The 207,688-nt window shown below is 75.2% G+C and carries 186 protein-coding genes and 2 pseudogenes (1 of these 188 only partly in view); 53 read left to right on the forward strand and 135 right to left on the reverse strand.

The annotated features are described in order from the left end of the window. On the reverse strand, nt 1-796 hold the 5' portion of the coding sequence (locus HH311_RS08675; RefSeq protein ID WP_248292333.1) for a DUF222 domain-containing protein. It extends 218 nt beyond the left edge of the window; 796 of the gene's 1,014 nt are visible here — the first part of the coding sequence; it begins with the start codon at nt 794-796; the stop codon falls past the left edge of the window. A 551-nt stretch (nt 797-1,347) separates the two neighbouring features. On the opposite strand from HH311_RS08675, the gene HH311_RS08680 reads away from it, so the two are divergent. Then, nucleotides 1,348-3,471 (forward strand): prolyl oligopeptidase family serine peptidase, encoded by a 2,124-nt coding sequence (locus tag HH311_RS08680; protein WP_169183235.1) that lies wholly within the window; start codon nt 1,348-1,350, stop codon nt 3,469-3,471. Here HH311_RS08680 and HH311_RS08685 read toward each other — a convergent pair. The 6 genes from HH311_RS08685 to HH311_RS08710 form a co-directional block, all read right to left on the reverse strand. Next, nucleotides 3,468-3,851: a DUF3037 domain-containing protein gene (locus HH311_RS08685; RefSeq protein WP_312030019.1), complete on the reverse strand. Its 384-nt coding sequence runs from the start codon at nt 3,849-3,851 to the stop codon at nt 3,468-3,470. The two genes, HH311_RS08680 and HH311_RS08685, sit on opposite strands and share 4 nt — an antisense overlap. After that, nucleotides 3,839-4,606 carry a HipA family kinase gene (locus HH311_RS08690; RefSeq protein ID WP_312030020.1) on the reverse strand — a complete coding sequence of 256 codons (768 nt, stop codon included), beginning with the start codon at nt 4,604-4,606 and terminating at the stop codon, nt 3,839-3,841. Before HH311_RS08690 ends, HH311_RS08685 begins: the two co-directional genes overlap by 13 nt. Nucleotides 4,607-4,635: 29 nt before the next feature. After that, the gene (locus HH311_RS08695; RefSeq protein WP_169183236.1) at nt 4,636-5,136 is read right to left on the reverse strand and encodes a GNAT family N-acetyltransferase; all 501 of its coding nucleotides are present in this window, start codon (nt 5,134-5,136) and stop codon (nt 4,636-4,638) included. Nucleotides 5,137-5,187: 51 nt separating this feature from the next. After that, nucleotides 5,188-6,252, reverse strand: a complete 1,065-nt coding sequence (locus HH311_RS08700) for an alpha/beta fold hydrolase (RefSeq protein WP_169183237.1) — start codon at nt 6,250-6,252, stop codon at nt 5,188-5,190. Nucleotides 6,253-6,298: 46 nt separating this feature from the next. Beyond that, complete coding sequence (locus HH311_RS08705) at nt 6,299-7,564, reverse strand: HAMP domain-containing sensor histidine kinase (RefSeq protein ID WP_312030021.1); 1,266 nt, start codon at nt 7,562-7,564, stop codon at nt 6,299-6,301. Nucleotides 7,565-7,796: 232 nt separating this feature from the next. After that, nucleotides 7,797-8,474, reverse strand: a complete 678-nt coding sequence (locus tag HH311_RS08710; protein WP_211189877.1) for a response regulator transcription factor — start codon at nt 8,472-8,474, stop codon at nt 7,797-7,799. A gap of 64 nt (nt 8,475-8,538) precedes the next feature. Between HH311_RS08710 and HH311_RS08715 the strand changes: the two genes are divergently transcribed. From HH311_RS08715 to HH311_RS08730, 4 genes are all read left to right on the forward strand, one after another. After that, nucleotides 8,539-9,588, forward strand: coding sequence for an outer membrane lipoprotein carrier protein LolA (locus HH311_RS08715; RefSeq protein WP_169183238.1), 1,050 nt, complete (start codon nt 8,539-8,541; stop codon nt 9,586-9,588). A 35-nt stretch (nt 9,589-9,623) separates the two neighbouring features. Beyond that, nucleotides 9,624-10,586, forward strand: coding sequence for an ABC transporter ATP-binding protein (locus HH311_RS08720; RefSeq protein WP_169183239.1), 963 nt, complete (start codon nt 9,624-9,626; stop codon nt 10,584-10,586). After that, nucleotides 10,583-11,434: an ABC transporter permease subunit gene (locus tag HH311_RS08725; RefSeq protein ID WP_169183240.1), complete on the forward strand. Its 852-nt coding sequence runs from the start codon at nt 10,583-10,585 to the stop codon at nt 11,432-11,434. The genes HH311_RS08720 and HH311_RS08725 overlap by 4 nt, the downstream gene beginning before the upstream one ends. Before the next feature lie 150 nt (nt 11,435-11,584). Then, on the forward strand, nt 11,585-11,992 hold the full coding sequence (locus tag HH311_RS08730) for a VOC family protein (protein ID WP_169183241.1): 408 nt from the start codon (nt 11,585-11,587) through the stop codon (nt 11,990-11,992). Nucleotides 11,993-12,070: 78 nt separating this feature from the next. Here the strand turns inward: HH311_RS08730 and HH311_RS08735 are convergent, their stop codons facing one another. Continuing rightward, the gene (locus tag HH311_RS08735; protein WP_169183242.1) at nt 12,071-12,946 is read right to left on the reverse strand and encodes a sterol desaturase family protein; all 876 of its coding nucleotides are present in this window, start codon (nt 12,944-12,946) and stop codon (nt 12,071-12,073) included. Nucleotides 12,947-13,011: 65 nt separating this feature from the next. Next, nucleotides 13,012-13,611 carry a TetR/AcrR family transcriptional regulator gene (locus HH311_RS08740; RefSeq protein ID WP_312030022.1) on the reverse strand — a complete coding sequence of 200 codons (600 nt, stop codon included), beginning with the start codon at nt 13,609-13,611 and terminating at the stop codon, nt 13,012-13,014. 113 nt (nt 13,612-13,724) lie between these two features. On the opposite strand from HH311_RS08740, the gene HH311_RS08745 reads away from it, so the two are divergent. Beyond that, nucleotides 13,725-14,153: a VOC family protein gene (locus tag HH311_RS08745; protein ID WP_169183243.1), complete on the forward strand. Its 429-nt coding sequence runs from the start codon at nt 13,725-13,727 to the stop codon at nt 14,151-14,153. Nucleotides 14,154-14,210: 57 nt separating this feature from the next. Here HH311_RS08745 and HH311_RS08750 read toward each other — a convergent pair whose 3' ends face one another. From HH311_RS08750 to HH311_RS08760, 3 genes and pseudogenes are all read right to left on the reverse strand, one after another. After that, nucleotides 14,211-17,087: a vitamin B12-dependent ribonucleotide reductase gene (locus HH311_RS08750; protein ID WP_169183244.1), complete on the reverse strand. Its 2,877-nt coding sequence runs from the start codon at nt 17,085-17,087 to the stop codon at nt 14,211-14,213. A 157-nt stretch (nt 17,088-17,244) separates the two neighbouring features. Beyond that, nucleotides 17,245-17,712: pseudogene (gene nrdR, locus HH311_RS08755) on the reverse strand (transcriptional regulator NrdR); the annotation flags it as partial. Between the two features lie 380 nt (nt 17,713-18,092). Continuing rightward, on the reverse strand, nt 18,093-18,713 hold the full coding sequence (locus HH311_RS08760) for a hypothetical protein (RefSeq protein WP_169183246.1): 621 nt from the start codon (nt 18,711-18,713) through the stop codon (nt 18,093-18,095). 239 nt (nt 18,714-18,952) lie between these two features. Between HH311_RS08760 and lexA the strand changes: the two genes are divergently transcribed. Then, the gene (lexA, locus tag HH311_RS08765; RefSeq protein WP_211189879.1) at nt 18,953-19,795 is read left to right on the forward strand and encodes a transcriptional repressor LexA; all 843 of its coding nucleotides are present in this window, start codon (nt 18,953-18,955) and stop codon (nt 19,793-19,795) included. Between the two features lie 24 nt (nt 19,796-19,819). Here the strand turns inward: lexA and HH311_RS08770 are convergent, their stop codons facing one another. From HH311_RS08770 to miaA, 4 genes are all read right to left on the reverse strand, one after another. Continuing rightward, nucleotides 19,820-20,956, reverse strand: a complete 1,137-nt coding sequence (locus tag HH311_RS08770) for a hypothetical protein (RefSeq protein WP_169183247.1) — start codon at nt 20,954-20,956, stop codon at nt 19,820-19,822. A gap of 156 nt (nt 20,957-21,112) precedes the next feature. Next, complete coding sequence (hflX, locus tag HH311_RS08775) at nt 21,113-22,657, reverse strand: GTPase HflX (RefSeq protein WP_169183248.1); 1,545 nt, start codon at nt 22,655-22,657, stop codon at nt 21,113-21,115. 79 nt (nt 22,658-22,736) lie between these two features. Beyond that, entirely contained in the window at nt 22,737-23,639 is a 903-nt protein-coding gene (gene dapF, locus HH311_RS08780; protein ID WP_169183249.1) for a diaminopimelate epimerase, read from the reverse strand. A 9-nt stretch (nt 23,640-23,648) separates the two neighbouring features. Continuing rightward, entirely contained in the window at nt 23,649-24,605 is a 957-nt protein-coding gene (miaA, locus tag HH311_RS08785; RefSeq protein WP_312030023.1) for a tRNA (adenosine(37)-N6)-dimethylallyltransferase MiaA, read from the reverse strand. A 780-nt stretch (nt 24,606-25,385) separates the two neighbouring features. Here miaA and HH311_RS08790 point away from each other — a divergent pair. Further along, nucleotides 25,386-26,729, forward strand: coding sequence for a DUF349 domain-containing protein (locus HH311_RS08790; protein WP_396027432.1), 1,344 nt, complete (start codon nt 25,386-25,388; stop codon nt 26,727-26,729). A 25-nt stretch (nt 26,730-26,754) separates the two neighbouring features. Here HH311_RS08790 and HH311_RS08795 read toward each other — a convergent pair whose 3' ends face one another. The 6 genes from HH311_RS08795 to miaB all read right to left on the reverse strand — a co-directional run bounded on the left by HH311_RS08795 (nt 26,755) and on the right by miaB (nt 32,144). Then, nucleotides 26,755-27,177 (reverse strand): VOC family protein, encoded by a 423-nt coding sequence (locus HH311_RS08795; protein WP_169183250.1) that lies wholly within the window; start codon nt 27,175-27,177, stop codon nt 26,755-26,757. A 40-nt stretch (nt 27,178-27,217) separates the two neighbouring features. Beyond that, entirely contained in the window at nt 27,218-28,120 is a 903-nt protein-coding gene (locus HH311_RS08800) for a biotin-dependent carboxyltransferase family protein (RefSeq protein ID WP_169183251.1), read from the reverse strand. Further along, nucleotides 28,117-28,740 carry an allophanate hydrolase subunit 1 gene (locus tag HH311_RS08805; protein WP_312030024.1) on the reverse strand — a complete coding sequence of 208 codons (624 nt, stop codon included), beginning with the start codon at nt 28,738-28,740 and terminating at the stop codon, nt 28,117-28,119. Before HH311_RS08805 ends, HH311_RS08800 begins: the two co-directional genes overlap by 4 nt. Nucleotides 28,741-28,766: 26 nt before the next feature. After that, on the reverse strand, nt 28,767-30,062 hold the full coding sequence (locus HH311_RS08810) for a divalent metal cation transporter (RefSeq protein ID WP_312030025.1): 1,296 nt from the start codon (nt 30,060-30,062) through the stop codon (nt 28,767-28,769). A gap of 97 nt (nt 30,063-30,159) precedes the next feature. Next, nucleotides 30,160-30,627, reverse strand: a complete 468-nt coding sequence (locus HH311_RS08815) for a hypothetical protein (protein WP_169183252.1) — start codon at nt 30,625-30,627, stop codon at nt 30,160-30,162. After that, a complete protein-coding gene (gene miaB, locus HH311_RS08820) occupies nt 30,624-32,144 on the reverse strand; it encodes a tRNA (N6-isopentenyl adenosine(37)-C2)-methylthiotransferase MiaB (RefSeq protein WP_169183253.1) in 1,521 nt (506 codons plus the stop codon). The genes HH311_RS08815 and miaB overlap by 4 nt, the downstream gene beginning before the upstream one ends. Nucleotides 32,145-32,274: 130 nt before the next feature. Between miaB and HH311_RS08825 the strand changes: the two genes are divergently transcribed. Beyond that, the gene (locus HH311_RS08825) at nt 32,275-32,709 is read left to right on the forward strand and encodes a nuclear transport factor 2 family protein (RefSeq protein WP_169183254.1); all 435 of its coding nucleotides are present in this window, start codon (nt 32,275-32,277) and stop codon (nt 32,707-32,709) included. An 81-nt stretch (nt 32,710-32,790) separates the two neighbouring features. Here the strand turns inward: HH311_RS08825 and HH311_RS08830 are convergent, their stop codons facing one another. Continuing rightward, nucleotides 32,791-34,425: a hypothetical protein gene (locus tag HH311_RS08830; protein WP_169183255.1), complete on the reverse strand. Its 1,635-nt coding sequence runs from the start codon at nt 34,423-34,425 to the stop codon at nt 32,791-32,793. Between the two features lie 59 nt (nt 34,426-34,484). On the opposite strand from HH311_RS08830, the gene HH311_RS08835 reads away from it, so the two are divergent. Both HH311_RS08835 and HH311_RS08840 read left to right on the forward strand, forming a co-directional pair. After that, nucleotides 34,485-35,288, forward strand: a complete 804-nt coding sequence (locus HH311_RS08835) for a hypothetical protein (RefSeq protein ID WP_169183256.1) — start codon at nt 34,485-34,487, stop codon at nt 35,286-35,288. Nucleotides 35,289-35,377: 89 nt separating this feature from the next. Beyond that, on the forward strand, nt 35,378-36,244 hold the full coding sequence (locus HH311_RS08840; RefSeq protein WP_169183257.1) for a hypothetical protein: 867 nt from the start codon (nt 35,378-35,380) through the stop codon (nt 36,242-36,244). 177 nt (nt 36,245-36,421) lie between these two features. Here HH311_RS08840 and HH311_RS08845 read toward each other — a convergent pair whose 3' ends face one another. From HH311_RS08845 to HH311_RS08870, 6 genes are all read right to left on the reverse strand, one after another. Continuing rightward, a complete protein-coding gene (locus tag HH311_RS08845) occupies nt 36,422-37,273 on the reverse strand; it encodes a succinate dehydrogenase/fumarate reductase iron-sulfur subunit (RefSeq protein WP_169183258.1) in 852 nt (283 codons plus the stop codon). Between the two features lie 2 nt (nt 37,274-37,275). After that, nucleotides 37,276-39,270, reverse strand: coding sequence for a fumarate reductase/succinate dehydrogenase flavoprotein subunit (locus HH311_RS08850; RefSeq protein WP_169183259.1), 1,995 nt, complete (start codon nt 39,268-39,270; stop codon nt 37,276-37,278). Beyond that, the gene (locus tag HH311_RS08855; RefSeq protein ID WP_169183260.1) at nt 39,270-40,103 is read right to left on the reverse strand and encodes a hypothetical protein; all 834 of its coding nucleotides are present in this window, start codon (nt 40,101-40,103) and stop codon (nt 39,270-39,272) included. Before HH311_RS08855 ends, HH311_RS08850 begins: the two co-directional genes overlap by 1 nt. 218 nt (nt 40,104-40,321) lie before the next feature. Further along, entirely contained in the window at nt 40,322-40,984 is a 663-nt protein-coding gene (locus HH311_RS08860; protein ID WP_169183261.1) for a regulatory protein RecX, read from the reverse strand. Nucleotides 40,985-40,988: 4 nt separating this feature from the next. After that, the gene (gene recA / locus HH311_RS08865; RefSeq protein ID WP_169183262.1) at nt 40,989-42,029 is read right to left on the reverse strand and encodes a recombinase RecA; all 1,041 of its coding nucleotides are present in this window, start codon (nt 42,027-42,029) and stop codon (nt 40,989-40,991) included. Between the two features lie 235 nt (nt 42,030-42,264). Further along, entirely contained in the window at nt 42,265-42,459 is a 195-nt protein-coding gene (locus HH311_RS08870) for a DUF3046 domain-containing protein (protein ID WP_169183263.1), read from the reverse strand. A gap of 109 nt (nt 42,460-42,568) precedes the next feature. Here HH311_RS08870 and HH311_RS08875 point away from each other — a divergent pair, with 109 nt between their 5' ends. From HH311_RS08875 to HH311_RS08885, 3 genes are read left to right on the forward strand one after another with little or no spacing between them, the layout of a single operon-like run. Continuing rightward, nucleotides 42,569-42,712 (forward strand): hypothetical protein, encoded by a 144-nt coding sequence (locus HH311_RS08875; protein WP_169183264.1) that lies wholly within the window; start codon nt 42,569-42,571, stop codon nt 42,710-42,712. A gap of 55 nt (nt 42,713-42,767) precedes the next feature. Further along, entirely contained in the window at nt 42,768-47,564 is a 4,797-nt protein-coding gene (locus HH311_RS08880; protein ID WP_169183265.1) for a DEAD/DEAH box helicase, read from the forward strand. A gap of 33 nt (nt 47,565-47,597) precedes the next feature. Continuing rightward, nucleotides 47,598-48,557, forward strand: a complete 960-nt coding sequence (locus tag HH311_RS08885; protein WP_169183266.1) for a hypothetical protein — start codon at nt 47,598-47,600, stop codon at nt 48,555-48,557. Between the two features lie 19 nt (nt 48,558-48,576). Here the strand turns inward: HH311_RS08885 and HH311_RS08890 are convergent, their stop codons facing one another. The 4 genes from HH311_RS08890 to HH311_RS08905 form a co-directional block, all read right to left on the reverse strand. Further along, on the reverse strand, nt 48,577-49,590 hold the full coding sequence (locus HH311_RS08890; protein WP_169183267.1) for an adenosine deaminase: 1,014 nt from the start codon (nt 49,588-49,590) through the stop codon (nt 48,577-48,579). Continuing rightward, nucleotides 49,587-50,279 (reverse strand): hypothetical protein, encoded by a 693-nt coding sequence (locus tag HH311_RS08895; RefSeq protein WP_169183268.1) that lies wholly within the window; start codon nt 50,277-50,279, stop codon nt 49,587-49,589. The genes HH311_RS08890 and HH311_RS08895 overlap by 4 nt, the downstream gene beginning before the upstream one ends. 236 nt (nt 50,280-50,515) lie before the next feature. After that, nucleotides 50,516-52,954, reverse strand: a complete 2,439-nt coding sequence (locus tag HH311_RS08900) for an FAD-dependent oxidoreductase (protein ID WP_169183269.1) — start codon at nt 52,952-52,954, stop codon at nt 50,516-50,518. A 190-nt stretch (nt 52,955-53,144) separates the two neighbouring features. Then, nucleotides 53,145-53,951 carry an IclR family transcriptional regulator gene (locus HH311_RS08905; protein WP_169183270.1) on the reverse strand — a complete coding sequence of 269 codons (807 nt, stop codon included), beginning with the start codon at nt 53,949-53,951 and terminating at the stop codon, nt 53,145-53,147. 288 nt (nt 53,952-54,239) lie between these two features. Here HH311_RS08905 and HH311_RS08910 point away from each other — a divergent pair, with 288 nt between their 5' ends. The 4 genes from HH311_RS08910 (at nt 54,240) to HH311_RS08925 (ending at nt 59,808) form a co-directional block, all read left to right on the forward strand. Further along, on the forward strand, nt 54,240-56,132 hold the full coding sequence (locus HH311_RS08910) for an alpha/beta-hydrolase family protein (protein ID WP_211189881.1): 1,893 nt from the start codon (nt 54,240-54,242) through the stop codon (nt 56,130-56,132). A gap of 126 nt (nt 56,133-56,258) precedes the next feature. Beyond that, a complete protein-coding gene (locus HH311_RS08915) occupies nt 56,259-57,026 on the forward strand; it encodes a CPBP family intramembrane glutamic endopeptidase (RefSeq protein ID WP_169183271.1) in 768 nt (255 codons plus the stop codon). Nucleotides 57,027-57,158: 132 nt separating this feature from the next. Beyond that, nucleotides 57,159-58,889 carry an MFS transporter gene (locus HH311_RS08920; protein WP_312030026.1) on the forward strand — a complete coding sequence of 577 codons (1,731 nt, stop codon included), beginning with the start codon at nt 57,159-57,161 and terminating at the stop codon, nt 58,887-58,889. Between the two features lie 28 nt (nt 58,890-58,917). Next, nucleotides 58,918-59,808 (forward strand): DNA-formamidopyrimidine glycosylase family protein, encoded by an 891-nt coding sequence (locus HH311_RS08925; protein WP_169183272.1) that lies wholly within the window; start codon nt 58,918-58,920, stop codon nt 59,806-59,808. Nucleotides 59,809-59,993: 185 nt separating this feature from the next. Here HH311_RS08925 and HH311_RS08930 read toward each other — a convergent pair whose 3' ends face one another. The 4 genes from HH311_RS08930 to HH311_RS08945 form a co-directional block, all read right to left on the reverse strand. Continuing rightward, a complete protein-coding gene (locus HH311_RS08930) occupies nt 59,994-60,836 on the reverse strand; it encodes a PspA/IM30 family protein (RefSeq protein ID WP_169183273.1) in 843 nt (280 codons plus the stop codon). A gap of 173 nt (nt 60,837-61,009) precedes the next feature. Continuing rightward, complete coding sequence (locus tag HH311_RS31505; RefSeq protein WP_169183274.1) at nt 61,010-61,558, reverse strand: helix-turn-helix domain-containing protein; 549 nt, start codon at nt 61,556-61,558, stop codon at nt 61,010-61,012. A 164-nt stretch (nt 61,559-61,722) separates the two neighbouring features. Then, nucleotides 61,723-62,361, reverse strand: a complete 639-nt coding sequence (gene pgsA / locus HH311_RS08940; RefSeq protein WP_169183275.1) for a CDP-diacylglycerol--glycerol-3-phosphate 3-phosphatidyltransferase — start codon at nt 62,359-62,361, stop codon at nt 61,723-61,725. Beyond that, on the reverse strand, nt 62,358-63,998 hold the full coding sequence (locus HH311_RS08945; protein ID WP_169183410.1) for a MiaB/RimO family radical SAM methylthiotransferase: 1,641 nt from the start codon (nt 63,996-63,998) through the stop codon (nt 62,358-62,360). Before HH311_RS08945 ends, pgsA begins: the two co-directional genes overlap by 4 nt. 170 nt (nt 63,999-64,168) lie before the next feature. On the opposite strand from HH311_RS08945, the gene HH311_RS08950 reads away from it, so the two are divergent. Beyond that, nucleotides 64,169-64,732 (forward strand): amino-acid N-acetyltransferase, encoded by a 564-nt coding sequence (locus HH311_RS08950; RefSeq protein ID WP_248292334.1) that lies wholly within the window; start codon nt 64,169-64,171, stop codon nt 64,730-64,732. Nucleotides 64,733-64,802: 70 nt separating this feature from the next. Here HH311_RS08950 and HH311_RS08955 read toward each other — a convergent pair whose 3' ends face one another. From HH311_RS08955 to HH311_RS08975, 5 genes are all read right to left on the reverse strand, one after another. Next, entirely contained in the window at nt 64,803-66,230 is a 1,428-nt protein-coding gene (locus tag HH311_RS08955; RefSeq protein ID WP_169183276.1) for a hypothetical protein, read from the reverse strand. Nucleotides 66,231-66,311: 81 nt separating this feature from the next. Continuing rightward, nucleotides 66,312-69,041: a DNA translocase FtsK gene (locus HH311_RS08960; protein WP_169183277.1), complete on the reverse strand. Its 2,730-nt coding sequence runs from the start codon at nt 69,039-69,041 to the stop codon at nt 66,312-66,314. Between the two features lie 133 nt (nt 69,042-69,174). After that, nucleotides 69,175-69,945, reverse strand: a complete 771-nt coding sequence (locus tag HH311_RS08965) for a trans-aconitate 2-methyltransferase (protein ID WP_169183278.1) — start codon at nt 69,943-69,945, stop codon at nt 69,175-69,177. Further along, a complete protein-coding gene (locus tag HH311_RS08970) occupies nt 69,942-70,523 on the reverse strand; it encodes a phosphoesterase PA-phosphatase (protein WP_169183279.1) in 582 nt (193 codons plus the stop codon). The genes HH311_RS08965 and HH311_RS08970 overlap by 4 nt, the downstream gene beginning before the upstream one ends. A gap of 61 nt (nt 70,524-70,584) precedes the next feature. Next, nucleotides 70,585-71,034 (reverse strand): anthrone oxygenase family protein, encoded by a 450-nt coding sequence (locus tag HH311_RS08975; protein WP_169183280.1) that lies wholly within the window; start codon nt 71,032-71,034, stop codon nt 70,585-70,587. 90 nt (nt 71,035-71,124) lie between these two features. Between HH311_RS08975 and HH311_RS08980 the strand changes: the two genes are divergently transcribed. Next, nucleotides 71,125-71,724 carry a TetR/AcrR family transcriptional regulator gene (locus tag HH311_RS08980; RefSeq protein WP_169183281.1) on the forward strand — a complete coding sequence of 200 codons (600 nt, stop codon included), beginning with the start codon at nt 71,125-71,127 and terminating at the stop codon, nt 71,722-71,724. After that, complete coding sequence (locus tag HH311_RS08985; RefSeq protein ID WP_169183282.1) at nt 71,721-72,104, forward strand: NUDIX domain-containing protein; 384 nt, start codon at nt 71,721-71,723, stop codon at nt 72,102-72,104. The genes HH311_RS08980 and HH311_RS08985 overlap by 4 nt, the downstream gene beginning before the upstream one ends. Before the next feature lie 39 nt (nt 72,105-72,143). On the opposite strand, the gene HH311_RS08990 is transcribed toward HH311_RS08985, so the two are convergent. From HH311_RS08990 to thyX, 3 genes are all read right to left on the reverse strand, one after another. Continuing rightward, nucleotides 72,144-73,838, reverse strand: a complete 1,695-nt coding sequence (locus HH311_RS08990) for a ribonuclease J (RefSeq protein ID WP_169183412.1) — start codon at nt 73,836-73,838, stop codon at nt 72,144-72,146. Nucleotides 73,839-74,276: 438 nt separating this feature from the next. Beyond that, nucleotides 74,277-74,921 (reverse strand): TIGR03085 family metal-binding protein, encoded by a 645-nt coding sequence (locus HH311_RS08995; protein WP_169183283.1) that lies wholly within the window; start codon nt 74,919-74,921, stop codon nt 74,277-74,279. A 60-nt stretch (nt 74,922-74,981) separates the two neighbouring features. Beyond that, nucleotides 74,982-75,731, reverse strand: coding sequence for an FAD-dependent thymidylate synthase (gene thyX / locus HH311_RS09000; protein WP_169183284.1), 750 nt, complete (start codon nt 75,729-75,731; stop codon nt 74,982-74,984). A gap of 169 nt (nt 75,732-75,900) precedes the next feature. On the opposite strand from thyX, the gene HH311_RS09005 reads away from it, so the two are divergent. Together HH311_RS09005 and HH311_RS09010 are read left to right on the forward strand one after the other, a co-directional pair. Further along, nucleotides 75,901-76,605 (forward strand): toxin-antitoxin system HicB family antitoxin, encoded by a 705-nt coding sequence (locus HH311_RS09005; RefSeq protein ID WP_169183285.1) that lies wholly within the window; start codon nt 75,901-75,903, stop codon nt 76,603-76,605. Beyond that, nucleotides 76,602-77,597, forward strand: a complete 996-nt coding sequence (locus tag HH311_RS09010) for a DUF4097 family beta strand repeat-containing protein (RefSeq protein ID WP_169183286.1) — start codon at nt 76,602-76,604, stop codon at nt 77,595-77,597. The genes HH311_RS09005 and HH311_RS09010 overlap by 4 nt, the downstream gene beginning before the upstream one ends. An 83-nt stretch (nt 77,598-77,680) precedes the next feature. On the opposite strand, the gene HH311_RS09015 is transcribed toward HH311_RS09010, so the two are convergent. Genes HH311_RS09015 through HH311_RS09025 form a run of 3 tightly spaced genes read right to left on the reverse strand, consistent with a single transcriptional unit; the run spans nt 77,681 to nt 81,116 of the window. Beyond that, nucleotides 77,681-78,436 carry a succinate dehydrogenase/fumarate reductase iron-sulfur subunit gene (locus tag HH311_RS09015; protein WP_169183287.1) on the reverse strand — a complete coding sequence of 252 codons (756 nt, stop codon included), beginning with the start codon at nt 78,434-78,436 and terminating at the stop codon, nt 77,681-77,683. Nucleotides 78,437-78,452: 16 nt separating this feature from the next. After that, entirely contained in the window at nt 78,453-80,426 is a 1,974-nt protein-coding gene (locus HH311_RS09020; protein ID WP_169183288.1) for a fumarate reductase/succinate dehydrogenase flavoprotein subunit, read from the reverse strand. A gap of 3 nt (nt 80,427-80,429) precedes the next feature. Further along, nucleotides 80,430-81,116 carry a succinate dehydrogenase cytochrome b subunit gene (locus HH311_RS09025; RefSeq protein ID WP_169183413.1) on the reverse strand — a complete coding sequence of 229 codons (687 nt, stop codon included), beginning with the start codon at nt 81,114-81,116 and terminating at the stop codon, nt 80,430-80,432. Between the two features lie 83 nt (nt 81,117-81,199). On the opposite strand from HH311_RS09025, the gene HH311_RS09030 reads away from it, so the two are divergent. Then, nucleotides 81,200-82,189 (forward strand): LysR family transcriptional regulator, encoded by a 990-nt coding sequence (locus HH311_RS09030; protein WP_169183289.1) that lies wholly within the window; start codon nt 81,200-81,202, stop codon nt 82,187-82,189. Nucleotides 82,190-82,287: 98 nt separating this feature from the next. Here the strand turns inward: HH311_RS09030 and HH311_RS09035 are convergent, their stop codons facing one another. The 3 genes from HH311_RS09035 to HH311_RS09045 all read right to left on the reverse strand — a co-directional run bounded on the left by HH311_RS09035 (nt 82,288) and on the right by HH311_RS09045 (nt 84,869). Continuing rightward, nucleotides 82,288-83,541 carry a winged helix-turn-helix domain-containing protein gene (locus HH311_RS09035; protein WP_169183414.1) on the reverse strand — a complete coding sequence of 418 codons (1,254 nt, stop codon included), beginning with the start codon at nt 83,539-83,541 and terminating at the stop codon, nt 82,288-82,290. A 63-nt stretch (nt 83,542-83,604) separates the two neighbouring features. After that, nucleotides 83,605-84,381 carry a methylenetetrahydrofolate reductase gene (locus HH311_RS09040; RefSeq protein WP_169183290.1) on the reverse strand — a complete coding sequence of 259 codons (777 nt, stop codon included), beginning with the start codon at nt 84,379-84,381 and terminating at the stop codon, nt 83,605-83,607. Further along, nucleotides 84,378-84,869, reverse strand: a complete 492-nt coding sequence (locus HH311_RS09045; protein WP_169183291.1) for a carbonic anhydrase — start codon at nt 84,867-84,869, stop codon at nt 84,378-84,380. The genes HH311_RS09040 and HH311_RS09045 overlap by 4 nt, the downstream gene beginning before the upstream one ends. A gap of 98 nt (nt 84,870-84,967) precedes the next feature. Here HH311_RS09045 and HH311_RS09050 point away from each other — a divergent pair, with 98 nt between their 5' ends. Beyond that, the gene (locus HH311_RS09050; protein WP_169183292.1) at nt 84,968-85,558 is read left to right on the forward strand and encodes a GNAT family N-acetyltransferase; all 591 of its coding nucleotides are present in this window, start codon (nt 84,968-84,970) and stop codon (nt 85,556-85,558) included. Between the two features lie 91 nt (nt 85,559-85,649). Here HH311_RS09050 and dapB read toward each other — a convergent pair whose 3' ends face one another. From dapB to rimP, 17 genes are all read right to left on the reverse strand, one after another. Further along, nucleotides 85,650-86,444, reverse strand: coding sequence for a 4-hydroxy-tetrahydrodipicolinate reductase (gene dapB / locus HH311_RS09055; RefSeq protein ID WP_169183293.1), 795 nt, complete (start codon nt 86,442-86,444; stop codon nt 85,650-85,652). 110 nt (nt 86,445-86,554) lie between these two features. Continuing rightward, nucleotides 86,555-87,886: a pitrilysin family protein gene (locus HH311_RS09060; RefSeq protein WP_312030027.1), complete on the reverse strand. Its 1,332-nt coding sequence runs from the start codon at nt 87,884-87,886 to the stop codon at nt 86,555-86,557. Between the two features lie 137 nt (nt 87,887-88,023). Next, complete coding sequence (locus HH311_RS09065) at nt 88,024-90,357, reverse strand: polyribonucleotide nucleotidyltransferase (RefSeq protein ID WP_248292335.1); 2,334 nt, start codon at nt 90,355-90,357, stop codon at nt 88,024-88,026. Between the two features lie 242 nt (nt 90,358-90,599). Then, nucleotides 90,600-90,869, reverse strand: coding sequence for a 30S ribosomal protein S15 (gene rpsO, locus HH311_RS09070; protein WP_169183294.1), 270 nt, complete (start codon nt 90,867-90,869; stop codon nt 90,600-90,602). 175 nt (nt 90,870-91,044) lie between these two features. Further along, the gene (locus HH311_RS09075; protein WP_169183295.1) at nt 91,045-91,572 is read right to left on the reverse strand and encodes a 2'-5' RNA ligase family protein; all 528 of its coding nucleotides are present in this window, start codon (nt 91,570-91,572) and stop codon (nt 91,045-91,047) included. 4 nt (nt 91,573-91,576) lie between these two features. Continuing rightward, entirely contained in the window at nt 91,577-92,533 is a 957-nt protein-coding gene (locus HH311_RS09080; protein WP_169183296.1) for a bifunctional riboflavin kinase/FAD synthetase, read from the reverse strand. A gap of 293 nt (nt 92,534-92,826) precedes the next feature. Next, nucleotides 92,827-93,756 (reverse strand): tRNA pseudouridine(55) synthase TruB, encoded by a 930-nt coding sequence (gene truB / locus HH311_RS09085; protein WP_169183297.1) that lies wholly within the window; start codon nt 93,754-93,756, stop codon nt 92,827-92,829. A 9-nt stretch (nt 93,757-93,765) separates the two neighbouring features. Continuing rightward, entirely contained in the window at nt 93,766-94,512 is a 747-nt protein-coding gene (locus HH311_RS09090) for a hypothetical protein (RefSeq protein WP_169183298.1), read from the reverse strand. A gap of 55 nt (nt 94,513-94,567) precedes the next feature. After that, nucleotides 94,568-95,329 (reverse strand): 3-oxoacyl-ACP reductase FabG, encoded by a 762-nt coding sequence (fabG, locus tag HH311_RS09095; RefSeq protein ID WP_169183299.1) that lies wholly within the window; start codon nt 95,327-95,329, stop codon nt 94,568-94,570. Nucleotides 95,330-95,400: 71 nt separating this feature from the next. Beyond that, complete coding sequence (locus HH311_RS09100; RefSeq protein WP_169183300.1) at nt 95,401-96,729, reverse strand: MATE family efflux transporter; 1,329 nt, start codon at nt 96,727-96,729, stop codon at nt 95,401-95,403. A gap of 112 nt (nt 96,730-96,841) precedes the next feature. Further along, nucleotides 96,842-97,834, reverse strand: a complete 993-nt coding sequence (locus tag HH311_RS09105; RefSeq protein WP_169183301.1) for a bifunctional oligoribonuclease/PAP phosphatase NrnA — start codon at nt 97,832-97,834, stop codon at nt 96,842-96,844. Continuing rightward, complete coding sequence (rbfA, locus tag HH311_RS09110; RefSeq protein WP_169183302.1) at nt 97,831-98,349, reverse strand: 30S ribosome-binding factor RbfA; 519 nt, start codon at nt 98,347-98,349, stop codon at nt 97,831-97,833. The genes HH311_RS09105 and rbfA overlap by 4 nt, the downstream gene beginning before the upstream one ends. Nucleotides 98,350-98,394: 45 nt before the next feature. Continuing rightward, entirely contained in the window at nt 98,395-98,691 is a 297-nt protein-coding gene (locus tag HH311_RS09115; protein WP_169183303.1) for a DUF503 domain-containing protein, read from the reverse strand. Between the two features lie 34 nt (nt 98,692-98,725). Next, nucleotides 98,726-101,776: a translation initiation factor IF-2 gene (infB, locus tag HH311_RS09120; RefSeq protein ID WP_169183304.1), complete on the reverse strand. Its 3,051-nt coding sequence runs from the start codon at nt 101,774-101,776 to the stop codon at nt 98,726-98,728. 61 nt (nt 101,777-101,837) lie between these two features. Beyond that, nucleotides 101,838-102,227, reverse strand: a complete 390-nt coding sequence (locus tag HH311_RS09125) for a YlxR family protein (RefSeq protein ID WP_169183305.1) — start codon at nt 102,225-102,227, stop codon at nt 101,838-101,840. 62 nt (nt 102,228-102,289) lie between these two features. Continuing rightward, nucleotides 102,290-103,303 carry a transcription termination factor NusA gene (gene nusA / locus HH311_RS09130; protein WP_169183306.1) on the reverse strand — a complete coding sequence of 338 codons (1,014 nt, stop codon included), beginning with the start codon at nt 103,301-103,303 and terminating at the stop codon, nt 102,290-102,292. Continuing rightward, entirely contained in the window at nt 103,300-103,905 is a 606-nt protein-coding gene (gene rimP, locus HH311_RS09135) for a ribosome maturation factor RimP (protein ID WP_312030028.1), read from the reverse strand. Before rimP ends, nusA begins: the two co-directional genes overlap by 4 nt. A gap of 205 nt (nt 103,906-104,110) precedes the next feature. On the opposite strand from rimP, the gene HH311_RS31510 reads away from it, so the two are divergent. Next, on the forward strand, nt 104,111-104,590 hold the full coding sequence (locus HH311_RS31510; protein ID WP_169183308.1) for a hypothetical protein: 480 nt from the start codon (nt 104,111-104,113) through the stop codon (nt 104,588-104,590). Next, a complete protein-coding gene (locus HH311_RS31515; RefSeq protein ID WP_169183309.1) occupies nt 104,587-105,036 on the forward strand; it encodes a DUF4439 domain-containing protein in 450 nt (149 codons plus the stop codon). The genes HH311_RS31510 and HH311_RS31515 overlap by 4 nt, the downstream gene beginning before the upstream one ends. Before the next feature lie 249 nt (nt 105,037-105,285). On the opposite strand, the gene HH311_RS31520 is transcribed toward HH311_RS31515, so the two are convergent. After that, nucleotides 105,286-106,815: a hypothetical protein gene (locus HH311_RS31520; protein ID WP_248292336.1), complete on the reverse strand. Its 1,530-nt coding sequence runs from the start codon at nt 106,813-106,815 to the stop codon at nt 105,286-105,288. Between the two features lie 89 nt (nt 106,816-106,904). Then, nucleotides 106,905-107,699 (reverse strand): SDR family oxidoreductase, encoded by a 795-nt coding sequence (locus HH311_RS09155; RefSeq protein WP_169183310.1) that lies wholly within the window; start codon nt 107,697-107,699, stop codon nt 106,905-106,907. Nucleotides 107,700-107,864: 165 nt separating this feature from the next. On the opposite strand from HH311_RS09155, the gene HH311_RS09160 reads away from it, so the two are divergent. Together HH311_RS09160 and HH311_RS09165 are read left to right on the forward strand one after the other, a co-directional pair. Then, nucleotides 107,865-108,275: a secondary thiamine-phosphate synthase enzyme YjbQ gene (locus HH311_RS09160; RefSeq protein WP_169183311.1), complete on the forward strand. Its 411-nt coding sequence runs from the start codon at nt 107,865-107,867 to the stop codon at nt 108,273-108,275. A 34-nt stretch (nt 108,276-108,309) separates the two neighbouring features. Further along, complete coding sequence (locus HH311_RS09165; RefSeq protein ID WP_169183312.1) at nt 108,310-109,587, forward strand: geranylgeranyl reductase family protein; 1,278 nt, start codon at nt 108,310-108,312, stop codon at nt 109,585-109,587. A gap of 149 nt (nt 109,588-109,736) precedes the next feature. On the opposite strand, the gene HH311_RS09170 is transcribed toward HH311_RS09165, so the two are convergent. Then, nucleotides 109,737-110,567: an SDR family NAD(P)-dependent oxidoreductase gene (locus tag HH311_RS09170; RefSeq protein ID WP_312030029.1), complete on the reverse strand. Its 831-nt coding sequence runs from the start codon at nt 110,565-110,567 to the stop codon at nt 109,737-109,739. 71 nt (nt 110,568-110,638) lie between these two features. On the opposite strand from HH311_RS09170, the gene HH311_RS09175 reads away from it, so the two are divergent. Then, entirely contained in the window at nt 110,639-111,544 is a 906-nt protein-coding gene (locus HH311_RS09175; RefSeq protein ID WP_169183314.1) for a LysR family transcriptional regulator, read from the forward strand. Nucleotides 111,545-111,579: 35 nt separating this feature from the next. On the opposite strand, the gene HH311_RS09180 is transcribed toward HH311_RS09175, so the two are convergent. The 3 genes from HH311_RS09180 to HH311_RS09190 all read right to left on the reverse strand — a co-directional run bounded on the left by HH311_RS09180 (nt 111,580) and on the right by HH311_RS09190 (nt 115,976). Next, nucleotides 111,580-112,623: an alcohol dehydrogenase catalytic domain-containing protein gene (locus HH311_RS09180; protein ID WP_169183315.1), complete on the reverse strand. Its 1,044-nt coding sequence runs from the start codon at nt 112,621-112,623 to the stop codon at nt 111,580-111,582. A gap of 208 nt (nt 112,624-112,831) precedes the next feature. Beyond that, the gene (locus HH311_RS33185) at nt 112,832-114,682 is read right to left on the reverse strand and encodes a helix-turn-helix domain-containing protein (protein ID WP_169183316.1); all 1,851 of its coding nucleotides are present in this window, start codon (nt 114,680-114,682) and stop codon (nt 112,832-112,834) included. A gap of 64 nt (nt 114,683-114,746) precedes the next feature. After that, a complete protein-coding gene (locus HH311_RS09190) occupies nt 114,747-115,976 on the reverse strand; it encodes an ROK family transcriptional regulator (RefSeq protein WP_169183417.1) in 1,230 nt (409 codons plus the stop codon). A gap of 59 nt (nt 115,977-116,035) precedes the next feature. Here HH311_RS09190 and HH311_RS09195 point away from each other — a divergent pair, with 59 nt between their 5' ends. Both HH311_RS09195 and HH311_RS09200 read left to right on the forward strand, forming a co-directional pair. Next, nucleotides 116,036-116,686, forward strand: a complete 651-nt coding sequence (locus tag HH311_RS09195; RefSeq protein ID WP_169183317.1) for an HAD-IA family hydrolase — start codon at nt 116,036-116,038, stop codon at nt 116,684-116,686. Next, on the forward strand, nt 116,683-117,918 hold the full coding sequence (locus tag HH311_RS09200; RefSeq protein WP_312030030.1) for an MFS transporter: 1,236 nt from the start codon (nt 116,683-116,685) through the stop codon (nt 117,916-117,918). The genes HH311_RS09195 and HH311_RS09200 overlap by 4 nt, the downstream gene beginning before the upstream one ends. Nucleotides 117,919-118,080: 162 nt before the next feature. On the opposite strand, the gene HH311_RS09205 is transcribed toward HH311_RS09200, so the two are convergent. The 7 genes from HH311_RS09205 to HH311_RS09235 all read right to left on the reverse strand — a co-directional run bounded on the left by HH311_RS09205 (nt 118,081) and on the right by HH311_RS09235 (nt 127,524). Then, nucleotides 118,081-119,832: a proline--tRNA ligase gene (locus tag HH311_RS09205; protein ID WP_169183318.1), complete on the reverse strand. Its 1,752-nt coding sequence runs from the start codon at nt 119,830-119,832 to the stop codon at nt 118,081-118,083. Between the two features lie 42 nt (nt 119,833-119,874). Then, nucleotides 119,875-120,909, reverse strand: a complete 1,035-nt coding sequence (locus HH311_RS09210; protein WP_169183319.1) for a hypothetical protein — start codon at nt 120,907-120,909, stop codon at nt 119,875-119,877. Nucleotides 120,910-123,013: 2,104 nt separating this feature from the next. Next, nucleotides 123,014-124,096: a class I tRNA ligase family protein gene (locus HH311_RS09215; protein WP_169183320.1), complete on the reverse strand. Its 1,083-nt coding sequence runs from the start codon at nt 124,094-124,096 to the stop codon at nt 123,014-123,016. A gap of 57 nt (nt 124,097-124,153) precedes the next feature. Continuing rightward, nucleotides 124,154-124,603: a hypothetical protein gene (locus HH311_RS09220; protein ID WP_248292337.1), complete on the reverse strand. Its 450-nt coding sequence runs from the start codon at nt 124,601-124,603 to the stop codon at nt 124,154-124,156. A 4-nt stretch (nt 124,604-124,607) separates the two neighbouring features. Then, nucleotides 124,608-125,462 carry a heavy metal-binding domain-containing protein gene (locus HH311_RS09225; protein ID WP_248292338.1) on the reverse strand — a complete coding sequence of 285 codons (855 nt, stop codon included), beginning with the start codon at nt 125,460-125,462 and terminating at the stop codon, nt 124,608-124,610. Beyond that, nucleotides 125,459-126,349, reverse strand: coding sequence for a heavy metal-binding domain-containing protein (locus HH311_RS09230; RefSeq protein ID WP_169183321.1), 891 nt, complete (start codon nt 126,347-126,349; stop codon nt 125,459-125,461). The genes HH311_RS09225 and HH311_RS09230 overlap by 4 nt, the downstream gene beginning before the upstream one ends. A gap of 128 nt (nt 126,350-126,477) precedes the next feature. Then, on the reverse strand, nt 126,478-127,524 hold the full coding sequence (locus HH311_RS09235; RefSeq protein ID WP_169183322.1) for a helix-turn-helix transcriptional regulator: 1,047 nt from the start codon (nt 127,522-127,524) through the stop codon (nt 126,478-126,480). A gap of 86 nt (nt 127,525-127,610) precedes the next feature. On the opposite strand from HH311_RS09235, the gene HH311_RS09240 reads away from it, so the two are divergent. Then, nucleotides 127,611-128,411: a hemerythrin domain-containing protein gene (locus HH311_RS09240; RefSeq protein ID WP_169183323.1), complete on the forward strand. Its 801-nt coding sequence runs from the start codon at nt 127,611-127,613 to the stop codon at nt 128,409-128,411. A gap of 51 nt (nt 128,412-128,462) precedes the next feature. On the opposite strand, the gene HH311_RS09245 is transcribed toward HH311_RS09240, so the two are convergent. Next, on the reverse strand, nt 128,463-129,233 hold the full coding sequence (locus tag HH311_RS09245) for a GntR family transcriptional regulator (protein WP_211189887.1): 771 nt from the start codon (nt 129,231-129,233) through the stop codon (nt 128,463-128,465). A gap of 124 nt (nt 129,234-129,357) precedes the next feature. Between HH311_RS09245 and HH311_RS09250 the strand changes: the two genes are divergently transcribed. From HH311_RS09250 to HH311_RS09275, 6 genes are all read left to right on the forward strand, one after another. Next, complete coding sequence (locus HH311_RS09250) at nt 129,358-130,590, forward strand: acyl-CoA dehydrogenase family protein (RefSeq protein WP_248292339.1); 1,233 nt, start codon at nt 129,358-129,360, stop codon at nt 130,588-130,590. A 14-nt stretch (nt 130,591-130,604) separates the two neighbouring features. Then, nucleotides 130,605-131,468: a fumarylacetoacetate hydrolase family protein gene (locus HH311_RS09255; RefSeq protein ID WP_169183324.1), complete on the forward strand. Its 864-nt coding sequence runs from the start codon at nt 130,605-130,607 to the stop codon at nt 131,466-131,468. Continuing rightward, entirely contained in the window at nt 131,468-132,445 is a 978-nt protein-coding gene (locus HH311_RS09260) for an alpha/beta fold hydrolase (RefSeq protein WP_169183325.1), read from the forward strand. The genes HH311_RS09255 and HH311_RS09260 overlap by 1 nt, the downstream gene beginning before the upstream one ends. A gap of 14 nt (nt 132,446-132,459) precedes the next feature. Continuing rightward, nucleotides 132,460-133,068 (forward strand): VOC family protein, encoded by a 609-nt coding sequence (locus HH311_RS09265; RefSeq protein WP_169183326.1) that lies wholly within the window; start codon nt 132,460-132,462, stop codon nt 133,066-133,068. A gap of 1 nt (nt 133,069) precedes the next feature. Then, nucleotides 133,070-134,602: an FAD-dependent monooxygenase gene (locus tag HH311_RS09270; RefSeq protein WP_169183327.1), complete on the forward strand. Its 1,533-nt coding sequence runs from the start codon at nt 133,070-133,072 to the stop codon at nt 134,600-134,602. Nucleotides 134,603-134,706: 104 nt separating this feature from the next. Continuing rightward, entirely contained in the window at nt 134,707-134,991 is a 285-nt protein-coding gene (locus tag HH311_RS09275; protein WP_169183328.1) for a hypothetical protein, read from the forward strand. Here HH311_RS09275 and HH311_RS09280 read toward each other — a convergent pair. The 6 genes from HH311_RS09280 to HH311_RS09305 all read right to left on the reverse strand — a co-directional run bounded on the left by HH311_RS09280 (nt 134,988) and on the right by HH311_RS09305 (nt 141,793). Then, nucleotides 134,988-136,226, reverse strand: coding sequence for an FAD-dependent monooxygenase (locus HH311_RS09280; RefSeq protein WP_312030031.1), 1,239 nt, complete (start codon nt 136,224-136,226; stop codon nt 134,988-134,990). The genes HH311_RS09275 and HH311_RS09280 overlap by 4 nt on opposite strands. A gap of 63 nt (nt 136,227-136,289) precedes the next feature. Then, nucleotides 136,290-136,637 carry a cobalamin biosynthesis protein gene (locus HH311_RS09285; RefSeq protein WP_169183329.1) on the reverse strand — a complete coding sequence of 116 codons (348 nt, stop codon included), beginning with the start codon at nt 136,635-136,637 and terminating at the stop codon, nt 136,290-136,292. Between the two features lie 13 nt (nt 136,638-136,650). Next, nucleotides 136,651-138,069: a cobyrinate a,c-diamide synthase gene (locus HH311_RS09290; RefSeq protein WP_211190008.1), complete on the reverse strand. Its 1,419-nt coding sequence runs from the start codon at nt 138,067-138,069 to the stop codon at nt 136,651-136,653. A 2-nt stretch (nt 138,070-138,071) separates the two neighbouring features. Beyond that, nucleotides 138,072-138,686, reverse strand: coding sequence for a cob(I)yrinic acid a,c-diamide adenosyltransferase (cobO, locus tag HH311_RS09295; RefSeq protein WP_169183331.1), 615 nt, complete (start codon nt 138,684-138,686; stop codon nt 138,072-138,074). A gap of 19 nt (nt 138,687-138,705) precedes the next feature. Then, the gene (locus HH311_RS09300) at nt 138,706-140,901 is read right to left on the reverse strand and encodes a VWA domain-containing protein (protein WP_169183332.1); all 2,196 of its coding nucleotides are present in this window, start codon (nt 140,899-140,901) and stop codon (nt 138,706-138,708) included. Nucleotides 140,902-140,971: 70 nt separating this feature from the next. After that, nucleotides 140,972-141,793: a siderophore-interacting protein gene (locus HH311_RS09305; RefSeq protein ID WP_169183333.1), complete on the reverse strand. Its 822-nt coding sequence runs from the start codon at nt 141,791-141,793 to the stop codon at nt 140,972-140,974. Between the two features lie 313 nt (nt 141,794-142,106). On the opposite strand from HH311_RS09305, the gene HH311_RS09310 reads away from it, so the two are divergent. Next, complete coding sequence (locus tag HH311_RS09310; RefSeq protein WP_169183334.1) at nt 142,107-142,514, forward strand: hypothetical protein; 408 nt, start codon at nt 142,107-142,109, stop codon at nt 142,512-142,514. A gap of 118 nt (nt 142,515-142,632) precedes the next feature. Here HH311_RS09310 and HH311_RS09315 read toward each other — a convergent pair whose 3' ends face one another. Continuing rightward, complete coding sequence (locus HH311_RS09315) at nt 142,633-143,568, reverse strand: serine protease (RefSeq protein ID WP_312030032.1); 936 nt, start codon at nt 143,566-143,568, stop codon at nt 142,633-142,635. A gap of 457 nt (nt 143,569-144,025) precedes the next feature. On the opposite strand from HH311_RS09315, the gene HH311_RS09320 reads away from it, so the two are divergent. Further along, a complete protein-coding gene (locus HH311_RS09320) occupies nt 144,026-145,408 on the forward strand; it encodes a mycothione reductase (protein ID WP_169183336.1) in 1,383 nt (460 codons plus the stop codon). Nucleotides 145,409-145,410: 2 nt separating this feature from the next. Here HH311_RS09320 and HH311_RS09325 read toward each other — a convergent pair whose 3' ends face one another. From HH311_RS09325 to HH311_RS09340, 4 genes are all read right to left on the reverse strand, one after another. After that, complete coding sequence (locus HH311_RS09325; protein WP_169183337.1) at nt 145,411-145,896, reverse strand: CinA family protein; 486 nt, start codon at nt 145,894-145,896, stop codon at nt 145,411-145,413. 76 nt (nt 145,897-145,972) lie between these two features. Further along, nucleotides 145,973-146,857: an ABC transporter permease gene (locus HH311_RS09330; RefSeq protein WP_169183338.1), complete on the reverse strand. Its 885-nt coding sequence runs from the start codon at nt 146,855-146,857 to the stop codon at nt 145,973-145,975. 2 nt (nt 146,858-146,859) lie between these two features. After that, nucleotides 146,860-147,849, reverse strand: a complete 990-nt coding sequence (locus HH311_RS09335; protein ID WP_169183339.1) for an ATP-binding cassette domain-containing protein — start codon at nt 147,847-147,849, stop codon at nt 146,860-146,862. 165 nt (nt 147,850-148,014) lie between these two features. Beyond that, a complete protein-coding gene (locus HH311_RS09340; protein WP_312030033.1) occupies nt 148,015-148,677 on the reverse strand; it encodes a TetR/AcrR family transcriptional regulator in 663 nt (220 codons plus the stop codon). A gap of 117 nt (nt 148,678-148,794) precedes the next feature. Here HH311_RS09340 and HH311_RS09345 point away from each other — a divergent pair, with 117 nt between their 5' ends. From HH311_RS09345 to HH311_RS09355, 3 genes are all read left to right on the forward strand, one after another. After that, on the forward strand, nt 148,795-149,241 hold the full coding sequence (locus HH311_RS09345; protein ID WP_169183341.1) for a nitroreductase/quinone reductase family protein: 447 nt from the start codon (nt 148,795-148,797) through the stop codon (nt 149,239-149,241). A gap of 43 nt (nt 149,242-149,284) precedes the next feature. Continuing rightward, nucleotides 149,285-150,523: a trans-acting enoyl reductase family protein gene (locus tag HH311_RS09350; RefSeq protein WP_169183342.1), complete on the forward strand. Its 1,239-nt coding sequence runs from the start codon at nt 149,285-149,287 to the stop codon at nt 150,521-150,523. Between the two features lie 74 nt (nt 150,524-150,597). Beyond that, nucleotides 150,598-151,074: an SRPBCC family protein gene (locus HH311_RS09355; RefSeq protein ID WP_169183343.1), complete on the forward strand. Its 477-nt coding sequence runs from the start codon at nt 150,598-150,600 to the stop codon at nt 151,072-151,074. 71 nt (nt 151,075-151,145) lie between these two features. On the opposite strand, the gene HH311_RS09360 is transcribed toward HH311_RS09355, so the two are convergent. The 10 genes from HH311_RS09360 to dxr all read right to left on the reverse strand — a co-directional run bounded on the left by HH311_RS09360 (nt 151,146) and on the right by dxr (nt 163,384). Beyond that, nucleotides 151,146-152,669 (reverse strand): cobyric acid synthase, encoded by a 1,524-nt coding sequence (locus tag HH311_RS09360; RefSeq protein WP_169183344.1) that lies wholly within the window; start codon nt 152,667-152,669, stop codon nt 151,146-151,148. A gap of 150 nt (nt 152,670-152,819) precedes the next feature. Next, entirely contained in the window at nt 152,820-153,644 is an 825-nt protein-coding gene (locus HH311_RS09365) for a DUF4190 domain-containing protein (RefSeq protein WP_169183345.1), read from the reverse strand. A 291-nt stretch (nt 153,645-153,935) separates the two neighbouring features. Beyond that, nucleotides 153,936-154,943, reverse strand: a complete 1,008-nt coding sequence (locus HH311_RS33190; protein ID WP_169183346.1) for a dihydrofolate reductase family protein — start codon at nt 154,941-154,943, stop codon at nt 153,936-153,938. Between the two features lie 4 nt (nt 154,944-154,947). Then, nucleotides 154,948-155,805: a type I methionyl aminopeptidase gene (gene map, locus HH311_RS09375; protein ID WP_169183347.1), complete on the reverse strand. Its 858-nt coding sequence runs from the start codon at nt 155,803-155,805 to the stop codon at nt 154,948-154,950. Nucleotides 155,806-155,827: 22 nt separating this feature from the next. Then, nucleotides 155,828-156,220 (reverse strand): DUF3054 domain-containing protein, encoded by a 393-nt coding sequence (locus HH311_RS09380; protein WP_169183348.1) that lies wholly within the window; start codon nt 156,218-156,220, stop codon nt 155,828-155,830. 22 nt (nt 156,221-156,242) lie between these two features. Next, complete coding sequence (locus HH311_RS09385; RefSeq protein ID WP_169183349.1) at nt 156,243-157,076, reverse strand: GNAT family N-acetyltransferase; 834 nt, start codon at nt 157,074-157,076, stop codon at nt 156,243-156,245. Between the two features lie 279 nt (nt 157,077-157,355). Beyond that, nucleotides 157,356-159,437 carry a prolyl oligopeptidase family serine peptidase gene (locus HH311_RS09390; protein ID WP_169183350.1) on the reverse strand — a complete coding sequence of 694 codons (2,082 nt, stop codon included), beginning with the start codon at nt 159,435-159,437 and terminating at the stop codon, nt 157,356-157,358. A gap of 109 nt (nt 159,438-159,546) precedes the next feature. Further along, the gene (ispG, locus tag HH311_RS09395) at nt 159,547-160,710 is read right to left on the reverse strand and encodes a flavodoxin-dependent (E)-4-hydroxy-3-methylbut-2-enyl-diphosphate synthase (protein ID WP_169183351.1); all 1,164 of its coding nucleotides are present in this window, start codon (nt 160,708-160,710) and stop codon (nt 159,547-159,549) included. Nucleotides 160,711-160,798: 88 nt separating this feature from the next. Then, entirely contained in the window at nt 160,799-162,112 is a 1,314-nt protein-coding gene (locus HH311_RS09400; RefSeq protein ID WP_169183424.1) for an RIP metalloprotease, read from the reverse strand. Nucleotides 162,113-162,160: 48 nt separating this feature from the next. Further along, nucleotides 162,161-163,384, reverse strand: a complete 1,224-nt coding sequence (gene dxr / locus HH311_RS09405) for a 1-deoxy-D-xylulose-5-phosphate reductoisomerase (RefSeq protein ID WP_169183352.1) — start codon at nt 163,382-163,384, stop codon at nt 162,161-162,163. Nucleotides 163,385-163,478: 94 nt separating this feature from the next. On the opposite strand from dxr, the gene HH311_RS31535 reads away from it, so the two are divergent. Beyond that, nucleotides 163,479-163,784, forward strand: a complete 306-nt coding sequence (locus tag HH311_RS31535) for a DUF2631 domain-containing protein (protein ID WP_169183353.1) — start codon at nt 163,479-163,481, stop codon at nt 163,782-163,784. A 14-nt stretch (nt 163,785-163,798) separates the two neighbouring features. Continuing rightward, nucleotides 163,799-165,757: an amino acid transporter gene (locus tag HH311_RS09415; protein WP_169183354.1), complete on the forward strand. Its 1,959-nt coding sequence runs from the start codon at nt 163,799-163,801 to the stop codon at nt 165,755-165,757. Between the two features lie 70 nt (nt 165,758-165,827). Here HH311_RS09415 and HH311_RS09420 read toward each other — a convergent pair whose 3' ends face one another. Next, nucleotides 165,828-167,219 (reverse strand): FAD-dependent oxidoreductase, encoded by a 1,392-nt coding sequence (locus HH311_RS09420; RefSeq protein ID WP_169183355.1) that lies wholly within the window; start codon nt 167,217-167,219, stop codon nt 165,828-165,830. Between the two features lie 27 nt (nt 167,220-167,246). Between HH311_RS09420 and ligD the strand changes: the two genes are divergently transcribed. After that, nucleotides 167,247-168,191 (forward strand): non-homologous end-joining DNA ligase, encoded by a 945-nt coding sequence (gene ligD, locus HH311_RS09425; protein WP_169183356.1) that lies wholly within the window; start codon nt 167,247-167,249, stop codon nt 168,189-168,191. A gap of 33 nt (nt 168,192-168,224) precedes the next feature. Here ligD and HH311_RS09430 read toward each other — a convergent pair whose 3' ends face one another. From HH311_RS09430 to rpsB, 9 genes are all read right to left on the reverse strand, one after another. Beyond that, nucleotides 168,225-169,466: a GNAT family N-acetyltransferase gene (locus tag HH311_RS09430; RefSeq protein ID WP_169183357.1), complete on the reverse strand. Its 1,242-nt coding sequence runs from the start codon at nt 169,464-169,466 to the stop codon at nt 168,225-168,227. Between the two features lie 32 nt (nt 169,467-169,498). Beyond that, on the reverse strand, nt 169,499-170,692 hold the full coding sequence (gene rlmN / locus HH311_RS09435; RefSeq protein ID WP_248292340.1) for a 23S rRNA (adenine(2503)-C(2))-methyltransferase RlmN: 1,194 nt from the start codon (nt 170,690-170,692) through the stop codon (nt 169,499-169,501). After that, entirely contained in the window at nt 170,689-171,381 is a 693-nt protein-coding gene (locus HH311_RS09440; RefSeq protein WP_169183358.1) for a hypothetical protein, read from the reverse strand. The genes rlmN and HH311_RS09440 overlap by 4 nt, the downstream gene beginning before the upstream one ends. Before the next feature lie 105 nt (nt 171,382-171,486). Next, nucleotides 171,487-172,194 (reverse strand): class I SAM-dependent methyltransferase, encoded by a 708-nt coding sequence (locus tag HH311_RS09445; RefSeq protein WP_169183359.1) that lies wholly within the window; start codon nt 172,192-172,194, stop codon nt 171,487-171,489. A gap of 23 nt (nt 172,195-172,217) precedes the next feature. Further along, nucleotides 172,218-173,216, reverse strand: coding sequence for a phosphatidate cytidylyltransferase (locus HH311_RS09450; RefSeq protein ID WP_312030034.1), 999 nt, complete (start codon nt 173,214-173,216; stop codon nt 172,218-172,220). A gap of 49 nt (nt 173,217-173,265) precedes the next feature. Beyond that, entirely contained in the window at nt 173,266-173,823 is a 558-nt protein-coding gene (frr, locus tag HH311_RS09455; RefSeq protein ID WP_169183360.1) for a ribosome recycling factor, read from the reverse strand. A gap of 33 nt (nt 173,824-173,856) precedes the next feature. After that, entirely contained in the window at nt 173,857-174,633 is a 777-nt protein-coding gene (pyrH, locus tag HH311_RS09460) for a UMP kinase (protein WP_282439548.1), read from the reverse strand. A gap of 86 nt (nt 174,634-174,719) precedes the next feature. Then, nucleotides 174,720-175,535 carry a translation elongation factor Ts gene (gene tsf, locus HH311_RS09465; protein WP_169183361.1) on the reverse strand — a complete coding sequence of 272 codons (816 nt, stop codon included), beginning with the start codon at nt 175,533-175,535 and terminating at the stop codon, nt 174,720-174,722. A gap of 88 nt (nt 175,536-175,623) precedes the next feature. Then, entirely contained in the window at nt 175,624-176,646 is a 1,023-nt protein-coding gene (rpsB, locus tag HH311_RS09470) for a 30S ribosomal protein S2 (RefSeq protein WP_169183362.1), read from the reverse strand. Nucleotides 176,647-176,880: 234 nt separating this feature from the next. On the opposite strand from rpsB, the gene HH311_RS31540 reads away from it, so the two are divergent. Both HH311_RS31540 and HH311_RS31545 read left to right on the forward strand, forming a co-directional pair. Further along, the gene (locus HH311_RS31540) at nt 176,881-177,159 is read left to right on the forward strand and encodes a hypothetical protein (RefSeq protein WP_248292341.1); all 279 of its coding nucleotides are present in this window, start codon (nt 176,881-176,883) and stop codon (nt 177,157-177,159) included. Then, complete coding sequence (locus HH311_RS31545) at nt 177,156-177,743, forward strand: M23 family metallopeptidase (protein ID WP_312030035.1); 588 nt, start codon at nt 177,156-177,158, stop codon at nt 177,741-177,743. The genes HH311_RS31540 and HH311_RS31545 overlap by 4 nt, the downstream gene beginning before the upstream one ends. A gap of 20 nt (nt 177,744-177,763) precedes the next feature. On the opposite strand, the gene HH311_RS09480 is transcribed toward HH311_RS31545, so the two are convergent. The 10 genes from HH311_RS09480 to trmD form a co-directional block, all read right to left on the reverse strand. After that, nucleotides 177,764-178,756 carry a FliA/WhiG family RNA polymerase sigma factor gene (locus HH311_RS09480; protein WP_169183364.1) on the reverse strand — a complete coding sequence of 331 codons (993 nt, stop codon included), beginning with the start codon at nt 178,754-178,756 and terminating at the stop codon, nt 177,764-177,766. Next, nucleotides 178,731-179,894: a tyrosine-type recombinase/integrase gene (locus HH311_RS09485; protein WP_248292342.1), complete on the reverse strand. Its 1,164-nt coding sequence runs from the start codon at nt 179,892-179,894 to the stop codon at nt 178,731-178,733. The genes HH311_RS09480 and HH311_RS09485 overlap by 26 nt, the downstream gene beginning before the upstream one ends. A 131-nt stretch (nt 179,895-180,025) precedes the next feature. After that, a complete protein-coding gene (gene dprA, locus HH311_RS09490; protein ID WP_312030036.1) occupies nt 180,026-181,207 on the reverse strand; it encodes a DNA-processing protein DprA in 1,182 nt (393 codons plus the stop codon). Beyond that, the gene (locus HH311_RS09495) at nt 181,204-182,721 is read right to left on the reverse strand and encodes a YifB family Mg chelatase-like AAA ATPase (RefSeq protein WP_169183365.1); all 1,518 of its coding nucleotides are present in this window, start codon (nt 182,719-182,721) and stop codon (nt 181,204-181,206) included. Before HH311_RS09495 ends, dprA begins: the two co-directional genes overlap by 4 nt. Beyond that, a complete protein-coding gene (locus HH311_RS09500; RefSeq protein ID WP_312030037.1) occupies nt 182,721-183,113 on the reverse strand; it encodes a YraN family protein in 393 nt (130 codons plus the stop codon). The genes HH311_RS09495 and HH311_RS09500 overlap by 1 nt, the downstream gene beginning before the upstream one ends. Before the next feature lie 174 nt (nt 183,114-183,287). Beyond that, nucleotides 183,288-183,608, reverse strand: coding sequence for a DUF2469 domain-containing protein (locus tag HH311_RS09505; RefSeq protein ID WP_169183366.1), 321 nt, complete (start codon nt 183,606-183,608; stop codon nt 183,288-183,290). Further along, nucleotides 183,605-184,408 (reverse strand): ribonuclease HII, encoded by an 804-nt coding sequence (locus HH311_RS09510; protein WP_169183431.1) that lies wholly within the window; start codon nt 184,406-184,408, stop codon nt 183,605-183,607. The genes HH311_RS09505 and HH311_RS09510 overlap by 4 nt, the downstream gene beginning before the upstream one ends. Nucleotides 184,409-184,521: 113 nt before the next feature. Beyond that, on the reverse strand, nt 184,522-186,507 hold the full coding sequence (gene lepB, locus HH311_RS33195; protein WP_312030038.1) for a signal peptidase I: 1,986 nt from the start codon (nt 186,505-186,507) through the stop codon (nt 184,522-184,524). Nucleotides 186,508-186,571: 64 nt separating this feature from the next. Beyond that, nucleotides 186,572-186,931, reverse strand: coding sequence for a 50S ribosomal protein L19 (gene rplS, locus HH311_RS09520; RefSeq protein WP_169183367.1), 360 nt, complete (start codon nt 186,929-186,931; stop codon nt 186,572-186,574). A gap of 192 nt (nt 186,932-187,123) precedes the next feature. Next, nucleotides 187,124-187,903, reverse strand: coding sequence for a tRNA (guanosine(37)-N1)-methyltransferase TrmD (gene trmD / locus HH311_RS09525; protein WP_169183368.1), 780 nt, complete (start codon nt 187,901-187,903; stop codon nt 187,124-187,126). Nucleotides 187,904-187,942: 39 nt separating this feature from the next. Between trmD and HH311_RS09530 the strand changes: the two genes are divergently transcribed. Then, nucleotides 187,943-188,689 carry an MgtC/SapB family protein gene (locus HH311_RS09530; RefSeq protein ID WP_169183369.1) on the forward strand — a complete coding sequence of 249 codons (747 nt, stop codon included), beginning with the start codon at nt 187,943-187,945 and terminating at the stop codon, nt 188,687-188,689. A gap of 72 nt (nt 188,690-188,761) precedes the next feature. Further along, the gene (locus tag HH311_RS09535; RefSeq protein WP_169183370.1) at nt 188,762-190,732 is read left to right on the forward strand and encodes an aconitate hydratase; all 1,971 of its coding nucleotides are present in this window, start codon (nt 188,762-188,764) and stop codon (nt 190,730-190,732) included. On the opposite strand, the gene rimM is transcribed toward HH311_RS09535, so the two are convergent. The 5 genes and pseudogenes from rimM to HH311_RS09560 all read right to left on the reverse strand — a co-directional run bounded on the left by rimM (nt 190,729) and on the right by HH311_RS09560 (nt 193,850). Continuing rightward, on the reverse strand, nt 190,729-191,250 hold the full coding sequence (gene rimM, locus HH311_RS09540) for a ribosome maturation factor RimM (RefSeq protein ID WP_396027431.1): 522 nt from the start codon (nt 191,248-191,250) through the stop codon (nt 190,729-190,731). The genes HH311_RS09535 and rimM overlap by 4 nt on opposite strands. 5 nt (nt 191,251-191,255) lie before the next feature. After that, the gene (locus tag HH311_RS09545; RefSeq protein ID WP_169183371.1) at nt 191,256-191,495 is read right to left on the reverse strand and encodes an RNA-binding protein; all 240 of its coding nucleotides are present in this window, start codon (nt 191,493-191,495) and stop codon (nt 191,256-191,258) included. A gap of 22 nt (nt 191,496-191,517) precedes the next feature. Then, nucleotides 191,518-191,862: pseudogene (gene rpsP / locus HH311_RS09550) on the reverse strand (30S ribosomal protein S16); the annotation flags it as partial. Nucleotides 191,863-192,036: 174 nt separating this feature from the next. Beyond that, nucleotides 192,037-192,762 (reverse strand): LamB/YcsF family protein, encoded by a 726-nt coding sequence (locus HH311_RS09555; RefSeq protein ID WP_169183373.1) that lies wholly within the window; start codon nt 192,760-192,762, stop codon nt 192,037-192,039. After that, the gene (locus tag HH311_RS09560; protein WP_312030039.1) at nt 192,762-193,850 is read right to left on the reverse strand and encodes an amidohydrolase family protein; all 1,089 of its coding nucleotides are present in this window, start codon (nt 193,848-193,850) and stop codon (nt 192,762-192,764) included. The genes HH311_RS09555 and HH311_RS09560 overlap by 1 nt, the downstream gene beginning before the upstream one ends. A gap of 27 nt (nt 193,851-193,877) precedes the next feature. Between HH311_RS09560 and HH311_RS09565 the strand changes: the two genes are divergently transcribed. Then, a complete protein-coding gene (locus tag HH311_RS09565; RefSeq protein ID WP_312030040.1) occupies nt 193,878-194,294 on the forward strand; it encodes an MmcQ/YjbR family DNA-binding protein in 417 nt (138 codons plus the stop codon). Between the two features lie 12 nt (nt 194,295-194,306). Here HH311_RS09565 and ffh read toward each other — a convergent pair whose 3' ends face one another. The 7 genes from ffh to smc form a co-directional block, all read right to left on the reverse strand. Next, nucleotides 194,307-195,926, reverse strand: a complete 1,620-nt coding sequence (gene ffh / locus HH311_RS09570; RefSeq protein WP_169183374.1) for a signal recognition particle protein — start codon at nt 195,924-195,926, stop codon at nt 194,307-194,309. Nucleotides 195,927-196,050: 124 nt separating this feature from the next. Next, entirely contained in the window at nt 196,051-198,549 is a 2,499-nt protein-coding gene (locus tag HH311_RS09575; protein ID WP_169183375.1) for a [protein-PII] uridylyltransferase, read from the reverse strand. A gap of 147 nt (nt 198,550-198,696) precedes the next feature. Next, nucleotides 198,697-199,035, reverse strand: a complete 339-nt coding sequence (locus HH311_RS09580; protein ID WP_169183376.1) for a P-II family nitrogen regulator — start codon at nt 199,033-199,035, stop codon at nt 198,697-198,699. Further along, nucleotides 199,032-200,393: an ammonium transporter gene (locus HH311_RS09585; protein ID WP_169183377.1), complete on the reverse strand. Its 1,362-nt coding sequence runs from the start codon at nt 200,391-200,393 to the stop codon at nt 199,032-199,034. Before HH311_RS09585 ends, HH311_RS09580 begins: the two co-directional genes overlap by 4 nt. A gap of 295 nt (nt 200,394-200,688) precedes the next feature. Next, the gene (ftsY, locus tag HH311_RS09590; protein ID WP_169183435.1) at nt 200,689-202,404 is read right to left on the reverse strand and encodes a signal recognition particle-docking protein FtsY; all 1,716 of its coding nucleotides are present in this window, start codon (nt 202,402-202,404) and stop codon (nt 200,689-200,691) included. A 311-nt stretch (nt 202,405-202,715) separates the two neighbouring features. Beyond that, on the reverse strand, nt 202,716-203,174 hold the full coding sequence (locus HH311_RS09595; protein ID WP_169183378.1) for a hypothetical protein: 459 nt from the start codon (nt 203,172-203,174) through the stop codon (nt 202,716-202,718). A gap of 172 nt (nt 203,175-203,346) precedes the next feature. Next, nucleotides 203,347-207,075: a chromosome segregation protein SMC gene (gene smc / locus HH311_RS09600; protein ID WP_169183379.1), complete on the reverse strand. Its 3,729-nt coding sequence runs from the start codon at nt 207,073-207,075 to the stop codon at nt 203,347-203,349. Nucleotides 207,076-207,209: 134 nt separating this feature from the next. On the opposite strand from smc, the gene HH311_RS09605 reads away from it, so the two are divergent. Next, a complete protein-coding gene (locus HH311_RS09605) occupies nt 207,210-207,644 on the forward strand; it encodes an SRPBCC family protein (RefSeq protein ID WP_169183380.1) in 435 nt (144 codons plus the stop codon). Nucleotides 207,645-207,688 lie beyond the last annotated feature (44 nt).

A 207,688-nucleotide genomic window follows, 5' to 3' on the forward strand; every position in this document is an offset into this window, starting at 1 on the left:
TGACCCGTTCGACGAGGGTGTCGGCCATGACCTGGTCGCGGCTGCGGCCGCCGGTGTCACCGGTGGCGATCAACCCGTCAGCGTGGGTGCGCAGCGCGGCCAGGTAGGCCACGCCTTGTTCGACCGGCAGCAGCGCCGAGAGGACGCTCATGGTGTCCGGGGCGGGGCGCACCGTGACCCGGCGGTCCTTGCGGGCGGTGCGGCCGCGCTGGGTGTAGCCGGCGGGGTCGGTCTCGTAGGCGGTCTTCTTCACCGTCGCTTCGGCCCGCCGGAATGCCAACTCGCCGAGGCGAGCGTCTCCGAGTTCCTTGTCCACCGCGCGCCGCGCCGCCGCGTCGAGGTGGCTGGTCTGGGCGACCACGGTCTCGGCCAGCCGTTCGCTGATCCGCCCGGCCGTCAACAGGCGCCGGGTCTCGGGCAGGTCGGTGGCCAGGGTGCTGGCGATGGTCAGCCGCCGTGAGCCCTGCCACGGCGAGACGTGGGCGGCGAGGGCGATCTGGTCGGCGATGCCCTTCCCCAGCTTCTCCGGGTCCAACTGCCCGGCGGCGACCAGCTGGGCCTGCGCTTCGACCTGGGCACGTCCGAAGGCGACCATGGCGGTGTGCTGGGCCACGGCGAGCGCGGCGCGCATCTGTTCCAGCACCGCGACCCGGTCGATCAGAGCGGCGCCACCGTCGCCGTCACGCTCACCATCACCGGTCGGGTCGGTGGGGGCCTGCGCGAGTTCGCCGAGGCGGGCGAGCATCGCGGTCAGCTCATCGCTGACCGCATCACCCACTGCCTCGTTCGAACGCATGTTCGCACGATAACTCAACCCCCCGACAACCAGGTTCGGCGTCGCTCCAGCGGGGGCTGGATGGGGCTCGCGGCTCGGGTGTCGAGGCTGCCACCGACGCGTTGGCCGAGGAGGGCGGCAGACACTCGAGCTGCTGCGCCCGGCCTGGACCGCGGTGCTGGGCACCGACCCCGGCAACGTCCAGGCAGCCTGCAGCGTGCTCGAGTACTACGCCGACCGGCACGCCCGGCAACGTCCTGGCCGGGCCCTTCTGAGCCGGCTGCTGATCCGCACCAGCCGCGGGCGGTGGCGCGGGGACAAGGCCGACGCGCTGCTCGCCGCCGCCCGCGGAACCCTCGCGCTCTGGCCCTCGCCGACCGATACCAACGCCTCCGTGACCGCGGCAAGCAACACAAGAGCGCGCTGGGCACCCTCGCCGCAGCACGGGTCCCCCGCGTCACCGTCTGCTGGTGGCGCAGGCAGCACCACCCAGCTGCGTGACCTCGACGGCCGCCCGACACTCTGGCGCGCCTCCTCGACGCCCCCCGCTCGCCGGTAGGCAGACTGGACGGGTGACCTCCACGCCTGCCACGACCGAGACGAGCACCGACGACCCCTACCTCTGGCTCGAGGACGTCACCGGCGACGAGGCCCTGGCCTGGGTCCGCGCCCGCAACGGCGAGAGCCTGGGCGTGCTCGCCGAGGGCGACCGGTTCACGTCCCTGCGCGACGGGCTGCGCGCGGTCCTCGACTCCGACGACCGCATCCCCTACACCCGCCGCCGCGGCGAGCTGCTCTACAACTTCTGGCAGGACGCCGAGCACCCCCGCGGCCTGTGGCGCCGCACCACGCTCGACTCGTACCGCACGGGCGACCCCGACTGGGAGCTCCTGCTCGACGTCGACGCGCTCGCCACCGCCGAGGACGAGAACTGGGTGTGGGCCGGGGCGGCGGCGCGCTGGCCGGACTACACCCGCGCGCTCGTGCAGCTCTCCCGCGGTGGCGCGGACGCGACCGTGGTCCGCGAGTTCGACCTCGGGGCCAAGCGCTTCGTGCCCGAGGCCGAGGGCGGCTTCGCCCTGCCCGAGGCGAAGAGCCGGATCTCGTGGATCGACGACGACACGGTGTTCGTCGGGACCGACCTCGGACCGGGGTCGATGACGACGTCGGGCTACCCGCGCGTGATGCGCCGGTGGACGCGCGGCACGCCGGTCGCCGAGGCGCCGGTGGTGTTCGAGGCCGAGGAGAGCGACGTCTCGGCCTTCGCGGGGCACGACCACACCGTCGGGTTCGAGCGCGACATCGTCGGGCGCAGCCCCGACTTCCACACCAGCGAGGAGTTCGTGCTGCGCCCGGACGGCACCCGCGTGCTGCTCGACGTGCCGCCCGACGCCGACACCGAGATCGAGCGGGCCTGGCTGCTGGTGCGCACCCGCTCGCCGTGGACGGTGGCCGGCACGGAGTACGCCGCGGGCACCCTGCTCGCCTTCGGGATCGAGGACTACCTCGACGGGCGCCGGGAGCACACGGTGCTCTTCACCCCGACGCCGAGCCGCTCGCTGTCGGGCTGGGCGTGGACGAAGCACCACCTGATCCTGACCCTGCTCGACGACGTCGCGACCCGGCTCGAGGTCCTGACCCCGCCCGGCCCGGACGGTGGGCTCGGCCCAGAGCGGGCGACGCCCGGGGACTGGAGCCGCCGCGAGCTGCCCACCGGGGACGACTTCTCGGTGGTCGGCGTGGTCGGGGTCGACCCCGACGAGAGCGACGAGGTCTTCCTCGACACCGACGGCTTCACCCGGCCCTCGACGTTCGTGCGTACGGTGCTCGGCGACACCGCCGACCAGGACGCGCCGCTCGAGACGCTGCGCTCGGCCCCGGAGTTCTTCGACGCCACCGGGGTCACCGTCCGGCAGTTCTTCGCGACCTCCGACGACGGCACCGAGGTGCCCTACTTCGTCGTCGGGAAGGAGCGCCCGACGCCGGGCCCGGTGCTGATGACCGGGTACGGCGGGTTCGAGATCTCCCGGACACCGGCCTACTCCGGGGTGATGGGACGCGGCTGGATCGAGGAGTCGCCGGAGCAGGGCTGGGACGGCGGGATCTACGTCGTCGCGAACATCCGCGGCGGCGGGGAGTACGGCCCGGAGTGGCACACCTCGGCGCTGCGCGAGCACCGGCACCGGGCCTACGAGGACTTCGCCGCGGTCGCGCGGGACCTCGTCGCGCGCGGGATCACCACGCCGGACCGGCTGGCGATCCACGGCGGCTCCAACGGTGGGCTGCTCATGGGCGTGATGATCACCCGCTACCCGGAGCTGTTCGGCGCCGTCGTCGTCATGGTGCCGCTGCTGGACATGCGGCGGTTCCACCTGCTGCTGGCCGGGGCCTCGTGGATGGCCGAGTACGGCGACCCCGACGACCCGGACGACTGGGCCTTCCTCTCGACCTACTCGCCGTACCAGAAGCTCGCGCGGGCGGCCTCCTACCCGCCGATCCTGGTGACGACCTCCACCCGCGACGACCGCGTGCACCCCGGGCACGCCCGGAAGTTCGTCGCCCGGCTGCAGGAGTACGGGCACCCGGTGGAGTACTACGAGAACGTCGAGGGCGGGCACGGCGGCGCCGCCGACAACGCCCAGCGCGCCTTCCAGTGGGCGCTCGTCCTGGAGTTCTGCCGCCGCCGGGTGGGCTAGACCAGGCGCTCGAGCAGACGGTCGGCCTCGGCCTCGGGGTCGGCCGTCAGCCCGGTGTGCACCGGCCCGGCCTGCACCACGGTGGAGCGCGGCGCGGTGAGCCAGCGGAACCGCTCGCCCACCGAGAGGACCCCGGCCGGCCCCTCCCCCGCCACGGTCCGCTCCCAGGCCGCCACCGCGGTGGCGACCTCCTCGACGTCGAGGTCGGGCGCCAGCGCCGCCAGCCGCCCGGCGTCGAGCGCGAGCCGGATCGTCAGGTGCACCTCGAAGCGGCAGTAGAGCAGCACGCCGACGTTGAGGCACTCCCCCCGGTCGACCCGGGGCACCACCCGCAGCGGCGCCCACTCGTACTCGTTCCACCCCGCGGTCACGGCACCCACGTCCGCTCCGCCAGCCGCGCGAGCAGGTGCGCGACGTAGGCCTCCCGCGCCTCGCCGACCGAGGCGAAGAAGGTGTCCTCGGCCAGCCACTCGGCGGGCACCGCGGCCACCACGGTTTCGAGCAGCGGCCGCGTCACCAGCTCGCCCAGCGCGGCGTCGGCGGCCGCGCGTGCACCCGCCGTCGTGAAGGGCAGGAGCACGTGGTCGGACGCGTCGTAGGCCCGCCCGACGACGCCCGCGGCCCGGGCCCACGAGTGGTGGAAGTACAGGCAGGCGCCGTGGTCGATGCACCACAGGTCACTGTGGCGAGCGGAGCGACGGGGGAAGAACGTGGGCCAGCGCAGCAGGTTGGGGTTGCGCCAGGTGCGGTCCACGTTCTCGACGAGGGCGTCGAACCACAGCACCCGCGCGGCCTCGTCGGGCTCCACGCGATGGGCGACCGGGTCGAACCCGATCGCGCCGGGCAGGAAGTCCAGGCCGAGGTTCGGGCCGCCGGAGCGGGCGAGCAGCTCCTGGACCTCCCAGTCCGGCTCCGAGCGCGCGACGACCGGGTCGAGGTCGACGACGACGAGGTCGGGCACCCGCAGCCCGAGCGCGCGGCCGAGCCCGCCCGCGACGACCTCCGCGACCAGCGCCTTCACCCCCTGGCCCGCGCCGGTGAACTTCACGACGTAGGTGCCGAGGTCGTCGGCCTCGACGATCCCGGGCAGCGAGCCGCCCTCGCGCAGCGGCGTCACGTAGCGGGTCGCGGTCACGCGCCGCAGCGTCGCGACGGGACCCGCCGTCACCGCAGGTCCAGCGCGTACCAGACCTGGGCGTGGGGGTTGACGTTGTAGGGCTCGACCTCGACGAACCCGGCGCGCTCGTAGAGCGTGCGGGCCTCGACGAGGTCGGCGCGCGAGTCGAGCACGAGCCGCGCGCACCCGGCGTCGCGGGCGCGGCGCACCACCTCGTCGAGCAGCAGCTTGCCCACGCCGCGGCCGCGCACCGCCGGCGAGGTCCACATCCGCTTGATCTCGGCGGCGTCGGCGGGCACGTCGTCGCCGCGCCAGCGCAGCCCCACGCAGCCCACCGCCGACCCGTCGTCCTCGAGCGCGACGAGGAAGGTCCCGAGCGGCGGGACCAGGCCGTCGGTCGGGCTCTGCGCGGCGAAGGCCGCCACCTCGTCGTCGGTGGCGGGCCGGCCCTCCATGCGGCCGATGACGTCGTGCAGGTAGCCGTGCAGCGCGCCGAGCGCGGGCTCGACGTCGGGATGGGCCTCGCGCAGGACGATCGTCGTGCTCACGCCGGCCATTCTGCGGTGGACACGCACCGTGCGGGCACGGGGCCCCCGCGCTCAGTACCCGGGGCTGGAGAGCACCTCGGTCATCACCTCGCCGATGCGCGCGACGTCCTGCTCGCGCAGGCCGAACATCGCGAAGTGGCCCGCCGGGGTGTCGATCACCCGCAGCTCCCCGTGGGGGAGGTGGCCGGCCTCGATCTCGCAGTCCTCGACGGGGAAGAAGTTGTCGCCGCCGAAGGGCACGACGAAGAAGTGGCCGGTGATCCGGCCCAGCGCCGCGGGCAGCGAGCCGCCGCCGTGTGGGGAGATGTCGCCGGCCCACCACTTGCGCGCCTGGGTGATCAGGTTGTTCGGGTCCATCCGCGCGAAGTAGCCGCGCACGAAGTGCTGCCGGAAGTCGTCCGCGCTCGCGTAGCCGAGCCCGCGCCAGTGCTCGCCGCGGTACCACTCGTGCGTGAAGCCCTCCAGCGAGAACGCGAGCGCGTGGCGGGTCAGGCCGAGGCGGACGTCGGCCGCGTCGGTGTAGAAGCCGTCGGCGAAGGCCGGGTCGGAGCGCAGCAGCTCGAGGTGCAGGTCGATGAAGACCTGGTTGTGCGCGGGGGTCTTCGCGGTGCCGGCGAACGCGGCGGCGCGCGGGACCATGTCGGGGTGGCGCGCCGCCCACTCGTAGGTCTGCTGGGCCCCCATCGACCACCCCAGCACGGCGTGGGTCTCCTCGGCCCCGAAGTGGTCGGTGACGAGGCGGTACTGGGCGGCGACGTCGTCGGCGATCGCGACCGGCGGGAACTGCCCCCGGTCGAACGGCGCGGGGGTGTTCGACGGCGACGACGACAGCCCGCCGCCGAGCTGGCCGGGGCACACCACGAAGTACTTCTCGGTGTCGAGCGGCTTGCCCGGGCCGATGTAGAGGTCGAGCGACGACGGCGTCCCCGAGTACATGTGCGGGAAGAGGACGAGGTTGTCCTTGCGGCCGTTCAGCGTGCCGTGGGTGCGGTAGGCGAGCCTCGCGTCCGGCAGCGTGTAGCCCGAGGCGAGGACGAACGACCCGAGGTCGAGGTACTCGTGCTCGCCGTGCTCGGCGTGGGTGTAGTAGCCCTGCCGGTCGGTGCCCACTGCCATGCCGTTGACCTCCCGCGATCGACCTGATCGCTGCGGAGCGTAGTGCTCAGTCGGCGGCGGGCCAGCGCACGGCGAGCCGGGCCCCGCCGTCGGGGGACTCCGCCGCGCGCACCGTGCCGCCGCGGCCCTCGACGAGGCGGGCGACCAGCGCGAGACCCAGCCCGGCCCTGGTCGCGCCGCCGGTGGCGTCGAGCCGGGTGAAGCGGTCGAAGACCCGCTCGCGGTCGGCGGGCGGGATGCCGGGCCCGTCGTCGTCGACGAGCACCCGCACCCACCGCCCGGCCGGCACCGCCGAGACGTGCACGACGCTGCGCGCGTGGCGGCGGGCGTTGGCGAGCAGGTTGTCGAGCACCAGCCCGACCTCGGCGGCGGTCGCCGCGGCCCGGACCGCGACGGGGACCCAGACGGTGACGGCGACGCCACCGTCGTCGGGGGTTCGCGCCAGGGCCTCCCCCAGCGCCTCGGCGAGGTCGACCGGCGTCGGGTCGCCGCGGGTGCCGCCCTCGGCCCGGGCGAGCGCGAGCAGGTCGCCGACGACGCCGGAGAGCCGCTCCGCGTCCCGGGCGACCGACCGCCACGCCTCCCGCTCCTCCCCCGAGGAACCCGGCGACGGGTGCGCGACCGCGACCTCGGCCTGCGCCCGCACCGACGCGATCGGCGAGCGCAGCTCGTGGGCCGCGTCGTCGGAGAAGCGCCGGAGCCGCTCGACGGCGTCGTCGCGGCGGGCGAGCAGGCCGTTGATCTCGACGGCGAGCGCGGCCAGCTCGTCGGCGGCCGGTGGCACCGGGAGCCGCTGACCGGTGCCGAGGTGGCGCGCGGCGGCGCGCAGCCGGTCGACGGGTCGCAGCGCCGCCCGGCTCGCCGCCCAGGCCGCCAGGGTGAGCGCCGCCGCGGCGACGAGCACCCCGGGCAGGAACCAGCGCGCGGCTCCGCCGAGCAGGACCACCGCGCCCAGGAGGTCGCGGGAGGCGAGCACGAGGCGGCGGGACCCGTCGGGCAGCGTCACCGGGACGGCCACCCAGCGGGTGAGGGGCACGGCGGACTCGCGGGGTGCGCCGCCGGCGGTCACCGGCTCGCCGGCCGCCAGGGTGCGGATCTCGACGGGGTCGAGCGGGAGCGGGCCGCGGCCGTCGGTCGGGGTGCCGGCCACGTCGGTCACCCGGACCCCCGGCGGCAGGGGCACCCCGGCCGTCACCGCGACACCCGCCGTCGTCGCCCGCTCCCGCAGCTCGCCGTCCCCCGCCGTGATCACCGCCGAGAGCAGCAGGCCGGCCCCGAGGCGGGCGAGCCCGGCCAGCACGACGACGGCCACGACCGCGACGACGAGCGTGATCCGGGTCCGCAGCCCGCGGCGGGCCCACCAGCCGCGGAGCCCGCCCCCACCCGCGCGAGGGGACCCCTCGGTCGCTCTAGTCGACTGATCCTTCCCCTCGCGCGGGAGGGGTGCCGCCGCGTCCTCGTCGCGAGGGGAGGATTCGGCCGCTCTTGTCGCCCGAGGGTTCCCCTCGCGCCGGAGGGAGGAGCGGCTCACGACAGGATCCGATTCAGCACGCCGACGGCGGGTCGAGCCGGTAGCCGCGCCCGCGCACCGTCGTGACGAGCTCGCCGGCCCCGACCGCGGCCAGCTTGCGGCGCAGGTAGCCGACGTAGACCTCGACGACGTTGCGCGCGGCCGCGCCGTCGCCCCACACGACGGCGAGCAGCTCGTCCTTGGTCATCGCCCGCCCCGGCCGGCTCGCGAGCGCGTGCAGCAGGGCGGCCTCCCGGCCCGAGAGCTCGACCTCGCGGCCCTCCCAGCTCGCCGTCCCCGCCCCCGGGTCGACGGCCAGCGGCCCGAGGACCACCCGCGCCGGCGCCGGGCCGCGGCGGCGCAGCAGCGCGCGGAGCTGGGCCACGAGCACCACGAAGGAGAACGGCTTGACCAGGTAGCCGTCGGCCCCGAGGTCGAGCCCGTCGGCCTGGTCGACCTCGCCGTCCTTGGCCGAGAGCATGAGCACCGGGGTCTCGACCCCGCCCGCCCGCAGCCGCTCGAGGACCCGGTAGCCGGAGAGCCCGGGCAGCACGACGTCGAGCACGACGACGTCGAACGCCCCCGTCTCGGCCTGCGCCAGCCCGGCCGGACCGTCGGCGACCGCCACGACGTCCATCCCCTCGGCGCCCAGGCCGCGGGAGAGGGCCGCACGCACGCCCGGCTCGTCGTCGACGACCAGCACGCGCGGCATGGGAGCGACCGTAGCCGCGACGAGGCTGTGGGCGTCTCAGGGAAGAACCCTGAGGATGGCGGCCATGGGCAAGGGAAAGCGCTGGGGGCTGGGCCTCGCGGGGATCGTCGCGGCCGGAGCGGTCGCCGTCGGGGTGGCCGTCGCGCCGAGCGCCGCCGCCGCGCCGCCGCTGCCGCCGGTGAGCCCCGAAGCCCTCGTCGCCTCGGTCATCACCGCGCAGCCGGGACCGCTGAACGGCACCGTCACCGTCGACAACGAGCTCGGGCTGCCGGCGCTGCCGAACGCCCCGCAGCTCGGCAACGGCACCCAGACCGCGCGGGTGTGGTCGGGCGGCGACGGCAAGGGCCGCGTCGCGCTGCCCTCCTCTGACGGCGAGCGCACGCTCGTCTCCGACGGCACCACGCGGTGGACGTACGACTCGACCGACCGCACCGCGACGAAGGCCCCCGCGCACCGGGACGGCGCCGGACAGCCCGGCCACCCCGGCGGGACCGACCCGCAGACCGATCCCGCGGGCGCGGCCACGCAGCTGATCGCCGACCTGCGCCGGACCAGCACCGTCTCCGTCGACGGCACCGCCGACGTCGCGGGCCGGTCGGCCTACCAGCTCGTCCTCACGCCGCTGCCGACCGAGCGCACCCTGCTGCGGGAGGTCCGCGTCGCCGTGGACGCCGAGAAGCGCATCCCGCTGCAGCTCACGGTGCTCGCGACCGGGCAGCCGCAGCCGGCGCTGACGATCGGCTTCTCCGACCTCACGTTCGGCCCCCAGGACCCGTCGCTGTTCACCTTCACCCCGCCCCCGGGCACGACGGTGAAGGACGCGCCCGCCCCCGGGCAGCGCCCCGGACCGCCCGTGGGCGCACAGGCGCCGAAGACGGTCGGTGACGGGTGGGACCGCGTCGTGATCGCGCAGAAGCCCGCGACCCCGCCCAACCAGAACCGCGACGAGGGCGACGCACCGGACCTCTCCCGGCTCGGCACGCCGGTCAGCGGTCCGTGGGGCCAGGGCAGGCTGATCACGACCGCCGTCGCGACCGCGATCGTGACGAACGACGGCCGCATCGCCGCCGGCGCCGTGCCCGAGCAGGTCCTCTCCGAGGCCCTCGGGCAGTGACCCCGACGACGACGGCGCCTGGGACGCTCGACCTCGTGCCGTCCTCCGAGCCCGACGGGCCCGCCCCCGCGGCCCGCGCGCGGGGGCTCCGCAAGACGTTCGGCCGGGTGGTGGCCGTCGACGGCGTGGACCTGGACCTGCCGTCGGGGGCCGTGGTCGGGATGCTCGGACCCAACGGCTCCGGCAAGACCACCCTGATCCGGATGCTGCTGGGGCTCACCCGGCCGACCGCTGGTCACGTCGAGCTCCTCGGCCGCACCGGCGCCGATCTGCCGGCCGCACTGCCCGACGTCGGCGCGCTCGTCGAGGGCCCCGGCTTCCACCCGTTCCTCTCCGGGCGCGACAACCTGCTCCGGGCGGCGGCGACCGAGCCGCGGCTCGACGGCGACCTCCGGGCGCCGGTCGACGCGGCCCTGGAGCGGGTCGGGCTCGCAGGTGGGGCGAGCGGAGCGACGGGGGGTGGTGACGCCGCCCGGCGCCGTTACCGCGGCTACTCGCTGGGGATGAAGCAGCGCCTCGGCCTCGCCGCCGCGCTGCTGGTCCCGCGGCGGCTCGTGGTGCTCGACGAGCCCACCAACGGCCTCGACCCGGCGGGCACCCGCGACGTCCGGGGGGTCATCGCCGAGCTGCACGACGCCGGCACGACGGTGCTGCTCTCCTCCCACCTGCTCGCCGAGGTGGAGGCGGTGTGCACGCACGTCGCGGTGCTGCAGCGCGGCTCGCTGCTGGTCTCCGGGGAGCTCACCGCCCTGCTCGACGGCGGGTCGGGCGAGCTCGTGCTCACGACCGACGATCCCGACGCGGCCCTGGGCGCGCTGCGGGCGGCGGGTGCCGGCCCGTACCTGCGCGACGGCGGAGTGGTCGTCCCCGCCGGCCCGCTGGAGCCGCCCGAGGTGGTCGCGGCGCTGGTCGCCGCGGGGGTCGGGGTGTGGGAGGTCCGCCGGCGGCGGGCGCACCTCGAGGAGCTCTTCGCCCGGCTGACCGAGGAGGACGAGTGACCACCTCGACGGCCGCCGCCACCCGGACCACCGCCCCCCTGGGACGGCTGCTGGGGGCCGAGCTGCGGTGGGTGCTGCGCCGGCCGCGGACGCTCGTGGTGCTCGGGCTGCTCGGCCTGGTGCCGCTGGCGATCGCGATCGGGATCGCCACCACCGGCGGGCCGTCCGCCGGCCGCGGGCCGGGGCTCGTCGCGCAGGTGGCGGGCAACGGGTTCGTGCTGCCGGTCGTCGCGCTCGGGCTCTCGCTGGCGCTGCTGCTGCCGCTCGCCGTCGCGAGCGCCGGCGCCGACGCGATCGCGGGCGAGGCCGCCACCGGCACGTTGCGAGGCCTGCTGCTCGCCCCGGTCGGGCGGCTGCGGCTCGTCGTCATGAAGTCGGCCGGGGTGGTGACGGTGGCCGTGCTCGCGGTGCTCGTCGTCGCGGTGGTCGGGATGGTGGCGGGCACCGTCGTCGTCGGCGGCGCCCAGGGCACGCTGGTGACGCTGTCGGGCACCACGCTCGGCGTCGGCGAGGCGCTCGGCCGGATCGGGCTGGTCGCGGTGTGGACGGTAGGGCAGCTGCTGGCCGTGGGCGCGGTGGCGCTCGCGATCTCGACGCTCACCGAGCACCCGCTGGTGGTGCTCGCCTGTGTGCTCGGCGGGCTCATCGTGTTCGGGGTGCTCTCCGCGATCCCCTCCCTCGACTGGTTGCAGCCGGTGCTGCTGACGACGGGCTTCTCGGCCGGGACCGACGTGCTGCGCGACCCGATGCCCCTCGACGGGCTGGGGTCCTCGACGGTGCGCGCGCTGGTCTACGTCGTGCTCGGGCTCGCGGTCACCGCGTGGCGGATGCGCCGCCGGGACGCCTGAGGCCTCCGGCCTCGTGCGTGCGTTCCCGTGCTCCGGCACGGGAACGCACGCACACGTCCGCAGGACCAACGGTCCTTGATGCGGATCACCGGGTCCCACTACCGTACGGCGCTGTCCAGCACCCGGTCCCCCAGACCCCGGAGCCACGCGATGAGCACCCCCACCGACGCGCCGACCACCGTCACCAGCCTCGCCGTCGTCATGTTCACGGTGTCCGACGTCGACGCCGCCATCGCCTTCTACCGCGACCGCCTCGGCTGGGAGCTGCGCGGGGACATGCGCTTCGGTGAGAACGGCGAGAACCGCTGGGTGGAGGTGGCGCCGCCCGGCTCGGTCGCGCGGCTCGCCCTCAACCCGCCGATGTTCGACCAGCCCGGCGGCGGCTCGATCGGCGTCGAGACCGCCGACGTGCTCGGCGAGCACCGCCGGCTCTCGGCGATCGGGGGCATCGACCTCGACGCCGAGCCGATGCAGACCCCCGGCGCCCCGCTGATGTTCATGCTGCGCGACCCGGACGCCAACCACGTCGTCGTCGTCGAGGCCCCTCCGGCCGGCTGAGGCCGGACGCGGGATGGGGTGGGGAGGGTGGTGCACCCTCCCCACCCCGACCCACGTCGTCCGGTACCCGCCCCGGGGTCAGGCCTGCGACACCGGCGGGTTCCCGGCCGGCCGCCAGCCGGGCGGACCGACGACGTGGCCGAGCTTCGCGCGCAGCCCCCGGGCGGCCCGGACGTCGGCGATCATCGCCGCGTACTCGCCGTACTGGAGGCGGAAGACGTTGTAGGTGTCCACCGGCTTCGTCAGCCCGTAGCGCGGCCGCTGCCGCTCCTCGACGAACGTGCCGAAGAGGCGGTCCCAGACGATCAGGATGCCGCCGTAGTTGCTGTCCAGGTACTCGGGATCGCTGCCGTGGTGCACCCGGTGGTGCGACGGGGTGTTCATGACGAGCTCGACCACGCGCGGCAGCCGGTCGACGGTCTCGGTGTGGATGAAGAACTGGTAGACGAGGTTCACCGAGAACGCGATGTAGATCGTCCACGGCGTGAAGCCGAGCAGGGGCAGCGGAGCCCAGAAGACGCCCTCCACCCAGGGGTTCCACTTCTGGCGCACGGCCGTGCTGAGGTTGAAGTACTCGCTGGAGTGGTGGGCCTGGTGCCCCGCCCACGCGAACCGCACCCGGTGGGAGAACCGGTGGGTCACGTACCAGGCCAGGTCGACCGCCACGAGGAGCAGCGCCCAGCTCCACCAGGTGTCCGCGGGGAGGTGCCACGGCGCGACGTAGGTCCACAGGACGACGAAGACGACGAGCGACACCGCCTTGAGCAGCCCCGAGAAGAGCAGGGAGCCGGCGCCCATCCCGATGCTGGTGCGCGCGTCGCGGGCGTCATAGCCGCGGAGGTCCTCGCGGGCGGCGTGCCGGACGGCGACGACCTCGACCGCGATGAACAGCACGAAGAACGGCAGGGCGTAGAGCAGCGGGGTGTTGATCTGGTCCCAGACCGCGGTCGACATGGCGCTCCCTTCCCGTGACCGACCGGTAAGTTACCGCGCGGTCATATCGGTGGTCGAGCCCCCGCTCAGATCGGGTTGCCCATCGCGACGAGGACCCGGGCGCACCGCGCGACCATCGCGTCGGCCCCCAGCTCGGGGTGCTCGGCCCACCAGGTCACGACGGCGCTGACCGACTGCTGCCACACGCGGGCGAGCAGGTCGTGGTCGAGCGGGTCGGTGTTGCCGGCCCGGCGCAGCACGTCGGCCGTGCCCGCGGCGCCCATCGCGGCGAGCTCGCCGCGGTATCCGCGGGCCAGCGCGTGGACCTCGCCGCCGCGCGGGATGGTGGGGTCGTAGAGCACCGACCAGGCGGGGCGGCAGTCGTCGAGCACCGCGAAGATCGCGGCGAGGGTGTCCAGCGCCCGCCGTCCGGCCTGCGGGTCGGTGGGCGCCGCCGCCACGCCGGCGACCAGCAGCTCGCCCGCGCGGCGCACGCACGCCGAGGCGAGACCGTCCCGCGAGCCGAAGTAGCTGTAGATCAGCGGCTTGGAGATGTCGGCCCGGCGGGCGACGTCGGCGACCGAGACGTGGGCGTGGCCGCGCGCCCCGAACTCCGCCATCGCGACGCCGAGGATCTGCTCCTCGCGCTCGGCGCGGGAGACCCCCTTCGTGCCCGCCTTCGCCACGACGGGCGAGCCTACGGCGCTGTCCGCCCGACGATGTCCGCACGCGTGTCGAAACGCGGTGCCGCCGTTCGACGTGTCGGTGTCCGAACCCCCGACCGCACCGGAGCCCCGAGATGGACTGGACCCTGGAAGTCGTCATCCTCCCCGTCGCCGACCTCGACCGTGCCGTCGCGTTCTACCGCGACCAGGTCGGCTTCGAGCTCGACCACCGCACGACGAACGAGCACATGGATGTCGCACAGCTGACCCCGGTGGGCTCCGGCTGCTCGATCGTGATCGGCACGCTGCCCGCGCAGCGGGAGATGGCCCCCGGCTCGATGCGCGGCCTGCAGCTCTGCGTCGCCGACGCCACCCGGGCCCGCGCCGAGCTCGCCGGGCGCGGCGTGGAGGTCAGCGAGCTGCAGACGTTCAGCCCCGACGACGGCGGAACGTTCTTCGGGTTCGCGGACCCGGACGGCAACACCTGGGCGGTCCAGGAGCTGCGCGTCCGGGCCGAGCGGCCCCTCATTCCGCCGGCGGCGCGCGGCCGCTTCACCGACTGACGGCCGGCCGCCCGGACCCCGCACGGGGCCCGGGCGACCCGGGGAGCGTCCTCTCCGTCAGCTGCAGCCGCTGGTGGAGCCGCAGCCCTCGCAGACGTAGCAGGACCCGGCCGGGCGCATCTTCGTCCCGCAGGTCAGGCACAGCGGCGCGTCGGCCGCCTTGCCCAGCTGCAGCTCGAGGAGCTCGGTCGAGCTGCCCACCGAGACGTCGGCCTTCCGGCTGCCGGGGGGCTCGGTGCTCGTCTCAGCCGGCGCGTCGACCGTGGCGCGCAGCTCCTCGATGTCGACCGGCCCCTCGGCGGCGGGCGCCGGGGCCGGCGCCGACCCGTAGTCGGCCTCGACCTGGGCCGAGCGCTCGTCGGCGGAGAAGATGCCGAGCTGCGCCCGCTTCTCGTAGGGCAGGTGGTCGAGCGCGATCCGGCGGAACAGGTAGTCGACGATGCTCGTCGCCATCCGCACGTCCGGGTCGTCGGTCATGCCCGCGGGCTCGAACCGCATGTTCACGAACTTCGACACGTAGGTCTCCAGCGGCACCCCGTACTGCAGCGCGATGGAGATCGCCATCGAGAACGCGTCCATGACGCCGGCCAGGGTCGACCCCTGCTTCGACATCTTGACGAAGATCTCGCCGAGGCCGTCGTCGGGGTAGGAGCCCGCCGTCATGTAGCCCTCGGCGCCCGCGACCGCGAACGACACGGTCTCGCTCGGCCGCTTCTTCGGCAGCCGCTTGCGCACCGGGCGGTGGTCGGTGGTGGCCACCTCGGCGCCGGTGGTCGACTCGGTGGTCGAGCCGCCCGTCTTGCCCGTGGAGAGGGGCTGGCCGACCTTGCAGTTGTCGCGGTAGATCGCGAGCGCCTTGAGGCCCATCTTCCAGGACTCGAAGTAGATCTCCTCGACGTCGGAGACGGTGGCCCGCTCGGGCATGTTGACCGTCTTCGAGATCGCGCCGGAGATGAACGGCTGGACCGCGGCCATCATCCGGACGTGGCCCATCGGGGCGATCGCGCGCTCGCCCATCGCGCAGTCGAACACCTCGTAGTGCTCGGGGCGCAGGCCCGGGGCGTCGACGACGTGGCCGTGCTCGCCGACGTACTCGACGATCGCCTCGATCTGCTCGCCCGGGTAGCCGAGCGCGTGGAGCGCCCGCGGCACCGTCTGGTTGACGATCTGCATCGAGCCGCCACCGACCAGCTTCTTGAACTTGACCAGCGAGAAGTCCGGCTCCACCCCGGTGGTGTCGCAGTCCATCATGAAGCCGATCGTCCCGGTGGGGGCGAGCACGCTGGCCTGCGCGTTGCGCCAGCCGTTGCGCGCGCCGACCTCGAGGCCGGTCTGCCACTGCTCGGTCGCCGCGTCGCGGATGCGCGCGTCCTCACGGTGCAGGGTGCGGATGGCGTCGTTCGCGGCGGCGTGCTTGCGCATGACCCGGCGGTGGGCGTCGGCGTTGCGGGCGTAGCCGTCGTAGGGCGCGACGGCCCCGGCGAGCTCCGCCGAGCGCCGGTACGCGGTGCCGGTCATCAGCGAGGTGATCGCGGCGGCGAGGGCCTGCCCGCCCGCCGAGTCGTACGCGTGACCGGTGGCCATCAGCAGGGCCCCGAGGTTCGCGTAGCCGATGCCGAGCTGACGGAACGCCCGGGTGGTGTCGCCGATCGCCTCGGTCGGGAAGTCGGCGAAGCAGATCGAGATGTCCATGGCCGTGATGACCAGCTCGACCGAGCGCACGAACCCGTCGACGTCGAACCGACCGTCGTCGCCCAGGAACTTCATGAGGTTGAGCGAGGCCAGGTTGCAGCTGGAGTTGTCCAGGTGCAGGTACTCCGAGCACGGGTTCGACGCGTTGATGCGCCCCGACTCCGGCGAGGTGTGCCAGTCGTTGATCGTGTCGTCGTACTGCAGGCCGGGGTCGGCGCACTCCCAGGCCGCCTCGGCCATCTTCCGGAAGAGGCCCTTGGCGTCGACGGACTCGATGACCTCGCCGCTCATGCGGGCCCGCAGGCCGAACTCGCCGCCCGACTGGACGGCGCGCATGAACTCGTCGGAGACGCGGACCGAGTTGTTGGCGTTCTGGTACTGGACCGAGGCGATGTCCGCGCCGCCCAGGTCCATGTCGAACCCGGCGTCGCGCAGCACGCGGATCTTGCGCTCCTCGGAGCGCTTGGTCTCGATGAACTCGGCGACGTCGGGGTGGTCGACGTCGAGGACGACCATCTTCGCCGCGCGCCGGGTGGCGCCGCCCGACTTGATCGTCCCCGCGGAGGCGTCGGCACCGCGCATGAAGGAGACCGGTCCGGAGGCCGTGCCCCCGGAGGAGAGCAGCTCCTTCGAGGACCGGATGCGGGAGAGGTTCAGGCCGGCGCCGGAGCCGCCCTTGAAGATCAGCCCCTCCTCGCGGTACCAGTTGAGGATCGACTCCATGGTGTCGTCCACGGAGAGGATGAAGCAGGCGCTGACCTGCTGCGGCGACGCGGTGCCGACGTTGAACCACACCGGCGAGTTGAAGCTGAAGTACTGGTGCAGCAGCATCCAGGTCAGCTCGTCGGAGAAGATCCCGGCGTCGGCCGGGGTCGCGAAGTAGCCGTGCTGCCGGCCCGCGTCGGTGTAGCTGCGCACCACGCGGTCGATGAGCTGGCGCAGGCTCGACTCGCGCTGCGGGGTCCCGACGGCGCCGCGGAAGTACTTGCTGGTGACGATGTTGGTCGCGTTCGCCGACCACGACGAGGGGAACTCGACCCCGCGCTGCTCGAAGTTCACCGAGCCGTCGCGCCAGTTCGTCATGACGACGTCCCGGCGCTCCCACTCCACGTCGTCGTAGGGGTGGCGCCCCTCCGTGGTGTGGACACGCCCGATCGACAGGCCGCGGCCCGCGGCCGGACGGCCGGCCGCTCCGTCCGCGGCGCCGTCCGTGCTCGTGTCGGACCCGACGGTCTCCGTCATCCGCTCATCCCCTCGTGCTCGCGTGTGCCGGGGACGCTTCCCCACGACCCGGCATCGATGTCCCCGACCGGTCACCGGCGGCGGCGCCCTCGGCGCCGTCGTCGTCCGGCCGCTCGTCCGTCCCTGCCGTGCTGCTCGCCCCGCCGGACCCGGCGCGGTCCCCCTGCTCGTCCTCCACGGACATCCGTCCGCGCAGGTCGGCGATCTCGGCCTCGAAGTCCGCGACGGAGGAGAAGTTGCGGTAGACGCTGGCGAACCGCAGGTAGGCCACCGCGTCCAGCTCGCGCAGCGGACCCAGGATCGCCATCCCCACCTCGTGACTCGGGACCTCGGCCGTTCCCGAGGCCCGCACCGTCTCCTCCACCTTGTGGGCCAGGAGCGCGAGCGCGTCCTGGTCCACGGGGCGCCCCTGACAGGCCCGGGCCACACCGCGGACGACCTTGTCGCGGCTGAACGGCTCGGTGACCCCACTGCGCTTGACCACCGCGAGGACGGCCTCCTCGACGGTGGTGAACCGCTTCCCGCACGCCGTGCAGGAGCGGCGGCGACGGATCGCCTGGCCCTCGTCGGCCTCGCGCGAGTCGACGACCCGCGAGTCGTCGTTGCGACAGAACGGACAACGCACCCTCGGCTCCCCTCCCCTGGCTAGACCCGGAGTCCCTGTGGATCGCCGGCCGACGGCCGTCGTCCTGGGGACATCCCTGTGGACCGAGCACCTCCGGCCGTGGACCGGGAGGTGCTGCCGGTGGACGGACCACCGACCTCGGTGGAGTTCCCTGTGGATGGGACTTCCACCTGCATGCACAACCTGTGGACTAACTACATCCATGTAACCACAAGATGTTGGGGCGGGACGCTAGCGACACCCCGCGGCGTCGTGCAACTCCCGATCACCCCTCCGGGGAGGTGGGCGGCGAGCGGTGGGCGCCCGCACGCCGGACGGCCCGCGCCGGGACGGCCGGGACCCCTGGGACCCGTGGGAGTGACGCGGCGGGCCGGGGGTGTTCAGGAACCGGCCGGGACCACCAGCGGACGCCCGGGGGTGACCGCCGACCCGTCGAGATGGTTGTCCGTACGGATCCGCGCGACGACGGCGTCGGTCTCGGCCGCGGGGGCGGCCCGGCGCGCCACGTCGGTCAGCGACTCCCCCGGCGCCACGATGACGACCGTGGTCCCCGCCGGCACCGGGCCCGTCGGCGCCGTGGGCGCCGCGGCCCCGCCCAGGCGCACCACGAGGGCGACCAGACCGACCAGGACCACGGCCAGCACGACGGTCGCGACGGTCCGTCGCCGGCGCAGCACCTCGGCGCGGGCCCGGGCGCGCTCGCGCGCCGCCGCCGGATTCACCCGGTCGGGCGAAGCGACCGGGCGCACGAGCGGTGTGACGAGCGCGGCGGGGCGGCCCGCGGGACGGCGGGCGTCGCGCCGGCCGGCGGGCCGCGTCGGCGCCGGGACCCACGGCGCGGGCGCCGGCCCGACCGGGCGCACCACCCCGGCCACCCGGACCGCCTCCGCCGCCGCGCCACCCCGGCCGACCTGGGCCGGGACCTCGGCGTCCGGTCCCGCGGCCGGGGCCGGACGCCGGTCCGCCGTGGTGGGGGTCCGCATCGTCATCGAGGTCGTCATCGCTGGCCCTTCCGTCGCACACGCGTTCGATCGAACGCGTGTGCGATGTCTAGCATCGACCCCTGACAACGTCGACGGACCGACCGGCGTGTCGTTCGAACACGTGTTTGATCCTGTCGGCCGTCGGCGCTACCTTCGGGCTCCGAGAGCACACAGCGTCACCGGTGCCCCGGCGGCGCTCGGGCCCGACACCGCTGCCGGCCACGGCACCCGCGGTCGGGCCGGACGGAGGAGGAACCATGGCTGGACGCAGGCGCGGCACCGGCGCGCCGCCGGGGGGCGGGGACGACGCCGACCCGGCCGGGGTCGAGAACGTCGACGCGACCGTCACCGCCGGACCGGCGGCGGACGCCGTCCCCGGGGCCGCCGAGGTGGTCACCGCGCAGGTCCACGCGTTCCCCGACCGCGAGCCCGAGCCGTCCGCCTCCGGCGCCCCGAGCCTCACGCCCCGGCAGCGCAAGGTCCTCGAGGTCATCCGGGACCACGTCGAGCGCGTCGGCTACCCGCCGAGCGTGCGCGAGATCGGGGACGCGGCCGGCCTCACCTCCACCTCGTCGGTGGCCCACCAGATGAAGGTGCTGGAGAAGAAGGGCTACCTGCGCCGCAACCCGAACCGCCCGCGGGCCCTCGACGTCCGCCTGCCCGAGGAGCTCGACCCCGAGCTCGGCGCGGCCGCCGACACCGAGTCGCTGCGCGCCGACCGGCCCACGCCCTCCTTCGTGCCCGTGGTCGGCCGGATCGCCGCCGGCGGTCCGATCCTCGCCGAGCAGGCCGTGGAGGACGTGTTCCCGCTGCCGAAGGAGCTGGTCGGCGAGGGGTCGCTGTTCCTGCTCAAGGTCGTGGGTGACTCGATGGTCGAGGCCGCGATCACCGACGGGGACTGGGTGGTCGTCCGGCAGCAGCCGGTCGCGGACAACGGCGAGATCGTCGCGGCGATGCTCGACAACGAGGCCACGGTCAAGACCTACAAGCGCCGGGACGGCCACGTGTGGCTCCTGCCGGCCAACGCGGCCTACGAGCCCATCCCCGGCGACGAGGCGACGGTGCTCGGCAAGGTCGTGGCGGTGCTCCGGAAGCTCTGACCGCGCCCACCCGCCCCGGACCGGTCAGGGCCTGCCGCGGGGTCCCCTCCGCACGGCCCGGGTCCACACCCGCAGGAGCAGGCCGACCACCACCACCCCGACGAGCATCGCGGCGACCACCAGGCCCACCGGTGGTCCCGTGGCCGCCACGGGCCCGGCCGTGTCGGACGCCGACGTGTCCGGGGCCGGCGTATCCGGGGCCGACGTGTCCGGGGCCGCCGACGAGGGCTCCGCGCCGGGCGCCGGTGCGAGCCCGACCGCACCCGGCACCGCGCGCAGCGAGGCCGTCCCGCCGCCCGCGCGCCCCGACGTCGACTCCCCGGCGGAGAGCAGCGTCCCGTCGGTGGTGAAGGCCACCGCCTCGCCCTGCGGCTCCCCCGGCAGCGGCACGTCGACGGGCGTGCTCCGCAGCGCGGCGACCACGCCGTCGGCCGTGCCCGCCCCGTCGGCCGTGCCCGCGCCGTCGGCCGTGCCCGCGCCGCTGCCCGGGACGCGGTAGAGCCAGGCGTCGGTGTAGGTCCGCACCGCGACGACCCGCGCGTCCGCCGAGAGCGCGCCGCCGGTGACCAGCCCGCGCCCGAACGGCCCGATCGGCCCGCCGTCGGTGCTCGAGAGCGGCACGACCAGCTGGCCCAGGTGTCGCAGCGGTGTGGGCGACGGCCCGGCCGGCGGCGCGTCCGTGGTGTAGATCCCGCTGCGCCCGCCGAGGTCCTTGGTGACGATCACCGGCCGTCCGTCGGCCGGCAGCAGCAGCGTCTCGGCGTCGTGCGGGCCGTCGGGGTAGACGAGGCGATGGACCGTGGCCGGGCCCCGCATGGGCAGCCGGATCAGCGCGACGGTCGTCCGCTGCCGGTCGTTGTCACCGATGTCGGCCAGCCACAGCGTGCCGTCGGCGCCCCGGGCGAGGTCCTCGACGTCGCGGCCGGCCACCCCGACCGACCGGGCCGACGCCACGGAGCAGTCCGGCGCGAGGGTGTAGACGACGGTCGCGTTGCCGCTGTCGTCGACCACGGCCGGGCCGGCGGGCGTCACCACCATCCCGGACACCTCGTCGAGCCGCGGATCCGCGAGCACGCACCGGGTGACCGGGGCGGCCGGCGCGGCCGCGGCCACCGTCGCGCCGAGCACGACCAGCACCGCGGCGACGGCGAGCAACGGCACGATCCTCGCACCCGAGGCCCGGACGGCGCCGCTCACCCGACGGCGGCCCGGCCCCGTCGTGGCAGCAACGGCACGTTCCTGGCATCCGACGCCAGGACGGCGCCGGTCACCCACCAGCGGACGTCACCGGACACCGGAGCGCCGCGGGACCACCGGTCACGACACCGCGACGTCCGCGCCCACCGACGCCCGCTCGACGGCCGCGGCCAGCTCCGGCCCGACGCGGGCCTGGAGCACGGTGCCCTCGGCGACGTGGCGCTCGGCGAGGACCTCGCCCTCGGCGTGCACCCGCCCGACCAGCGCGCCCTCGGTGAAGGGCAGCACCACGTCGACCTCGACCTCGGGGCGCGGCAGCGCCTCGGCGACCCGCCGACGCAGCAGCTCGATGCCCTCGCCGGTGCGCGCGGAGACGAACACCGCACCGGGCAGCGTCGCCCGCAGCTGGGCCAGGGCGAGCGGGTCGGCGTCGTCGACCTTGTTCACCACCAGGAGCTCCGGGGGCGTGGCCGCCGACTCGCCGATGTCCGCGATCACCTCGCGCACCGCGGCGATCTGGTCGGTGGCCGAGGGGTCGGACCCGTCGACGACGTGGACGACGAGGTCGGCGTCGCCGACCTCCTCCAGCGTCGAGCGGAAGGCCTCGACGAGCTGGTGGGGCAGGTGGCGGACGAAGCCGACGGTGTCGGTCAGCGTCGCCTCGCGCCCGTCCGGGGTCTCCCAGCGGCGCGTGGTCGGGTCGAGGGTCGCGAACAGGGCGTCCTCGACGAGTACCCCGGCGTCGGTGATCGCGTTGAGCAGCGAGGACTTGCCGGCGTTGGTGTACCCGGCGATCGCGACGGCCGGGACCTCCCGACGACGGCGGCGGTCGCGCTGGGTCTCGCGCACCGTCTTCATGCCCTCGAGCTCGCGGCGCAGCTTGGCGATCCGCTGGTGGATGCGCCGCCGGTCGGTCTCGAGCTTGGTCTCACCGGGGCCGCGCGTGCCGACCCCGCCGCCGCCCGCGCCGCCACCGCCGGCGCCGCCGCCCTGGCGGGACATCGACTCGCCCCAGCCGCGCAGGCGGGGCAGGAAGTAGCGGAGCTGGGCCAGCTCGACCTGGGCCTTGCCCTCCCGGGAGCGGGCGTGCTGGGCGAAGATGTCGAGGATCAGGGCGGTCCGGTCGACGACCTTGACCTTGAGCTTCTCCTCGAGCTGGCGCAGCTGGCCGGGCGAGAGCTCGCCGTCGGCGATCACGGTGTCCGCGCCGGTGGCCGACACGGTCTGCCGCAGCTCGGCGACCTTGCCGGAGCCGACGAAGGTGGCCGGGTCCGGGTGGGAACGGCGCTGGACGAGCCCGTCGAGGACCTCCGAGCCCGCCGTCTCGGCCAGCCGGGCGAGCTCGACCATCGAGGCGTCGGCCATCGCGGCGCTGCCCTCGGTCCACACGCCGATGAGCACGACGCGCTCGAGGCGCAGCTGCCGGTACTCGACCTCGGTGACGTCGGTGAGCTCGGTGGACGCCCCGGTGAGGCCCGGGACCCGTCGCAGCGAGGAGCGCTCCTCGAGGTCCAGGGTGCCGCGGGACGGATCGGTCTCCTCGGGCGTGCCCGGGTCGAGCGCCGCCGGGTCGATCTCGATGCCCGCGGGGTCGGGACGGCGGCCGCGGCGCGCGGGCGCGCTGGGCTCGGCCGGGACGAAACGATCGCGTGCAGGTTCTGTCATCGTGGCATCCACTGTCCCACGAGCGACGCGGCGTCACCACGCCTTTCCCGCCCGCGACCCACCGTGACGATCCGGGGCGTCAGACGGCCGCCGTCGTCCGGAGACCGACGCGGGCCCGTAGCTCCCCGGGACGCTCGGGGTCGTCCTCGAGCCCCACCTCGCCGCGCGCGACGAGCACCGCCGGCCCGGTCAGCGTCGTCGTCGCCCCGGGACCAGAGCCCAGGCCCGCGCCGACCTCCACCCGCAGCACCCCGCCCGGCGTCGTCACCGTCACCGTGCCCGCGTCGAGGCCCGCGGCGCGGAGCCCCGCGACCGCCCCGGCCACGGTCCCGGTGCCGCAGGAACGGGTCTCGCCCGAGCCACGCTCGTGGACGCGGAGCCGGGTGGCCCCGTCGGCGGTCAGCGGCGTCAGGAACTCGACGTTGACCCCGCCGGGGAAGAGCTCGGTGTCGTGGCCCGGGGCGACCGTGAGGTCGAGGGCGTCGAGGTCGGTGGTGGTAACGCAGGCCAGGTGCGGGTTCCCGACGTCGACGGCCACCCCCGCGTACGAGGTCACCGAGGCGGTGGGCCCGACGGCCGACGGCAGGATCGCCACCGATTCCTCCCCCAGCCGGGCCGGGCCCATGTCCACCGTGACCTCGCCGTCGGGATCCCCGCCCAGCGTGACCGTCCGCAGGCCCGCGCGGGTCGAGACCGCGAACGTGCCCGGGGAGGCCAGGCCGGCCTCGACGAGGTAGCGGGCGAAGACCCGCACGCCGTTGCCGCACATCTCGGCGAGCGACCCGTCGGCGTTGCGGTAGTCCATCGCGAAGTCGGCGCCGGGCTCCTCGGCGGGGGCCACCCGCAGGACGCCGTCCGCGCCGAGGCCGCGCCGCCGGTGGCAGAGCGCGCGGACGGCGGCCGGGCCGAGGTCGAGGCGGCCCTCGGGGTCGGGCAGCAGCACGAAGTCGTTCTCCGTGCCGTGGCCGAGGACGAACTCCATGCGCCCAGCCTACGAAGGTGGCGCGACGTCACGCGCCAGGGTGACGACGTCGTCGACGAGCGTGGGCGACGACGCGTCGAACCACCGCACCCGCGCGTCCCGGCGGAACCACGACCGCTGCCGGCGCACCAGCCGGCGGGTGGCGACGACGATGCGGCGGCGCGCCTCGGCGAGCGCCTCCGGGTCCGGGTCCGGTCCGGCATCGTCGAGGACCTCGAGCAGCTCGCGGTAGCCGACGGCGCGGGAGGCGGTCTCGCCGTCGCGCAGCCCGCGGGCGACGAGGGAGCGGACCTCGTCGAGCAGGCCCGCCGCGAGCATGCCGTCCACCCGCGCCTCGATGCGGGCATCGAGGGCCGCCGTGTCCCGGTCGATCCCGACGAGCAGCGTGCCGCGCCGCGGTGCCCCCGGCCGCGGCAGGCTCGCCGCGAACGGCGCCCCGGTGATCTCCACGACCTCGAGCGCGCGCACCACGCGCCGGCCGTTGCTGGGCAGGATGCCCGCGGCCGCGTCGGGGTCGACCCGGGCGAGGCGCGCGTGCAGCGCGGCCGGGCCGACGTCGGCGAGCTCGGCCTCCAGCCGGGTGCGCACGGCCGGGTCGGTGCCGGGGAAGCGCAGGTCGTCGACGAGGGCCTGGACGTAGAGCCCCGAGCCGCCGACGGCGACCGGGGTGCCGCCGCGGGCGAGGACGTCGTCGACGGCGGCGCGCGCGTCGCGCTGGTAGGCGGCGACGGTGGCGGTCTCGGTGACCTCGAGGACGTCGAGCAGGTGGTGCGGCACGCCGCGCCGGGCGTCGACGGGCAGCTTGGCCGTCCCGATGTCCATCCCGCGGTAGAGCTGCATGGCGTCGGCGTTGACCACCTCGACCCCGTCGAGCCGCGCGGCCAGCTCCAGGGCCAGGTCGGACTTGCCGGTCGCCGTCGGCCCGACCAGCGCGATCGGCCGGGGCGGCGCCGCCGTCTCGATCACGGGCCCACGCTATCCCGGGCCCCGGGGCGTCGTGGGGAGTGGATCGACCCGGCCACGGCGGGAGAAAACGCGGGTCGTCGCAGGTCGGGGGTGCGACGCTGCCAGGGAAGCTGTTTGAATGCCCGCACGATCGGAGCGGGAGGTGTGCGGCGAATGGCCGACGAGCAGGCCACGGGGGTGGCCGGCGCGGTCCCGGGCGCGGTCGAGACGCGGACCGGTACGGCGACGAGCGAGGACGGGCAGGGCGCCGGAGGCACCGTGGACAGCATGGACAACGTGGGGACCGGGACGACCGAGGACACGCCGGACGGGACCGGCACGCGTCCCGGGAACGGCGCGGGATCGACCACGCCACCCGCGACCGACCACGTGCCGGACCCGGAGCCCGACCCACTGCCCGACCCACTGCCCACCCCGGCGGACCTCCCCCCGACGACGCCGCACGCCGCGAGCCCGGCGGACCTCGCCCGCGCGACGCCGACGACGGCGGCCGCCGCGGCACCGGGTCCCGAGGACTCGGCCGGCGAGGACCCGACGAGTGGGGATCCGGCCAGCGAGGACCCGGCCAGCGAGGTCGAGGTCACCGAGGTCGAGGTCACCGAGGTCGAGGCCACCGAGGACCCGGCCATCGAGGACCCGGCCACCGAAGCTCCGGACACCGACGTCCCGTCCACCGACGTGCCGTCGTCGACGGAGACGGCCGCCGACGCCCCGACCACCGAGGTGCCGGCGACGGCGACCCCGGCTGCGGACACCCCGGCCGACCAGGTCCCGGCCGCGGTGCCGACCCCGCCCGACCCGACCCCTCCCGACCCGGGCACCCCCGACCCCGCCGTCGAGCCGACCCCGGCACCGTCGCCGACCCCGGCCACCCCGGCCGCGGACGTCGCCGAGCTGCCCACCGTCCTGCCCGCGTCCGACGAACCCGCCCGCTGGGGCCGCGTCGACGCCGACGGCACCGTCTGGACCGTCGCCCCCGAGGGCGACCGCGCCGTCGGCTCCTGGCAGGCCGGCGACGCCGCGGAGGGCCTCGCCCACTACGCCCGCCGCTTCGACGACCTCCGGACCGAGGCCGACCTCCTCGTCCGCCGCCTGCACTCGGGCCGCGGCGACGCCGCCGGGGTCCTCCGCAGCGCGACCGTGCTGCGCGAGCGCCTCGACGTCGCCGCCGTCGTGGGCGACCTCCCGGGCCTGGTCCTGCGCCTCGACGCCGTCATCACGACCGCCGAGCAGGCCGGGCGCGCCGAGAAGTCGGCGAAGGCGACCGCGCGGGAGCAGGCGGTCGCGCGCAAGGAGGCCCTCATCGGCGAGGCCGAGACCCTCGCCGAGGAGACCACCCGCTGGAAGCACGCCGGCGACCGCTTCTCGGCGATGCTCGAGGAGTGGAAGACGATCCGCGGGATCGACCGCAAGACCGACGACGCGCTCTGGAAGCGCTTCGCCAAGGCCCGCGAGACGTTCACCCGCCGTCGGGGGGCCCACTTCGCCGAGCTCGACCGCGCCCGCGCCTCGGCCAAGGCCCGCAAGGAGGAGCTGGTCGTCGAGGCGGAGTCGCTGCAGGACTCCGACGACTGGGGTCCGACGGCGGGCCGCTACAAGGAGCTCATGACGGAGTGGAAGGCGGCGGGGCGGACGTCCAAGGACGCCGACGACGCCCTCTGGGCCCGCTTCCGCGGGGCGCAGGACCACTTCTTCTCGCGCCGCTCGGCAACCTTCGACGCCCGGGACGCGGAGTTCGCCGACAACGCCAAGGCCAAGGAGTCGCTGCTGGCCGAGGCGGGCTCGATCGATCTCTCCGACGTCGACGCCGCCCGCGCCGCGCTGCGCTCCGTGCAGGAGCGCTGGGACCAGATCGGCAAGGTCCCCCGCGAGCGGGTGCGGGAGTTCGCGGGCCGGCTCAAGGAGGTCGAGGACCGGGTGCGCGCCGCGGTCGACCGCCGCTGGTCGCGCACCGACCCGGAGCGGGAGGCCCGCGTCGGGCAGTTCCGGGAGCGCGTCGAGCAGTTCGAGGCCCAGGCCGCCAAGGCCCGCGCCGCGGGCGACGAGCGGCGCGCGAGGGAGGCCGACCAGCAGGCCGCGCAGTGGCGGGAGTGGCTGGCGGCCGCGGAGCGCGCCACCGGCTGACCCGGTCCGCCGTCAGCGGCCGCCGTCAGGCGGCCACGAAGATGCAGAACGGGTGCCCGGAGGGGTCCTTGTAGACGTAGAGCGGCTCCTCCGGGTCGGCGGAGGCGTCGAGCACCAGCTGCGCGCCGAGCTCGAGCGCGCGACGGTGCTGCCGCTCGAGGTCGTCGGTGGTGGGCACGGTGAGGTCGAGGTGCATCCGCTGCGGCTGCTCGCCGTCGGGCCAGGTCACCGGGGGCAGCGTCGCGACCGGCTGGAACGCGAGCAGCGGGCGGCCCTGCGCGTCCCGCAGCGCGAGCCACTCGGCCGCCCGCGGGTCGGGCTCGCCGGGGGCCGGCGGCTCGTCACCAGCCCGGTAGCGCAGGCCCAGCAGGCGGCGGTAGAACTCCGCGAGCCCGCGAGCGTCCACGGCGTCGAACACGGTCTGGCGCAGGATCGGGTGGTCGACCACCAAGCCATCGTGCCCGGGATGGGTGTGGCTTTTCGGACGTTCAGCGTCTGCGATGCGACACCGCTGACAGCCCCACCCGCCGGAACCGCACCGTCGACCCCGGCCGGGCCTGCCCCGCGCGGTCGGTGTCGGCGTCGAGCACCACACCGATCACGGGGTAGCCCCCGGTCACCGGGTGGTCGGCGAGGAACACCGTCGGGCGCCCGGACGGCGGGACCTGCACGCTCCCCCGGATCACCCCTTCGCTGGGCAGCTCGGCGCCCTCGCGCTCGGCCGTGCGGGCGAGCTCGGGGCCGTCGAGCCGGAACCCGACGCGGTTGGCGTCCTCGGTCACCGTCCACGCGGTGCGCAGGAAGGTCGCGAGGGCCGCGTCGGTGAACCAGTCGTCGCGCGGGCCCGGCACCACCCCGAGCACGACCTCCCCCGCGAGCCCGGCCTCCGGGGCGACGTCGACCGACGGCACCGGCGACGACGGCGGCACCCCCACCGGCAGCTCCGCACCCGCCCCGAGGACCGGCGGACCGAGGCCGGCCACGGTGTCGGTGGCCCGGCTGCCCAGCACCGGGTCCACCGCGAGCCCGCCGCGCACGGCGACGTAGGTCCGCAGGCCGCTCGGCGGTGTCCCCAGCCGTACCTCCGCCCCGGCGGGCACGACGACGGCCCGGTGCAGGTCGCCGGGCCGCTCCCCGACCGTGACCGGGACCGGCGCGCCCGTCAGCGCCACCACGCTCGTCGTCGTCACCCGGAACCCCAGGCCTCCGAAGGTCACCTCGAGACCCGCCGCGGCCTCGTCGTTGCCGACGAGCCGGTTGGCCCGCCGCAGCGCCGCGCGGTCGGCCGCCCCGGAGACCCCGACGCCGAGGTCGGCGCGGCCCGGCCGCCCGGTCACGTCCTGCACCGTGCACAGCGGGCCGGGCGCGGTGACCGTCAGCCACCCGCTCATGCGGCGCGGAACCGGATGCGGGCGCCGGGCACGAGGACGGCGGGCGGGTCGCGGTCGAGGTCCCACAGCACGGCGTCGGTGCGCCCGATGAGCTGCCAGCCCCCGGGCGACTCCCGCGGGTAGATCCCGCTGAACTCCCCCGCCAGCCCGACCGCCCCGGCCGGGACGCGGGTGCGCGACGACGACCGCCGGGGCACGTGCAGCCGCGCGTCGCCGTCCTCGGGCGCGAGGTAGCCGAAGCCGGGGGTGAAGCCGGCGAACGCCACCGTCCACACCCGGCCGGTGTGCGCCTCGATCACCTCGTCGCGGGTCAGGCCGGTGTGGGCGGCCACGTCGTCGAGGTCCTCGCCGTCGTAGGTCACCGCGATCTCGGTGACCTCGCCGCCGGCCTCCCGCACGCTCGACGACGCCGGCTCGCGGTGCCGCACCTCCTCTACGACGGCGGGCAGGTCGGCGGCCGAGCGGACGCGCAGCAGCACGGTGCGCGCCGCCGGCACGAGGTCGACGACACCGTCGGGCGGGTCCGCGGCCAGCGCGGCGTGCAGGCCCAGCACGTCGGTGAGGGTCTCCAGCTCGACGAGCAGCCCGGTGTCGCCGCAGGGCCGCAGGGTGCGGGTCACGGCGCCCATCTTGGCCCCGGCCGGGCTCACCGGAAGATCGAGGGGATCGCGGCCACCGACACCACCCCGGCGTAGACGGTGAACGCGAGCGCGGCCACCCCGAGCAGCAGCAGCACCACCGGCTGGCGGGTCCCGCCGAGCAGGTCGCGGCGCCGCCACGCGATCCAGAGCAGGAGCGCCAGACCGACCGGCAGGATCAGCCCGTTGAACGCCCCGGCGAAGACGAGCAGGGCCGAGGGTGCCTGGCCCACCGCGAGGAACACGATCGTGCAGATCGTGATGAACACCGAGATCGTCAGGTTGAAGCGGCGGTCGACCACCGGCACGAGCGTGCGCAGGAACGACGCGGAGGTGAACGAGGCGCCGATGGTGCTCGTCATGCCGGCTGTCCAGAGCACGACGCCGAACAGGCGCAGCCCGACGGGCCCGAGCGCGAACGCGAAGGCCGACCCGGCGGGGTCGGCCTTCGAGAGCTGGGCGCCCGCCGCCACCGCGCCGAGGATCCCGAGGAAGAGCAGCACGCGCAGCACCCCGGTCACGAGGATGCCGTTGACCGAGCCGCGGCTGATGGTGCGCAGGTTCTCGGGCCCCGTGGTGCCGGACTCGATGAGCCGGTGTGCCCCGGCGTAGGTGATGTAGCCCCCGACGGTGCCGCCGATGAGGGTGAGCACCGGCAGCAGGTCCAGGCCGACCGGCGCGACGGTGCGCAGCGCGGCCTCGTCGACCGGCGGCGCCGTGACTACGGCGACGACCGCGATGAGCGCGATCTTGAGGACGCCCAGCACGATCACGGCGCGGTCCACCGTGCCCTCGAGCGCCCGGTAGTTGAAGACCAGGATCGCGAGCACGGCGCTGATCACTGCACCGAGGCGGAGGTCGAGGCCAGTGGCGTCGTGCAGCCCCAGGCCGGCCGCGCTGATGTTGCCGATGCCGAAGACCAGCCCGCCGATCACGACGAGGAACGCCAGCACGTGCCCCGACCACGGCAGCACGCGGTTCGCGAGGTCCTGGGCGCGCATCCCGGACAGGCCGATGACCCGCCAGACGTTCAGCTGGATCGCGAGGTCGATGAGGACGCTGGCGACGATTGCCGCAGCGAACGACGGGCCGTACTTGGCGGTGAACGTGCCGGTCTGCGAGATGAAGCCCGGTCCGGCCGCGGACATGGCCATGAGGAACATCGCGCCGGCGACGGCGACCGAGCGCTTCACCGAGACGACCGGGCGCCGGGTGTCGGTGTCCGTGTCGGCGTGCGTGTCGGTGTCCGTGCCGGTGCCCGTGTCGGCCTCGGGCGGGGTGGGGTCCTTCGGGGCGTCGGTCACGACGGGCCTCCCTGCGCGGCGAAGTTCGTCCAACGTAAGGATCGTTCAACGATCCGTCAACGGTGGACGAGCCTCGCGCGGGGCCGGAGGCCGGACGTCAGTCGCGCGAGAGCGCCCAGGTGGCCCAGCGACCGGCGAGCACGATCATCGCGATCAGCGCCAGGACCAGCCCGAACCCGGGGCCGTGGCCCGGCACCGTGTTCTGCGACCAGACCGCCCACAGCCCCGTCACCGACGTGACGCAGCACCCGGCCGCCGTCGCGAAGACGACCACCCAGCGCCGGGTGAGCACCGACGCGACCGAGAAGCCGACGCCGAAGACCAGGGCGAGGATCGAGAACAGCCGCGGCAGCTTGGTGACCCCGGGGATCCCCGAGACGACCTCCCAGCCGGTGGCGCCGTCGGCGGTCCAGCGGAAGATCACGGCCACCAGCAGCACGAGCACGGCGACCGCGGCGACGAGCACCTTGGGGCCGAAGTCGACCTCGCGGGAGATGGACGGGCGCTGCGGCTCGGCCGCCTCGACGGGGCCGGCGGGCTCGTCGAACGGGTTCGGGCGGGTCATGCGCTCGGGCTCCCCACCCCGCACCCGGTCGACACCGGGAGCGGCTCCGGACGCCCGAGGGACGGCAGGCCCAGGGTGACGCGCGGCGTCGTCGGGCGCGTCCCGGCCTCGTGCGCGTCGCCGGCCCGGGTGCGGCGGTGCGCCAGGACGTCGCCGTCGGCGACCACGTGGTGCGGCGCCCCGTAGGTGGCGCGGACGGTGACGACGTCGCCGGGCCGCACCACGCCGTCGAGGGCGGGGCCGGTCGGCGTGAAGTGGACCAGGCGGCCGTCGCGGGCACGCCCGCTCATGCGGCGGGTCGCGGTGTCCTTGCGGCCCTCGCCGGTGGCGACGAGCAGTTCGAGCTCCCGGCCGACCTGCTCCCGGTTGCCCGCCAGCGACATCTCCTCCTGCAGCGCCACCAGCCGGTCGTAGCGGTCCTGCACGACGGCCTTGGGCACCTGGTCGGGCAGGGAGGCGGCCGGCGTCCCCGGGCGCGGCGAGTACTGGAAGGTGAAGGCCTGCGAGAACCGCGACCTCCCGACGACGTCGAGGGTGCCCTGGAAGTCCTCCTCGGTCTCGCCGGGGAAGCCGACGATGATGTCGGTGGTCAGCGCCGCGTCGGGCATGGCCCCACGGACCTCGTCGACGATCTCCAGGTAGCGGCGCGCCCGGTACGACCGCCGCATCGCCTTCAGGACCCGGTCCGACCCGGACTGCAGCGGCATGTGCAGCTGCGGGCAGACGGTGGGGGTCTCGGTCATGGCGGTGATGACATCGGAGGTGAAGTCACGCGGGTGTGGGCTCGTGAAGCGGACCCGCTCGAGCCCCTCGACGTCGCCGCAGGCGCGCAGCAGGTCGGCGAACGCGGTGCGGCCGGTGGCCCGGTCGGTGAAGCCGACCCCGTAGGCGTTGACGTTCTGGCCCAGCAGCGTCACCTCGAGCACGCCCTCGGCCACCAGCGCCTCGACCTCGCCGAGGATCTCCCCCGGCCGCCGGTCGACCTCCTTGCCGCGCAGCGACGGGACGATGCAGAACGTGCAGGTGTTGTTGCAGCCGACCGAGATCGACACCCAGCCCGAGTAGGCGGACTCGCGCCGGGCCGGCAGGTGCGACGGGAACGTCTCGAGCGACTCGAGGATCTCGACCTGCGCCTCGCCGTTGTGCCGCGCCCGCTCGAGCAGGGCGGGGAGCGACCCGACGTTGTGGGTGCCGAACACGACATCGACCCAGGGAGCCCGCGTCGTGACCGTGTCGCGGTCCTTCTGGGCGAGGCACCCGCCGACCGCGATCTGCTGGTCGGGCCGGGCCGCCTTGATCGGGGCGAGTCGGCCGAGCTGGCCGTAGAGCTTGTTGTCGGCGTTCTCGCGGACCGCGCAGGTGTTGAACACCACCAGGTCGGCGTCCTCGGGCGCGGCGCCGGACGGCGCGGGCTCCCACCCGGCCTCGACGAGCACCCCGGCGAGACGCTCGGAGTCGTGCACGTTCATCTGGCACCCGTGCGTGCGGATCGCGAAGGTGCGCCCTGCTGCGCTCATCGCAGCCCAGGGTAGGCGCTCGACGTGCACCGACCCGGCGGCGGGACTCCGTCTGCCGTTCGGCAGAGGTTGTCCGCCCGCGCGCTCCCTAGCGTTCCCGACCGGATCGTCCGCACCGAGGGGGAACACCATGAGCACCACCGTCACCGAGCACCCGAACGTCACCGCGCTCCTCGAGGCCTTCGCCGCCCTCGGCGAGGGCGACGTCGGACCGAGCGAGGCGCTGATGACCGAGGACTTCGTCGTGGTCAACCACGACAACGGCGCCGGCGACCGGCACCTCGTCGAGGGCCGGGACGCGTTCCTCGGGTTCCTGGCGGGCTGGGCGGAGTTCTTCGAGGGCACGTGGGCGCAGCGGCCGCTGGGCATCTTCGGCGACGACGACCACCTGGTCATGCTCGTCCACGAGACCGGGCGCCGCGGCGACGCCGTGTTCGACAACCGGGCCGTCTACGTCATCGAGGTGCGCGACGGCCGCTGGATCCGGATGGACACCTACGACCGCGACCGGGAGGCCAACGCCGCCTTCTGGGACCAGGTGGGGGTCAGCGGGCCTCCGCGGTGAGGGGACACCGGCGCTGTCAGCGGTGTCGCATCGCAGACATCGAGCGTCCGGAAAGCCACACTCACGACGACCGGTGCTCGGTCAGGACGCGGCGAGCTGCGGCGACTCGCGCCCGGCGCGGCGCCGGAGGTCGTCCAGGTCGGCGAGGTGAGCCTCGAGCTCGGCGACGCGCTCGTGGTCGGCGGGACTCCCCCCGCCGCCCTCGCCGGCCACCCGCACCGCCTCGGCCGCGGCCCGCAGGCGCTCGTCGTTGATCGCGGTGAAGTGGTCGCGCAACGTCCGGTGGACGGCGCGAAGCTGGGCCCGCTGGTGGTCGCCGGCCCGGAAGTTGGCCTCGTCGAGGAGCTTCGCGGCCGTGGCGCGACCCTCCGCCATCCGGCGCTCGCGGATGTTCTTCCGGTCCTCGACGTAGGTGAACACCCCCAGCAGGACGCCGGCGCCCACCGAGTAGACGCTGATCAGGCTCAGACCCGCGAGGCTGGTCAGCACCCCGACCATCAGGATGCCGCCGTACGAGCCCCGCAGGCTGTTGACGGCGCGGGAGACGACGCCGCCGCCGGTGCCTGGGACGTCCATGGCGGCGGCCGGCAGCAGCGTCGTCGCGTCGGGGTCGGTGAGGACGATGCGGGGCCGGGTGACCCCGACCGTCGCCCCGTCGGCGGTCCCGGCGAGCGCCCGGGCGACCGTCTTCGCGAGTGCCGTCGCGCGCTCCCGGACCATCGCGTGATCGCCGCGGACGGCCTCCTCGACCCGCGCCCGGACCGCGGCGTCGAAGCCCGCCCAGTCCTTGAGCGCGCGGCCGGAGAGGATTTCGGCGTCGGCGAAGGCGAGCACCTCACGCAACCGCTGGCGCAGGTCGAAGTCGGCCTGGGCGCCCAGCTCGGCCATGCCGTCGGAGAGCGCGATCTGCCAGTTCGCGGACAACTGCTGGCAGCGGTCCAGCTCGGCGATCGCTCGCCGCTGCCGCTCGGCCGGCGAGGAGGCACCGCGGGGCAGACGGTCGAGCTCGGCGGTGAAGGCGGCCGCGAGCTGGTCGAGCGCGCCGTGCACCTCGGCGAGCACGGCCGCACGCAGCCGGGGCGCCATCGCCGTGTCGACCCGGTCGCGCAGGACCTCGAGCAGCTGCGGGATCCCCGAGGCGATGAGCGCGGACCGGTCGTCGTGGCGCCGCCCGCGCTCGCACTGTGCCGCCGACACCGGCAGCAGCGGGATCGGCGGGTCGTCGATCCCGGCCGAGCGCAGCGCCCGGCGATCGGCCTGCAGCACCAGGGTGAGGTCCTCGCAGGCGTCGTGGTCGGCGAGCACGCCGACCACGGCGACGTCCTGGGCGCGCAGCCGCGTGAGCGCCGCGAGCTCGCCCGGCCCGTACCCGGCGCGGGCGTCGGTGACGAAGAGGACCACGTCGACTTGCTCGGTCAGCGGCCGACGGTCCTGGCCGTGCCGGCCGGGGACGTCGCCGAACGACGCCCCCGGCAGCCACGCGGCCGAAACCCCGCGCACCGCCTCGACGAGGGCCCTCGTCCGGGCGGTGCCCTCGGCGTCCGGGCGGCCGCAGACCCCGACCCGAAGTGGCCGTCCGGTCATCCACGACCGGGCCAGCGCGAGCCGCTCGACCAGGTCCGTCCGGCCGGCCAGCGCGGCCATCCGGTCGGTCCGCTCGAGCAGTCCCACCAGCTCGGCGCTCCCGAGGATCGGGGTCCAGGGCAGCACGGACACGGTGTCCTCCCTCGTACTCGCGTCGCGCCGGTCAGTGGCCGACGAGGTGGGTGTGGTCGGTGGTCGTGTGGTGGGTCGCGTCGGTGGTCGTCACGGCCGTCGTGTCGTGGCTGGTGAGACCGCTCGAGAGGCTGGTGCTCGTCGAGCTCTCGGTGCCCGTGGTCGCCGTGGTGGTCGCGGCGGGTGCCGTGGTGTGGGTGGTCGGCGTGGCCTGGGCCGTCGCCGTCGTGTGGGCGGTGGACGTGGTGGTCGTCGACGCCGCGTGGGTGGCGGACGACGTCGTGGCGGCGGTGTGGTCGGTGGACGTGGTGCCCGTGGCGGTCGTCGTGCCGGCCTGGGTCGCGGCGGACCCGGTGGCCGAGGTCGCGGTGTGGTCGGTCGAGGCCGTGGCCGTGGTCGTGCCGCCGGTCGTGGTCGTGCCGCCGGTCGTCGGCGTCGCCGTGTGGGCGGTGGTGCCGGTCGTGCTGCCGGTCGTGGTCGTCGTGGCGGCGGCGCCCGGGGCGGTGGTGGCGGTGCCGGCGGCGGTCGTGGTCGTGGCGGCGCCGAAGTCGGCCTGGGGGGCGCCGGTCGTGTGGGTCGTGGTGGTGGTGTGGGTGCTGCCGGACGACGCCGTGGTCGCGGTGGTCGCGGCGTGCGTGACGGTGTGGGTCAGCGGCTGCGAGGCGGCCGAGTGGGAGCGGGCGTCCACGGGCGTGACCGCGACCGCGGCGGCCGACGAGGCCGCGGCCCCGTTCGCGGCGGTGTTCTGCACGACGGCGCGCTCACCGGCGCCGGCGGCCGAGGAGAGCGAGGTGGCGGCGGCCGGCGTCGTCGTCGGGCTGGTGGTGAGGGGCGTGGCGCTGCCCTGTCCGAAGCTCCACTGACCGAGGGAGCCCTGGCCGGCGGAGGTCCCGTCGTGCCGGACGTCGCCGTGGCCCGAGGTGGTGCCGGGTCGCGTCCAGGAGGAGCCCTGGTGGCCGAGGTCGTGCGTGGTGGAGACGCGCTGGGCGGGGTCGTGGTGTGCGCCGGAGCCGCCGAGGTCGTGCTGCGGCGCCCCCGCCCACCCGCCGTGCGCGGCGGATGCGTGCGACGAGTCGGTGCGGTGCTGGTCGGTGCGGTGCTGCTCGCCCCGGTGCTGCTTACCCCGGTGCTCGTCGGCCCGGTGCTGCTCGCCCCGGTGCTGCTCACCCCGGTGCTCGTCGGCCCGGTGCTGCTCGCTCCGGTGCTCGTCGACGCGGGGGCTCCAGGCCGAGTGGCCGTCGGCCCGCAGGGTGCGGTGCTCGTCCGCCGCATGGCGCACCGTCGTCGGGTGCTGCGGTCCGGACCGGTGCACGGCGCTCGGGACGGGCCCGGCCCATCCGTGGTGCTCGTCGGCGCGGTGGTGCTCGGTGCGGTGGTGACGGCCGTGGCCGTCGCGCTCGCGGTGCTCCTGCGGCCGCTCGGACGGGCGGCCGTGCTCGTCCCGGACGTGCTGCTCCGGGCGCTCCGGCCGGGACGGGGGCCGCCCGCCGTCGGGGGCGCCCTGGTCCGGGCGCGGCGTCGCGACCGCGTCGGGGCGCGGGTCGCGGTCGAGCAGGGCGGTGGCGGGACGTGCTCCGGCGAACGACTCCTGGGACACGGCGGTGGCTCCTTCGGCCTCGTGGGGCCACCGCATCGGCGCGCGACAGCAGGGACGCGCGACCGGGACCTCGGTGGACCGCCGCTGCGACACCAGCGGCCTCCGCGCATGGCCGTGCTGATCGGCGTGCGCGCCGGGCGGACCCGGGCCCGGTACCTGTCCGTCCCGGGCGATGGGGCAACGATGGGCCCACCCGCTGTGCGCCTGCTGTGCCGATCATGAAGGCTGTCGATGACCGAGGGTCACGCGACGGGGCACCCGACATCCGCCGCTGGGCCGGTCCGGTGAGGCTCCCGGGCACGACGACCGCGGTGCGCGACCTGCCGGGACGGAGCGCCCCGGACAGACGCCGGGGGCCACCACGCCTGCTCGCGTGGTGGCCCCCGGGGGTCGAGCGGGTCAGCTCCCGACGGGGCCGATCGAGTCCGCCGGCAGCGGCGACCCGTTCTCGGGACCGGCCTCGTCGAGCGAGCGCTTGCCGGTGGCGCCGCGCTGCTCGAGGTCCTCACGCTTGAAGATCTTGCGCCCGAGCCAGACCAGCGGGTCGTACTTGCGGTCGACCACGCGCTCCTTCATCGGGATGAGGGAGTTGTCGGTGATCTTGATGTGCTCGGGGCAGACCTCGGTGCAGCACTTGGTGATGTTGCAGTAGCCGAGGCCGTGGTCCTCCTGCGCGTCCTCCTTGCGGTTCCGGACGTCGAGGGGGTGCATGTCGAGCTCCGCGACCCGCATCAGGTAGCGCGGCCCGGCGAACTCCGCCTTGTTCTCCTCGTGGTCACGCACCACGTGGCAGGTGTTCTGGCACAGGTAGCACTCGATGCACTTGCGGAACTCCTGCGGGCGCTCCACGTCGACCTGCGACATCCGGTACTCGCCCGGCGCGAGGTCCTCCGGCGGCGCGAACGAGGCGATCTCGCGCGCCTTGACGTAGTTGAAGTCCACGTCGGTGACGAGGTCCCGGATCACCGGGAACGTGCGCAGCGGCGTCACCGTCACGACCTCGTCCTCGGTGAACGTCGACATCCGCGTCATGCACATCAGCCGCGGCCGGCCGTTGATCTCGGCACTGCACGACCCGCACTTGCCGGCCTTGCAGTTCCACCGCACCGCCATGTCGCCGGCCTGGGTGGCCTGCAGCCGGTGGATGATGTCGAGGACGACCTCGCCCTCGTTCACCTCCACCTGGAAGTCCTGGAGGTCGCCGCCGGTGTCGTCGCCGCGCCACACCTTGAAGTGCGCCTGGTAGCCCACGTCTAGGTCCCCTGTCCCTGTGCCTGCTGCTCGTCACCGAGGCCGCCCTCGGTCTGGTCGGCGCGCTGGCCGCGGGGCGCGTCCGAGCGGTGACCGCCCAGCTCGTCGCCGGTGTAGTACTTCTTCAGTTCGTCGGACTCGAACAGGTCGAACAGGTCAGTGCGCATCGCCGGCTGCCCCTGGTGCTCGAGCACCACTTCCTCGTCGCGCAGCGAGAGCACCAGCAGCTGGCGCCGCCACTGCTCGTCCATCGTCGGGAAGTCGTCGCGGGTGTGCCCGCCGCGGCTCTCCTGGCGCTCGAGCGCGGCCATCGCGATGCACTGGCTGACCAGCAGCATGTTGCGCAGGTCCATGGCCAGGTGCCAGCCCGGGTTGTACGAGCGGCGCCCGTCCACGGCCACCCGCGGGACCCGGTCCTTGAGCTCGTCGAGCTTCTTGAGGGCCAGCTCCATCTCGTCGGCCTTGCGGATGATGCCGACGAGGTCGTTCATCGTCTGCTGCAGTTCCTGGTGCACGGTGTAGGCGTTCTCGCCGCCCGAGTTGCGGATCGGCCGCTCGACCTCGTCCCGCGCGGACTCCAGGGCCGCGTCGGACACCGACGGCACCGCGCCGAGGGCGTCCAGGTACGCCGCGGCGCCGGCACCCGCCCGGCACCCGAACACCAGCAGGTCCGACAGCGAGTTCCCGCCGAGCCGGTTGGAGCCGTGCATGCCGCCCGCGACCTCGCCGGCGGCGAACAGGCCCGGCACCGCCGACTCCGCGGTGTCCGGGTCGACCTCCACCCCGCCCATCACGTAGTGGCAGGTCGGGCCGACCTCCATCGGGCCGGCCGTGATGTCGACGTCGGCCAGCTCCTTGAACTGGTGGTACATCGACGGCAGCCGCTTGCGGATCGTCTCCGCCGGCATCCGGCTGGACACGTCGAGGTACACCCCGCCGGCCGGCGAGCCGCGGCCCTCCTTGACCTCGTTGTTGATCGCGCGGGCGACCTCGTCGCGGGGCAGCAGTTCCGGCGGGCGCCGGTTGTTGTCGGCGTCGGTGTACCAGCGGTCGCCCTCGTCCTCGCTGGTCGCGTACTGCTCGCGGAAGACCTCGGGGATGTAGTTGAACATGAAGCGCTCGCCCTCGGAGTTCTTGAGGACGCCGCCGTCGCCGCGGACCGACTCCGTGACGAGGATGCCCTTCACGCTGGGCGGCCAGACCATGCCCGTCGGGTGGAACTGGACGAACTCCATGTTCAGCAGCTTCGCGCCGGCGCGCAGCGCGAGGGCGTGCCCGTCGCCGGTGTACTCCCACGAGTTGCTGGTGACCTTGAAGGACTTCCCGACGCCGCCGGTCGCGAGGATCACCGCGGCACTGTGGAAGCACAGCAGCTCGCCCGAGGACCGGTGGTAGCCGAAGGCGCCGGCGACCCGCTCCCCGTCCTTGATCAGCTCGGTGATCGTGGTCTCGTGGAAGACCTTGAGGTCGGACTCGTAGTCGCCGGTCCGCGCGTGGTCCTCCTGCTGCAGCGAGACGATCTTCTGCTGCAGCGTGCGGATGAGCTCGAGGCCCGTGCGGTCGCCGACGTGCGCCAGCCGCGGGAACTGGTGCCCGCCGAAGTTGCGCTGGCTGATCTTGCCGTCGGGGGTCCGGTCGAACAGCGCCCCGTAGGTCTCCAGCTCCCACACCCGCTGCGGCGCCTCCTTGGCGTGCAGCTCGGCCATGCGCCAGTTGTTGAGGAACTTCCCGCCGCGCATCGTGTCGCGGAAGTGGACCTGCCAGTTGTCGTTGGGGTTCGCGTTGCCCATCGACGCGGCGATCCCGCCCTCGGCCATGACGGTGTGCGCCTTGCCGAACAGCGACTTCGAGATGATCGCGACCCGCTTGCCCCGCAGCCGCGCCTCGATGGCGGCGCGCAGTCCGGCGCCGCCCGCCCCGATGACCAGGACGTCGTAGGTGTGGTGGGTGATCTCGGGCGTCTGACCGGTGTCGGCCGGGCCGTTTCCTTCGGCCATCAGTTCACGATCCTCGGGTCGGGAATGGTGCCGCTCGCGACGAGCATGATGTAGAAGTCGGTGAGGATCAGCGTCCCGATCGTGATCCACGCGAAGAGCATGTGCCGCGTGTTGAGCTTCGAGAGCGTGGTCCAGATGCGGTAGCGCACCGGGTGCCGCGAGAAGTGCTTGAGCCGCCCGCCGGTGATGTGGCGGCAGGAGTGGCACGACAGCGTGTAGAGCCAGAGCCCGATCACGTTGATCGTCAGGATGATGTTGCCGAGGCCGAGCCCGAACTGCGCACCGTTCGGCCCGTCGCTCTGGAACGCCACCACCATGTCGTAGGTGTTGATCACCGAGATCAGGAAGGCGACGTAGAAGAAGTAGCGGTGGGCGTTCTGCAGGATCAGCGGGAACCGCGTCTCGCCGGAGTAGGTCGAGTGCGGTTCGGCCACCGCGCACGCGGGCGGCGACGACCAGAACGCCCGGTAGTAGGACTTGCGGTAGTAGTAGCAGGTCAGGCGGAAGCCGAGCAGGAACGGCAGCGAGACGATCGCCAGCGGGATCCACGGCGGGAACGCGGGCAGGACGGCGCCGAAGTGGCTCGAGCCCGGCACGCAGCTCGCGGAGAGGCACGGCGAGTAGAACGGCGACAGGTAGTGGTACTGCGGGACGTAGTACGCCGAGCCCCAGAACGACCGGATCGTCGCGTAGATGACGAACGTCGCCAGGCCGAGCGCGTTCGCCAGCGGCGGGAGCCACCAGCGGTCACGCCGCAGGGTGCGTGCCCGGATGTCGGCACGTCCCGCTGCGATCGGGGGGCTGGCGCCGTGGTCGCGCTCTGTGGTGGTCACTCGCACCTGTCCTCGTCGACGGAGCCGGCCGGCACGCGGTGCCCGGCCGCGGCCGGAGCGGTCGTGGTGGTGACCGCGGACGGCTGTGTGGCCCGCGCGGCGCCGGGCCGCGTGGTGCGAGGCACACTACGACGGTCTGTCGTGGCCTGTCGTCCGGGTCACAGGTGATCGGCGTCGTGATCCCCGTCACGGAGGGTCGTCAGGCGCGTCCGCCCTGGTCAGGTGTGGGTCTCGGCCACCGGATCGGCGTCCTCGAGGTCGGGGTCGGCCTCGTCGAGCTCGGCGCCGCGTGCGGCCATCTCGGCGCGCACGACCTCGTAGGACAGCCCAGCGCCGTAGCCCTTCCGGGCGAGCATCCCGACGAGACGGCGGGCCGCCGCCGGCGGCTCCACCCGGTCGAGGGACGGCAGCCGGCGCCGGACCAGCTCGCGGGCCTTGTCCCGCTCGGCGTCGGCGTCGAGGCCGGCGACCGCCTCGTCCGCGGTCTCGGCGTCGACGCCCTTGCGGCGCAGCTCCTGGGACAGCGCGCGACGACCGAGGCCGCGGTGCCGGTGGCGGGAGTCCACCCACTGCTCGGCGAACGCGGTGTCGTCGAGCAGCCGCACCTCGACCAGCCGGTCGAGCACGGTGGCGGCCACGGCGTCGTCGAACCCGCGCCGCGCGAGCTCGGCCGACAGCTCGGCGCGGGTCCGTGCCCGGGTGGTGAGCAGGTTCAGGCAGACCGTGCGGGCCGCCGACTGTGGATCTTTCGACTGGGGGTCCGCGGGCGGGTCCGCCTCCCGGTCCCGGGGGCGGCCGTCGCGGGTGCGGCCGTCGGCGTCCGGTGGTTCGGGCGCGGGACGCCGAGCCCGGCGTCCGAGCCCTCCTCCGAGCTGCGCCACCGCGTCAGAAGTCGACCGGGGCCGGCGTCGTCTCGTCGGCGTCGAGCTGCGGGCCGACGCCGAGCTTCTCCTTGATCCGCTTCTCGATCTCGCCGGCGACGTCCGGGTTCTCCTTGAGGAACTTCCGGGCGTTCTCCTTGCCCTGGCCGAGCTGGTCGCCGTCGTAGGTGTACCAGGCACCGGACTTGCGGACGATGCCCTGCTCGACGCCCACGTCGATGAGCGAGCCCTCCTTGGAGATGCCGTGGCCGTAGAGCATGTCGAACTCGGCCTGCTTGAACGGCGGCGCGACCTTGTTCTTCACGACCTTGACGCGCGTGCGGTTCCCGACCGCGTCGGTGCCGTCCTTGAGCGTCTCGATCCGGCGGATGTCCAGGCGCACCGAGGAGTAGAACTTCAGCGCGCGCCCACCGGTCGTGGTCTCCGGCGACCCGAACATCACGCCGACCTTCTCGCGCAGCTGGTTGATGAAGATCGCCGTGGTGCCGGAGTGGTTCAGCGCACCGGTGATCTTGCGCAGCGCCTGGCTCATGAGCCGGGCCTGGAGGCCGACGTGGCTGTCGCCCATGTCGCCCTCGATCTCGGCGCGCGGCACGAGCGCGGCCACCGAGTCGACCACGATGATGTCCAGGGCGTTCGAGCGGATCAGCATGTCCATGATCTCGAGCGCCTGCTCGCCGGTGTCCGGCTGGGCGACCAGCAGCGCGTCGGTGTCGACGCCGAGCGCCTTGGCGTACTCCGGGTCGAGCGCGTGCTCGGCGTCGATGAACGCCGCCACCCCACCCTGGGCCTGGGCGTTGGCGACCGCGTGCAGCGTCACCGTGGTCTTCCCCGACGACTCCGGGCCGTAGATCTCCACGACCCGGCCCCGGGGCAGGCCGCCCACGCCGAGGGCGACGTCCAGGGCGATCGAGCCCGTCGGGATGACGCTGACGGGCGCGCGGCCCTCGTCGCCCAGCCGCATGACCGAGCCCTTGCCGAACTGCTTGTCGATCTGCGCGAGCGCGAGCTCCAGCGCCTTGTCGCGGTCCGGTGCCTGAGGCATTCGGGGTTCCCCCTCGGGACGGGTGGTGGGTCCGGCCGTGTGGTCCGGGTTCGGTGCGGACGCTAGGCCGGGGGTCCGACACCGTGGTGCCGGTGGGTGTTCGGCTGTGGACTGCTCGGGCGGTCGGTGCCGCTGTGGACGACCGCGTCGGACGTCCAGAGTAGACGAACAGGTGTTCGACCCCCCAGGGGGACACGCCGGGGGATCGTGGTCGTGCGGTCAGCGGCGCTCGGGGTCACCGGCGTTCGGCCGGGACCTCGAACTCGGCGCAGACCGCCCGCCAGACCTCCCGCGGCTCCTCGCCGTCCTCGAGCGCCTGCTCGACGGTGCGGCCGTCGAGCGCGGAGAACACGTGGTCGCGACTGATCGACCCGGCGCGCACCGCGCCGAACTCGTCCGCCATCAGCTGCCGGAAGTGGGTCAGACGCACCCGTCCGAGGGTAGGGACGGGGCCGGGCACGCCACGGGACCGCCCCCGGGGCGGGCATCCCTACCGACGGCGCCACCGATCACGCGCCCGGGTCGGTAGCGTGGCGGAGGTGGACCCGCTGCTCGCCGTGGTCGCCCAGGTCGACCTGCACTCCACGGGTCCGGCGTGGCTGTGGGACGTCGTGGGCGTGATCGCCCTCGTCGCGGTCCTCGTCGTCCTGCTGCGGTGGTGGTTCTCCCAGCGCCGCCGGTGAGCGGCGCCGCCGCCGGCCACGGGTGACTGTCGGACCCCCGGGGCACCATGGGGGTGTGGACGTCCTCGACCGCTTCTCCCCCGCCACGCGCGACTGGTTCTCCGGCGCGTTCGGGGCGCCTACCGCCGCGCAGGCCGGGGCGTGGGACGCGGTCGCCGACGGGGAGCACGCCCTCGTCGTCGCGCCCACCGGCTCGGGGAAGACGCTGGCCGCGTTCCTGTGGGCACTCGACCGGCTGGCCGCCGCGCCGGTGCCCGAGGAGCCGCAGCGCCGCTGCCGCGTCCTCTACGTCTCCCCGATGAAGGCGCTCACCGTCGACGTGCAGCGCAACCTGCGCTCGCCGCTGGCCGGGCTGCGCCAGGCCACCCACCGCCTCGGGCTGCCCGAGCCGGACATCCGCGTCGCCTCCCGCACCGGCGACACCCCGGCCGACGAGCGCCGCAGCTTCGCGCGCACGCCGCCCGACGTGCTCGTCACCACCCCGGAGTCGCTGTTCCTGCTGCTCACCTCGGCGGCGCGGGAGTCGTTGCGCGGGGTGGAGACGGTGATCGTCGACGAGGTGCACGCCGTGCTGGCCTCGAAGCGCGGCGCGCACCTCGCGCTCTCCCTCGAGCGCCTGGACGCGCTGCTCGACGCGCCCGCGCAGCGCATCGGCCTCTCGGCGACCGTCCGCCCGGTGGACGAGGTCTCGACGTTCCTCGCCGGGGGGCGCCCGGTCCGCGTGGTGCAGCCGGACTCGACGAAGACGGTGCAGGTCAGCGTCGTCGTCCCCGTCGAGGACATGAGCGCCCTCGACGCCGGCGACAACTCCTCCGGGCCCGGCGTCGAGGAGGAGGTCGAGGGCTCGGCGGCGGGCGCCGCCCAGCGGGCCTCGATCTGGCCCGCGGTGCAGGAGAAGGTCCTCGACCTCGTCGAGTCCCATCGCTCGACGATCGTCTTCGCCAACTCCCGGCGTCTCGCCGAGCGGCTCACCGCGCGAATCAACGAGCTCGCCACCGAGCGGGCCGCGCAGCAGGCGGCCGAGCGCGCTCCGGTCGACCTCGACGGCGGCGGGGACGACCCCGACGACGACACCGACGGAGGCCCCCACGACGACGGGTCCGGCCGGGACGACGAGGCCGACGAGCTCGCCCCGGTGATCGGGCGGGTGGGGCCGTTCCCGGCGGAGGCGGTCGGCCAGTCCGGGGTGGCCGAGCCGGCCGAGGTGATCGTCGCCCGGGCCCACCACGGGTCGATGAGCCGCACCCAGCGCACCCTCGTCGAGGAGGCGCTGAAGTCCGGGCAGCTCCCCTGCGTCGTGGCCACCTCCAGTCTCGAGCTCGGCATCGACATGGGCGCGGTCGACCTCGTGGTGCAGGTCGAGGCGCCGCCGTCGGTGGCCAGCGGGCTGCAGCGCGTCGGGCGCGCGGGTCATCAGGTGGGCGCGGTGTCCGAGGGCGTGGTGTTCCCGAAGTACCGGGGCGACCTGGTCTCGTGCGCCGTCGTCGCCGAGCGCATGGCCGGCGGCCGCATCGAGGCGATGCGGTACCCGCGCAACCCGCTCGACGTCCTCGCCCAGCACGTGGTGGCCATGACGGCGATGGAGAACTGGTCGCTGGCCGACCTCACCGCGCTCGTCCGCCGCGCGGCCCCGTTCTCCGGCCTGCCGGACTCGGCGATGACCTCGGTGCTCGACATGCTGGCCGGCCGCTACCCCAGCGAGGACTTCGGCGAGCTCCGGCCCCGCATCACCTGGGACCGCGTCACCGACGAGCTCGCCGGCCGCCCCGGGGCCCAGCGCCTGGCCGTCACCTCCGGCGGCACCATCCCCGACCGCGGGCTCTACACCGTCGTGACGCCGGGGTCCGGCGAGAACGGGACGGGCGGTTCGCGGGTCGGCGAGCTCGACGAGGAGATGGTCTACGAGTCCCGCGCGGGCGACACGTTCCTGCTGGGCTCGACGTCGTGGCGGGTCCTCGACATCACCCGCGACCGGGTCATCGCCGAGCCCGCGCCCGGGGTCCCCGCCCGGATGCCGTTCTGGAAGGGCGACGCCCCGGGGCGTCCGCTCGAGCTGGGCCGGGCGCTCGGCGCGTTCGTCCGGGAGGTCGCCGCGGCCGACGAGCCCGAGGCGCGCGCCCGGGCCGAGGCGGCGGGGCTCGACGCGTGGGCCGTCGACAACCTCGTCTCCTACCTCGGCGAGCAGCGCGAGGCGACCCGGCACGTCCCCAGCGACCGCACGATCGTCGTCGAGCGCTTCCGCGACGAGCTGGGCGACTGGCGGATCGTGGTGCACTCGCCCTTCGGCGCGCAGGTGAACGCGCCGTGGGCGCTGGCCATCGCGGCGCGGTTCCGCGAGCAGCGGGGGCTGGAGGTCTCCGCCGCGTCGGCCGACGACGGCATCGTGCTGCGCCTGCCCGACACCCTCGACGAGGCCGGGGCGGAGATCCTGCCCGGCGCGGAGGACGTCCTGCTGGACCCCGACGAGGTGGATCAGCTGGTGACCGCCGAGGTGAGCGGCTCGGCGCTCTTCGCCGCCCGGTTCCGGGAGTGCGCCGCGCGGTCGCTGCTGCTCCCCCGCCGCGACCCGACACGGCGGACCCCGCTGTGGCAGCAGCGCCAGCGGGCCTCGCAGCTGCTCTCGGTGGCCGCGAAGTACGAGCAGTTCCCCGTGGTGCTGGAGACGTTCCGGGAGTGTCTGCAGGACGTCTACGACGTGCCCGGGCTGGTCGAGCTCATGCGCGACGTGCGGTCGCGCGCCGTGCAGGTGGTGGACGTGGCCACGCCCGCGGCCTCGCCGTTCGCGCGGACGCTGATGTTCGGCTACGTCGGGATGTTCCTCTACGAGATGGACGCCCCGCTGGCCGAGCGGCGGGCGGCGGCGCTCTCGCTGGACTCCACGATGCTCGCGGAGCTGCTCGGCTCGGAGGCGATCCGGGAGCTGCTCGACCCGGGGATCGTCGGCGAGGTCGAGGCCGGGCTGCAGCGCACCGACCCCGAGCGGCACGTGCGCGACGCCGAGGGCACCGCCGACCTGCTGCGCTTCGTCGGCGACCTCACCACCGGGGAGGCCGCGGCGCGGGGCGCACGCGAGGAGTGGCTCGCCGAGCTGGAGTCGGCCCGCCGGGCGATCCGGGTGAAGATCGCCGGCGAGGCGCGGTGGGTGGCCATCGAGGACGCCGGCCGGCTGCGCGACGCCCTCGGTGCGGGCCTGCCCGTGGGTGTCCCCGAGGCGTTCACCGAGCCGGTCGCCGACCCCCTGGGTGACCTGCTCGCCCGCTACGCCCGCACCCGCGGCCCGTTCCCGGCCGCGGCGGCGGCCCGCCGCTTCGGGTTGGGGGTCGCGGTGGTGACCGCGGTCCTCGAGCGGATGGCCGGCGCGGGCCGCCTGGTCCGGGGTGAGCTGCGCCCGGCCGACGCGCCCCCGCTGCCCGGCGACCACGGCGCCCCCGAGGCTCCCGGCGGCGTCGACTTCTGCGACGCCGAGGTGCTGCGGCGCATCCGGCGGGGCTCGCTCGCGCGGCTGCGCGCCGAGGTCGAGCCCGTCGAGCCGGCGGCCCTGGGGCGGTTCCTGCCGACGTGGCACGGCATCGGCGGACGGCGCCGGCGCAGCCCGGGGCCCGACGACGTCCTCGGGGTCGTCGAACAGCTCGCGGGGGCGCCCATCCCGGCGAGCGCGTGGGAGTCACTGGTGCTGCCGGCCCGGCTGCCCGGGTACCAACCGGCGCTGCTGGACGAGCTGACCAGCGCCGGCGAGGTGACCTGGACCGGCTGCGGCACGCTCTCCGGCGGTGACGGCTGGCTCGCCGTGGCGCCGTCGGACGTGGCGGACCTGATGCTGCCCGACCCCGAGGACGAGCTCGCGGACTCGCCGCTGCACCGGGCGCTGCTCGAGGCGCTCGGGCCGGTCGAGGGCGGCGGGGCGCTGTTCTTCCGCCAGCTCGCCGACCGCGCCGGACAGCTCCTCCGCGAGGCGGGCGAGTCGCTCCCCGACGACCCCACCACCGTCGAGGCGCTCTGGGACCTGGTGTGGGCCGGGCACGCCACCAACGACACCCTCGCGCCGCTGCGCTCGCTGGTGTCCGGCGGCGGCGGGCGCTCGAAGGCCGCCCACCAGCGGCGCCGATCGCCGTCACGCGGCCGGTACGCCCGGGTCGGCCGCCCGCAGATGCCGTCGCGGACCGGCCCGCCCACGGCCGCCGGGCGCTGGTCGCGCGTGCCGCCGCGGGAGACCGACCCGACCCGGCGGGCGCAGGCCCGCACCGAGTCGTTCCTCGAACGGCACGGCGTCCTCACCCGCGGCGCGCTGGAGACCGAGCGCGTCACCGGCGGGTTCGCCGGCATCTACCCGGTGCTGCGGGCCATGGAGGAGTCCGGGCGCTGCCGCCGCGGCTACGTCGTCGAGGGTCTGGGCGCGGCGCAGTTCGCGGTGCCCGGCGCGATCGACCGGCTGCGCGCGACCTCCCGTGACGACGACGCCTCCGCCCGGGGACAGGGCGCGCTGGTGCTCGCGGCGACCGACCCGGCCCAGCCGTGGGGCGCCGCGCTCGACTGGCCGGCCACCCGCGCGGCGCAGGACGGCACGACCGGCCACCGCCCGGGTCGCAAGGCGGGGGCGCTGGTGGTGCTGACCGACGGCGTCCCGACCATCTACGTCGAGCGCGGCGGGCGGTCGCTGCTCTCCTTCACCGACGATCCCGAAACGCTCGGCGAGGCGGCGGGGGCCCTTTCGGCGGCCGTGCGCGAGGGCTGGTTGGGTGGGCTCTCGGTGGAGCGGACCGACGGGTCGGGGGCGCTCGACGGGGTGCTGGCCGAGGCGCTGGCCGAGGCCGGGTTCCGCAACAGCCCGAAGGGCCTGCGGTTGCGCGCCTGAGTGCGGGGCAGCCGCCGCGACGGGAGGAGAGCGATGGCGCTGGCGTGTCCGAGCTGCGAAGAGGCCGCGGCGGAGTACGTCGGGATGGCCGATGACGGGCGCAACGAGATGCGCTGCACCGCGTGCGGGCACCACTGGCTCCTGGGCGCCAAGCCGGTCTCGCCGCGCGCGGTCGCGGCGAAGCCGGCGCGCGCCTCGACGGCGCGGTCGCCCCGCTCGTCCGGCGCGCGGACCACGAGCGCTCCCCGCTCGCCGGGCGGCACCACCCGTCCCCCGGCCGCGGCGCCCGGGCCCCCGCCCGTCGTCGTCCGGTTCCCGACCCTCGACGACGTCCCCGCCGAGCACCTGCAGCGCCTCGCCGCGCTCAAGGCGGCCTGGCCGCGGCAGCGTCCGCGGCCCGATCCCTACGCGGCGGACTTCCGCCGGCTCCACGAGCTGATGTTCAGCCGCGCCGGCCTGCCCCACACCGAGCCGGGCCAGCTCAAGGACTTCGTCACCAGCGACGTGCTCGCGCTCTCCGGCAACACCACCTCGTTCGCGCGGGAGTGGCGCCGACTCGGGGACCGCGACGCCTCGCAGCGATTCCGCGGCGTCGTGGAGTACCTGCTGCGCGGCGAGAGCGGTGAGGACGAGGACGGTGCCGGTCGCGACGACCCACCGCTGGAGGACCGCTTCACCGAGCTGGCCGAGCAGCGCTCGCCGTACGCGATGGGCGGGGTACGCGAGACCGTCCTCATGCACGTCCTCGCGGTCGCCCGGCCCGAGCGGTTCCTCCCGCTGCTCAGCGTGGACAGCGGCTCGGGCGGGGAGGGCAAGCGCGACATCGCCCGCACCGTGCTCGGCGTCGAGATCCCGGCGGTGGACCGCACCCGGCACACCGTCGGGCGGGTCGCCTGCGGCTCGAACGACCTGCTCGTCGACGCGCTCGGCGCCGGCTTCACCGACCTCGACGACGCCGCGGCGTTCCTGCTCTGGGCCCACGCGCAGGGCTGAGGCACCCCGCCCGATCCGGTCAGGACGTGGGCGCCGACTCCTGCGCCGCCGCCCACGTCGCCACCTCGGCCCGCAGCTCCGCCCGGCGGGTGTCGTCGACGAACGCGGCCTCGACGGCGTTGTCGGCCAGGGTCCGGACCTGCGCGAGGGAGAGGCCGAGGACGTCGGCGACCGCGCGGTGGTTGTCGTCGACGTAGCCGCCGAAGTAGGCCGGGTCGTCGGAGTGGACGCTCACCGCGAGTCCGGCGTCGAGCATGGCCACGAGCGGGTGGTCGGCGAGCGTGTCGACGGCGCGCAGCCGCACGTTGGACAGCGGGCACACCGTGAGCGGCACCGCCGCCTCGGCGAGGCGGCGCACGAGCGCCGGGTCCTCGAGGCTGCGGATGCCGTGGTCGACCCGCTCGACGCCGAGGACGTCGAGGGCCTCGGTGACGTAGGCCGCCGGGCCCTCCTCCCCGGCGTGCGCGACCAGGTGCAGGCCCTCGGCGCGGGCCCGCGCGTACACCTCGGCGAAGTCGGCGGGCGGGTGCCCGACCTCCGCGGAGTCGAGCCCGATCCCGAGCAGCGGGACGTCCGCGCGCACCAGCGCGTCGAGCACCTCGAGCGCCTCGGCGGCGGGGCGGTCGCGCAGGAAGCAGGGGACCAGGCCCGTCGTCATGCCGGCCGGGGCCGCGGCCAGCGCGCCCGAGACGCCCTCGAGCACCGCCGCGAGCGGCACGCCCCGGGCGAGGTGGGCCTGGGGGTCGACGAACAGCTCGACGTGCCGGACCCCGCCGGCGGCCGCCCGGTCGAGGTAGGCCGTCGTCATGGCCGCGAAGTCCTCCGCGGTGCGCAGCACGGCCATGTTCGCGTAGTAGAGCTCGAGGAAGTGGCCGAGGTCGGTGAAGGCGTAGCGGGCCCGCAGGTCGTCCAGGTCGACGTAGGGCAACGCGACTCCGCCGCGGTCGGCCAGCTCGAGGATCAGCTCGGGCTCGAGGGTGCCCTCGACGTGGACGTGCAGCTCGACGGCCGGCGGGGTGTCCTGCGCGCTCATGGCCACGGATCCTGGCCCACCCCGCCCCCGGCGTCCGCGAGCACCGGGGCGAACCGGGCCGCGCCGGGACTCGCCGGGTCGCACCCCACGCGGTGCAGCCGCTGCAGCACGCCGCCGGTGGTGCGTTCGAAGCGCGCCGCGAGCCCGCGCATCAGCTCCGCGCGGTCGGCCGCCGGGTCCGCCTCCAGCCAGGCCGCCCGCAGCGCGGCGTCGTCCTCGGCCGGCCACGGCAGGCCCGAGCGGGGCGCCCGCTCCCGGGTGCGCCAGGCCGCCGGCCCCCACGACGACGACGGCCCCCAGGCTCCCTGCCGCGGGAACGGCACCAGGTCACCCTCGGCGCGCAGCGCCGCCCCCGAGCCGTCGAGCCCGTCGTCGTCGGGCCAGTCGTCGCGCCACCCGAACCGCAGCCGTTCCTCCCGGAAGGGGTCCTCGTCCGGCTCCGGACCGTCGGGGGGCTCGTCGACGGGCCCCAGCGGCGGGTCGAGCGGGCCCAGCGCCCCGTACTGGTCGTCCGCCCAGGCGGCCCTGACCAGGGCGTGCAGCCGGCGGGCGGGCAACGACACCGCCCGCGACCAGACGTCCGCGTCCTCCGACCCGTCGGCCGCGACGATCGCGACGTAGGCCCGCCCGTCGAGCACCTGCACCCGGAGCTCGTGGCCCGCCTCGCGGACCGTGATCATCTCGCGCATGGCGTCCACGCTCGGGGCAGCGCGACGCCGGACACAACCACGACCGGACCGCCCTGTGGACAACCCCGCCCGTCCACAGGGGGCGCTGCTCCGGATGGCCGGATCGCCCCGGAAGGCCGCCCACGGTGTCGGTGCCCGGGTGCACAGTGCCGATCATGAGTACCGAGGGCCATCCGGCGGCGGCCGTGGCGCGCTTCCCGGCACGGCACCGCCTGCCGGCGGCAGCGGGCGCGGGGTCAGCGCTCGACCACGCGCGCCCCGACGCGGCGGTCGAAGTACTCCACGGTCAGCTCGGTGCCCTCGACGGCGAGCCGGGGAGGCACCACGGCGAGCGCGAGCGAGACGTCCTCGGCGTGCGCGACCTCCGACGCCGCCACCCGGCCGACGCACTCCTCGCCGTCGCGGACCGGTTCGCCGCCCAGGACGACCTCGCCCGGCTCGTCGAGCACCAGGCTCACCAGGCGACGCCGCGGCCCGAGGAGCGCCGGCTCGCGCCCGAGGAACAGGCCCTTGCCCGGGTCGACGAGGTGGTCGAGGCCGGCCTCGGCCGGGGTGAGCTCGGCGTCGATCCCGGTCCCGAGGGTCCGGTGGCCCGACTCGACGAGCAGGCTCGTCACCGCCCGCGCACCGGCGGCGACGATGCCGAGGGTGGCGCCCGCGTCCCAGAGGACGTCCCACAGGGCGGCCCCCAGGTCGGCGCGGGCGCGCAGCTCGACCCCGTCGACGCCCGCCGGGGTGCCGCGCAGCGCGAGCACCGGCACCGGACCAACGTGGGTCTCGACGGCGTCGGCGGTGCGGGCCCGCCCCGAGGGGTCGGTGAGCCGGGAGAGCAGCACCCCGGCCGCCGGACCCCAGACCCCGAGCGCGCAGGTCCCCGACGAGAGGTCGCGGACCTCCACGCGGCCCAGGACGTGCTCGGCGAGCCACCGGGACTCGAGCCGGGTGGCGACGCCGACCGCGAACCGGTCGCGGTCGAGGCGCGCCACGTCGAGGTCGGCCCGGATCCGGCCGGCGCGGTCGAGCGCGAGCGCCCGGGTGCGGGCACCGACCGGCCGGTCGACGTCGACGGTCGTCAGCTGCTGGAGCAGCCCGAGGGCGTTCGGGCCGACCACCTCGAGGCGGTGGCGGCTGGTGAGGTCCACGAGCGCCACGGCCCGGCGCACCACCAGCGCCTCGGCCCCGGCGATCGGCGACCAGTGCCGTCCCGCCCAGGCTCGCCGGGGCCGGACCTCGCAGACCTCGGGGAGGTCGGCGTTGTCGCCGAACCACGCCGGCACCGCCCAGCCGTCCGTCTCCGCCACCACCGCCCCGAGCTCGCGGTGGCGCGCGTCGAACGGCCCGGTGCGCAGGGGCCGCGTCGTCGGCGAGAGCCGCTGGGGGTGGACCACGTCGTAGACCTCGTCGTAGGCGTGGCACGCCCGGCTGCGCACCGTGGCGGGGGCGAGCAGCGCCGGGTCGAAGCGGTCGTGGTGGGCGGCCGAGACGTCGAGCGGCGCGCCCGGCTCCCGCGGGTCCGCGCCGGGCTCGGGGAGCGTGGGCACCCCGTCGACCACCCACGCGGCGAGGGCCTGCCCGACGCCGGCGGCGTGGGCGGTCCACACGGCCTCGGCCAGCCACAGGCCGCGCACCGCGGTCTCCCCGAGCAGGGGCATCCCGTCCGGGGTGAACGCGACGAGCCCGTTGACGCCGCGCTCCACCTTCGCGTCGGCGAGGGCGGGCAGCAGGGCCTGGGCGGCGTGCCAGCTGGGCTCGAAGTCGAGGTCGGTGAAGGCACGTTCGGCGGGGACGGCGCCGCGGTCGGGGCCCGGTCGGTCGAGCCCGGCGGGGTCGGCCGGCATCGCGCGGTGGGCGTACGCCCCGACGCCGAGGCGGTCGCCGTGCTCGCGCACGTAGAGGTCGGCGTCCGCGTGCCGCAGGACCGGGAACGCCGCGCCCCCGGGGTCCACCAGGCCGCGCAGTTTCTGGAGGACGTCGAGCTCGCGCAGCGGGGTGGTCCACGCGTACTGGTGCGCCATGGGTGACAGCGGCACCGTCACCTCCGCCATCGCCCCGACCAGCGGGCCCCAGATGCCGGCCGCACAGACCACCACCTCGGCGGCGAGCGGACCGTGGTCGGTCTGGACGCCCCGGACCCGTCCGGCGGCGGTGTCGATGCCGGTGACCCGCACGCCGTGCCGGACGACCGCGCCGCGCCCGACGGCCGCCCGCGCCTGGGCCCGCGCCGCCGCGAGCGGGAGCGCGACCCCGTCCGAGGGCACGTGCAGGCCGCCGAGGAGGACCTCGCGGTCGAGCAGCGGATGCAGGGCGGCGCACTCGGCCGGGTCGAGCAGGTGGCTCTCGATCCCCGCCGCGGTCGCCGAGCCGTGCCGGCGCCGCAGCTCGGCCAGGCGCTCCCGGGTCGCGGCCACCTCGAGCCCGCCGACCGCGCGGAAGCAGGGCCGACCCCCGGCGCGGAGCTCCCCGTACCGGGCCGCCGAGGCCCGGGCGACGCGGGCCAGCATGCGGCTCCCGCTGGTCTGGAACACCACCCCGGGGGCGTGCGAGGTGGACCCGCCGGGGCGTTCCGCGGCGCCCTGGTCGAGCACCGTCACCCGGGTCCAGCCCCGGGCGGTGAGCTCGTCGGCGAGGGCGCAGCCGACGAGGCCGGCCCCGACGATGACGACGCGGGGTCCCATGGGCGTCTCCGCTCGGGCGAGTCACCGGTCCGTAGTTGCGCATCGCGCAACCCGTTCTCCCTACAGCAACACGGTGGGAGCCCGGGGCGGGCGCTGTCAAGAGCCGGGCCGATCGTCCCGGCACCCCGCGGACGGGTGCCGCCGGACGGCCGAGGACGGCCCGCCGACGACGGACGAGGCACTGCGCCGGTCAGCGCAGCGAGCCACCGCCGCTGGGCTCCACCCAGCCGAGCTTCGCCGACAGCTCGCGCGCGGCCTCGCGCATGTCCGCGACGACGGCCCGCGCCCGGCGCCGCGGCAGCCGGTAGGACGGCCCGGACGCCGAGAGGGCGGCCACCACGTTCCCGTCGTGCGCCCACACCGGCACCGCCACCGCGTGCATGCCGACCTCGAGCTCCTCGAAGGAGCGGGCGTAGCCCTCGTCGACCACCCGGGCGAGCTCGGTCCGCAGCGCGGCGGGCTCGGTGATGGTGGCCTCGGTGTAGCGGGGCAGACGGCGCCGCAGGAGGGTCCGCCGCTCACCCTCGTCCATGTGCGCGAGCAGGACCTTGCCGGCCGAGGTGGCGTGCAGCGGCGTCCGGCGCCCGACCCAGTTCTGGGAGCTCACCGACGAGTTGCCGAACTCCTGCGCGACGTTGATCGCCGCCTCGCCGTCCGAGACCGCCAGGTTCACGGTCTCGCCGATGATCTCGGCGAGCGCCTGGCAGGTCGGCTGGCCGAGCCGGGCGAGGTCCATCCGCCCGGTGGTGGCGGCGGCGAGACGGACGATCCCGAAGCTCAGGGCGTACTTGCCGCGGTCGCCCAGCTGCTCGAGCAGCCCTCGGCGTTGCAGGGCCGAGACCAGTCGCGAGGCCGTCGACTTGTGGACGCCGATCTCCTCGGCGATCTCGGTGATGCCGGCCTCACCGCGGGCCGCGAGGATCTCGAGGATCGTGACGGCCCGGTCGACGGACTGGACCGAGGAGCGGTCTCCGCGCTCGCCGTCGGCCCTCGACATACGCAAAAGTATAGCCACCGGGCGCACCGCCGAGGTCACCCCCGGCCCACGATTTCCGACGTCGCCACCGAATCGGCAGGTCGTCGTTGCGCATCACGACCCCGGTTCCCGAAGGCGCAACGCAGGGAGCCGATCACCCCGGACTGTCCACGAAACGCACGTCCGCGGCGACCGCTTCGCCGGGAGCGCACGGCCCGCACCTCGCGGCACCACACGGCACCCACCGTGTGGTCGACAGCTCGACGACCACGTCGCTGCGCCGAACGGGTGTGGTCCAGGATGGGGGACGTGTCGGGGACCGGGGTCGAGCGCGACGACTCCGCGGCCACCCCCGCCGCGGCCGACACCCCCACCCCCACCCCCACCACCGACACCGACACCGACACCGACACCGACACCGACACGCTCGACGAGCCCGACCCCGCGAGCGCGCGGGTGCACGGGCCGGTCACCCGGCCGCCCGCCGCGCACGTCGTCCACCGGGGGCCCGGGCCGCTCGACCGCCGCGGCCTGCGCTGGCTGCGGGTCGACGCGCTGGGCCTCGCCCTCGCCGTCACCGCCGGATCCCTGGCGATGACCCCGTCGCTCATCCCCCGCACCTGGCTGGTGCAGGGCCTCGCGAGCGGGCTGTCCGCGGTCGTCGGCTACGCCGTGGGGACGTTCCTCTGGTTCCTGCTGCGCCGCACCCACCACGGCCTGCGGCTCGTGGCCCACGCGCGGATCTGGGTGCCGCGGGGGGTCCGGCAGGCGGCCTGGACGATCCTGCTGGTCGCCGCGGCCCTCGTCGTACTGGTCATGCTCGTCGCCGGCGCCTACTGGCAGCGGGAGCTGGCCTCCCTGATGGGCCTCGAGCCGCCCGGGTACCTCGGCTACCTGCGCGCCGCCCCGACCGCCGTGGGGGTCGCCGCGGTCCCCATCGCCGTGGTGCGGACGATCCGGCACGCCGACCATGTGCTCGTCCGGGGACTGCGCCGCTACGCCCGCCTCCCCCGCCGGATCGCGGCGTCGCTCGCGGTCGTGCTGCTCGCGGTGGTGATCGCCGCGGTCGCGGACAACGTCGTGCTGCAGGGCACCCTCACGCTCGTCGACCAGGCCTTCAGCGGGGTGAACGACGAGAACTACCCCGACGCCGTGCAGCCGCAGAGCCCGACGCGCTCCGGGTCGCCGACGTCGCTCGCCCCGTGGAACACCCTCGGCAAGGAGGGACGGCACTTCGTCTCCGGCGGCCGGAGCGCCGCGGACCTCGCGGCCGCCTCCGGGAAGCCCGCCGTCGACCCGGTCCGGGCCTACGTCGGGCTCGAGTCGGCCCCCGACCCGCAGGCGCGCGCCGACCTCGCCGTCGCCGAGCTCGACCGCGCGGGCGCCTTCTCCCGCCCGGTGATCGCGGTGGTGACGACGACGGGCACCGGGTGGGTGGACGCCCCCGTCTCGGACTCCCTGGAGGCGATCTACGGCGGGGACAGCGCGATCGTCGCCACCCAGTACTCCTACCTGCCCAGCTGGCTGTCGTTCCTGTTCGACGGGCCACGGGCCGAGGAGGCCGGGCGGCTGCTGATCGACGCCGTGCACGCCCGCATCCAGGCGATCCCGCCCGGGCAGCCGCGCCCGCGGGAGATCGTGTTCGGGGAGAGCCTGGGGTCCCAGGGCTCGGAGGCGGCGTTCAGCTCGCTGGCCGACGTGCGCGCCAACACCGACGGGGTGCTCTGGGTCGGGCCGCCGAACTCCAACCGGTTGTGGTCGCAGATCGTCGACCGGCGCGACCCCGGGTCGACCGAGGTGCGGCCCACGTACTCCGACGGGCTCGTCGTCCGCTTCGCCGGCGGCCGGAGCGCCCGCACCGTCACGCAGACCCCGCCGACGCCGTGGATCGCCCCGCACGTGCTCTACCTGCAGCACCCGTCGGATCCGGTGGTCTGGTGGTCCCCGGACCTGATCTGGAGCCGCCCCGACTGGCTGGTGGAGCCCCGGGGCGACGACGTCCTCGGCGCCATGAGCTGGTACCCCGTCGTCACGTTCTGGCAGGTCACGATCGACCTGACCAACGCCGTGGGCGTGCCGCCCGGGCACGGCCACGTGTACCAGGGCGAGATTCTCGACGGCTGGGCCGCGGTCGCCGCGCCCCCGGGGTGGACGACCGCCGACACCGAGCGCGCCCGGCAGGTCCTCGGCCCCGACGGGTGAGACGTGTCACCCGCGGCCGAGGGTGGGTATGACCTCGGCGACACCTCTCCGGACCCCTCACGGGTCGCTCACGAGTGGCCCTGGCACGGTGGAGGGTCGAGAAGCGCCCCCGACCCGCAAGGTGACATGACCGCTCCCACCGCCCCGGCACCCGCGCCCACGCCCGCGACCTCGTCCGCCGCCCGGAACGGACCCCGCCGCGTGCCCGCCGTCGTCGTGCTCTCGGTGGTCGCCCTCGTCGTGGCCGCGGGTCTCGTGGCGTGGAACAACCTGCTGGTCCCGGTGCTGCCGGCGGACCCGGTCGTGCGGATGATCGCCAACGTCGCCGGGGTGCTCGTGCTCGTCCTGGCCGCCCGCGCCGGCGGGTTGTCGTGGCGCGACCTGGGCCTCTGCCCGACGACGTGGCTGTCCGGGCTCCGGTGGGGCGGCGCGGCGGTCGGGATCGTGGCGCTAGGCTACGCGGTGGCGTTCCTGCTGCCGGCCACCCGCCCGCTGCTGGAGAACCCGGGCGTGGCCGCCAGCCCGACGTCGGCGGTGGTGCTGCGGGCACTGCTGCTCATCCCGGTCGGCACGGTGCTCTGCGAGGAGCTCGCCTTCCGCGGGGTCCTGCACGGGCTGACCGAGCGGGCGTGGGCCGGGCGCTGGTGGGCCGGCCGGGGCGCCGTCGTCGCGGTCGCCTCCGCGTTCGCGGTCTGGCACCTCGCCGGGGCGGTGGCCGCGCCGGTCGGCGGCATCCCGGTGGTCGGGGTGCTGGCGGTGCTGGTCGTGACCGCCACCGGCGGGGTGGTCATGTCGGTGGTGCGTCGCCGGACCGGCAGCATCTTCGCCTCGATCGGGATCCACCTGGGCACGAACGTCGTCGGGCTCGTCGCCGTCATCCTCGCCACCCGCTAGGGCGCCCCACCCGCTGGGGCGCCCCGCCGGAAGCAATGTGAGCCACCGGACGTTCTCCTCCGAGTGGTGAACCCGCGCCCTACCGTGACGTCCGAGTTGCTGAGTGCACGAAACGGACGACCCGGAGGCCCGGTGACGACGGTGCAGGACGGCACCCCGGACGCGCGTGGGCCGGCGAGCCCCGCCCTCGTCGTCGCGGTCCTCTCCTCGGTCGGGCTCATCGCCTCGCTGTGCATGACGCTGGTCGTGCCCGTGGTGCCCGAGCTCCCCGCCCTGCTGCACACGACCACCGCCGACGCCTCCTGGGTGATCACCGCGACCCTGCTCGGCGGCGCCGTCGCCACCCCGATCGCCGGGCGGCTGGGCGACATGGTCGGGAAGCGGACGGTGCTCCTCGCGACGCTGGGCCTCCTCGTCGCCGGTGCCCTGATCTGCGCGCTGACGTCGTCGCTGGTGCCGGTCATCGTCGGGCGCTCGCTGCAGGGCGTCGCGGTGAGCGCGGTCCCGCTGGGCATCAGCCTGATGCGCGACGCGCTGCCCCCGGAACGGCTCGGGTCGGGCATCGCCCTGATGAGCGCGACGCTCGGGATCGGCGGCGGGCTCGGGCTGCCGCTGTCGGCGCTGATCGTCGAGGTGGCCGACTGGCACGCGCTCTTCTGGGTCGCCGGCGCGCTCGGGGCGGCCGGCGTCGTGCTCATCCTCGCCGTGATCCCGGAGTCGCCCCAGCGCTCCGGCGGGCGGTTCGACGTCGTCGGCGCGCTCGGCCTGACCGTGGGCCTGGTGCTCGGCCTGCTCGCGATCTCCAAGGGCGGGCAGTGGGGCTGGGGCAGCGCGGCCACCCTCGGGTCGGCGGCGGGCGCCGTCGTCGTGCTGCTGGCCTGGGGGGTCTGGGAGCTGCGCACGCACGACCCGGTCGTCGACCTGCGCGTCTCCGCGCGCCGGGCGGTCCTCGTGCCCAACCTGGTGTCGGTCCCGGTGGGCGTCGCGATGTTCACCGGCATGGTGACCTTCCCGCAGCTGCTGGCGGCGCCGACGTCGTCGGGCTACGGCCTGGGGCTCTCGCTCCTCCTCGCCGGCCTGGTGCTGGCACCGATGGGCGTCGTGATGATGCTGCTGTCGCCGGTCACCGCGCGGGTCTCGGCGCGTTTCGGGCCTCGGACCTCGCTGCAAGCCGGGCTGGTGATCATCGTCGTCGCCTACGCCCTGGGGACGGTGCTGCTCGCCCAGGCGTGGCAGGTGGCCCTGGTCATCTCCCTGGTCGGTGCCGGCGTCGCGCTGGCGTACGGCTCCCTGCCCGACCTGATCATGCGCGCCGTCCCCACCGACCGGACGGCGGCCGCCAACGGGCTCAACACGCTGATGCGCTCCGTGGGCACCTCCACGGCCTCCGCCCTGGCCGCCGTCGTGCTCTCCGCGATGACCGTCCGCGTCGGCGACGCCGTCCTGCCCTCGCTGGCCGGGCTGCGCACGACGCTGCTCATCGCGGCCGGGGCGGGGCTGGTGGCGCTGGTCGCGACCGTCGCGATCCCGGTCCTCCCCCGCTCGCGCTCCGTGGACGAGGTCGTGGTCGACACCGGCGTGACCGTCGACGACACGCCCGCCGTCGCGTCCCGCCAGGCCGTCCACGGCCGGGTGCGCCTGGCGCACGGCGAGCCCGCGCCCGACGCGCGGGTGACGCTCGTGGACCTGTCCGGGCGCCAGCTCGCCGTCGTCCCGGTACGCCCCGACGGCACCTTCTGCGCGCCGGTGGACGACCCGGGGACGGTGCTCGTCATCGCCAGCGGCCCGGGCGGGCGGCCGACGGCCGAGCACGTCTCGCTCGCGCAGCGCTCCTCGCCCCGGGACCTCGTGCTGGTGAGCTGAGTCCGGCCCGGGCGGGCATCATCGGGGGGTGCCCGAGGGTGACACCGTGTTCCTCGCCGGCCGGCGCCTCGACGACGCGCTGGCCGGGAAGGAGCTGACCCGCGGCGAGCTGCGCCACCCCCGGCTGATCGAGCACGACCTCGCGGGGCGGACGGTGCTCGGCGTGGCCTCGGTCGGCAAGCACCTGTTCACGCGCTTCGACGACGCCACGAGCCTGCACAGCCACTTCCGCATGGACGGCTCGTGGCACCTCTACCGGCCGGGCCGGCCCTGGCGCGGGCGGGAGCACGACATCCGGGCAATCCTCGAGGTGCCCGACCGGGTCGCCGTCGGGTTCCGCCTGCACGACCTCGACCTGCTGCCGACCGCCGACGAGTCCCGCTGGGTCGGTCACCTCGGGCCGGACCTGCTCGGCCCGGCGTGGGACGACGACCCGGAGGGCTGCGCGGCGGAGGTGGCGCGGCGGCTGCGGGCCGACCCCGGGCGCGAGCTCGGCGCGGCGCTGCTCGACCAGCGGGTGGCCTGCGGGGTCGGGAACCTCTACAAGGCCGAGATCTGCTTCCTGATGCGGGTGTCCCCCTGGACGACCGTCGGCGACCTCACCGACGCCCAGGTCCGCGACGCCGTCGCCTGGTCGCGCAAGCTGCTGCTGCGCAACGCCTGGCGCCCGGAGCAGTCGACGACGGGCGATCTCGGCGAGGGTGCCCAGCACTGGGTGTTCGAGCGCGGCGGGCGCGGGTGCCGGCGGTGCCGCGACGTGGTGGCGGTGGCCCGCCAGGACGATGGCACGCCAGACGCCGAGGACCGCGTCGCCTACTTCTGCCCCACCTGCCAGCCCGGGCCGCACCCGGAGCTGCCGCCGCGGGGGCGGGGTCGGCGGCCCCAGCAGCAGTCGGGGCGGCGCTCCCGGTACGGCTGAGCGCGCCCCACGGCTGGCCGCGCCACCGAGCGAGGGGCACCTTCGCTCGGGTAGAGGGGTGGTGGGCGCCCCTCGCTGGAACGACGGCTCCCACCCCGGAACGAGCGAAGGGCCCCGTCGCTCGATCTACTCGCGCGAGGGGGCCCTTCGCTCGGAACGGGAGCCGCGGTACCGGACCGACCGGCTCAGTTCTGCTGCGGCGGCGCGTACTGCTGGGTCGGCGCCTGCGCGGGGGCGGGCTGGGGCGCCTGGGTCTGGGCCGGCTGGGTCTGCCCCGCGGCCGGCTGACCCTGGGTGACCTGGCCGGGGCCGTTCATCGACGCCCGGATCTGCTCCAGGCGGCTCTGGCCGGCGAAGTCGGTGGTCGCCTGCTGCACCTCGAGCATCCGGCCCTGGACGCTGTTCTGCGCCAGCTCGGCCTGCCCGAGGGCGGTGGTGTACCGCTTCTCGATCTTGTCGCGGACCTCGTCCAGCGAGGGCGTGTTGCCCGGCGCCGCGACCTCGCTCATGGAGCGCAGCGACGCGGAGACCTGCTCCTGCATCTTCGCCTGCTCGAGCTGGCTGAGCAGCTTGGTGCGCTCGGCGAGCTTCTGCTGCAGCACCTGGGCGTTGCGCTCCACGGCCTGCTTGGCCTGCTGGGCCGCGCCGATCGACTGGTCGTGCAGCGTCTTGAGGTCCTCGACGTTCTGCTCGGCCGTGACGAGCTGCGTCGCGAACGCCTGGGCAGACTGCTCGTACTGCTGCGCAGCGGCCTCGTCCCCCTTGGCGCGGGCCTGGTCGGCCATCGTCAGCGCCTGGCGGGCCGAGGACTGCAGCTTCTCGATGTCCCCGAGCTGCCGGTTCAGCTTCATCTCCAGCTGACGCTGGTTGCCGATCACCGAGGCCGCCTGCTGCGAGAGCGCCTGGTGCTGGCGCTGGGCGTCCTCGATCGCCTGCTGGATCTGGACCTTCGGGTCCGCGTGCTCATCGATCTTCGAGGAGAACGCCGCCAGGAAGTACTTCCAGGCCTTCACGAAGGGGTTGGCCATCTGCTCCCGCCCAACTCGTCATCGTCCGCACAGGCCGAACACCCTGACCTGGACTCCGGCCCCATCGTGTCAGCTCCCGCCGCTGCGTTCCACCGAGGCCGGGTCCCGGACGTCCGGATCGGTGATCGCACGCGACGAGCGGTCGGCCCCGGGAGTGGTTCCCGACGCCCGCCTCACGCGGCCGAGCGGACCGCCGCGGCCGGCTCCCGCCCGACGGTCACCAGCTCGACCACGCGCAGCTCCTCGGCGTCGCCGGCCGGGACCGGGGCGTCGTCGCCGGCCAGGTCCACGACCTCCGCCGACGCGCCGGCGTGGGCGGCCGGCTCGGCCGGGGCCGCGGGCTCGCCCTCGGCCGTCGTCGCCGCGGCGGCGTCGTCGCCCGCGCCCTCGAAGGCCTCCTCGACCGCCGAGCGCAGCGCCGGGTCGACCCCGACGAGGCGCCGCCCACCCAGGTGGGCGGGCGCGCGGCGCGTCTCGGGCCGCAGCGAGTCGGGCCGCAGCGAATTGGCCACGTCGTCCAGCAGCTCCGGCAGCGTCAGCGCCAGGGCGTCGCAGATCGCCGCGAGCAGCTCGCTCGAGGGCTCCTTGCGCCCGCGCTCGATCTCCGAGAGGTACCCCAGGCTGACCCGCGCGTCCCGCGAGACGTCGCGCAGGGTCCGCCGGCGCTCGGTACGCGCACGGCGGATCGTCCCGCCGATCGCCTCCCGCAACAACAGCGCCATCTCGCACCTCCGCCCTCACCGCACCCCGGACGCGGGGACCAGCAGTGGCCCCGCGGGGAGCCCGGCGTCGATGACCGTTCCGACCACGGTACCGACTCCCGCACCCCCGCGTCGGTCCCGCGGACCCCCGACGGGGACGGTTCGCCGACGGCGAACACCGGTGCTCAGGTGGTCGCGGCCCGCCGGAGGCGTACGGCCTGCGCCACGTAGTCCAGGCCCGACACCACCGTGACCACCACCGCGAGCAGGAAGAGCGTCGCCACGACGGGCTGGGCCACCGCGGGCAGCGGCATGATCGCGAGCCCGAGCGCCAGCGTCTGGAGCACCGTCTTGAGCTTGCCGCCGCGGCTGGCGGGGATCACACCGTGGCGCAGCACCCAGAACCGCATGGCGGTGATCCCCAGCTCGCGGACGGCGATGACGATCGTGACCCACCACGCGAGCTGGCCGAGGACCGACAGGCCCACCAGCGCGGCACCGACGAGGGCCTTGTCGGCGATGGGGTCGGCGATCTTGCCGAAGTCGGTGACGAGGCCCCAGCGGCGGGCGAACTCGCCGTCGAAGCTGTCGGTCAGCGACGCGACCGCGAACACCACGAACGCGACCCACCGCCAGTACGGGACGTGCCCGCCGTCGACGAAGAGCACGCCGAGGAACACCGGCACGAGCACCAGCCGCGCCACGGTGAGCGCGTTGGCGATGTTGACCAGCGGCACCGGCGGCCGGGCCGCCACCGCGCCGGCGTCCGGGGCCGCGCTGCCGTCCGCGGACGACGGGGCGGGCGACCCCGGCGGCTGCGTCATCGCGCGCCGGCCACGGCGGGCTCGGCGGGCGAGCCGGTGGGCGTGCCGGGGTGGAGGACCTCGAGGGCCTCGACGACGAGGTCGACGCCGTCCGAGCCGGTGACGCGGGCCCGGACCAGCGCGCCCCGGTGCAGCCCGGCCAGCAGCTCGTCGTCCCCGGTGAGCAGGCACTCGCCGTCGACGTCGGGGCCCTGGTGGGCGGCCCGCCCGATCCAGACGAGGTCGCCGGGCTCGGTGTCGTCGACCTCGACGGCCTCGTCGTCGGAACCGTCGGAACCGTCGGAACCGTCGGAACCGTCGTCCAGATCGGTCATCTCCGGGACGTCGTCCTCGGTCAGGCCGAGCTCGGCGAGGTCGAGGTCGTCGACCTCCTCGAGGTCCGGGTACTCCCGCGCCGCCGTCTCCGAGAGCTCCTGGCGCTCGAGCAGCACCTCCACCTCGGTCCCGACCCGCCGGGCCGCCCGGTCCGCCGTCAGCACCTCCACCAGCGAGGTGATCCGCTCGACGCGGGCCGCGACCTCGGCCGGGTCGATCTTGTCCGCCAGGTCGGCGGCCTCCGTGCCGTCCTCGTCGGAGTAACCGAACACCCCGACGGCGTCGAGCTCCGCCTCGGCGAGGAAGGCCTCGAGCTCGGCGAGGTCGTCCTCGGTCTCCCCGGGGAACCCGGCGATGACGTTGGACCGGATCCCGGCCTCGGGCGCCAGCGCGCGGATCTCGGCGCACAGCGACAGGAAGCTCTCCCGCGAGCCGAACCGGCGCATCCGCCGCAGCAGCGGGCCGGAGGCGTGCTGGAAGGACAGGTCGAAGTAGTCGGCGACGCCGGGCGTGCGCGCGATCGCGGCCAGCAGCGGCGGCCGGACCTCGGCCGGCTGCAGGTAGGACACCCGCACCCGCCGCAGCCCCGGCACCGTCGTCAACGACCCGAGGAGGCGCTCCAGGGCGCCGCCGGCGGCGCCGCGCGGGTCGATGTCCTTGCCGTAGGACGTGGAGTTCTCGCTGACGAGGGTGACCTCGGCGACGCCGTGGTCGGCGAGCCAGGCCGCCTCGGCGACGACGTCCTCCGGCGCGCGCGAGACGAAGGCGCCGCGGAAGGACGGGATCGCGCAGAACGCGCACCGGCGGTCGCAGCCCGAGGCGAGCTTGAGGGGCGCGACCGGGGCGTCGTCGAGCCGCTGCCGCGGGACGTCGGGCAGCCAGGCGTGCCCCGGGATCGAGCCGTCGCGGACGGCCTCGGGGCGCTTGACCGGGCTCAGCGGCAGGAGGGTGCGGCGGTCGGCGGGCTCGTGGGAGGCGAGGGGGCGGCCCGCGAGGACGTCGTCGAGACGCTCGGAGATCGACCCGTACTCGTCGAACCCGAGCACCGCGGACGCCTCGGGCAGGGCCTCGGCGAGCTCGGCGCCGTAGCGCTCGGCCATGCAGCCCACCGCGACGACCTTGGAGTCGGGCCCCCCGGCGGCCAGCACGGCGTCGACCGAGTCCTTCTTCGCCTGCTCGACGAAGGTGCAGGTGTTGACGAGCACGACGTCGGCGCTGCCGTCGTCGCCGCCCGCGACCTCCCAGCCGTCAGCGGCGAGCCGCCCGGCCAGTTCCTCGGAGTCGACGTCGTTGCGGGCACAGCCGAGCGTCACGAGCGCCACGCGGCGGTGGTCGCGCGGCGTGGTGGTCGACGTCCCGGACGAGCCCGCGCGGGAGTCCTCTTCGCGCTGCGGCACCCGTCCAGGGTAGACGCCGGGCGGGCCGCCGTCCGGACGCCGGGTGGGCGCCGCCGGGCCGCCCGCGCCGCCGCGCCCGCCTAGGCTCGGCACCCATGTCCCCGGAGCCCGAGCCGCACGGAAGCGCCCCCCTCACCGCCGGCCCCCGGAGCACCCCCTCCGCCCCGATCCTGCTGCGCCGCGCCCGCACCGCCGACGTCCGCGGGATCAAGGCACTGGTCGACGGGTTCGCCTCGGACAACATCCTGCTGCGCAAGCCGCTGGTGACCCTCTACGAGACGGTGCAGGAGTTCCGGGTGGCGGTCCGGGGCCACGAGGTCGTGGGGTGCGGCGCGCTGCACGTGCTGTGGGAGAACCTCGGCGAGGTCCGCACGATCGCGGTGCACCCGTCGGTCCAGGGTGGTGGCGTCGGACACACCCTGGTCGACGAGCTGGTCGCGCAGGCCCGGGCACTCGGGCTCGCGAGCCTGTTCGTGCTGACCTTCGAGGTCGAGTTCTTCGTCCGGCACGGCTTCCGGGAGATCGAGGGCTCACCGGTCAGCGAGGACGTCTACCTCGAGATGATGCAGTCGGCCGACGAGGGCGTCGCGGAGTTCCTCGACCTCGCCTACGTCAAGCCGAACACCCTCGGCAACACCCGGATGCTGCTGGATCTGTAGGTGCGCTCCGCGCCCGTGAGCACAAAGCGTCGCTATACCGGCACTTTCTGCTCACGAGCGCGGAGCGCACCTACGCGGCCGCCGCCGGCCCCGGGGTCCCGGGCACCGGGGGCGCGGTGGCGGCCGTCGGGGCGGGGAGCGTCCCGTCGAGGGGGAGCACGACACGGACCGAGATCGCCTCGCGGCAGGAGGTGACCTCGACGGTGCCGCCGAGCAGGGCCGCCCGCTCGGCCAGCGCGGCCGGTACCCGGCCCGGCCGGGCGCCGGGCACCCGGCTGCGCCCGCAGGCGACCTCGAGCGCCACGGCGTCGACGCGGTGCTCGACGCTCACACAGGCGGCCACCGGCCCCGGTCGCGAGGCGATCTCGGCGACGAGCTCGGCGAGCAGGCGCGCGGCGAGCAGCCCCACCTCCGGATGGCCGGAGGCGGGCACGCCCCGCACCACCACCGACGGAGGGCGCCCGCCCTGCCGCGCCACGGGTGCGCTCCCCAGTTGCGCGGCGTGGCGGGCGCCGGCGACGAGCACGGCGACGCGGCCCTCGTCGAGCACGGCGTCCAGCTCGGGCACGCCCCGGCCCGGTTCGACGTCCACCGCGGCCAGCGTCGGCAGCACCGCGGCCACCCGGTGCCGGGCGATCCGGCGCCGGCGGGGCTCCCCGCCGTCGCGCCCGGCGAGGACCCGCAGCTCGGTGGTCAGCGTGCGGTGCAGCGGCTCGGGGAGCCCGAGGCGGCCGTCGGCGTCGCCGCGGGCCTCGCCGTCGAGCACGTGCAGCAGGGTGCGGCGCCCGGTGGCGATCGCCCGGCGGCGCCGGTGCAGCCCGAGCGCGCACGCCGCGGCGAGCACCACCCCCAGCAGCAGGCACTCCCCCGGCTCCGGGGCCGCCTCGACCGGCAGGTCGATGCTGCCGGCGACGGCCCCGGTGGTCGGCGCGGTGGTGAGGGCGAAGGGGGCCGCGAGGGCCAGCACGCCGAGCACGGCGGCGAGCACGACCGCGGACGCGGCCGGCGGCGCGTGGCGCCCGGTCAGCCCGACCACCACGGCGAGCGCCACGACGAGCAGCGGGCCGGCGGCCACGCTCCCGGGGAGCAGCACGACGACGAGGGCGGTCAGCGAGACCGCCGCCGCGCCCAGGAGGGTCCCGACGACGAGGCCTGCCGGGCGCAGCCCGTGCCCGCGGACCGGCCGCGGCGACCCGGCCGGGACCGGCAGCCCGCCGAGGGCCGCGGCGCGGTGCACGGCGTCGAGCGCGGTCCGGGCGTGGCCCGTGACGGCCTCGCGGTCCTCGGGCTCGGCCGGGGTCTCGAGCAGCCGGTGGAGGGCGTCGACGACGACGGCCCGCAGGTCGGTGGCGATCCGCCCGCGCTCCCGCCCGACCGCCTCGGCGGCGACGGGGTCGGCGGGCTCGGTGGGCTCGGCGATCCCGGGCTCCCGCCCGTCGACCTGGTCGGGGGTGTCGTCCGTCGTGGCGACCGCTGCCCGGACCTCGTGCTCGGCCATGTCCGCTCCCCCCGACCCGTGGGATGTGCGGCGCAGCCTCTCAGACGCCCCGGCGCACGCCGCAGGGACACGCTGACCCGATCAGGCGGGTTCCTCCGGGGTCGCACCACCGGTCTCGCCGGCTCCCTCCGCGCCGCCCCCGGCGTCCCCGGCCCGGCTCGACGGCGCGGGCTCGCCCCGGATCGAGGCCATGAGGTCGGGCAGCTCCTCGGGCTTGAAGAGCACGTCGCGGGCCTTGGAGCCCTCGCTCGGGCCGACGACACCGCGGGTCTCGAGCAGGTCCATGAGCCGGCCGGCCTTCGCGAACCCGACCCGCAGCTTGCGCTGCAGCATCGAGGTGGAACCGAACTGGCTCGTCACCACCAGCTCCGCGGCCGCCAGCAGCACCTCGAGGTCGTCCCCGATGTCGGGGTCGATCTCCTTCTTCTCGGCGGCCGCCTCGGTGGTGACGCTGTCGTCGTACTCGGGCTCGGCCTGCTCCTTGCAGAACTCGACCATCCCGGAGATCTCGTCGTCGCCGACGAAGGCGCCCTGCAGCCGGTGGGTCTTGCCCGCGCCCATGGGGAGGAACAGCGCGTCGCCCATGCCGATGAGCTTCTCGGCGCCCGGCTGGTCGAGGATGACCCGCGAGTCGGTGACCGAGGACGTGGCGAACGCCAGCCGCGACGGCACGTTCGTCTTGATCAGGCCGGTGACGACGTCGACCGACGGGCGCTGGGTGGCCAGGACCAGGTGGATGCCGGCCGCCCGGGCCTTCTGCGTGATCCGGACGATGGCGTCCTCGACGTCGCGCGGCGCGGTCATCATGAGGTCGGCCAGCTCGTCGACGATCGCGAGGATGTAGGGGTACGGCCGGTAGACCCGCTCGGAGCCCAGCGGCGCGGTGATCTCCCCGTTCCGCACCTTCTCGTTGAAGACGTCGATGTGGCGCACCCGGTTGGCCTGCATGTCCGTGTAGCGCTGCTCCATCTCCTCGACCAGCCACTGCAGGGCGGTGGCGGCCTTCTTGGGCGAGGTGATGATCGGCGTGATCAGGTGCGGGATGCCCTCGTAGGGCGTCAGCTCGACCATCTTGGGGTCGATGAGGATCATCCGGACCTCGTCCGGCGTCGCCCGCGCGAGCAGCGAGACCAGCATCGAGTTGACGAAGCTCGACTTGCCGGAGCCGGTGGAGCCCGCGACGAGCAGGTGCGGCATCTTCGCGAGGTTGGCCGTCACCATCTGGCCCTCGATGTCCTTGCCCAGCCCGATGACCATGGGGTGGGTCTCGCGGCGCGCGGTCCCGCTGGTGAGGACGTCGGCGAGCCGGACCATCTCGCGGTCGGTGTTGGGCACCTCGATGCCGACCGCCGACTTGCCCGGGATCGGGGCGAGCAGCCGCACGTTCTCGGTGGCCGCGGCGTAGGCCAGGTTGCGGTGCAGCTGGGTGATCTTCTCGACCTTCACCCCGTGGCCGAGCTCGACCTCGTAGCGGGTGACCGTCGGGCCGCGGGTGAAGCCGGTGACCTGGGCGTCGATCTTGAACTGCTCGAGCACGCCGGTGATCGCGTCGATCATGGCGTCGTTGGCCGCGCTGCGGGCCTTCGGCGGCTCGCCGGCCGTGAGCAGGTCCGGCGGGGGCAGGTGGTAGGCGGCGTCGGCGTCGGCGACCTCGCGGTGCGAGCTGAAGCTCGTCGCGGCCTGCGGGTCGGTCTCGGAGTCCTCGACCGGCGCGGCCGGCGGGGTCTCCGGGACCTCGGCGGCCGGGACCTTCTTCGCGCGCTTCTTCGGCGCGGGCGGGGGCGCCGGGACGTCCTCGGGCTCGGCGGGCGCGGCGTCCTCGGCCGCCGCGGCCGCGGCGTCGCGGTGGCGCGCCGGGTGCGCGGCGGCGTCGCCGGGCTCGATCTCGCCCGTCGCCGCGTCCGCCTCGTCGGCTCCGCGCCGGCGGCGGGGACGGCGCAGCGCGGTGGTCTCGGCGTCGGGGTCGGCCGCGTCGGGGTCGACGTCGTCGACCCCGCCCCACTCGTCGTCGTACTCGTCCTCGTCGAACGGCTCGCCGGTGATCAGGCAGCGCACGCGGCGCGGGACGTCGCGGACCGGGGTGCCGGTGAGCACGAGCAGGCCGAAGGCCGCGACGAGCACGAGCACCGGCATCGCCAGCCAGACCGTGACGCCGGCGGTGAGCGGGTCGGCGACCACGGCGCCGACGACGCCGCCGCCGGCCTGGCGGCCGGCCAGCGTCACGGGGGCCCCGACGGCGAGGTGCCACACCCCGAGCACGCCGAGCGAGAGCAGCAGGGCCCCGACGACGGAGCGGGGGCGGGTCTCCGGGTCCGGGTCGGTGCGCAGCAGCAGGACGGCGACCCCGAGCAGGATCACCGGCAGCGCGAGCGCCACGGAGCCGAGCACGGTGCGGAACGCGACCTCGATGCCCGAGCCCACCGGTCCCCCGGCGTGCACCCACAGGCCGGCCGCGGTGACGAGCGCGACGATCACCAGCGCGAGGGCGATGCCGTCGCGGCGGTGGGCGGCGTCGATGTCCCGGCCGCGCCCTACGGTCCGCGCGAGCGAACCCAGGCCGCGGGCGGTCAGCGTCCAGGCACCCTGCAGCCCGCGGACGATCGGGCCGGGACCGCGGCGCGCGGCGGGCCGGCGGGCGGGGGTGCGACGCCCCTTCGCCGGAGCCCGCCGTCCGGCCGACCCCTTCCCGGTGCCCGCTCGGGACCGGGGTGCCGGCTGGGCCGACTCCACGGTGCGCTCCGGCGTGCGACCCCGGGTGAGGGGGCGGCTGCGCGCGGACCGCGGAGGGGACGTCTCGGTACGGCCGGGCATGCCGGACACCGTAGCCGCGCCGCCCCACCCGCCCCGGGAGCCACACGCGGAGGAGACCTCCGACCCACGCCGGCGAGCGACGAGTGGACCCGCACGGTGGCTCCGGCGGCCGTGGGAGCCCACTCGGCGGGTCTCAGGAGCGCGTCTCGACCCGCGCCACGGCGAAGATCCGGCGGAACGGGAACCAGGTCGACCCGTCGGCGGCCTGCGGGTAGGCCTCGCGGAGCCGGGGCGCGAGGTCCGTGGTGAAGGTCGCGTACGCCTCGTCGGACAGCGCGTCCCGCACCGGACGCAAGGCGGTCCCCGAGATCCAGTGCAGCACCGGGTCCTCGCCGGTGAGCCGCTGCAGGTAGGTCGTCTCCCAGACGTCGACGGCGGCCGCGCCCGCGGCGGTGAGGTCGTCGGCGTAGTCGGCGGGCTCGGCCACCGTCGCGGCGTCGCGCAGCGGGACGCCGAACCGGTCCGCCGCGTCCCGGGCCAGCTCGTGCGAGGGGGCGGTGAAGTTGCCGGGGACCTGCATCGCGATCCAGCCGCCGTCCGGCAGCGCCTCCACCCAGCGGCGCAGCAGGTCGCGGTGGCCCGGCACCCACTGCAGGACCGCGTTGGTGACGATCACGTCGACGTCGTCGTCCGGCACCCACGTCTCGACGTCGGCCGTGGCGGCCTCGATCCCCCGCTCCCGCGCCGCGGCGACCATCGCCGGCGAGGAGTCGAACGCGCTCACCCGCGCCCCCGGCCAGCGCGACGACAGCAGCGTCGTGAGGTGCCCCGGGCCGCACCCGGCGTCGACCACGTGCCGCGGGTCGCGCGCCCCGACCCGGGCGAGCAGGTCGGCGAACGGGCGGGAGCGCAGGTCGTCGAAGTCGAGGTAGAGGGCGGGGTCCCACGTGGTCGTGCTCGTCACGGCAGGGACGCTACGCCCGCGATCACCAGCACCGCGCCGCTCACGAGGGCGCCGAGGACGCACCCGACGACGACCTGGGCGAGGTCGTGCGCGGTCAGCCGCAGCCGCGCCCAGCCCACCACCGGCACCGCGAGCCAGGAGAGCGCCCACCACCCGCCGCCCAGCAGCGTCAGCACGCACGCCGCCGCGCCCACCACCGCGACGTGCAGGCTCACCTTCCACACCAGCGTCACCGCGGTGACCACGAGCACCGTCACCAGCACGGCCACCTGCAGCGCGACGATCGCCCGCGGGGCGCCGGCGAGGGCCAGCACGGCCAGCCCGACGAGCACCGACGTCGCGGCGAGCCCCAGCGGCACCGCCCGCTGCTCGCGGCGTGAGAGGTGGTGGTCGGTGTAGCGGCCGCGCCGCACCCCGACGTCGACGATCGCCGCCGGGATCGCCACGGTGAACACCATCCCCACCAGCGACCACGCGACCCCGACCCACCCCACGGCGAGCGCCCCGACCACCGAGTAGAGCACCGCGAGCAGCAGCGTCGGGGTGAACACCCGGGAGATCAGGGTCGCGGCGCGCACCGGCCCAGTATCGCCGGTGTCGCCGGTGCCGCCGCTGTCGCCGGTGGCGCCGCCCCGCTGCTCACGCGGCGAGCAGACCCACCGTCACCAGCGCGAACGCCGCGACGAGCAGGGCGACCCGGCCGAGGTGCAGCCGGTCCCACCGGCCCACCTGCGCGCGCCAGTCGGCCGGGGCGTTGCCCGCGGTCCACGTCCTCACCCGGTCGTTGATCGGCACGAGCAGCGCGATCGAGGCGACGATGGCCGCCACCAGCAGCACGGCCGCCACCACCACCGGCACGGCGGGCGCGCCGCCCCACGCCAGCACGCCCCAGACGGCGGCCAGCACGATCGCGCCCGAGTACCAGAACGGCATCAGCCGGCCCAGCACCCGTGCCCCGTCGCTGCGGGCCGCGAGCCCGGCGTCGCCCGGCAGTCGGTCGAAGATCGGGTTGAGGAACGCGGCCACCGCGAGCTCGACCCCGACCAGCAGCCCGATCACCACGACCGTCACCACACCCAGCACACCCATCGCGCACCTCCCGTTTCTAGCAACGCTAGTTCGAGTGCCGACGCTAGTCCGGGAGGCGCTCGCTTGTCTAGCACTGCTAGGATCGGGGTCATGGCCGTGAAGGAACGCCGCGAGCGGGAACGCGCCGACCGGCACCGCCGGATCGTCGCGGTGGCCCGGGAGCTCGCCGAGGACCAGGGCTGGGACGCGGTGACCACGCGCCGGCTCGCCGACCGGATCGAGTACAGCCAACCGGTCCTCTACGGCCACTTCCCCGGCGGGAAGGACGAGATCGTCGGCGCCGTCGCGCTCGAGGGGTTCGCGGAGCTGGCGGCGGCGCTGCGGACGGCGGTGGACGCGGCGGGTCCCGACGATGCGGTGGGTGCCCTGGCCTCGGCCTACCTGGCCTTCGCGGCGGAGCACCCGGAGGTCTACCGGGCGATGTTCGACCTCGCCGCGCTGCCCTTCGGCCGGGACGACACCCCGGCGCCGCTGCGCGAGGGCTTCACCGTCGTGCGCGACGTGCTCGCCCCGGCCGCGCCCGGCGACCCCGGGCACTACGCCGAGGTCGGCTGGGCCACCCTGCACGGCCTCGCGACGCTCGCCCGCGCCGGCCGCCTGCCGCCCGAGGGCGCGGCCGAACGGCTCGCCCTCGCGGTCGGCCTGCTCGGGCAGGACACCGCGACGGTCCGTGATAGGCAGACGCCGTGAGCCGGGAGAACCACCTCGTCCTGGCGGTCGTCACCGCCCCGCCCGGCGTGCTGCTCCTGCACCGCCCCGGGGAGACCCCACCCGCGGTGCTGCCGGGTGGGCGCCCGGAGCCCCGGGAGTCCCCCGGCGCGACCGCGGAGCGCGGCTGCCTGGAGGAGACCCGGGTGCGCATCCGGGCCGGGCGCCAGCTCGGGCGCTCGGTGGTCGACGGGATCGCGACGACCTACGTGGCCGCCCGCCCGGTGAGCGAGCCGTCGCCCGACGAGGTGGCGGTCAGCCTGCAGGTGGCGTGGTACCGCCTCGAGCAGGTCGACCTCGTCCTCCCGGAGCTCTGGGCCCCGGTCCGCGAGCACCTGGAGAAGGCGCTCCGCGCCATGTGAACGGATGTGGTCGTCAGGACGACCACATCCGTTCACCTGTCACACCGGCAGGACCGTCGGGACGATCATCGGGCGGCGCCGGTAGGTCTCGCCGACCCACTTGCCCACGACCCGCCGCACCGACTGCGCGATGCGGTGGGTGTCGGTGATCCCCTCGGCCTCGGTGCGCGAGAGCTCCATCTCCACGAGGGAGACGACGTCCTCGAGCGCCTTCGGGTCGTCGGAGAACCCGCGGCCGGAGATCCGCGGCGGCGAGACCGCGCGCCCGGTGGCCGCCTCGACGGCCACGGTGATCGCGATGAAGCCGCCTTCGCCCAGGACCTGGCGGTCCGAGATGGTCGACTCGCCGACGTCGCCGACCTGGTTGCCGTCGACGTACACGTGCCCGACCTCGACGCGCCCGGCGATCGCGGCCTTCCTCTCGGTCACGTCGACGACGACGCCGTCCTCGGCGATGACGATGCGCTCGCGGTCCACGCCGGTCTTCGCGGCGATCTCGGCGTTGGCGCGCAGGTGGCGCCACTCGCCGTGCACCGGCATGACGTTGCGGGGCCGCAGCGCGTTGTAGAGGAACAGCAGCTCCCCCGCGCTCGCGTGCCCGGACACGTGCACCTTGGCGACGCCGGAGTGGATCACCTCGGCGCCGAGCCGCGTCAGGCCGTTGATGACGGCGAACACCGCGGTCTCGTTGCCGGGGATGAGGCTGGAGAGCAGCACGACGGTGTCGCCCGGGGTGATCGTGATCTGCCGGTGGTCGCCGCGGGCCATGCGCCCCAGGGCCGAGAGCGGCTCCCCCTGCGAGCCCGTGGAGACGAGCACGACGTCGCGCTCGGGCATCGCCAGCGCCTCGTCGAGGTCGACGAGCAGGCCCTCCGGGATGTCGAGCAGGCCGAGGTCGGCCGCGATCCCCATGTTGCGCACCATCGAGCGTCCGGTGAAGCACACCTTGCGCCGGTGCCTCGCGGCCGCGGTCAGCACCTGCTGCACGCGGTGCACGTGGCTCGCGAAGCAGGCGACGATCAGCCGGCTCGGCGCGTTGCGGAAGACGTCGTCGATCACCGGCGCGATCTCGCGCTCGGGGGTGACGAAGCCCGGGACCTCGGCGTTCGTCGAGTCGACCAGCAGCAGGTCGACGCCCTCGTCGCCGAGCCGCGAGAACCCGGCGAGGTCGGTCAACCGCCCGTCGAGGGGCAGCTGGTCGAGCTTGATGTCGCCGGTGTGCAGCACGGTGCCGCCCGGGGTCCGGACGGCGACGGCGAGCGCGTCGGGGATCGAGTGGTTGACCGCGAAGAACTCGCAGTCGAACGTCCCGAAGTGGTTGCGCTCCCCCTCGCGGACCTCGAGCAGGTGCGGGGTGAGCCGGTGCTCGCGGCACTTGGCCTCGACCAGCGCGAGCGTGAAGCGGGATCCGACGACGAGCAGGTCCGGCTTCTGGCGCAGCAGGAACGGCACGGCGCCGATGTGGTCCTCGTGCCCGTGGGTGAGCACCAGGGCGTCGACGTCGTCGAGCCGGTCCTCGATGGCGCGGAAGTCGGGGAGGATGAGGTCGACGCCGGGCGACTCCTCCGAGGGGAAGAGCACGCCGCAGTCGACGATGAGCAGCTGGCCGCCGTACTCGAGCACGGTCATGTTGCGGCCGACCTCGCCGACTCCGCCGAGCGCCACCACCCGCAGCGCGCCCGAGGCGAGCGGCTTCGGGGGCGAGTCGGCGACGGCCCCCGAGCTCCGGGGCACCGACTGCGTCGGCACGCCCGTGCCCTGCCCGCAGTCGTGGTCGGCGTGCCCGGTGTCCCGCGCCTTCTGCTCGGGGGCCTTCTGGTCGTGCTGGGGCCCGCCGCCGTTGCCCCGGCGGCGCTGTGCGGTCGATCGACTCACCGGGTCACCCCGGTGGGGTTGTCGTTGTGGATGTCGGTTCCTCCTGATCAGGCGGCGTCGCCCGGCTCGCGTCGCGGAGCGCCGGGTCGCAGGGCGTTCACCTGCTGGTGCGACCCCTCGCGGGTCGCGGGATGTCTCGGGGTGGCAGAGCGCGCTCCGGCGCGGGTCGGCCTCCGGGCCGCACGGGGCGGGCGGGGCGATCGGCGGGCGTAACTCATGCATGGTCACCGTACCGCCCCGGGGGCGAGGGGGTGGCGTGCGAGGGGGTGGACGCCGTCGGAGGACCTGACGGTGGACCTAGAGGCCGCGGTCGAGGGCCTTCACGCTCGCGACGTCGGCCGGCTCGCCCTCGAACGACACGACGGCCTGGTCACGGCCGCTGGAGAACACGACCAGCTCGCCCGGCTCCCCCACGATCGTCACCGTCCGCGGACCGCTCTTCACCGCGTGCGTCCGCCCGTCGGGGGCCCGCAGCGTCACCCCGACAGGGCTGGACCGGTAGGACAGCCGCCCCAGCAGCCCGGCCTGCTTCCACAGCAGCTCGTCGCGCGCCGGGTCGGCGGGCCGCGGCGCCCAGCCCTCGACGGCGCGCCGCACGTCCTCGTGGTGGATGAAGTACTCCTGGACGTCCACCCCGGCGAGGAACGGCAGCGCCATCGGGCTCCACGACGGCGGGCCGCTGCGGATCAGCGCGACGTTGGCGCCGAAGTCGCGCTGCGCCGCCTGCGCCTGCACGCGCTCCGTCCAGAACGACAGCGGCGGAATGAGGATCCCCGGCGCGGCGTCCGGACGGCGCTCGCGGACGACGAGGTGGGCGAGCAGGTCGTTCGTCGTCCAGTCCCCGCACAGGGTCGGCTCGTCGGGCCCGCGCTCGAGGAGGAGGTCAGCGAGGGCGTTGCGCTCGGCGGCGGCCACGGCGCCGGCGGACCGGGGGGCACTCATGATCGGTGACCTACCCGGTGGGCGACGCGGTGAAGCAGCGCCCGACCCATCGGCCGCGACTCATCCTTCGGCGACGTACGGGCTGGACGCGACCCGCGATCCCCCGGGCAGCTCGCTGATGACGAAGTCGGCGAACACGTTGGGCACCTCGGCCTGCAGGACCTCGAGGCAGGCCACCGCGAGATCACGGATCTCGACGTCGGCGTGCTCGGTGGCCCGCATCGCGATGAAGTGCCGCCACGCCCGGTAGTTCCCGGTGACGACGATGCGGGTCTCGGTCGCGTTCGGGAGCACGGCCCGGGCGGCCTGACGGGCCTGCTTGCGCCGCAACGTGCGGTTCGGCTCGTCGGCGAACCGCTCCTCGAGCCCGGCCAGGAGCTTCTCGTAGGAGGCGAGGGCGGCGGCGCTGGCCTCGGCGAAGAGCTCGTGCAGCTCGGGGTCGTCCGCGATCACCTCGGGCTCGACCATGGCCGCGTCGCGCTCGGGCACGTAGCGCTGGGAGAGCTGCGAGTAGGAGAAGTGCCGGTGGCGGATGAGCTCGTGGGTGAGGCTGCGCGACATGCCGGTGAGGTAGAAGGTCACCGTGCCGTGCTCGAGCACCGAGAGGTGGCCGACCTCGAGGATGTGGCGCAGGTAGCCGGCGTTGCTGGCCGTCGCGGGGTTGGGCTTGGTCCACGACTGGTAGCAGGCCCGGCCCGCGAACTCGGCGAGCGCCTGACCCCCGTCCGCGTCGGTCTCCCACGGCACCCCGGCGGGCGGGAGGAACTCCGTCTTCGCGATCAGCGTCACCTGCGGCGTCACGGTCCGCATGGTCGAGCTCCGCTCGGCTACGTCTCCGGTCTCCGGCACGCGCCCACCGTAACCACACCCCCTGACAACGAGTCCGTGATGTCGCGGCGACACCACCGCGGTGTTCACCGAGCGCGGAGACGACACCACGTCGCTTGCCATGGTGTCGATGTGGTGTCACTGTGGTGGCATGGACCTCACGCCCTATGTCTCCGCCCTGCGCGACGACCTCGCCGCCGCGGCGTCGGTGGGCGACGAGCAGACCGCCAAGGCCGGTACCGCGCTGGCCGCGGCCCTCGAGCCCGCCGTCCGCCTCGCCCTCATGAACGCCCTCTCCGACCTCGCCTCCGAGGTCTCCGACTCCCTCGACGACCACTCCGTCTCGCTGCGCCTGCGCGGCCGCGAGGTCGACGTCGTCGTCGACCGCACCGCCCCGGACGGGGAGTCCGGCGGCTTCTACGCCGGGCCCACGTCGAGCCCGTTCGCCGGCGCCGGCGCCTCCCGACCCGGCTTCGTCACCCCGCCCGGCCCCCCCGGCCCCGGCGCCGGGCCCGCCGACATGGGCGACATCTCCCGCATGACGCTGCGCCTGGTCGACCAGATCAAGGGGCAGGCCGAGCAGGCCGCCGCCGCCCAGGGCATGTCGCTCAACTCCTGGATCTCGCAGGCCGTGCAGGGCGCGCTGCGTGACTCGTGGGGCCACGGCAAGTTCCGCGGCCACGACTGGAGCCGCGGTCAGCACTGGGGCCGCGGCTGGGACGAGGGCCCGGACGCCGGGTCCGACGACTCGCCCGGGTCGGGCGACCGGCCGTCGGGCGACCGGCCGTCGGACGAACGGCCGTCGGGTGACGACGGCGAGGGCGGTTCCGGCGTCTCGGGATGGGTGCGGGGATGAGCGCGACGAGCCGGGAGGAGCGCTTCGACGTGGCCGGTCCCGTCGAGGCCGTGATCGAGATCGACGCCGGCCGCATCGACGTCCGGCTGGCCACCCCGCCCGCCGGGGACGGCACCGAACAGGAACCCGCGCCCGGCGTCGGGACCCCGGAGGTGCGGGTCGAGGTGACCGCCGACCTCGAGGGCGCCCCCGGCTGGGTGCGCGGGCTCGCGGGGCTCGTGGACGCGGCCGGGGGGCTCGAGCGGCGCTTCGGCGTCGACCTCGGCTCCGTGGTGTCGGGCCTGGGCGCCCGCCCCGGGGAGGACCCCGAGGAGCGGGCCGCCCGCGCGGTGGCCGCGGTGGAGATCGGGGTCGCCGACGGCCGGCTGACCGTGCACGGCCCCCGCGAGGTCGTCCTGCGCACCGTCCCGCTGCACGTCACGGTGCACGCCCCGGCCGACAGCGGGCTGCGGGTGCGGGCGGGCGCGGCCCCGGTGGAGCTCACCGGGCGGCCGGCCGAGGTGGACGTGCGCACCACCGGCGGGGTCACCGTGGACGAGGTCGTCGTCCGCGGCGCGGTGCGCTGCGGCGCGGGCGACGTGTCGGTGCGGCGCGTCGCCGGGGTGCTGCGGGTCAGGGGCGGCGCCGGCGACGTGACCCTCGACGACGTGGCCGCGCCCGTCGAGGTGGTCACCGGCAGCGGGTCGGTCACGGCCGACCGCGTCGCCGCCGACCTGACGGTCCGCTGCGGCAGCGGGAACGTCACGGTCCGCGACGCCACGTCGGGCGACCTCGACCTCACGACCGGCGCGGGTGCGGTCCGGGTCGGCGTGCACGCCGGGGTGGACGCCGCGGTCGACCTCCGCTCGGCGGCGGGCTCGGCCTCCTCGGACCTGCCCGTCAGCAGCACCCGCCCGGAGCCCGCCGGCGGGACGGCGGCCGGCGCTCCCCCGCTGCGCATCCGCGGGCGCTCGGCCGCGGGGACCGCCCGCGTCCAGTCCGCCTCGGTCTAGCCACCGCGGCCCGGACCGCACGAACGGCCGGTTCATCACCGTCGATGGTCACGAACCGGCCGTTCGTGCGGTCGGTGAGGCGCCTAGTCGGAGCGCGCCCCGGCCAGCGTCGCGCCGAGCACGTCGTGGTTGAGCCGCGAGATCGTCGCCAGCGGGATGCCCTTGGGGCACACCTCGGCGCAGGCGCCGACGTTGGTGCAACCACCGAAGTCGAGCTCGTCCTGCTTGGCGAGCATGGAGATGGCGCGGGTCTGCCGCTCGGGCTGGCCCTGCGGGAGCAGCCCGAGGTGGGTGACCTTGGCGGCGGTGAACAGCATCGAGCTGCCGTTCGGGCACGCCGCCACGCAGGCGCCGCAGCCGATGCAGGTGGCGGCGTCGAACGAGTCGTCGGCCGAGACCTTGTCGACCGGGGTCGCGTGCGCCTCGGGCGCCGACCCGGTGTTGACGCTGACGTAGCCGCCGGCCTGGATGATCTGGTCGAACGCCGACCGGTCGGTCACCAGGTCCTTGATCACCGGGAACGCCCGGGCCCGCCACGGCTCGACGTCGATCGTGTCGCCGTCCTTGAAGTGCCGCATGTGCAGCTGGCAGGTCGTGGTGTTCTTCTGCGGACCGTGCGGGATGCCGTTGATGACCATCGCGCACGAGCCGCAGATGCCTTCGCGGCAGTCGTGGTCGAACGAGATCGGGTCCTCGTCGTCGAGGACGAGCTTCTCGTTCAGCACGTCGAGCATCTCGAGGAACGACATGTCCTCGTCGACGTCGTCGAGCTGGTACTTGACCATCTTGCCCTTGGCGTCGGCGTCCTTCTGACGCCAGACGCGCAGAGTGAGCTTCATCGGTGCTGATGCCCTCTTACTTGTAGCTGCGCTGGCTCGGGTGGACGTAGGAGAACTCGAGGTCCTCCTTGTGCAGGACCGGCTTGCCACCGTCGGTCCACTCCCAGGCGGCGACGTACGAGAAGTTCTCGTCGTCGCGGGCCGCCTCGCCGTCCTCGGTCTGGTGCTCGACCCGGAAGTGCCCACCGCAGGACTCCTCGCGGTGCAGCGCGTCCAGGCACATGAGCTCCGCGAGCTCCATGAAGTCGGCCACGCGGTTGGCCTTCTCCAGGGACTGGTTGAAGCCGTCGCCGGTGCCCACGATCTTGACGTCGCGCCAGAACTCCTCGCGCAACGACGGGATCCGGTCGAGCGCCTTCTCCAGGCCCTCCTTGCTGCGGGCCATCCCGCACTGGTCCCACACGAGCTGCCCGAGCTCGCGGTGGAAGGAGTCGACGGTGCGGTTGCCGTTGGCCGAGAGCAGCTTGTCGATCCGGGCCTGCGTGGACTGCACCGCCTCGACGACGGCCGGGTGGTCCTCGGGCACCTCGTCGAACGGGGCGTCGGCCAGGTAGTCGGCCACCGTCGTCGGGAGGATGAAGTACCCGTCCGAGAGCCCCTGCATCAGCGCGGACGCGCCGAGCCGGTTGGCGCCGTGGTCGGAGAAGTTGGCCTCGCCGCCCACGAACAGACCGGGGATCGTCGAGCGCAGGTCGTAGTCGACCCAGAGCCCGCCCATCGTGTAGTGGATCGCCGGGTAGATGCGCATCGGGACCTCGTACGGGTCGTCCCCGGTGATGCGCTGGTACATCTCGAAGAGGTTCCCGTACTTGGCCTCGACGGCGTGGCGCCCGAGGCGCTCGATCGCATCCTTGAAGTCCAGGTACACCCCGAGCCCGCCGGGACCGACGCCGTGCTCGGCGTCGCACATGTTCTTCGCGGCGCGCGAGGCGATGTCGCGCGGGACCAGATTCCCGAACGCCGGGTACTGGCGCTCGAGGTAGTAGTCGCGCTCGTCCTCGGGGATGTCGTTGGGGTGGCGGTCGTCGCCCCGCTCCTTCGGTACCCAGACGCGGCCGTCGTTGCGCAGCGACTCCGACATCAGGGTCAGCTTCGACTGGTACTCGCCGCTGACCGGGATGCAGGTCGGGTGGATCTGGGTGTAGCAGGGGTTCGCGAACAGCGCCCCGCGCCGGTGCGCCCGCCACGCCGCGGTGACGTTGGAGCCCTTGGCGTTGGTGGAGAGGTAGTAGACGTTGCCGTAGCCGCCGGTGCAGAGCACCACGACGTCGGCCAGGTAGGTCTGGATCTCGCCGGTGAGCACGCTGCGCGCGACGATGCCGCGGGCGCGGCCGTCGACGACGATCAGGTCGAGCATCTCGGTGCGCGGGTGCATCTCGACGGTGCCCGCGGCGATCTGGCGCTCGAGGGCCTGGTACGCGCCGAGCAGCAGCTGCTGGCCCGTCTGACCGCGCGCGTAGAACGTCCGGGACACCTGGGTGCCGCCGAACGAGCGGGTGTCGAGCAGGCCGGAGTACTCCCGCGCGAACGGGACGCCCTGCGCGACGCACTGGTCGATGATCGACAGGCTGTTCTCGGCGAGGCGGTGGACGTTCGACTCGCGCGAGCGGAAGTCCCCGCCCTTGACGGTGTCGTAGAACAGGCGGTGCACGGAGTCGCCGTCGTTGCGGTAGTTCTTCGCGGCGTTGATGCCGCCCTGCGCGGCGATCGAGTGCGCGCGGCGGGGCGTGTCCTGGTAGCAGAACGACTTGACGTGGTAGCCGGCCTCGCCCAGCGTCGCGGCCGCGGCGCCGCCGGCCAGGCCGGTCCCGACGACGATGACGCTCATCTTGCGCCGGTTGGCCGGGTTGACGAGGCGGGCCGAGAACTTGCGGTCGTCCCACCGGTCGCCGATCGGGCTGTCGGGGGCGCGGTTGTCGGCGATCGGGTCGCCGAGGGTGTAGCGGCCCTCGCCCTGTGTCGACGTGGGCTCCTGCTGCAGCTCAGACATTGCTCACCTCACCAGACCGGTCATGACCGAGATCGGGATGATCGCGAAGCCGACGGCGATGACGACCCCGACGGTGATCGAAAAGGTCTTCAGGGCGTGCTGACGGACCGCGCTGTTCCCACCCAGGGTCTGGATACCCGACCACAAACCGTGGCTGATGTGGGTGGAGAGCGCGACCATCGCGACGATGTAGAAGATCGACACGACCGGGCGGTCGAAGCTCGCGACCAGCTTCTGGTAGGCCCCGGCATTCTCCGGCAGCGGGTTCACGACGCCGAGGGTCAGGTCGAGGATGTGCCAGATCACGAACAGCGCGATGATCACACCACCCCAGCGCATGGTCCGCGCGGCGTAGCTGCCCTGCGGATTGCGGTGCTGGTAGCCGACGGGACGGGCCTTCTTGGCCTTGTACCAGAGCGAGAACGCGGCCCACATGTGCAGCAGCACGGCGACCGTCAGCACGGTCCGGATGATCCAGAGGACCCCGCCGTACCCGAAGATGTCCTCGCCGAGCGTGCGCAGGTGGACCGAGTAGTTGTCGAACGTCGTGAGCCCGAAGAAGATCTTCAGGTTCCCGATCATGTGCGCGATGACGTACAGCAAGAAGATGGCGCCCGTCACGGCCATGACGGACTTCTTGCCGACGGACGATCCCCACGTCCTCGTGACGATGTTGCGGTGCTGGGTCATGACCACGGCGACACGCTAAGCCGAGGAACACGCCGACCGCCAATGCATGCAAGTCGGTCCAGCGATGCTCTTAAGCTATTGGAGTGACCCTCAAGCAGCTCGTCTACTTCCTGGCCGTGGCCGACACCGGCCGGTTCGTGCAGGCAGCGGCCGAGGTGCGGATCGCGCAGCCGACGTTGAGCCGACAGGTCCAGTCGCTGGAAGATGATCTCGGCGAGACCCTGTTCACACGGGGTCGCGATCACGTCACACTCACAGCGGCGGGTGAGACGCTGCTGCCGCTCGCGCGGCGCATCGTCGCCGACGTCGAGACCGCCCGCCTGCAGATCGCCGAGCTCGCCGGGCTGCGGCGCGGGCGACTGCGGGTCGGCGCCACCCCCAGCCTGTGCGTCGGGGTCCTCGCCGACGTGCTCGCGGTCTTCCACACCAGCTACCCCGGCATCTCGCTGCAGATCCGGGAGGGCGGCTCGCAGGACCTCGTCGCCGACCTCGAGGACGGCCAGCTCGACCTCGCCCTGGTCATCCACCAGCGCGACCGGGCGGGGTCGGCGAGGCGGCCCGGCGCGGGCGCGCCGAGTGCGGGCGACGCTCCCCTGCGGCTCACCCCGGTGCTGCGGGAGGAGCTGGTGGCGATCTCGGCCGCCGGGGGCCAGGCCGGGCTCGACGAGGCCCTCGGCGACCACGCGGGCATCGTCGAGCTCGCCCGGCACCCCCTCGTGGTGAACCGGACCGGCTACGAGCTGCGCGAGGTGGTGCTCTCGGCCTGCGCGGCGGCCGGGGTGACCCCGCGGATCGCCGTCGAGGGCGGCGAGATGGACGCCGTCCTGCGCATGGTGGAGCGGGGGCTCGGCGTCGCGATCGTGCCGAGCCTCGTGCTCACCGGCCGCCACGGCCTGCACATCACCCGCCTCGACGGCTCGGGGTGGACCCATCGCACGATCGCCCTCGCGCACCGGACCGACGTCGCCCCCACCCGGGCGGCCGAGGCGTTCCGCGAGACCCTGCTCGCCGTGCTCGCGCGTACGTCACGGACCGGGGGCCTGCCGCCGGGGGTCCGCTTCATCCACAGCTGAGGTGAGCGCGGGTGGTGGCCACGATCACGAGCACGCCAGGCATCTCAGAACCCGCGCCGGGGTGCGCCACGTACCCCTCACCAGGCCGTCGACCGGGGTCAGCCGGCCTCGGCGTAGCGCAGCGCGCGCGAGAGGGCCGGCGCGAGCGGCCCGCCCTCGACGACGACGTCGCCCACCCCCAGCCACGCCGCCATCTCCTGCAGCGCGCCCGCCATCTCCGCCGCCACCCGCGCCTCGTCCGCGCCGCGCTCGGCGGACCCCGGCTCGGCGAACGCGCCCGGCACCCGCAGGACGCCTGCGGCGCGGTCGGTCTTGAGGTCGACCCGGCCCACGAGCTGCCCGTCGAGCAGGAACGGGAAGACGTAGTAGCCGTGGGTGCGCTGGTCGGCCGGGGTGTAGATGCCGATGCGGTACTCGAACCCGAAGATCCGTTCGGTACGGGGCCGGAACCACACCAGCGGGTCGAACGGGGCGAGCAGCGCGCGGCCGGCGACCTTGCGCGGCACCCGGGCCCCGGCCGCGCGGTACGCCGGCGCGTCCCACCCCGCGACCTCGACCGGGACCAGCTCCCCGGCGTCGACGAGCTCGGCGACCGCCGCCCGGCTCTCGGCGGGCGGGAGGCGGTAGTGGTCGCGCAGGTCGGGCTCCGTGGCCACGCCGAGCGCGCCCGCCGCCCGCCGGGTGAGCTCGCGCATCGCCTCCGCCCGGTCCGGGTCGCGCGCCAGCACGTGCGGTGGCAGGACGTCCTCGGTGACGGCGTAGGCCCGGCGGAAGCCGCGCCGCGTGCCCGTCGTCAGGACCCCCGTGGCGAAGAGGTGCTCGCAGGCGACCTTGACGTCGGAGCGCTGCCACCAGCCGCCGTAGGCGCGGGCCTTCCGCTCCCCTGCGTGGCCGAGCACCTCCTCGACCTCGCGCGCCTCGAGGGGCCCGTGGGCGGCCACCGCGTCGTGGACCGCGTCGAGGATGTCCGGCCGGTGCTCCAGGGCGCTGCCCAGCCACCGGCTGGTCCGCGCGGTGTTGTCCCGCATCCGCCAGCGCAGCAGCGGCCAGTCCTCGACCGGCACCAGGCTCGCCTCGTGCGCCCAGAACTCGACGAAGGCCCGGCGCCGGCGGTCGGCCGCCGTCTGCGGCCAGGCCAGGGCGTCGAGGACGTCACGGTCGTAGGAGCCGAGCCGGGCGAACGGCGGCGCGTAGTGCGCCCGCACCGCCACGTTCACCGAGTCCAGCTGCAGCAGCCCGAGCCGGCGCACGAGCCGCTTGAGCGTCCCCCGGTCCGGCGCCACCCCGGCACGGACGGGCGCGTCGAGCGCCTGCGCGGCTAGCGCCGCCCGACGGGCCGCCGCGGCCGTCATCCGCTCCGGCTTCGGCGTCACGCGATCACCCACGGCCCGGATCGTGCCACCGACCCCCGACACTCACCCCGCCAGCAGCGGCGCGAGCCGGCGCGCGACCCGTCCCGCCCGGCTGACCGCCACCAGGTGCACCCCGTCCACGACGCCGGCCTCCCGCAGCGCGAGCACGTGCTCGCAGGCCGCGGCCACCCCGGCGTCGGGGTCCTCGGCGAGCGCGTCCTCGAGCCCGTCGGGCAGCTCGAGGTCCGGGATGGCGGAGGCGACGCCGTCGGCCATGCGCGGCCCCGTCGGGAGGATCACCCCCGCGCGCACCGGGACGTCGACCTCGGCGTCCTCGCGCCAGCGGGCCACCGCGGCGACCGAGAACGACGGCGGCAGCCAGACCGCGTCGGCCGCCCGCTTCCACCGGGCGAGCGGCCGGCCGAGCGGGGCGACGACCCCGATCCGCAGCGCCACCTCGTGCTCCTCGGCGAGCGCCCGGGCCTCGTCGAGCATGGCCCGGACCCCGAGGGGACCGTCCTCGGCATCGTCCTCCGGCGGGTCCCCGCGCAGGAGCAGCACCTCGCCGACGCCGAGCGCGAGCAGGCCCAGCAGGTCGCGGCGCAGGCCGAGGCGGTTGCGGTCCCGCGCGTTGAGGACCGCGGTCACCCGGGCCCCGGCCTCGCGCGCCACGGCCGCCACCGCGACGCCGGACACCGCCGCGCGCGCCGTCGGGTTGTCCGGGGCGAGCACGTGGTCGGTCAGCGGCGCGAGGTCGGCCACCTGCCGGCGGACCGGATCGAGGTCCGGCCGGTGCGGGACGTCGATCTCGGCAACGACATCCCGGACGTCGAAGGTCACTTCACCTCGGTCAGCGCGCCGCTGTCCACGTCGTAGACGAAGCCGCGCACCGCGTCGGTGTGGAGCAGGAACGGGCTCGAGCGGACGGCGGCGAGCGAGTCGCGCACGTCCTGCTCGGTGTCGCCGAACGCCCCCGGCGCCCACGCCGGGCGCTGTCCGCACTCCGACTCGAGCTCGGCGACGAAGTCGTCGTCGGCGAAGGTCGCCATGCCGCACTTGGTGTGGTGGATCAGCACGACCTCGGTGGTCCCGAGCTTGCGCTGGCTGATCGTCAGCGAGCGCAGGACGTCGTCGGTGACGACCCCGCCGGCGTTGCGGATGACGTGGGCCTCGCCGTCGCCGAGCGCGAGGGCGCGGTAGACGTCGAGCCGGGCGTCCATGCAGGCGACGACCGCGACGTGGCGCGACGGGGGCCCGGCGAGGCCACCGCCGGAGAACGACGCGGCGAACGACTCGTTGGCGGCGACCAGCTCGTCGGTGACGGACAAGGTTCCTCCTGGCGTGGCGGTCGGGGGTCGTAGGTCTACCACCGTTCCGCGCACCGTCCGCGTGACGCGGGTGACAGCCCCCGTGCCACCCTCACGACATGGCGATCGCGCACGTCCGTCCCGCCACCGCCGACGACGCCGGGCCCGTCACCGCCGTGCAGCGCGAGGTGTGGACGTCGGCCTGGGCCGGCTTCCTGCCCGCCGGCCTCACCGAGGGGTTCGACGACGAGGCGGTGCGCGCCGCCTGGGCGCGCACCGCCGCCGGGCCGGGGCTGTGGGTGGCGACCGAGGGCGACGCCGTCGTCGGGTTCTGCCTCGCCGGCGCGGCTGCCGAGGAGGACGTCGCGGACGCGGTGGGGACGGTTCCCGACGACGCCGGGCGGGTCGGGCTGGTGGCGACGCTGCTGGTCTCGCCGCGGTGGGGCCGGCGGGGGCACGGCGGCCGGCTGCTGGTGACGGCCACCGAGGCGCTGCGGGCGGAGGGGGCGGCCCGCGGGATCACGTGGGTGCCCGAGCGCGACGCGGCCTCGCGGGCGTTCTACGCCCGCGCCGGCTGGGACCCCGACGGCACCGTGCGCACCCTCGACGCGGGCGGCCGCCCGCTGCGCGAGGTGCGCCTGGGCGGCCCGCTCGACCTCGCGTTCGCCCCCGAACCGACCGCGGACGACCTCGGCCTCCCGCTCCTGTAGATCGGCCTCATAGGGGACGGGTGAACGGCGCCGTCCTGGCGTCGGATGCCAGGAACGTGCCCTTGCCGGCACGGGCCCGGGGACGAGCCGGCTAGTCCAGGTCGAGGACCGACTCCAGGCCGACCGTGAGCCCGGGCCGCGACGACACCGACCGCACGGCCAGCAGCACGCCGGGCATGAACGAGGCCCGGTCGAGCGAGTCGTGCCGGATGACCAGCGTCTCCCCCGCCGTGCCGAGCATGACCTGCTGGTGCGCGACGAGCCCCGTCATCCGGACCGCGTGGACGTGCACCCCGTCGACGACGGCGCCGCGGGCGTGGTCGGGGTCGTGCGTGGTGGCGTCGGGGCTCGGGCCGAGCCCCGCCGACGACCGCGCCTCGGCGACCATCTGCGCCGTGCGGGTGGCCGTGCCCGACGGCGCGTCGGCCTTGTTCGGGTGGTGCAGCTCGACGATCTCCACGGAGTCGAAGAACCGGGCCGCCTGCGCGGCGAACCGCATCGACAGCACGGCCCCGATCCCGAAGTTCGGCACCACCATGACGCCGAGCTCCGGCTTCGGCTCGAGCCAGCCCCGGATCGTGTCCAGCAGTTCGGGGGTGATCCCGCTGGTCCCGACGACGCAGTGGATGTTCTGGTCGATGCAGAACCGGATGTTCTCCGCGACGGTCGAGGGGTGGGTGAAGTCCACCGCGACCTGGGTGTCCGCGTCGGCCAGCGAGAACAGCCAGTCGCCCTGGTCGACCATCGCGACCAGGTCGAGGTCCTCGGCGCCCTCGACGGCCCGGCACACCTCGGCGCCCATGCGGCCCCGCGCCCCGAGCACGCCGACCCGGGTGACGTCGTCGTCCACGGGCAGGTCCGCGGCGGCTGCCGCTCCCTCACTCATCCGGTCCAGCTCCGCTCCGCTTCGTGTCCCCCGGTCATCCGGTCCAGCTCCGCTCCGCTTCGTGTCCCCCGGTCATCCGGTCCAGCTCCGCTCCGCTTCGTGTCCCCCGCTCATCCGGCCACCTCGCGCAACTCGTCGGGGAGATCGTCGGCGTCAGCGTAGGGCCCGACGACGGCCGCGGTCACCGGCGTCGAGAACAGCTCGGCGGCCAGCGTCGCGACGTCGTCGCGGGTGACCGCCTCGATGCGGGCCAGCGAGTCGGCCAGGTCCAGCGAGGCCCCCCGGCCGTCCAGCTCGCGGCGCCCGAGCCAGCTCATGCGCGACGACGTGTCCTCCAGCCCGAGCACGTACTCGCCGCGCAGCTGGCCGCGGGCGCGGACGAGCTCGGCGTCGGTGACCCCGCCCCGCGCCAGGTCGGTGAGCTGCTCGCGCAGCACCCCGGCGGCCGTACCCAGCCGCTCGGGCGCGCAGCCGACGTACACCGAGAGCACACCGAGGTCGGAGTAGCCGGCCGCGGACGAGTACACCGAGTACGCCAGCCCCCGCCGCTCCCGGATCTCCTGGAAGAGCCGCGAGCTGGTGCCGCCGCCGAGCACCGTCGACAGCACGAGCTGCGCGGCCCAGCGGGGGTCGCCGCGGCGCACCGAGGGCACGCCGAGCATCAGGTGGGCCTGCTCGGTGTCGTCCTCGCGCACCACCAGCCGGTCCGCCGGCAGCGGCGGCGTGACGGCCGCGTCGGGACGGACCCACGCCGGGCCGGGCGCGAGCCGGTCGCCGAACCCGGCGACGACCGCCTCGAGGACGGCGGCGTGGGTGACGTTGCCCGCGACGGCGAGCACCGACCGCGACGGCACGTAGTGCGCGGCGTGGAACCGGGCGATGACGTCGCGGGTCATCGCGCCCACCGACTCCTCGGAGCCCACCACCGGGCCGCCCAGCGGGTGGGCGCCCAGCAGGAGGTCGTCGAAGTCGTCGGCGAGCAGGTCCTCGGGGTCGTCGTCGCGCCCGGCGATCTCGGAGAGCACCACGTCGCGCTCGACCTCGACGTCCTCGGCGGCCATGACGCCCTCGAGCACCACGTCGCACACGACGTCGACCGCGAGCGGCATGTCCGCGTCGAGGACGTGGGCGTAGAAGCAGGTGTGCTCCTTGGTGGTGAACGCGTTGAGGTCACCACCGACCGCGTCGATCTCCTCGGCGATCTGCCGGGCGGAGCGCCGCGGGGTGCCCTTGAACAGCAGGTGCTCGAGGAAGTGGGCGGCGCCGCGCGACGCCGGGTCGAACCCCGGCTCGTCGCGCGACCCGACGTCGACCCACAGCCCGACCGAGGCCGACCGTGCCCCCGGGACGTGCTCGGTGACCACCCGCAGGCCCCCGGGGAGCACGGTCCGTGCCACCCCGGGAGCCGGATGCTGGGTCTCCGCGGCAAGCCGTTCCGGCACCACACGCTCCTCCGTCGCGTGTGCCGCCGGCGTGCGGCGCCGCGCCTGCTGGGTCTCCGCGGCAAGCCGTTCCGGCACCACACGCTCCTCCGTCGCGTGTGCCGCCGGCGTGCGGCGCCGCGCCTCGGACGTCCCGGTCAGGAGCTGCCTCCGCCGATGGCGCCGGTGATGGCGCCCGTGGCGGCGGGCTCGGCCGGCGGCACGCCGGCGCCCTCGGCGCCGGTGCCCTCGGGAGCGTCACCGTTGCCCGAGGCGTCGGCGGTCTCCTCCTCCTTGACCGGGACGAGGCTGATCTTGCCGCGGTTGTCGATGTCGGTGATCTCGACGCGGATCTTGTCGCCGACGTTCACGACGTCCTCGACCTTGCCGATCCGCTTGCCGCCGCCGAGCTTCGAGATGTGCACCAGGCCGTCGCGGCCGGGCACCAGCGACACGAACGCGCCGAACGCCGCGGTCTTGACGACGGTGCCGAGGTAGCGCTCGCCGATCTTCGGCATCTGCGGGTTGGCGATGGCGTTGATCTTGTCGACGGCGGCCTGGGCGCTCGGCCCGTCCGCGGCGCCGACGTAGATCGTGCCGTCGTCCTCGATCGAGATGTCGGCGCCGGTCTCCTCGGTGATCGAGTTGATCATCTTGCCCTTCGGCCCGATGACCTCGCCGATCTTGTCGACCGGCACCTTCACCGTGGTGATGCGCGGCGCGTAGTCGCTCATCTCGTCGGGCGCGTCGATGGCCTCGGCCATCACGTCGAGGATCGCGAGGCGCGCGCCCTTGGCCTGGGTGAGCGCCTTCGCGAGGACCTCGGAGGGGATGCCGTCGAGCTTGGTGTCCAGCTGCAGCGCGGTGACGAGGTCCTTGGTCCCGGCGACCTTGAAGTCCATGTCGCCGAAGGCGTCCTCGGCGCCGAGGATGTCGGTCAGCGCGACGAAGGTCTCCTTGCCGTCGACCTCGCCGGACACCAGGCCCATCGCGATGCCCGCGACCGGGGCCTTGAGCGGCACGCCGGCGTTGAGCAGCGACATCGTCGAGGCGCAGACCGAGCCCATCGAGGTCGAGCCGTTCGAGCCCAGCGCCTCGGAGACCTGCCGGATCGCGTAGGGGAACTCCTCGCGGGTCGGCAGGACCGGCACGAGGGCGCGCTCGGCCAGCGCGCCGTGGCCGATCTCCCGGCGCTTCGGGGACCCGACGCGGCCGGTCTCGCCGGTGGAGAACGGCGGGAAGTTGTAGTGGTGCATGTAGCGCTTCGTCGTCTCCGGGGTGAGGGAGTCGATCGACTGCTCCATGCGCAGCATGTTCAGCGTGGTGACGCCGAGGATCTGGGTCTCGCCGCGCTCGAAGAGGGCCGAGCCGTGCGCCCGCGGGATGACCTCGACCTCGGCGGCCAGCGGCCGGATGTCGGTGACGCCGCGGCCGTCGATGCGGAAGCCCTCGGTGAGGATCTTCTTGCGGACCGTGGCCTTGGTCAGCGAGCGGAAGGCCTCGCCGATCTCCTTCTCGCGGCCCTCGAACTTCGGGCCGAGCTCGGTGACGAGGCGCTCCTTGAGGGCGTCCTGGGCGTCGTCGCGCTCGTGCTTGCCCGCGATCGTGAGCGTGCGGTCCAGCTCGTCACCGGCGGCCGAGGTGACCGCGTCCAGCACGTCGGACTGGTACGGCGGGAAGGTCGGGTAGTCCTTCGTCGTGACGCCGAGCGAGGTGTAGAGGTTCTTCTGCGCCTCGCACAGGGTGCGCAGGAAGGGCTTCGCGGCCTCCATGCCGGCGGCCACGACCTCCTCGGTGGGCGCCGGGGCGCCGCCCGCGACGAGCGCCAGCGCGTGATCGGTGGCCTCGGCCTCGACCATGGAGATCGCGACGTCGGAGCCGTCCTCGGTGATCGAGCCCGCGATCACCATGTCGAACACGGCGCCCTGCAACTGCTCCCACGTCGGGAACGCGACCCACTGGTCGCCGATGAGCGCCATGCGGGTGGCGCCCACCGGACCGTCGAACGGCAGGCCCGAGATCTGCGTGGAGGCCGACGCGGCGTTGATCGCCAGCACGTCGTAGGGGTCGTTCGGGTTGAGGCTCTGCACCGTGATGACGACCTGCACCTCGTTGCGCAGGTTCGACACGAAGGTCGGGCGCAGCGGGCGGTCGATCAGGCGGCAGGTGAGGATCGCGTCGGTGGACGGGCGGCCCTCGCGGCGGAAGAACGAGCCGGGGATGCGCCCGGCGGCGTACATCCGCTCCTCGACGTCGACGGTGAGCGGGAAGAAGTCGAAGTTGTCCTTCGGGCGCTTCGACGCGGTGGTCGCCGAGAGCAGCATCGTCTCGTCGTCGAGGTACGCGACGACGGCGCCCGCGGCCTGGCGGGCCAGGCGACCGGACTCGAAGCGGATGGTGCGGCTGCCGAGGGCGCCGTTGTCGAGGACGGCGGTGGTCTCGTGGACGCCGGTCTCGGTGTCCACGGTGGCCGGTGAGGCGGAGTTCGCCATGGGTCGGGATTCCTCCTGTGGAGTCCCCGCCGCCACGTGCCCCCTCGCGTCGGGGGCCACCGCGGACGGCCGACGTGACCGGTCTTCGATCGAAGCCCCCGGACGGCGGGTCCGGGAGCCACTACCGAGGACCGGGTCGGATCGGTCCTCCACCGGCGCTGCGGTGGCGGGGCTCGTCGTTGTTCGGGTCGTGGTGCTCCTCGGGCCGCCCGCGTCGGCGACGCGGACGGCCCGGAGGGGGTCTAGCGGCGCAGGCCGAGCCGCTCGATGAGCGACCGGTAGCGCGAGATGTCCACCGAGGCCACGTACTTCAGCAGCCGGCGGCGGCGACCGACCAGCAGCAGCAGTCCGCGCCGCGAGTGGTGGTCGTGCTTGTGGGTCTTCAGGTGCTCGGTGAGCTGGATGATCCGCTGCGTCAGCAGTGCCACCTGCGCCTCGGGCGAACCCGTGTCGGTGGTGTGCACGCCGTACTCGGAGAGGATCGAGCGCTTCTGGTCGGTGGTCAGGGCCACGTCGGTGGTGCTCCTCGGTGCTCGGAGGGGTCCTGCCCGTCCGGGCGGCGCTGTGGGCCACCCGTCCGGTGCCGTGTGGGGTGCGCCGGTCGAGCACTGCTGCGCCGGTGCGCCCACCGCGCGGGGTCGCCCGCGCGTCCGGCCGCCACGGACCGCAGCCGGATCACCTCACAGTCTACCGGGCGGGTCCGACGCCCTCCCCGCCGCCCGGGCTCTCCACCAGCGCGAACCGCTCGAGCACCCGGTAGGGCGTCCCGCCGGCCACCAGCACCGCCTCGCGCGGCGTCCAGGCCGGACCCCGGTGCGCGTCCAGCCCCGGCGGCACCGCGGGCGCCCGGCCGCGGCACCGGGCGACGGTCAGGTGGGCGACGTGCTCGCCCGGGTCGGCCCCCGCCGCCGCCACCAGGCGCGACCAGCCCTCGCCGTCGTCGGGCCGGATCCCCAGCCACAGCGCGGTGCCGAACACCCCGGCGCCCTCGGGGCGCAGCCGCGGGGCGGGGAGGCCGGCGAGGTCGCGGCGCAGCGTGGCCGCGACGTCCCCGGGATCGGCGTCGGCGAGGAAGCGCAGCGTGACGTGGCGGCGCTCCCGGGCCACCGGGCGCCACCGGTCCCCGTCCGGCCCCGGGCGCAGCGCCCGCTCGAGCGCGGCGTCCACCGCCGCGTCGACCGCGTCGTCCGGGAGGACCGCGACGAACAGGCGCACGGGTCTACAGGCCGAGGAGCTTCCGCGTGGTGGCGACGTCGCCGTCCATCGCGGTGATGAGCTCCTCGATCGACTCGAAGCGCGTCATCCCCCGCACCCGGGCGACGAAGTCGACCGCGACGCGCTGGCCGTAGAAGTCCTCGCTGTGGTCGAGCACGAACGCCTCGACCGTGCGGACCTGGCCGGAGAACGTGGGGTTGGTGCCCACCGAGACCGCCGTCGGGAGGCGCTCCTCCCGGCCGTCGGGGCCCGGACGCACGAACCACCCGGCGTACACCCCGTCGGCGGGGACGGCGGCGTGCTCGGTGACGGCGACGTTCGCGGTCGGGTAGCCGAGCTCGCGGCCGCGCTGGTCGCCGCGCACGACGACGCCCTCGACGCGGTGCGGCCGCCCGAGCGCGTCGGCCGCGGCCTCGACGTCGCCGGCCGCGATCGAGCTGCGGATGTAGGTCGAGGAGAACGTCACGGTGCGCCCCCGGTCGCCGTCGGCCACGAGGTCGAGCCCGATCGCCTCGAACCCGAAGCGCTGCCCCAGGCGCTCGAGCTCGGCGACGTCGCCGGCGGCCTTGTAGCCGTAGGTGAAGTTCCGCCCGACGACGACCGCGGAGGCGTGCAGGCGGTCGACGAGCAGCTCGTGGACGAACTCGGCCGGCGAGACGTGGGCGAACTCGAGCGTGAAGGGCAGCACCCAGAACGCGTCGACGCCGAGCTCGGCGACGAGCTCGGCCCGGCGGGCCAGCGTGGTCAGCTGCGCCGGGTGCGAGCCGGGGCGCAGGACCTCACTGGGGTGCGGGTCGAAGGTGATGAGCACGGTCGGGAGGTCCCCGAGCTCGCGCGCCAGGGCCACGGCCCGGCCGATGAGCTGCTGGTGGCCGCGGTGCACCCCGTCGAACACGCCGATGGTGACCACGCAGCGGCCCCAGCCCGGGGGCACGCCGTCACGACCGCGCCAGCGTTGCACTGCGAGGGGCCTCCGGAGCGAGTGGACTTCCGACGGGCGTCAGCGTACGGGCGCGCCGTGGCCCCAACCGGTCGGCGGGTCTGGATCACCCGCCGGGGCGGGCACCGGACCCGTCCCCGGTGCGCCGGCCGGGGGCACACCACGCGGGCCAGCCGATAGCCAGGCCTGCCCCACGTGCCCCTCACCGGCCGGGGCCGGCCCGCGCCCCTCACCCAGGGGCACGCCACGCAGGACGACGGACCTCCGGACCTGCCCCACGTGCCCCTCGCCGGCCGGCTGGGTGCCCCTCCGGCTCACCCCGCCGGCGCGAGCACCAGGACCGGGCGGGCCCAGCCGCGCTCGTCGGCGACCAGGCCGACGACGTGGCCGTCGGGCCCGAACACCGCGGTGGTCCCGGTGGTGCCGCCGGCGGGCAGCGGGCGGCCGTGGGCGAGGTCGTCCGCGCCGGCGGCGTCGACCTCGCGGCGGGGGAAGGCCGTGTCGACCGCGGCGTCGAGGTCCAGCGAGAGCTCCGCGCGCCCCTGCTCCCCCTCGGCCTGCGCGGCGAGGGTGTCGAGGTCACGGGCGTGGGCGAGGGTGAACGGCCCGACCCGGGTGCGCCGCAGCGCGGTGAGGTGCCCGCCGACGCCGAGACCGCGCCCGAGGTCGCGCGCGAGCGCCCGGACGTAGGTGCCCGAGGAGCAGTCGACGAGGACGTCGAGGTCGACCGTCGACCCCTCGCGGCGGGTGGCGAGCACGTCGAAGCGCGCGACGTGCACCGGACGCGCCTCGAGGACGACCTCCTCACCGGCGCGGGCCCGCTCGTAGGCCCGCCGGCCGTCCACCTTGATGGCCGACACCGTGCTCGGGACCTGCGCGATGTCCCCGGTCAGGGCGGCCACCCCCGCCGCGACCGCCGCGTCGGTCACCCCGGACGCGTCGGCGCCGCCGGTGGGCTCGCCCTCCGCGTCGTCGGTCGAGGTCTCGGCGCCGAGGCGGATCGTGGCCAGGTAGGTCTTGGTGTCGAGCGCGAGATGGCCGAGGAGCTTGGTGGCCCGCTCCACGCCGAGGACCAGCACCCCGGTGGCCATCGGGTCGAGCGTGCCGGCGTGGCCCACTTTCCGCGTCCCGACGAGGCGCCGCGCCTTGCCCACCACGTCGTGCGAGGTCCACCCGGCCGGTTTGTCGACGACGAGCAGGCCGGGGGGTGGCGGTGGGGTCTTGGGTCCACGGCGCGCGTTCATCGCCGGGCATCATGCCCGCCGGACCGGGGGCGGGGCCGGGTCGGGCGCGACGCGGTCGAACGACAGCGACACCGCGGGCACCCGCCGCGGCGCCGGGACCTCGTCGGGGCCGTGCGCCCAGAGCGGCAGCGCCGCGAGCCACGTCGGCCCGGCGTCGTGCTCCCAGGGGACGGCGAGCCAGCCCGCGGTGGTCGACGTGGCCGCCGCCCCGGTCCACACCAGCACGACGTGCCGCAGCCCGACGTGCCCGTCCGCGGGTGGGACCGGCCGGGTGGGCGGCGGGACCCCGAAGCCGTCGAACCACAGCTGGCCCGTCCGGTCGTCCCGGGCCGGGGCGTACACCAGCCCGTTCACCGTCGCCGCCGCTCCGCGCACCTCCCCGACCCAGCGCAGCGTCGCGAAGTCCGGGCGGCTCCCCGCGCGGTCCGGGGCCTTCATCAGGTGCAGGACGACGGCCTCGTGCGCGACGGCGAGCGAGTTCCACGGGGCGCCGATGAGGACGCCCCGCGGCTCCCACTCCGGCGCGGCCCGCAGGAGCACCGTCCGCAGGTTCTCCGAGGAGGTGATCCCGAGGGTGACCGGGGTGTCCCCGGCGACCTCCGGGTCGTGTCGGGAGACATTGCGCTCCCACACCGCGGCGACGGTGTCCTCGAGCAGCCCGAGGACACCGAGCGCCCGCCACCGGTCGCGCACCTCCCGCAGCCACGCGAGGGCTCCCGGGTCCCACCCGCCGTCGTCGTGCCGTGTCCCGCCCACACCGGAAGCAGAGCACGGACCCCCGACAGCGTGACGCGGCCGCGGCGCGCGCCGGTCAGGTCTTGGGGCCGCCCGCGACGTAGACGACCTGGCCGTTGACGAACCCGGAGCGCTCGTCGACGAAGAACGCGACCATGTTCGCGATGTCCTCGGGCGCCCCGGCCCGCTGCACCGGGATCTCCTTGGCGCGCGCCGCCATGAAGTCCTCCCACGACACCCCGAGGCGCTCGGCGGTCGCCTTGGTCATCTCCGAGGCGATGAAGCCGGGGGCGACGCAGTTGGCGGTGACGCCGAAGCGGCCCAGCTCGATCGCCAGGGTCTTGGTGAAGCCCTGCAGACCGGCCTTGGCCGCCGAGTAGTTGACCTGCCCGCGGTTGCCCAGCGCGGAGGTCGAGGACAGGTTGACGACCCGCCCCCACCCGGCGTCGACCATGTGCTTCTGGCAGGCGCGGGTCATGAGGAACGAGCCCCGCAGGTGCACGCCCATGACGGCGTCCCAGTCGGTCTCGGTCATCTTGAACAGCAGGTTGTCGCGGGTGATCCCGGCGTTGTTGACCAGCACCGTGGGCGGCCCGAGCTCGGCGACCACCCGCTCGACGGCGGCGTCGACCGCGGCCGAGTCGGCCACGTCGGCGCCGATCGCGATCGCGCGCCCACCGGCGTCGGCGATCGCGTCGGCGGTGCCCTTGGCCGCGCTCTCCTCGAGGTCGATCACCGCGACGGCCGCCCCGTCGGCGGCCAGGCGCAGCGCGGTGGCGGCACCGAGGCCGCGGGCGGCTCCGGTGACGACGGCGACGCGGGACGTGGGTGCGGTCATGGTCGGCGAGACCTCCTCGAGCGGGACGACGTTCCTCGCCCGGCATCCTGCCCCGCATCCGTCGCGGCTGCTCAGAGGCCCCCGGGGACCATCCACCGGTCACCGCGGGCCCGCAGCCCGACGCCGAGGGCCCGGCCGAGCATGAACAGCGACAGCCCGGCCCACACCCCCGCGAGCCCCCACCCGAACGCCAGCGACAGCCAGATCATCGGCAGGAAGCCCAGGACCGCCGAGCCCAGGGTGAGTCTGCGCAGGAAGGCGGCGTCCGCGGCGCCGAGGAGCACCCCGTCGAGGGCGAACACGAACCCGGCCACGGGCTGCAGCGCGACGAAGAACCACCACGCGGACGGGATGGTCGCGAGCACCGTCGGGTCGGGGCTGAACAGCCGCGGCAGGACGCCCGCGAGTGCGGCGAAGACCACACCCGCCACCACGCCGAGCACCAGCCCGTAGCGCGTCACGCGCCCGGTGACCGTCCGCGCCGCCGGCCGCGACGAGGCGCCCAGCGCCGCGCCGACCAGCTGCTGCGCGGCGATCGCCAGCGAGTCCAGCACCGTCGCCATGAACGTCCACAGCTGCAGCACCACCTGGTGGGCCGCGACCGACGCCGCCCCGAACCGCGCGGTCACCGCGGTCGCGGACAGGAAGCAGGCCTGGAAGGCGAGGCTGCGCAGCAGCAGGTCCCGCCCGAGGCCGAGCTGGGCGCGCAGGTCCGCGGGGACGGGGCGCAGCGGCACCCGCAGGGCCAGTGCCTCGCGCACCAGCGCCGCGGTGAAGAGCACCAGCACCACCGACTGGGCCCCGACGTTCGCGATGGCCGAGCCCTCCAGGCCGAGGCCCGCCCACGACCCGGCGCCGTGGACCAGGAGCGGGCTCGCCACCGCCGACGCCCCGTTGCCGGCCAGCACGACGACGACGGGCGCGCGGGTCGACTGCACCCCGCGCATCCAGCCGTTGCCGGCCATCGCGACGAGGATCCCCGGCGCCCCGCAGAGCGCGATCCGCATCCAGGAGACCGCTGCGTCGGACAGCGCACCGCCGCCGCCGAGGGCGTCCGCGACCGGGCGCGCGACGAGCTGGCCCACCACGACGACGGCGAGGCCGGCGAGGACCGCCAGCCACGTCGCGGCGACCCCCTCGGCGATCGCGCGGTCCCGCCGCCCGGCGCCGTACGCGCGGGCGGCCCGGGCGGTGGTGCCGTAGGCCAGGAAGGTGCCCAGCGAGGACACCTGGGCGAGGACGACGGCGCCGACGGCGAGCGCCCCGAGCGGCAGCGCGCCCAGGCGCCCGACGACGGCGGTGTCGACGAGCAGGTAGAGCGGTTCGGCGACCAGGACGACGAGCGCGGCCGCCGAGAGCGACAGGACCCGGACCGGGCCGGCGTCGAGCGACGTCGTCATCAGCGGGGTCGGGAGGCGCGACGATGCGGCGGAACTGTCACTGGATGCAAGCAGTCAGGACGAGCACGCCGATAGGGCTCCGCTTGCATCGGCACGGAGGCGAGGGCGAGGTTCACAGCAGCGGCGCGGCCACGAGCGCGCGGCGCACGTCGGCCACCACGTCGGCGGCGTCGGGCGTGCGGGCCTCGACGGTGAACCCCGAGGCCGACCGGTGGCCGCCGCCGCCCATGGCCAGCGCGGCGGCGGCGACGTCGAGACGGCCCTTGCTGCGCAGCGACGCGGTCCAGCGGAAGGGCCCCACCTGCTTGAGCACCATCGCGACCTCGGCCTCGGCGGTGGTGCGCAGCACGTCGATGATGCTCTCCACCTCCTCCTGCCGGCCGCCCGCGATGTGCTCGGCCCGCGCGCACGCCCACACGAACCCGAGCCCGCGGGCCGCGTCGGGCTCGAGGGTCGCGGTGGAGAGCACCGCCGCGAGCATGCCCAGCCACGAGAACGGGTGGGTGTCGAGCAGCGGGCGGGTCACCGCCTCGGCGTCGACGCCCGCCACGAGCAGGCGCGCGGCCATGTCGTGGGTGGCGGGCGAGGCGGCGCGGAAGTTGCGGGTGTCGGTGACGAGGCCGGCGTAGAGGGCGCGGGCGATCGGCAGGTCGACGGGGGCGCCGAGCGCGTCGAGCAGGCCCAGCACGATGACCGCGGTGGCCTCGGCGTGCGGCTCGACGTAGTAGGCGGTGCCGAACCCGCCGTTGGAGACGTGGTGGTCGATCACCAGCGTGGTCGCGGCCCCGTCGACGCGGGAGGCCAGCGGACCGAGCCGGTCGACGCTGCCGGTGTCGAGGACGACGAGCAGCTCGGGCGCGGGCGGCACCTCGGCCGCGGGCACGACGAGGCCCGCGACGTCGAGGTCGCGCAGCGACTCGGCGGGCCGCTCGGGCGCGCCGAACGAGACACGCACCGTCGCGCCGCGCCGGTGCAGCGCGAGCCCGAGGGCCAGCGCGCTGCCGAGGGCGTCGGCGTCGGGGTTGACGTGGGCGAGCAGGACCACCTCGTGCGCCGCCGCGAGCACCGCGACGGCCTCGTCGCGCCCGACCGCCCGCGGGGTCACCGCGCCGGGCCGCCGAGGGCGCCGGGCACCTCGGAGTCCGACCCGGTGTCGACCGGCTCGAGGTCCTCGTCGAGGTCCCCGTCGAGGTCGTCGTCCTCCCGCGGCTTGCGGTAGGGGTCGGCCTCCCCGGCGTAGCTCGCCGCGGCGGCCTGCGAGGCGACCTCGGCATCGGCCGCCCGGGCCCCCGCGAGCAGCTCCTCCATGCGGGCGGCGCCCTCGGGCACCGCGTCGGGCACGAAGGCGATCGAGGGCGTGTGCCGCACCCCGGTCTGGCGCCCCACCGCGGTGCGCACGACGCCCGTGGCGCTGGCGAGGGCGGCCGCGCTGGCGGTCTGGTCGGCCTCGCCGCCATAGACGGTGTAGTACACCGTCGCCTCGCGCAGGTCGGCGGTGAGCCGGGCGTCGGTGATCGTCACCATCGCCAGGCGCGGGTCCTTGACCTCGTGCTCCAGGGTCGAGGCGACGATCTGGATGATCCGCTTCGCGAGCCGTCGGGCCCGGGGTGCGTCGGCCATCGTGAGCGGCCTTCCTGCCGTGAATCCTGCCGGCGTGCGGCGATGTCAGTCGTCGTGCGGACCCAGCCAGCGGGTCCGCGCGGAGAGCACCTGGAGCTCGGGATGGGAGCTCACCAGGCGCTCGCAGTGGTCGAGCACGTCCGTGACGTGCCCGGCGTCCGCGGCCACCACCGCCACGCCGATCAGGGCGCGGCGGTGGAGGTCGAGGTGTCCGGCCTCGGAGACCGAGACCGCGTACTTGCGCTGGATCTCGGCGACGACCGGGCGCACCACGGAGCGCTTCTCCTTGATGCTCCGGACGTCACCGAGCAGCAGGTCCAGCTCGAGGGCGCCGACGTACACCGTCAGCGCCCCCGGGCCGGGACGACCAGGACCGTCACTCGCGCGGCTTCTCCCGCATCTCGTAGGTCATGATCTTGTCGTCGACCTTGACGTCGTTGAACGACCCGAGCGTCAGACCGCACTCGTAGCCGTCGCGGACCTCGGTCGCGTCGTCCTTGAACCGCTTCAGCGAGTTGATCGTCAGGTTCTCCGCGACCACCGCGCCGTCCCGCACCAGGCGGGCCTTGGCGTTGCGCCGGATGATCCCGTCGGTCACCAGGCAACCGGCGATCGCACCGACCTTGGAGGAGCGGAAGACCTCGCGCACCTCCGCGGTGCCGAGCTCGACCTCCTCGTAGATCGGCTTGAGCATGCCCTTGAGGGCCGCCTCGATCTCGTCGATCGCCTGGTAGATGACCGAGTAGTAGCGGATGTCGATGCCCTCGCGGTTGGCCAGCTCGGTGGCCTTGCCCTCCGCGCGGACGTTGAAGCCCATGACGATGACGTTGGACGCGATCGCGAGGTTGATGTCGCCCTCGGTGATCGCACCGACGCCCCGGTGCAGCACGCGCAGCTGCACCTCGTCGCCCACGTCGATCTTCGTGAGTGCGTCCTCGAGCGCCTCGACGGTACCCGAGTTGTCACCCTTGATGATCAGGTTGAGCTCGTTGGTCTCCTTCAGCGCGGCGTCGAGGTCCTCGAGCGAGATGCGCTTGCGACGGCTCGCCAGCTCGGCGTTGCGCTCACGGGCGCGCCGCCGGTCGGCGATCTGCCGGGCCACGCGGTCCTCGTCGACGACCAGGAACGTGTCGCCGGCGCCCGGCACCGACGTGAAGCCGATGACCTGCACCGGGCGGGAGGGCAGCGCCTCGCGCACGTCCTCGCCGAACTCGTCGAGCATCCGCCGGACACGGCCCGAGGCGTCGCCGGCGACCACCGAGTCGCCGACGCGCAGCGTGCCGCGCTGGACCAGGACCGTGGCCACGGGGCCGCGGCCGCGGTCGAGGTGCGCCTCGATCGCGACGCCCTGCGCCTCCATGTCCGGGTTGGCCCGCAGGTCCAGGGAGGCGTCCGCGGTCAGCAGGATCGCCTCGAGCAGCGAGTCGATGTTGATGTTCTCGCGAGCCGAGATGTCGACGAACATCGTGTCGCCGCCGTACTCCTCGGCCACGAGGTTGTACTCGGTGAGCTGCTGGCGGATCTTGGCGGGGTTGGCCCCCTCCTTGTCGATCTTGTTCACCGCGACCACGATCGGCACGTCGGCCGCCTGGGCGTGGTTGATCGCCTCCACCGTCTGCGGCATGACGCCGTCGTCGGCCGCCACCACGATCACCGCGATGTCCGTGGACTGCGCACCACGGGCACGCATGGCGGTGAACGCCTCGTGACCCGGGGTGTCGATGAAGGTGATCGGCCGCTCGACGCCCTCGAGCTCGGTCTGGACCTGGTAGGCGCCGATGTGCTGGGTGATGCCACCGGCCTCGGCCTCGGCCACGCGCGTCTTCCGGATCGTGTCCAGCAGACGCGTCTTGCCGTGGTCGACGTGGCCCATGACGGTGACGACCGGCGGGCGGGCCTGCAGGTCGTCCTCGTCGCCCTCGTCGGAGCCGTAGCTGATGGAGAACGACTCCAGCAGCTCGCGGTCCTCCTCCTCGGGGGACACGACCTGCACGTCGTAGTTCATCTCGCCGCCGAGCAGCTCCAGGATGTCGTCGGACACCGACTGGGTGGCCGTGACCATCTCGCCCATGTGGAAGAGCACCTGGACCAGCGACGCCGGGTTGGCGTCGATCTTCTCGGCGAAGTCGGTCAGCGAGGCGCCGCGGGGCAGCCGGACGGTCTCGCCCTTGCCCTTCGGCAGGCGGACGCCGCCGACCGACGGCGCCTGCATGTTGTCGAATTCCTGACGCTTCTGGCGCTTCGACTTGCGGCCACGACGCGCGGGACCGCCCGGACGCCCGAAGGCACCCGCGGCACCGCCACCACGGCCACGACCACCGCCGCCACCGGGACGACCGCGGAAACCGCCCGCGGGCGCGCCGCCACCGCCGCCGCCACCGCCGGGGCCACCGCCACCGGGACGGAAGCCACCGCCGCCGCCACCGGGACGACCGCCGCCGGGACGACCGCCGGGGCCGCCACGACCAGGACCGCCGGGACCACCGCGGCCGGGGGCACCGGCCGGGCGGGCCGGCATCATGCCGGGGTTCGGGCGCGGGGGCATGTTGCCCGGGCTCGCGCCGCCCGTGCCGCCGGGACGCGGCGGACGGTCGCCCGCGGCCGGACGCTGCTCGCCGTCGCGCGGCGGGCGCGGCGCGGGGGCCTCGCCGTCACGCGGCGGGCGCGGCGGACGGTCGCCACCGGCGCCGCCACCGCCCGGACGCGGGCCCTGCGGCCGCGGCGGGGCACCCTGGCCGACACCGAAGGGGTTGTTGCCGACGCGCGGCGTCTTCGGGCCCGGCTTCGGGGCCTGCGGACGGGGTGCGACGGTGCTCGCGTCACCCGAGGCCGCCGCGGCGGCCGGGCGCTGCTGCTGGCCGCCGGGCTGACCGGGACGGCCGCCCTGGCGCTGGTCGCCGCCGCGCTCGCCGCCGGGACGCTGGGCCCCGGGACGCGGGATGCCGCCCTGGCGCTGCGGCCGGTCGGGACGCTCGGTGCCGCTCGGGCGCGGACCCGGACGGCCGCTGTCGCGCGACGGGCCGGGGGTCGGGCCGGAGGGCCGCTCGGAGCCCGGACGCGGGGCGTCGGTGGGCCGCGGTTCGGCCGGGGCGTCCGACGCCGGCGCGGCGGAGGCCGCGGGGGCAGCCGGAGCCGCGGGGGTGGCCGGGGCCGCCGGGCCGGGCCGGGGCGAACCGGGGCGCGGGCCGGGGGCGGGCGCCGAGGCGCCGCCGCTGCCGGACGCACCGGGACGCGGCTTGCGGGCGCCACCGCCGTTGCCGTTGGCGCCGCCGTTCATGGAGTCGCGCAGCTTGCGCGCGACGGGGGCCTCCACGGTCGAGGACGCCGACTTGACGAACTCGCCGAGGGACTCCAACTGCGTGAGTACCTGCTTGCTGGTGACGCCGAGCTCCTTCGCGAGCTCGTGCACCCGGGCCTTGCCTGCCACTGATCTCCTCATTCTCGAGGTCGGCGGCGTGCCCGCGACCTCGTGTCCTACGCCTGCGCGCTCATCGCGAGTGCTTCACGGCTGGCTCATCGGGGGTCGACCTGCTTCCTCGTCCTCCGGCTCCGACGGGCGTCGGGGCCTCCACCCTGCTGTCCGGCACCGGGTCCGCCCCGAGCAGTGCGCGCAGCGCGCCGGTGTCCAACGGCCCCGGGACGCGCAGCGCCCTGGGGAACGCCGACCGGCGCTCCGCGCGGTGCAGACACTCCGTGGCGGGATGCACCCAGGCTCCCCGCCCCGGCTTGCGACGCCGTGGGTCGGGTTCGCATGCCCCGTCCACGGCCACCACTCGCAGCAGTTCCGACACCGGGCCCCGCGATCGGCACCCCACGCACGTCCGCACCGGTCCTTCGATCGATGCTTCCTCGCGGGGGGCCGGGCGGTTCCGGGCCATGGGTCACTCTACCGCGCTCGTCCGCGGACCAAGAACGGCCCTGTGACGACGGCCCCGCGGCGCTAGGGCGCCACCAGGTCCGTCTCGGGCTGGGCGTCCTCGGGCTGGGCGTCGGAGCGGATGTCGATGCGCCACCCGGTGAGACGCGCGGCGAGGCGGGCGTTCTGTCCCTCCTTGCCGATCGCGAGCGAGAGCTGGTAGTCGGGGACCACGACGCGGGCGGCGCGCGCCCGCTCGTCGGTCACCTCGACCGAGACGACCTTCGACGGCGAGAGCGCGTTGCCCACGAACTCCGCGGGGTCGTCGGAGTGGTCGATGATGTCGATCTTCTCGCCGTGCAGCTCGTCCATGACGCCGCGCACCCGCGCCCCCATCGGCCCGATGCACGCGCCCTTGGCGTTGAGACCCGCGACGTTCGAGCGGACCGCGATCTTCGAGCGGTACCCGGCCTCGCGGGCGATCGCGGTGATCTCCACCGCGCCGCTCGCGATCTCGGGGACCTCGAACGCGAAGAGCTTGCGCACCAGGTTCGGGTGCGTGCGGGAGAGCGTCACCGCCGTGCCCCGCGGGGTCCTCGTGACCCCGACCACGTAACACCGGACGCGCTCGCCGTGTTCCAGCTTCTCGCCGGGGACCTGCTCGGCAGAGGGGATGACGCCCTCGATCGAGCCGATGTCGACGACCACGACCCCGCGCGCGTTCGCCCGGGCGTCACGCTGCACGACCCCCGAGACGACCTCGCCCTCGCGGGTGGCGTACTCGCCGTAGCTACGGTCGTTCTCGGCGTCGCGCAGCTTGGCCACGATGACCTGCCGGGCCGTCGTCGCGGCGATGCGGTCGAACCCCGCGGGGGTGTCGTCGACCTCCCCCACGCGCTCGCCGTCCTCGCCGAGCTCGGGCACGAGCACCCGGATCTCGCCGTTGTCGCGGTCGACCTCGGCGCGGGCGCCCGGGGTCTCGCGCCCGGTCTGCCGGTAGGCCGAGAGCAGGGCCGACTCGATCGCCGAGACCACCGTCTCGAAGGAGATGTCCTTGTCGCGCTCGATCGCGCGCAGGGCCATCAGGTCGACCTTCACCGCTCCTCCTGCTCCGTGTCCTGCTGCTGGGTGCCCTGGTGCTGCTCGGCGCTCTCGCGGCGGGCCGCGCGCAGGGCCTCGACCTCCGCCTCGGGGGCGGGCTTGAACTCGACCTCGACGACCGCGCGGGACACCTCGTCGAGCGCCACCGTCCGCAGCTCCTTCCCGACGGCGAGGGTGACCGTCGCCGGCCCCTCCTCGGGGTCGGTCACGCCACCGACCCGGCCGGTGATCGACTCACCGCCGGCGAGGGTGACCGCGACCCGGCGCAGCCACGCCCGCCGCCAGTGCCGCGGGGCGGTGAGCGGCCGGTCGGTGCCCGGGGTGGTGACCTCGAGGGTGTAGGCGCCGGCGAGCGCGTCGCGCACCGCCGGGTCCTCGGCCTCGCGGGCGTCGACGGCGGCCGACACGTCGCGGGAGACCTCGGCGACGCCGTCGAGGTCGACCCCGCCGGCCGGGCCGTCGTCGACCCCCGGGGCATCGGGCGAGTCGACGGTGACGCGCACGACCAGGCGGCGCCCCGCGGGGCGCACGTCGAGCTCGTCGAGCACGAAGCCGGCGCGCGTCACGACGTCGGAGACGACGGGCGACAGGGCGCTCACGGCGGCACCGGTGGGTGAGCCCACGGGCGCACGGGACACGGCGGGTCCTCCTACACGGGTTCTGGGGGAGGCCGGACTCCGGAGCACCTCGGGGAGGCGGCGGGGGCGGCGTCCGCGGGCCACCCAGCGTAGCCCGCCCCGCGGGCCGGCGACCCGGCCCGGCGTCCGGGTCCGTGCCCGGGCCGGACTGGCAGGATGCCCGTCGATGGACCTCCCCTCCCCGACGCGGCGCGGCGTCCTGCGCGGGACGGCCGCGCTGGCCCTGGCGGGGGCGGTGTCGACGGTCGCCGCGGCCTGCGGCGACGCCGACGAGGGCCCCGACGAGCTGGAGGCCCCGCTCGCGGCGGCCCGCGCCGACGCGGCGCTGGCCACCGTCGCCGGGCGGGCCTTCCCCGACCTCGCCGCCCGCGTGGCCCCGGTCGCGCAGACGCGCGGCGCCCACGCCGACGCGCTCGCCGCGGAGATCCGGCGGGCGCGCCCGGACCGGGCCGACGCGGTGGCGGCGCCCGCGCCGGACCCGGCCCCGCCCGCCTCGTCGGCGGCGGCGACGACGGCGCTGCGCACCTCACTGGGGTCGGCGCGGGACACCGGCTCGGAGCTCGCCGTCCGCACGGCGCGCTACCGCAGCGGGCTCGTCGCCTCCGTGGCCGCCGCGTGCGGCGGGCTCGTCGAGGTGCTGGCGTGACGGGGCCGTTGGACGACTCCACGACGCGCTCGGCCGTCGAGGCCGTGCTCGGCGCGGAGCACGCCGCCGTCTGGTCTTCGGGCCTGGCCAGCGCCTACCTGCCCCCCGACGACCAGGGTCCCCTCGCCCGGGCCGCCCTGGCCCACCGCGAGCGCCGGGACGCGCTGGTGGCGCTGTGCGAGGCGGCCGGGGTCGCGCCCGCGCCGGCCGCGGCGGCCTACGCCACCCCGCGGCCGGTCACCGACGCCGCGAGCGCGGCCGCGCTGCTCGTCGTGGCCGAGGACGACACCGCCGTCGGGTGGCGCGCGGTCCTCGAGCGCACCGACGACCCCCAGCTGCGCCGGCTCGGGGTGGCGGCCGTGGTGTCGGCGGCCGACGTCGGGGTCCGCTGGCGCCGGCTCTCGGGCACCCAGCCGCTGGTGCCGCCGTTCCCCGGGACGCGCTGAGGGCCTCGTCGGGCGGGTCGGGCGAGGGGCACCATCGCTCGGTTCTCCGCCGGCCGGCGGCGCCACCGTCGCGGGACTCGGCGACGGGCACACCACGCAGCCCCGGGGGCCGGTCGGGATGCGCCCAGTGCCCCTCAGCCCGGGGCCGCCCCCGAGCGCTCACCGCCCGGCCCGCGACGGGCACACCACGCAGATCCGGGGCCGGTTGGCATGCGCCCAGTGCCCCTCAGCTCGAGGCCGCGCCCCAGCTCAGCGCAGGCCGACCGCCTGACGGGCGACCTTGTCCAGCGTGCTCTCCCCCACCGCCGCCGCCCCGGCGCCGACCGTGGTCTCGGCGATCACCACCGACTCCCCCACCTGCGCCGAGCCGTAGCCGGCGCTCGCCGACAGCGACGCGGGCGCCCCGGGGAAGCCCTTGCCCTCGCGCAGCAGATCGGCGACGTTGCCGGTGCCGGAGGAGTCGACGAGCGCCTTGAACGCCGCCGCCGAGGCCGCGTCGCCCATGCGCACGACCGCCACCGACGCGACCAGCGGGCTGCTCCCGACGGTGCCGGACCACAGCGACCGGTCGAGCTGCGCGCACGGGTGCTGGCGGAGGAACTGCACGGCCTGGCCGTACGCGTGCCCCTCGCAGGTCGGGTCGGTGGTCACCACCCGCTGCGTCCACGAGACGCCGTCGACGACCCGCACCGGCTGGGCGGCCACGTCCTCGGGAGCCGGCGAGACGCCGCGCACCACGAGGGCGGCGACGCCGAGCGCGGCGCCGAAGGTGACGACGGCGGTGATCCCCAGCCCGCGCCAGGTGCTCAGCCAGCCGACGGGCACGAGGCGGCGGGCCCGCCGCTCACGACGGCGCCGCGGACCGCTCCCGCCGTCGGGCCACGGCCCGAGGGGCGCCGGGGCGGCGTCGACCACGGAGTCGGGGGTGACGGGCATCGGGGCGGTGAGCGGCCGCGGCTGATCGGCCTCGGTGAGGACGCCCGTCCGCCCCGGTCCGGACTCCTCCGGCGCGCCGCCCGGGCTCGAGGCGAACGACGACCGCGCGAGTGGCACCGGCGGCGTCGACGGGTGGGACGAGACCGGGTTCGACGAGACCGGGCTCGACGAGACCGGGCTCGACGAGACCGGGCTCGCCCAGGGCGGGTTCGACACCGGGTTCGACACCGGGCTCGCCGGGGGGATCGACGGCGCGCTCGCCGCCGCGGCCCGGCCGCGCCCGGACCCGTCGTCGGGAAGCGACCCCGGGAAGCCGGCGGCCTGGAGGTCGGCGCCGTCCGGGACGAACTCGGCGAGGCGCCACGCCGCGAGCAGGCGGCGGACCTCGGCGACGTCGAGCACCGTCGGGCCGGCCGAAGCGGTCAGCACCAGGCGGGCGGCCGTGGCCACGCCGACCCCGGTGTCCTCGTCGGTGCGCTCGGGGTCCTCGTGGCGCGAACGGGCCGGCGGGCGGCGGTCGACGATCGGGACGACCTGGCGCGGGGCGGTCGGCGTCGGGTCGGCGAGCGCGAGGAGCCGGTCGATCTCCGCGGCGGCGAGCTCCTGCGAGCCGGCGCCGTCGGACCCTCCGGCTCCGACCCGCACGCGCCGGGACGCGTCCGCCGGGACCAGCCCGAGGATGCCGTCCGGACGTAGCACCACCGCGTCGAGCTCCCCCTCGGGCCCACCGGGCAGCGCTACCGCGAGCCCGGGCGCCGTCGGGAGCCCGTCGAGCAGGGTCCGGACCCTGCTGATGCGCTCCGGCGCGATCCCCAGACGGGGATCGGGGGCGACGAGGAGCATCCGGCCTCCACGATCGGGGGACGACGACCGGCGCACACCGTAGCCCGTGAGATCACGGAACCGTCACGACCCCCGGACCGTTCGGCCGGTCACCGCATCGGACGGCGCCGTTCGCCGACGCGGGCGACCACGGGGGTCAGGTACCGGGCGGCGGCCGGGAGCACGGACTGTGTCCGGGTGAGCCATCCGCGCCACGCCGGCAGGACCTTGAGCTGGCGGCGGGAGGAGAGCAGGTCCATGGCGCCCTCGACGACCTCGTCGACGCCCAGCACCCGGGGCCCGGTGAACAGCAGCGCGGAGCTGGGCCGGTCGGAGACCGCGTGCAGCAGCTCGGTGCTCACCGCATCCGGGCACAGGGCGCGCACCCGGATCGGGCGGCGCGCGGCGCCCAGCTCGATGTGCAGCGCCTGGGAGTAGGACAGCGCCGCGGCCTTGCTGGCCCCGTAGATCGCGAGCCCGGGTGTCGGGCCGAGCCCGGACAGCGAGACCACGTTGAGGATGTCACCGCGGCGCATGACGTCGACCGCGGCGCGGCAGCCGTGGACCACCCCGAGGGTGTTGATCTCGATGGTCGAGGTGACCTCGGCGTCGGTGGAGTCCCACACCGGGGCAGTCGAGAGCACGCCGGCGTTGTTGACCCAGACCGTCACCTCGCCGAGGTCCGCGGCGGCGAGGGCGACGGCGCGGTGGGCGGAGGGGTCGCGGACATCGAGGGGCATGGCGGTCGCCGGGCCGTCGAGGGCGTCGGCGGTCGCCCGGGCGGCGGCGGCGTCGACGTCGGTGACGACGAGGTGGTGACCGCGCGCCGAGAGGGCCCGGGAGATCCCGGCACCGATCCCGCGCCCGGCTCCGGTGACCACGGCGACTCCGGCGTGACCGCTCATGGGCGAGGTCCCCTCTCTGGTGGTGGCCGACCGTGGGTGCAAGCGAAGCGTCCCTATCGGCGTGCTCGGTTACATCGCTTGCAGATCCAGTGGCAGGAAATCCGCTCCGTCGGGCGCGGACCGGGCGATCCTGGCGCACCCCGGCGCGCCGTAGGCTCGCAGGTGATGCGCAGCGAGGAGATCGAGATCCGGACCGGTGGTGACGAGGCCGTCCGCGACATCACCCGGGAGTGCGAGCGTTTCCTCTCCGGCAGCGGCGCCGACGACGGTCTGCTGCACGTGTTCGTCCCGCACGCGACGGCGGGCCTCGCGGTGATCGAGACCGGCGCCGGCAGCGACGACGACCTGCTCCGCCAGCTGCGCGAGCTCCTCCCCGCCGACGACCGCTGGGGCCACCGCCACGGCTCCCCCGGCCACGGCCGCGACCACGTCCTGCCCGCGCTGATCAGTCCCTCGCTGTCGATCCCGGTGCTCGACGGCCGCATGGCGCTGGGCACCTGGCAGTCGGTGTGCCTCGTCGACACCAACGGGGACAACCCGACGCGTCGCGTGCGTCTCAGCCTGCTCGCGGGCTGAGCGGACCGCGCACATCCTGGGCAGAGTGGACGCCGTGACCACCCCGACCCGCACCGACGTCCTCATCGTGGGCGCCGGTCCCGCCGGGTCCGCGGCCGCGGCCCGCGCCGCCGAGGCCGGCCACGAGGTCGTCCTCGCCGACGCCGCCGTCTTCCCCCGCGACAAGGCCTGCGGCGACGGCCTGACCCCCCGCGCCATCGCCGAGCTGCAGCACCTGGGCCTGGGCGACTGGGTCCGCGGGCGCGGCGAGAACCGGGGCCTGCGCGCGGCCGGGTTCGGGCAGCTGCTCGAGCTGCCCTGGCCGGGCGGGTCGCTGCCGGCGCACGGTGGCGCGGTCGCGCGGACCGAGCTCGACACCCGGATCCGGGCGGCGGCGCTCGAGCGCGGCGCGACCGGCGTCGAGGGGGCGCGGGCCGTCGACGTCGAGCGCGACGGGGACCGGGTCGCCGGGGTCGTGTTCGCCACCGACGACGGCCCGGCGACGATCGCCTGCCGCCGCCTCGTCGTCGCCGACGGGGCCCGCTCGACGCTCGGCCGGGTGCTGGGCCGCGTGTGGCACCGCGACACCGCCTACGGCGTGGCCGCCCGCGGCTACGTCCGCTCCGGGCGCCACGACGATGAGTGGATCTCCTCGCACCTGGAGCTGCGGGGCGCCGAGGACGAGGTCCTCTCCGGCTACGGCTGGGTGTTCCCGCTGCACGACGGGCACGTCAACATCGGGGTCGGGACGCTCGCGACAGAGGCCCGGCCGGCCAACATCCGGCTACGCTCGCTCATCGCGCACTACGCGGCGCAGCGACGCGAGGACTGGCAGCTCGAGGGCGAGGTGCGTGACATCGCGTCGGCGCTGCTGCCGATGGGCGGCGCGGTCTCGGGGGTGGCCGGGCGCAACTGGGCCCTCGTCGGCGACGCCGCGGGCTGCGTGAACCCGCTCAACGGCGAGGGCATCGACTACGGGCTGGAGACCGGCCGCACCGTCGTCGACCTGCTGGGTTCCGACGGTGCCGACGCCGACCTCACCCTCGCCTGGCCCGCGACGCTCCGCCGCCACTACGGGTCGGCCTTCTCCATCGCGCGGCGGCTGGCCGGGCTCCTGACGACGCCGAGGCTGCTGCCGCTCGCGGGACCGGTCGGGATGCGGTCGCGGGCGCTCATGACGGTGGCGCTGCGCGTCATGGGCAACCTGGTCACCGACGAGGACGCCGACCTCGTCGCCCGGGCCTGGCGGCTGGCCGGCCGGGCCTCGATGCGCGCCGACGAGCTCCCGCCGTTCCCGGCCGCCGACCTGCGCACGCCCGCCGTCGCCGGCTGAGGGTCGGTCGCGAGGGGCACGGGGCTCAGCCGCGGAGCCGCGCGGACCTGCCCCACGTGCCCCTGATCACGGAGGCGGACCCGACCCCTCCCGCGAGGGGCACATCGCGCAGCCCGACAGGCCCGCTCGGGTGCGCCCAGCACTGCTGATCATGACCCGACCCCGGGCTTCCAGGGCAGGACGCGGCCGTGGCGGACCAGCTCGCCGTACATCGCCGGGTCGACCGGACCGAGCGCGAGGTCGAGCAGCGGGCCGGCGGCCTCGTCGGGCGTGGGGGCGCCGCTGACGTCCCACCACAGCCCCGACGTCGGCGTGTTGATCATCCCGGGGCACACCGCGGCGAGCAGGATCCCCCGGCGACGGTCCGCCTCCCGCCGGGACGCCGCGAGCGCCCGCACCGCGGCCACCTGGCCGATCTTCGAGGGGATGTTCACGAACCCGGGCCAGTCCCCGCCGCGGGCGCTCCCGTCGGCGACCGCGTCGCGCCACGCCCCGACCGCCGCGTCGACCTCGTCGAGGGTGGTGCGGCCGTCGAACCGGTCGTGCAGGACCGGGGCGAGGTGGTGAAGTGTCCCCAGCGAGCTCGCGACGACGAGGAGGCGCCCGCCGTCGGGCAGCCGCGGCGCGAAGGCGCGCAACAGCCGCGTCGTGCCGAAGTTGTTGACCTCGGCGTACCCGTCGACGATCCCGCGTGGGTCGTCGTCCGGGCCGACGCGCATCACGGCGTTCCCGACGACGACGTCGGCGCCGCCCAGCCGGGCGGCGAGCGCCTCGGCCGCGTCGGGGTCGGCGACGTCGAGGAGCTCCCCGCGCACCCGCGCCCGGCCCGGCGGGACCGAGGCGACGGCGCGCTCGACCCGCTCGGGGTCGCGGCCGGTGAGGTACACGGTGTCGCCGGGCTCCATCCGGGCGGCGAGACCGGCGACGAGTGCCAGACCGAGGCCCTGGGTGGCCCCCGTGACGAGGGCGGTCCTGCTCACGACGACCACGCTAGGAACGGCCGAGGCATTCCTCCAACGAGGGTTCTGCATCTCCGGTATGCGTGTTCGTCATGTCTCTGGAGAGCGCGTCGGTGACGTCGCTGCGGGTGTTCCGCGAGGTCGTCGAGCGGGGGACGCTGACCGCCGCGGCCACGGCACTCGGGTACACGCAGTCGGCGGTGTCCCGCCAGGTCGCGGCGCTGGAGCGTGACGCGGGGACCCCGCTGCTCGAGCGGCACCGGTCGGGCGTGCGGCCCACGGACGCCGGCCGGCTGGTCGCCCGGCGCGCGGCCGCGGTGCTCGACGAGCTCGGGGCCGGCGCCCGCGAGCTCGCCGGGCTGCCCGACGAGCGGGCCACGGTGCGGCTGGGCTGGTTCGCGACGGCGGGTGCGGTCGTCGTGCCGCGGGCCCTGGCGGCCCTCGCCCGGTCGGCGCCCGGGATCACCGTCGTCTCCCGGGAGGGGACGACACCCACGCTCGTCCGGGGGCTGCGCGCGGGCACCCTCGACCTGGCGGTGCTCGCCCAGCTGCCGCCCTACCGCCCGCCCGACACGGAGTCACCGCCCCTGACGCTGCAGGTGATCAGCGAGGGCACGCTGCGCCTCGGGGTGCCGGCCGGCGACCCGCTCGCCCACCTCGGGTCGGTCACGATCGAGGACCTCCGCGGCCGGGCGTGGATCGCGGGCCCGGAGGGCGCGCTGGGCGTCTGGCCGGGTCTCGACGAACGCCCCCGGGTCGCCCACACCGCCCGCGACTGGCTCGCCAAGCTCGCCCTCGTCGCGGCCGGGCAGGGGATCACGACGGTGCCCTCGGGGCTCGTCGGGTCCCTCCCGGCCGGGGTGGTCGCGCTGCGGGTGCGCGACGGGTCGGCCGAGGACAGGCGGGTGGTCGTCGCCCGGGTGCCCGGGCCGCCGACGGCCGCCGTCGCGCAGGTCCTGGGTGCGCTTCGCGCCCGTGAGCAGAAAGTGTCCGGATAGCGACACTTTCTGCTCTCGAGGCCGCAGGCCACCTCCTAGGGCGTGATGACGACCTTGAGGGCGAGGTTCGCCGCGGCGTTGCCGAACACGTCGTAGGCCTCGTCGATCTGGTCGAAGGTGAACGAGTGCGTCCCCATCTTCTCGGCCGGGATGCGCCCGCTCGCGACCATCTTGAGCAGCGTCGGGATCGACACCGTGTCGACCAGGCCCATCGTCAGCGACACGTTGGAGATCCACATGTCCTGCATCGGGATCTCGACCGGGGTGCCGTGGACGCCGACGTTCGCGATCGTCCCGCCCGGCCGCACCAGCGACGCCGCCGTCAGCAGCGTCTCCGGGTAGCCGACGGCCTCGATCGCCACGTCGACGCCGAGCCCGTCGGTCAGCCCCACGACGTCGGAGACGGTGCCGGGCCCGACCTCGATCGCGTCGGTCGCCCCGAACTCGAGCGCCCGCTCCAGGCGGAACTTGTTCGAGTCGATCGCGATGACCTTCGAGGCGCCCCACAGCCCCGTCGTGAGGACCGCGGACAGTCCGACCGCCCCGGCGCCGACGACGGCGACGGTGTTGCCGGGACGCACGCCACCGGCCAGCACCCCGACCTCGTAGCCCGTCGGCAGCGAGTCGGCGAGGAAGATCGCCTGCTCGTTGGTGACCGAGTCGGGGACGGCGTAGAGCGAGGTGTCGGCGTAGGGCACCCGGACGAGCTCGGCCTGGGTCCCGTCGATGAGGTGGCCGAAGATCCAGCCGATGCCGCCGACGGTCTGGCAGTGCGAGGGCATCCCGCGCTGGCAGTACTCGCACCGGCCGCACTTGGTGATCGCCGGTACCAGCACGCGGTCGCCGACCGAGAAGCCCCGGACCGCGTCGCCGACCTCGGTGATCGTCCCGACGGCCTCGTGCCCGAGGATCCGGCCGTCGGTGACCGCGGCGACGTCGCCCTGCAGGATGTGCAGGTCGGTCCCGCAGATCGTCGTGGTGTCGACCTTGACGACGACGTCGGTGGGTTCCTGGACGCGGGCGTCGGGGACGTCCTCCCAGGACTTCGAACCGGGACCGTGGTAGACAAGGGCCTTCATGGCGTCCTCCCGTGGGCTGCGCTGCGACGCGACCGACGCTAGTGGCGCAGGACACACGCGGACTGTCCGACATCGAGACCATCCGGACCGGCCGTCGGGCCCCGCCGCCGCCGACTGTCCCGCTCCCGGGACACCTGGGTGCGCTCCGCGCTCGTGAGCACAAAGTGCCGCTATAGCGACAGTTTCTGCTCACGAGGCCGAAGGCCACCTACGCGATGTAGCTGATCCCGAACGCGTCGATCTTGCGGTAGAGCGAGGACCGGGCGATGCCGAGCATCGCGGCCGCCTTGTAGCGGTTGCCGCGGGTCTCGTAGAGCGCGTGGATGATCGCGTCGGCCTGCGCGGTCTCCAGCATCGTCAGCCGCGGCGCGCTGGTGAAGCAGAACGCCGGCAGGTCGGGCGGCTGCACCACCCCGACGGGCTTGCGGGCCACGACGTAGCGCAGCACGTCCTCGAGCTCGGCGATGTTGCCCGGCCACGAGTAGCCCTCCAGCACCCGCACGACCTGGTGGGAGAGCCGCAGCGAGCGGGCCCCGGTGGTCGAGCGCAGCACCGAGCGCGCGATCTCGGCGAGCTCGTCGGAGCGGTGGCGCAGGGCCGGCACGCGGACCGTCTCGTGGAAGTGGCGCAGCAGCAGCCCGTAGGGCCGTCCGGCGTCGACCGAGGCACTGTCGAGGCAGCCGACCACCACCACCCGGCCCGGCAGCACCGTCAGCGGGCGCAGCGCCTCGTCGAGCCGGCGGGCGCTGCGCGGGGTGAGGGTGTGGACGCCGTCGAGCAGCACCAGGTGCACGTCGGCGGCCGGGTCGTCGAGGGGCACGTCGTGGCCGTCGCCGAGGGCCGCGCAGTCGACGGTCGTCGACGTCCCGCGCGGGAAGAGGTGGGCGAACCGCTCGCGGGCCAGGGTGCGCTTCCCGACCCCGGTCTCCCCCACGAGCAGCAGGTGCCGGCGGTGCGCGAGCGTGGCGGTGGCGTCGCGGCGGGCCCGGACGAAGGGGCTGAAGAGCTCCTGGTTGGCCCGCAGCCGCGCCTCCTCCGAGGCCTCGGCCGACGGGCCGCCGCGCAGCTCGGCGGCGAAGTCCCGGCGCGCGGTCGGCGCGACGTGCGAGCCCTGGCGACGGCGGGCCTCCCGGGCCGCCGTCGTCGTCCGCCCGGCTGCCACGTGCGCCTCCACCGGCCACCCGCCGAGGACGGCGCCGAGCACCTCCGCGTCGCCGCCGCGCACCTCCTGCACCCGCACCTCGGCGCACAGTCCCGACGGCAGGTCGAGGTGGCGCGCGGCCTCGGTCTCGTCGAGCAGGACGCTGGCGGTGAGCAGGTCGTGCAGCGCCTGCTGGTCCGGCGGGGCCAGGGCCTGCGCGCCGCGACCGACCCACAGGTCGTCGCCGGCGGCGGCGAGCACCCACGGCACGCCGTCCGCGCGCAGGTCGGCCGCGGCGTCGTGCACCGCGAGGACCCGACGGTGCCGCTCGGCCTCCTCGTGCCCGACGACGGCGGCCGCGAGCGTCCGGGCGAGCGCCAGCGGCGTCCCGCCCCGTGCGGAGGCGTGGGTGACGACGACGACGGCGGCCCGGTGCGCGCCGAGCGTCACCGGTGCGGCGGCGTCGCGCAGGACCCGCAGCCCCGGGTGCAGGTGCTCCGCGCCCTCGACGAGGGCCGAGCGGCGGGTGTGGCGGGCGAGGGCGGCGGCCGTCGTCCCGACCGCGCGCTCGTCGTGCCGGTGGCCCGGGACCCACCACGCGGCGTCGAGCAGCTCGGCCGGCGCGGTGGCGGTGTCGTGGCGCAGTCGCAGGGTGCCGTCCTCGCCGACGAGCCCGACGGCGCACCCGGCGTCGGGGTTCTCCAGCGCGAAGGCGCCGAGGACGGCGTCGGCGGCGGCGAGGAGCGGGCCGGCGTCGTGGTGGCCGACGAAGGGGGCCGGCGCGCCGGCCACCGCGGCCGCACCGGAGCGCTCCCAGGAGGCGAGGACCTCGGCCCGGACCTCCTCCGGGGCGAGCGTCGACCGGCCGCCGCGCAGGAACCGGGCCCGGGCGGCGTCGAGGTCCCGCTCCGGCGCCACGTCCGGGGACGGTAGGCCGGTCGAGCGGTCCCGCACCAGGGCCGGAGGCGTCTCATCCCGAGACTCATCCCGAGACGCGGGCCAGGCCCTCCGCGCTCGTGACGTCGTCGAGCGCGAGGGCGACCGCGCCCCGCAGCGGGGCGTCGTCGCCGTGGACGCCGTCGCGGACCGGGGTGGGGTCGGCGCGCCGGTACCCCATGAGCCCGCAGCGGTAGGCGTCGTCGAACGCGGGGCCGCGGAAGCGCGGGCCGAGGCCGCCCAGGACGACGACGTCGGGGTCGTGCGCATTGACCAGGCCCGCCACCCCCCGGCCGAGCGCGACGGCGACCCGGGCGACGGCGGCCGCGGCCGCGGTGTCCCCCGCGTCCGCGGCGTCGAGGACCTCCTCGGCGTAGCTGCGGGGGTCGGCGGGCGGGTCGGCGCCGAGGTGGCGGGCCAGCGCGCGTCCGTCGAGCTCGGGCGCCCAGCAGCCCCGCGCCCCGCACGGGCAGGCGATCGCCGGGTCGCCGAAGGGCATGTGCCCGTACTCCCCCGCGGCGCCGTGGGCTCCGCGCTGCGGGCGCCCGTCGAGCAGCAGGGTGCCGCCGATCCCGACCTCCACGGTCAGCGACAACGCCGTCCCTGACCCCGCCGCCGCCCCGGTGCGGGCCTCGGCGAGCCCGGCCAGGGTCGCGTCGTTGCCCGGGAGCACGGGGATCTCCGGCCGGTCGGGCCCGGCGACGAGGCCGGCGGCGACCGGGCCCCAGTCGAGCTCGGTGGCGCGGACGAACACGTCGTCGGACAGCGGCGCGGGGACGGCGAGCCCGAGGGCGAGAGGGCGCCTCCGGGCCGGGACGAACGACTCGTTCGTGGCGTCCACGTGCACGAACGAGTCGTTCGTCCCGGAGCCGACCGCCCCGAGCGCCGCGGCCAGCCGCTCGGACAGGTCGTCGCCGCGGCGGCCGGAGCACAGCACCGTCGGGACCCCGTCGAGGCCGGCCTCGGCGAGGCGCCAGTCCTCGTGGCGCAGGTCGAGCGCGAGGACGCGGGGGCCGTCGGGGGCGGGGCGCAGGCACGTCGTCGGGCGCCCGCGCCCGCTGACCGGCGCGCGCTCCTCGGCCAGCCAGCCCGCCTCGCGCAGCCGGGCGACGGTCTCGGTGGTGGTCGCGCTCGAGAGGTTCAGGCGTGACGCCAGCTCGACACGGGTCAGCCCCGGGGTCCGGCGCACCTCGTCGAGGACGGCGGCGCTGGTGCGCCAGCGGTCGACGCGGGCGCGATACGGCTCACAGCGCTCGGCGCCCTCACCGCTTCCCATGTTGCCCACGTCCTCATTATGCTCGGATGGCGAGGAAAAGCGTGGGGAGTGATCGGACCATGACACACACGAGCGACCGCCCCACCCTCGAGGCGTTCGCCGCGGTCCTGTTCGACATGGACGGCACCCTGGTCGACTCGGACGCCGCCGTCGAGCGTTCCTGGCGGGCCTGGGCCCGCGAGTACGGCGTCGACGAGGAGCAGGTGCTCGCCGTCATGCCGGGCCACCCGGCCGCGGACACCGTCGCCCGCATGCGCCCCGACCTCGACCCCGCCGACGTCGCGGCGGCCGCGGCCGCCCAGCTGGAGCGGGAGTACCACGACCTCGACGGCGTCGCGGCCACCCCCGGCGCCCTCGACCTGGTCGCCGCCCTCGGGCGCTCCGGTCGCCCCTGGGCCGTCGTCACCAGCGCCGACGCGCGGCTGGCGGGGATCCGGCTGCGGGCAGCGGGCATCAACGCGCCCGTCGTGGTGGACCGGGACGCCGTCACCCGCGGCAAGCCCGATCCCGAGGGCTACCGGCTGGCCGCCGCCCGCCTCGGGGTCGCACCCCGGGACTGCCTCGTCGTCGAGGACACCGCCACCGGCGCCGCCGCCGGGCGCGCGGCGGGCGCCACCGTCGCCGGGCTCAAGGGCATCGACGCCGATCTCTCCCTCACCGACCTCTCCGACCTCGTCCCCCACTCGTCCGCCCGGAGGACCCCAGAGTGAGCACATCCGTCGAGTCCCCCGACACGACCGGATCGGCACCCACCCCCACCCGCTCCCACGGCCTGGCCGGGCGCGTCCCGGCCGGGGTCAGCCTGGCCGCGCTCTCGCTCGGCGGGCTCGCGATCGGCACCACCGAGTTCGCCAGCATGGGCGTGCTGCCCGGCTTCGCGTCCGACCTCGGCGTCTCCGTCCCGACGGCGGGCATCGCCATCAGCGCGTACGCCCTCGGCGTCGTCGTGGGCGCGCCGCTGATCGCGCTGGTCGGCGCCCGCTGGCCCCGCAAGCGCCTCGTCGTGGCGCTCGCGATCACGCTCGTCGTCTTCAACGCGCTCTCCGCGCTGGCCCCGGCGTTCGTGCCGTTCGTGGGCCTGCGCTTCCTCGCCGGCCTGCCCCACGGCGCCTACTTCGGCACCGCCGCGGTGCTCGGGTCGACGCTCGTGCCACCGGAGCGGCGGGCCCGCGCGCTCGCGACGGTGATGCTCGGGCTGACGATCGCGAACATCGTCGGGGTCCCCGCCGCGACCTGGCTCGGGGACACCTTCGGCTGGCGCAGCGCCTACCTCGCCGTCACCGTCATCGCGCTGATCACGGTGCTCGCCGTGACGACGCTGGTGCCCAGCCCCGCGGGCGACCGCGGCGGCTCGCTGCGCGGCGAGCTCACCGCGCTCACCCGCCCGCAGGTGTGGCTCACCCTCGGCGTGATCGCCGCGGGCTTCGGCGGACTGTTCGCGGTGTACAGCTACATCAGCCCGATCCTCACCGCCGAGGCCGGCGTCTCGACCTCGACGGTGCCGCTGCTGCTCGGCGCGCTCGGCATCGGGATGACCGTGGGGAACGTCGCCGGCGGCCGGTTCGCCGAGCGCGCTCCGCGGGTCACGATCGCGGTCGCCCTCGTCGTGTACTCGGCGGTGCTCGTCGGCTTCGTCTTCGGCGCCCACCACGTGGCGTCGGCGACGCTCGGGCTGTTCGCGCTGGGCTTCGTCGGGATGTCGGCCGGGCCCGCGCTCATGGGGCGGCTTATCGACTTCGCCGCCGAGGGACCGTCGCTGGCCGCCGCGAGCTTCCACTCCGCGTTCAACGTCGCCAACGCGATCGGCGCGGCGCTCGGCGGCGCGGTGCTCGCCGCCGGGCTGGGCTACGACGCCCCGGCCGCGGTCGGCGCGGCGCTGCCGCTCCTGGGCATCGTCGTGTTCGGGGTGAGCGTCACCCTGGAGCGGCGCCGGCGGGCCTGACCCCGTCCGGGCAGGCCCGACCCCGGACGAGCGAACGGCGCCGTCCTGTCACCGGACGCCAGGAACGTGCCATTGCTGCCACTGGTCGGGCGCAGCCTCGGTGGGTGAACGGCGCCGTCCTGGCGTTGAGCGCCAGAAATGTGCCATTGCTGCCGTCCGCCCTCAGCGCCCGCCGGTCAGCGCCCCGACGACCTCGTCGACGGGCACCTCGCGCCGCTCCCCCGTGGCCCGCTCGGTGACCTCGACGACGCCGTTCGCGAGGCCCCGCCCGACGGTGATCGACGTCGGCACGCCGATCAGCTCGGCGTCGGCGAACTTCACCCCGGGCGAGGCCTTGCGGTCGTCGAGCAGGACCTCGAGGCCGGCCCCGGCGAGCCCGGCGGCGATCGTCTCGGCGGCCTCGGCCTGGGCGGCGTCCTTGCCGGCGATCACGAGGTGCACCTCGAACGGCGCGACCTCCCGGGGCCACACCAGGCCCTTCCCGTCGGCGTGCTGCTCGGCGATCGCGGCCACCGCGCGGGAGACGCCGACCCCGTAGGACCCCATCGTCACCGTCACCGGCTTGCCGTCCGACCCGAGCGCGGTCAGGCCGAGCGCGTCGGCGTACTTGCGGCCGAGCTGGAAGATGTGGCCCATCTCGATGCCGCGGGCCGCGACGAGCGTGCCGGCGCCGTCGGGCGAGGGGTCGCCCTCGCGGACGTCGGCGGCCTCGATCGTGCCGTCCGGGGTGAAGTCGCGGCCGGCGACGAGGTCGACGACGTGACGGCCGTGCTCGTCGGCGCCGGTGACCCACGCGGTGCCGGTGACGATGCGCGGGTCGACCAGGTAGCGCACGCCGTTCTTGGCCAGGCCGACCGGGCCGATGTAGCCCTTGGTCAGGAACGGGTTGGCGGCGAAGTCGGCGTCCTCGAGCAGCACCACCTCGGCCGGCGAGAGCGAGGCCTCGAGGCGCTTCATGTCGACCTCGCGGTCCCCGGGCACGCCGACCCCGAGCAGCGACCACTCGGTGCTGCCCGGCAGCCTCGTCTTCACCATGACGTTCTTGAGGGTGTCCGCGGCGGTGAACTCGCGGCCCAGCCCGAGGGTGTTGACGTGCGCGACGAGCGTGTCGATCGTCGGAGTGTTCGGGGTGTCGTACACGACCGCCTCGGGCTTGTCGGCGATCGACTGCTCCGGCGGCGCGGGCGTCGTCACCGCCTCCACGTTCGCGGCGTAGCCCGACTCCAGGCACCGCACGTAGGTGTCCTCGCCCGTCTCGGTCGGTGCGAGGAACTCCTCCGACGCCGACCCGCCCATCGCCCCCGACATCGCCGAGACGATCTGGATCTCCAGCCCGAGCCGGGAGAACAGCCGCTGGTAGGCGACGCGGTGCGCGGCGTACGACTCGGCCAGCCCCTCGTCGGTGAGGTCGAACGAGTACGAGTCCTTCATGACGAACTCGCGCCCGCGCAGGATGCCCGCGCGCGGCCGCTCCTCGTCCCGGTACTTCGTCTGGACCTGGTAGAGGATCACCGGGAAGTCCCGGTACGACGACGTCTCGCCCTTCACCATGAGCGTGAAGAGCTCCTCGTGGGTGGGCCCGAGCAGGTAGTCGGCCTTCTTGCGGTCCTTGAGCCGGAACAGCGCGTCGCCGTACTCGGTCCAGCGCCCGGTCGCCTCGTAGGGCTCCTTGGGCAGCAGCGCGGGGAAGTGCACCTCCTGCCCGCCGATCGCGTCCATCTCCTCGCGCACGATGCGCTCGGTGTTCTTCAGGACGCGCATGCCCAGGGGCAGCCAGGAGTAGATGCCGGGCGCGACCCGGCGCACGTAGCCCGCGCGCACCAGCAGCTTGTGGCTGGGCACCTCGGCGTCGGCCGGGTCCTCGCGCAGGGTGCGCAGGAACAGATCGGACATCCGCGTGACGCCTCGTGCCATGGAAAGAGCCTAACGACGCCGTGCGAGGGGGTTCCCCGCTGGCTACTGGTAGGTGACCAGGTCCGGCGTCGGGTGGAGCGCGAGCGCCTGCGCGGCGGTCAGCATCGGCGTGTCCTGGGTGTAGAAGAGCTTGAAGCCGAGGTGCATCTGCGCCGGACGCTGCAGCTCCTGGTACTTCCCGAGCTTGTTGGGCGGCGCGCCGAAGCCGTCGATGTGCTGGACGACGGCGAGCTGGGGCGGGGTCTGCAGCCGCTCCGGGTTGCTGATCATGTTCGGGGTGAACTGGTGGACCACGAACAGCTTCTGCGGCAGGTCGTTCGCCTGCACGAGGTTCGCGAGCCACGCCGAGACCTGGTTGACCTCGTCGGCGGACACCGTCCCGATCTGCTCGCCGGGGATCTCGCCGGGCGGCATCCGCCACTCGGGGTCGAGGGCGAGCCCGACGTCGGGCTCGCGCAGCAGGTTCTCCCACGGCTTGACGGCGGTCATGAAGTCGGTGCGCCCGGGCTGGATGTCGATGACCATCAGCTGCTTGTGGGCGCGGGCGGCGGCGAGGTAGCGCTGGGCGGCGCCCTGGTCGATGTCGTGGTGGTAGTCGCCGTCCGGCCCGGGGCCGCCGTCCGCGACCCCGACGATCAGCTCCATCGCCGGCTGCACCGTGCGGCCCGGCGTCGCGAACGGCGCGGCGGCCTGCTCGAGCTTGGTGGCCGCCTGGTCCGGGGAGCCGGCGCCGAGCACCCCGAGCCGGTCGGTGTCCGCCGTGCCGTAGTACGCGACGACCCGGTAGTTCGGGAAGATCGTCGTCCCGCCCCGCGGCAGCTGCGGGGGTGGGGCGGGGGCGGCGGGGGCCGCCGGCGCTCCCGCCGGCACGGTGAGCACCGGGTGTGGGGCGGCGCGCGGCGGAGCGGAGTCGTCGTGCCCGCTGATGAGGGCGACCAGCCCGAGGAACGCCGCCAGGACCAGCGCCGCCAGCAGGAAGGCGAACAGCACCCGACGACGACGGCGGCGGTCCCGCACGAGCCCCGGCCGCGGCTCCGCGCGTTCCGGCGCGGCGTCCGGGTCCGCGACCGGCACCATCGCGTCGGTGCGCTCGGCCGGGGTCGGCTCGTCGGCCGGCGCGCTGACAGGGGGTGCCGTGCCCTGGGGCGTCCGCGTGGTGGGAGACGGGGACGGGGCCGGGGCCGACCCGTTCTTCCGGTCCGTCCTCTCCGGCGCCGGCGCACTCGCCGACGCAGCACCGGCCTCCGGGGTCTCCCTCGGCGTGGGCGTCTTCTCCGGTGCAGCCTCTTCCGGCGCGGCCTTGTCCGGCGTGGCCTTCTCCGGCGTGGCCTTCGTGGCGCCGCCCCCCACCAGTGCCGCCGCGCCCGCGACCGCGGCCCCACCCGCCGCCGCGACACCGACCGTCCGCCCCGACTTCCCCGGTGCGTCGGGACCGCGTCGCGAGGACTCGGTCGTCGTGCCCGCGGCCTGTTCCTCGATCCGCCCGGACTTCCCCGGTGCGTCGGGACCGCGTCGCGAGGACTCGGTCGTCGTGCCCGCGGCCTGTTCCTCGGTCCGCCCGGACTTCCCCGGTGCGTCGGGACCGCGTCGCGAGGACTCGGTCGCGGCCGTGGCAGCAGCGGCCGACCCGGCAGTGGCCGACCCCGCGCTCGGTCGCGCTGTCGGGCTCGGCCTCGTGCTCCCGTCTGCGGTGGAGCCCTGTCGTGCCGGCTCGGTGGCCGGGGCGTTCGTCGTCCGGGTGCTGGTCCGCACGGTGTCCGGCTCGGTCGGGGCACTCGCCGCCCGGGCCTCCGTCTGGGGTGCCGGGGAACCGGGTCGTCGCGACCCGGTCGCGTCGCCACCCTTCGCCACCCCACCGGCCGTCGCGGCGGCCCCTGCGACCGCGGCGCCACCCGCGACCGCACCTCCCGGCCACCGACCCGACGTCCCCGATCGCTCGGGGCCGCCTCGCGGCGAGCCGGTCGCGCCGCCGCCCGCCGCCGGCTCTCCGGTGCGCCCGGTGTCCGGCTCGGCTCGCGGTACGGGTCGTCCGGTGCGCACGGTGTCCGGCTCGGACGGAGCGCTCGCCGCCCGGGCCTCGGCCTGCGGCGCCGAGGAAGCGGGTCGCCGCGACTCGGTCGCGCCGTCGCCCTTGCTCGGGGTCGGCGCACTCGCCGTCGGGCCCTCGGCCTGCGGTGCCGGGGAACCGGGTCGTCGCGACTCGGTCGCGCCGTCGCCCTTAGGTGGCGCGGGCGAGCGGGACGCCTCGGGCGCGCCGGTCGGGGTCGCGCCGCGGCCGGCGTCGCCCTTGGCCGGGGTCTCGGTCCGCACCGTGGCCGGCTCGCTCGGCGCGCTCGGCGTCGTGGTCCCGCACTGGGGCGTCACGGGACCGGATCGCGGCGACTCGGTCGCCGCGTCACCCGTCGTCGCGCCGCCGGCCGACGCAGCGGCCCCCGCGACCGCCGCACCACCGGCCGCCGCGGCACCCGTGGCCGGGCTGGTGGGCCGGTCCTCGGGAGGAGCGGCCCGCGTCGACCTCCGCGAGGGACCCTGTCCGTCGGACACGGTCTCCGCGCCACGGGCCGGCGGAGCCGACGCGCCGGTCCGCCACGGCGGGACGCCCAGCATCGGGGGACGCTCGTCGTCGGCCCGCGACGGAGCCGCCTGCGGGCGGGGTGGTTCGGGACGCTGCTTCCCCGGGGAGGGCCGGCGTCCCCACGGGAGGCGCCGCCCCTCGCCGCCGGGCCGACGGCGGTCCTCCGGCGCGTCCGCGGGACGTCGCGGCGGGCTCGGGCGGGGCGATGGACCGGGCGGCCGCTCGGGGGCCGGCGCGGCGACCCCGGTCGAGGCCCGCGCGGGTGCGCCAGCGTCGTTCTCGGGTGACCGGCGGGGTTCCGGCGGCTCGGCCGGGGCCTCCGTCGGGCCCTCCGCCGGGGCCGGGGACGAGGGCGGCGGCGGGGTCGGCGCGGGTGCGTCGACCACGGTCGTCGTCCCGGGCTCCGCGCCGGCCCGTCCCCCCTCCGCGGCCTTCTCCGGAGGGTTCAGCGTCACCTCGTCGGGTCCGCCCCAGCGCATCACGCCCTCCTCCGCCACCCCCGGCACGACGGACGGCCGCACCCGCGGCACACCGTAGGCAGTGGAAGGCGGAAATTCAGCACATCCGACCCGCGTGTCACAGCAGTATCACGCGCACCACGGTCTTCTAAGCCAGGCCGAGCACCGACAGCGCCGTCCGAGCGGCCTCCCCGCCCTCGTGCTCGGCGATGTCGAGGGCCGTGGGGACGTCGAGGTCGTCGAGGAGGGCGGCGACCACGGCATCGGCCGCGATCGTGCCGTCGACGTGCCGCGCGGCCGCGGCGAACAGACGCTCGAGGCGCCCCGCGGCGGCGTCCAGTGCGCCGGCGACGACGTCCCAGGCCTGCGCCCAGGGCCGGTCGAGCAGCAGCAGGCGGACCGCGGCGGCGGGGTGGGTCTCGAGCAGGTCGGCGACGAGCACGAGGTTCCCGGCCGACTTCGCCATCTTCGCCCCGTCGACGCGCACCGTCCCGACGTGCAGGCGGGCCCGCGCGAACGGCCGCACCCCGGTCACCGCCTCGGCCATCGCGGCCATGCCGGTGTGGTGCGGGTGGCGCAGGTCCGCGCCCCCGACGTGCAGGTCGACGGCGGGCCCGAGCACCGACAGCGCCATCGCCGCGCACTCGGCGTGCCACCCCGGGCGCCCGTCGCCCCAGGGGCTCGGCCAGGCCGCCTCGCCCGGCGTCGCGGGCCGCCAGACCGTCGGGTCGCGCGGGTCCTCGGCGCGGGGCGACGGCGGCACCTCGGAGGCCTCGGGTGGCACGTCGACGACGTCGAGACCGGTCGCCGCGGCGCGGAGCAGGACCTCGCCGTCGCGCTCGTAGGCGACGCCGCGCTCGAGCAGCGCCGCCGCCAGGCGGACGACGCCCTCGACGTGATTGTGCGCCCGCGGCTGGTGCGTCGGCGGGCGGACGCCGAGCGCGGTCATGTCCCGGTCGAAGCGGAACTGTCCGACCGCGGCGAAGCTGTCGAACCGGCGGCCGGCGCGCTCCGCCGCGGCGTCGAGGACGTCGTCGACGTCGGTGATGTTGCGGCAGGTCTCGACCTCGACCCCGATCCGGCGCAGCACCCTCCCGACGACGTCGGCCCACACGAAGGTCGACGCGTGGCCGAGGTGGGTGGTGTCGTAGGGCGTGATCCCGCAGACGTAGGCACGGGCGCGCCCGACCAGCGGCAGCGGTTCTCCGGCGAGGGCGAGACGAAGGGTCACGCGTTCATCCTGCCTCCGCACGTGCACGGATGTGGTCGTCGGGACGACCACATCCGTTCACATGCGCAGCCAGCGCTCGAACGCCCGCCGGGCCGCGGCGTCGCGCGCCGCGATGCGGGAGAGGTCCTCGGCGAGCGCGGTCAGCCAGTCCTCGACCTCGACGCGGCGGCGGCTGATGACCACGCCGCCCGAGACGCGGCGCACCTCGGCGTGCACCCGCTCCCCCTCGGCCCGCAGCTCGAGGTCGCGGCCGTCGCCGTGCACGAGCACCGACTCCGCGCGCCCCTCGCGCCCGGCGAGCCGGTCGCCCAGCCCCCGCCGGTAGCCGACCTCGACGGTGCCGGCGGGCAGGGCGTCGCCGAGGGCCCCCGAGAGCACGCGGGCGTAGGACGCCACGTCGGCCCGGTCGGTGCGCAGCGCCGCCGCGAGCAGGGCGACGTCGGCCGCCGGTCCCAGGCCGGTCGGCTCGGCACCCGGGCCGAGCCCGCCATCCTCGTCGGGACCCATCTCCTCACCCGTCCGTCAGCGGCAGCACGAGCTGCGGGGTCGGGATGTGGTGGTCGGCGCGCAGCGGGCGGACCGCGGTGCCGATCGCGAAGAACTCGGTGGTGTGCCCGCCCCAGCGGTGGCCGTGGGCGCGGAGCCGGACCCCGACGATGCCCTCGGCGTGCAGCGCCTCCGCCTCGGCCTGCATCCGGCTCATCGCGAGCTCCCGGGCGTCGTAGAGGCCCTCGGTGTACTGCGGGAGCTCGACGTTCTGCCCGATGTTGCTCATCGCGCGGAACATCCCCTGGTGCGCGATGTGGTAGACGCACGACCCCATGACCATGCCGAGCGGGGCGTAGCCGGCCTGGATCAGCGTCCAGAAGTCCTGGCCGGAGAGGTCCGAGGTGAACGGCTGGCGGTGCACGTTGCGCCATGAGCCGCCGCTGGGCGGGGCGTCCTCGGCGGCGACCGCCGTGCCGACGGCGATGAACTCGGCGAGGTCGTTGCCGAACTCCTTGAACTCGATGTCGAGCCGGACCCCGACGATGCCGTCGGCGCCGAGCTGGTCGGCCTCGGCCTCCATCCGGGTCATCGCGAGCTCGCGGGCGTGGTACATCGCCTGCGACAGGGTGTCGAGCTCCTGGTTCTTCCCCCAGCGCCCGACCTGGAAGCCCACGTGGTAGATGCTCGAGCCCAGCACGAGGCCGAGCGGCCGGAACCCGGCCTCGCGCACGAGCAGGAACTCGTTCACCGTCAGGTCCGAGGTGAACATGCTCGTCGCCTGGCCGGGACGCATGTGGGCCAGCCGCCGCATCGCGTCCGACGGGACACCCTCGACGGCGGCCGTGTCGGACGGTGACGAGGTGTCCTGCTCGGTCATGAGGTCTCCCGGGTGGGGCGCAGGGGCAGGAAGGTCAACGACGACGACCGCGCGGGCGCCTCGGGGTGGGAGACGGCGAGCAGGGCGTTGCCGAACACCGTCGCCTCGGCGACGTGGTCGCGGTGGTTCTCCGCGGGCTCGATCTCGCGCATCCACACGCGCATGTCCGAGACGATCGCGCCCTCGGCGCCGGCGGCGGCGACCCGGCGGGTGAAGTCGCGGCGCGCGTCGGCCCGCGCCGCGGAGACCAGCTGGGTGTAGCCGGACACCTCGGCGTTGCCGGAGAGCCAGGAGGCCTGCGAGCGGGTGCGCATGTCGTCGTGGCGGATGAGCAGCGCGATGCCGTAGACGATGCGCACCGGCAGCCACCCGGCGCCGACGAGCTTGGCGACGTCCTGGCCGGCGAGCTCGGTGCAGAACGGCTGGGACGGGCGCTGGTGCGGGCGGGTGGACCGGACGGCGGTGCCCAGGGCCATGAACTCGCGGCTGCCCTGGTCGAAGGCACCCGCGGTGAGGGCGACCCCGACGATGCCGTCCGCGCCGATGCCGGCGGCCTCGAGCTGCATCCGCGCGATCGCGGTGTCGTAGCCGTGGCGCAGCGCCTCGACGTAGGGCGCGAAGGCGGGGACGGGCGTCATGGGGCCGAGGGTCCCGCCGAAGCCGCCGAACCCGCCGGCGCCCCACGCCCCGCAGCCGCCGTACCCGCTCCACCCGACGTACTGCACGATCGAGCCCATCACCTCGCCGACGGGCTCGAACTCGGTGGCCGAGAGACCGGCGGCCGAGGGCACGGTGAGCATCGAGGTCCACGGCCCGCCCGACGCGGCCCGATCCACCCGGGCGGCGGCGACCGGTGGCAGTCCCCGGCCGTCCCACTGATCGGCCACCCCGGTGCACCCCCGTCGCTGTGCTCTCCCGGCCCGCGAAGCTACACCCGCGAGTTGTGGGGTCCGCGCTGGTCAGCGGGGCGTTGGTCGGCTCTGCGACCCGGTGTCCGGTTCCGGCGGTCCGCCCGTCACTCGAGCACGAGCCGCGCGGTGAGCTCCCGACGGCTCGAGACGCCCACCTTCGCGAACACCACCTTGAGGTGGTCCTGCACCGTGTGGGGAGAGAGGTGCAACGTCGCCGAGATCGCCCGGGTGTCGGCGCCCTGCAGCACGAGCAGGGCGACGTCCTCCTCCCGGCTGGTGAGGCCGTGCGCGGCGAGCGCGAGCCGGGAGAGCGTCGCGCGCGGGGTCGGCTCGGCGGTGACGACGATGTCGTGACGCTGCGGCGGTCCGGTCAGCGGTGCGGCACGCAGGCTCAGCCAGCGCCCGGCGGAGGTCCGCACGCGGCTCTCGGTGTGCTCCCCGCGCGTGCGGGCGGTCGCGACGACGGCGAGCACGCTCGCCGGCAGCTCCCCGTGGTCCCACCCGCCGAGCTCGGCGACGACGGCCTCGGCGGCGGGCGTCAGGTGGGTGACCCCGCCCCGGTCGTCGACGATCAGCACGGCGGGGGCCGTGGGTGACGGCTCGACGGGGCGCGGCGCACCGTCGCCCCGGAACAGGCAGCGCTGGATCGCGTCGGCGACGATCTCGCCCACGTCGACGAACCGCGTGGCGTCGGCCGCCGTGAACGGCAGGTCGCCGGCCCCGCGGTACATCGCCAGCGCGCCCCAGCTCGCGCCCCGGCTGGGGAACACCGTCCGCAGCTCGTCGGTGAAGCCGAAGCGGGGGGCCATGTAGTCGCGGTGACGGCGGCAGGAGTCGAGGTCACCGCCGGTGTCGACGGAGAGCACGCCGACCGGCGGGGTGCGCCGGGCGATCTCGGCGAAGGAGTTGACGTCGGGCGGGCCGTACTCGGTGGCCGCGAACTCCTCGTCGCCGACCTCGAGCGGGCGCGTCTTGGACGCCCACGTGATCAGCCCGGTCGCGGGGTCGGTGGTGGCGAAGCACGCGAAGTCGAACGGGACCTCCCGCGCGACGGCGGTGTACACCGCCGCGGCGAGGGCCGGCAGGTCGGCGGCGGCCGCCGTGGTGCGGCGCAACCGCTCGGCCAGGCGCAGGCCGGTCCTCGTCGTCATGCACTCATCGTGACATCGCCCGGTCGCCAGAGAACCCCAAGTTGTTGGGATGCCCCGTTCGGCCGCCGCCGACCACGCTCGGTGCCATGACCGAGACCACGCCCCACCCCGCCACCACCGACGCCCTCGACGCCCCCGGGACCGGCCACCGCCACACCACCCGCTGCTGGTGGGACCACGAGCGGCCCGGGTGGGTCTGCCCGCCGGCGGCCCCGCCGCCGGCACCCGACGCCCCGCTGGTCGACGTCCGCGACATGGTCGTCGTGCACACGGCGCTGCTGCGCGAGTTCCGGCTCGCCCCCGCGGCCGTCCTCCGGGTCGCCCCGGACGACCGGCGCCGGGCCCGCGTCGTCGAGCGTCACCTGGGCCTGCTCTGCGACCTGCTGCACCACCACCACGCCGGCGAGGACGCCCTGCTGTGGCCCCTGCTGCGCGAGCGCGTCCCTGCCCGGGCGCTCACGCTCCTCGCGGAGGCCGAGGCCCAGCACGCCGGGCTCGACGAGGCCCTGGGGCGCGTCGGCGCCACGCGGCGGCGGTGGGTCGACCGGCCCGACGCCGGGCACCGCGACGAGCTCGCCGGGACGCTGCGCGAGCTGCACCGGCAGCTGGCCGAGCACCTCGACACCGAGGAGCGCACCCTGTTGCCCCTCGCCGCGGCCCACCTCACCGAGCCCGAGTGGCGCGCCGTCGGCGAGCACGGGGCCGGGGCCGTGCCGAAGAGTGCCCTGCCCCTGGTGTTCGGGATGTTCGCCTACGAGGGCGACCCCGACGTGCTCGCCTCGATGCTCGCGTCGGCCCCTGCGCTGCCCCGGGCCGTCGTCCCCCGGATCGCACCCCGCGTCTACGCCCGCCACGCCGCCCGCGTGCACGGCACTCCCCGCCCGTGACGAGCGCGGCGCTCCCGCGCCCGGGCCGCTCGCCGGCTTCGCGGCGCCCGCTCAGGCGGTGGCGTCGCGACCGTCGGGCGCGCCGCGCTCGTCACGGCGGGTGGCCTCGAGGGTGCGCATGCCCTCGAGCATCGTCGCGAGGTTGTCCTCGAGGTGGGTGCGCACGGCGGCGCGCACCCGTTCGGGGTCGCGGGAACGGGCGGCGTCGACGAGTTCGTCGTGGGCGTGGGCCCGGTGCGCGGCGAACGCCTCCGGCGCGTCGACCGGATCGAACACCAGCCGGGTGTAGCGCTCCGAGGCGTCCCAGAGCGGGGTGAGCAGCCGCCGGTCCCAGCCGCTCGCGGCCGGCTCGATCATCGTGGCGTGGAACTCGCGGTGCGGCGCCCAGAAGGCCTCGCCGAGGACGTCGCCGAACGTGGTGCGCACCAGGTGGTCGAGCTGGTCGATCTCCGCGTCGGTGCGCCCCGCGGCGGACAGCGCCGCCAGCTCCGGCTCCACGGTGATGCGGAGCCGGTAGATGGCGCGGAGGTCGTCGGCGTCGAGCGGCGTGACGATCGCGCTGCGCGAGGGGCTCAGCGTGATCAGGCCCTGGGCCTCGAGCTGGCGCAGCGCCTCGCGCACCGGGACGTGGCTCACGCCGAGCTGTTCGGTGAGGGCCGGGACCGTGAACGGCCGCCCCGGGGGGAGCTCACCGGACAGGATCGAGCGCCGGATCTCGTGCAGCACGAGGTCCACCGCCGAGGCCTTGCGCGACGCCACCGAGCGCACGCCGGGGCGTTCCCCGCCCCGGCCCCAGACCTCCACCCCCGTGTCCGGCGACACGGCCCACCCCCTCGATCACGGCGACCGGCCACAGCCTCACCGACATTGACAACTTATAACTTAGCACCCTAGCGTCCGACGTGGTGCAGGTCACTCCACCACGATCACCGACCGGAGGTGCTCGATGTCCTCGACGTCGATGTCCGACTGCTCGCTCGACCGTCCGGGCACGTCGGACGAGGCCCGCGCGCTGCGCGCGGAGCTGGTCGGCCGGGCGCGGGAGATCGTGCCGGTGCTGGCCCGCAACGCCGCCCGCACCGAGTCCGAGCGCCGGGTGGCCGAGGAGAACATCGCGCTGATCGACGAGGCCGGCCTGTTCGCCGTCATGCGGCCGCGCCGGCTCGGCGGGCTCGAGACGGACATGCGCACGAAGCTCGAGGTCTCGCGCGAGCTCGCCCGCGGCTGCGGGTCGACATCCTGGGCGACGACGCTGATGAACGTCTGCGCGTTCTTCGGCGGCCTGTTCCCCGACCGCGCGCAGCGTGACGTGTGGGAGGCCTCGCCGGGTGCCCGCATCGCCGGGGTGCTGGCGCCCACGGGCGAGGCGACGCGGGTCGACGGCGGCTACCGGCTCTCGGGGCGCTGGGGCTGGGCCTCGGGCTGCCTGCACGCGCAGTGGGCCGTCGTCGGCTTCCCGGTGCCCGACGAGCACGGCGAGGTCGTCGACCAGGGGCTCGCGCTGGTCCCGATGAGCGAGCTGACCGTCGAGGACACCTGGTTCGTCGCGGGCATGCGCGGCACCGGCTCGAACACCCTCGTCGCGCGGGACGTCCTCGTGCCCGGGCACCGCATCATCTCGGTCCCCGCCGCGATCGGCGGCCGGTACGGCACCGAGCACACCGACGAGGTCCTCTACCGGTCGGCGTTCGTCCCGGTCGCGGCGATCGTGCTGGCGGGCCCGCAGCTCGGCCTCGCCCAGGCCGCGCTCGACCTCGTCGTCGAGAAGGCCCCGAAGCGCGCGATCTCCTACACCTTCTACGACGTGCAGACCGAGGCGCCGACGGTGCAGCTGGCGGTGGCCGAGGCGGCGGCGCACGTCGACGCGGCCCACCTGTTCGCCTACCGCGCGGCCGCCGACATCGACCAGGCCGCCGTCGACGGGGTCTACCCGGACTACACCGCCCGCGCCCGGGTCCGGATGGACACCGGCCAGGCCATCGAGCACGCCCGCGAGGCCATCCGCATCCTCGTCTCGGCCCACGGCGCCTCGGCGTTCGCCGAGTCGAGCCCGCTGCAGCGGATCTGGCGCGACTCCGAGGTCGCCTCGCGCCACGCGGTGGTCAGTCCCGCGATCTCCACCGAGGTCTACGGCCGGGCCCTGCTCGGCCTGACCGACGGCGTCACCGCACTCGTCTAGCGAAGGGCTCCCCGATGCGCATCGCCCACCACGCCGGCCGATTGGTCCTGCTCGAACCCGGCACCGACCCCGACGAGCCGCGCGGGATCGACGTCGCGGCCGCCGGCTCCGACGCCGACCCGCAGACGGTCTACGAGCACTGGGACGCCTTCCGCGCGTGGGCCGCGACGGCCTCGTTCGCCGCCGCCGTCCCGCTCGACCCGGCCGCCCTCGGCCCGGTGGTCCCGCGCCCGCCCCAGGTCTTCGGGATCGGGCTGAACTACCGCGACCACGCCGCCGAGTCCGGGATGGACCTGCCCACCGAGCCGGTCGTGTTCACCAAGTACCCGACCAGCGTCACCGGCCCGCGCGGGGACGTCCGGCTCTCCCCCGGCGACGTCGACTGGGAGGTCGAGCTCGTCGCCGTCATCGGGAGGGGCGGGCACGGGATCGCCGAGGCCGACGGCTGGGACCACGTCGCCGGCCTCACCCTCGGCCAGGACCTCTCCGACCGCGTCACCCAGTTCGCCGCGCCGCCCGCGCAGTTCGGGCTCGGCAAGTCCTACCCCGGGTTCTCGCCCCTCGGCCCCGCCCTGGTGACCGCCGACGAGCTCCGCGCGGACGGGCTCGACCCCGACGACCTCGAGCTCGGCTGCCTCGTCAACGGCGAGAGCGTCCAGAAGGGCCGCACCGGGGCGATGATCTTCTCGGTCCCCGCGCTGGTCGCGAGGCTCTCCGCGGTCGTGACGCTGCTGCCGGGCGACGTGGTCTTCACCGGCACCCCGGCGGGCATCGGCGCGGGCCGCACGCCGCCGCGGTTCCTGTCCGAGGGCGACGAGCTCACCTCGTGGTGCACCGGCATCGGCCAGATGCGGCACCGGTTCGTGGGGAGCCGGTGATGACGATCCTCGAGGCCGCGGACCGGCCCGGCACCTTCGTCCCGCACGCGTACGACGAGCAGGTCGTGGACCTGGGCGAGGTCCGCATGAACTACGCGGTGGCGGGCGAGGAGTCGGCGCCTGCGCTGCTGCTGATCCCCGGCCAGTCCGAGTCCTGGTGGGGCTACGAGGCCGCCATGCCACTGCTCGCCGAGCACTTCCGGGTCCACGCGGTCGACCTGCGCGGGCAGGGGCGCTCGACGTGGACCCCGGGCCGCTACACGCTCGACCTCTTCGGCACCGACCTGGTGCGCTTCATCGACCTCGTGATCGGCCGCGAGACCCTCGTGAGCGGGCTGTCCTCCGGCGGGGTGCTGTCCGCGTGGCTCTCCGCGTACGCCTCCCCCGGCCAGGTGCGGGCGGCCCTCTGGGAGGACCCGCCGCTGTTCGCCAGCGAGGTCACGCCCGCCATCGGGCAGGGCATCGGCCAGGCGATCGGGCCGGTGTTCGCCGCCTGGAACAAGTGGCTCGGCGACCAGTGGTCGATCGGCGACTGGGACGGCCTGGTGCGCGCCATGCCCACCGAGCTCCCGGCGCCGATCCTGCGGGCGCTCGCCGTGATGATGCCGCGCGACGAGGCCGCGGGGCCCGCCGCCGGGCCGCCGCAGAACCTGCGCGAGTACGACCCGGAGTGGGGCCGCGCGTTCGTCTCGGGCACCGCGACCGCGTCGTGCGACCACGCCTCGATGCTCGCCCGGGTGCGGGTCCCGGTCCTCTACACCCACCACTACCGCGCGGTGGACGAGGAGACCGGCCGGCTGACCGGCGCGTCCTCCGACGACCAGGCCCGCCGGGCCCGGGAGATCGTCACCGCGACGGGCGGCCGGATCGACTACCGCTCGTTCCCCGACATGCCGCACTCGATGCACGAGCACGCCCCGAAGCAGTTCGTCGAGACCCTCCTCGACTGGGTCTCCACCCTCGACCGCCCGCAGTGAGGAGGAGGACACCGATGCCCACCGAGAACCGTCAAGCCCCGATCATCCCGCCCAGGCTGCACCACGCGACGTTCCTGACCCTCAAGCTCGACGAGATGGTCCGCTGGTACGGGCTGGTCTGCGGGCTCTACCCGGTGCACTACGCCGAGACCGCGGCCTGGCTGACCAACGACGAGGCCAATCACCGGATCGCGCTCATCGCCCACCCCGCGGTACACCGGCCGGTCAACAAGCCCACCAGCGCCGGCCTGCACCACACCGCCTTCGAGTACGCGGGCTTCGGCCAGTGGCTCGACAACTACGAGCGGCTCCGCAACCACGGCATCACGCCGTTCATGTGCCTCGACCACGGCATCACGATGTCGATGTACTACGCCGACCCGGAGGGCAACGGCGTCGAGATCCAGTTCGACGCGTTCGGCGACTGGGCGGTGTCCAAGGAGTGGATCTGGGCGTCGCGGGAGTTCGCCGACAACCCGATCGGCGAGTGGTTCGACCCGGAGAAGCTCGTCGAGGCCCGCGCGCAGGGCGTCTCGCCCGAGGAGATCCACGAGGGGGCGCGGGCCGGCAAGTACCGGCCGGAGAACCCGCCGGCCGACCTGCTCCTGCCCGAGGTCTACTGACTTGGAGCGCGTCGAGGTGCTCGTCGCCGGCGGCGGCCCGGTCGGGCTCGCCGCGGCGGTGGAGCTCGGGCGGCGGGGGATCGAGTGCCTCGTCGTCGAGCCCCGGGAGGCGGTGTCGCACGCCCGGCCCCGGTGCAAGACCGTCAACGTGCGGACCATGGAGCACCTGCGCCGCTGGGGGATCGCCGACCGGTTGCGCGAGCGGGCGCCGCTGTCGCCGGCGTTCTCCACCGACGTCGTGTTCTGCACGTCGCTGACCGGTCACGAGCTCTCCCGGTTCACCGGGGTGCTCGGCCTCGCCCCGCAGGGCGACCGGTTCCCCGAGGTCGGTCAGCAGGCGCCGCAGTACGTCCTCGAGGAGCTGCTGCGCGAGGTCGTCGGCGAGCTCGACACCGTGACGCCGGCCCTGGGCGCGCGGGTGGTCGACCTCGCCCAGGACCCCGAGGGCGTGACGGTGACCGTCGCCGGGCCGCACGGCCCGAGCACCGTCCGGGCCGACCACGTGCTCGGCTGCGACGGACCGCGCAGCACCGTCCGCGAGTGCCTCGGCGCCCGTTACGTCGGGGAGCTCGCGCTGCGCCCGAACCTCGGCATGGTGTTCCGAGCCCCGGACCTCGAGGCCCGCGTCCGCCACGGACCGGCCGTGCAGTACTGGACGGTGAACCCGGAGGCGCCGGCCCTGCTCGGGCCGCTCGACCGGGACGGGACCTGGTGGATCATCGCGTTCGGGGTCGAGCGCGGGGCCGGTGAGCGCGACGCCGCGCGAATCCTCGACGCCGCCGTGGGCGGGCCGGTGGACGCGACCGTGCTGTCGACGGACCCGTGGACGGCCCGGATGCAGCTCGTCGACACCGCCCGGGTGGGCCGGGTGTTCCTCGCCGGCGACGCCGCCCACCTCAACCCGCCCTTCGGCGGCCACGGCCTCAACACCGGCATCGGGGACGCGGTCGACCTCGGCTGGAAGCTCGCCGCGGTGCTGCGGGGATGGGGCGGGCCACGACTGCTCGACAGCTACGAGGCCGAGCGGCGCCCGGTGCAGGACCGCGTGGTGCGCGCCGCGACCGCCAACATGCGCACCCTCTCGACCGACCTCGTCTCCGACGACCTCGACGCCGACGGCCCGGTCGGGCGCGAAGCCCGCCGCGCCGCCGACCACCGGATCCAGGAGACCAAGCACGCGGAGTTCCACGCGCTCGACCTCGTCCTCGACGTCGACCACCGGTGCTCGCCCGTGGTCGCCGACGGTGCCGGCGAGCGCCTGCCCCATGCGTGGCTGCCCGACGGGCGCTCCCTCTACGACGCCCTGGGCCCGGGCCTCACCCTGCTGACCCGACCCGGCGTCGGGACCACCGCGTTCACGCGGGAGTGCGCCCGCCGGGGCGTGCCCCTGGCCGTGGCCGCGGTCTCCGGCGAGGCGGCCCGCCGGCTGCCCGCGGACGCGGTGCTCGTCCGGCCCGACCAGCACGTCGCCTGGCGCGGGCCCACTCCCCCGGACGACCCGGCTCCGCTGCTCGACCGGGTCCTCGGCCGCTGAGCACGCGGTGGCCCGGGGTCACAGCCGGCGCACAAGCTCCGCCGAGCCCGGCCCCACCGCGGGCCCCGACGATCGTCCTCACCAGAGATCACCGGGAGGGCGAGATGACCGAGAGTCCGCAGCGCAGGGTGGCCGGGCACCGCATCGGGCTCGGCGCGGCCGTCCTCGGGATCGCGACGCTGAGCGGCGCGGGCACCGTCGCCGCCGTCCTGCCCGCGGTCCCGAGCGCCCACCACCGTCCGGTCACCGCCGACTCCGGCGCGGTGCTCGGCCTCCCCGCCGCGACCGGGACCACGACGCTGCGCCGCGACCGCACCGACGCGGCGGTCCCCGGCGCCGCCCCGTTCCCGCGGACCGCGACGAGCCCGATCACGTCGATCTTCTCCTAGCCCGGCGACCGGGCGGGCGCCCGGGAGTCGGGCACCCCGGGGTAGTCGGGCAGCTCGACCCCGTTGATCGCGCGGTCGACGAGCGCGGTGAGGGCCTCCACGTCCGGCTCCGGGGCGGGCTCCCCGCCGGCGTCCGCCCCGGTGCCGGGCCCGCCGTCCGGCCCGGGGACGCCGAGGCTGGCGACGTGCATCCGGCCGATCTCCTGGTTGGCCTCGACGAACGGGCGCATCCGCTCCTCGTAGGCGGCGAACCCGACCTCCGGGTCCCACCCGGCGGCGGCCAGCTCCCCGGCCAGCAGGTACGCCCCGACCAGGGCCACCCCCGTGCCCTGCCCGGACATCGGCGACGCGCTGCACGCCGCGTCCCCGAGCAGCCCCACCCGGCCGCTCGACCAGCGGTCCATCACCACCTGGGCGACCTGGTCGAGGTAGAAGTCCGGGGTGTCGTCCAGGTGCGCGAGGAGCCGGGGGCTCCACCAGCCCAGGTCGGCCGTCCGCTCACGCAGCAGGCGCTGCTGGGCCGGGACGTCGCGGTGGTCGACGTCGAAGTCGGCCGCGGGGAAGGAGAACATGGCCATGGCCCGGGTGGCGTCCTGGATGGGCCGCAGCATCGCGCACCGGCCGGACCCCTGGTCCTGGTACTCGAGCACCCAGCGGTCCAGCCCGAACTCGTTGGGCACGCTGTAGAAGGCCAGCACGAGCCCGAGGTGGCGGACGAACCGGTCGTGGGGCCCGAACACCAGCCCGCGCAGCCCCGAGTGCAGCCCGTCCGCCCCGATCACCAGGTCGAAGCGCCGCCGTCCGCCGCCCGCGAACGTCACGTCGACCCCGTCGGCGTCCTGGGTGAGCTCGGTGATCCGGTCGCCGAAGACGTACTCGACGCCGTCCCGGGTGTCGTCGACGAGCACCTGCGCCAGGTCCCCGCGCAGGATCTCGATCTCCGCGATGTACCCGTCGCCCTCGTGGTCGTCCGCGCGGAAGGTCTCCAGCACGGTGCCGTCCGCGTCGACCGTGTGGGCACCGGCGGTCTCGGTCCGCGCCGCGCGCACCGCCTCGTCGAGACCCATCCGCCGGATGACCTCCCGGGTCACCCCGCGCGCGTCCACCGCCTGCCCGCCGGGACGCAGGGCGGGCGCCCGCTCCACCACGGTCACCTCGGCCCCCCGCCGGCTCAGCCAGTGGGCCGCCGCGGGCCCCGCGATGCTCGCCCCGGCCACCAACACCCTGACGCTCACCGGTGCCTCCCCCTGCTCGCCCGCCCGGTCCGCCGGCCGGTGATCCTAGGGTGGCGGGCCGGGTCAGCGGGCGAGCGCGACGGTGACGCCGGAGCCGCGCCGCTTCTCGACGACGAGCACGCCGTCACCGCCGGTCGCGCGCGCGGCGAGGATCGCCGCCGCCTCGGCGACGCTGCCGGTGCCGGTCAGGCGCCGGACCACGGCCGACGGGTTCGGGACGTCGACGGCGTCGAGCTCCGCGGTCGTGTAGGCGAAGAGCCGGCGCCCGGCCGCGACCGCGTCGATCGCCGGCTCGTCGAGGCGGCGGTCGATGGTCGCGACGGCGTCGATCTCCACGTCCCCGAGTGCCGCGACGGCGTCGAGCAGGTGCGCCGCCGGCGTCCCGGGCTCGACCCCGACGCCGAGGATCACGGAGCCCTCCGCGTCACCGGGCCGCGGCCCGCGCGAACCGCCGGATCGCCGCCGGGCGCCCGGCGGGGTGGGTGTGCAGGTAGGAGGCGTGGACGTTCCCGGCCACGAAGCCCTCGGTGACCGGCTCGCCGCCCGCCGACCAGCGCCAGGCCGGCGTCGTCCCCGCCCGCGGCGTGGTCACGGTGCGGTGGAACTCGTGGCCGGTCACCGCCTCCCCGGCGGCGGCGACGGGCGAGTCGACGGTCGCGGTGGCGCCGCGGTACCCCAGGTGCAGGCGCGGGCCCATCGCGGCGTCGGCGTCGAGCACCCCGCACATCGCGGCGCCGTCGAGGCTGCGCCCCAGGTAGAGCAGCCCGCCGCACTCGGCGTGCACGGGGCCGCCGTCCTCGGCGAACCGGCGGACCGCGGCGCGCAGCGGCTCGTTGGCGGCGAGCCCCTCGAGGTGCTCCTCCGGGAATCCGCCGGGCAGCACGAGCCCGGCGGTCCCCGCCGGCAGCGCCTCGTCGCGCAGCGGGTCGACGACGGCGACCTCGCACCCGGCGGCGGCGAGGAGCTCGGCGTGCTCGGGGTAGCCGAAGGTGAACGCGGGGCCGCCCGCGACGGCGACCACCGGCGTCGGACCCCGGACCTCGGCCCACGGCGGCCGGCCCTCGCCGACCTCGTGCGCCGGGTCCCACGCCGTCGTCGGGGTCGCGGGGGCGCGGCGGGCGAGGGCCTCGACGGCGTCGAGGTCGACGTGCTCGGCCACGAGCGTCGTCATGGCGTCGACGGCCGCCCGGGCCGCGTCGCCGTGCTCGGCGGCGGTGACGAGCCCGAGGTGGCGGCTCGGCACCGCCAGCTCGGCGCGGCGGGGGACGACGCCGAGCACCGGCATCCCGACCTCGGCGCACGCCGCCCGCAGCGCGTCCGCGTGCCGCTCGGTGCCGACGCGGTTGAGCACGACGCCGGCCGGGCGCACCCGCGGGTCGAAGTGCGCGAACCCGTGGAGCAGCGCGGCGATCGACCGGTGCTGGCCGCGGGCGTCGACGACGAGCACCACCGGCGCGTCGAGCACGCGCGCGACGTGGGCGGTCGAACCGTCGTCGTCCGGCCCGGCGCCCTGTGCGTGCGGTGCGGTGTCCCGGCTCGGGGACGTCCGCACGAGACGGCCGTCGAAGAGCCCCATCACGCCCTCGACGACGGCGAGGTCGGCCCCGGCCGCGCCGTGCACGACGAGGCCGGGCAACCGCTCGGCACCGACCAGCACCGGGTCGAGGTTGCGGCCGGGGCGGCCGGCCGCCAGCGCGTGGTAGCCGGGGTCGACGTAGTCCGGGCCGATCTTGAACGGGGCCGGCCGGGTGCCGCGCGCGGCGAAGGCGCCGAGCAGCCCCGTCGCGATCGTCGTCTTCCCGCTCCCCGACGACGGCGCCGCGACCACCACCCGGGGGGGCAGCGCTACCACTCGATGCCCTTCTGGCCCTTCTGGCCGGCGTCCATCGGGTGCTTGATCTTGGTCATCTCGGTGACCAGGTCGGCGACCTCGACCAGCTCCGGGGGCGCGTCGCGGCCGGTGACGACCACGTGCTGGAACCCGGGCCGGTCCCGCAGCACGGACACCACCTCGCCGATGTCGATCCAGCCCCACTTCAACGGGTAGGTGAACTCGTCGAGCACGTAGAAGTCGTGCGCCCCGGACTCCAGCCGCCGCCGGATCTCCGCCCAGCCCTCCCGGGCGGCGTCGGCGTGGTCGTCCTCCGAGCCCGGCTTGCGCGACCAGGACCAGCCCTCGCCCATCTTGTGCCACTCGACGGGCCCGCCCTGGCCGGTGCTCGCGTGCAGCTCGCCGAGCGCCTTCAGTGCGGTCTCCTCGCCGACGCGCCACTTCGCCGACTTCACGAACTGGAAGACGGCCACGCTGGCGCCGGCCGTCCACTGGCGCAGCGCCATCCCGAACGCGGCGGTCGACTTGCCCTTGTTCGGTCCGGTGTGCACGACGACGAGCGGACGCCGGCGGCGCTGCCGGGTGGTCAGCCCGTCGGCCGGCACGCTGGTGGGGACGCCCTGGGGCACGGTGCTCTCCTCGCTCTGGCTACATCGCCTGGGCCACGGCGGCCACGCTGTCGCCGGTCAGCTCGTCGAGCGTCACGACCGCCCCCGCGGCGGCGCCCGCGACCCGGCCGGCCAGCCCGAGGCGCACCGGGCCGGACTCGCAGTCGACGACGACGGTGCTCATCGCGGCGCCGCCCGACCCCGCCCGACGACGGCCCGGGCCGGCCTCGCGGGCGAGTCCCCGCGCGGCCTCGAGGGCCTCGACGAGCGGCGTGGCGCCGGCGCTCCCGGACCCCGACGACACCGTGGCGCGCCCGTCGGTGAGGACGATCAGCAGGCCGCGGCGGCGCGGGTCGCGCACCCGCTCCGCGCGCAGCACCCGGCGCGCGGTGCGCAGCCCGTCCGCGAGCGGCGTGCGGCCGCCGGTGCGCAGGTCGGCGAGGCGGTGGTGCGCGGTGTGGACCGACGTGGTCGGCGGGAGCACGACGGTCGCGCCCGGGCCGCGGAAGGTCACCACGCCGACCTTGTCCCGCCGCTGGTAGGCATCGCGCAGGAGGGCGACGACGGCGCCGGCGACCGCGTTCATCCGCCGCCGCGCGGCCATCGAGCCCGAGGCGTCCACGCAGAACAGCACGAGGTTGCCCTCGCGCCCCTCGCGCAGCGCGTGCCGCAGGTCCTCCGGGGCGGCGCGTCCCCGCCGGCCGCCCCGGGCCGCGGCCAGCACCGTCGCCGGCAGGTGGGGCGCGGGCCCGGTGTCGGGGGTCTCGACGACGGCCCGCACCGTGCGGCCGCGGCGCCCGCGCGATCGGGAGCGGCGGCCCGGGGCCCCGTCGCCGAGGCCGTGGACCTCGAAGCGCCGGGTGCGCAGCCGGGTCGGGGTGGGCGCGCCGACCGGGCGGCCCGCGGGCTCGTCCCCGGCCGCCCCCTGTGCCAGCCCCTGTGCCAGCGGAGCGTCGTTGCCTGCATCCAGTGGCAGGGAATCCCCGTCGTCGCGCGCCCCCGACGACGGCGGCCCGGCGGAACCGTGTCCCTCGGACCCGGTCTGCCCGCGACCGCCCGCGCCGGCCTCGGAACCGTCGCCGTCCTCGTCGGGACCCGGTCCGTCGGCACCGCCGGCGGGGTCCGCCCCGTCCGGACCACGGCCGTCGTCGGGACCCTCCGGGCCGTCGTCCGGACCGCCACCGCCCGACGGCGGGTCGGGCGGCTGGTCGTCGTCGTGGTCGGCCACCGCCTGCTCGGCGGCCTGCAGGGCCTTCTCGAGCTCCTCCTCGGACAGCGACGGCTCGTCGAACGGGTCGCGGCGGCGGCGGTGCGGCAGGGCGAGGCGGGCGGCCGCGCGGACGTCGTCGACGTCGACCGCGCCCACCCCGCGCCACGCGGCGTGCGCGACGGCGGTGCGGGCGAGCACGACGTCGGCGCGCATCCCGTCGACCTCGACCGCGGCGCACACCGCGGAGATCCGCACCAGTTCGCGGTCGGAGAGCGCGACCCGGGGCAGCCGGTCACGCGCCTCGCCGAGCCGGGCCCGCAGCGCGTCCTCGGCCCCGGCGAAGCGGGCGGCGAACCCGGCGGGGTCGGCGTCGTGGGCGAGCCGGCGGCGCACCACCTCGGTGCGCTCGGCGACCTCCCGCGAGGCGGTCACCGCGACGGTGAGGCCGAACCGGTCGAGCAGCTGCGGGCGCAGCTCGCCCTCCTCGGGGTTCATCGTCCCGACGAGCAGGAACCGCGCCGGGTGCGAGAACGAGATCCCGTCGCGCTCCACGTGCGAGCGCCCGGAGGCGGCGGCGTCGAGGAGCAGGTCGACGAGGTGGTCGTGGAGGAGGTTGACCTCGTCGACGTAGAGCACGCCGCGGTGGGCGGCCGCGAGCAGGCCGGGCTGCACCGAGCCGCGGCCATGCGCGAGGACCTCCTGGAGGTCCAGCGAGCCGATCAGCCGGTCCTCGGAGGCGCCGACGGGCAGCTCGACCAGCCGCGCCGGCCGCCGCTCGACGGGGGTTCCCGCGGCGAAGGGACCGTCGGGGCTCTCCTCGCCGGCGTCGACGTCGACCCCGAACCGGTCGCCGGCGCGGACCGTGACCTCGGGGAGGAGATCCGCGAGCGCCCGGACGATCGTCGACTTCGCCGTCCCCTTCTCCCCGCGCACCAGCACGCCGCCGATCCCGGGGTCGACGGCCGCGAGCAGCAGCGCCAGCCGCAGGTCCGGGTGGCCGACGACGGCCGAGAAGGGGAACGCCACGGGGCGCGACCCTAACCCGGGGCGCCGCCCGACATCTCATCCGTCGCTGAGATGTGCGTCCCCACCACGGTCAGGCGGCGACGCCGTTGCCCGCCCGCTTGTCGGCCTGGAAGGCCTCCTCGTCCATGCCCCGGCGCCAGTAGCCCGAGATCGAGAGCAGCTCGCGCCCGACGCCGCGCTCGTCGCGCACCAGCCCGCGCAGCGCCTTCACCACCCCGGTCTCGCCGTGCACGAAGGCCTGGACACGGCCGGCGGGCCACGGCGCGTCCCGCACCACGTCCGCCAGGTCCTCGCCGGCGTCGCGGTGCACCCAGCGCACCGAGAGCGCGCCGGGGCTCGCCAGCGCCAGCTCGTCGTGCGGGCCGTCGACCTGGACGAACACCTGGACGGGGACACCCGGCGCGACCCGCTCGCACGCGGCGGCGATCGCGGGGAGGGCGGCCTCGTCGCCGATCAGCACGTGGGCGTCGGCGTCCGCCGCGGGGGCGTAGGCACCGCCGGGGCCCTGGAGGACGAGCTCGTCCCCCGGCGCGGCGGCGAGCGCCCACCGACCGGCCACCCCGGTGTCGCCGTGCACGACGAAGTCGATGGCCATCTCGCCGGCGGCATGGTCGAGGGAGCGCACGGTGTAGGTCCGCATGATCGGCCAGTCCGAGCGCGGCATCGTCTCGCGCACGATCCCGACGTCGAGGGGCTCGGGGTAGGTCACACCGGGCCGCGGGAAGGCGAGCTTGACGTAGCGGTCGGTGCAGCCGTTGTCGGCGATCCCGACCACGCCCGGTCCGCCGAGCACGACGCGGACCAGATGGGGGGTCAGCCGCTCGGAGCGCAGGACGGTGAGCCGGTGGGCGGGCCGGTTCCGGCGGGCCGGTGCCGTCGTGGGGGACGCCATGGATGCCTCCTGTCTTAGGTGAGGCTCACCTTAACTGCTGCGCGCTGGGAACGGGCTGTGTATCCACGCAGCGCAGCCGAGGACGGTTGTGCGACACGGGGGGCTGTGACAGCCTGTTCCGGGATCCGTGATCTGGGTCTCACCGGGACGGTTCACTCCGAGCAGCCGTCGTGCCGTCGCCGTCTCCTCGTGCGCCCACGGCCCCCGTCGGGACCCCGCGCTGCACCCCCACGGCCCGCGAGACCGCCGTCCCGCGAGCGCCGGTGGCGTGCCCGCCGGCCCGGTGGCCCCGTGGGCTCCGGAAGGTTCCGCCGTGCCGCAGCCCCGTCCTGCCCCCGCCCACCCCGCACCCGCACCGGCCGCCGCGGGCCGCCGCGCCGTGCGGCGTCGTCCGGGAGGCACCGACCGGGCTCCGCAGCCGGCGCCCCTCGAGCTCCCGACCGCGGTCGTCGCCGGCCTGCAGGCGCTGGGCAACCTGCGCGACCTGCCGACGGGGGTCCTCGACGGCCGTCTCGAGCGGATGCTGCGCGCCACGCTGGCCCACCACCGCCCGCCGGCCTCGCCGAACGGGTCCGCGGCCTCGCCCACCGAGGCGACGTCGGCGGCCGTGCTCACCGCGTGCGCCCACCTGGCGACCCGGGAGTACGAGGACGCCTACCTGGCGCTGTGCACCGCCTACGACCACCTGCCCCGCCACCCCGCGCCGCCGCCGCGGGACTGACGGACGCGGGACCGACACGGCGGGACCGACACGGCCGAGGGCGGACCGGCCTGCCCGCCGATCCGCCCTCGATCCCCGCTCCGGTCTGCCCACCGGCGGGGCCGCCCCCTGGCGCCCCTCAGGTCAACTGCTTCTCGATGATCGCGGCGTTGGGCCCGACCCGGGTGTAGTAGCCCGGCTTGCCGGCCCGCGCGCAGCCGTCGCCGAAGCTGGTGATGCCGATCAGCTTGCCGCCCACCACGAGCGGGCCGCCGGAGTCGCCCTGGCAGGTGTCGACGCCGCCGTCGTCGTACCCGGCGCAGGTCAGCAGGCCCGGGTCGAAGTTCGAGGCGCCGGCCTTGCAGTAGGAGTCGTCGCGGACCGGCACGGTCGCCGAGAGCAGGTAGCGCGAGGGTGTCCCGTTCTCCGCGGTGGAGCCCCACCCGTAGATCGTCGCCGCGGTCGCCGGGGCGTACAGCGCGGTGTCGGCCGCCGTGGCGAGCGGCAGCGTCTTCTGCCGGACCGGCGTGGCGAGCGTGAGCACCGAGACGTCGAGACCGTTGCCGACCGAGGTGAACGTCGGGCTCACCCAGGTCTTCGCGACCGGCACCGAGGTGCCGGCCTGGGACTGCTTGTCGTCCCGCCCGACGACGACGAAGGTCTTCCGGTCGGGCGCGGAGGCGGTGCAGTGCGCCGCGGTGACGACCTTGGTCGGCGTCACCAGGGTGCCCCCGCAGAACTGGAAGCCCGAGGCGTCGGTGAGGTAGACGACCCACGGCGCGGTCGCGGTGGTCGCCTTCTGGCCACCCACGACGCGGCCCTGCTCGACGCCGCCGTCACCGTCGGCGCCGGAGCCGCCGTCACCGCCGGAACCCCCCGACCCTTCCCCGCCCGACCCGTCGTCGGACCCCGGGTCGCTCACCGTCCGCGACCCGGCGTGCCCGGACACGACCACGCCCGCGACACCCGTGCTCACCGTCGCGGAGCTCCGCCCGCCGAGCCCGACCATCCCGACGGCGACCACCGCGAGGACCGCCACGCCCGTCGTCGCCAGCAGCACCGTGCGACGGGCCACGCGCGCCCCCGTCACCGCCCGGGGTGCCGGCTCCGCCCGGTGCCGCCCGCCGCCGGCCCGCCGCCCGGGGTCCGAGGCCCCGTGCCGCACCCGATCCGCCGTCCCACGTCCTCGCATGTACCCCTCCCCTCACGTTCCGCTGTTCCCGGACTCCCCCTGACGGGGCCGTCGGGACCAACTGCCAGCGCCTGACGGAGCAGCACCTGACCAGAGCGGACGGGGCAGCGACAAGGCGGAGCGGCGGAGTTCGCCCCGCTGAGCGACGACGAACGGTCGATTTGCATCGGTAAACGACACCGAGGAGTGAGCGCCGCACGACGAGCGGTCGACGACCGACGCCGTCCGGCGCGCCCGCTGACCGCTCGGCGACGGTGACGGTGTGTCGTCCTTGTGACGACCGTGGGTGGTCGGTTCCGTGGGCGAGCCCGGCTGCACCGACCTCAGTAGCGTGGAGGACGTGCCGCACCACGACCTCGTCATCATCGGCTCGGGATCGGGCAACTCGATCCTGGATCAGCGGTTCGACGGCTGGGACGTCGCGCTCGTCGAGCACGGCGTCTTCGGGGGCACCTGCCTCAACGTCGGCTGCATCCCGACGAAGATGTACGTCTACGCCTCCGACGTCGCCGAGGCGGTCCGCGAGGCCGGCCGCTACGGGGTCGACGCGACCGTCGACAAGGTCCGCTGGAACGACATCCGCGACCGGGTGTTCGGGCGCATCGACCCGATCTCGGCCGGCGGGCGCCGCTACCGCGACACCGAGTGCTCGAACGTCACCCTCTACCAGGGTCACGCCACCTTCACCGGCGAGCGCGAGGTCTCCGTCGCCCCCACCGACGGCTCCCCCGCGACCACGGTGACCGCCGACCGCGTCGTCATCGCCGCCGGGTCACGCCCCACGGTCCCGGCCGTGATCGCGGACGCGGGCGTGCCGTACCACACCTCCGACGACGTGATGCGCCTCGAGGACCTGCCCCGCCGGATGATCGTCGTCGGCGGCGGCTACATCGCCGCGGAGTTCGCGCACGTCTTCGACGCCCTCGGCGTCGAGGTCACCGTCGTCACCCGCGGCCCGGCGCTGCTGCGCGAGCAGGACGAGCTCGTCTCGGCGCGGTTCACCGCGATCGCGCAGGAGCGCTTCACGGTGCACCTGGACGCGGAGCCGACCGCCGCCGAGCAGCGCGCCGACGGCACGATCGTGCTGAGCCTCGCCGACGGCGGGACGATCGAGGGCGACGCCCTGCTCGTCGCCACCGGCCGACGCCCCAACGGCGACCGGATGGACGTCGAGAAGACCGGCCTGGAGCTCACCGGCGACGGCCGCATCGCGGTCGACGAGTACCAGCGCACCCCCGTCGAGGGCGTCTGGGCGCTCGGTGACGTCAGCTCGCCCTACCAGCTCAAGCACGTCGCCAACCACGAGGCGCGCGTCGTGCAGCACAACCTGCTCCACCCCGACGCGCTGCGCGCCACCAGCCACCGGTTCGTGCCCTCGGCGGTGTTCACCCACCCGCAGGTCGCCTCGGTCGGTGCCCGCGAGCAGGACCTCCGCGACTCGGCCACGCCCTACGTCGTCAAGGTCCAGGCCTACGGCGACGTCGCGTTCGGCTGGGCGATGGAGGACTCCACCGGGTTCGCGAAGGTCCTGGCCGCGCCCGACGGCACGCTGCTCGGCGCCCACTTCCTCGGCCCGCAGGCGTCGTCGCTGATCCAGGTGCTGGTGCAGGCCATGGTCTTCGGGCAGAAGGCCCAGGAGGTCGCCACCGGCCAGTACTGGATCCACCCGGCGCTCCCCGAGCTCATCGAGAACGCGCTGCTGGGGCTCCCGCTGGGGAGCTGACGTCAGCCGTCCTTCGCCACGCGCTCGCGCATGGCGTGCAGGGCCTCGATGCGCGTCGCCTTGAGCACGTCCGGCGGTTCGCCGGGGAACCGGCGCTGCCACGTCTCGGTCGAGCCGTGGTCGGACACCGCGAACCACACCGTCCCCGGGGGCTGGTCGTCCTGCGGGTCCGGGCCGCCGGCACCGCTGACGGCGACGACGAGGTCGGCGTCGAACATCCGCGCCGCCTGGTCGGCCATGGCGCGCACCGCGGGCTCCGCGACGACGGGCCCGTCCGGCACGCCGAGCACACCGTGCTTCGTCGCGCGGTCGTAGGCGACCACGCCGCCGCGGAACCACTCGCTGGACCCCGGGGACGCGGCGAGGTCGCTCGAGACGAGCCCACCGGTCAGCGACTCGACCACGGCCACCCGGCGGCCGTCGCGGTCGGCGCCCTCCGAGATCTCCTTCGCGAGCTGCTCGGGCTCCACGTCGACGGGCTGGTCCACCGATCTCCTCCTCCGGGTCCCGGCGCTCCGGGCGCCGGGACGGGGAGTGACCGCGGGACCGGTCGCCGGAAACGCCTCACTCGGTGCGGCGGAATCGCCCGACGGCGAGCGCGAGGAGCACGACCGAGAAGACGATCGTCAGCACGATCTCCAGCCAGGTCGGGACGACGAACGCGCCCCAGCGGATGCCCGGGTCGTAGCGGGCGAGGTCGGCGGGGGCGGCACCCAGGCGGGCGAAGACGACGTGGCGCAGCGGCTCGACCGCGTACGTCATCGGGTTGACGTGGGTGAGCACGGTCAACCACACCGGGAGGTTCCCGAGCGGGAAGAGCGCCCCGGACAGGAACATCAGCGGCGTGATGATCAGCTGCACCATGGGCATGGCCGTCTGGACCTGCTTGAGCCGGGCCGCGAGCATGAGGCCGAGCGAGCAGATCATGAAGGCCATGAGGAAGATCAGGCAGAGCAGCTCGAGGAACATCAGCGGGTCGTAGGGCACGCCCACGAGCCCCGCCAGCGCGAGCAGCAGGACGCACTGCAGCGTCGCGACCGTCGCCCCGCCGACCGCCTTCCCCACCAGGATCGACGTCGTCGACACCGGGGCGACGAGCATCTCGCGCAGGAACCCGAACTCGCGGTCCCAGACGATCGAGATGCCCGAGAACGCCGCGGTGAACAGCACCGAGATCGCGAGCACCCCGGGGAACAGGAACGTGGGCAGCGCGACGCCGCCGCTGCGCCCGCCGGCACTCGCGAGCAGCGAGCCCAGGCCCGAGCCCAGCACGAAGAGGAACAGCAGCGGCTGCGCGAGCGACGAGAGGATGCGCGTGCGGTCCTTGAGGAAACGGATCATCTCCCGCTGCCACACGACGGCGGCCGCGCGGGCCTCGGTGACGAGCCCGCTCTGCGGGACGCGCACCGCCTCGACCCGCAACGACGCCGGGTCCTCGAGCTGCGTCATCCTCAGCGCCCCCTCATCCGCATGGCCATCGGGTGCAGCGACGGTCCCCGCCCGGCCTCGGCGTCGCGCAGGGTGGTGCCGGTGTGGGCGAGGAACACGTCGTCGAGCGACGGCCGCGTCACCGCCACCGAGCGCACACCGACGCCCTCGGCGGTGAGCGCCGCGAACAGCCGCGGCACGAACTCCGCACCCCAGGGCACCGACACCGTGACGGCGCCCTCGCGCACCGCCGCGTCCAGGCCGAACTCCCGGCGGACCGCGGCGATCGCCGCCGCGTCGTCCTCCGTGTTCACCGCGACCCGGTCCGCCCCGACCTGCGCCTTGAGCGCCTCCGGGGTGTCCAGCGCGACGAGCCGGCCCTCGTTCATGATCGCGATCCGGTCGCAGTGCTCGGCCTCGTCCATGTAGTGGGTGGTGACGAAGACGGTGATCGGCTGGGTCTCGTGCAGCCGGGCCAGGTAGTCCCAGATCGAGGCGCGGGTCTGCGGGTCGAGCCCGATGGTGGGCTCGTCGAGGAAGAGCACCTGTGGTGAGTGCAGCAGCCCGCGCGCGATCTCGAGGCGGCGGCGCATCCCGCCGGAGTAGGTGGAGACCGGGTCCTTGCGGCGATCGAACAGCCCGACGGTGCGCAGGACCTCCTCCCGCCGCGCGGCCGCGGTGCGCCGGTCGACGCCGTAGAGCTCGCCGTGGAAGCGCAGGTTCTGCTCCCCCGACATCGGCCCGTCCAACGTCGGCTCCTGGAAGACCAGGCCGATCCGACGGCGGACCGCCGCGCGGTCGGCGACGACGTCGAGGCCGGCGACGGCGGCCGTGCCGCTGGTCGGTTCGACGAGGGTGCACAGGATGTTGATCGTGGTCGACTTGCCCGCGCCGTTCGGGCCGAGGAACCCGAAGGTCTCGCCGCGGGCCACCTCCAGGTCGATCCCGCGGACCGCCTCGACCTCGCCGTAGCGCTTGGTCAGGCCGTGGACCTCGACCGCCGCTGCGTCCACCCCGCCCCCTCTCCCACACCCGGTCGGGAGCCAGCGTAGGGCGCGGACCACCCGCGGTCCCCGGGATCCCCGGGCGTGGCCCGGTCCCGACGGCGGCCGGGGGCACACCTGACAGCCCCGGCGGCCGGGCGGGATGCGCCACGTGCCCCTCGCGGCTCGGGCGCGTCAGGGCAGGCCGACCGCCGTCGCCGCCGCCCCCGCCACGTGGTCGAAGTAGGTCTCCCGGTCGAGGACGACGTTCTCGTACTGCCCGAACAGCTCGAACCCGACGGTGCCGAAGAGCAGCGTCCACGCCGACACCGCGGCCGGCCCGAGGCGGGGGTCGACGCCGAGCGTCGCGGACACGTCGGGCGCGATCGCGGCCACGACATGGTCGGCGGGGTCACTGGGGTCGTCGGCACGACCCTCGGTCGCGATCGCGCCCAGCACCACCCCGACCCGGCCCGCGGCCGGGAGCGTGTCCGGCGGGGCCGCGTACCCGGGGACGGGCGAGCCGTAGATGAGCGCGTACTGCGCCGGGTGCGCCTGCGCCCACGCCCGCACCGCCCGCCACACCGCCACCCAGCTCTCCCGAGCCGTGCCGTCCGCCGCCGCACGCGCCGCCTCGGCCGCCTCCCCGACGGCGTCGTATGCCTCGATGATCAGCGTGGTGAGCAGCTCGTCGCGGCTGGGGAAGTAGCGGTACACGGCCGAGGAGACGAGGCCGACCTCGCGCGCCACGGCCCGCAGCGACAGCGCGGCCGCGCCGACCTCGGCGAGCTGGGTCCGGGCGGCCGCCAGGATCGCCTCGGTCGTCCGGGCGCGGGCGCGTTCGCGAGCCGTGGGCACGACCGAGAGCATCGCACACTTCCGAGAGCACTGCTCTTGACACGGGCGCACCAATCAGAGAACACTGCTCTCAACAGAGAGCAGCGCTCTCGAACATCGACCCGAGGAGCGATCCCCATGAGCACCCACTACCAGCAGCCCGGCGTCCTCACCCGCCGCGTCATGAACCCGCTCGTCGCCTTCCTGACCCGCCGCGGCCTCTCCCTCGCCGGTTCCACTGTGCTCGGCGTCCCCGGCCGGAGCACCGGCGAGATGCGCACGACCCCGGTCAACCCCCTCACCCTCGACGGCGAGCGCTACCTGCTCGCTGCCCGCGGCCAGACCCAGTGGGTGCGCAACCTGCGGGCCTCCGGGTGGGCCGAGCTGACCGTCGGCCGCCGCACCGAGCGCGTCACCGCCCGCGAGATCACCGACCCGGCCGAGATCGTCCCGGTCCTGCGGGCGTACCTGCGGCAGTGGGCCTGGGAGGTCGGCGCATTCTTCCAGGGCGTCGGCGCCGACGCCAGTGACGAGGAGCTGGCCGCGATCGCCCCGCAGCACCCGGTGTTCGCGATCACCGGGTGATGTGAGGGGCGGTCGCCGGGGACCGGCGCTAGCGTGCCGGTCCATGAGCCAGCGCGAGCACGACGTCGTCCTCTACGGCGCGACCAGCTTCGTCGGGGCCCTCACCGCCGACTACCTCGCCCGGCACGCCCCCACCGGCACCCGGGTGGCGCTCGCCGGCCGCTCGCGGGACAAGCTCGAGCGTGTCCGCGCCTCGCTGCCCGCCCCCGGGACGGACTGGCCGCTGATCGTCGCCGACTCGGGCGACCGCGCCGCGCTCGACGCGATGGCCGCCTCGACGACGGCGCTCGCCACCACGGTCGGGCCCTACGCCAAGTACGGCCTGCCGGTGGTCGAGGCGTGCGCCGCGGCGGGCACCCACTACGCCGACCTCACCGGCGAGGCGACGTTCGCCCGGGAGGCCATCGACGCCGCGGACGCCCGGGCCCAGGCCACCGGCGCGCGAATCGTGCACTCCTGCGGCTACGACTCGGTGCCCTCCGACCTCGGCGTCCTGCTCCTGCACAGCCGGGTGCAGGCCGACGGCGAGGGCGAGCTCACCGACGTCACCACCGTCGCCCGGATCCGCGGCGGCGTCTCGGGCGGCACGATCGACTCGATGCGCGGCATCGCCGACGCGGTCCGCTCGGACCGCTCCACGATGAAGGTCCTCCGCGACCCCTACAGCCTCTCCCCCGACCGCGAGGGCGAGCCCGACACCCGCCAGCCCAGCGACAACCCGGCACCCCACCGCGTCGAGGGAGGCTGGCTGGACGGCCGCTGGGTCGCGCCGTTCGTCATGGCCTCCTACAACACCCGGATCGTGCGGCGCTCCAACGCGATCGCCGGCTACGCCTACGGCAAGGGCCTGCGCTACGGCGAGGTCATGGCCACCGGCAAGGGCCCGGTCGGCGCGGTGACGGCCGGAGCGGTGACCGCGGGACTGGGCGCGCTCGTGGCCGGGTTCGCGACGCCGGGGGCCCGCCAGCTCCTCGACCGCGTCCTGCCCAAGCCCGGCGAGGGCCCGTCGGAGCAGACCCGCGAGAAGGGCTGGTTCCGCCACGACGTGGACGCCACCACGACGACGGGTGCGCGCTACACCGCGCGGGTCTCCGCGTCCGGCGACCCGGGCTACGCGGCGACCGCGGTGATCCTCGGCGAGTCGCTGCTGTGCCTGGGGCTCGACGGTGACCGGCTCCCCGACCGGGCCGGCTCGCTGACCCCGGCCACGGCGATGGGTCCGGTGCTGGTGGAGCGGCTGCGCACCGCGGGGCACGTCTACGAGGCCGGCCGGGCGCACTGAGTCGCTCCCCGTCCGGCCGGGCAGATTCCGGTCGCGCGCGATTGAACGACGCGGCCTCCGGGCACGACTCGGGCATGAGTGATCAGCAGACGGTGACGAAGACCGTGGACGCGAGCCCGGAGCAGATGTTCGCGCTGCTCTCCCGGCCGGAGCGCCACACCGAGTTCGACGGCGCCGGCATGCTGCGCGGCGTCGAGCCGGGCGGCGAGCAGGTCACCGGGACGGGCGACGAGTTCGTCATGAACATGGAGAACGACGCGCTCGGGCCGTACCAGATGCGCAACGTGGTCACCTCCTACGAGGAGAACCGCAAGATCGGCTGGGCGCCGTCGATGTACCCGATGGACGCCCAGAAGGACAAGATCGGCGACGTGCGGGCCACCGGCCACACCTGGACCTGGGAGCTCGAGCCGGCCGGGTCGGGCACCAAGGTCACGCAGGTCTACGACTGGTCGGGCGTGCAGGACCAGGACTTCCGTGGGTTCTTCCCGATGGTCTCCGAGGACCAGATGTCCGCGACGATCGACAAGGTCGCGAACGCCGCGACGTAGATCTCTCGCGCCCTCGTGTCAGGAACGACTCGTTGCGGACACCCAGTGTCTGCAACGACTCTTTCCTGACATCACGGTGCGCCGGCCGGGGGCACCACCCGCAGCCCGACCGGCGCGCCGTGCTCGATCAGCCGCCGCAGCCCCGCCGTGTCGAGGTGGGTCTCCACGAGGTCGGCGAGCAGGTCGAGCTGGGCGGTGCGGGCGGCCGCGAACGACGTCGTCGTCGAGACCCGGAACCCGGCCCCCGTCGTCGTCGCCACCCGCTCCAGGAGCCGGCGCCGGAAGCCGTCGTTCTCCAGCAGCCCGTGCCAGTGCGTGCCGAGCACCGGGCCCGCGTCGACGCCCTCGACGGTGCCGTCGGCGTCCGTGACCAGCGGGGCCGCTCCCTCGCGGCGCACCTCGCGGCCGTGGTGGATCTCGTAGCCGGCGACCGGTGCGCCGAGCGCGGTGCCGGCCGGGTTGCCGAGGTGCTTGTCGGGGTCGAAGACGACGTCCACGTCGAGCAGGCCCAGCCCCGCGTGCCGCCCCGGCGCCGCCTCGACGCCGTGCGGGTCGTCGATCGTGCGGGCGAGCATCTGGTAGCCGCCACAGATCCCGAGCACCGGGCGGCCGGCGCGGGCGTGGGCGGTCACCGCGTCGGCGAGGCCGTTCTCCCGTAGCCAGGCGAGGTCGGAGACGGTGGCCTTCGAGCCGGGGAGCACGACGAGGTCCGCGCCGACCACCTCGCCCGGCGAGGTCACGTAGCGGACCGCCACCCCGGGCTCCGTCGCGAGCGCGTCGACGTCGGTGCCGTTGGAGACCCGCGGCAGGCGCACGACGGCGACCCGCAGCCAGTCGCGCCCCAGCGGGGGCGCGGGGCGACCCACGGCACCGTCGTGACCCAGCGAGTCCTCCGCGTCGATCCACAGGTCCGACGCGAACGGGAGCACGCCCAGGGTCGGCCGTCCGGTGAGCCGCCCGAGCTGGGCCAGGCCGGGCTCGAGCAGCGCCGGGTCGCCGCGGAACTTGTTGACCACGAAGCCCGCGACCAGCGCCTGGTCCGCGGGTTCCAGGACGGCGAGCGTGCCGAAGAGGTGGGCGAGGACGCCGCCGCGGTCGATGTCGCCGACGACGATCGTGGGCAGGTCCGCGGCCCGGGCCAGCCCCATGTTGGCGATGTCGGTGGCCCGCAGGTTGATCTCGGCCGGGGAGCCGGCCCCCTCGCAGACGACGACGTCGTGCTCGGCCCGCAGCCGCGCGAGGGTGGTGGTGACGACGTCGAGCAGCGCGGCCTTCCGGTCGCGGTAGGACAGCGCGGTGACGGTGCCGTCGACGCGGCCGTGGACGACGACCTGGCTGGTGCGGTCCGAGCCGGGCTTGAGGAGGACCGGGTTGAAGGCGACGCTCGGGCGCAGGTCGCACGCCGCCGCCTGCAGGGCCTGGGCGCGCCCGATCTCGCCGCCGTCGGTGGTGACGACCGAGTTGTTGCTCATGTTCTGCGCCTTGAACGGCGCGACGTCGACGCCCTGCCGCCGCAGCCAGCGGCAGAGGCCGGCCACGAGCACGCTCTTCCCGGCGTCGCTGGTCGTGCCGGCGACGAGGAGGGCACCGCGCATGATCGGGTGAGCCTACGGCTCTCGTGAGCAGAAAGTGCCGCTATACCGGCACTTTGTGCTCACGAGCGCGGAGCGCACCTCCGTGGGCGCCAGCCTGTCGAGGCACAACGACCCCCCTCGGAGACCGAGAGGGGTCGTCGACCGGCCCGGCTACTTCTTGGTCCAGGTGCAGGTGCCGTCGAACTTGATGTACTTGTCCGAGGACTTGACCTGCATGACGCCCTGACCCTGGACGTTGTCGTTGGCGATGATCGAGTTGAGATCACCGTCGAGGTTCTTGTCGCGCTCGAAGTAGCACCAGTCCGACCCCGTGGTCTTGTAGGTCCCGGGCTGGATCTCGGTGCCGACCTCGTAGGTGCCCGCGGAGAACGTGTTCGGGTCGGCGGCGGGCGCCGCGGCGGAACCGGCCGAGGACGACGACGAGGACGAGCCGCTCGACGAGCCCGACGAGTACGACGGCGGGGTGTAGGTGTAGCTCGGGGCAGGCGCGGTGTAGGTGTAGGGCGCGGAGTAGCCGCTGCTGCCGGAGCTGACGGTGGACGTGTTCGCGGCCTTGGCGATCGCGGTCACGTAGATCGCGCAGATGACCAGCGCGATGGCGCCGAGGACGATCCCCCAGATCGCCATGGGTCGGCCGACCCCGCCGCGTGCCGGCGTGGCCCGCGAGAGCCCGACGATCGCGAACACGATCCCGAGGGGCGCCAGGATCCACGAGACGGTGCCGAGGAGCGGGATGCACGCGACGACGGCCGCGATCAGGGCGAGGACGAAACCCGTGGTCGCCGCCGTGTTCGTCGCGCGCGGCGCGGGAGGCTGAGGAGCCTGGCCCGTCCACGGCGGGAGGTTGCCGGCACCCTGCTGCTGCGGGACGTAGGGGGCGTATCCCTCCTGCTGCGGGACGTACTGCGGACCGGTCGCGGGGCGGCTCGGGTCGTTGGACGACGAGGCGTCGGGCGCCTGAGGGGTGACGGACACGGATACTCCGTTCAGACCAAGAGTGGTTGCGTAGTTCGCAGTCACTTGGTCGTCTGAGATCCATGTCTCGTTACGCGGTGTTTCAAGATTCTTCACGGCGGTGGGCCGACCGAGTGAACGAAGGTGCGAACTACGCGCTCAGCCGACCCACCGAGAGTCACTGTAGCCGTGGCCGGGTGGTCCACCGACGCGAGGGAGTCGTGGCGAGTCGAGGGGATCTCCGCCGGCCGCGCAGCGACTCCCTGATCTTCGCCGGCCGGGTTCGCCGCGGCTCACGAGCGCGGAGCGCACCTACTGCGGAGCGCACCTCGCGCACCGGCGGGCCAGGGGCTCCCAGCGGGGCAGGTGCGTCGTCGTGATCCCGGCGCGGTCGAGCTGGGCCACCCCGGAGGGAAGGGCGACGAACTCCGGCGGCTCCCGCCAGGCGTACACCACGCGGCCGACGCCGGCGCGCTCGATCAGCGTCGCGCACGAGTCCGGCCGGGACGCCCGCTGACCGCAGGGCTCGAGGGAGCTGTACAGCGTCGCGCCGGGGAGCCGCGGGTCGCCCGCCAGGTCGCGGAGCACCCCCTCCTCGGCGTGGTCGAGCGGGTCGTCGCGACGGGACCAGCCCACGCCGAGCACCGACCCGTCGTCGCCGACCACCACGCACCCGACGCTGAAGGCGCTCGCGCTGGGCGGGCAGCGCTCGGTGAGGATGCAGGCCTCGGCGAGGTGGCGGTCGTCAGGGGCGCCGAACCGGTAGCGCAGCAGCAGGTCGTCGCCCACGCCGCGGGTCTCGACGAGGTGCGGCACGGACTCCGGGGCGCCGGTGAACCGCGGCCCGTCCCCCACCAGCCGGGGCGCCACGACCAGCTGCAGCTCGTCGACCACGCCCGCCGCCAGGAACTCCCGCAGGACGCCGGCCCCGCCCTCGACCATGAGGCGCACGACGCCGCGGCCGCCCAGGTCGTCGAGCACCTCCCCCGGCGAGCCCGCCAGGACGACCGTGTCGGCGCCCGGCTCGGTGAGCACCCGCGCGGCGGGGTCGACGGGCCGGCCCGAGAGCACCACGCGCAGCGGCGACGGCACCTGCCCGCACGCGGTCCGCGCGGCCCGGCGCGCCGCCGAACGCACGAGCAGCCGCGGGTCGTCGGCGCGGACCGTCCCGGCGCCGACCAGGATCGCGTCGACGTGCGCCCGCTCGGCGTCGACCCGGTCGAGGTCCTCGGGCCCGGAGAGGACCAGCCGCCGCGGCGAGGCGTCGTCGAGGAAGCCGTCGAGCGAGACCGCGCACGAGGCGAGGACGTGCGGTCTCACGGGCTCACGGCAGCGTCAGGATCTCGCTGCCCGTCTCGGTGACGAGGATCGTGTGCTCGAACTGCGCGGTGCGCGACTTGTCCTTCGTCGTCACCGTCCACCCGTCGTCCCAGATGTCGTAGTCGATGCTGCCGCGGGTGATCATGGGTTCGATCGTGAACGTCATGCCGGGCTCGAGCGGCTCGTGCCGCGTCGGGTCGTCGTAGTGGACCACGACGAGGCCGGAGTGGAACGCCCGCCCGATGCCGTGCCCGGTGAAGTCGCGGACGACGCCGTAGCCGAACCGGTTGGCGTAGGACTCGATGACCCGCCCGACCACGTTCAGCTCGCGACCCGGCTTGACCGCCTTGATCGCGCGCATCGTCGCCTCGTGGGTGCGCTCGACGAGCAGCCGGTCCTCCTCGTCGACGTCGCCGGCGAGGAACGTGGCGTTGGTGTCGCCGTGCACGCCGTCGAGGAAGGCGGTGACGTCGATGTTGACGATGTCGCCGTCCTCGATGACCGTCGAGTCCGGGATGCCGTGGCAGATGACCTCGTTGAGCGAGGTGCAGCACGACTTCGGGAAGCCGCGGTAGCCCAGCGTCGACGGGTAGGCGCCGTGGTCGACGAGGAACTCGTGGACGACCCGGTCGACCTCGTCGGTGGTGACGCCGGGCTTCACCGCCTCCCCGCCGGCCTGCAGCGACTGCGCCGCCACCCGGCTCGCGACCCGCATCTTCTCGATGATCTCGGGGTCCTGCACCCAGGGATCGGTCGAGCGGGCGGGGGCGGGCTTCCCGACGTACTCGGGACGGGCGATGGAGGCGGGCACCGGGCGCAGGGGCGTCTGCTGCCCGGGGCGCAGGGGAGCACGGACCGGCATGGGGTCCAGCGTAGGCGTCGCGTCAGGCGTGCTGCCGCTCGCGCCGGTGGCGCAGCCGCATGATCCCGCGCACGGCGCCGCGCCAGCCCAGGACGAGGACGGCGAGCGAGACCGTCGCGACGACGAGGAACGACAGCGGCGGCCGGTCGACGAACGCCCACCGCAGCAGCATCCCGACGACGACCGCACCCACCCAGACCGCGAGGCCGCTCCGCAGGGCGAGCGGGTCGCGCCAGGAGCGGACGGCGAGCGCCCCGACGAGCGCGCCGGCGAGGAACGGGGCCGCGATCCCGACGACCTGGCCGATCGCGTAGGCGGCGTCGTGCGCGCCCTCCTCGTGCGCCTGCCGGCCGATGGCCGCGAAGACCAGGACGGCGAGCGCGTCGACGAGGGCGAGGGCCGGACGGTGCTTCACGACGGTGAGGGTAGGCCCGACGTCAGAACAGCACCGTCGCGAAGCTCGCGACCTGGCTGAACCCGACCCGCGCGTAGGCGGCCCGCGCCGGGGTGTTGAACGCGTTGACGTAGAGCGAGGCGATCCGGCCCGCCCGGACGAGGTGCTCGACGACGGCGGCCGTGCCCGCCTGCCCGAGGCCGCGGCCACGCCAGTCGGGGTGCACCCACACGCCCTGGATCTGGCCGACCCGGGTCGAGAGGGCCCCGACCTCGGCCTTGAACACGACCTCGCCGTTCTCGAAGCGCACGAACGCCCGCCCGGAGGAGATCAGCTCGCCGACCCGCGCCCGGTAGCCCGCGCCGCCGTCGCCGAGGCGGGGGTCGACGCCGACCTCCTCGAGGAACATCGCGATGGCCGCGGGGAGGTAGCGCTCCATGTCGTCGGGGCGGGCCTGGCGCACGGCGGGGTCGGGCGCGATGGTCGGCATGCCGTCGATCGCCATGAGCGGCTGGTCCGAGCGGACCTCACGGGCGGCGCCCCAGTGCTCGGCGAGCTCCTCCCACAGCGGCAGCACGAGCTCCCGGCGCCCGACGAGCGAGGAGCAGGTCCGGCGGTGCCGGCGGGCCCGGTCGGCGAACGCCCGGACGGCCGACCGCTCGCCCCGCAACGGCACGAGGTTCGCGCCGGAGAAGCACAGCCCGTCGAGCCGGCCGCCGACGCCCCACAGCTCGCCGCCGAGGCGCCACGGCTCCACGCCGACGGTCTCGACGCGCGACGCGACCATGCAGGTCGCGATCGGGTCGTCGTCGAGGACACCGCGCACCCTCGACCGGTCACGGTCGTCGAGGAGCCGCGCACCGGCCGTACGGAGCACGGCGTCCAGAGTGCCACACCGGGGCGGCCACCGGACGTGCACGGCCCGGACACCGTGGCCGGGTTGCGTCGGGAGATGCTCATCGCACCGTCATGATCACCACAGCCGTCGGACACCGGATCCACAGCCGCATCGGGGACTCTGGACGCATGGCCGAGAACGACACCGTGCACGACGACGGCACCTCCCGCGAGGAGCACGACGCGACGCTCGAGGCGCTCGCCCGCCCCCGCAGCGTCGCCAACCCCCGCCGCACTCGGCGCTGAGGGCCGGAGCGGCTCACACCAGCGCGGGCCGCTCCCACTTCTCCCCGAGCACGTGGTGGGCCAGGAACGCGAACACCGTCCGGTACCAGAGCTTCGCGTCGCCCGGCTTGAGCACCCAGTGGTTCTCGTCGGGGAAGTACAGGAACTGCGACTCGACCCCGTGGCGCTGCAGGTCGTACCAGAGCCGTAGCCCCTCCCCGATCGGCACGCGGTAGTCCTTGTCGCCGTGGATCACCAGCATCGGCGTGGTGATCGCGGCGGCGAACCGGTGCGGCGAGTGCTCGTCGTAGCGGTCGCGGTCGGTGATCGGGTCGCCCCACTGGCGCACCCAGTGGTACGAGCCGTCCGTGGTCCCGACGAACCCGTCGAGGTGCCAGATCGAGGCGTGCGTGACGATCGCGTCGAACCGGTCGGTGTGCCCGGCGATCCAGTTGGCCATGTAGCCGCCGAACGAGCCGCCCATCGCCGCCGTCCGGGACGCGTCCAGGTCGGGGCGCTCCAGGGCGGCGTCGGTCACCGTCATGAGGTCGGTGTAGGGCAGCCCGCCCCACGCGCCGGTCGCCGGGTCGGTGAACCCCCGTCCGTAGCCGGTCGACAGGCGCGGGTCGGGCAGCAGCACCGCGTACCCCTGCGCGACCATCAGCCAGGGGCACCAGCGCCAGGACCAGGCGTTCCAGCTCATGTACGGGCCGCCGTGGACCCACAGCAGCAGCGGCGCCGGCGACCGCTCCGACGCGCCCGCCGGGAGCGCGAGCCAGGCCCGCAGCGGCGTCCCGTCCTCGGCGGTCGCGTGCACCTCGGTGAGCGTGCCGGGCACGTCGTCGATCTCGGTGGCCCCGCGCAGGACGGCGGGCTCCTGGTCGGCCGTGTGGGGGTCGAGCCGGACCGGGACCGGGGGCGCGTCCATCGTCGCGCGCATCGCGTAGACCGCGCCGCCCTCCGGGCTCGCGACGACGTCGCCGTAGGCCCCGGACGCGGTCAGGCGCGTGACCGACCCGTCGGCGACCGAGACCCGGAAGACCGGCGCGTGGCCCTGCTCGTCGGCGACGACGAGGACCACGTCGGGATCGGCGGCGCCGGTCACCGACCGGATCGCCCAGCGGCCGGCCTCGACGACGGTGCGCGTCCCGCCGCCCGCGAGCTCCCGTGCCTGCAGCGACTGCGCCGGGGCGCGCCCGGGGGCGGCGTGCTCCTCGCGGATCCACAGCAGCCAGCGCCCGTCCGGGGTGACCACCGGCATCTCGTGGTCGGCCCCGGCCTCGTCGGCGACGACCTCGGTCTCGCCGCCGCCGGTCGGGCGCAGCTCCAGGCGGACGCGCACCGCGGCCGGGTCACCTCGATCCCCCGTCGCTCCGCTCGCTCCGCCCGGGTCCCGCACGTCGACGGCGACGGCCAGCCGGGTCCCGTCCGGGCTGATCGCGGACTCGCGGACCCGCTCGGTGGGCCCCGCGGGGTCGACGACGGCGACCGGCTCGGTGAGGCGGTCGGCGGCGAGCTGGTCGTGGACGCGGATCTGCGGACGTCCGGGGCCGAGGTCGTGGTCCCAGAACCGCACCGGGAACCGGTCGTGCAGCCGCGCGGAGACGCCCGCCTTCTTCCGGGCGGCCCGCAGCGCGGCGGCCGCGTCGGGTGCCTCGTCGGTGTCCTGGGTGCCCTCCGGTGGTTCCGGGGCCGGCCCCACGGGGACCGTCGTGGTGACGACCACGTGGCCCGCGTCGCGCGCGACCTCGAACGAGGTGATGCCGTCGCCGGGCGCGAGGATCTGCCGGGCCTCGCCGCCGTGGCGCGGGAGCACCCAGAGGGCGGCGGGCTCGTCGTCGCCCGCCTCGACCGTCGGGTCGGGACGGCGGGAGGTGAACAGCAGGTCGCCGTCGGGCGCGAACGCCGCCGCCGACTCCCCCGCCGCCGACCGGGTCAGCCGCCGCGCCGGGGCCTCCCCCGTCGGGTCGACCTCCCAGAGGGAGGTCACCGGCTTGGTGCCGTCGGGGGCCAGCTCCGCGACCGTGGTGACCAGCCGGGCCCCGTCCGGCGAGAGTGCGAGGCCGGCCTGGCGGCGGGTGGCGACGAAGGCGTCGAGGTCGTCGAAGGTGCTCATCGGTCCCGATCCCACCACGCCGCGGCCGCCCGGTCCCGCCGACGGGCACACCAGGCAGGCCGACCGGCGTCTGCGGATGCCGGACGTGCCCTCGCCGCGAGGCAGGGCGCTACCCGACGGTGACGGTGGGCGCGCCCCCGGCCTGGCCGCCGGCGAGCTCGTCCTCGCCCGACTCCTCGGCCAGCCGCATGGCCTCCTCGATCAGGGTCTCGACGATCTGCGCCTCGGGCACCGTCTTGATGACCTCGCCCTTGACGAAGATCTGGCCCTTGCCGTTGCCCGACGCCACGCCGAGGTCCGCGTCGCGGGCCTCGCCGGGGCCGTTGACGACGCAGCCCATGACGGCCACCCGCAGCGGCACCTCCATGCCCTCGAGCCCGGCGGTGACCTCGTCGGCGAGCTTGTAGACGTCGACCTGCGCGCGCCCGCACGACGGGCACGACACGATCTCGAGCTTGCGCGGGCGCAGGTTGAGCGACTCGAGGATCGACAGCCCGACCCGCACCTCCTCGATCGGCGGCGCCGAGAGCGAGACGCGGATGGTGTCGCCGATGCCGCGGGAGAGCAGCGCGCCGAACGCGGTCGCCGACTTGATCGTCCCCTGGAACGTCGGGCCGGCCTCGGTGACGCCGAGGTGCAGCGGGTAGTCGCACTGCTCGGCGAGGAGCTCGTAGGCGCGCACCATGGTCACCGGGTCGTGGTGCTTCACCGAGATCTTGATGTCGTGGTAGTCGTGCTCGGCGAACAGGCTCGCCTCCCACAGCGCGGACTCGACCAGCGCCTCGGGCGTCGCCTTGCCGTACTTCGCCATGATCGAGGGCTCGAGGGACCCGGCGTTGACCCCGATGCGGATCGGGATCCCGGCGTCCTTGGCGGCCTTCGCGATGTCGCCGACCTTGTCGTCGAACTTCTTGATGTTGCCCGGGTTCACGCGCACGCCCGCACAGCCGGCGTCGATCGCGGCGAACACGTACTTCGGCTGGAAGTGGATGTCGGCGATCACCGGGATGCCGGACTTCCTCGCGATCGCCGGCAGGGCCTCGGCGTCGTCGGCGGACGGGCAGGCCACGCGCACGATGTCGCAGCCCGCGGCGGTGAGCTCGGCGATCTGCTGCAGGGTGGCGTTGACGTCGGCCGTGAGCGTCGTCGTCATCGACTGGACCGACACCGGGTGGTCGCTGCCGACCCCGACGCCCCCGACGTCGAGCTGACGGGTCCTGCGGCGCGGCGCGAGCACCGCGGGCGCCTCCGGCATGCCCAGATCGATCGTCATGGCGTCCAGTCTGCTACAGCGCAGCGCACGACGCTGCCGTCGCGCACGTGAGCCGCGCTATCCCCCGACGACCGTCACCGGCGCGCCGTCAGAGGTTCAGCTTGATGGGGTTGACGATGTCCGCGACGATCACCAGCCCGCCGTAGAGCATGATCAGGATGGCGAACCCGTAGGCGATCGGCATGAGCCGGGCCATGTCCACCGGACCGGGGTCCGGGCGTCCCCGCATCCGCGCGAACCGCTTCTTCGCCGCCTCCCACAGCGCGGGCAGGATGTGCCCGCCGTCGAGGGGCAGGATCGGCAGCAGGTTCAGCAGGAACAGCGAGATGTTCACCGCGGCGAGCAGCTGCAGCATCGTCGCGATCTCGGTGGTCACCGGCTGGTCGGAGGCGAGGACCTCGCCGCCGAGCACCGACACCCCGACGACGCTGACCGGCCCGGCCGGGTCGCGCTGCTGGCCGAGGAACACCGCGCCGAACAGCGCCGGGACCTTGTGGGGCAGCGCCGCGATGCTCGTGACGACGTTGGAGAACATCTGGCCCGTGTAGTCCACGACCTGCCCGGGGGTCTGGCGCGTCACCGGCTGGATCGGGGTCAGCCCGAGGAAGGACCCGGTGACGTAGCGCGGTTGGCCGGACTGCGCCGAGTCGAGGTCGAGCAGCTGGGTCTGGATGAGTCGGGGGTACAGCGTCAGGGTCTGGACGCCGCCACCGGGCTGCGCCCGCTCGACGACGACCGGGACGGTCCCCTTGGCGTCCCGGATGGCGAGCTGCAGGTCCTGCCACGAGTCGAACGTGCGTCCCTCGAAGCTGACGATCCGGTCGCCGGCCCGGAACCCGGCCTGCGCGGCCGGGGTCGGCGGGGCGCCCGGCGGGCAGCGGTTGTCGGGGGTCGCCTGGGAGGCGGGCACCACGCACTCGCTGACCGCGCTGACGACGGGCTGCGAGGTCGGGATCCCGAAGCCCATGAGCACGATGATGAACAGCACCGCGGCCAGGACCAGGTTCATGAACGGCCCGGCGAACATCACGACGATGCGCTGCCACGGCTTGCGCGTCCAGAACTGCCGTTCCTCGTCGCCGGGCATGATGTCGCGCGCCGAGTCGGCCCGGACGTCGTCGATGAGCCCCTGGAACGGCCCCGACCGCCGGCTGCGGCCGATGCGCTCGCCGGGGGCGGGCGGCACCATCCCGATCATCCGGATGTAGCCACCCAGCGGGATGGCCTTGATCCCGAACGAGGTCTCGCCGCGCTGACGGGAGAACAGGGTCGGCCCGAACCCGACCATGAACTCCGGCACCCGGACCCCGAACCACCGCGCGGTCGTGAAGTGGCCGAGCTCGTGCCAGGCGATGGAGAACAGCAGACCGAGCGCGAAGAGCACGATCCCGACGACGAGCATCACGGGGCGCCACGGTATCTGGAGCCCCGGTGATCCCGACGTGGGGCGTCAGCGACCTCGGGCGCGCGCCGCCCCCAGGATCTCCCCCGCGCGGGCCCGCGCCCAGTCCTCGGCGGCGAGCACGTCGGCCACGTCGGCGGGGTCGCGCGACCACCCGTCCGCGGCGCTGAGCACCTCCGCGACGGTGTCGACGATGCCCAGCCACGTGCCCCGCCCGGCGAGGAACCCGCGCACGGCCTCCTCGTTCGCGGCGTTGAACACCGCCGGGAGGCAGCCGCCCGCCGACCCGGCCGCCCGCGCCAGGTCCACCGCCGGGAAGGCCGTCGCGTCGAGGGGCTCGAACGTCCACGCCGACGCCGCGGCGAACGTCTCCCGCCGCGACGCCCCCGCCAGCCGCTCCGGCCAGCCGAGCGCGAGCGCGATCGGCAGGTGCATGTCGGGCGGGCTCGCCTGCGCGATCGTCGCGCCGTCGGCGAAGGTCACCATCGAGTGGACCATCGACTGCGGGTGCACGACGACGTCGATCCGCTCGTAGGGCACCCCGAACAGCAGGTGCGCCTCGATGAGCTCGAGGCCCTTGTTGACCAGCGTCGACGAGTTCAGCGTCACCACCGGACCCATCGCCCACGTCGGGTGGGCGAGGGCGTCGTCGAGGGCGACCTCGGCGAGCTCCGCGCGGCTGCGGCCCCGGAACGGCCCCCCGGAGGCGGTGAGCACGATCCGGTCGACCTCGCTCGCCGACCCGGAGCGCAGGCACTGCGCGATCGCGGAGTGCTCGGAGTCCACCGGCACGATCTGGCCGGGGGTCGCCGCGCGGGTCACCAGCGGCCCGCCGGCGACCAGCGACTCCTTGTTCGCCAGCGCGAGCGTCGCGCCGGCGCGCAGCGCGGCGAGGGTCGGCGCGAGCCCCCGCGACCCGTCCACCGCGTTGAGCACGACGCTGCCCGGGCCGGCCGCGCCGGCGACCTCGGTCAGGGCGTCGGGGCCCGCGACGACGGCGGCCCGCGAGCCGGCCGCGCGCAGGGCGTGCTCGACGGGGGCCGCCGCAGCCAGGTCGGCCACGGCCACCGTCGCCACCCCGAACTCCGCGGCCTGCGCGGCGAGCAGCTCGGGGCGCCCGCCGCCGGCGGCCAGCGCGGTGACGGTGAGGCGGTCGGGGTGGGTCCGCACGACGTCGAGCGCCTGGGTGCCGATCGACCCGGTGGAGCCGAGGAGGACCACCGGGCGGCGGTCGGGCGCGGTCTGCGGTGCGGAGGTGGCCATCACCGCCATCCTGGCCCGCCCACCGATCGCCCCGCGAGCCGCGGGCGGATAGGTTGGCGCGCGAGCCCCCGGGACCGGGGACACGAACCGCGAGGAGGACCCGGTGGCGAGCAGCTCGACGCCTGCCCGTCAGGCGCACGGCGAGGTCGCGCAGGGCGACACGCACCGCGCGGTCGTCGTCAACGGCGTGTCGTCCGACGACGAGCCCTCGGTCGAGTGGGGGTGGCACGGGCACTACCCGAAGGTCGCCCGGCTCGCCGGCTTCGTCGTCGCGGCCGTCTGCCTGATCCTGCTCCACGGCAACCACGTGGGGAAGGAGGAGGACATCTGGCTGGTGGTCATCGCCATCGCCTTCTTCTCACTCTCCCTCGGCTCCGTCATCCGCGCCCGCACCTCCTGGCGCCGCTGACGCGTTCCCGCGGTGTGACCGACACGAGCACGCGCCCGGCGGCGCTGCGGCGCTGGCTGCTCGAGGGCCTGGTCGACCGCTCCAGCCGCCACACCGGCCCCGGTGTCCGGGGACCGGACCCCACCGAGGGCAAGCCGTGGTGGCGCGTCATGTGCCTCACCGGCGTCGACTACTTCTCGACGCTGGGCTACCAGCCGGCCGTCGCGGTGGCGGCCGCCGGGCTGGTCTCGCCGATCGCCACGATCGTGCTGGTCGCCCTGACCCTGCTCGGGGCGCTGCCGATCTACCGGCGCGTCGCGCGGGAGTCGCCGCGCGGTGAGGGCTCGGTCGCGATGCTCGAGCGGCTGCTGTCGTACTGGTGGTCCAAGCTGCTCGTGCTCGTGCTGCTCGGGTTCGCCGCCACCGACTTCGTCATCACCATCACGCTCTCCGCGGCCGACGCGTCGGCGCACGTCGTCGAGAACCCCCTCGTCGGCGGCGCGCTGTCCGGCTGGGAGGTGCCGCTGACGATCGGCCTGATCCTGCTGCTCGGCGCGGTGTTCCTCGCCGGGTTCCACGAGGCCATCGGGATCGCGGTCGTCATCGTCGGGGTCTACCTGGTGATGAACCTCGTCGTCGTGGTCGGCGCGCTGGTGAGGATCGCGACCGCGCCGCAGCTCGTCGTCGACTGGGGCGCGGCGCTGACCCAGAGCCACGGCGGGAACGTCTTCGCGATCATCGGGATCGCCCTGCTCGTGTTCCCCAAGCTCGCGCTCGGGCTCTCCGGCTTCGAGACCGGCGTGACGGTGATGCCGCTGATCCGGGGCGCCGAGGGCGACACCGAGCGCTCCCCCGAGGGCCGCATCGCCGGGGCCCGCAAGCTCCTCACGACGGCGGCACTGATCATGAGCGCCTTCCTGGTCACCTCGAGCTTCGCGTGCACCGTGCTCATCCCGCTGCCGGCGTTCGCCCCGGACGGGCCCGCCAACGGGCGCGCGCTGGCCTACCTCGCCCACGAGCAGTTCGGCGACGTGATCGGCACCGCCTACGACCTCTCGACGATCGTCATCCTCTGGTTCGCGGGGGCCTCGGCGATGGCCGGGCTGCTCAACCTCGTCCCGCGCTACCTCCCGCGCTACGGCATGGCGCCGGACTGGGCCCGCGCGGTGCGGCCGATGGTCGTGGTGTTCACGCTGATCGGCATCGTCGTGACGGTCATCTTCGACGCGAGCGTCGACGCCCAGTCCGGGGCGTACGCGACCGGCGTCCTGGTGCTCATCACCTCCGCGTCGATCGCGGTGACGCTCTCGGCACGCAAGCACGGGCAGCGGGCGGCGTTCGCCGGGTTCGCCGTGGTGAGCGTCGTGTTCGTCTACACGACGGTGACGAACATGGTCGAGCGGCCCGAGGGCCTCAAGATCGGCCTCATCTTCGTGGTGGCGATCATGGTCGTCTCCTTCGCCTCGCGGGCGGCGCGGTCCTTCGAGCTGCGCATCACCGCCGTGCACCTCGACGCCGAGGCCGACGCGGTCCTGCGCGAGGCGCACACCGAGGACCCGGAGTCGACGATCCGGCTCATCGCGAACGAGCCCGACCGCCGCGACCACGCCGAGTACCACGACAAGGAGCTCGAGGAGCGCTACGACCACCACATCCCGTCCGGTGACGCGCTGATCTTCGTGGAGATCACCGTCGGGGACCCCTCGGACTTCGAGGAGGAGCTCCACGTCCACGGCGAGCACCGGCACGGCTACCGCATCCTGCGGGCGCGGGCGGCCAGCGTGCCCAACGCGATCGCGGCGCTGCTGCTCGAGCTGCGCGACCGGACCGGCCGGGTGCCCCACGTCTACTTCGAGTGGACCGAGGGCAACCCCGCGATCAACCTCGTGCGCTACCTGCTTTTCGGGGTCGGCGAGGTCGCGCCGGTCGCCCGCGAGGTGCTCCGGGAGGCCGAGCCGGACCCGGCCCGGCGGCCGGCGGTGCACGTCGGGTAGGTGGCCTCCGGCCTCGTGAGCAGAAAGTGTCGGTATAGCGACACTTTGTGCTCACGAGCGCGGAGCGCACCTATGCGGGCGAGACCGGCATGTTCCCCTCGACGGCCTTCGCGGCCTTCCGGGCCGCGACCAGGACGGCGTCCCAGACCGGCGAGAACGGCGGCGCGTAGGACAGGTCCATGAACGTCATCTCCTCGACGTCCATGTGGTGCCAGATCGCCGTGGCGAACACGTCGATCCGCTTCGCCGACTCGGCCCGCCCGACGATCTGCGCGCCGAGCAGCTTCCCGGTCCGCTTCTCGGCGAGCACCTTCACCGTCATCGTCTCCGCGCCCGGGAAGTAGCCCGCGACGTTGGTCGACTCGATCGTCGTCGTCACGTAGCCGTAGCCCGCCGCCCTCGCCTCGGCCTCCCCGAGCCCCGTCCGGCCGATCTCCAGCGAGCACACCTTCGAGATCGCGGTGCCCAGGACGCCGGGGAACGCCCCGTAGCCGCCGGCGAGGTTCGTGCCGATGATCCGACCGTGCTTGTTGGCGTGGGTGCCGAGCGCGATCGCCACGCCCTTCTTCGACAGTCGGTGGTGGACCTCGACGCAGTCGCCGCCGGCCCAGACGTTGTCGTGGCCCACGCAGCGCATCTGGACGTCGGTGACGAGCCCGCCGGACTCCCCCACCGTCAGCCCGGCCTCCCGCGCGAGGTCCACGTTGGGCCGCACCCCAAGCCCGAGCACGACGATGTCCGCGGGGATCGTCTCCCGGTCGGTCCGCACCGCGGTGACCCGGCCGTCGTCACCGACGTCGAAGCCCTCCACGGTGACCCCGTTGAGCACCGTCATCCCCATGCCCTGCATGGCCTCGCGCACGATCGCCCCCATGTCGGGGTCGATCTGGGTGAAGGGCTCGGGCGCGTGGTCGAGGATCGTCACCTCGAGGTCGCGCAGCACCATCGCCTCGGCCATCTCGACGCCGATGTAGCCGGCGCCGACGACGACGGCCCGCCGACGGCCACCGTCGCCGAGATCGGAGATGATCGCCTCGCCGTCCTCCAGCGACTGCACCCCGAAGATGCCCTCGGCGTCGATGCCGTCGAGCGGCGGGCGCAGGGGCCGCGCGCCGGTGGCGATCACGAGGTCGTCGTAGGAGATCTCGCCGTCGTCACCGTCGCCGTCGACCGCGCGGAACGACACCACCTGCTTCTCGAGGTCGATCGCCGTGGCCTCGGTGCGCATCCGCACGTCGATGCCGGCCTCGCGGTGCTCCTCGGGCCCGCGGGCGACCAGCGAGTCGCCGTCGGAGACCGTGCCCCCGACCCAGTACGGGATGCCGCACGCCGAGTACGACGTGTAGTGCCCGCTCTCCAGCACGGTCACCTCGACCTCGCCGGACCCGGCGTGGCGCAGCGCCGTGCTGGCCGCGCTCATGCCGGTGGCGTCCCCGCCGATCACGACGATGCGACGGGTCATCTGCCGAACCTCCGATACCGTGCCCACGTGGCGGAAGCAGCCGAGCTCGAGGTCGAGGGCCGCACGGTGCGCCTGACGAACCCGGACAGGGTGTACTTCTCCGCGCGCGGCGAAACGAAACTCGATCTCGCCCACTACTACCTCGCGGTCGGCCCCGGCATCGTCAACGCCCTGCGCGACCGGCCCTGCATGCTCCACCGCTTCCCCACCGGGGTCGACGGCGAGAAGGTCCACCAGAAGCGGCTCCCGAAGGGCGCGCCGGACTGGGTCCCGACGGTGCGGGTCCGCTTCCCCCGCTACAACCGCACCGCCGACGAGCTCTGCGTGTCCTCGGTCGCGGACGTCGTGTGGGCGGTGCAGATGTCGACCGTCGAGTTCCACCCGTGGAACTCCCGCGCCGCCGACGTCGAGTCCCCCGACGAGTGGCGCATCGACCTCGACCCGATGCCCGACGTCGGGTTCGGCACCGTCCGCGAGGTCGCCGCGGTGGTGCACGAGGTCCTCGACGAGCTCGGCGCCGTCGGCTTCCCCAAGACCTCCGGCGGCAAGGGCCTGCACATCTACGTGCGGATCGCGCCCGAGCACTCCTTCGGGGAGGTCCGGCGGGCGGCGTGGGCGTTCGCGCGCGAGGTCGAGCGCCGCGCACCGAAGCTGGTGACGACGGCGTGGTGGCGCAAGGACCGCGAGCCCGGCACGGTCTTCGTCGACTACAACCAGAACACCCGCGACCACACGATCGCCTCGGCGTACTCGGTGCGCGGGACGCCGCTCGGGATCGTGTCGGCGCCGGTGCGCTGGGACGAGGTCGGAGACGTCGAGCCGGGGGACTTCACGATCGCGACGATGCCCGCGCGGTTCGCCGAGACCGGGGACCTGCACGCCGGGATCGACGAGGCGGTGTTCGACATCGCGCCGCTGCTCGAGTGGGCCGACCGCGACGACGCCGAGGAGCCCGAGGCGCCGGAGGTCTGAGCCGCCCAGGGTCGGCCGCTAGAACGCCATCCTCTAGAACCCGAGCCCGTTCCAGGGCACGGACGGCGCCGCGAGCAGCCGGGCCAGCCGGCCCGCCGCCCCGGCCGACGCCTCCTCGAGCAGGCCGGCCCGCGCCAGCACCCGCGGGTCGACCCCGCCGAGGACCACCGAGCCGAGCGCGCTCACCGGCAGCACGACGTCGGCCTCGTCGCGGGTGGGTCCGACGGCGGGGGCGAGCCGGTCGTGGGTGTCGAGACGCCACCGCCCGGGGGTGTGCCCGGCGTCGTCGGCGACCTCCAGCACGATCGCGTCCTCGAGCGGGTAGCGCCGCGCGGCGAGCAGGGCGGGCGCGTCGAGCACCCGCAGCCAGAGCATCGCCCGCTCCCCCTCGACGGTGACCGCGCGGTGGTCGTCGAGGAGCCACGGCACCGGCTCGTCGACCGAGGCGTGCTCCCACGTGACGGTGCCGACGAGGTCGTGCGAGCACAGGTGGCGCCACAGCTCCTGGTACGCCCGGGGTGTCGTGGCCTGCAGGTCGATGATCCCGAGCGTGGCGGCCCCCGTCGCGTACCAGCCCTCCTCCAGGCGGTGCACGACGTAGCCGGCGGGCGTGCCGTCGTCGTCGCGCCAGACGGCGACCTGCCGCCGGCGGTCGGGCTCGAGGCCGTTGTGGGCGACGGCGCCGGTGAGGACGGCGTCCCACTGCGCCGGGGTGCGGGCCAGGGCCCCGGGGTGACGACGGCGGGCGCGGGCGTGCACCGGCCCGGCGAGGGCCAGCGCGGCGTCGGGCCGGTCGACGAGCTCGACGGTGCCGCGTGGCACCGGGTCGCGGAAGCGGGCCCGCGTCATGTCGACCCGGATGGTGCGGGACAGCGTGGCGAGGCCGAACCCGAAGCGCTCGTAGAGCGAGCCCTGGGTCGAGGTGAGCACCGCGGCCGGGGTGCCCGCGCGGACCGCGGCGGCCAGGTCCTCGGCGAGCAGGCGCCGGGCGAGGCCGCGGCGGCGGTGGGTGGAACGGACGCCGATCCCGGTGACCGCGTCGGCGGTGACGGCGCCGCCCGGCACCGTCAGCTCGGCGTCCCAGGAGCGGAGGGTGGCGACCGGCGACGGGTCGGGGTCGGCATAGGCGCCGCGGAGCCGCTGCCCCTCGAGCCCGGCCCCGACCCGCGCCAGCAGGTCGGTGTCCAGTCGCGGCCCGAGGAAGGCCGCCAGCATCGCCCGCGTCCAGGCGACGGTGCCGGCGTCGGCCGAGCCCTCGGTGACCCGCGGGGTCATCGACCGGACGACCGCTCCGGCGTCGGGCACCCTCAGCCCGCCGTCGCGGGGTCGTCGACCCGGCTCCGCTCCGCTCCGCGGGCGGCCAACTGTCCGCAGGCCGCCGCGATCTCGCGACCGCGGGTGTCGCGCACCGTGCACGCGACCCCGCCCTGGCGCACCCGCCGCACGAACTCCGCCTGGACCGGCGCCGGGCTCGCGTCCCACTTGCTGCCCGGCGTCGGGTTGAGCGGGATGAGGTTGACGTGCACGAGCCGGCCCAGGTGCTTCTGGGCGAGCTTCGCGAGCAGGTCGGCGCGCCACGGCTGGTCGTTGATGTCCCGGATGAGGGCGTACTCGATCGACACCCGCCGTCCGGTGACGTCGGCGTAGTGGCGGGCGGCCTCGAACACCTCGCGGACCGGCCAGCGGGTGTTGACCGGGACCAGGGTGTCGCGCAGCTCGTCGTCGGGGGTGTGCAGCGAGACCGCGAGCGTGACCTGGAGGCCCTCGTCGGCGAGCCGGTGGATCGCCGGGACGAGGCCGACCGTGGAGACGGTGACGCTGCGCTGCGAGATGCCGAGGCCCTCGGGCGCCGGGTCGCAGATGCGGTGCACCGCGTCGACCACCCGCCGGTAGTTGGCGAGCGGCTCGCCCATCCCCATGAAGACGATGTTCGACAGCCGGGCGGGGACGCCCTTGCCGAGCGCCCCGTCGCGGGCCGCCGCGGCGGCCGACCGGACCTGCTCGACGATCTCCGCCGTCGACATGTTGCGCTGCAGCCCGCCCTGCCCCGTCGCGCAGAACGGGCAGGCCATCCCGCAGCCGGCCTGGCTGGAGATGCAGACCGTGGCGCGGTCGGAGTAGCCCATGAGGACGCTCTCGACCAGGGCGCCGTCGCCGGCGCGCCACAGCGTCTTGCGGGTCGCGCCGCCGTCGCAGTCGACCACCGACGCCGGCTCGAAGAGCGGTGGGAAGAGCCCGGCCAGCGTCTCGCGCGCGGCGGCCGGCAGATCGGTCATCGCCGCCGGGTCGCCCTCGTAGCGGCCGAAGTACTGCCGGGCGACCTGGTCGGCCCGGAAGCCCGGCAGGCCGAGCTCGGTGACGGCGGCCCGGCGCTCGTCGGGCGCGAGGTCGGCGAAGTGCCGGGGCGGCCGGGTGCGCCGCGTGCCGGTGCCCGAGAGGGACAGGACCGGCAGCGGGGTCGCGTCCTGGGGTACGGCGTCGTCGTCGGGGAGTGCGCTCATCTCATCCGGTCCCGCAGGGTCTCGACCAGGCCGATGCGGTCCGCGGCCGAGACCAGCACCAGCACGCCGCAGAGCAGGCCCAGCAGGCCCTGCGACACGAAGCTCGACGTCTCCTGGGTGGACAGCAGCGCCGCGAGCACACCGAGGACGATCAGCGCGATGCCGAGCCACTGCGTCGGCCGCTGCCCGGTCGAGCGGGCGAGCCCGAGGAAGGCGACCCCGGTGATCACGGCCGCGATCCCGGGGGCGAACGCCGACTCCGAGATCAGCCCGAGCAGCACCGAGACCACGACGATGCCGCCGACCGCGAAGGCGCCGTAGCGCAACAGGTCCCCGGAGCTCCGGGCGTCGAGCGTCCGCGAGCCCCGGCGCCGGTTCTCGACGAGGACGAACACCACCAGCGCGATGCCGGCCGCCAGCAGGAGCGTGCCCGCCCCGTCCGAGCCCAGCCCCAGGCTCCCCACCGTCAGCCAGGCGACGCCGACCAGGCACTCCACGATCACCGGGTCGAGCCGGATCGCCGAGCGGGGCGGGCGGCCGCCCTGGCCCGGGCCGCGGGAGCTGGGCCGGTTGCCGCCGCGGGGCGGGCCGGACGGTCCACCCGGGCCGTTCGGTCGCTGGAAGCCGGCCGGGCCCTGTCCACCGCGATAGGGGTCACCCGGGTACGGGCCGGGGTGCGGGTACGACACGCCTCCACGGTAGTCGCGTCGCGGAGCGGCGTCGGCGGGCAGGGGGACGCTCCGGCGCTCGTCGGGCCCGCCCGAGAGCGGTGTGCCCCTCGCGGGCCGGGTGGGTCAGCCCCGCTCGGAGCGCACCAGCCCGCTCGGACGGCGACGCACGTGGATCCGGTACGCGACCGGCAGCGCGAGCCCGGGCGTGCCGGCCGCGGCGCGATCGGCCACGGAGGGGGTGAACTCGATGTGCAGCACCGCCGAGAGGGTCCCGCGGTCCGGGAAGCGCCACAGGGTGTCGACCCGCCGCGTCGAGAACCCGTGTTCGGTGAAGAACCGTTCGGCGGCCCGCGGGTCGTAGCCCGGCGCCGAGGCCCGCATCCAGGCGCCGTAGGAGTGGCGGGTGGCGTCGAGATCGACGACCACCAGCGCGCCGCCGGGCCGCAGCACCCGCTCGGCCTCGGCCAGCCCCGGCTCGCACCCCGGGCCGAAGAAGTAGGCGGTGCGGGCGTGGACGACGTCGGCCGAGTCGTCGGGCAGCGGCAGCGCCGCGGCGCTCCCGCCGAGCACGGACACCGACGCGAGCCCCCGGCACCGGGCCCGCGCCCGGGTCACCAGCGGCGGGTGCGGCTCGACCCCGACGACGTGGCGCGCCCGGGCGGCGAACCGGGGCAGGTGGTAACCGTCGCCGCACCCGACGTCGACGACGTCGACCCCGTCGAGGTCCACGGACTCCTCGAGCGCCTCCCAGAGGGCGCCGGTGGCGTCCTGGGCGGCGTTCTCGGCCTCGTAGACGTCGGGCCAGCGCCAGATGTTGGGGCTCTCGGCCACCCCGGGGAACGACACCGGCGTCGTCAGGCGACGGTGGGGACGAGCAGGAAGAGCAGCAGCCAGGCCACCGGCGCGGAGGTGACGAGGGAGTCCAGCCGCTCCATGAGACCGCCGTGCCCCGGGATCGTGTGGCCCATGTCCTTGATCCCGAGGTCACGCTTGACCAGCGACTCGACGAGGTCGCCGATCACGGCCGTGCACACGAGCACCGGCCCGACGACGAGCCCGTACCACCACGGCGCGTGCAGCAGCCACATCAACGACAGCGCGGCGCCCGCGGCGCCGAGCACCATCGACCCGGCCAGCCCCTCCCAGGACTTCTTCGGGCTGACCTTGGGGGCCATCGGGTGCTTGCCGAACAGCACCCCGGCCGCGTAGCCGCCGGTGTCGGAGCAGACCACGACGATGAGGAAGGTCAGGACGCGGGCCGTCCCGTCGGCCGGGACCACCAGCATCGCGCCGAAGGCCATGCACAGCGGGATCCAGCAGAGCACGAGCATCGAGGCGCCGACGTCGCGCACGAAGCCGGCCGCGCCCAGGCGCATCCGCCACACGAAGCACCCCAGCACCGTGACCATCAGCGAGCCGAGGATGCCCTCGGTGCCGAAGGGCCACGAGAGCCAGATCATCGCCTGGCCGCCGATGAGCACCGGGACCCGCGAGAGCCGGATCCCGGCCGCCCGGTTCAGCGCGCCGAAGACCTCCCACGTCCCGATGACGGCCGAGACGGCGACGATCGCGATCCAGGCCTGCCGGACGGTGAGCAGCGCGACGATGATCACCGCGCCCATCAGCAGGGCGACCCCGATGGCGAGCGGGAGGTTGCGGCCGGCGCGGGAGCCGGAGCCCTTGTCGCCCGAGGTCGCGGGCTCCGACCCGGTGGAGCCGGAGTCGTCGGGCACGGGGCCGGCAGACCCGGGGTCGCCCGTCCCGGAGCCCGTCGCCCCGGAACCCGTCGGCCCCGAGCCGTTCGACGACGGGGCCGCGTCCGACGGGACGGGCCCCGCCACGTCCTCCGCCACCGCGGACCTCCCCGATCGAGGACCCGGCGCCGGCGCCGGGTGGAGCCGCTCAGACCTCGAGCAGCTCGCTCTCCTTGGCCTTGACCATGTCGTCGATCTTGGCCACGTACGTGGCGGTGGTGCTCTCGAGCTCCTTCTCGGCGCGGCCGACCTCGTCCTCGCCGGCCTCGCCGTCCTTGGCGATGCGCTGCAGCTCGGACATCGCGGAGCGCCGGACGCTGCGGATCGAGACCCGCGCGTCCTCACCCTTGCTGCGCGCCACCTTGACCATGTCGCGCCGGCGCTCCTCGGAGAGCTCCGGGAACACCACGCGGATGATCGTGCCGTCGTTGGAGGGGTTGACGCCGAGGTCGGAGTCGCGGATGGCGCGCTCCATGACGCCCAGCGAGCTCACGTCGTAGGGCTTGATGACCGCCATGCGCGCCTCGGGCACCGACACCGACGCGAGCTGCGGCAGCGGCGTGTACGAGCCGTAGTACTCGACGTTGATGCGGTTGAACATCGCGGGGCTCGCCCGGCCGGTCCGCACGCCGGAGAGGTCCTCCCGCGCGACGCTGACGGCCTTCTCCATCTTCTCCTCGGCGTCGAGGAGGGTCTCGTCGATCACTGGGGTCACTCCTCTCTCGCCGTCGAGGCCTGCTCAGTGCTGCGCCGGTGTGTGCACCAGCGTGCCGATCCTCTCACCCCGCACCGCCCGCCCGATGTTCCCCTCGACCAGCAGGTTGAACACCATGATGGGCATCTGGTTGTCCATGCAGAGACTGAAGGCGGTGGCGTCCGCGACCTTCAGACCCTTCTCGAGGACCTCGCGGTGCGTGATCTCGGTGAACATGGTGGCCGTCGGGTCGATCTTGGGGTCGGCCGTGAACACGCCGTCGACGCCCTTGGCCAGCAGGACGACCTCGCACTCGATCTCGAGGGCCCGCTGCGCGGCGGTGGTGTCGGTGGAGAAGTAGGGCATCCCGACGCCGGCGCCGAAGATGACGACGCGGCCCTTCTCGAGGTGGCGGATCGCGCGCCGCGGGATGTAGGACTCGGCGACCTGGCCCATCGTGATGGCGGTCTGCACGCGCGTGTCGATGTGGTGCTCGCGCTCGAGGAAGTCCTGCAGCGCCAGGCAGTTCATGACGGTGCCCAGCATGCCCATGTAGTCGCTGCGCTGGCGCTGCATCCCGGCCTGGGAGAGCTCCTCGCCGCGGAAGAAGTTGCCGCCGCCGATGACGACCGCGATCTGCACCCCGGACCGCACGACCTCGGCGATCTGGCGGGCGACGGTGCGCACGACCGTCGGGTCGACCCCGACGCCGCCCCCACCGAACATCTCGCCACCGAGCTTGAGCAGCACCCGGCGTCGGGGTCCCGGCTCCCGGCCCTCGGTCAGGACCGCCGACGCGTCGGCGATCTCCGTTCCGGCCATGGCGACGGCTCCCCTCGTCGGAGTGGGCTCGGAGGTGGCCGCCGTCCGGGTCCGCGTCGTCCCGCGGACCCGGACGGCGGGACGGCTCAGGGCTGGCCGACCTCGAAGCGGGCGAAGGTGCGCAGCTCGACGCCCGCGTCCTTCAGCACCGCCCCGACCGACTTCTTGTCGACGGAGACCGAGTCCTGCTCGAGCAGGACGGTGTCCTTGAAGTACCCGTTGAGCCGACCCTCGACGATCCGGTCGATGATCTTCTCGGGCTTGCCCTCCTCGCGCGCGGTGGCCTCGGCGACGCGGCGCTCGCCGTCGAGGACGTCGGCCGGCACCTCCTCGCGCGTGGTGTACAGCGGGCGGGCGGCCGCGACCTGCATCGCGGCGCCGCGCGCGGCGTCCTCGTCGTCGCCCGTGTAGGACACGACGACGCCGATCGCCGGCGGCAGGTCGGAGGAACGACGGTGCAGGTACGTCGCGGTCGGCCCGTCCAGGGTCACGACGCGGCGCAGCTCGAGCTTCTCGCCGATGCGGGCGGAGAGCGCCTGCACGGCGTCCTCGACGGTGCCGTCGCCCAGCTTCGCGGCCTTGAGGGCCTCGAGGTCGGTCGCGTGCTCGGCGATCGCGACGCCGAGGACGTCGTCGGCGAGCTGGACGAAGTCGGGGTTCTTGGCGACGAAGTCGGTCTCGGAGTTCAGCTCGATCATCGAGCCGTCGCGGGCGGCCACCACGCCGTTGGCGGTGGTGCGGCCGGCACGCTTGCCGACGTCCTTGGCGCCCTTGATGCGCAGCGCCTCGATGGCCTTGTCGAAGTCGCCGTCGTTCTCCTCCAGCGCCTTCTTGCAGTCCATCATCCCGGAGCCGGTGGCTTCGCGGAGCTTCTTCACGTCGGCGGCGGTGTAGTTCGCCATCGTGGGTCCCCTCGTGGGTCTTCGCTGGTGGGAGTGGGTGGAGCCGGGCCGGGCGGCGGCCGCCGGGGTGGCGGCCGCCGCCGTGGCGTCAGCGGCTCGCGCGGCCGTTCTGCGGGGTGCCCGCGGACGGCGCGGCGTCGATCGCGTTGTCGTCCTCGCCGCCCGGCGTCTCGGCGACACCCGCGGTGCGGTCCGGACGGTCGGGCCCACCCGGGCCGCGGTTCGGCGTCCCCTGGGTCGACTCGTGGGCCTCGGTGTGGACCTCGGCCTCGGGGCTCGCGACCGGCACGTCACCGGGGGCGTCCACCGCCGAGTTCGACGGCAGGCTCTCCGGCGCCGAGGCACCGTCGCCACCGACCGCGGTGAACTCGCGCTCGACGGCGGCGTCGGCGGCGGGCTCCTCCTCGGTGCCGCTCTGGCGCCGGCCCCGGTCCTGCAGCCCGTCGGCGCACGCCTGCGCGACGACCTTGGTCAGCAGCGCGGCCGAGCGGATCGCGTCGTCGTTGCCCGGGATCGGGTAGTCGACCTCGTCCGGGTCACAGTTCGTGTCGAGGATCGCGACGACCGGGATGTTGAGCTTGCGCGCCTCGCCGACCGCGATGTGCTCCTTCTTGGTGTCCACGATCCACACCGCGCTCGGGACGCGGGCCATGTCGCGGATACCGCCGAGGGTCTTCTCGAGCTTCTCGTGCTCACGGGTGAGCATGAGGATCTCCTTCTTGGTGCGACCCTCGAAGCCGCCCGACTGCTCCATCGCCTCGAGCTCCTTGAGGCGCTGCAGCCGCTTGTGCACGGTCTGGAAGTTCGTGAGCATGCCGCCCAGCCAGCGCTGGTTGACGAAGGGCATCCCGACGCGGGTCGCCTCGTCGTCGATCGCTTCCTGGGCCTGCTTCTTCGTGCCGACGAAGAGGATGGTCCCGCCGTGGGCGACCGTCTGCTTCACGAAGTCGTAGGCGCGGTCCACGTAGGACAGCGTCTGCTGCAGGTCGATGATGTAGATGCCGTTGCGCTCGGTGAAGATGAAGCGACGCATCTTGGGGTTCCAGCGCCGGGTCTGGTGTCCGAAGTGGACACCGGAGTCCAGCAGCTGTCGCATGGTGACGACGGCCATGGTGGTCGTGCTACCTCGGTCTCTGTCCGGCCCGCGGGCGGGCCTGCTGCGGTTGTCGCGCCGGACCGGTCGGACCGGCGCCCTGGTGCCCCGTTCGTGACCGATCCCCGGGTCCGTGATCCGGACCGGGGACCGCTCGGCCACGAGGGATGGCGCGCACGGGGCAGCACGGCTGCTGTGCGGGCTCGTCGAGGCACGCGAAGTCGACCCACCGGGGGCGGGCCGCTCCCACCAGTGTACGCAGCGCCCCCGACGGCCTCCGACCGGCTCGGGCTGCTTCCGCGGACCGTCGCCGGCCCGGCCGTCGACGGGCACACCACGCAGGTCCCGCGGCACTCCGACCTGCCCCACGTGCCCGTGATCATCCGGGCGGACGACCCGAGCCGGCTCGCCACCACCGACGGGCACACCACTCAGGTCCCGCGCCCCTCCGGCCTGCCCCACGTGCCCGTGATCATGGATCGGCGATCAGCAGGGAGCCGCGGAGCCCGCGCCGGCGTCCCAGTCCCGTGACCCCTGCGTCCCGCCTGTGCCTCGCCGTCGTCGTCCTCCTCGGCGTCCTGCTGCCGGCACCCCCGACGGCCGGCGCCGCGACCCCGACCGACCCGCCCCTGCCGGTGATCCCGCTCGGGGCCTTCGCGTGGCCGCTCACCGGGCTCGACGGCACCGGTCCGCCGGCCGCCGGCGGGCCGGGGAGCGTGGCCCGGCGCTTCCTCCCGCCGCCGAACCCGTACGGCCGCGGGCACCGCGGGGTGGACCTCGCCGACCCGCCGGGCACGCCGGTCCTCGCCGTCGGCGACGGCGTGGTCGCCCAGGCCGGAATGCTGGCCGGGCGCGGCGTGGTGTCGGTCGTGCACCCGGGCGGCCTGCGCACGACCTACGAACCGGTCACGGCCCGCGTCGTCGCCGGCGCGCCCGTGGCCCGCGGCACCGTGCTCGGCACGCTCGAGGCGGGCCACCCGGGCTGCCCCGCCGCCGCCTGCCTGCACTGGGGCCTGCGGTGGCGGACCGGCCCGGACGTCCGGCGCGAGCAGTACCTCGACCCACTGCTGCTCGTCGGCCTCGGCCGGACCCGCCTGTGGCCGGCCCGGCCGTAGGGGTCAGCCGACCCCGTCGATCACGCCTCGTGCGCCTCGGCGAGCCGGGCGCGCAGCCGGAGCACCGCGCGGGTGTGCAGCTGGCAGACCCGCGACTCGGTCACCCCGAGCACCTTGCCGATCTCGGCGAGCGTCAGGTTCTCGAAGTAGTACAGACCGACGATGGTGCGGTCGCGCTCGGCCAGCCCCTGGATCGCCTCGGCGAGCTGGCGACGGGTCTCGCGCGACTCCATCGCCGACACCGGGTCCTCGGCCGCGGCGTCGGGCAGCGAGTCGGCGAGGGAGGGCGCCGTGCCGCCCGGCCCGGCGGCGTGGGAGCGGCCCGCGGCGACGAGCTCGTCGAGCGCCGCGACGCTCGTCATCGCGATCTGCCCGAACGTCGAGCGCAGGTCGGAGGTCTCCATGCCCAGCTCGCCGGCGAGCTCGCCGTCGGTGCACGTCCGCTGCTCGCGGCCCTCGAGGCGCTCGATGGCGCGCTCGATCTCGCGGGCGCGGGAGCGCACCGAGCGCGGCACCCAGTCCTGCGACCGCAGCTCGTCGAGGATCGCGCCGCGGATGCGCTGCATCGCGTAGACCTCGAACTTGCGCCCGCGGTCGGGCTCGAAGCGCTCGATGGCGTCGACCAGGCCGAAGATCCCGCACTGGACGAGGTCGGCGACGTCGACGTGCGACGGCAGCCCGGTGCCGACCCGGCCGGCGACGTACTTGACCAGCGGCGCGTAGTGCAGCACGAGCCGGTCACGGACCGTGCGGTCGTGCGGGGCGTCGGCGTAGTCGGCCCACATCTCGGCGATGCCGGCCTCGACGATCGCCTCCTCGTCGGCGACGGTGCCGTCGGCGGCGGTGCCCGGGTGGATCGTCGTCGGGCGGGCGCGCACCGCGGTGCCGCGCCCCGGGCGGGGCGCGGTGAAGACGGAGTCGACGCCGGGCAGCGCGGGCAGCGGGGCGACGACGGCGGCGGTCGTCCGGCCGGCCGGCCGCTCGGGCTCAGGCGCGGGGATGGGCGGAGTCATGAACGGCCCTCAGACGGTCGGCGGTCACGTGGGTGTAGAGCTGCGTGGTGGACGGTGAGGCGTGTCCCAGCAGCTCCTGGACGCTTCTCAGGTCCGCTCCCCCCTCGAGCAGGTGCGTCGCGGCCGAGTGCCGCAACCCGTGCGGTGCGATGTCGGGTGCCCCGGGGACCGACCGCGCCGCGTCGTGGACGACGGCGCGCGCGATCCGCGGGTCGAGGCGCCCACCGCGGGCGCCGACCAGCAGCGCCGGCGGGGAGCCCGCGACGGCGAGGTGCGGGCGCCCGTCGGCGCGCCACGCGTCCAGCGCGGCGGCGGCCGGGACGCCGTAGACGACGGTGCGCTCCTTGGCGCCCTTGCCGAGCACCCGCAGCGTCCGGCGGGCGTCGTCGACGTCGTCGACGTCGAGCCCGCACAGCTCGGACACGCGGATGCCGGTGGCGTAGAGGAGCTCGAGCAGCAGGTGGTCGCGCAGCGCGACCGGGTCGCGCTCGGCGGCCCCGCGCGCGGCGTTGTCGAGCGCCGCCGCGGCCTGGTCGGCCCGCAGCACGGCGGGGAGCCGGTGGTGGGCCCGCGGCGAGGCGAGGCGGGCGCCGGGGTCGGTCTCGGCCCGGCCGGTGCGGGCGGCCCACGCGGTGAAGGCGCGGGCGGCGGCGGCGCGGCGGGCCACGGTGGTGCGCTGCGGCGGGCGCCGGCCGGCCTCGCCGTCGCGCGGCCGGGTGCCGGCACCGCCCGCGGCCAGCCAGGAGCGGAGCACCGTGAGGTCGAGGTCGGCGAGGGTGGCCTCCCGCGCGGCGCCGGCGTCCCGCCGTCCGGCGCGGGCGACGACGTGGCGCAGTGCGGCGGTGACGTCGCCGGTGTATCCCCGCACGGTGTGCTCGGAGAGCCCGCGCTCGAGCCGCAGGTGCTCGGCGAAGTCGGTGACGGCGCGGGCGAGCGCGTCCGGCAGCTCCGGCGTCGCGGTGTCCGCGGTGTCGGTTTGCTCGTCGGCAACACCCGGACCTGCGGAGATCCTCCTCGTCGCTCTGCGTGACGACGGTGACCGCTCGCCACCGCTGTGGGCGGCCCCGTCCGCAGGGCCCGCCGCGCGCGGTGCCGCGGGGGCCGCGTCGGTGCCCTGAGAGGGGAATCTGCCGGTCATCGCCGTCGAGAGTCCAAGGCCGGAGGGTGGTCGTCAAGCATCGCCGCGCGCTCGTCGGTGACCGTGTCGCCCTGTCGGGCAGCGGTCGTCGCAGTCGCGCTCCGCAACCGCTCGTCGCACGAGTCCGGGCGTCAGACGGGTCGGCACCACCCCCGCTCGCCGTCGGGGACCACGAGGCCGGCCACCGCCAGTTCCTCGAGCGCCGCGGGCACCGCGCGGGGCTCGACCCCGGCCTCCCGGGCCAGCACCGCAGCCGTCGAGCTCGCGAACCCCCGCAGCGCGCCGTGCACGCGGACCGCGGTGGTGGACAGGCCGTCGAGCGGTCGGCGGGGCCGCGGCGGCGGGTCGGCCAGCCGGCCCGCCGGCCCGATGTCCTCCAGCACGTCGGCCACCGAGCCGACCACCGCCACCCCGGGCTGGCGCGCCAGGTGGTGCGTCCCCACCGACAGCGCCGAGGTGACCGGGCCCGGCACCGCCATGACCACGCGCCCGAGCTCCTGGGCCGCGGAGGCCGTACGCGCGGCCCCGCTGCGCGCGCCCGCCTCGACGACGAGGGTCCCCGACGCCAGCGCCGCGATGAGGCGGTTGCGCACCAGGAAGCGGTGCCGGGCGGGCACGGCGCCCACGGGGTACTCGCTGACCACCGCGCCCTGCTCCGCGATCGCCGCCAGCAACCGGGTGTGCGTCGCCGGGTAGGCCCGCTCCACGCCGCAGGCCAGGACCGCGACCGTCGCCCCGCCCGCCGCGAGGCAGCCGCGGTGGGACTCGCCGTCGATCCCGGACGCCGCCCCGGAGACGACGGCGAGCCCCTCGTCGGCGAACGAGGCCGACCAGGCCCGCGCGACCCACTTCCCGTACCCGGTGGCCGCGCGCGCCCCGACCATCGCGACGCTGCGGTGCGACCCGTCGACGTGCTCGGTGAGGTCCCCGGGCCCCCGCACCCACAGCCCGAGCGGCGCCACCCAGTCCGGGTTCCCGCGCAGGTCGGGCCGGTCGAAGGCCGCCACCGCCGCGGCGGGCCAGCCGGGGCCCTCGGGCACCAGGAGGCGTCCGCCGAGGGCGCGGACGGCGTCGAGGTCGGACTCGGCACGGTCGACGTCGCGGCGCCCGGACACCTCGGAGGAGACGTGGCGACCGAGGTCGGCGCCGCCACGGATCCGCTCGGCGGCCTCGAGGGGCCCCAGGAGGGCCACGAGGTGCGCCAGCCGCGGCGCCGGCGGTTCGGCGAGCCGCATCAGGTAGGCCCGGGCCCGCAGCACCTCCTCGGCGACGACGGCGGGCCCGGGCCCGTCGCACTCCGTCCCGGCGGTCACGTCCCGGCTCCCTGGTGCTTGAGCTCCAGGGCGGCGTGCACGTCGCGGGTGTCGGGGTGCTCCCCGCCCCGGAGGTCGCACAGGGTCCAGGCGACGCGCAGGCACCGGTCGAGTCCCCGCGCCGTGAGGAGCCCGCAGCGCAGCAGGTGGTCGAGGTCCTTGAGGACCCCGGCGGGCAGCGGCACGTGCCGCCGCAGCGCCGGGCCGGGCACCTCGGCGTTGCTGCGCCAGCCCGCCTCGCGCCACCGGTCGCGGGCGACGGCCCGCGCGGCGAGGACCCGCGCCCGGACGGTCGCGGTGCTCTCGGGCTGCTCGTCGGGCCCGCGGTAGAGCCCGCCGACCGCGTCGAGGCCGATCCGCAGGTCCACGCGGTCGAGCATCGGCCCGGACAGCCGGCCCGCGTACCGGGCCCGCACCGACGGCGCGCAGGTGCAGTCGCGGGGGTCGGGCGGCGCGCACGGGCACGGGTTGGTCGCCATGACCAGCTGGAAGCGCGCCGGGTAGCGCACCACGCCGTCCTTGCGGGCGAGCCGGACCTCGCCCTCCTCCAGCGGGGTCCGCAGGCCGTCGAGCAGGTGCGGGCCGAACTCGAACACCTCGTCCAGGAAGAGCACGCCGCGGTGGGCCAGCGAGACGGCGCCCGGCCGGGCGAGCCCCGACCCGCCACCGACCAGCGCCGCCGCCGACACCCCGTGGTGCGGTGCGACGAACGGCGGGGTGACCGGCAGGGCCTCGTCGTCGGGCAGCGACCCCGCGAGCGAGCGCACCGCGGCGACCTCCATGGCCTCGTCGACCGAGAGATCGGGCAGCAGGCCGATCAGGCGCCGGGCGAGCATCGTCTTGCCCGACCCCGGGGGCCCGGTGAAGAGCAGGTGGTGCCCGCCCGCCGCCGCGATCTCGGTCGCCCGCCGGGCCCGCTCCTGGCCGACCACCTCGGCCAGGTCCTCGGTGGTCCGCGCGGTCCGCGGCGGCCGACGGGTCCCGGGCGTCGTGAGCGGGCCCTCGCGGCGCAGCCAGGCGAGGACCTCCCCGAGGTGGCCCGCGCCGAGCACCTCGATGCCGTCGACCAGCGCGGCCTCGTCGAGCGCGGCGAGCGGGACGACGGCCCGGGCGATCCCCGCCCGGCGCGCCGCCACCACGCACGGCAGCACCCCGCGGACGTCGCGGACCCGCCCGTCGAGGGCGAGCTCGCCGAGCAGCACCACGTCGAGGAGCCGCTCCGGGCGCAGCTCCCCCGCGGCGGCCAGCACGCCGCAGGCGAGCGCGACGTCGTAGCTCGACCCCTGCTTGGGCAGCGTGGCCGGGGACAGCGCCAGGGTGATCTTGCGGTTCGGCCACGGCTCCCCGGTGTTCACCACGGCGGCGCGCACCCGGTCGCGGGCCTCGGCGAGCGCGGCGTCGGGCAGCCCGACCAGGGAGAGGCCGGGCAGGCCCGGCCCGAGATCGGCCTCGATCTCCACCAGGTCCCCGTCCACGCCGTGCAGGCCGATCGACCACGCCCGGGCCAGCCCCATCAGAAGGCCCCCTCGTAGTGCTCGACCTGCGGGGCCCGGCCGGGCAGCAGCAGCACGGCGACCACGTCGAACCGCACCTCGACGAAGCGGGCGCGGGACTCGGCGAGCCACTGGTGCGCGAGCCGCCGGATGCGGGCCGCCTTCGCGCGGGTGACGGCCTCCACCGGCAGGCCGTAGCCCACCCCCGAACGCGTCTTCACCTCGCAGACCACGAGGCTCTTCCCGTCGGTGGCCACGACATCCAGCTCGCCCTCGCGGCGGCGCCAGTTGCGCGCCAGGATCACCAGGCCCCGCGCGACGAGGTGCTCCGCCGCGAGCCGCTCGCCCTCCCGGCCCAGCTCGTCCTTCGCGAGCCCACCACCCGCCGCGCCACTCGGTCCCGTCCCCACCACGCGCCGCCTCCCGTGATCCCCGGGCGGCCGCGCCGCCCGGAGATCACGGTGGACGTGGACGCGCCGCCGTGGGGAGGGTGGACCGGCGGGCTGGGGACAACCCGGGCCCCGTGCCGGGGATGGGGACGCGGCGCTGCGCCGGCCGCCGCGGCGGCCGGGGCGACCGGCGGCGGGTCAGCCGCCGAACGGACCGTCCTCGAGGCGCAGCTCGGGCTTGTCGAGCTCCTCGACGTTGACGTCCTTGAAGGTGACCACCCGGACGTTCTTGACGAAGCGCGCGGGCCGGTACATGTCCCAGACCCAGGCATCGGACATCCGCACCTCGAAGTAGACCTCGCCGTCGGCGTTGCGCACCGCGACGTCGACCGTGTTCGCGAGGTAGAAGCGGCGCTCGGTCTCGACGACGTAGGAGAACTGGCTCACGATGTCGCGGTACTCGCGGTAGAGCGACAGCTCCATGTCGGTCTCGTACTTCTCGAGATCCTCGGCGCTCACGGTCCCTCTCCCCCCTCCGCCTCGGCCCTGTCCTCGAGGACGTCCACGCCCTCGCCCATGCCCTCGATCACGTCGACCTCGTCGGGCGTGGGGTCCGGGAGGTCGTCGACGGCCCAGTCCTCCTCATTGTGGCCCACCGACCCGTCCGAGGAGTCTGCCGCCCGGCCGGCGGCGAGGCGAGCGGCACCGGCCACGTTCACGAAGCTGTAGCGGTGGTCGGGGCTCGGCCCGTGCTCGGCGAGGGCCGCGGTGTGCGTCGGGGTGCAGTAGCCCTTGTGCAGGTCGAACCGGTACTCCGGGCGGCGCTCGTGCAGCTGCGCCATCAACCGGTCCCGCGTGGTCTTCGCGAGGATCGACGCGGCGGCCACGCAGGCGGCGGCGAGGTCGCCCTTCGGCACCGCGAGGCTCGGCACCCCGAAGCCGGTCACCGGGAAGCCGTCGGTGAGGACGTAGCCGGGCCGCACCTGCAGCCGGGCGACGGCCCGGCGCATGCCGTCGATGTTGGCCGCGTGCACCCCGCGGTGGTCGACCTCGGTGGGGTCGACGAGCACCACGCAGTGGTCGACGGCGCGGCGCAGCACGATCGCGGCGAGCCGCTCGCGCTCCTCGGGGGTGAGCAGCTTGGAGTCGGTCAGCCCCTCGAAGTGCCGGGCGTCGTTCGGGCGCAGGATGCACGCCGCCACGGCCAGCGGGCCGGCGCACGCACCCCGGCCCGCCTCGTCCACCCCGACGACGGGCCCGAGCCCGTGGCGCTCCAGCGCCGACTGCAGGGCCCACGACTCGCTGGAGCGGCGGATGATCGCCCGCGGCGGCTGGACGCCGGTGCGCGGCGGGAGCGGGCGACGGGCGCGGCGGACCGGGCGTCCCCCCGTCCGGGCACGTCCGTCGCCTCCGGGGCGGGATCGTGCGGACGTCACTCCCGGTCGGCCTCCGCCGCTCGCGGCGCCTCCCCGTCCGGGCTCGACGGGTCCGATCCCGGTCGGGGTGGGGCCCCCGTCGCCCGGTCGGCCGCCGCGGCCCGGCGCAGGCGCCGCCCGACCCCGACGACGGGCACGGCGAGCAGGGCGCCCGCCGCGGCCCCGGCCGTCCCGGTGCCGACGGGCAGCCCGGACAGGCCCGGCTCACCCAGCGCCGCCGTCGTCGTCTGCGGGTCGATCGCCGGCACCGTGCGCCACCGGCTGATCGGCAGCACGACGACCCGCACCTTGCCGATGACGTCGCTGACGGGCACCGGCCCGTGGAAGCGGGCGTCCGCGGAGTTGTTGCGGTTGTCGCCCATCACCCAGAGCTGGCCGTCCGGCACCCGCACCGGGTCGAACGTGGCCTGCTTGTCCCCGAGGCCCGGCTGGAAGTATAGGTACGGCTCGTTGATCGGCTTCCCGTCGACGAGCACGTGGTTCGTCGCGTCACAGCACGCGACGGTCTGCCCGCCGGTGGCGATGACGCGCTTGACGAAGTCCTTCTCGTTGGGCGCCGCGAGCCCGACCAGCGAGAGCGCGTCCTGAAACCCGCGCACGAGCGCGTTGCTCGAGGGCTGGGTCTCCCCGACCTCGTCGTTGTCGAGCCAGGCCGGCGGGCCCTTGAACACGACGACGTCGCCGGGGGCCGGGTCGCTGAAGCGGTAGGTGACCTTGTCGACGGCGACGCGGTCGTTCGCGCAGCCGTCGCAGCCGTGCAGCGTCTGCTCCATCGACGCGGACGGGATGACGTAGATGCGCGCGATGAACGTCTGGATGACGAAGGTGAGCACGATCGCCACGACGACGAGCAGCGGGAGCTCGCGCCAGAAGGAGCCCTTGCGCTTCTTCTTCCCGCCGGCCTTCTCCTCCCCACGGCTGCGACGCCCGGGCCCCGAGGTGTCGTCGGCGCCGTCGTCGTCACGGCCGGGCCCGGAGGCGGCGCCGCCGCGCCGGTGCCGGGACGCGCCGTGGCCGAGCACCGCGGTGCCGGCCTCGTCGTCGTCCTCCTCGACCGCCGCGGACGACCGCCGGGACCGGGACGGCGCGGCGTCGGACGGGGACCCGTCGGACGAGGACGGGGCGGGCGGCGGGGTGCCGCCGGCGAGCAGCGGGACCCCGGACCCGTCGGCCGCGCTCGACGGTGCTTCGGCCGGGGGCTGCACCGCGGTCGACCCGGGGCCGGCGGCGCGCGGGGCACCGTGCTGGCCTGCGGCACCGTTCTGGGGCGCACCGTTCTGGGGCGCACCGTTCGGCACGGGTGCGCCGTTCGGGACCGGCGAGCCGTTCGGGCCGGAGCCGCCGTGGCGGGCCTGGCCGTACGGCGGCGACGGCGGCGCCTGGCCGTAGGGGTTCGGCTGCCCGACGGGCGGCGACGGCGGCGCCTGACCGTACGGGGAGGGCCCGGACGGCGGGCCCTGACGCCCGTACGACGACGGCCCGGCGGCACCGGGCTGCGCGGGGACGCGGCCGTTCGGGCCGCCGTACGGGCGCGCCGGCAGGTCCCGGTCGTCGGCACCGAAGCGCCGATGGTCGCGTCCGCCGTCGTCGGGACCGGAGCGGCCGGACGGCAGGGCGGTGGGCGGCGGCCAGGGCGCCGGCCCGGGCCGGGCGTCGGGGAGGTCGCGGTCGCCGTGGCGCGGGCCGCTCGACCAGGTGTCGGCGCGCCAGCCGTCCCCGTCGTACCGGCCGCCGTCGTACCGGGCGTCGCCGTACCCGCCGCCGTCGTAGCGGGCGTCGCCGTACCCGTCGTCGTACCGGCCGCCGTGGCGGGGGCCCGGCTCGTCGGGCGTCCCGTGCCGGCCGCCCGCGGGTCGGCCCGGCGGGACGTCGCCGTACGGGTCGTCCACCGGGGCGACCGCTCCGGGCCCGCCCCACCGGGAGTCGGGCTCCCCGTGGCGGGGCGAGCGGTAGCGGCGACCGGGCTCGTCGGCTGGTGGCACGGAAGTCAGGCTAGGAGACGGCGTCGAGGGAGGGCACGGGGAGGCCTCACGACGTGTCGCCCGCTCAGGAAGCGGGCGTCGTCTCGCGCTTCTCGCGGATCTTCGCGGCCTTCCCGCGGAGCTCACGGAGGTAGTAGAGCTTCGCGCGCCGGACGTCACCACGGGTGACGACCTCGATGTGGTCGATGTTGGGCGAGTGAACCGGGAAGGTGCGCTCCACCCCGACGCCGAAGGAGACCTTGCGGACGGTGAACGTCTCCCGGAGGCCGCCACCGTGGCGACGGATCACGACGCCCTGGAAGACCTGTACACGGGAGCGTGAGCCCTCGATCACCTTGACGTGCACCTTGACGGTGTCACCCGGGCGGAAGTCCGGGATGTCGGTGCGCAGCGACTGCGCGTCGAGCTCGTCCAGGGCGTTCATGGCTCGTCGTCCTCGCGTTTCGCGGGCCGGTCCGAGCAGCACCGCCGGGAGACGGTGGTCGGACGGCCGATCGGGTTCGTACGTGGTCGCGCTGCAGGCGGGAGCGTGCGCGATCCCGGCCCGTGGCAACTCCTCCAGTCTGCCAGACGTGCTCATCGTCCCCGGTGGCCGGGGCGCACGCCCCGGCACGCCTCAGGGCGCGGCCGGCACCTCGTAGCCCGCGGCGGCCAGGACCTCGCGGTCGCGGCGGTCGAACGCGGCCGCTCCGTGCGCCGCCAGCAGCCGGTCGAGCAGGTCGGGGCGCACGGCGGCGGTGCGCTCGAGCGACCGGTCCCGCCGCCAGCGCGCCACCGCCCCGTGGTCGCCCCCGCGCAGCACCGTCGGCACCTCGAGGTCGCGCCACGACTCCGGCCGCGTGAACGCGGGGGCCTCGAGCAGGCCGTCGGAGAAGGAGTCCAGCTCGGCCGACGCCGGGTTGCCGAGCACTCCGGGGACGAGCCGGGAGACGGCCTCGACCGCGACGAGCGCCGCGACCTCGCCCCCGGCGAGCACGTAGTCGCCCAGCGAGAACTCCTCGACCCGCCCGTGGCGGGCGGCGTCCGCCGTGACCCGGGCGTCAATGCCCTCGTACCGCCCGCACGCGAGCACCAGCCGCGGCTCCCCCGCCCAGGCCGCCGCCCGCGCCTGGGTCAGAGGGGCCCCGGCCGGCGTCGGGACGAGCAGCAGGCCGGGCTCGTCGGGGACCTCGGCGCGGACCGCGTCGAGCGCCTCGCCCCACACCGTCGGCACCATGACCATGCCCGGGCCGCCGCCGTACGGGGCGTCGTCCACCGCCTTGTGCACCCCGGTGGCCCAGGCACGCAGGTCGTGGACGTGCAGCTCGATCAGCCCGGCCCGCCGCGCGCGCCCGACGAGGGCCTCGTCGAGCGGCGCGAGGTAACCGGGGAAGATCGTGACGACGTCGATGCGCACGCGGAGGATCCTGCCGGGTCCACCGGAGAGGAGGGACGGATGGGCGGCACCTCGGTGCTGTGGTCCTCGGACCTCGGCGTGCAGTGGCGGGTGCTCGTGGACCTGCTGCTCGCCCTCGTGCTCTGCACCGTGATCGGGATCGAGCGCGAGCTGGCCGCGAAGAGCGCCGGCCTGCGCACCCACGCGCTGGTGGGGGTCGGCTCCGCGGCGTTCATGCTCATCTCGAAGTACGGCTTCGGCGACCTCCTCGGCCTCGAGCACATCTCGCTCGACCCCTCGCGCGTCGCGGCGCAGATCGTCTCCGGGATCGGGTTCATCGGCGGCGGGCTGATCTTCGTGCGCCGCGACGCGGTCCGGGGTCTCACCACCGCGGCGACGGTGTGGGGGGCGGCCGCGGTCGGCACGGCGGCCGGGGCGGGACTCCCGCTGCTCGCGGCCGCGGGCACCGTCGTGCACTACCTGATCACCCGGGGCTTCCGGCCGCTCTCCCGCGCGCTGGCGCGGTCGTCGTCGGCGCCGCGCCCGGTGCACGTCTCCTACCTCGACGGTCGCGGCGTGCTGCGCGACGTGCTCACCCTGTGCACCGAGCGCGGGTTCGCCGTCGCGGGCATGACGGTGGACCGGGAGGACCCCGGAGACGGCGACGGCACCCCGCGCAGCGCCGCGGTGACGCTGTCCCTGCTCGGGCGCATCCCCCTGCACCCGCTCACGAGCGAGCTCGCCGAGCTCCCGGGCGTGATCGGGGTCCGGATCGTCGCCGACGAGGACGAGGAGGCCGCGGAGTGACCCCCCGCGCCGGGTGATCCGCCCCGGCGGTGGGTACCACCCCGGGCACGCCGCCGTCGGAGGAGGACCGTCATGGCCGAGTCGTCCGGACCGCAGGGAGTCGCAGCGAAGCTGATCTCCTCCCACCTCGTCGACGGGGAGATGACGCCGGGCGAGGAGGTCTCGCTCCGCATCGACCAGACCCTCACCCAGGACGCCACCGGCACCCTGGTGATGCAGGAGCTCGAGGCGTTCGGGCTGGAGCGGGCGCAGACCGAGGTCTCGGTCCAGTACGTCGACCACAACCTGCTTCAGACCGACGAGAAGAACGCCGAGGACCACGCCTACCTGCACTCGGCGTGCCGGCGCTTCGGGCTCTGGTACTCCAAGCCCGGCAACGGCGTCTCGCACCCGACGCACATGCAGCGCTTCGGCAAGCCGGGCAAGACCATGATCGGCTCGGACTCCCACACCCCGGCGGGCGGTGCGCTGGGGATGCTCGCGATCGGGGTGGGCGGGCTGGAGGTGGCCCTCGCCATCGCCGGACGCCCGCTCTCGATCCGCATGCCGGAGATCTGGGGCATCGAGCTCGTCGGCGAGCTGCCGCCGTGGTGCTCGGCCAAGGACGTGATCCTCGAGATGCTGCGCCGCCACGGCACGAAGGGCGGCACCAACCGCATCCTCGAGTACCACGGCCCCGGCCTGGAGACGCTGACCGCGATGGACCGCCACGTCATCGCGAACATGGGTGCCGAGCTGGGCGCGACGACGACGGTGTTCCCGGCCGACGACGCCGTCCGCGCCTTCCTGCGCGCCGAGGACCGCGAGGACGACTTCACCGAGCTCGTCGCCGACGAGGGCACCTCCTACGACCTCACCGAGCAGATCGACCTGTCCGCGATCGTCCCGCTCATCGCGAAGCCGTCGTCCCCCGGCAACGTCGTCGAGGTGTCCGAGGTGGCGGGCGAGCCGATCGGCCAGGTCGTCATCGGGTCCTCGGCCAACCCGGGGCTACGGGACTTCGCGATCGCCGCGCGGATGGTCGACGGGCGCCAGACGAACGACGCGGTGAGCTTCGACGTCAACCCGAGCTCCCGGGAGATCCTCGCCGACCTCACGAAGTGGGGCGGCACGTTCTCGCTGATCGCGGCGGGGGCGCGCATCCACCAGGCCGGGTGCATGGGCTGCATCGGGATGGGCCAGGCGCCCGCGCCCGGCACGAACTCGCTGCGCACCTTCCCCCGCAACTTCCCCGGCCGCTCCGGCGGCGGCGCCGACGACCACGTCTGGCTCTGCTCCCCCGAGACGGCGGCCGCGAGCGCGCTCACCGGCGTCATCACCGACCCGCGCGAGCTCGCCGACAAACTGGGTCTCGAGTGGGGTGACCTCGGGCTGCCGGAGCACGCGACGGTGAACACCTCCATGCTCTCCGAGCCGCCGTCCGAGGAGGACGCGCGCGACGTCGAGCTCGTCAAGGGCCCCAACATCTCCGGGCTCCCGGAGTTCGACCGGTTCCCCGACGAGCTGGAGGTGCCGATCCTGCTCAAGGTCGGCGACGACATCTCCACCGACGACATCTCCCCCGCCGGCGCCGCCGCGCTGCCCTACCGGTCGAACATCCCGGAGCTCGCGCGATTCGCGTTCGTCCGCGTCGACGAGGACTACCCGGCGAACGCGGAGGAGATCAAGGATTCCGGCGGCCACGCGATCGTCGGGGGCGACAACTACGGCCAGGGCTCGTCGCGCGAGCACGCGGCGATCTGCCCGCGCTACCTCGGGCTGCGGGTGGTGATCGCCAAGTCGTTCGCGCGGATCCACTGGCAGAACCTCGCGAACTTCGGGATCCTCGCGCTCGAGTTCGCCGACGGCTCCGACTTCGACGCGCTGGAGCAGGGCGCGACGCTGTCGTTCTCCGGGCTCCACGACGCCCTGCAGGGCGGCTCCGAGATCACCGGCACCGTGGACGGCACGGAGTACACGTTCCGCCACCAGCTCTCGCCGCGGCAGGTGTCGATGGTGCTCGCCGGCGGGCTGATCCGGGAGATCGCCGAGTCGGAGGGCTAGCCGGGCGGGTCGAGCAGCCCCTCGGGCGGGTCGAGGACGACCCGCCCGCCGGCCACGTCCACCGTCGGGACGATGGCCTTGACGAAGGGGACCAGCAGTTCGCCGCCGCCGGGCGGCTCGAGCACGAGGAGCTCCCCGCCCGCGCCGTGCGAGACGGCGACGACGGTGCCCACGACGCTGCCGTCGCCGAGCTCGGCGCGCAGTCCCTCGAGCTGGTGGTCGTGGAACTCGTCGTCGTCGGCGACGTCGCCCTCGGAGGCGGGAGCCCGCAGCTCGGCGCGGCGCATCGCCTCCGCGGCGTCGCGGTCGGCCACCTCCTCGGCGCTCACCAGCAGCCGCCCGGAGTGCCACCGGGCGGCGGTGATCGTCAGGGTCCGGCCGTCCGCGAGAGCCAGGACGACGCCGGGCGCGAAGCGCTCCTCCGCCTGGTCGGTGGAGGGTTCGACGACGAGCTCGCCGCGCAGACCGTGGGCCTTGACGACCCGTCCGACCACGCGGAGGTCGGACGGGTCGGTCACGGTGCTCAGCGGTCGGTGTCGACGACGTCGACGCGCACGCCGCGCCCGCCCACACCGCTGATGACGGTGCGCAGCGCGGTGGCCGTGCGACCGCCGCGCCCGATGACCTTGCCCAGGTCGTCCGGGTGCACGCGCACCTCGAGGGTGCGCCCGCGGCGGTTGGTCACGAGGTCGACCGAGACCTCGTCGGGGTGCGCGACGATGCCGCGCACGAGGTGCTCGAGGGCTTCGGCGAGATCGCTCACGCCTCGCTCACTGCGCCGCGTTGTTGCTGACCTTGGCCAGCTCCTCGTTGAACCGGGCCTGCTTGTCGACCTTCTCCGGCTGCGGCTTGAGCTTGCCCTCGGCGCCGGGGAGGCCCTTGAACTTCTGCCAGTCGCCGGTGACCTTGAGCAGGCCGTGGACCGGCTCGGTCGGGATGGCGCCCACGCCGAGCCAGTACTGCGCGCGCTCCGAGTTGATCTTGATGTCGCTCGGCTGGCTCTTCGGGTGGTACTCGCCGATCGTCTCGATCACGCGCCCGTCGCGACGGTTGCGGGCGTCGGCGACGACCACGCGGTAGTGGGGCTCGCGGATCTTGCCCATGCGGGCGAGCTTGATCTTGACGGCCACGGGTCCGGTGTACTCCTCGTTCGCGCTACTGCTCCGTGCTCGGCGTCCCCGGCCGGCGTGGGGTCACCACCGGCCGTGCACCGCAGGTCCGACGGTCGTGGCCCAGGGAGAGGGTGGCCGCGACGCAATCCTGTCGATTGTGCCAGAGCATCCCGACGAGGAGGTGGGGCGGGGCTACCCCCCGGCCAGCGCCGCCGCGACCGCCTGCGCGTTCGCGACGGCCTCGGGGGTGTCGCCGTGCAGGCACAGCGAGTCCGCGCGGACGTCGAGCTCGGTGCCGTCCACCGCGACGATCACCCCGTCGCGCGCCAGCCGCACGGCCCGCTCGACGACGGCGTCGGTGTCGGGCAGGAGGGCGCCCGGCTCCGACCGCGGGACGAGGGTGCCCTCCGGCGTGTACCCGCGGTCGGCGAACGCCTCGGCGATCGTCGTCAGCCCCGCCTCGGCGGCGAGCGCGAGGAGCCGTCCGCCGGGCAGCCCCATGACCGGCAGGTCACCGGCCGCGCGTGCCGCCTCCACCACGGCGGCCGCCTGCTCCTCGTGGTGCACGACGGTGTTGTAGAGCGCCCCGTGCGGCTTCACGTAGGCGACGTCGGCGCCGGCCTCGGCGGCGAAGATCCGCAGGGCGCCGATCTGGTAGAGCACCTCGGCGGCGAGCGTGGCGCGGTCGACGTCGAGGAAGCGCCGTCCGAAGCCGGCGAGGTCGCGGTAGGAGACCTGGGCGCCGATGCGGACCCCGCGCTCCGCGGCCCGCGCGCACACCCGCCGCATCGTCGGCGCGTCGCCGGCGTGGAAGCCGCAGGCGACGTTCGCCGAGGTCACGACGTCGAGCAGGGCGTCGTCGTCGGTCAGGTGCCACTGCCCGAAGCCCTCGGCGAGGTCGGCGTTGAGGTCCAGCATCAGCCCAGCCGCCGTCCCCGCCGCAGCACGGCCGTCGGCCGACGGAGCACGTCGAGGTCGGCGCGCGGGTCCCCGGGCAGGACGACCACGTCGGCCGGCGCCCCCGGGCCGATCCGCGGGCGGCCCAGCCAGTCCCGCGCGGCCACCGTCGCCGCCATCAGCGCCCGCTCCCGGCCGAGCCCGGCGTCGGCGAGCGCCACGACCTCGTCGACGATCCGGCCGTGGGCGATCCCGCCGCCCGCGTCGGTCCCGGCGTAGACGGTGATCCCGGCGTCGAGGACCTTCGCGATCGTCTCCCCCGCCCGCGCGTACAGCTCCCGCATGTGCGCGCCGTAGCGCGGGAACTTCTCGCCGGCCGCGCCGGCGAACCCGGGGAAGTTCGCGACGTTGACCAGGGTCGGCACCAGGACGGTGCCGTGGGCGACCATCATCGCGATCGTGTCGTCGGTCAGCCCGGTGCCGTGCTCGATGCAGTCGATGCCCGCCCCGATCAGCCCGGGCAGGGCGTGCTCGCCGAACACGTGGGCGGTGACGCGGGCGCCGTGGGCGTGGGCGGTGTCGATGGCCTCGCGCAGCACGTCGTCGGGCCAGAGCGGCGCGAGGTCGCCCTCGTCGCGGTCGATCCAGTCGCCGACGAGCTTGACCCACGGGTTGGCCCGCGCCTGCTCGGCGACGAGGCCGGGCAGCTCGGCCGGGTCCTCGGCGTCGATCGGCAGGCCGCGGATGTAGCGCTTGGGGCGCGCGAGGTGGCGCCCGGCGCGGACGATCTCGGGCATCTCCGGGTCGTCGTCGAGCGGCCGGGTGTCGATCGGGGCGCCGCAGTCGCGGAGCAGCAGCGCGCCCGCGGCGGCGTCGACGTGCCCCTGGGCCCGCGCCTCCTCCAGCTCGACGGGGCCGTCCGGGCCGATCCCGACGTGGCAGTGCGCGTCGACCAGCCCCGGGACGATCCAGCCCTCGATCGTCTCCGCGCCGGCGACCGGGCCGTCGGTGAACCGGCCCGCCTCGTCGATCCAGAGGTCCCGGGCGGCGTCCCCGGGCTCGGTGGTCTCGTCGAGCACGACACCGTGCAGGTGGAGGGAGGAGGGCACGGACCGGGATCGTAGGAGAATCGGCGCGTGTCGACCGAGCGCACGCCCGAGGTCGGGGACGTGCACGGCCTCGCCCGCGCGATGCCGCACGTGAAGGCGCTCGTCGGGCCGAAGGGCAACGCGATCTACCAGGTGGGCGGGAAGTCGTTCGTCTTCTTCCGCACCCCGCAGCGCGACGCGGCCGACCCGGACACCGGCGCGAAGTACGACGACGTCGTCATGTTCTGGGTCGAGGACGAGGAGGCCAAGGCGGCGCTCGTCGGCGACCCGACGACGCCGTTCTTCACCACGCCGCGCTTCGACGGGCACCCGTCGGTGCTGCTCCGCACCTCACGGCTCGGCGAGCTCGACCTCGCCGAGCTCCGCGAGATCGTGCAGGACGCGTGGCTCGCGCAGGCCTCCCCGCGACGCCGGGACGCGTGGCTGGCCGAGCACGCGCCCTGAGCGCGGACCCGCCTACTTCTTGCGCTTCTTGTTGCCCTTCTTGCCGCCGCCGGAGCCACGGCCGCCGCCGCCGGCGTTGCCGGGGAAGGTGAGCGCGCCGGGGTCGAAGCCCTCGGGCAGCTGGTCGAGGCCGGCGAGCCCGGGCGGGAGCTGGTTGAGGCCCGGCGTCTCGTAGGAGCCGACCGAGCGCTGCCCGCGCTGCGACGAGCTCTCCGCCGCGATGCCCGCGATCGCCGGCATCGTCTTGCCGGCGCCGCGCTGGCTCTTGCCGGCGCCCTTGCGGGCACTGCGTGCGGCCTTGCGACCGCCGCCGCCCATGCCCGGCAGGCCGAACTGGCCGGCCATGTTCTTCATCATCTTGCGGGCCTCGAAGAACCGCTCGACGAGCTGGTTGACGTCGGTGACGCCCACCCCGGAGCCGTTCGCGATCCGCAGCCGCCGCGACCCGTTGATCATCTTCGGGTCGGCCCGCTCGGCCGGCGTCATGCCGCGGATGATCGCCTGCACCCGGTCGAGGTGCTTCTCGTCGACGTTCGCGAGCTGGTCCTTCATGCCCGCCGCGCCCGGGAGCATGCCGAGGATGTTGGCGATCGGGCCCATCTTGCGGACCGACTGCATCTGCTCGAGGAAGTCCTCGAGCGTGAAGTCGCCCTCGCCCATCTTGCGGGCGGCGGCCTCGGCCTGGCCGGCCTCGAAGGCCTCCTCGGCCTGTTCGATGAGCGAGAGGACGTCGCCCATGCCGAGGATGCGCGAGGCCATCCGGTCGGGGTGGAAGACGTCGAACTCGTCCTGCCGCTCGCCGTTGGAGGCGAAGAGGATCGGCTCGCCGGTGACCTGGCGGACCGAGAGCGCGGCGCCGCCCCGGGCGTCGCCGTCGAGCTTGGTCAGCACCACGCCGGTGAAGCCGACGCCGTCGCGGAAGGCCTCGGCGGTGTTCACCGCGTCCTGGCCGACCATGGCGTCGAGCACGAAGAGGATCTCGTCCGGGGAGACCGCGTCGCGGATGTCCGCGGCCTGGCGCATCAGTTCCTCGTCGACGCCGAGACGGCCGGCCGTGTCGACGACGAGGACGTCGTACTGCCGGGCCCTGGCGTCGGCGATCGCTCGCCGGGCGACGTCGACCGGGTCGCCCACGCCGTTGCCGGGCTCGGGCGCGAAGACCTCGACCTCGGCCCGCTGGCCGACGATCTGCAGCTGGTTCACCGCGTTCGGGCGCTGCAGGTCGCAGGCCGCGAGCATCGGGGTGTGGCCCTGCTTGCGCAGCCAGAGCGCGAGCTTGCCGGCCAGGGTCGTCTTCCCGGAGCCCTGCAGGCCGGCGAGCATGATCACCGTCGGCGGGTTCTTCGCCAGCCGCAGCCGGCGCGTCTCACCGCCGAGGATGCCGACGAGCTCCTCGTTGACGATCTTGACGACCTGCTGCGCCGGGTTGAGGGCCTCGGAGACCTCCGCGCCCTTGGCGCGCTCCTTGACCTGCCTGACGAACTCCCGGACGACGGGCAGCGCGACGTCGGCCTCGAGCAGCGCGATCCGGATCTCGCGGCAGGTGGTGTCGATGTCGGTCTCGGAGAGCCGGCCCTTGCCGCGCAGGTCCGACAGGACCGAGGTGAGGCGTTCGGACAGGGTGTCGAACACGGCGGACGTTCTCCCCCAGACGACGGGTGACGGCACCGGAACGGGTGCCTGCTGACGCTCTGCCCGGGCAGGCCACGGGCAACACCAGCCTAACCGGGCCGTCCCACGCGCCCGGAGGCCCTGGTCAGCCGCCGGGCTGCGCCGCCGCCATCACCGCGGCCTCGATCGCCCGACGGCGGGTCGGGTCGAGCGCCACGACGGTGCCGTTCCCCGGCCCGTCGTGCGGGGTGCCGTCCTGGGCCGCCTCGGTGGTGGCCTCGAGGCAGAACGCGTCGATCACCGACGAGCCGAGCGTCGACACCCGGGCCCAGCGCACGTCGACGCCCTGCGCTTCCAGCGCGGCCGCCACGTGGTGGAGCAGCCCGATGCGGTCGGCGGTGCGCAGCTCGAGGACGACCGCGCCGGTGGCCTCGTCGTCGAACCACAGCACCCGGCTGGCGGGCGGGGTGGTGGAGGAGCCGCGGCCGGAGTAGTCGCGCTCCTTGGCCGCGAGGCGGGCGGGCAGGTCGAGGGAGCCCTGGAGGACGCGGACGAGGTCCTCGCGCAGCAGGGAGGCCTCGGGCAGCCGGCCGAAGCGCGGCGAGACGGTGAAGCTGTCGACCGCCACGCCGTCGTGCTCCACCAGCACCGCCGCGTGCACCTGCAGGGAGTGCAGCGCCAGCACCCCGGCCGCCCGGCTCAGCAGCCCGGGCCGGTCCGGGGCGGCCACCGTCATCGTCACCGTGGTGAGCTCGTCGCCGGCGTCGACCGAGACCTCCGGGCGGCCCGAGACCTGGACCGACCGGGCCAGGGCGAGCCGGTCCTCGGAGAGCGGCTCGGGGCCGGGCACGGGCTCGCCGGCCATGACGATCCGGCAGCGGCGGACCAGGTCGCCCATGAGCGTGGCCCGCCACGGCGTCCACACCCCGGGCCCGGTGCCCAGCGCGTCGGCCTCGGCGAGGGCGTGCAGCAGCTCGAGCAGCACCGGGTCGCCGTCGAGGGTGTCGACCACGCGCTGCACCGTCGCCGGGTCCTCGGGGTCGCGGCGCTGGGAGGTGTGCGGCAGCAGCAGGTGGTGGCGCACCATCGCCGCGAGGAGCTCGACGTCGGCCGGCCACAGGCCCAGCCGGCGCCCGATGTGGCGGGCGAGCTCGGCCCCGACCACCGAGTGGTCCTCGTCGCGGCCCTTGCCGATGTCGTGGATCAGCGCGCCGAGCAGCAGCAGGTCGGGCCGCGAGACCCGGGTCGTCAGGGCGCCGGCCCGGCGGGTCACCTCGACGAGGTGGCGGTCGACGGTCCACACGTGCTGGCGGTCGCGGGGCGGGAGGTCGCGGACCGCGCCCCACTCGGGGACGAGCCGGCCCCACAGGCCGGTGCGGTCGAGGGCCTCGATGACGTCGACCAGGCCCTCCCCCGCCCCGAGCAGCGCGAGCAGTTCGGTGCGCGCCGAGCGCGGCCACGGCTCCCGCAGCTCGGGTGCGGCCTCGGCGAGCCGGTTGAGGGTCCCGGCGGCGATCGGCAGGCCGGTGCGCGCGGCGACGGCGGCCAGCCGCAGCACGAGCGCGGGGTCGCGGGTCACCTGGGCCTCGCGGGCGAGGACGACCTCGCCGCCGTGCTCGACCACGCCCTCGTCGAGGGGGCGCCGGGCCGGCGTGCGGCGCAGGGCGGCCAGGCCCCGTCGCGGGAGGGCCGCCCGCGCCGAGCGCAGCGCGACGTCGGTCGCGTAGACGACGGTGCGGGCCGCGCCGGAGAGCGAGCGGGCCAGGTCGTAGCGGTCGGTGACGCCGAGGTCGGGGATCCCGGCGAGCTCGTGGGCGTCCTCGGCCTGCAGCACGTCGCGGGCGCGGCCGGCGCGCCGGTGCAGCTCGGTGCGCAGGTCGAGCATCAGCCCCCGCGCGGAGCGCACGTCGACGGCGGGCCGGTCGACGAGCTGGGCGGCGGCGAGGGCGTCGAGGAGCTGGACGTCGCGCAGGCCGCCCCGGCCGTTCTTGAGGTCGGGCTCGACGCGGTGGGCGACCTCGCCGGAACGCTGCCAGCGGCCCCGGGTGGCCTCCTCGAGCTCGTCGAACCGGCCGCGGATCCCGGCCCGCCAGGCCTGCCGCGCGGAGCCCGCGAGGCGCTCGGCGAGCTCGGCGTCGCCGGCCAGGAGGCGGACCTCGAGCAGGCCGAGGGCCACCCGCAGGTCCTCGGTGGCCACCCCGACCGCCTCGCCGACGGTCCGCACCGAGTGGTCGAGGCCGATCCCGGCGTCCCACAGCGGGTACCAGAGTGCGTCGGCGATGCGGGCGACCTGGTCGGCGCCCTTCTGCCGGCCGGTGCCGTCGTGGACGAGGACGAGGTCGAGGTCGGACCAGGGGGCGAGCTCGCGGCGTCCGAGGGCACCGACCGCGACGAGCGCGATGCCGCTCCCCTCCCCGACGCCGACCGCCGCGGCCCGGGTGGCGAGCCAGAAGTCGTGCAGTTCGACGAGGGCCTCGCGCAGCGCCGCCGGCCCGAGCCGGCGGGCACCGGGCGGCGGCGTGAGCAGCGCCGTCCGCGCGCGGACCAGGTCGACGGCGGCGCCCTCGTCGGACTCCCCCGAGACCCGGGGCACCGCGCCGAGCTCCGCCGGATCCGCCCCGGCTCCCGACCCCGCAGCGACCATGCCGTCCTCTCGCGCTCCGCCGTCGTGGTGTGGATGGGACGCGGCGCCCGGCAGGGGCCGCGCCGGCGGGCGCGCAGGCACCGCGGCGCCGGGACCGATCAGCGGGTGATCGGTCCCGGCGCCGCGACACCGGTGGCGCCCTGCGGGCTAGAGGGCGTCCGCCCCGCGCTCGCCGGTGCGCACGCGCACCACGGTCTCGACCGGGGTCACCCAGACCTTGCCGTCACCGATCTTGCCGGTGCGGGCGGTCTCGGCGATCGCGTCGAGCACCTTCTCCGCGGTCGGGTCGTCGGTGACGACCTCGATGCGGACCTTCGGGACGAAGTCCACGGAGTACTCGGCCCCGCGGTAGACCTCGGTGTGGCCCTTCTGGCGGCCGTAGCCCTGGACCTCACTGACGGTCATGCCCAGGACGCCGAGCTGCTCCAGCGCCCCCTTCACGTCCTCCAGCACGAACGGCTTGATGATCGCGGTCACCATCTTCATCGCGGAGCACCCTCCCTGGGAGTCGCAGGCATCGAGGACCCGGTGGCACCCGCGCCCAGCAGGGAGGAGTTTCCTCCACCGCTGAGGCCGGAGTAGTCGTAGGCGGACTCGGCGTGCTCCGACTCGTCGATGCCGGCGGCCTCCTCCTCGTCGCTGACGCGGAAGCCGATCGTGGACTTGATCAGCAGCGCGATGATCGAGGTGACCACGAACGAGTAGATCAGCACGGAGAACGCGGCCACGGCCTGCTTGCCGAGCTGCTCGAACCCGCCGCCGTAGAACAGGCCGTCGGCGCTCGAGGAGTTCAGCGACGTGGTGCCGAAGAAGCCGATGAGCAGGGTGCCGACGAGACCGCCGACGAGGTGGACGGCGACGACGTCGAGCGAGTCGTCGAAGCCCAGCCGGAACTTGATCGAGACGCAGAGCGCGCAGACCGCACCGGCGATGACGCCGATCGCGAGACCGCCGACCGGGTTGACGTAGGCACAGGCCGGGGTGATCGCGACGAGGCCGGCGACGGCACCCGAGGCGGCACCGAGGGTGGTCGGCTTGCCGTCACGCAGCTGCTCGACGACCAGCCAGCCGATGGCCGCGGCCGCGGTGGCCACCGTCGTCGTCGTGAACGCGATCGCGGCGTTCGAGTTGGCGCCCAGGGCCGAGCCGGCGTTGAAGCCGTACCACCCGAACCACAGGAGGCTGGCGCCGAGCAGGACGAACGGCAGGGAGTGCGGGCGGCCCGGGTCACGCGGCCAGCCGCGGCGCTTGCCGAGCACGATCGCGAGCGCGAGGCCCGCCGCACCGGCGTTGATGTGGACCGCGGTCCCACCGGCGAAGTCGAGCGCCTTGAGCGAGTTGGCGATCCAGCCGCCCTTCTCGCCCGAGTAGCCGTCGAACGAGAACACCCAGTGCGCGACCGGGAAGTACACGATCGTCGACCAGAGGACGACGAACAGGCCCCAGCTCCAGAACTTGATGCGTTCCGGGATCGCGCCCGAGATCAGGGCGGGCGTGATGACGGCGAACATCAGCTGGAACATCGCGAACGCCAGGACCGGGATCCCGTCGCCCGTGCTGCCGCCGACGATCTCCTGCGACCCGCCCGGGAACGAGTTGCCCAGGCCGAGGTACTGGAAGTTGCCGATCAGGCCGCCGAAGGCGTCGGAGCCGAACGCGAGCGAGAAGCCGTAGAGGCACCAGAGCACCCCGACGATCGCGAGGCACATGAAGTTCATCATGAGCATGTTCAGGACGCTCTTCGAGCGGACCATGCCGCCGTAGAAGAAGGCGAGCCCTGGCGTCATGAGCATCACCAGCGCAGCGCTGGCGAGTACCCACGCGGTACTACCGGCATTCAACACGGTCGTTCGTCCCTCCTGCGTTCACCGACTTCGAGGCGATCACTGGGAGGGAAGGATGCGCAGCCTGTGTTTCGGGCGCCGTCGGGGTGTGTTTCGCAGCAGTTAACAGCCACCCACCGCGTGTCACCATTGCGTTGCCGAATCGGACACCAGGGTCCGGAGTGCCCCAGGTCACTCCACCGTCGATCACGATGAGCGACACGAATGGCCCCACGATTGCGCAGCGTGTCACCCGATCAGCGGCCGGGGCACACCGCGACATCATGCCCGATCGGGTGCCGCCGCGGACGGCCGCTCAGCGCAACAGGGCGTCGACGAACGCCTCGGGCTCGAACGGCGCGAGGTCGTCGGGGCCCTCGCCGAGCCCGACGAGCTTCACCGGGACGCCGAGCTCGCGCTGCACCTGGAACACGATCCCGCCCTTGGCCGTGCCGTCGAGCTTCGTGAGCACGACCCCGGTCACGTCCACGACCTCGCCGAACACGCGCGCCTGGGTCAGGCCGTTCTGCCCGGTGGTGGCGTCGAGGACGAGCAGGACCTCGTCGACCTCGGCCTGGCGCTCGACCACGCGCTTGACCTTGCCCAGCTCGTCCATCAGCCCGGTCTTGGTGTGCAGCCGACCGGCGGTGTCCAGCAGGACGGCGTCGACCCCGGCCTCGGTGCCCTTCTTGACGGCGTCGAACGCGACGCTCGCGGGGTCGGCCCCCTCGGCGCCGCGCACGGTGCGGGCGCCGGCCCGCTCGCCCCAGGTCTGGAGCTGCTCGGCCGCCGCGGCGCGGAAGGTGTCGGCCGCCCCGAGGACGATCTCGTGCCCGCTGCCGACGAGCACGCGCGCGAGCTTGCCGGTGGTGGTGGTCTTGCCGGTGCCGTTGACGCCGACGACCAGCACGACGGCCGGCCGGCCGTCGTGCGCCAGCGCCCGCACCGAGCGCTCGAGGTCGGTGCCCAGGGTCTCGACGAGGACCTCGCGCAGCAGGTCGCGGACCTCCTCGGACGTGCGGACGCCCCGGGAGGCGATGCGCTCGCGGAGCTTGCGCACGACCTCCTGCGTGGTGGCCGACCCCAGGTCCGCCATGAGCAGCTGGTCCTCGACCTCCTCCCACGAGTCCTCGTCGAGGTCGCCGGCGCCGAGCAGGCCCAGGAGACCGGTGCCGAGCGTGGAGCGGGAGCGGCCGAGGCGTCCCCGGAGCCGCTCGAGACGGCCCTCGGGGGCGGCGATCGGCTCCGTGGGCGCGGGCGGCGCCTCGGTGCCGGACGGCGCGGGGGTCTCGACGGGCGCCGGGGCCTCGACCGGGGCAGGGGTCTCGACGGGGGCAGGGGTCTCGACGGGGGCAGGGGTCTCGACGGGGGCAGGGGTCTCGACGGGGGCCGGGGGCGCCTCGGTGGTGGCCGGCTCGGCCGGGGCCGGCTCCGCGGACGGGGCCTCCACCGGCGCGGCAGGTGCCGTGGAGGCCTGCGTCGTGGGGGCCGGCGTCGTGGGGGCCTGTGTCGGCTGGGCTTGCGTCGGCGGGGCCTCAGTAGTCGGCGCCGCCGCCGGCGGGGCCTCGGTGGTGGCCGGCTCCGCCGGGGCCGGCTCTGCGGACGGGGCCTCGACCGGCGCGGCGGGCTGCGGGGGTGCCGGCGGGGCCTCCGTGCTCGACGGCTCGGCGGGCGCGGGCTCGGCGGACGGGGCCTCGACGGGCGCCGCGGTGGCGGCAGGTCCCGCGGGCGCCGGGCGCGGCTCGGGCTCCGGGCGCGGCTCGGGCTCCGGGGGCGTCGGCCGTTCCTTCGTGGCCGTGCCGCCCCCGGTACCCGCGGAGAACGAGAACCCGCCGCCCGCGGCGTAGCTGCCCTTGGTCGGCCCGGTCGGCTGCGCCTCCTCCTCGGCCTGCTCCCGCAGCGAGATCCGGCGGCGCCGGGCGAGCAGGAGGCCGAGGACGAGCACGACCAGCAGCACGACCACGACGACCGCGACGACGATCCCCGTGAGCGCGCCGGGCGAGAGCCCCGCAGGCGGAGGGGGAGGCGGCACCTGCAGGGGCAGGTCCGGTCGGCCGGCCAGGAGGTCGCTCGCCCGGGTAGCGGTGACGGTCAGCGTCGAGCTCACCGCCCCATCCTGTCAGCCGCGCCCGCCCCGGCCCGCCGCTCGGTGGGGAGCCCGAGGCAGACGCCCACGCCTCGAGGGAGTCACTGCGCGTCGAGAGGATCTCCACCCGGCGCGCACCGACTCCTTGATCATGGGCGGACCTGCGCCCGCCACGCCCGGCGGACCACGCCGCGGGCCGCCACTGCCGTCGAGGAGCACACCACGCAGCCCGCACCCACCCGCAGGAACGCGTGCCCTCAGACCAGCAGCGCGATCCCGACCCCGACCAGCCCACCCACCAGCACGAGGACCCCGAGGAGCAGCGCGAGCAGCGCCGTGACCCCACCCGTCGACTGCGGCACCGGGCCGAGCGCACCGGGACGACGCCCCAGGGCGGGCGCGCGGTAGTAGACGTCGACGGTGTGCCCGGCGGCCACCGGCACGGCCTCGACCACGCGCCCCCACCCGTCCCCGCGGTCCACGACGATCTCGACCCGGTGCCGGCCGGCGGGCAGCGCGATGTCGGTGCGGCCCCACCGCACGTGCAGGGGCAGGTCGTCGACCATCACCGCGAGGTGGCTCGACGCGAGCTGCGGGCAGAGCACGCTGTGCGAGGCGTCGACGACGAGGTGGCCGACGGGGACGTCGGTGCCCCGGGCGGGCGTGGTGCGGGACCGATGGAGCTGGACGTGTCGTCCGGGTTGGAGCACCGTCATGTGTCCGAACCTCCCCCGAGCCCCGCGTGGCACCACGCCGACGGTCCTCGACGGTAGGCCGGTCCCCCGCCCCCGGGGATTCCCCGGCCGCGTCGTCGTCGGTCACGGACGCGTGACCGAAAAGATCACGCAGTGCTACTATAGCGCGACACTCCGTCACGAAAGCGGGGGGTCACACCACCGGGGTGGGGTCCGCCTCCTGGAGTGGTCCGGGGGCGTCGTGGCCGCGCAGCCGCTGGGAGACGACCGCGGTGATCCCGTCACCGCGCATGCTCACCCCGTACAGGGCGTCGGCGATCTCCATCGTGGGCTTCTGGTGCGTGATGATCACCAGCTGCGACGAGCGCCGCAGCTCGTCGAGCAGCCCGATCAGGCGGCGCAGGTTCGCGTCGTCGAGCGCCGCCTCGACCTCGTCGAGGACGTAGAACGGCGAGGGCCGGGCCCGGAAGATGGCGACGAGCATCGCCACCGCGGTCAGCGACTTCTCGCCGCCCGAGAGCAGCGAGAGCCGCTTGACCTTCTTGCCCGGTGGGCGGGCCTCCACCTCGACGCCGGTGGTCAGCAGGTCGTCGGGGTCGGTGAGCACGAGCCGCCCGTCGCCGCCGGGGAAGAGCACCGGGAACACGGCCTCGAACTCGCGGGCCACGTCGGCGAACGCCTCCGCGAAGACGTCGAGGATGCGCTGGTCGACGTCCGCGACGACCGAGAGCAGGTCGCGCTTGGACGCCTTGACGTCCTCGAGCTGCGTCGACAGGAAGCGGTAGCGCTCCTCGAGGGCCGCGTACTCCTCGAGCGCGAGCGGGTTGACCTTCCCGAGCGTGCCCAGCTCCTTCTCCGCGCGCGCGGCCCGGCGCTGCTGCTCGGCGCGGTCGTAGGCCAGCGGCGGGGGCATCGACACCTGCTCGCCGCGCTCGCGCGCCGCAGTGACCTCGGCGACCTCGGCCTCGCTCGGCGGGATCCCGGCGTCCGGCCCGTACTCGCGGACGAGGTCCTCGAGGCCGATGCCGAAGCGCTCGCCGATCGACTCCTCGAGCTGCGCGAGCCGGGTGCGCTGCTCGGCGCGCAGCACCTCGTCGCGGTGCACGGCGTCGGTGAGCCGCTCGAGGGTCTGCTGCAGGCCCCGCAGCCGCTCCCGGGCGCCCTCGAGCTCGCTCGCGCGGGCCTGCCGGGCCGCGGCCAGGCGGTCCCGCTCCCCCGCGGCCCGGGTGACCGACACCGCGATCCGCTCCGCGCCGGCCCGGCCGTGCTCGAGGACCTCCGCGAGCAGTGCCGCCGCCCACTCCCGCTCGCGCCGCCGCTGCGCGGCCCGGTCCCGCTGCTCGCGCTCGGCCCGGGCCCGGTGGCGCAGTGCCTCGGCCCGTCCGGTGACCGCGCGCGCCCGCTCCTCGGCGGTGCGCAGCGCGAGCCGGCTCTCGACCTCCGTGGCCCGCGCGGCGGTCACCGCCGACGCCGACGCGTCCCGCGCCGCGGTGTCCTCCTTGCCGGCGTCGTCGCCGTCGGCGTCGGCCTGATCGGTGGCCATGGCGAGCCGCTCGCCGAGGTCGTCGAGCTCGGCCCGCCGCTCGTCGCGGGAGGTCTCGACGGCCGCGCGGCGCTCGGTGAGGCGGGCCAGCTCGGCCTCGGCGCCCCGCACCGTCTCCGCGAGCCGGCCGAGCCGCCGGGCCTCCTCGGCGCGCCGGGCGTCGTCCCGGGCCCGCCGTGCCTCCGCGGCCTTCCGGCGCTCGACGGCGGCACGGCGGTGGTCGTCGCGGACCTGCCGGGCCACCCCGACCTCGGCGCGCGCCGCCGCCTCGGCCGCCCGCGCCTCCTCCAGGGCGCCGTCCGCGACGGCGACCGCCCGCTCGGCCTCGGCGAGCCGGTCGCCCGCCTCGTCGGCCGCGGACTGCATCTGCAGGATCGACTGGCTGCCCGAGGGGCCACCGACCGCCCAGGAGCCGCCGAGCACGTCCCCGCCCCGGGTGGCCGCGGCCAGCTCGGGGTGCGCGGCGACCACGCGCCGGGCCGCCGCGAGGTCCTCCACCACGACGACGCCGGCCAGGAGCCCCGCGACCGCGTCGGCGAGCGGCCCGGAGGCGCTCACCAGCTCGGCGGCCCAGCGCGCGCCGGCGGGCGCCGCGCCCCGCGGCGGCTCCGGGCTCGTCGTCCCGGTCACGACCAGGCCGGCCCGGCCGGCGTCGGCGGCGTGCAGGTGGGCGAGCGCGTCGGCCGCCGCCTCGGGCCCGGTGACGACGACGGCGTCGGCGGCCGGGCCGAGCGCGGCGGTGATCGCCGCCTCCTCCCCCGCCGGGACGCGCAGCAGCGCCGCGACCGAGCCGAGGACTCCCTCGCGGCCGCCCGCGAGCAGCTCGCCGGCGCCGTCGCGGCGGGTCAGGGTGAGCTCGAGCGCCTCGACGCGGGCCTTCCAGTGCGCGCGGTCGCGCTCGGCGTCGCGGTGGGCGGCGCCCGCCCGGTCGACTTCGGCGCGGACCTGCTCGTGCCGCTCGGTGGCGGCGTCGAACGCGGCCTCCGGGTCGGTGTCGCCGGGAGCCCCGCCCTCGCCGCCCTCACCCCCGTCGTGGCTCTCCGGCGCGGCCTCGGCGGTCGTGCCGGCCGCCTCCTCGGCCTCGGCCAGCTCCTCGCGCGCCGCGGCGGCCCGCTCCCCGGCCTCGGTGATCGACGTCGCGAGGGTCTCGAGCTCCTCGAGCGCCGCCGCGACCCGGCCGCGCTGGGTCTCGACCTGCCCGGCCAGCCGCGCCAGCCCCTCGCGGCGGTCGGCGGCGGCCCGGCGGGCGGCCGCCAGCCGGCGCTCGGCGCCCGTGAGCGTCTCCTCCGCGCCCTCCCGGTGCGCCGCGGCCTCCTCGAGGGCCTCGCGGGCGGCGGCGACCTCCTCGGCGAGCCCGGCCTCGGTCTCCGCGGCCTCCTCGGCCCGGCGCTCGAGCTCGTCGGGGTCGGGCCCGCTCGGGGCCTCCTCGGGCGCGACGAGGTGGCGGTGGCGCTCGGCGGCCAGGGCCACCGTGCCCCGCAGCCGCTCGGCGAGCGAGGACAGGCGGTGGTGGGCGGCGACGGCGTGGTCGTGCGCCGGGGCGTCGCGCTCGAGGGCGGCCTCGAGCTCCGTCGCCGCGCCCGACTCCACCGCGAGCGCCCGCTCGGTCTCGTCACGCCTCCGTCGGGCCTCGTCCTCGTCGGCGCGGTCACGCGCGATGGTGGCGCGCAGCGTCACCAGGTCGTCCGCGGCGAGGCGCAGCCGGGCGTCGCGCAGGTCGGCCTGGATGGTCTGGGCCCGCCGGGCGATCTCGGCCTGGCGCCCGAGCGGCTTGAGCTGGCGGCGGAGCTCGGTGGTGAGGTCGGCGAGGCGGGCGAGGTTGGCCTCCATCGCCTCGAGCTTGCGGAGCGCCTTCTCCTTGCGCTTGCGGTGCTTGAGGACGCCCGCCGCCTCCTCGATGAAGGCGCGGCGCTCCTCGGGTCGCGACTGGAGGATCGCGTCGAGCTGGCCCTGCCCCACGAGGACGTGCAGCTCGCGGCCGATCCCGGAGTCGGAGAGCAGCTCCTGGACGTCGAGGAGCCGGCACGAGCTGCCGTTGATCTCGTACTCGCCGGCGCCGGAGCGGAAGACCCGCCGGGTGATCGACACCTCGGCGTACTCGATGGGCAGCGCCCCGTCGGCGTTGTCGATCGTCAGCGTCACCTCGGCCCGGCCCAGGGGCGAGCGCCCGGAGGTGCCGGCGAAGATGACGTCCTCCATCTTCCCGCCGCGCAGCGCCTTGGCGCCCTGCTCGCCGAGCACCCAGCTGATGGCGTCGACGACGTTCGACTTGCCCGAGCCGTTCGGGCCGACCACGCAGGTGATGCCGGGCTCGAAGCGCAGGGTGGTGGACGAGGCGAAGGACTTGAAGCCCTTCAGCGTGAGGCTCTTGAGGTGCACGCGGCTGGTCCCCCTCCCTGGCCGCGACGGCTCGCCCGTTGCCCGGGAACGCTACGCGAAACCCCGATGTGACCCGTCACGCCCCGCCGCGATCGTGCCGTTTCGCGGGCTCGGTCCCCGGCCTATCCGTCCCCATGACCACAGCGACGCACTACCTCGAGGTCAACGCCCCCGCGGACCGCTGCTACCAGTGGTGGCGTCCGCTCACGCACCTCCCCCAGATCCTCGACGACGTCGAGTCGGTGGAGCCGCGCACGGGCGACGCGAACGTGACGCACTGGGTGGTGGACGGCCCGCTCGGCAAGAAGATCGAGTGGGACGCGAAGATCATCGACGAGGAGCAGGACCGCAAGATCGCGTGGAAGTCGCTCGAGGAGAGCAACAACCACGTCGACACCGGCGGGGCCGTGCGGTTCGACAACCACGGCGACAAGACCGGTGTCGAGGTCAGCCTCCACATCCAGCCCCCCGGCGGGAAGGTCGGCGAGCTGGGCGCGAAGCTCTTCGACGACCCGCAGAAGAAGATCGAGAAGGCGCTGGAGCAGTTCAAGCAGCTGATGGAGAAGTAGGTGCCTCCGGCTCGTGAGCACTAAGTGTCGCCATAACGACACTT

This window comes from Actinomycetospora sp. TBRC 11914, assembly GCF_012933465.1.
Classification (GTDB): Bacteria; Actinomycetota; Actinomycetes; order Mycobacteriales; family Pseudonocardiaceae; genus Actinomycetospora.

Coding starts and splice junctions, on each gene's coding strand:
- HH311_RS09260 (WP_169183325.1), top strand. CDS start 131,468: ATGACGATCCTCGAGGCCGCGGACCGGCCCGGCACCTTCGTCCCGCAC.
- HH311_RS09190 (WP_169183417.1), bottom strand. CDS start 115,976: ATGGGAAGCGGTGAGGGCGCCGAGCGCTGTGAGCCGTATCGCGCCCGC.
- HH311_RS09555 (WP_169183373.1), bottom strand. CDS start 192,762: ATGCTGGACCTCAACGCCGACCTCGCCGAGGGCTTCGGGCAGTGGCAC.
- truB (WP_169183297.1), bottom strand. CDS start 93,756: ATGAACGCGCGCCGTGGACCCAAGACCCCACCGCCACCCCCCGGCCTG.
- HH311_RS09175 (WP_169183314.1), top strand. CDS start 110,639: ATGTCTCTGGAGAGCGCGTCGGTGACGTCGCTGCGGGTGTTCCGCGAG.
- HH311_RS09480 (WP_169183364.1), bottom strand. CDS start 178,756: ATGACTCCGCCCATCCCCGCGCCTGAGCCCGAGCGGCCGGCCGGCCGG.
- lexA (WP_211189879.1), top strand. CDS start 18,953: ATGGCTGGACGCAGGCGCGGCACCGGCGCGCCGCCGGGGGGCGGGGAC.
- dxr (WP_169183352.1), bottom strand. CDS start 163,384: ATGGCGGTGATGGCCACCTCCGCACCGCAGACCGCGCCCGACCGCCGC.
- HH311_RS08745 (WP_169183243.1), top strand. CDS start 13,725: ATGGACTGGACCCTGGAAGTCGTCATCCTCCCCGTCGCCGACCTCGAC.
- HH311_RS09305 (WP_169183333.1), bottom strand. CDS start 141,793: ATGGCGTCCCCCACGACGGCACCGGCCCGCCGGAACCGGCCCGCCCAC.
- rlmN (WP_248292340.1), bottom strand. CDS start 170,692: ATGAGCGCACTCCCCGACGACGACGCCGTACCCCAGGACGCGACCCCG.
- HH311_RS09065 (WP_248292335.1), bottom strand. CDS start 90,357: ATGGCGAACTCCGCCTCACCGGCCACCGTGGACACCGAGACCGGCGTC.
- HH311_RS08900 (WP_169183269.1), bottom strand. CDS start 52,954: ATGGGACCCCGCGTCGTCATCGTCGGGGCCGGCCTCGTCGGCTGCGCC.
- HH311_RS08850 (WP_169183259.1), bottom strand. CDS start 39,270: ATGGCCGAAGGAAACGGCCCGGCCGACACCGGTCAGACGCCCGAGATC.
- HH311_RS08895 (WP_169183268.1), bottom strand. CDS start 50,279: ATGCGCGAGATGATCACGGTCCGCGAGGCGGGCCACGAGCTCCGGGTG.
- rplS (WP_169183367.1), bottom strand. CDS start 186,931: ATGAACGCCCTGGACGAGCTCGACGCGCAGTCGCTGCGCACCGACATC.
- HH311_RS09015 (WP_169183287.1), bottom strand. CDS start 78,436: ATGAAGCTCACTCTGCGCGTCTGGCGTCAGAAGGACGCCGACGCCAAG.
- map (WP_169183347.1), bottom strand. CDS start 155,805: ATGCCGGTCCGTGCTCCCCTGCGCCCCGGGCAGCAGACGCCCCTGCGC.
- HH311_RS09235 (WP_169183322.1), bottom strand. CDS start 127,524: ATGACGACGAGGACCGGCCTGCGCCTGGCCGAGCGGTTGCGCCGCACC.
- HH311_RS31510 (WP_169183308.1), top strand. CDS start 104,111: ATGGACCTCCCCTCCCCGACGCGGCGCGGCGTCCTGCGCGGGACGGCC.
- tsf (WP_169183361.1), bottom strand. CDS start 175,535: ATGGCGAACTACACCGCCGCCGACGTGAAGAAGCTCCGCGAAGCCACC.
- HH311_RS09345 (WP_169183341.1), top strand. CDS start 148,795: ATGAGCACCCACTACCAGCAGCCCGGCGTCCTCACCCGCCGCGTCATG.
- HH311_RS09025 (WP_169183413.1), bottom strand. CDS start 81,116: ATGACCCAGCACCGCAACATCGTCACGAGGACGTGGGGATCGTCCGTC.
- pyrH (WP_282439548.1), bottom strand. CDS start 174,633: ATGGCCGGAACGGAGATCGCCGACGCGTCGGCGGTCCTGACCGAGGGC.
- HH311_RS09595 (WP_169183378.1), bottom strand. CDS start 203,174: ATGACGGTGCTCCAACCCGGACGACACGTCCAGCTCCATCGGTCCCGC.
- rpsB (WP_169183362.1), bottom strand. CDS start 176,646: ATGGCCGTCGTCACCATGCGACAGCTGCTGGACTCCGGTGTCCACTTC.
- HH311_RS09535 (WP_169183370.1), top strand. CDS start 188,762: ATGGCCGAGTCGTCCGGACCGCAGGGAGTCGCAGCGAAGCTGATCTCC.
- HH311_RS08955 (WP_169183276.1), bottom strand. CDS start 66,230: ATGGCCGAGCACGAGGTCCGGGCAGCGGTCGCCACGACGGACGACACC.
- HH311_RS09035 (WP_169183414.1), bottom strand. CDS start 83,541: ATGACGGCCGCGGCGGCCCGTCGGGCGGCGCTAGCCGCGCAGGCGCTC.
- HH311_RS09360 (WP_169183344.1), bottom strand. CDS start 152,669: ATGCGCGGTGCCCTCCTCGTCGCCGGCACGACCAGCGACGCCGGGAAG.
- HH311_RS08980 (WP_169183281.1), top strand. CDS start 71,125: ATGGCCGTGAAGGAACGCCGCGAGCGGGAACGCGCCGACCGGCACCGC.
- miaB (WP_169183253.1), bottom strand. CDS start 32,144: ATGAGCGCAGCAGGGCGCACCTTCGCGATCCGCACGCACGGGTGCCAG.
- HH311_RS09210 (WP_169183319.1), bottom strand. CDS start 120,909: ATGGTGCCGGTCGCGGACCCGGACGCCGCGCCGGAACGCGCGGAGCCG.
- HH311_RS09400 (WP_169183424.1), bottom strand. CDS start 162,112: ATGCTCGTCGTCGGGATCGTGCTCTTCGCGCTCGGTCTGCTGTTCTCC.
- HH311_RS08950 (WP_248292334.1), top strand. CDS start 64,169: ATGTCCCCGGAGCCCGAGCCGCACGGAAGCGCCCCCCTCACCGCCGGC.
- HH311_RS09350 (WP_169183342.1), top strand. CDS start 149,285: ATGAGCCAGCGCGAGCACGACGTCGTCCTCTACGGCGCGACCAGCTTC.
- HH311_RS31505 (WP_169183274.1), bottom strand. CDS start 61,558: ATGGCGCTGTTGTTGCGGGAGGCGATCGGCGGGACGATCCGCCGTGCG.
- HH311_RS09225 (WP_248292338.1), bottom strand. CDS start 125,462: ATGACCGAGCAGGACACCTCGTCACCGTCCGACACGGCCGCCGTCGAG.
- HH311_RS09205 (WP_169183318.1), bottom strand. CDS start 119,832: ATGGCACGAGGCGTCACGCGGATGTCCGATCTGTTCCTGCGCACCCTG.
- ispG (WP_169183351.1), bottom strand. CDS start 160,710: ATGACGATCGATCTGGGCATGCCGGAGGCGCCCGCGGTGCTCGCGCCG.
- HH311_RS09580 (WP_169183376.1), bottom strand. CDS start 199,035: ATGAAGATGGTGACCGCGATCATCAAGCCGTTCGTGCTGGAGGACGTG.
- HH311_RS08750 (WP_169183244.1), bottom strand. CDS start 17,087: ATGACGGAGACCGTCGGGTCCGACACGAGCACGGACGGCGCCGCGGAC.
- HH311_RS09430 (WP_169183357.1), bottom strand. CDS start 169,466: ATGACCCCGCGGGTCACCGAGGGCTCGGCCGACGCCGGCACCGTCGCC.
- HH311_RS08995 (WP_169183283.1), bottom strand. CDS start 74,921: ATGAGTGCCCCCCGGTCCGCCGGCGCCGTGGCCGCCGCCGAGCGCAAC.
- HH311_RS09495 (WP_169183365.1), bottom strand. CDS start 182,721: ATGGGGCTGGCCCGGGCGTGGTCGATCGGCCTGCACGGCGTGGACGGG.
- HH311_RS09485 (WP_248292342.1), bottom strand. CDS start 179,894: ATGACCGGCAGATTCCCCTCTCAGGGCACCGACGCGGCCCCCGCGGCA.
- HH311_RS08890 (WP_169183267.1), bottom strand. CDS start 49,590: ATGAGCGCGCAGGACACCCCGCCGGCCGTCGAGCTGCACGTCCACGTC.
- HH311_RS09265 (WP_169183326.1), top strand. CDS start 132,460: ATGCCCACCGAGAACCGTCAAGCCCCGATCATCCCGCCCAGGCTGCAC.
- hflX (WP_169183248.1), bottom strand. CDS start 22,657: ATGACAGAACCTGCACGCGATCGTTTCGTCCCGGCCGAGCCCAGCGCG.
- HH311_RS09390 (WP_169183350.1), bottom strand. CDS start 159,437: ATGAGCACCTTCGACGACCTCGACGCCTTCGTCGCCACCCGCCGCCAG.
- pgsA (WP_169183275.1), bottom strand. CDS start 62,361: ATGACGCAGCCGCCGGGGTCGCCCGCCCCGTCGTCCGCGGACGGCAGC.
- HH311_RS08700 (WP_169183237.1), bottom strand. CDS start 6,252: ATGGCAGTGGGCACCGACCGGCAGGGCTACTACACCCACGCCGAGCAC.
- HH311_RS08710 (WP_211189877.1), bottom strand. CDS start 8,474: ATGCCGCGCGTGCTGGTCGTCGACGACGAGCCGGGCGTGCGTGCGGCC.
- HH311_RS09240 (WP_169183323.1), top strand. CDS start 127,611: ATGACCGAGACCACGCCCCACCCCGCCACCACCGACGCCCTCGACGCC.
- HH311_RS09195 (WP_169183317.1), top strand. CDS start 116,036: ATGACACACACGAGCGACCGCCCCACCCTCGAGGCGTTCGCCGCGGTC.
- dapB (WP_169183293.1), bottom strand. CDS start 86,444: ATGAGTGAGGGAGCGGCAGCCGCCGCGGACCTGCCCGTGGACGACGAC.
- rbfA (WP_169183302.1), bottom strand. CDS start 98,349: ATGGCCGACGCACCCCGGGCCCGACGGCTCGCGAAGCGGATCATCCAG.
- HH311_RS08715 (WP_169183238.1), top strand. CDS start 8,539: ATGGGCAAGGGAAAGCGCTGGGGGCTGGGCCTCGCGGGGATCGTCGCG.
- HH311_RS08930 (WP_169183273.1), bottom strand. CDS start 60,836: ATGGCCAACCCCTTCGTGAAGGCCTGGAAGTACTTCCTGGCGGCGTTC.
- HH311_RS09605 (WP_169183380.1), top strand. CDS start 207,210: ATGACCACAGCGACGCACTACCTCGAGGTCAACGCCCCCGCGGACCGC.
- HH311_RS08800 (WP_169183251.1), bottom strand. CDS start 28,120: ATGAGCGGGTGGCTGACGGTCACCGCGCCCGGCCCGCTGTGCACGGTG.
- HH311_RS09005 (WP_169183285.1), top strand. CDS start 75,901: ATGGACCTCACGCCCTATGTCTCCGCCCTGCGCGACGACCTCGCCGCC.
- HH311_RS09250 (WP_248292339.1), top strand. CDS start 129,358: ATGTCCTCGACGTCGATGTCCGACTGCTCGCTCGACCGTCCGGGCACG.
- HH311_RS09255 (WP_169183324.1), top strand. CDS start 130,605: ATGCGCATCGCCCACCACGCCGGCCGATTGGTCCTGCTCGAACCCGGC.
- dapF (WP_169183249.1), bottom strand. CDS start 23,639: ATGGAGTTCGTCCTCGGCCACGGCACGGAGAACGACTTCGTGCTGCTG.
- HH311_RS08915 (WP_169183271.1), top strand. CDS start 56,259: ATGACCGCTCCCACCGCCCCGGCACCCGCGCCCACGCCCGCGACCTCG.
- HH311_RS09020 (WP_169183288.1), bottom strand. CDS start 80,426: ATGTCTGAGCTGCAGCAGGAGCCCACGTCGACACAGGGCGAGGGCCGC.
- HH311_RS09050 (WP_169183292.1), top strand. CDS start 84,968: ATGGCGATCGCGCACGTCCGTCCCGCCACCGCCGACGACGCCGGGCCC.
- HH311_RS08815 (WP_169183252.1), bottom strand. CDS start 30,627: ATGACCCGCCCGAACCCGTTCGACGAGCCCGCCGGCCCCGTCGAGGCG.
- recA (WP_169183262.1), bottom strand. CDS start 42,029: ATGCCTCAGGCACCGGACCGCGACAAGGCGCTGGAGCTCGCGCTCGCG.
- HH311_RS08825 (WP_169183254.1), top strand. CDS start 32,275: ATGAGCACCACCGTCACCGAGCACCCGAACGTCACCGCGCTCCTCGAG.
- HH311_RS09125 (WP_169183305.1), bottom strand. CDS start 102,227: ATGGCCCGGAACCGCCCGGCCCCCCGCGAGGAAGCATCGATCGAAGGA.
- HH311_RS09160 (WP_169183311.1), top strand. CDS start 107,865: ATGCGCAGCGAGGAGATCGAGATCCGGACCGGTGGTGACGAGGCCGTC.
- HH311_RS08885 (WP_169183266.1), top strand. CDS start 47,598: ATGGCGCTGGCGTGTCCGAGCTGCGAAGAGGCCGCGGCGGAGTACGTC.
- fabG (WP_169183299.1), bottom strand. CDS start 95,329: ATGACCGCACCCACGTCCCGCGTCGCCGTCGTCACCGGAGCCGCCCGC.
- HH311_RS09100 (WP_169183300.1), bottom strand. CDS start 96,729: ATGACGACGTCGCTCGACGCCGGCCCGGTCCGGGTCCTGTCGCTCTCG.
- HH311_RS08760 (WP_169183246.1), bottom strand. CDS start 18,713: ATGACGACCTCGATGACGATGCGGACCCCCACCACGGCGGACCGGCGT.
- HH311_RS09575 (WP_169183375.1), bottom strand. CDS start 198,549: ATGGTCGCTGCGGGGTCGGGAGCCGGGGCGGATCCGGCGGAGCTCGGC.
- thyX (WP_169183284.1), bottom strand. CDS start 75,731: ATGCGGACCGTGACGCCGCAGGTGACGCTGATCGCGAAGACGGAGTTC.
- HH311_RS08735 (WP_169183242.1), bottom strand. CDS start 12,946: ATGTCGACCGCGGTCTGGGACCAGATCAACACCCCGCTGCTCTACGCC.
- HH311_RS09275 (WP_169183328.1), top strand. CDS start 134,707: ATGACCGAGAGTCCGCAGCGCAGGGTGGCCGGGCACCGCATCGGGCTC.
- HH311_RS09420 (WP_169183355.1), bottom strand. CDS start 167,219: ATGACCCGTCGCATCGTCGTGATCGGCGGGGACGCCACCGGCATGAGC.
- HH311_RS09010 (WP_169183286.1), top strand. CDS start 76,602: ATGAGCGCGACGAGCCGGGAGGAGCGCTTCGACGTGGCCGGTCCCGTC.
- HH311_RS09355 (WP_169183343.1), top strand. CDS start 150,598: ATGAGTGATCAGCAGACGGTGACGAAGACCGTGGACGCGAGCCCGGAG.
- HH311_RS09330 (WP_169183338.1), bottom strand. CDS start 146,857: ATGACGCAGCTCGAGGACCCGGCGTCGTTGCGGGTCGAGGCGGTGCGC.
- HH311_RS09180 (WP_169183315.1), bottom strand. CDS start 112,623: ATGAAGGCCCTTGTCTACCACGGTCCCGGTTCGAAGTCCTGGGAGGAC.
- HH311_RS08960 (WP_169183277.1), bottom strand. CDS start 69,041: ATGCCCGGCCGTACCGAGACGTCCCCTCCGCGGTCCGCGCGCAGCCGC.
- HH311_RS09155 (WP_169183310.1), bottom strand. CDS start 107,699: ATGAGCGGTCACGCCGGAGTCGCCGTGGTCACCGGAGCCGGGCGCGGG.
- HH311_RS08975 (WP_169183280.1), bottom strand. CDS start 71,034: ATGGGTGTGCTGGGTGTGGTGACGGTCGTGGTGATCGGGCTGCTGGTC.
- HH311_RS09220 (WP_248292337.1), bottom strand. CDS start 124,603: ATGGGTCCCGACGAGGATGGCGGGCTCGGCCCGGGTGCCGAGCCGACC.
- HH311_RS08905 (WP_169183270.1), bottom strand. CDS start 53,951: ATGTCGAGGGCCGACGGCGAGCGCGGAGACCGCTCCTCGGTCCAGTCC.
- HH311_RS31520 (WP_248292336.1), bottom strand. CDS start 106,815: ATGCTCCTCGTCGCCCCCGATCCCCGTCTGGGGATCGCGCCGGAGCGC.
- HH311_RS09530 (WP_169183369.1), top strand. CDS start 187,943: ATGGGCGGCACCTCGGTGCTGTGGTCCTCGGACCTCGGCGTGCAGTGG.
- HH311_RS08730 (WP_169183241.1), top strand. CDS start 11,585: ATGAGCACCCCCACCGACGCGCCGACCACCGTCACCAGCCTCGCCGTC.